Source organism: Streptomyces sp. NPDC002868, assembly GCF_055563295.1.
Window position 1 is genome coordinate 337,771 of the sequence record NZ_JBVHDR010000003.1, and the last position, 230,686, is coordinate 568,456.

At 69.9% G+C, this 230,686-nt stretch carries 193 protein-coding genes, 2 pseudogenes and 2 riboswitches (2 of these 197 running past the window's edge); of the genes and pseudogenes, 91 read left to right on the forward strand and 104 right to left on the reverse strand.

The annotated features are described in order from the left end of the window. The 3 genes in view from hisB to hisD are tightly spaced (each overlapping or abutting the next) and all read right to left on the reverse strand, a layout consistent with a single transcriptional unit that may run on beyond the window. Positions 1-184, reverse strand: the 5' end (the start) of a protein-coding gene (gene hisB, locus ACZ3H8_RS12285; RefSeq protein ID WP_307664069.1) for an imidazoleglycerol-phosphate dehydratase HisB. The gene continues 410 nt to the left of window position 1, outside the view; the window shows 184 of its 594 coding nt (coding positions 1-184); its start codon is at positions 182-184; its stop codon lies off the left edge, out of view. Continuing rightward, positions 181-1,287, reverse strand: a complete 1,107-nt coding sequence (locus tag ACZ3H8_RS12290; RefSeq protein WP_467400614.1) for a histidinol-phosphate transaminase — start codon at positions 1,285-1,287, stop codon at positions 181-183. Before ACZ3H8_RS12290 ends, hisB begins: the two co-directional genes overlap by 4 nt. After that, positions 1,284-2,615 (reverse strand): histidinol dehydrogenase, encoded by a 1,332-nt coding sequence (gene hisD / locus ACZ3H8_RS12295; protein ID WP_467400616.1) that lies wholly within the window; start codon positions 2,613-2,615, stop codon positions 1,284-1,286. The genes ACZ3H8_RS12290 and hisD overlap by 4 nt, the downstream gene beginning before the upstream one ends. A 148-nt stretch (positions 2,616-2,763) precedes the next feature. Here hisD and ACZ3H8_RS12300 point away from each other — a divergent pair, with 148 nt between their 5' ends. The 4 genes from ACZ3H8_RS12300 to ybaK all read left to right on the forward strand — a co-directional run bounded on the left by ACZ3H8_RS12300 (position 2,764) and on the right by ybaK (position 6,749). Then, positions 2,764-4,365: an oxidoreductase gene (locus tag ACZ3H8_RS12300; protein ID WP_467400618.1), complete on the forward strand. Its 1,602-nt coding sequence runs from the start codon at positions 2,764-2,766 to the stop codon at positions 4,363-4,365. A 102-nt stretch (positions 4,366-4,467) separates the two neighbouring features. After that, on the forward strand, positions 4,468-5,490 hold the full coding sequence (locus ACZ3H8_RS12305; RefSeq protein WP_467400620.1) for a hypothetical protein: 1,023 nt from the start codon (positions 4,468-4,470) through the stop codon (positions 5,488-5,490). A 2-nt stretch (positions 5,491-5,492) separates the two neighbouring features. Next, positions 5,493-6,239, forward strand: a complete 747-nt coding sequence (locus tag ACZ3H8_RS12310; protein WP_398987863.1) for an LON peptidase substrate-binding domain-containing protein — start codon at positions 5,493-5,495, stop codon at positions 6,237-6,239. Between the two features lie 15 nt (positions 6,240-6,254). Continuing rightward, positions 6,255-6,749 carry a Cys-tRNA(Pro) deacylase gene (ybaK, locus tag ACZ3H8_RS12315; RefSeq protein WP_467400622.1) on the forward strand — a complete coding sequence of 165 codons (495 nt, stop codon included), beginning with the start codon at positions 6,255-6,257 and terminating at the stop codon, positions 6,747-6,749. A 489-nt stretch (positions 6,750-7,238) separates the two neighbouring features. On the opposite strand, the gene ACZ3H8_RS12320 is transcribed toward ybaK, so the two are convergent. The 4 genes from ACZ3H8_RS12320 to ACZ3H8_RS12335 are packed head-to-tail and all read right to left on the reverse strand — an operon-like array spanning position 7,239 to position 10,995. Next, on the reverse strand, positions 7,239-7,895 hold the full coding sequence (locus tag ACZ3H8_RS12320; RefSeq protein ID WP_467400624.1) for an ABC transporter permease: 657 nt from the start codon (positions 7,893-7,895) through the stop codon (positions 7,239-7,241). Positions 7,896-7,929: 34 nt separating this feature from the next. Then, positions 7,930-8,754 carry an ABC transporter permease gene (locus ACZ3H8_RS12325; RefSeq protein ID WP_467400626.1) on the reverse strand — a complete coding sequence of 275 codons (825 nt, stop codon included), beginning with the start codon at positions 8,752-8,754 and terminating at the stop codon, positions 7,930-7,932. After that, positions 8,751-9,725: an ABC transporter ATP-binding protein gene (locus ACZ3H8_RS12330; RefSeq protein WP_467401282.1), complete on the reverse strand. Its 975-nt coding sequence runs from the start codon at positions 9,723-9,725 to the stop codon at positions 8,751-8,753. The genes ACZ3H8_RS12325 and ACZ3H8_RS12330 overlap by 4 nt, the downstream gene beginning before the upstream one ends. A gap of 37 nt (positions 9,726-9,762) precedes the next feature. Further along, the gene (locus ACZ3H8_RS12335; RefSeq protein ID WP_467400628.1) at positions 9,763-10,995 is read right to left on the reverse strand and encodes an NYN domain-containing protein; all 1,233 of its coding nucleotides are present in this window, start codon (positions 10,993-10,995) and stop codon (positions 9,763-9,765) included. Between the two features lie 252 nt (positions 10,996-11,247). Between ACZ3H8_RS12335 and ACZ3H8_RS12340 the strand changes: the two genes are divergently transcribed. Next, a complete protein-coding gene (locus tag ACZ3H8_RS12340) occupies positions 11,248-11,427 on the forward strand; it encodes a hypothetical protein (RefSeq protein WP_307664060.1) in 180 nt (59 codons plus the stop codon). A 106-nt stretch (positions 11,428-11,533) separates the two neighbouring features. Here ACZ3H8_RS12340 and dnaE read toward each other — a convergent pair whose 3' ends face one another. Then, a complete protein-coding gene (dnaE, locus tag ACZ3H8_RS12345; RefSeq protein ID WP_467400631.1) occupies positions 11,534-15,073 on the reverse strand; it encodes a DNA polymerase III subunit alpha in 3,540 nt (1,179 codons plus the stop codon). A 171-nt stretch (positions 15,074-15,244) separates the two neighbouring features. On the opposite strand from dnaE, the gene ACZ3H8_RS12350 reads away from it, so the two are divergent. From ACZ3H8_RS12350 to ACZ3H8_RS12365, 4 genes are all read left to right on the forward strand, one after another. Next, positions 15,245-16,579 (forward strand): DUF2252 domain-containing protein, encoded by a 1,335-nt coding sequence (locus ACZ3H8_RS12350; RefSeq protein ID WP_467400633.1) that lies wholly within the window; start codon positions 15,245-15,247, stop codon positions 16,577-16,579. A gap of 79 nt (positions 16,580-16,658) precedes the next feature. Continuing rightward, positions 16,659-17,345, forward strand: a complete 687-nt coding sequence (locus tag ACZ3H8_RS12355) for a hypothetical protein (RefSeq protein ID WP_467400636.1) — start codon at positions 16,659-16,661, stop codon at positions 17,343-17,345. A 77-nt stretch (positions 17,346-17,422) separates the two neighbouring features. Then, a complete protein-coding gene (locus ACZ3H8_RS12360) occupies positions 17,423-18,238 on the forward strand; it encodes a DsbA family protein (RefSeq protein WP_467400637.1) in 816 nt (271 codons plus the stop codon). Positions 18,239-18,425: 187 nt separating this feature from the next. Further along, a complete protein-coding gene (locus tag ACZ3H8_RS12365) occupies positions 18,426-20,078 on the forward strand; it encodes an alkaline phosphatase D family protein (RefSeq protein WP_467400639.1) in 1,653 nt (550 codons plus the stop codon). A 94-nt stretch (positions 20,079-20,172) separates the two neighbouring features. Here ACZ3H8_RS12365 and ACZ3H8_RS12370 read toward each other — a convergent pair whose 3' ends face one another. Beyond that, positions 20,173-20,742 (reverse strand): dienelactone hydrolase family protein, encoded by a 570-nt coding sequence (locus ACZ3H8_RS12370; RefSeq protein WP_467400642.1) that lies wholly within the window; start codon positions 20,740-20,742, stop codon positions 20,173-20,175. Positions 20,743-20,779: 37 nt separating this feature from the next. On the opposite strand from ACZ3H8_RS12370, the gene ACZ3H8_RS12375 reads away from it, so the two are divergent. Beyond that, positions 20,780-21,928 (forward strand): mechanosensitive ion channel family protein, encoded by a 1,149-nt coding sequence (locus ACZ3H8_RS12375; RefSeq protein WP_467400643.1) that lies wholly within the window; start codon positions 20,780-20,782, stop codon positions 21,926-21,928. 89 nt (positions 21,929-22,017) lie between these two features. Here ACZ3H8_RS12375 and ACZ3H8_RS12380 read toward each other — a convergent pair whose 3' ends face one another. Then, a complete protein-coding gene (locus ACZ3H8_RS12380) occupies positions 22,018-23,604 on the reverse strand; it encodes a Na+/H+ antiporter (protein WP_467400645.1) in 1,587 nt (528 codons plus the stop codon). A 182-nt stretch (positions 23,605-23,786) separates the two neighbouring features. On the opposite strand from ACZ3H8_RS12380, the gene ACZ3H8_RS12385 reads away from it, so the two are divergent. Beyond that, entirely contained in the window at positions 23,787-26,090 is a 2,304-nt protein-coding gene (locus ACZ3H8_RS12385) for a glycosyl hydrolase family 95 catalytic domain-containing protein (protein WP_467400648.1), read from the forward strand. Positions 26,091-26,126: 36 nt separating this feature from the next. On the opposite strand, the gene ACZ3H8_RS12390 is transcribed toward ACZ3H8_RS12385, so the two are convergent. The 4 genes from ACZ3H8_RS12390 to ACZ3H8_RS12405 are packed head-to-tail and all read right to left on the reverse strand — an operon-like array spanning position 26,127 to position 29,630. After that, complete coding sequence (locus tag ACZ3H8_RS12390; protein ID WP_467400650.1) at positions 26,127-26,600, reverse strand: GNAT family N-acetyltransferase; 474 nt, start codon at positions 26,598-26,600, stop codon at positions 26,127-26,129. Then, positions 26,597-27,538: an RluA family pseudouridine synthase gene (locus ACZ3H8_RS12395; protein WP_467400653.1), complete on the reverse strand. Its 942-nt coding sequence runs from the start codon at positions 27,536-27,538 to the stop codon at positions 26,597-26,599. Before ACZ3H8_RS12395 ends, ACZ3H8_RS12390 begins: the two co-directional genes overlap by 4 nt. Positions 27,539-27,555: 17 nt before the next feature. Further along, a complete protein-coding gene (lspA, locus tag ACZ3H8_RS12400) occupies positions 27,556-28,122 on the reverse strand; it encodes a signal peptidase II (protein WP_467400654.1) in 567 nt (188 codons plus the stop codon). Positions 28,123-28,181: 59 nt separating this feature from the next. Then, positions 28,182-29,630 (reverse strand): TraR/DksA family transcriptional regulator, encoded by a 1,449-nt coding sequence (locus ACZ3H8_RS12405; RefSeq protein ID WP_467400657.1) that lies wholly within the window; start codon positions 29,628-29,630, stop codon positions 28,182-28,184. Between the two features lie 571 nt (positions 29,631-30,201). Between ACZ3H8_RS12405 and ileS the strand changes: the two genes are divergently transcribed. Beyond that, the gene (ileS, locus tag ACZ3H8_RS12410) at positions 30,202-33,339 is read left to right on the forward strand and encodes an isoleucine--tRNA ligase (protein ID WP_467400659.1); all 3,138 of its coding nucleotides are present in this window, start codon (positions 30,202-30,204) and stop codon (positions 33,337-33,339) included. Between the two features lie 166 nt (positions 33,340-33,505). Here the strand turns inward: ileS and ACZ3H8_RS12415 are convergent, their stop codons facing one another. From ACZ3H8_RS12415 to rsmH, 16 genes are all read right to left on the reverse strand, one after another. Then, complete coding sequence (locus tag ACZ3H8_RS12415) at positions 33,506-34,576, reverse strand: DivIVA domain-containing protein (protein WP_398987828.1); 1,071 nt, start codon at positions 34,574-34,576, stop codon at positions 33,506-33,508. Positions 34,577-34,630: 54 nt separating this feature from the next. Then, positions 34,631-34,921 carry a YggT family protein gene (locus ACZ3H8_RS12420; protein ID WP_356228355.1) on the reverse strand — a complete coding sequence of 97 codons (291 nt, stop codon included), beginning with the start codon at positions 34,919-34,921 and terminating at the stop codon, positions 34,631-34,633. A gap of 70 nt (positions 34,922-34,991) precedes the next feature. Then, entirely contained in the window at positions 34,992-35,597 is a 606-nt protein-coding gene (locus tag ACZ3H8_RS12425) for a cell division protein SepF (protein ID WP_307664043.1), read from the reverse strand. Between the two features lie 125 nt (positions 35,598-35,722). Then, a complete protein-coding gene (locus tag ACZ3H8_RS12430) occupies positions 35,723-36,442 on the reverse strand; it encodes a YggS family pyridoxal phosphate-dependent enzyme (RefSeq protein WP_307664042.1) in 720 nt (239 codons plus the stop codon). Continuing rightward, positions 36,439-37,224 (reverse strand): peptidoglycan editing factor PgeF, encoded by a 786-nt coding sequence (gene pgeF / locus ACZ3H8_RS12435; protein ID WP_467400665.1) that lies wholly within the window; start codon positions 37,222-37,224, stop codon positions 36,439-36,441. Before pgeF ends, ACZ3H8_RS12430 begins: the two co-directional genes overlap by 4 nt. After that, positions 37,221-38,432 carry a cell division protein FtsZ gene (gene ftsZ / locus ACZ3H8_RS12440; protein WP_467400667.1) on the reverse strand — a complete coding sequence of 404 codons (1,212 nt, stop codon included), beginning with the start codon at positions 38,430-38,432 and terminating at the stop codon, positions 37,221-37,223. Before ftsZ ends, pgeF begins: the two co-directional genes overlap by 4 nt. A gap of 279 nt (positions 38,433-38,711) precedes the next feature. Then, positions 38,712-39,518, reverse strand: a complete 807-nt coding sequence (locus ACZ3H8_RS12445; RefSeq protein WP_467400670.1) for a cell division protein FtsQ/DivIB — start codon at positions 39,516-39,518, stop codon at positions 38,712-38,714. Positions 39,519-39,533: 15 nt separating this feature from the next. Then, positions 39,534-40,628, reverse strand: coding sequence for an undecaprenyldiphospho-muramoylpentapeptide beta-N-acetylglucosaminyltransferase (gene murG, locus ACZ3H8_RS12450; protein WP_398987818.1), 1,095 nt, complete (start codon positions 40,626-40,628; stop codon positions 39,534-39,536). 6 nt (positions 40,629-40,634) lie between these two features. Continuing rightward, on the reverse strand, positions 40,635-41,954 hold the full coding sequence (gene ftsW, locus ACZ3H8_RS12455; RefSeq protein WP_467401285.1) for a putative lipid II flippase FtsW: 1,320 nt from the start codon (positions 41,952-41,954) through the stop codon (positions 40,635-40,637). Between the two features lie 368 nt (positions 41,955-42,322). After that, complete coding sequence (gene murD / locus ACZ3H8_RS12460; protein ID WP_467400672.1) at positions 42,323-43,759, reverse strand: UDP-N-acetylmuramoyl-L-alanine--D-glutamate ligase; 1,437 nt, start codon at positions 43,757-43,759, stop codon at positions 42,323-42,325. Continuing rightward, positions 43,741-44,811, reverse strand: a complete 1,071-nt coding sequence (mraY, locus tag ACZ3H8_RS12465; protein WP_307664036.1) for a phospho-N-acetylmuramoyl-pentapeptide-transferase — start codon at positions 44,809-44,811, stop codon at positions 43,741-43,743. Before mraY ends, murD begins: the two co-directional genes overlap by 19 nt. Next, entirely contained in the window at positions 44,808-46,214 is a 1,407-nt protein-coding gene (locus ACZ3H8_RS12470) for a UDP-N-acetylmuramoyl-tripeptide--D-alanyl-D-alanine ligase (protein ID WP_467400675.1), read from the reverse strand. Before ACZ3H8_RS12470 ends, mraY begins: the two co-directional genes overlap by 4 nt. Continuing rightward, positions 46,214-47,914 carry a UDP-N-acetylmuramoyl-L-alanyl-D-glutamate--2,6-diaminopimelate ligase gene (locus ACZ3H8_RS12475; RefSeq protein WP_467400677.1) on the reverse strand — a complete coding sequence of 567 codons (1,701 nt, stop codon included), beginning with the start codon at positions 47,912-47,914 and terminating at the stop codon, positions 46,214-46,216. The genes ACZ3H8_RS12470 and ACZ3H8_RS12475 overlap by 1 nt, the downstream gene beginning before the upstream one ends. A gap of 16 nt (positions 47,915-47,930) precedes the next feature. Beyond that, positions 47,931-49,862 (reverse strand): peptidoglycan D,D-transpeptidase FtsI family protein, encoded by a 1,932-nt coding sequence (locus ACZ3H8_RS12480; protein ID WP_467400680.1) that lies wholly within the window; start codon positions 49,860-49,862, stop codon positions 47,931-47,933. Between the two features lie 4 nt (positions 49,863-49,866). Next, positions 49,867-50,472 carry a cell division protein FtsL gene (gene ftsL, locus ACZ3H8_RS12485; RefSeq protein WP_467400682.1) on the reverse strand — a complete coding sequence of 202 codons (606 nt, stop codon included), beginning with the start codon at positions 50,470-50,472 and terminating at the stop codon, positions 49,867-49,869. Next, the gene (rsmH, locus tag ACZ3H8_RS12490; RefSeq protein ID WP_467400683.1) at positions 50,469-51,422 is read right to left on the reverse strand and encodes a 16S rRNA (cytosine(1402)-N(4))-methyltransferase RsmH; all 954 of its coding nucleotides are present in this window, start codon (positions 51,420-51,422) and stop codon (positions 50,469-50,471) included. Before rsmH ends, ftsL begins: the two co-directional genes overlap by 4 nt. A gap of 327 nt (positions 51,423-51,749) precedes the next feature. On the opposite strand from rsmH, the gene ACZ3H8_RS12495 reads away from it, so the two are divergent. The 4 genes from ACZ3H8_RS12495 to ACZ3H8_RS12510 all read left to right on the forward strand — a co-directional run bounded on the left by ACZ3H8_RS12495 (position 51,750) and on the right by ACZ3H8_RS12510 (position 57,344). After that, positions 51,750-52,292 (forward strand): beta-class carbonic anhydrase, encoded by a 543-nt coding sequence (locus ACZ3H8_RS12495; protein ID WP_467400685.1) that lies wholly within the window; start codon positions 51,750-51,752, stop codon positions 52,290-52,292. Positions 52,293-52,492: 200 nt separating this feature from the next. Further along, positions 52,493-53,539, forward strand: a complete 1,047-nt coding sequence (locus ACZ3H8_RS12500) for an AAA family ATPase (RefSeq protein WP_467400687.1) — start codon at positions 52,493-52,495, stop codon at positions 53,537-53,539. Continuing rightward, positions 53,539-54,897 (forward strand): DUF58 domain-containing protein, encoded by a 1,359-nt coding sequence (locus ACZ3H8_RS12505; protein ID WP_467400689.1) that lies wholly within the window; start codon positions 53,539-53,541, stop codon positions 54,895-54,897. The genes ACZ3H8_RS12500 and ACZ3H8_RS12505 overlap by 1 nt, the downstream gene beginning before the upstream one ends. Then, positions 54,894-57,344 carry a transglutaminase TgpA family protein gene (locus ACZ3H8_RS12510; protein WP_467400692.1) on the forward strand — a complete coding sequence of 817 codons (2,451 nt, stop codon included), beginning with the start codon at positions 54,894-54,896 and terminating at the stop codon, positions 57,342-57,344. Before ACZ3H8_RS12505 ends, ACZ3H8_RS12510 begins: the two co-directional genes overlap by 4 nt. A 161-nt stretch (positions 57,345-57,505) precedes the next feature. Here the strand turns inward: ACZ3H8_RS12510 and ACZ3H8_RS12515 are convergent, their stop codons facing one another. The 3 genes from ACZ3H8_RS12515 to ACZ3H8_RS12525 all read right to left on the reverse strand — a co-directional run bounded on the left by ACZ3H8_RS12515 (position 57,506) and on the right by ACZ3H8_RS12525 (position 59,570). Then, positions 57,506-57,904: a DUF3040 domain-containing protein gene (locus tag ACZ3H8_RS12515; protein WP_467400694.1), complete on the reverse strand. Its 399-nt coding sequence runs from the start codon at positions 57,902-57,904 to the stop codon at positions 57,506-57,508. A gap of 250 nt (positions 57,905-58,154) precedes the next feature. Continuing rightward, positions 58,155-58,913 carry a methyltransferase gene (locus tag ACZ3H8_RS12520; RefSeq protein WP_467400697.1) on the reverse strand — a complete coding sequence of 253 codons (759 nt, stop codon included), beginning with the start codon at positions 58,911-58,913 and terminating at the stop codon, positions 58,155-58,157. A gap of 117 nt (positions 58,914-59,030) precedes the next feature. Then, positions 59,031-59,570, reverse strand: coding sequence for an SAV_6107 family HEPN domain-containing protein (locus ACZ3H8_RS12525; RefSeq protein ID WP_467400698.1), 540 nt, complete (start codon positions 59,568-59,570; stop codon positions 59,031-59,033). Positions 59,571-59,726: 156 nt separating this feature from the next. Between ACZ3H8_RS12525 and ACZ3H8_RS12530 the strand changes: the two genes are divergently transcribed. From ACZ3H8_RS12530 to ACZ3H8_RS12545, 4 genes are all read left to right on the forward strand, one after another. Continuing rightward, a complete protein-coding gene (locus tag ACZ3H8_RS12530) occupies positions 59,727-60,563 on the forward strand; it encodes an ATP-binding cassette domain-containing protein (protein WP_467400701.1) in 837 nt (278 codons plus the stop codon). Beyond that, positions 60,535-62,622 (forward strand): YhgE/Pip family protein, encoded by a 2,088-nt coding sequence (locus ACZ3H8_RS12535; RefSeq protein ID WP_467400702.1) that lies wholly within the window; start codon positions 60,535-60,537, stop codon positions 62,620-62,622. Before ACZ3H8_RS12530 ends, ACZ3H8_RS12535 begins: the two co-directional genes overlap by 29 nt. A gap of 37 nt (positions 62,623-62,659) precedes the next feature. Next, positions 62,660-63,268, forward strand: a complete 609-nt coding sequence (locus tag ACZ3H8_RS12540) for a TetR/AcrR family transcriptional regulator (protein WP_467400705.1) — start codon at positions 62,660-62,662, stop codon at positions 63,266-63,268. Between the two features lie 521 nt (positions 63,269-63,789). Beyond that, positions 63,790-65,277: a phytoene desaturase family protein gene (locus tag ACZ3H8_RS12545; RefSeq protein ID WP_467400708.1), complete on the forward strand. Its 1,488-nt coding sequence runs from the start codon at positions 63,790-63,792 to the stop codon at positions 65,275-65,277. 49 nt (positions 65,278-65,326) lie between these two features. Here ACZ3H8_RS12545 and ACZ3H8_RS12550 read toward each other — a convergent pair whose 3' ends face one another. The 6 genes from ACZ3H8_RS12550 to ACZ3H8_RS12575 form a co-directional block, all read right to left on the reverse strand. Continuing rightward, positions 65,327-66,205, reverse strand: coding sequence for a hypothetical protein (locus tag ACZ3H8_RS12550; RefSeq protein ID WP_467400710.1), 879 nt, complete (start codon positions 66,203-66,205; stop codon positions 65,327-65,329). A gap of 51 nt (positions 66,206-66,256) precedes the next feature. Beyond that, the gene (gene metF / locus ACZ3H8_RS12555) at positions 66,257-67,174 is read right to left on the reverse strand and encodes a methylenetetrahydrofolate reductase [NAD(P)H] (protein WP_467400712.1); all 918 of its coding nucleotides are present in this window, start codon (positions 67,172-67,174) and stop codon (positions 66,257-66,259) included. 90 nt (positions 67,175-67,264) lie between these two features. Beyond that, the gene (thiE, locus tag ACZ3H8_RS12560) at positions 67,265-67,915 is read right to left on the reverse strand and encodes a thiamine phosphate synthase (RefSeq protein ID WP_467400713.1); all 651 of its coding nucleotides are present in this window, start codon (positions 67,913-67,915) and stop codon (positions 67,265-67,267) included. An 88-nt stretch (positions 67,916-68,003) separates the two neighbouring features. After that, positions 68,004-68,369: an Rv2175c family DNA-binding protein gene (locus tag ACZ3H8_RS12565; protein WP_307664016.1), complete on the reverse strand. Its 366-nt coding sequence runs from the start codon at positions 68,367-68,369 to the stop codon at positions 68,004-68,006. 61 nt (positions 68,370-68,430) lie between these two features. Further along, positions 68,431-69,612, reverse strand: coding sequence for an NAD(P)/FAD-dependent oxidoreductase (locus tag ACZ3H8_RS12570; protein WP_467401287.1), 1,182 nt, complete (start codon positions 69,610-69,612; stop codon positions 68,431-68,433). 85 nt (positions 69,613-69,697) lie between these two features. After that, positions 69,698-70,039, reverse strand: a complete 342-nt coding sequence (locus ACZ3H8_RS12575; protein WP_307664015.1) for an avidin-fold protein — start codon at positions 70,037-70,039, stop codon at positions 69,698-69,700. Between the two features lie 51 nt (positions 70,040-70,090). Next, a riboswitch (TPP riboswitch) is annotated at positions 70,091-70,203 on the forward strand. Here ACZ3H8_RS12575 and thiO point away from each other — a divergent pair. The 6 genes from thiO to ACZ3H8_RS12605 all read left to right on the forward strand — a co-directional run bounded on the left by thiO (position 70,201) and on the right by ACZ3H8_RS12605 (position 75,998). Next, a complete protein-coding gene (gene thiO / locus ACZ3H8_RS12580) occupies positions 70,201-71,358 on the forward strand; it encodes a glycine oxidase ThiO (protein ID WP_467400717.1) in 1,158 nt (385 codons plus the stop codon). (Overlaps the previous riboswitch by 3 nt.) Then, positions 71,355-71,564, forward strand: coding sequence for a sulfur carrier protein ThiS (gene thiS, locus ACZ3H8_RS12585; RefSeq protein WP_467400720.1), 210 nt, complete (start codon positions 71,355-71,357; stop codon positions 71,562-71,564). Before thiO ends, thiS begins: the two co-directional genes overlap by 4 nt. A 5-nt stretch (positions 71,565-71,569) precedes the next feature. Next, positions 71,570-72,364, forward strand: coding sequence for a thiazole synthase (locus ACZ3H8_RS12590; protein WP_467400722.1), 795 nt, complete (start codon positions 71,570-71,572; stop codon positions 72,362-72,364). A 254-nt stretch (positions 72,365-72,618) separates the two neighbouring features. Continuing rightward, on the forward strand, positions 72,619-74,568 hold the full coding sequence (gene pknB / locus ACZ3H8_RS12595; RefSeq protein WP_467400725.1) for a Stk1 family PASTA domain-containing Ser/Thr kinase: 1,950 nt from the start codon (positions 72,619-72,621) through the stop codon (positions 74,566-74,568). Positions 74,569-74,573: 5 nt separating this feature from the next. Next, a complete protein-coding gene (locus ACZ3H8_RS12600; protein WP_467400728.1) occupies positions 74,574-75,422 on the forward strand; it encodes a deoxyribonuclease IV in 849 nt (282 codons plus the stop codon). A gap of 81 nt (positions 75,423-75,503) precedes the next feature. After that, positions 75,504-75,998, forward strand: a complete 495-nt coding sequence (locus tag ACZ3H8_RS12605; protein WP_467400730.1) for a DUF4396 domain-containing protein — start codon at positions 75,504-75,506, stop codon at positions 75,996-75,998. Between the two features lie 12 nt (positions 75,999-76,010). On the opposite strand, the gene ACZ3H8_RS12610 is transcribed toward ACZ3H8_RS12605, so the two are convergent. After that, positions 76,011-76,643, reverse strand: a complete 633-nt coding sequence (locus ACZ3H8_RS12610; protein WP_398987765.1) for a sulfite oxidase-like oxidoreductase — start codon at positions 76,641-76,643, stop codon at positions 76,011-76,013. A gap of 155 nt (positions 76,644-76,798) precedes the next feature. On the opposite strand from ACZ3H8_RS12610, the gene bfr reads away from it, so the two are divergent. Further along, positions 76,799-77,278 (forward strand): bacterioferritin, encoded by a 480-nt coding sequence (gene bfr, locus ACZ3H8_RS12615; protein WP_307664008.1) that lies wholly within the window; start codon positions 76,799-76,801, stop codon positions 77,276-77,278. Between the two features lie 72 nt (positions 77,279-77,350). Here bfr and ACZ3H8_RS12620 read toward each other — a convergent pair whose 3' ends face one another. Together ACZ3H8_RS12620 and ACZ3H8_RS12625 are read right to left on the reverse strand one after the other, a co-directional pair. Beyond that, the gene (locus tag ACZ3H8_RS12620) at positions 77,351-77,617 is read right to left on the reverse strand and encodes a (2Fe-2S)-binding protein (protein WP_467400733.1); all 267 of its coding nucleotides are present in this window, start codon (positions 77,615-77,617) and stop codon (positions 77,351-77,353) included. 148 nt (positions 77,618-77,765) lie between these two features. Continuing rightward, positions 77,766-79,118: a class II 3-deoxy-7-phosphoheptulonate synthase gene (locus ACZ3H8_RS12625; RefSeq protein WP_398987761.1), complete on the reverse strand. Its 1,353-nt coding sequence runs from the start codon at positions 79,116-79,118 to the stop codon at positions 77,766-77,768. A gap of 212 nt (positions 79,119-79,330) precedes the next feature. Between ACZ3H8_RS12625 and ACZ3H8_RS12630 the strand changes: the two genes are divergently transcribed. The 3 genes from ACZ3H8_RS12630 to ACZ3H8_RS12640 all read left to right on the forward strand — a co-directional run bounded on the left by ACZ3H8_RS12630 (position 79,331) and on the right by ACZ3H8_RS12640 (position 84,309). Further along, positions 79,331-82,129 (forward strand): N-acetylmuramoyl-L-alanine amidase, encoded by a 2,799-nt coding sequence (locus ACZ3H8_RS12630; protein ID WP_467400735.1) that lies wholly within the window; start codon positions 79,331-79,333, stop codon positions 82,127-82,129. A 119-nt stretch (positions 82,130-82,248) separates the two neighbouring features. Further along, the gene (locus tag ACZ3H8_RS12635; RefSeq protein WP_073723848.1) at positions 82,249-82,305 is read left to right on the forward strand and encodes a trp operon leader peptide; all 57 of its coding nucleotides are present in this window, start codon (positions 82,249-82,251) and stop codon (positions 82,303-82,305) included. Between the two features lie 108 nt (positions 82,306-82,413). Continuing rightward, positions 82,414-84,309, forward strand: a complete 1,896-nt coding sequence (locus ACZ3H8_RS12640; RefSeq protein ID WP_467400738.1) for an anthranilate synthase family protein — start codon at positions 82,414-82,416, stop codon at positions 84,307-84,309. A gap of 178 nt (positions 84,310-84,487) precedes the next feature. Here the strand turns inward: ACZ3H8_RS12640 and ACZ3H8_RS12645 are convergent, their stop codons facing one another. The 4 genes from ACZ3H8_RS12645 to ACZ3H8_RS12660 all read right to left on the reverse strand — a co-directional run bounded on the left by ACZ3H8_RS12645 (position 84,488) and on the right by ACZ3H8_RS12660 (position 88,366). Continuing rightward, positions 84,488-85,516 carry a 6-phosphofructokinase gene (locus ACZ3H8_RS12645; RefSeq protein WP_398987755.1) on the reverse strand — a complete coding sequence of 343 codons (1,029 nt, stop codon included), beginning with the start codon at positions 85,514-85,516 and terminating at the stop codon, positions 84,488-84,490. A 144-nt stretch (positions 85,517-85,660) separates the two neighbouring features. Continuing rightward, on the reverse strand, positions 85,661-86,335 hold the full coding sequence (locus ACZ3H8_RS12650; protein ID WP_398987753.1) for a response regulator: 675 nt from the start codon (positions 86,333-86,335) through the stop codon (positions 85,661-85,663). Next, positions 86,332-87,540, reverse strand: coding sequence for a MacS family sensor histidine kinase (gene macS / locus ACZ3H8_RS12655; RefSeq protein ID WP_467400741.1), 1,209 nt, complete (start codon positions 87,538-87,540; stop codon positions 86,332-86,334). Before macS ends, ACZ3H8_RS12650 begins: the two co-directional genes overlap by 4 nt. A 28-nt stretch (positions 87,541-87,568) precedes the next feature. Further along, the gene (locus ACZ3H8_RS12660) at positions 87,569-88,366 is read right to left on the reverse strand and encodes a lysophospholipid acyltransferase family protein (RefSeq protein ID WP_467400743.1); all 798 of its coding nucleotides are present in this window, start codon (positions 88,364-88,366) and stop codon (positions 87,569-87,571) included. A gap of 149 nt (positions 88,367-88,515) precedes the next feature. Between ACZ3H8_RS12660 and ACZ3H8_RS12665 the strand changes: the two genes are divergently transcribed. Next, positions 88,516-89,295 (forward strand): alpha/beta hydrolase, encoded by a 780-nt coding sequence (locus ACZ3H8_RS12665; RefSeq protein ID WP_467400746.1) that lies wholly within the window; start codon positions 88,516-88,518, stop codon positions 89,293-89,295. Beyond that, entirely contained in the window at positions 89,288-89,902 is a 615-nt protein-coding gene (locus tag ACZ3H8_RS12670; RefSeq protein WP_467400748.1) for a hypothetical protein, read from the forward strand. The genes ACZ3H8_RS12665 and ACZ3H8_RS12670 overlap by 8 nt, the downstream gene beginning before the upstream one ends. A 52-nt stretch (positions 89,903-89,954) precedes the next feature. Here ACZ3H8_RS12670 and ACZ3H8_RS12675 read toward each other — a convergent pair whose 3' ends face one another. From ACZ3H8_RS12675 to ACZ3H8_RS12700, 6 genes are all read right to left on the reverse strand, one after another. Continuing rightward, the gene (locus ACZ3H8_RS12675) at positions 89,955-90,731 is read right to left on the reverse strand and encodes an endonuclease/exonuclease/phosphatase family protein (protein ID WP_467400750.1); all 777 of its coding nucleotides are present in this window, start codon (positions 90,729-90,731) and stop codon (positions 89,955-89,957) included. 356 nt (positions 90,732-91,087) lie between these two features. After that, positions 91,088-92,029 carry an ROK family glucokinase gene (locus ACZ3H8_RS12680; RefSeq protein WP_467400752.1) on the reverse strand — a complete coding sequence of 314 codons (942 nt, stop codon included), beginning with the start codon at positions 92,027-92,029 and terminating at the stop codon, positions 91,088-91,090. A gap of 66 nt (positions 92,030-92,095) precedes the next feature. Continuing rightward, positions 92,096-92,536 carry a DUF5304 domain-containing protein gene (locus tag ACZ3H8_RS12685; protein WP_467400754.1) on the reverse strand — a complete coding sequence of 147 codons (441 nt, stop codon included), beginning with the start codon at positions 92,534-92,536 and terminating at the stop codon, positions 92,096-92,098. A 77-nt stretch (positions 92,537-92,613) separates the two neighbouring features. Further along, complete coding sequence (locus ACZ3H8_RS12690; protein ID WP_467400757.1) at positions 92,614-93,846, reverse strand: ArsA family ATPase; 1,233 nt, start codon at positions 93,844-93,846, stop codon at positions 92,614-92,616. Continuing rightward, a complete protein-coding gene (locus ACZ3H8_RS12695; RefSeq protein WP_467400759.1) occupies positions 93,846-94,295 on the reverse strand; it encodes an SRPBCC family protein in 450 nt (149 codons plus the stop codon). Before ACZ3H8_RS12695 ends, ACZ3H8_RS12690 begins: the two co-directional genes overlap by 1 nt. Before the next feature lie 116 nt (positions 94,296-94,411). Continuing rightward, positions 94,412-95,167: a metallophosphoesterase family protein gene (locus ACZ3H8_RS12700; protein WP_467401290.1), complete on the reverse strand. Its 756-nt coding sequence runs from the start codon at positions 95,165-95,167 to the stop codon at positions 94,412-94,414. Between the two features lie 300 nt (positions 95,168-95,467). Here ACZ3H8_RS12700 and ACZ3H8_RS12705 point away from each other — a divergent pair, with 300 nt between their 5' ends. Next, positions 95,468-97,264, forward strand: a complete 1,797-nt coding sequence (locus ACZ3H8_RS12705) for an AMP-dependent synthetase/ligase (RefSeq protein ID WP_467400761.1) — start codon at positions 95,468-95,470, stop codon at positions 97,262-97,264. On the opposite strand, the gene ACZ3H8_RS12710 is transcribed toward ACZ3H8_RS12705, so the two are convergent. Both ACZ3H8_RS12710 and ACZ3H8_RS12715 read right to left on the reverse strand, forming a co-directional pair. Next, positions 97,265-98,884: a GMC oxidoreductase gene (locus ACZ3H8_RS12710; RefSeq protein ID WP_467400764.1), complete on the reverse strand. Its 1,620-nt coding sequence runs from the start codon at positions 98,882-98,884 to the stop codon at positions 97,265-97,267. It lies immediately after the preceding gene. 86 nt (positions 98,885-98,970) lie between these two features. Then, a complete protein-coding gene (locus ACZ3H8_RS12715; protein ID WP_467400766.1) occupies positions 98,971-100,113 on the reverse strand; it encodes a glycosyltransferase family 4 protein in 1,143 nt (380 codons plus the stop codon). A gap of 100 nt (positions 100,114-100,213) precedes the next feature. On the opposite strand from ACZ3H8_RS12715, the gene ACZ3H8_RS12720 reads away from it, so the two are divergent. Continuing rightward, on the forward strand, positions 100,214-101,497 hold the full coding sequence (locus ACZ3H8_RS12720) for a glycosyltransferase 87 family protein (protein ID WP_467400768.1): 1,284 nt from the start codon (positions 100,214-100,216) through the stop codon (positions 101,495-101,497). On the opposite strand, the gene ACZ3H8_RS12725 is transcribed toward ACZ3H8_RS12720, so the two are convergent. The 5 genes from ACZ3H8_RS12725 to ACZ3H8_RS12745 form a co-directional block, all read right to left on the reverse strand. Continuing rightward, positions 101,451-102,683: a hypothetical protein gene (locus ACZ3H8_RS12725; protein ID WP_467400770.1), complete on the reverse strand. Its 1,233-nt coding sequence runs from the start codon at positions 102,681-102,683 to the stop codon at positions 101,451-101,453. The two genes, ACZ3H8_RS12720 and ACZ3H8_RS12725, sit on opposite strands and share 47 nt — an antisense overlap. Before the next feature lie 41 nt (positions 102,684-102,724). Then, entirely contained in the window at positions 102,725-103,753 is a 1,029-nt protein-coding gene (locus tag ACZ3H8_RS12730) for a C40 family peptidase (RefSeq protein WP_467400772.1), read from the reverse strand. A 173-nt stretch (positions 103,754-103,926) separates the two neighbouring features. After that, positions 103,927-104,952 carry a C40 family peptidase gene (locus tag ACZ3H8_RS12735; RefSeq protein WP_398987721.1) on the reverse strand — a complete coding sequence of 342 codons (1,026 nt, stop codon included), beginning with the start codon at positions 104,950-104,952 and terminating at the stop codon, positions 103,927-103,929. Between the two features lie 326 nt (positions 104,953-105,278). Continuing rightward, positions 105,279-106,640 carry an NYN domain-containing protein gene (locus ACZ3H8_RS12740; protein ID WP_467400774.1) on the reverse strand — a complete coding sequence of 454 codons (1,362 nt, stop codon included), beginning with the start codon at positions 106,638-106,640 and terminating at the stop codon, positions 105,279-105,281. A gap of 35 nt (positions 106,641-106,675) precedes the next feature. Then, on the reverse strand, positions 106,676-106,918 hold the full coding sequence (locus tag ACZ3H8_RS12745; RefSeq protein WP_307663985.1) for a hypothetical protein: 243 nt from the start codon (positions 106,916-106,918) through the stop codon (positions 106,676-106,678). A 150-nt stretch (positions 106,919-107,068) separates the two neighbouring features. Between ACZ3H8_RS12745 and ACZ3H8_RS12750 the strand changes: the two genes are divergently transcribed. Continuing rightward, the gene (locus ACZ3H8_RS12750; protein ID WP_467400777.1) at positions 107,069-107,812 is read left to right on the forward strand and encodes a rhomboid family intramembrane serine protease; all 744 of its coding nucleotides are present in this window, start codon (positions 107,069-107,071) and stop codon (positions 107,810-107,812) included. Beyond that, positions 107,809-108,090, forward strand: a complete 282-nt coding sequence (locus ACZ3H8_RS12755) for an Lrp/AsnC family transcriptional regulator (RefSeq protein WP_307663983.1) — start codon at positions 107,809-107,811, stop codon at positions 108,088-108,090. Before ACZ3H8_RS12750 ends, ACZ3H8_RS12755 begins: the two co-directional genes overlap by 4 nt. A gap of 74 nt (positions 108,091-108,164) precedes the next feature. On the opposite strand, the gene ACZ3H8_RS12760 is transcribed toward ACZ3H8_RS12755, so the two are convergent. The 6 genes from ACZ3H8_RS12760 to ctaE form a co-directional block, all read right to left on the reverse strand. After that, a complete protein-coding gene (locus ACZ3H8_RS12760) occupies positions 108,165-109,595 on the reverse strand; it encodes an aminotransferase class V-fold PLP-dependent enzyme (protein ID WP_467400782.1) in 1,431 nt (476 codons plus the stop codon). Between the two features lie 227 nt (positions 109,596-109,822). Next, positions 109,823-109,937: riboswitch (SAM riboswitch) on the reverse strand. A gap of 97 nt (positions 109,938-110,034) precedes the next feature. Continuing rightward, positions 110,035-111,099 (reverse strand): anthranilate phosphoribosyltransferase, encoded by a 1,065-nt coding sequence (gene trpD / locus ACZ3H8_RS12765; protein ID WP_467400785.1) that lies wholly within the window; start codon positions 111,097-111,099, stop codon positions 110,035-110,037. Between the two features lie 125 nt (positions 111,100-111,224). Then, on the reverse strand, positions 111,225-112,850 hold the full coding sequence (qcrB, locus tag ACZ3H8_RS12770; protein WP_467400787.1) for a cytochrome bc1 complex cytochrome b subunit: 1,626 nt from the start codon (positions 112,848-112,850) through the stop codon (positions 111,225-111,227). Next, a complete protein-coding gene (qcrA, locus tag ACZ3H8_RS12775) occupies positions 112,847-113,899 on the reverse strand; it encodes a cytochrome bc1 complex Rieske iron-sulfur subunit (RefSeq protein WP_467400789.1) in 1,053 nt (350 codons plus the stop codon). The genes qcrB and qcrA overlap by 4 nt, the downstream gene beginning before the upstream one ends. After that, on the reverse strand, positions 113,896-114,705 hold the full coding sequence (gene qcrC / locus ACZ3H8_RS12780; RefSeq protein ID WP_467400792.1) for a cytochrome bc1 complex diheme cytochrome c subunit: 810 nt from the start codon (positions 114,703-114,705) through the stop codon (positions 113,896-113,898). The genes qcrA and qcrC overlap by 4 nt, the downstream gene beginning before the upstream one ends. 78 nt (positions 114,706-114,783) lie before the next feature. Next, positions 114,784-115,404, reverse strand: a complete 621-nt coding sequence (gene ctaE / locus ACZ3H8_RS12785; RefSeq protein WP_307663977.1) for an aa3-type cytochrome oxidase subunit III — start codon at positions 115,402-115,404, stop codon at positions 114,784-114,786. Between the two features lie 168 nt (positions 115,405-115,572). Here ctaE and ACZ3H8_RS12790 point away from each other — a divergent pair, with 168 nt between their 5' ends. Beyond that, entirely contained in the window at positions 115,573-115,974 is a 402-nt protein-coding gene (locus tag ACZ3H8_RS12790; protein WP_467400795.1) for a hypothetical protein, read from the forward strand. A 42-nt stretch (positions 115,975-116,016) separates the two neighbouring features. Here ACZ3H8_RS12790 and ACZ3H8_RS12795 read toward each other — a convergent pair whose 3' ends face one another. The 4 genes from ACZ3H8_RS12795 to ctaC form a co-directional block, all read right to left on the reverse strand. Then, the gene (locus ACZ3H8_RS12795; protein ID WP_467400798.1) at positions 116,017-117,270 is read right to left on the reverse strand and encodes a L,D-transpeptidase; all 1,254 of its coding nucleotides are present in this window, start codon (positions 117,268-117,270) and stop codon (positions 116,017-116,019) included. Between the two features lie 119 nt (positions 117,271-117,389). Further along, positions 117,390-117,788 carry a cytochrome c oxidase subunit 4 gene (locus ACZ3H8_RS12800; protein WP_307663974.1) on the reverse strand — a complete coding sequence of 133 codons (399 nt, stop codon included), beginning with the start codon at positions 117,786-117,788 and terminating at the stop codon, positions 117,390-117,392. Next, positions 117,785-119,521: an aa3-type cytochrome oxidase subunit I gene (gene ctaD, locus ACZ3H8_RS12805; protein WP_467400800.1), complete on the reverse strand. Its 1,737-nt coding sequence runs from the start codon at positions 119,519-119,521 to the stop codon at positions 117,785-117,787. Before ctaD ends, ACZ3H8_RS12800 begins: the two co-directional genes overlap by 4 nt. After that, positions 119,518-120,477 (reverse strand): aa3-type cytochrome oxidase subunit II, encoded by a 960-nt coding sequence (gene ctaC / locus ACZ3H8_RS12810; RefSeq protein WP_467400803.1) that lies wholly within the window; start codon positions 120,475-120,477, stop codon positions 119,518-119,520. The genes ctaD and ctaC overlap by 4 nt, the downstream gene beginning before the upstream one ends. Before the next feature lie 249 nt (positions 120,478-120,726). Here ctaC and ACZ3H8_RS12815 point away from each other — a divergent pair, with 249 nt between their 5' ends. Continuing rightward, positions 120,727-122,121: an aminotransferase class V-fold PLP-dependent enzyme gene (locus ACZ3H8_RS12815; protein WP_467400804.1), complete on the forward strand. Its 1,395-nt coding sequence runs from the start codon at positions 120,727-120,729 to the stop codon at positions 122,119-122,121. 157 nt (positions 122,122-122,278) lie between these two features. On the opposite strand, the gene ACZ3H8_RS12820 is transcribed toward ACZ3H8_RS12815, so the two are convergent. Then, the gene (locus ACZ3H8_RS12820; protein ID WP_467400806.1) at positions 122,279-123,253 is read right to left on the reverse strand and encodes a carbohydrate kinase family protein; all 975 of its coding nucleotides are present in this window, start codon (positions 123,251-123,253) and stop codon (positions 122,279-122,281) included. A gap of 130 nt (positions 123,254-123,383) precedes the next feature. Between ACZ3H8_RS12820 and ACZ3H8_RS12825 the strand changes: the two genes are divergently transcribed. After that, on the forward strand, positions 123,384-123,590 hold the full coding sequence (locus ACZ3H8_RS12825) for a hypothetical protein (protein ID WP_467400809.1): 207 nt from the start codon (positions 123,384-123,386) through the stop codon (positions 123,588-123,590). Positions 123,591-123,716: 126 nt separating this feature from the next. Further along, positions 123,717-125,189 (forward strand): hypothetical protein, encoded by a 1,473-nt coding sequence (locus tag ACZ3H8_RS12830; RefSeq protein ID WP_467400811.1) that lies wholly within the window; start codon positions 123,717-123,719, stop codon positions 125,187-125,189. Between the two features lie 66 nt (positions 125,190-125,255). On the opposite strand, the gene ACZ3H8_RS12835 is transcribed toward ACZ3H8_RS12830, so the two are convergent. Beyond that, positions 125,256-125,612, reverse strand: coding sequence for an iron-sulfur cluster assembly accessory protein (locus ACZ3H8_RS12835; RefSeq protein ID WP_030745999.1), 357 nt, complete (start codon positions 125,610-125,612; stop codon positions 125,256-125,258). Between the two features lie 244 nt (positions 125,613-125,856). Here ACZ3H8_RS12835 and nadA point away from each other — a divergent pair, with 244 nt between their 5' ends. Continuing rightward, on the forward strand, positions 125,857-127,047 hold the full coding sequence (gene nadA, locus ACZ3H8_RS12840; RefSeq protein ID WP_467400814.1) for a quinolinate synthase NadA: 1,191 nt from the start codon (positions 125,857-125,859) through the stop codon (positions 127,045-127,047). 109 nt (positions 127,048-127,156) lie between these two features. Here the strand turns inward: nadA and ACZ3H8_RS12845 are convergent, their stop codons facing one another. Further along, positions 127,157-127,855 (reverse strand): alpha/beta fold hydrolase, encoded by a 699-nt coding sequence (locus ACZ3H8_RS12845; RefSeq protein ID WP_467400815.1) that lies wholly within the window; start codon positions 127,853-127,855, stop codon positions 127,157-127,159. A gap of 65 nt (positions 127,856-127,920) precedes the next feature. On the opposite strand from ACZ3H8_RS12845, the gene ACZ3H8_RS12850 reads away from it, so the two are divergent. Beyond that, positions 127,921-128,421, forward strand: coding sequence for a GNAT family N-acetyltransferase (locus ACZ3H8_RS12850; protein ID WP_467400817.1), 501 nt, complete (start codon positions 127,921-127,923; stop codon positions 128,419-128,421). Positions 128,422-128,519: 98 nt separating this feature from the next. Here ACZ3H8_RS12850 and ACZ3H8_RS12855 read toward each other — a convergent pair whose 3' ends face one another. From ACZ3H8_RS12855 to ACZ3H8_RS12875, 5 genes are all read right to left on the reverse strand, one after another. Continuing rightward, positions 128,520-131,660: an efflux RND transporter permease subunit gene (locus tag ACZ3H8_RS12855; RefSeq protein ID WP_467400820.1), complete on the reverse strand. Its 3,141-nt coding sequence runs from the start codon at positions 131,658-131,660 to the stop codon at positions 128,520-128,522. A gap of 169 nt (positions 131,661-131,829) precedes the next feature. Then, entirely contained in the window at positions 131,830-132,516 is a 687-nt protein-coding gene (locus tag ACZ3H8_RS12860) for a response regulator (RefSeq protein ID WP_467400821.1), read from the reverse strand. Further along, a complete protein-coding gene (locus tag ACZ3H8_RS12865) occupies positions 132,513-133,742 on the reverse strand; it encodes a sensor histidine kinase (protein WP_467400823.1) in 1,230 nt (409 codons plus the stop codon). Before ACZ3H8_RS12865 ends, ACZ3H8_RS12860 begins: the two co-directional genes overlap by 4 nt. Before the next feature lie 112 nt (positions 133,743-133,854). After that, positions 133,855-134,133 carry a PspA-associated protein PspAA gene (gene pspAA, locus ACZ3H8_RS12870; RefSeq protein ID WP_467400825.1) on the reverse strand — a complete coding sequence of 93 codons (279 nt, stop codon included), beginning with the start codon at positions 134,131-134,133 and terminating at the stop codon, positions 133,855-133,857. 9 nt (positions 134,134-134,142) lie between these two features. Beyond that, positions 134,143-134,928, reverse strand: coding sequence for a PspA/IM30 family protein (locus ACZ3H8_RS12875; RefSeq protein WP_467400827.1), 786 nt, complete (start codon positions 134,926-134,928; stop codon positions 134,143-134,145). Positions 134,929-135,232: 304 nt separating this feature from the next. Here ACZ3H8_RS12875 and ACZ3H8_RS12880 point away from each other — a divergent pair, with 304 nt between their 5' ends. The 4 genes from ACZ3H8_RS12880 to ACZ3H8_RS12895 all read left to right on the forward strand — a co-directional run bounded on the left by ACZ3H8_RS12880 (position 135,233) and on the right by ACZ3H8_RS12895 (position 139,652). Continuing rightward, positions 135,233-135,829: a DUF3043 domain-containing protein gene (locus ACZ3H8_RS12880; protein ID WP_467400829.1), complete on the forward strand. Its 597-nt coding sequence runs from the start codon at positions 135,233-135,235 to the stop codon at positions 135,827-135,829. Positions 135,830-135,882: 53 nt separating this feature from the next. Then, positions 135,883-136,617, forward strand: a complete 735-nt coding sequence (locus ACZ3H8_RS12885; RefSeq protein ID WP_467401291.1) for a class I SAM-dependent methyltransferase — start codon at positions 135,883-135,885, stop codon at positions 136,615-136,617. Between the two features lie 194 nt (positions 136,618-136,811). Beyond that, positions 136,812-138,542 (forward strand): ABC transporter ATP-binding protein, encoded by a 1,731-nt coding sequence (locus ACZ3H8_RS12890; protein WP_467401294.1) that lies wholly within the window; start codon positions 136,812-136,814, stop codon positions 138,540-138,542. A 51-nt stretch (positions 138,543-138,593) separates the two neighbouring features. Continuing rightward, positions 138,594-139,652 carry a S1C family serine protease gene (locus tag ACZ3H8_RS12895; protein ID WP_467400831.1) on the forward strand — a complete coding sequence of 353 codons (1,059 nt, stop codon included), beginning with the start codon at positions 138,594-138,596 and terminating at the stop codon, positions 139,650-139,652. Between the two features lie 405 nt (positions 139,653-140,057). Here the strand turns inward: ACZ3H8_RS12895 and ACZ3H8_RS12900 are convergent, their stop codons facing one another. Together ACZ3H8_RS12900 and ACZ3H8_RS12905 are read right to left on the reverse strand one after the other, a co-directional pair. Further along, positions 140,058-142,145, reverse strand: coding sequence for a bifunctional polysaccharide deacetylase/glycosyltransferase family 2 protein (locus tag ACZ3H8_RS12900; RefSeq protein ID WP_467400834.1), 2,088 nt, complete (start codon positions 142,143-142,145; stop codon positions 140,058-140,060). A gap of 813 nt (positions 142,146-142,958) precedes the next feature. Further along, positions 142,959-143,168: a hypothetical protein gene (locus ACZ3H8_RS12905; RefSeq protein WP_467400836.1), complete on the reverse strand. Its 210-nt coding sequence runs from the start codon at positions 143,166-143,168 to the stop codon at positions 142,959-142,961. 91 nt (positions 143,169-143,259) lie between these two features. Here ACZ3H8_RS12905 and ACZ3H8_RS12910 point away from each other — a divergent pair, with 91 nt between their 5' ends. The 4 genes from ACZ3H8_RS12910 (at position 143,260) to ACZ3H8_RS12925 (ending at position 148,213) form a co-directional block, all read left to right on the forward strand. Next, positions 143,260-144,462: a bifunctional adenosylcobinamide kinase/adenosylcobinamide-phosphate guanylyltransferase gene (locus tag ACZ3H8_RS12910; RefSeq protein ID WP_467400839.1), complete on the forward strand. Its 1,203-nt coding sequence runs from the start codon at positions 143,260-143,262 to the stop codon at positions 144,460-144,462. A gap of 45 nt (positions 144,463-144,507) precedes the next feature. After that, positions 144,508-145,578, forward strand: a complete 1,071-nt coding sequence (gene cobT / locus ACZ3H8_RS12915) for a nicotinate-nucleotide--dimethylbenzimidazole phosphoribosyltransferase (RefSeq protein WP_467400841.1) — start codon at positions 144,508-144,510, stop codon at positions 145,576-145,578. Between the two features lie 80 nt (positions 145,579-145,658). After that, positions 145,659-147,509: a phosphatidylglycerol lysyltransferase domain-containing protein gene (locus ACZ3H8_RS12920; protein ID WP_467400844.1), complete on the forward strand. Its 1,851-nt coding sequence runs from the start codon at positions 145,659-145,661 to the stop codon at positions 147,507-147,509. Next, positions 147,506-148,213 carry a hypothetical protein gene (locus ACZ3H8_RS12925; protein WP_467400846.1) on the forward strand — a complete coding sequence of 236 codons (708 nt, stop codon included), beginning with the start codon at positions 147,506-147,508 and terminating at the stop codon, positions 148,211-148,213. Before ACZ3H8_RS12920 ends, ACZ3H8_RS12925 begins: the two co-directional genes overlap by 4 nt. Here the strand turns inward: ACZ3H8_RS12925 and ACZ3H8_RS12930 are convergent. Next, positions 148,162-148,917 (reverse strand): hypothetical protein, encoded by a 756-nt coding sequence (locus ACZ3H8_RS12930; protein WP_467400848.1) that lies wholly within the window; start codon positions 148,915-148,917, stop codon positions 148,162-148,164. The two genes, ACZ3H8_RS12925 and ACZ3H8_RS12930, sit on opposite strands and share 52 nt — an antisense overlap. Positions 148,918-148,990: 73 nt before the next feature. Here ACZ3H8_RS12930 and ACZ3H8_RS12935 point away from each other — a divergent pair, with 73 nt between their 5' ends. Beyond that, on the forward strand, positions 148,991-149,791 hold the full coding sequence (locus ACZ3H8_RS12935; protein WP_467400851.1) for an adenosylcobinamide-GDP ribazoletransferase: 801 nt from the start codon (positions 148,991-148,993) through the stop codon (positions 149,789-149,791). Here the strand turns inward: ACZ3H8_RS12935 and ACZ3H8_RS12940 are convergent. Next, the gene (locus ACZ3H8_RS12940; protein WP_467400853.1) at positions 149,788-150,570 is read right to left on the reverse strand and encodes an endo alpha-1,4 polygalactosaminidase; all 783 of its coding nucleotides are present in this window, start codon (positions 150,568-150,570) and stop codon (positions 149,788-149,790) included. The two genes, ACZ3H8_RS12935 and ACZ3H8_RS12940, sit on opposite strands and share 4 nt — an antisense overlap. A 229-nt stretch (positions 150,571-150,799) precedes the next feature. Between ACZ3H8_RS12940 and ACZ3H8_RS12945 the strand changes: the two genes are divergently transcribed. The 9 genes and pseudogenes from ACZ3H8_RS12945 (at position 150,800) to ACZ3H8_RS12985 (ending at position 165,260) form a co-directional block, all read left to right on the forward strand. After that, the gene (locus tag ACZ3H8_RS12945; RefSeq protein WP_467400854.1) at positions 150,800-152,356 is read left to right on the forward strand and encodes a leucyl aminopeptidase; all 1,557 of its coding nucleotides are present in this window, start codon (positions 150,800-150,802) and stop codon (positions 152,354-152,356) included. A gap of 340 nt (positions 152,357-152,696) precedes the next feature. Beyond that, entirely contained in the window at positions 152,697-154,085 is a 1,389-nt protein-coding gene (gene lpdA, locus ACZ3H8_RS12950) for a dihydrolipoyl dehydrogenase (RefSeq protein ID WP_467400857.1), read from the forward strand. Between the two features lie 92 nt (positions 154,086-154,177). Further along, positions 154,178-156,025: a 2-oxoglutarate dehydrogenase, E2 component, dihydrolipoamide succinyltransferase gene (gene sucB / locus ACZ3H8_RS12955; RefSeq protein ID WP_467400859.1), complete on the forward strand. Its 1,848-nt coding sequence runs from the start codon at positions 154,178-154,180 to the stop codon at positions 156,023-156,025. A gap of 199 nt (positions 156,026-156,224) precedes the next feature. Beyond that, positions 156,225-156,602 carry an effector-associated constant component EACC1 gene (locus ACZ3H8_RS12960; RefSeq protein WP_467400861.1) on the forward strand — a complete coding sequence of 126 codons (378 nt, stop codon included), beginning with the start codon at positions 156,225-156,227 and terminating at the stop codon, positions 156,600-156,602. Beyond that, positions 156,599-159,400 carry a caspase, EACC1-associated type gene (locus tag ACZ3H8_RS12965; RefSeq protein WP_467400863.1) on the forward strand — a complete coding sequence of 934 codons (2,802 nt, stop codon included), beginning with the start codon at positions 156,599-156,601 and terminating at the stop codon, positions 159,398-159,400. Before ACZ3H8_RS12960 ends, ACZ3H8_RS12965 begins: the two co-directional genes overlap by 4 nt. 35 nt (positions 159,401-159,435) lie before the next feature. Next, positions 159,436-160,059, forward strand: a complete 624-nt coding sequence (locus tag ACZ3H8_RS12970; RefSeq protein ID WP_467400864.1) for a GntR family transcriptional regulator — start codon at positions 159,436-159,438, stop codon at positions 160,057-160,059. Between the two features lie 583 nt (positions 160,060-160,642). Further along, positions 160,643-163,321 (forward strand): pyruvate dehydrogenase (acetyl-transferring), homodimeric type, encoded by a 2,679-nt coding sequence (gene aceE, locus ACZ3H8_RS12975; protein WP_467400866.1) that lies wholly within the window; start codon positions 160,643-160,645, stop codon positions 163,319-163,321. A 136-nt stretch (positions 163,322-163,457) separates the two neighbouring features. After that, positions 163,458-164,275: pseudogene (locus tag ACZ3H8_RS12980) on the forward strand (MerR family transcriptional regulator). 19 nt (positions 164,276-164,294) lie between these two features. Further along, entirely contained in the window at positions 164,295-165,260 is a 966-nt protein-coding gene (locus tag ACZ3H8_RS12985; protein ID WP_467400867.1) for a helix-turn-helix transcriptional regulator, read from the forward strand. A 51-nt stretch (positions 165,261-165,311) separates the two neighbouring features. On the opposite strand, the gene ACZ3H8_RS12990 is transcribed toward ACZ3H8_RS12985, so the two are convergent. Next, positions 165,312-166,241 carry an SDR family oxidoreductase gene (locus ACZ3H8_RS12990; RefSeq protein ID WP_467400868.1) on the reverse strand — a complete coding sequence of 310 codons (930 nt, stop codon included), beginning with the start codon at positions 166,239-166,241 and terminating at the stop codon, positions 165,312-165,314. Between the two features lie 111 nt (positions 166,242-166,352). Between ACZ3H8_RS12990 and ACZ3H8_RS12995 the strand changes: the two genes are divergently transcribed. Next, a complete protein-coding gene (locus ACZ3H8_RS12995) occupies positions 166,353-166,874 on the forward strand; it encodes a DUF4240 domain-containing protein (protein ID WP_467401296.1) in 522 nt (173 codons plus the stop codon). A gap of 52 nt (positions 166,875-166,926) precedes the next feature. Here the strand turns inward: ACZ3H8_RS12995 and ACZ3H8_RS13000 are convergent, their stop codons facing one another. Then, positions 166,927-167,424, reverse strand: a complete 498-nt coding sequence (locus ACZ3H8_RS13000) for a GNAT family N-acetyltransferase (RefSeq protein WP_467400871.1) — start codon at positions 167,422-167,424, stop codon at positions 166,927-166,929. A gap of 43 nt (positions 167,425-167,467) precedes the next feature. Between ACZ3H8_RS13000 and ACZ3H8_RS13005 the strand changes: the two genes are divergently transcribed. Next, positions 167,468-168,358 (forward strand): TIGR01777 family oxidoreductase, encoded by an 891-nt coding sequence (locus ACZ3H8_RS13005; protein ID WP_467400872.1) that lies wholly within the window; start codon positions 167,468-167,470, stop codon positions 168,356-168,358. Positions 168,359-168,619: 261 nt separating this feature from the next. After that, entirely contained in the window at positions 168,620-169,969 is a 1,350-nt protein-coding gene (locus ACZ3H8_RS13010) for an NAD(P)/FAD-dependent oxidoreductase (protein ID WP_467400875.1), read from the forward strand. Between the two features lie 235 nt (positions 169,970-170,204). Here the strand turns inward: ACZ3H8_RS13010 and ACZ3H8_RS13015 are convergent, their stop codons facing one another. Continuing rightward, positions 170,205-171,650 carry a regulator gene (locus ACZ3H8_RS13015; RefSeq protein ID WP_467400877.1) on the reverse strand — a complete coding sequence of 482 codons (1,446 nt, stop codon included), beginning with the start codon at positions 171,648-171,650 and terminating at the stop codon, positions 170,205-170,207. Between the two features lie 244 nt (positions 171,651-171,894). Here ACZ3H8_RS13015 and lipB point away from each other — a divergent pair, with 244 nt between their 5' ends. The 4 genes from lipB to ACZ3H8_RS13035 all read left to right on the forward strand — a co-directional run bounded on the left by lipB (position 171,895) and on the right by ACZ3H8_RS13035 (position 174,986). Then, entirely contained in the window at positions 171,895-172,689 is a 795-nt protein-coding gene (lipB, locus tag ACZ3H8_RS13020; protein ID WP_467400880.1) for a lipoyl(octanoyl) transferase LipB, read from the forward strand. 102 nt (positions 172,690-172,791) lie between these two features. After that, the gene (gene lipA, locus ACZ3H8_RS13025) at positions 172,792-173,757 is read left to right on the forward strand and encodes a lipoyl synthase (RefSeq protein WP_467400882.1); all 966 of its coding nucleotides are present in this window, start codon (positions 172,792-172,794) and stop codon (positions 173,755-173,757) included. 292 nt (positions 173,758-174,049) lie between these two features. Next, positions 174,050-174,259, forward strand: a complete 210-nt coding sequence (locus ACZ3H8_RS13030) for an SCO2195 family GlnR-regulated protein (RefSeq protein ID WP_307666000.1) — start codon at positions 174,050-174,052, stop codon at positions 174,257-174,259. A 19-nt stretch (positions 174,260-174,278) separates the two neighbouring features. Next, positions 174,279-174,986: a DUF4191 domain-containing protein gene (locus ACZ3H8_RS13035; RefSeq protein ID WP_398987618.1), complete on the forward strand. Its 708-nt coding sequence runs from the start codon at positions 174,279-174,281 to the stop codon at positions 174,984-174,986. Positions 174,987-175,067: 81 nt separating this feature from the next. Here the strand turns inward: ACZ3H8_RS13035 and ACZ3H8_RS13040 are convergent, their stop codons facing one another. After that, positions 175,068-175,535 (reverse strand): RDD family protein, encoded by a 468-nt coding sequence (locus ACZ3H8_RS13040; RefSeq protein ID WP_467400885.1) that lies wholly within the window; start codon positions 175,533-175,535, stop codon positions 175,068-175,070. 209 nt (positions 175,536-175,744) lie between these two features. Between ACZ3H8_RS13040 and glnA the strand changes: the two genes are divergently transcribed. The 4 genes from glnA (at position 175,745) to ACZ3H8_RS13060 (ending at position 180,407) form a co-directional block, all read left to right on the forward strand. Then, positions 175,745-177,154, forward strand: a complete 1,410-nt coding sequence (gene glnA, locus ACZ3H8_RS13045; protein ID WP_398987614.1) for a type I glutamate--ammonia ligase — start codon at positions 175,745-175,747, stop codon at positions 177,152-177,154. Positions 177,155-177,511: 357 nt separating this feature from the next. Continuing rightward, positions 177,512-178,744, forward strand: a complete 1,233-nt coding sequence (locus ACZ3H8_RS13050) for a CmpA/NrtA family ABC transporter substrate-binding protein (RefSeq protein ID WP_467400889.1) — start codon at positions 177,512-177,514, stop codon at positions 178,742-178,744. Continuing rightward, complete coding sequence (gene ntrB / locus ACZ3H8_RS13055) at positions 178,741-179,622, forward strand: nitrate ABC transporter permease (RefSeq protein WP_467400891.1); 882 nt, start codon at positions 178,741-178,743, stop codon at positions 179,620-179,622. The genes ACZ3H8_RS13050 and ntrB overlap by 4 nt, the downstream gene beginning before the upstream one ends. Continuing rightward, positions 179,619-180,407: an ABC transporter ATP-binding protein gene (locus ACZ3H8_RS13060; protein WP_389178010.1), complete on the forward strand. Its 789-nt coding sequence runs from the start codon at positions 179,619-179,621 to the stop codon at positions 180,405-180,407. Before ntrB ends, ACZ3H8_RS13060 begins: the two co-directional genes overlap by 4 nt. Before the next feature lie 515 nt (positions 180,408-180,922). On the opposite strand, the gene ACZ3H8_RS13065 is transcribed toward ACZ3H8_RS13060, so the two are convergent. The 5 genes from ACZ3H8_RS13065 to ACZ3H8_RS13085 form a co-directional block, all read right to left on the reverse strand. After that, on the reverse strand, positions 180,923-182,134 hold the full coding sequence (locus ACZ3H8_RS13065; RefSeq protein WP_467400895.1) for a serine hydrolase domain-containing protein: 1,212 nt from the start codon (positions 182,132-182,134) through the stop codon (positions 180,923-180,925). Between the two features lie 224 nt (positions 182,135-182,358). Further along, on the reverse strand, positions 182,359-184,161 hold the full coding sequence (locus ACZ3H8_RS13070; protein WP_467401298.1) for a choline/carnitine O-acyltransferase: 1,803 nt from the start codon (positions 184,159-184,161) through the stop codon (positions 182,359-182,361). Positions 184,162-184,251: 90 nt separating this feature from the next. Further along, the gene (locus ACZ3H8_RS13075; protein WP_467400898.1) at positions 184,252-185,073 is read right to left on the reverse strand and encodes a methyltransferase domain-containing protein; all 822 of its coding nucleotides are present in this window, start codon (positions 185,071-185,073) and stop codon (positions 184,252-184,254) included. Positions 185,074-185,170: 97 nt separating this feature from the next. After that, positions 185,171-186,040 (reverse strand): HalD/BesD family halogenase, encoded by an 870-nt coding sequence (locus ACZ3H8_RS13080; RefSeq protein ID WP_467400900.1) that lies wholly within the window; start codon positions 186,038-186,040, stop codon positions 185,171-185,173. A gap of 192 nt (positions 186,041-186,232) precedes the next feature. Then, positions 186,233-186,739 (reverse strand): NUDIX domain-containing protein, encoded by a 507-nt coding sequence (locus ACZ3H8_RS13085; RefSeq protein ID WP_467400902.1) that lies wholly within the window; start codon positions 186,737-186,739, stop codon positions 186,233-186,235. A gap of 125 nt (positions 186,740-186,864) precedes the next feature. Here ACZ3H8_RS13085 and ACZ3H8_RS13090 point away from each other — a divergent pair, with 125 nt between their 5' ends. Beyond that, a complete protein-coding gene (locus tag ACZ3H8_RS13090; protein ID WP_467400905.1) occupies positions 186,865-187,458 on the forward strand; it encodes a GNAT family N-acetyltransferase in 594 nt (197 codons plus the stop codon). 111 nt (positions 187,459-187,569) lie between these two features. Here ACZ3H8_RS13090 and ACZ3H8_RS13095 read toward each other — a convergent pair whose 3' ends face one another. Next, on the reverse strand, positions 187,570-188,913 hold the full coding sequence (locus ACZ3H8_RS13095) for a glycoside hydrolase domain-containing protein (protein ID WP_467400907.1): 1,344 nt from the start codon (positions 188,911-188,913) through the stop codon (positions 187,570-187,572). A gap of 244 nt (positions 188,914-189,157) precedes the next feature. After that, positions 189,158-189,427 carry a hypothetical protein gene (locus ACZ3H8_RS13100; RefSeq protein WP_215097884.1) on the reverse strand — a complete coding sequence of 90 codons (270 nt, stop codon included), beginning with the start codon at positions 189,425-189,427 and terminating at the stop codon, positions 189,158-189,160. Between the two features lie 121 nt (positions 189,428-189,548). Between ACZ3H8_RS13100 and ACZ3H8_RS13105 the strand changes: the two genes are divergently transcribed. The 3 genes and pseudogenes from ACZ3H8_RS13105 (at position 189,549) to ACZ3H8_RS13115 (ending at position 191,091) form a co-directional block, all read left to right on the forward strand. Beyond that, positions 189,549-189,911 (forward strand): arsenate reductase family protein, encoded by a 363-nt coding sequence (locus ACZ3H8_RS13105; protein ID WP_467400911.1) that lies wholly within the window; start codon positions 189,549-189,551, stop codon positions 189,909-189,911. 85 nt (positions 189,912-189,996) lie between these two features. Next, a pseudogene (locus ACZ3H8_RS13110) lies at positions 189,997-190,282 on the forward strand (PLP-dependent aminotransferase family protein); the annotation flags it as partial. Between the two features lie 95 nt (positions 190,283-190,377). After that, on the forward strand, positions 190,378-191,091 hold the full coding sequence (locus ACZ3H8_RS13115) for a hypothetical protein (protein WP_467400914.1): 714 nt from the start codon (positions 190,378-190,380) through the stop codon (positions 191,089-191,091). A 71-nt stretch (positions 191,092-191,162) separates the two neighbouring features. Here the strand turns inward: ACZ3H8_RS13115 and ACZ3H8_RS13120 are convergent, their stop codons facing one another. Then, on the reverse strand, positions 191,163-192,077 hold the full coding sequence (locus ACZ3H8_RS13120; protein ID WP_467400916.1) for a Gfo/Idh/MocA family protein: 915 nt from the start codon (positions 192,075-192,077) through the stop codon (positions 191,163-191,165). A 181-nt stretch (positions 192,078-192,258) separates the two neighbouring features. Between ACZ3H8_RS13120 and ACZ3H8_RS13125 the strand changes: the two genes are divergently transcribed. The 5 genes from ACZ3H8_RS13125 to ACZ3H8_RS13145 all read left to right on the forward strand — a co-directional run bounded on the left by ACZ3H8_RS13125 (position 192,259) and on the right by ACZ3H8_RS13145 (position 198,852). Then, on the forward strand, positions 192,259-193,680 hold the full coding sequence (locus ACZ3H8_RS13125; protein WP_467400919.1) for a hypothetical protein: 1,422 nt from the start codon (positions 192,259-192,261) through the stop codon (positions 193,678-193,680). Beyond that, positions 193,677-194,816: an ARPP-2 domain-containing protein gene (locus ACZ3H8_RS13130; RefSeq protein ID WP_467400921.1), complete on the forward strand. Its 1,140-nt coding sequence runs from the start codon at positions 193,677-193,679 to the stop codon at positions 194,814-194,816. Before ACZ3H8_RS13125 ends, ACZ3H8_RS13130 begins: the two co-directional genes overlap by 4 nt. 70 nt (positions 194,817-194,886) lie before the next feature. Next, positions 194,887-196,743: a TIR domain-containing protein gene (locus tag ACZ3H8_RS13135; RefSeq protein WP_467400924.1), complete on the forward strand. Its 1,857-nt coding sequence runs from the start codon at positions 194,887-194,889 to the stop codon at positions 196,741-196,743. A 130-nt stretch (positions 196,744-196,873) separates the two neighbouring features. Beyond that, positions 196,874-197,893 (forward strand): glutamine synthetase, encoded by a 1,020-nt coding sequence (gene glnII, locus ACZ3H8_RS13140; RefSeq protein ID WP_467400925.1) that lies wholly within the window; start codon positions 196,874-196,876, stop codon positions 197,891-197,893. A gap of 377 nt (positions 197,894-198,270) precedes the next feature. Beyond that, positions 198,271-198,852: a winged helix-turn-helix domain-containing protein gene (locus ACZ3H8_RS13145; RefSeq protein WP_467400928.1), complete on the forward strand. Its 582-nt coding sequence runs from the start codon at positions 198,271-198,273 to the stop codon at positions 198,850-198,852. Between the two features lie 25 nt (positions 198,853-198,877). Here ACZ3H8_RS13145 and ACZ3H8_RS13150 read toward each other — a convergent pair whose 3' ends face one another. Beyond that, the gene (locus tag ACZ3H8_RS13150) at positions 198,878-200,284 is read right to left on the reverse strand and encodes a PepSY-associated TM helix domain-containing protein (RefSeq protein ID WP_467400929.1); all 1,407 of its coding nucleotides are present in this window, start codon (positions 200,282-200,284) and stop codon (positions 198,878-198,880) included. Positions 200,285-200,329: 45 nt separating this feature from the next. Continuing rightward, positions 200,330-200,941, reverse strand: a complete 612-nt coding sequence (locus ACZ3H8_RS13155) for a hypothetical protein (RefSeq protein ID WP_467400931.1) — start codon at positions 200,939-200,941, stop codon at positions 200,330-200,332. A 107-nt stretch (positions 200,942-201,048) separates the two neighbouring features. Between ACZ3H8_RS13155 and ACZ3H8_RS13160 the strand changes: the two genes are divergently transcribed. Next, positions 201,049-202,044, forward strand: coding sequence for an SDR family oxidoreductase (locus ACZ3H8_RS13160; RefSeq protein ID WP_467400934.1), 996 nt, complete (start codon positions 201,049-201,051; stop codon positions 202,042-202,044). Positions 202,045-202,273: 229 nt separating this feature from the next. On the opposite strand, the gene ACZ3H8_RS13165 is transcribed toward ACZ3H8_RS13160, so the two are convergent. Continuing rightward, the gene (locus ACZ3H8_RS13165; protein WP_467400936.1) at positions 202,274-204,412 is read right to left on the reverse strand and encodes an MMPL family transporter; all 2,139 of its coding nucleotides are present in this window, start codon (positions 204,410-204,412) and stop codon (positions 202,274-202,276) included. A gap of 219 nt (positions 204,413-204,631) precedes the next feature. Here ACZ3H8_RS13165 and ACZ3H8_RS13170 point away from each other — a divergent pair, with 219 nt between their 5' ends. Then, positions 204,632-205,900 carry a sensor histidine kinase gene (locus ACZ3H8_RS13170; protein ID WP_467400938.1) on the forward strand — a complete coding sequence of 423 codons (1,269 nt, stop codon included), beginning with the start codon at positions 204,632-204,634 and terminating at the stop codon, positions 205,898-205,900. 8 nt (positions 205,901-205,908) lie between these two features. Here the strand turns inward: ACZ3H8_RS13170 and ACZ3H8_RS13175 are convergent, their stop codons facing one another. From ACZ3H8_RS13175 to ACZ3H8_RS13185, 3 genes are read right to left on the reverse strand one after another with little or no spacing between them, the layout of a single operon-like run. Next, positions 205,909-206,850, reverse strand: a complete 942-nt coding sequence (locus ACZ3H8_RS13175) for a glycosyltransferase family 2 protein (protein WP_467400940.1) — start codon at positions 206,848-206,850, stop codon at positions 205,909-205,911. Further along, a complete protein-coding gene (locus tag ACZ3H8_RS13180) occupies positions 206,847-207,653 on the reverse strand; it encodes a sugar phosphate isomerase/epimerase family protein (RefSeq protein ID WP_467400942.1) in 807 nt (268 codons plus the stop codon). Before ACZ3H8_RS13180 ends, ACZ3H8_RS13175 begins: the two co-directional genes overlap by 4 nt. 2 nt (positions 207,654-207,655) lie before the next feature. Next, positions 207,656-208,405, reverse strand: a complete 750-nt coding sequence (locus tag ACZ3H8_RS13185) for an NAD-dependent epimerase/dehydratase family protein (RefSeq protein WP_467400943.1) — start codon at positions 208,403-208,405, stop codon at positions 207,656-207,658. A gap of 76 nt (positions 208,406-208,481) precedes the next feature. Between ACZ3H8_RS13185 and ACZ3H8_RS13190 the strand changes: the two genes are divergently transcribed. From ACZ3H8_RS13190 to ACZ3H8_RS13205, 4 genes are all read left to right on the forward strand, one after another. Then, entirely contained in the window at positions 208,482-209,603 is a 1,122-nt protein-coding gene (locus ACZ3H8_RS13190) for an FAD-dependent oxidoreductase (protein ID WP_467400946.1), read from the forward strand. Next, positions 209,600-210,628 carry a glycosyltransferase gene (locus tag ACZ3H8_RS13195; protein WP_467400947.1) on the forward strand — a complete coding sequence of 343 codons (1,029 nt, stop codon included), beginning with the start codon at positions 209,600-209,602 and terminating at the stop codon, positions 210,626-210,628. The genes ACZ3H8_RS13190 and ACZ3H8_RS13195 overlap by 4 nt, the downstream gene beginning before the upstream one ends. Next, positions 210,625-212,247 (forward strand): hypothetical protein, encoded by a 1,623-nt coding sequence (locus ACZ3H8_RS13200; protein ID WP_467400948.1) that lies wholly within the window; start codon positions 210,625-210,627, stop codon positions 212,245-212,247. Before ACZ3H8_RS13195 ends, ACZ3H8_RS13200 begins: the two co-directional genes overlap by 4 nt. Before the next feature lie 103 nt (positions 212,248-212,350). Then, a complete protein-coding gene (locus ACZ3H8_RS13205) occupies positions 212,351-212,998 on the forward strand; it encodes a response regulator transcription factor (protein ID WP_467400951.1) in 648 nt (215 codons plus the stop codon). Positions 212,999-213,021: 23 nt separating this feature from the next. Here ACZ3H8_RS13205 and ACZ3H8_RS13210 read toward each other — a convergent pair whose 3' ends face one another. Then, complete coding sequence (locus tag ACZ3H8_RS13210; protein ID WP_467400954.1) at positions 213,022-213,555, reverse strand: GNAT family N-acetyltransferase; 534 nt, start codon at positions 213,553-213,555, stop codon at positions 213,022-213,024. Positions 213,556-213,768: 213 nt separating this feature from the next. On the opposite strand from ACZ3H8_RS13210, the gene ACZ3H8_RS13215 reads away from it, so the two are divergent. Beyond that, the gene (locus ACZ3H8_RS13215) at positions 213,769-215,319 is read left to right on the forward strand and encodes a DUF1996 domain-containing protein (RefSeq protein WP_467400956.1); all 1,551 of its coding nucleotides are present in this window, start codon (positions 213,769-213,771) and stop codon (positions 215,317-215,319) included. Positions 215,320-215,414: 95 nt separating this feature from the next. Here the strand turns inward: ACZ3H8_RS13215 and ACZ3H8_RS13220 are convergent, their stop codons facing one another. Next, a complete protein-coding gene (locus ACZ3H8_RS13220; RefSeq protein ID WP_467400958.1) occupies positions 215,415-215,903 on the reverse strand; it encodes a hypothetical protein in 489 nt (162 codons plus the stop codon). A gap of 102 nt (positions 215,904-216,005) precedes the next feature. On the opposite strand from ACZ3H8_RS13220, the gene ACZ3H8_RS13225 reads away from it, so the two are divergent. The 4 genes from ACZ3H8_RS13225 to ACZ3H8_RS13240 all read left to right on the forward strand — a co-directional run bounded on the left by ACZ3H8_RS13225 (position 216,006) and on the right by ACZ3H8_RS13240 (position 222,837). Next, entirely contained in the window at positions 216,006-219,095 is a 3,090-nt protein-coding gene (locus ACZ3H8_RS13225; protein ID WP_467400960.1) for an alpha-N-acetylglucosaminidase, read from the forward strand. 62 nt (positions 219,096-219,157) lie between these two features. Beyond that, the gene (locus tag ACZ3H8_RS13230; RefSeq protein WP_467400963.1) at positions 219,158-219,952 is read left to right on the forward strand and encodes a tyrosine-protein phosphatase; all 795 of its coding nucleotides are present in this window, start codon (positions 219,158-219,160) and stop codon (positions 219,950-219,952) included. Positions 219,953-220,053: 101 nt separating this feature from the next. Beyond that, positions 220,054-222,015, forward strand: coding sequence for a hypothetical protein (locus ACZ3H8_RS13235; protein ID WP_467400965.1), 1,962 nt, complete (start codon positions 220,054-220,056; stop codon positions 222,013-222,015). A gap of 99 nt (positions 222,016-222,114) precedes the next feature. After that, on the forward strand, positions 222,115-222,837 hold the full coding sequence (locus ACZ3H8_RS13240) for a TetR/AcrR family transcriptional regulator (RefSeq protein WP_467400968.1): 723 nt from the start codon (positions 222,115-222,117) through the stop codon (positions 222,835-222,837). Here ACZ3H8_RS13240 and ACZ3H8_RS13245 read toward each other — a convergent pair. The 3 genes from ACZ3H8_RS13245 to ACZ3H8_RS13255 form a co-directional block, all read right to left on the reverse strand. After that, positions 222,822-224,438 (reverse strand): SpoIIE family protein phosphatase, encoded by a 1,617-nt coding sequence (locus ACZ3H8_RS13245; protein WP_467400970.1) that lies wholly within the window; start codon positions 224,436-224,438, stop codon positions 222,822-222,824. The two genes, ACZ3H8_RS13240 and ACZ3H8_RS13245, sit on opposite strands and share 16 nt — an antisense overlap. A 66-nt stretch (positions 224,439-224,504) precedes the next feature. After that, positions 224,505-229,823, reverse strand: coding sequence for a pullulanase-type alpha-1,6-glucosidase (gene pulA / locus ACZ3H8_RS13250; protein WP_467400973.1), 5,319 nt, complete (start codon positions 229,821-229,823; stop codon positions 224,505-224,507). A 237-nt stretch (positions 229,824-230,060) separates the two neighbouring features. Next, positions 230,061-230,686: the final stretch of a carbohydrate-binding module family 20 domain-containing protein gene (locus ACZ3H8_RS13255; RefSeq protein WP_467400975.1), read on the reverse strand. The gene runs 1,060 nt beyond the window's last position; 626 of the gene's 1,686 nt are visible here — the last part of the coding sequence; its start codon lies off the right edge, out of view; its stop codon occupies positions 230,061-230,063.

Consider the following 230,686-nt stretch of genomic DNA (forward strand, 5'->3'; position numbering starts at 1 on the left):
TGTGCAGATCGCCCTCGGTCTTCACGGTGAGGTCGAACAGGCCGTGGCGGCCGAGCTGGTCGAGCATGTGGTCGTAGAAGCCGACCCCGGTCGACACGTCGACCTTTCCGTGGCCGTCGAGGTCGATCTCGACGACGACTGACGTCTCCTTGGTGGTGCGTTCGACACGGCCAACGCGGCTCATGCGTCGTACTCCTTCTTCAGTTCACGAACCGCGTCGAGAAACGCGTCGTTCTCTTCTGGGGTGCCGGCGGTGACCCGCAGCCATCCGGGCACTCCGTTGTCACGGACCAGGACGCCCCGGTCGAGGATCTTCTGCCAGGCCTCATGGCTGTCGGGGAAGCGGCCGAACTGGACGAAGTTGGCGTCCGATTCGGTGACCTCCCAGCCGATCGCACGCAGCTCGGTGACCAGCCGGTCCCGCTCACGCTTCAGCTGCTCGACATACCCGAGCAGCGTATCTGTGTACTCCAGCGCGGCCAGCGCGGTGGCCTGGGTGACGGCCGACAGGTGGTACGGCAGGCGCACCAGCTGGACGGCGTCGACCACGGCGGGGTGCGCGGCCAGATAGCCCAGGCGCAGACCGGCCGCGCCGAAGGCCTTGGACATGGTGCGCGAGACCACGAGGTTCGGCCGGCCCTCGATCAGCGGCAGCAGCGAGGGGCGGTGGCTGAATTCCACGTACGCCTCGTCGACCACGACCAGCGAGGGCTTGGCAGCCTGGGCGGCCTCGTACAGCGCGAGGACGGTTTCGGCCTGGACCGCGGTGCCCGTCGGGTTGTTGGGCGAGGTGATGAAGACGACGTCCGGCCGGTGCTCGGCGATGGCCTCGCCTGCCGCGTCGAGGTCGATCGTGAAGTCGTCGCGGCGCGGTCCCGAGATCCAGTGGGTGCCGGTGCCGCGCGAGATGAGTCCGTGCATCGAGTACGAGGGCTCGAAGCCGATGGCGCTGCGGCCGGGGCCGCCGAAGGTCTGGAGCAGCTGTTGGATGACCTCGTTGGAGCCGTTGGCGGCCCAGACGTTGGCGAGGGTCACCTCGTGCCCGGCCGTACGGGTGAGGTAGCGGGCGAGCTCGGTGCGCAGTTCGACGGCGTCCCGGTCGGGGTAGCGGTTGAGGCCGCGCGCGGCCTCCGCGACCCGCTCGGCGATCCGCTCGACCAGCGGCTCGGGCAGCGGGTACGGGTTCTCGTTGGTGTTCAGCTGTACGGGTACGTCGAGCTGGGGCGCCCCGTACGGGGACTTGCCGCGAAGCTCGTCGCGGATGGGCAGATCGTCGATTCCGGTCACTGCTGAGGCACCTTCCATCCGAAGCGTGCCTTGAGGGCGGCGCCGTGCGCGGGCAGGTCCTCGGCCTCGGCGAGCGTGACGACATGGTGCGTCACCTCGGCGAGCGCGTCGCGCGTGTAGTCGACGATGTGGATGCCGCGCAGGAAGGACTGGACGGACAGGCCCGAGGAGTGGCAGGCGCAGCCACCGGTCGGCAGGACGTGGTTGGAGCCCGCGCAGTAGTCACCGAGCGAGACGGGCGCCCACGGGCCGACGAAGATCGCGCCGGCGTTGCGGACCCGGGCGGCGACCGCAGCGGCGTCGGCGGTCTGGATCTCCAGGTGCTCGGCGCCGTACGCGTTGACGACCCGCAGGCCCTCTTCGACGCCGTCGACCAGGACGATCGCGGACTGCTTGCCGCTCAGCGCCGGGACGATCCGGTCCTCGATGTGCTTGGTGGCCGCGACCTGCGGCTCGAGCTCCTTCTCGACCGCGTCCGCCAGCTCCACGGAGTCGGTGACCAGCACGGCGGCGGCCATCGGGTCGTGCTCTGCCTGGCTGATCAGGTCGGCGGCGACGTGCACCGGGTCGGCGGCCGAGTCGGCGAGGATCGCGATCTCGGTCGGGCCTGCCTCGGTGTCGATGCCGATGCGGCCGGTGAAGTACCGCTTGGCGGCGGCGACCCAGATATTGCCGGGGCCCGTCACCATGTTCGCGGGGGCGCATCCGTCAGGTCCCTCGGTGCCGTACGCGAACATCGCGACGGCCTGGGCGCCGCCCGCGGCGTACACCTCGTCGACGCCGAGCAGCGCGCAGGCGGCCAGGATCGTCGGGTGCGGCAGCCCGCCGAACTCTTTCTGCGGCGGGGACGCGAGCGCGACGGATTCGACGCCCGCCTCCTGCGCCGGCACCACGTTCATGATCACGGAGGAGGGGTAGACGGAGCGGCCGCCCGGTGCGTACAGACCGACGCGCTCGACCGGCACCCACTTCTCGGTGACGGTGCCGCCGGGGACGACCTGAGTGGTGTGCTCGTCTCGGCGCTGCGCGCGGTGCACGATCCTGGCGCGCCGGATCGACTCCTCCAGAGCGGCCCTGACCTGGGGGGCGAGCTGCTCCAGGGCGTCGGCGAGTGCCGCTGCGGGCACTCGTACCCGGTCCAGCTTCACACCGTCGAATTTCTCCGCGTACTCGATCAGCGCCGCCGTGCCGCGATGATGCACGTCCTCGCAGATGGGCCGCACCTTCTCCAGGGCGGCTTCCACGTCGAACTCGGCACGGGGCAGCAGGTCGCGCAGAGCGGCACCCTCGGGGAGAGCGTCGCCACGCAGATCGATTCGAGAGATCACAGAGCAATTCTCTCAGACCGGATTCCGCTGCTGGTCGTCCGTATCACTGGCTGATACCGGCCCCAGAAGTTGTTCATGACCACTAGCGTTCAGTCCGTCACTCAGCGGGAAGAACAGCTGTACGAACCAATGAAGCGGAGGAGCGGCATTGACCGAGCCGCTGGACGACGGGCCTCCGAATGGACTGAGCCCGACCGAGCTCCACATGTGGAACGCATTCCGGAACGGAAGTACGTACGACCTGAGCGACCCGAATCCCCTGCTGAACGATCCCTTCTCCCCACGCCCCTGGGGCCCCGAGCGCAGCGTCCGCGCGTCCATCGTCGCCCGGCTGCTGCTCAGCGGTCCCACCGCACAGCCCGGCCGGGTCGCCGCGCTGAAGCTCCGCGGGGTCCAGATCACCGGCACCCTCAAACTCGCGGGCGGCAGCATCGCCCCGTACGTCGAGCTGAACGGCTGCCGCTTCGAGAGCGAAGTGCTGATGCCCGAGGCGCACTTCACCACCGTACGCATGGTCGGCTGTGCGATCCCGCGGATCGAGGCGGCCCGGCTGCGCACCGAGGGCGATCTGCATCTGCCGCGCTGCCGCATCGAGCACGGCATCCGGCTCACCGACGCGCAGATAGGCACCGATCTGCTGATCAACCAGATCCATGTCCGGCCGGACCGCCGGGGCCGGGCGATCACCGCCGACGGGATGTCGGTCGCCCAGGACTTACAGGCCGAACTGATCGAGACGTACGGCGAGTTCAGTCTGCGCGGCGCGAAGGTGGGGGTCTCACTGAGCCTGCGCGGCAGTCGGCTGCGCGCGGCCGGGGAGCGGCGCGCGCTGAACGCACCGCAGCTGAGCGTGGAGCGGACGCTCTATATGACGGGCGCGTGGGTGAGCGAGTCCACGGGCAACCAGGGCTCCACTCCCCCGTTCGGCACCGGCGGTTCCGCGACCCCGGCGCGCGGAACCCGGCTGCAGCCCTTCCAGTGCCACGGCGGGGTGCGGCTGGACGACGGCCGCTTCGGCGATGCGGTCGATCTGCACCATGCGCGGTTCGTGCTGAGCTCGCGCGAGGAGCTGTCGCTGCGCCGGATCGCCACTCCGGAGCTGCGCTTCAACGCGGAGCGCCCGGAGGAGGGCCGCGTCGTGCTGAACGGCGCGAAGATCGTGACGCTGATCGATCTGGCGGCGAGCTGGCCGGGGCCCGGCGGCCTCGCGATGGGCGGCTTCGTCTACGAGAACCTCGTTCCGTACGAGGAGTTCCCGCTCAGCCGCCGCCTGGAGTGGGTGGCCTCGGCGACTCCGGAGTACTCCCCGGAGCCGTACGAACGACTGGCGACCGTCCTGCGCAACAGCGGTGAGGACGCGGACGCCCGCGAGGTGCTGCTCGCCAAGCAGCGCCGCCGCCGGGAGACGCTGCCGCTGGCCGCGAAGCTGTGGGGCTATCTGCAGGACTGGACGGTGGCGTACGGCTACCGCCCGGGCCGGGCGGCCCTGTGGATGGCGGTTTTGTGGGCGGCGGGCGCGGTGGCCTTCTCCCAGATCGATCCGGCGCCGATCAAGCCCGAAGAGCATCCGCGGTGGAACGCCGCGCTCTACGCCCTGGATCTGCTGCTGCCGGTGATCAATCTCGGCCAGGACGGCTACTGGCAGCTGGACGGCCGCTGGCAGTGGGCGTCGGCCGCGCTGATCCTGCTCGGCTGGATCCTCGCGACGACGGTCGCGGCGGGCGCGTCCCGCCTTCTCCGGCGCGGCTGAGTCACTTTCTTTACGCTCTCTTGGCTTTCGCCAGGACAACCATTCCGCCGCTACGAACTCTTCACAGCTGCCCTCTGGCGCGCCTCCTACCTGCAGTTTTCAATGGTCCGCACCATGTCATTGCTCCGCGCCCTGATCCGCACCGCGCGCATGATCCGTCATACGCCGCAGCTCGCCGACGGCCTGTCGCCCGACGAGGCGGTACTGCTCGACGCCCCCGACGAGCGGCTGAGCCCGGCGCTGGTCGCGGCTGCCCTCGGGGAGTACGAGCCGGCCGCCAAGCTGCTGGCGACCACACGTGAATCGGCCGAGTGGGAGAACCGCGACCGGTACGTGATGCGGCTCGCCGCGTTCGCGTACAGCCGCGACGAGTGGCTCACGTCCTGGCTCGCCGCCGCGCCGCGCGACCCCGACGCACTGGTCGTCAAGGCCGAGCTCGCGGTCCGCAGGGCCTGGGAGTCGCCGGCCAGGGCCGAGCGGCTGCGCGAGATCGGTCCGCTGATCGACGCGGCGGCGGAGGGCGATCCGCACGATCCGGTGCCGTGGCGGATCTCGCTGGACCACGCGCGCGGCACGCATGCCACGCACACGGCATTCGAGTCGCTGTGGGAGCAGGCCGTACGCCGCTCCTCGCACCACTACGGCTGTCATGTCGCGGCCCTGCAGTATCTGTCCGCGCAGTGGTACGGCTCACACCGCGAGTGCTTCGACTTCGCCGAGCAGGCGGCGGCGGACGCGCTGCCGGGCTCACTGGTGCAGGCGCTGCCGGTGCGGGCGGCGTTCGCGCAGCTGCTGAGCGGGGACACCACCTCCGTACAGGACGACCGGATCGACGCTGCGGCGGATCTCGCAATCACGCTCTCAGCGGATTATCAGGCCGGGGATCCATGGCCCGCGGAGGTGCGCAATCTGCTGGCGTACGTGCTTGTAGGGCGGGGGCGGTGGACCGAGGCGCTGGAGCAGTTCCGGCTGATCGGCCCGTACGCGACGTCGTTTCCGTGGAGTTATGCCTCCGACGATCCACTGGGTCAGTTCCTCGAGGCGAGGGACGGTGTACGGATCGAGATCGCCTCGGCTGTGCCAGTGCGTGGACGGGGCGGACGAAGCAGGTCGTTCGGCCATTAGGCTTGACCGTTGTGACCGCACGCCTCCCCCTCTTCCCGCTGAACTCGGTGCTGTTCCCGGGCCTCGTCCTGCCCTTGAACGTGTTCGAGGAGCGTTATCGCGCCATGATGCGCGAGCTGCTGAAGACGGACGAGTCCGAGCCGCGCCGCTTCGCGGTGGTCGCCATCCGCGACGGCCGCGAGGTGGCGCCGACCGCGCCCGGCATGCCGGACCCGACCGCGCTGCCCGAGCGCGGCCCGGCGGCGGGCTTCGGCGACGACCCGATCCAGGCCTTCCACCGGGTGGGCTGCATCGCGGACGCGGCGACGATCCGCGAGCGCGACGACGGCAGCTTCGAGGTGCTGGCGACGGGCACGACCCGGGTCAAGCTCCTCTCGGTCGACGCGAGCGGCCCGTATCTGACTGCCGAACTGGAGGAGATCCCGGAGGAGTCGGGGGACGGCGCGGGGACCCTCGCCGAGGGCGTGCTCCGTGCCTTCCGCAGCTACCAGAAGCGGCTGGCGGGCGCGCGGGAGCGGTCGCTGTCCACGGGGGCGGATCTGCCGGACGAGCCGTCGGTGGTGTCGTACCTGGTCGCTGCCGCGGCGGTGCTGGACACGCCTGCGAAGCAGCGGCTGTTGCAGGCTCCGGACACGGCGACCCGGCTGCGTGAGGAACTCACCCTGCTGCGTTCGGAGACCGCGGTGATCCGCCACCTGCCTTCGCTGCCCGCGGTCGATCTGACCCGGGCGCCGACGAGCCCCAACTGACAGGAGTTTCCTGCGGTGCCGAAGAAGCCCAAGAAGCCCGGCGGCACGCCCGCGACCGTCGCCCTGACCGCGGCGGGCACGGCCTTCACGGTCCACGCGTACGACCACGACACCGCGTCGCCCTCGTACGGCGAGGAGGCGGCACAGGCACTCGGGGTCTCCCCCGACCGGGTCTTCAAGACCCTCGTCGCGGACGTCGACGGTGAACTGACGGTGGCGATCGTCCCGGTGGCGGGCCAGCTGGATCTCAAGGCGCTGGCCGCGGCGGTCGGCGCCAAACGCGCGACGATGGCCGACCCGGCGGCGGCGGAACGCACGACGGGCTACGTCCGCGGCGGCATCTCTCCGCTGGGCCAGCGCAAACCTCTCCGCACGGTCCTGGACGCGTCCGCGTCCGTGCACCCCACGATCTGCGTCTCGGCGGGCCGCCGCGGCCTGGAGGTCGAACTGGCCCCCGCGGACCTGGCGGCGCTGACGTCGGCGGTGCTGGCGCCGATCGGGCGCGCGTAGGGGGTCGACGGCGGGGCCGTCCTCGGCTACGACCGTAGGAACGCTCTGTCGGGGAGCGCGTACGCGGAGAGGACACGGCATGTCCAAACGCACCCGCAAACGCAAGTGGCGCATCCGCAAGCACCGCGCGAACCACGGCCGCCGCCCGGCCTGATCCCGGGGCTCCGCCCCGGCCCCCGCGCCTCAATCGCCGGAGGGGCTGGATTTCGGAGCTCAACCCCGAACCCCGCTCCTCAAACGCCGGAGGGGCTGGATTTGCCCGGGCGGGCTTGTGTTTCCGCCGGACGGGCGGAAACACAAGCCCGTTGGGGGTCCCCCCGGACGAAGTCTGGGGGAGATTGAGGACACTCCCCCTACGCCCGGAGGGCGTGGGGGGACCCCAGAAGGGCGTACGGGGTCTGGGGCGAAGCCCCAGTTACGGGAAGTGGGGGTCCCCCCACGCCCGCCAGGGCGTAGGGGGAGGGTCGGGGAACAAGCCCGCCGCAGGCGTCAGGCCGCGTCAGGGCCGCCCGGGCCCGGGCCGTACCCCGGTGCCGGCCACTCCGGCTCCGGATCCCGCGGGCCGAACAGCGCCGTCAGCGCCAGGTGAACCACCATCGCCGCCACCGGCCACGCCAGCACCGCCCCCTTCGCCCTCAGCTCCAGGTACGCGTCGAAGGTCACCCCCTCGCCGGCCTCCCTCGCATGCGCGACCACATCATGCGTCGGGCCGAACCACACCCCGATCCCCCACGCCAGCAGCGACCCCAGCAGGCCGCCCAGCGCCAGCGCCACCACCAGCGCGATCCCCCCGCGCCTGCGGATCCAGAAGACCGCCGCCGCGCTCACCGCGCCGAAGGCGAGTGCCAGCAGCACGAACGTTCCGTCCGCGCCCACGGCTTCCTCTCCCTCCGTGTCCTTGAGGAAGACCGCCTTGTCGTTCGAGATCAGCGGCACCCGCGGCGCCAGCCACAGCCACAGCAGCCCCAGCGCCACGCCCAGAATCGTCACGGCCACCAGCACCACGGCCGCGTCCCGCAGGTCCGTCTTCAGGTCCGGGTCATCCTCCGCGCCCTTGGCGTACAAGGGTCCCGGCCCGGTCGGCGGCGACTGCCACGGGTCATTGTTCGGCGAAGGCTGGTGAGGCGGAGTCAGAGGTGCGGTCACCCCGCCATCGTGCCAGGCGTGTCGGGACGGTGCCTCACCGGACTGCCGCCCGCCGGTACGCCCACGTCGCGACCGTCAGCGAGACGACACCCACCAAGGCGCAGACCGCGAGGTCCAGCCCGACGACCGCCCAGTCCGGACGCGCGTCGAAGGTCCGCGCGAGGGCCTCGACGCCGTACGTGGAGGGCAGCAGATCACGGGCGTACGAGACCGGCCCGGGCAGCCTGTCGGCCGGCAGCACACCGAGCAGCAGCGCCGCGGACATACCCAACTGCCCGAGCAGCGTGGCCAGTTCCTGGCGCGGCGCGAGCAGACCGAGCGCCGCGCCAAGACCGGCGAGGGCGGCGCCGGACAGCGGGATGACCGCGGCGAGCACCCATAGATGCGTCAGAGGCAGCTGGAAGAGGACGCTGCCGACGACGGCGGTGACGACCGTGCCGGGCACGGTGAAGGAGGCGTACGCACCGGCCGCACCGAGCACCACCGCGGCCGGCGGCACCGGCAGCGTGGCGTAGTGGTCGAGGCCGCCGCTGGCCCGCAGCTGCCCGAAGTACTGCGCGAGGAGATTGAGCGCGACGAAGGCGACGACGAGAACGCTCGACCCGGCGACGACGGCCCGCGCCTCCGCACCCCCGTCGACGACCCCGCGCATCAGGACCATGATCCCGATCGACTGGAAGGTCGCCACGAAGAGCAGCGGGATCCGGGCGACCCGCGCCCGCGACAGCTGCGCGCGGTACACGGCGGCGAGCGAGGGCAGCAGCCGCGCGCGCGGCGCGAGCGGCGAGGCATCCACCACCGCTGCCCTGCCGGCCACCCTGATCTGTTCGGCCACCGCCTCCGCGGGCACGATGCTCACGCCTTGACCAGCCCCTTCGTCGCGTTCCCGCCGAGCGCCAAGTACACGTCCTCGAGGCTCGGCGTGGCCACGGTGAAGTCGTCGAGCGCCGCGAACGCCGCGCCACCCGTCACCGCCGCGACCGCCGCCCGCGCCTCGTCGGGCGCGAGTCTGAGCACCCAACGGCGCCCTTGCTCCTGTGCGGACCCGCGCAGCGCGGTGACCTCGGGCACGTCCAGCGGCGCCCGCTCGCGCCACACCAGCTCGACCCGCACCTCGCCGGCGACCCGTTCCTTGAGCCCGGCCGGGGTGTCGCAGGCGATGACGCGGCCCCGTTCCAGCACGGCAACCCGGTCGAGTACGGTCTCGGCCTCGATGACGTTGTGGGTGACGAGCAGGACGGTCGCGCCGTTCTCCGCCCGCCGCCGGTCGACCGCGGCCCAGACCGCACGCCGCGCGACGGGGTCCATGCCGGTGGTCGGCTCGTCCAGCACCAGCACCGGGCGCTCGCCCACGAGCGTCGCCGCGAAGCAGGCCAGCCGCCGCTGTCCGCCCGAGAGTTTCTTCAGGGGGCGCGCGGCGAGCCCGGTCAGCCCGAGCTCCTCCAGTACGTCGTCCCGCTCGGCCCGCGCGTCCCGCAGGGAAAGCCCGCGCAGTCGCCCGGTCGTCTCGGCGGCGAGCGCGACGGTCAGCTCGTCGAGCGCGGTGGACTCCTGCCCGAGGTAGCCGATGAGCCGGGAGGCCCGCTCCGGGTGGCGTACAAGATCGTGGCCCAGCACCTCGACGCTGCCGGCGTCCGGGCGCATCAGCCCGGTGAGCTGTCGTACGAGGGTGGACTTGCCGGCGCCGTTGGGCCCGAGCAGACCGAAGATCTCGCCACGCCGCACCACCAGCGAAATCCCGTCAGTGGCACGCACCTCGGGCGTCCCGGGGGTGCCTCGGCGACCGCGCGCGGCGGGGTACGTCTTGACCAGCTCCCGCACCACGCACACCGTACTCACAAGGGACGAGCCTAAGGGGTCGGGGGGACTACTCCCCCGCGGGGGCGTGTTCCGCGGCAGCCCGTACGTCGATCTCACGCCAGAATCCGGCCCGGATCGCATAGCGGTCGTGCTCGTCGATCTGGTCGTCCTTGTGCGCGAGGAGCCCGAAGCGCGCTGCGTACCGCAGCAGTTCGCCGTCGATGCGGTGCGGGATCCGCGGGTACATGGTGGACAGCTTCTGCACATGGCCGGCCTCCGGCAGCCGTTCCATCCAGCGCCGCGCGAAGACCTGGCCGACCTCGAAGGGGTCGCCGCCGACCGTGGTGATGTCCTCCTCGCGGTCGGCCCAGCGCTGCTCGGCGCTGGTGAGTTGGGCGAGGGTCGGCAGGGACGCGGTCTCGGGCGGCTCGCCGAGCGCCCCGCCGCCGGCCCGCTCGACCCAGCCCTTGTCGGAGGACCAGCGCAGAGTGGCGCTCGCCGGATGCGGCGCGGGGTGCTGGCCGGGGGCGCGCAGGCCCGCCAGGTCCTTGGGGGTGGGAACGCCCTTGGACGCGGCAGGGGCGGGGATCGACTCGGCGCCGTTCTCGGTGGGGGCCGGCTGCGAGCCGTTCCGTACGGCGTCGGCGGCGCGCTCCTGCGAGGCGGCGAGCGCAGACTCGGGCAGCGGCGCGGAGAGGATCGCGGCGATCTCGGGGCCGGGTGCGGGCTGCGGGGCGCAGATGCCGGTGAGCTCCTTGGCCCGTACGGCCCGGGTGATCCAGGCCCGGTCGAGCACCCGTCGCTCGTCCGCCTCGGCGACCAGGTCCTCGGACTGGTTGTAGTCGCCGTCGGCGGCCTGCACGGCCCAGAGGTGGACGGCGACGCCGTGCTCCTTGGCGGACATCAGACCGGGCAGCAGGTCTCCGTCGCCGGTCACCAGCACGACGTCGGAGCAAGCGCGATTTCTGGCCAGCTCGGTGAGCTCGGCGTGCATGGCCGCATCCACGCCCTTCTGTGCCCAGCGGCCGTCGCTGCGGGTCAGTGCGCCCAGCCGGACCGTCACCCGCGGCATGACGCGCAGCCGCCGGTGTTCGGGCTGCGGTACGCGGTCGGGGGCGCCGTCGAACCAGTAGATGCGCAGCAGCGGGCGCTCGGTATCGGCCTCGGCGAGTTCGCGCAGGCCCTGGATGAGGGCGGCGTGGTCGACGGTGATGCGGGAACGCGCCGGTTCCCCGGCGAGAAGACTCGCGGCGGCGCCCAGCAGATATCCGGCGTCCACCAGGACAACGCAGCGGTCCACGCGTTCCACCCTCTTTCGGGAACTTGGGGATCGGAGAAGGGTCCGGATCGGGGATTGTTCCGGGTTTCCTTCGAGTCTGCCCGACCACGGGAGGGTTAACGGCCGGAACTCGATCATCGGCGTGGCGGAACCCTGGTCCGAGGCGCGACAAGCGCCCTTTACGCACCGCAATGATCCAAAATGCGGCGCTTCATCGCATATGTGAGTCTGACAGCGGCCCTGGCCCCGAGAATCCCCACAGGAGGCATCACCATGGCCAAGAACAAGAATCGCAAGCAGGGTGGTCAACAGGACCGTTCGCCGGCCGCGGAGCGCGGCGGCGAGCAGGCCAAGTCGACCGCATACGAGTCCCATGCGCAGCCCCAGTCCCAGGCTCAGGGCAGCCCCGCGGACGTTGCCCGTAAGCACCAGCGGCGCTTCGGCCACAACTGATCGCGCCGTAAAAAAGACGAGCCGTAAAAGACGAGCAGCAAAAAAGACGCAAGGGGCGCGCCCGTGACGACGGGCGCGCCCCTTGCGGCGTATGTGCGTATCGGCGCTAGCCGGCCAGGCAGGACGGGCCGAGCAGCACCTTCAGATCGCCGAAGAGCGCCGGGTCCGGCTGCACGCGGTGCCGGTCGAGCCGGAGCACCGTGGTCTTGCGGGGGCCCTGGAGCTTGATCCGTACCTCGGTGTTGCCCTTGTGGTGGCTGAGGATCTCACCGAGCCTGCTGATCATCGGCGGCGTCACCTTCACCGTCGGGATGGTGACGACCACCGGGGCGTTCGTGCCGGCCGACGAGAGGTCCGGGACCATCAGCTCCATGGCGACCAGCCGCGGGATGTCCTCGCGCTTGTCGAGACGTCCCTTGACGAAGACCACGGTGTCCTCGACGAGCTGCGTCGACACCAGCTGATAGGTCGCCGGGAAGAACATGCACTCGATGGAGCCCGCCAGGTCCTCGACCGTCGCGATCGCCCAGGCGTTGCCCTGCTTGGTCATCTTGCGCTGCAGGCCGGAAATGATTCCGCCGATGGTGACGACCGCGCCGTCGGCGTGCTCACCTCCGGTGAGCTGGGAGATCGCGGCGTCCGTCTTGTCGCTCAGGACATGCTCGATGCCGAAGAGCGGGTGGTCGGAGACATAGAGGCCGAGCATCTCGCGTTCCTGCGCGAGCAGATACGACTTGTCCCACTCGACGTCGGAGAACTCGACGTCGAGCCCGAAGCCCGGCTCGTCACTCTCCTCGTCGCCCATCCCGCCGAACAGGTCGAACTGCCCCTCGGCCTCCTTGCGCTTGACCGCCACCACGTTGTCGATCATCGGCTCGTGGTGGGCGACCAGGCCCTTGCGGGTGTGGCCCATCTCGTCGAAGGCGCCGGCCTTGATGAGCGATTCGACGGTCCGCTTGTTGCAGACGACGGCCTCGACCTTGTCGAGGAAGTCCGGGAAGGAGGTGTACTTCCCCTTGGACTTGCGGCTGCGGATGATCGAGTCCACGACGTTCGTGCCGACGTTCCGCACGGCGGAGAGGCCGAAGAGGATCACCTCGTCGCCCTGCGCGGCGAAGTTCGACTGCGAGTCGTTCACATTGGGCGGCAGCACCTTGATGCCCATGCGGCGGCATTCGTTCAGATAGACCGCGGACTTGTCCTTGTCGTCCTTCACCGAGGTGAGCAGCGCGGCCATGTACTCGGCGGGGTAGTTCGCCTTGAGATATGCGGTCCAGTAGGTGACCAGGCCGTACGCCGAGGAGTGCGCCTTGTTGAACGCGTATCCGGCGAACGGGACCAGCACGTCCCACAGCGCCTGGATCGCCTTGTCCGAGTACTTGTTCTTGCGGGCGCCTTCCTGGAACAGAACGAAGTTCTTCGCCAGCTCCTCGGGCTTCTTCTTGCCCATCACGCGGCGGAGGATGTCGGCCTCGCCGAGCGAGTACCCCGCGATGATCTGGGCGGCCTTCTGCACCTGCTCCTGGTAGACGATCAGGCCGTAGGTGACGCCGAGGACCTCCTTGAGAGGCTCCTCCAGCTCCGGGTGGATCGGCGTGATCTCCTGCTGGCCGTTCTTGCGGAGCGCGTAGTTCGTGTGCGAGTTCATGCCCATCGGGCCCGGCCGGTACAGGGCCGAGACGGCGGAAATGTCCTCGAAGTTGTCGGGCTTCATCAGCCGCAGCAGCGAACGCATCGGGCCGCCGTCGAACTGGAAGACGCCGAGCGTGTCACCGCGGCAGAGCAGTTCGTACGTCTTGGGGTCGTCGAGCGGGACGGAGAGCAGCTCCAGGTCGACGCCCTTGTTGGACTTCACCATCTTGACGGCGTCGTCCATGATCGTGAGGTTGCGCAGGCCGAGGAAGTCCATTTTCAGCAGGCCCAGCGACTCGCACTGCGGATAGTCCCACTGCGTGATGGTCACGCCGTCGGTGTGCCGCACCCAGATCGGCGCGTGGTCGACGATCGGCTCGCTGGACATGATCACGCCGGCTGCGTGCACACCCATCTGCCGGACCAGTCCCTCGACGCCCTTGGCGGTGTCGATGACCTTCTTCACGTCCGGCTCGTTCTCGTACATCCCCCGGATCTCGCCCGCCTCGCTGTAGCGGGGGTGCTTGGGGTCGGTGATGCCGTTGAGGTCGATGCCCTTGCCGAGGACGTCGGCGGGCATCGCCTTGGTGAGCCGGTCGCCCATCGCGTACGGGTAGCCGAGCACCCGCGCGGAGTCCTTGATGGCGTTCTTCGCCTTGATCTTGCCGTACGTGCCGATCATGGCGACCTTGTCGGCGCCGTACTTCTCGGTGACGTACCTGATCACCTCACCGCGCCGGCGCTCGTCGAAGTCGATGTCGACATCGGGCATGGAGATGCGCTCGGGGTTGAGGAAGCGCTCGAAGATCAGTCCGTGCTCGATCGGGTCGAGGTCGGTGATGCCCATGGCGTACGCGACGATCGAACCGGCCGCGGAACCTCGGCCGGGGCCCACCGCGATGCCGTTGTTCTTGGCCCACATGATGAAGTCGGCCACCACGAGGAAGTACCCCGGGAAGCCCATGTCGATGATGATGCCCATCTCGTACTCGACCTGCTTGAGCCGGTCGTCCGGGATGCCGCCCGGGTAGCGCCGGGCCATGCCGCGCAGGGTCTCCTCGCGGAACCAGGTCACCTCGGTGTAGCCCTCGGGCACCTCGAACTTCGGCATCAGGTTCCGCTCCTGGAACCAGCCCTCGGTGTCGATCTGCTGCGCGACCAGGAGGGTGTTGGCGCAGCCCTCCTGCCAGGCGTCCGAGGAGTCCACGGCGTACATCTCGTCCGTGGACTTCAGGTAGTAGCCGGTGCCGTCGAAGCGGAAGCGGTCGGGGTCCGAGAGGTTCTTGCCGGTCTGGATGCACAGCAGCGCGTCATGCGCGCCGGCCTCGTCGGCGTAGGTGTAGTGCGAGTCATTGGTGACGATCGGCGGGATGCCGAGCTTCTTGCCGATCTCCAGCAGGCCGTCGCGCACCCGGCGCTCGATCTCGATGCCGTGGTCCATCAGCTCCAGGAAATACTTGTCCTTGCCGAAGATGTCCTGGTACTCGGAGGCGGCCTTGAGGGCCTCGTCGAACTGGCCGAGGCGCAGCCGGGTCTGGAGTTCGCCCGAGGGGCAGCCGGTGGAGGCGATGAGCCCCTCCGACCACTGGGCGATGGTCTCCTTGTCCATACGCGGCCACTTCTGCAGCCAGCCCTCGGCATACGCGTCGGAGGAGAGCCGGAAGAGGTTGTGCAGACCGGTCTTGTTGGCCGCCCAGATCGTCTTGTGGGTGTAACCACCCGAACCGGAGACGTCGTCCCGTTTCTGGTGCGGCTGGCCCCACTGGATCTTCCGCTTGTTCCGCCGGGACTCGGGGGCGACGTACGCCTCGATGCCGATGATGGGCGTGACGTCCGCCTTCTTCGCCGAGTGGAAGAAGTCGTACGCCCCGTGGAGGTTGCCATGGTCCGTCATGGCGATGTGGGTCATGCCCATCTCATTGCAGGCATTGAACATGTCCTTGAGCCGCGCGGCACCGTCCAGCAGGGAGTACTGCGTGTGGACGTGAAGGTGCGTGAAAGGCGGCTTGGCCACGGCGGAATGCCTCCGGAGAACGGTGGGTGACAGGATGCGGACAGTCTGGGTGGACAGCCTGGAAGTCTACGTCTTGGCACTGACAGTCGGCGGGCACTCCCGAGTACGGTCGTGCGTTGGAGGGGACGGAATCCCCCGTCCCGTTTGTCATGCACCAGGAGGCACCCAGCGATGTCGGTACCGCGATCCGCCGAGGCAGCAACTGAAGAGCGCGGCGAGGAGATTCTCGCCGTCTTCGACACCGCCTTCGGCCAGCTGCTGGCCGCCGACCCCGCCGCCTTCCGGGTCAAGTTCCGGAAAATGGCCGCCTCGGCGTTCGCGTTCTACCGGGGCACCGCCTGCCTGTTCTACAACGACCTGGGGCGCGAGCGGCACGGCGGCCCGTTCCTCGACGAGCGCACCGGCCGGGTGTGGATCCACGGCGATCTGCACGCCGAGAACTTCGGCACGTACATGGACGCCAACGGCCGCCTGATCTTCAACGTCAACGACTTCGACGAGGCGTACGTCGGCCCCTTCACCTGGGACCTCAAGCGGCTGGCCGCATCGCTGGCGCTTGTCGGCTACACCAAGGCGCTCAGCGACGAGCAGATCACCGAGCTGGTGCGGATCTACGCCGCCGCCTACCGCGAGCGCATCCACGCCCTGGCCGCCGGCGCGAAGAACGACGAGGTGCCGCCCTTCACGCTGGACACCGCCGATGGCCCGCTGCTGGACGTGCTGCGCGACGCCCGCTCGCTGACCCGGTTCTCGCTGCTCGACTCGATGACCGAGATCCGCGACTTCGAGCGCCGGTTCGCACCCGGCGGCGGCTCGATCGAGCTGGACGCGGCCACCCGCTACAAGGTGCTCGCGGCCTTCGACGGCTATCTGGAGACGCTGCCCGAGTCCAGCCTGACCCGGCCCGACTCGTACCGCGTCAAGGACGTCGTGGGCCGCCGCGGCATCGGCATCGGCTCCGCCGGCCTGCCCTCGTACAACATCCTGCTCGAAGGCAACAGCGACGCCCTCGAGAACGACGTCGTGATCTATATGAAGCAGGCGCAGACCCCCGCGGTCTCCCGGCACATCGACGACGCCACCGTGCGGGAGTACTTCCAGCACGAGGGCCACCGCACGGTGATCTCGCAGCGCGCCCTCCAGGACCACGCCGACCCGTGGCTCGGCTGGACCGAACTGGACGGCTCGGGTCAGCTCGTCGCCGAGGTGTCGCCGTACGCAGTGGACCTGGACTGGGGCGACATCGACGAGCCGGAGGAGATCGCGGCGGTCGTCGCCGACCTGGGCAGGGCGACAGCCACGATGCACAGCGCGGCGGACGAGGAGAGCGGCCACTCGCTGGTGCCGTTCTCGACGGAGCGGGCCATCGACGCGGCGATCGCGGCCGACGAGGACGGGTTCGGCGAGCTCCTGGTGGAGTTCGCGCACAGCTACGGCGCGCGGGCGCGGGCGGACCACCAGATCTTCGTCGACCTGTTCCGCAACGGCCGGATCCCGGGTCTCTGAGTATCGAGCATGCGGCTGAGCCGCGTGGGGCCGGATCCTTAGGGGACGCTTACCCGGCCCCATGGGAGACTCCCGGGTGATGGACATATCAGGAATGCAGCTCAGGGGGCTGCGGGCAGCGATCTTCACGGCACTGGTCGTGACGCTGTCCGCCGCCTCGCATGTGCTGCTCTCCCAGGTCCCGTTGCCGCTGACCACCGTCGCGGGTGTTTCGGCGGGCGTCTTCGCCGTCGCGTACGCCCTGTCGGGCCGGGAGCGCGGCTACTGGCGGATCGCGAGTCTGCTCGTCCCGCTGGAACTGGCCGTGGACACCGTCTTCACCACCGGCCAGGACGTCTGTTACGGCCCCGGCGGCGGCCCTGTCGCCGGTTCGCTGCGCACGGTCGGCTTCGATGTGCTGTGCGGCGGCAACGTCGGCGCCCAGCTGCCCGGCGTGGCGGTCGCCGACCGTGGCGCGGCCACCCTGCTGCACTCCACCGACCCAGCCCTGCCGTGGCTGCTGCTCGCCGCCCATGTGTCGGTCGGGCTGCTGGCCGCGGCCTGGCTGCGGCGCGGCGAGTCCGCGCTGTCCGGTCTTGTGCGTGCGGTGGGCGCCTTCGCGTTCCGGCCGCTGCTGATGGCGGTCGGCGCGGCGGGGACGGCGCACAGGGCCGTCCGGCGCGCGGCGCGTCCCTCGCCGCACCGCCCCGGCATCTCCCGCACCCGTCTGCTGGTGCACTCCGTCGGACGGCGGGGACCGCCGCGCTCGGCCGCAGTCTTCGCCTGAGCCCGCAGTCCCTCTTTTCGGCAATCCCTCGATCTTTTCCGTATCTCTGGATACGACATCACACGGAGTGAATCAGCATGAGTGCACGCAACAGCCAGGCCAGCAAGGCGGCGGCCCGCGAGCGGCTGCGCCAGGAGCGTGAGCGCCAGGCCAAGAAGGACAAGACCCGCCGTCAGCTCATCGTCATAGGCTCGACAGTCGTGGTCCTCGCGATAGCGGGCGGCATCGGGTACGCCGTGATGCAGGCCAACAAGCCGGGCCACTGGGAGTCGGTGAAGGACGAGAAGAACGTCGCCGCGCCGAAGAACACCGAGGGCGAGAACGGCACGACCGTCGTCATCGGCAAGCCGGCCGCGAAGAAGACGCTGGAGCTGTACGAGGACGCGCGCTGCCCGGTCTGCGCGTCCTTCGAGCAGTCGGTCGGCGCGACGGTGAAGAAGGACCTCGACGCCGGCAAGTACAAGATCAAGTACATCGGCGCGACCTTCATCGACAACGCCACCCGGGGCGAGGGCTCGAAGAACGCGCTGTCCGCGCTGGGGGCGGCCCTCAATGTCGGTCCCGAGGCCTTCATGGAGTACAAGGCCGCCCTCTACTCGGCGAAGTACCACCCCGAGGAGAACGACGACAAGTTCGCCAAGGACTCGTACCTGCTGGAGGTCGCCGACTCGGTGACCGCGCTCAAGAACAACGCCGAGTTCAAGAAGAACGTCGAGGACGGCACCTTCGACGCCTGGGCCATGAAGATGTCCGCGGCCTTCGACGACAGCGGGGTCACCGGCACACCGACGCTCAAGATGAACGGCAAGAAGGTCACCGCGGACGGCACCGAGAACCCGCCCATGACGGTGGAGCAGTTCAACGCCGCGGTCGACAAGGCCATCAAGGGCTGAGGCCATGAAGACTTGAGGCCATCAAAGGCTGAGGTCATCAAGGGCTGATTCCACCCGATTACGACTGGTTCCGCCCGAGGTCCCGATCGACCGGGAGGGAACGCGCTGGTTGACCGTTTCCGATGGGCGGGCGAACTTTCCCTGTTCGCCCGCCCGTTCGGCGTACCGGTCAGTAGTCTGATCGGCCGTGACCAGTCGACTCTCCTCAACTCCCAGTCGCCGCACGGTCGTCAAGGCCGCTGCCGCCACCGCTGTCGTCGCTGCGCCCGCCATCGCGGTCGCCACCTCCGCCACCGCTGCCTCCGCCCAGGAGGCCCCGGCCTTTCTCCATGGAATCGCCTCCGGCGACCCGCTGCCCGACGGTGTACTGCTGTGGACGCGTATCACCCCCACCCCTGAGGCCGTGCCGGGCTCGGGCCAGGGCCCCGACACCGCGGTGAGTTGGGAGGTCGCCGAGGACAAGGGCTTCACCCGGGTCGTCGCCCGCGGCACCACGACGTCGAAGGCCGCGTCCGATCACACCGTCAAGGTGGACGTAAGGGGCCTGCGCCAGGCGACCGCCTATTACTTCCGGTTCACCGTCGGCGTCAGCGTCTCGCCCGTCGGCCACACCCGCACCACCCCGGCCACCGATGCCGCAACGCCCGGTGTCCGCTTCGGTGTGGTCTCCTGCTCCAACTGGGAGGCGGGCTACTTCTCCGCGTACCGGCATCTGGCCGCCCGCGCCGACCTGGACGCGATCCTCCATCTCGGCGACTACATCTACGAGTACGCGACCGGCGACTTCCCGGCCGAGCAGTACGTCGTACGCCAGCACTCGCCGAAGAACGAGACAACCACGCTCGCGGACTACCGCACCCGCCACGCCACGTACAAGACGGACGCCGATCTGCAGGCGCTGCACGCCGCGCACCCGGTGATCGCGATCTGGGACGACCACGAGATCGCGAACGACACCTGGTCGGGCGGCGCGGAGAACCACACGCCGGGCGCCGAGGGCGAGTGGGCCGCGCGCGCCGCGGCCGCGCGCCAGGCCTACTTCGAGTGGATGCCCGTACGCGCGTCGACAGAGGGCACCGTCTACCGCCGGCTGCGCTTCGGCAAGCTCGCCGATCTGCACCTGCTGGACCTGCGGTCCTTCCGCTCGCAGCAGTCGACCGTCGGTAACGGCGAGGTGGACGACCCGGAGCGTACGATCACCGGCCGCGCGCAGCTGGACTGGCTGAAGGCCGGGCTTGCCGGTTCGGACGCCGCGTGGAAGCTGGTCGGCACCTCGGTGATGATCTCGCCGGTCGCGTTCGGCTCCGTACCGGCCCATCTGCTGGAGCCGATCGCGGAGTTGCTGGGGCTGCCCAAGGAGGGCCTCGCGGTCAATGTCGACCAGTGGGACGGCTACACGGACGACCGCAAGGAGCTGCTGAAGCATCTGACGGACCGCGGGATAAAGAACACCGTCTTCCTCACCGGCGACATCCACATGGCCTGGGCGAACGACGTGCCTCTCAAGGCGGCGACGTATCCGCTGTCGCAGTCCGCCGCGACCGAGTTCGTGGTGACGTCGGTGACCTCCGACAACCTGGACGACATCCTCCACGTCGCGCCGGGCACGGTCTCGCTGGTCGCCTCCACGGCCGTCAAGGCGGCCAACCGCCATGTGAAGTGGCTGGACATGGACAACCACGGCTACGGCGTCCTCGACGTCACCGCCGAGCGCTCGCAGATGGACTACTACGTCCTTTCCGACAGGACGAAGCAGGACGCCACCACGAAGTGGGCCCGCTCCTACCGGACCCTGTCCGGTACACAGCGCGTCGAGCGGGTCAGCCGGCCGGTGCGCTGACGCTGGGCCGGAGTATCCGTAAGGCCCGTGGGCCTCGCGCGGACGGACGCGAAAACGCGTGCCGCGCGAGGCCTGTTGGTCTCTTCGGCCCTGGCTACAGCGCTTCGAGGAAGCCCAGCGCGATCCGCCAGGTCTGCTCCGCCGCGGCCTCGTCGTAGTCGGGCAGACCGGGGTCGGTGTACAGATGCCCGGCGCCCGGGTAGCGGTAGATCTCCACATCCGCGCCGGCCCGCTGCATCTGCAGATACCAGGCGTTCAGCCAGTCGTGCGGCTCGAAGGGGTCCGGGTCCGCGACATGCAGCTGTACGGGCAGGTCGTCCGCGCTCGCACCCTCCGCGATGTCGGACGTACCGTGCAGGAGCAGCAGTCCGCGCGCCTTCTCGTCGCCCAGCGCGAGGTTCTGCGCGATCGAGCCGCCGAGCGAGAAGCCCGCGTACACCAGACCCTGCTCGGAGTACGGCGCGGCGGCGAGGATCGCCCCGCGCAGCAGCTCCTCCTTGCCGATCTTTTCCTTGAGATCCATGCCTTCCTCTACGGTCTCGGCGGTTTGCCCCTCGAAGAGGTCGGGCACGCGAACCTGGTGCCCGGCGGCGCGCAGCCGGTCGGCTGCCGCGTGCACTGCCGGACGCAGACCGTAGACCGAATGGAAAAGCATGATGTTCATTCGGCCATCCTGCCAGTTCCCGTTAGCGTCGGAGTTTATGGACAACGTACTGCGCCCGTTGACCGTAGTCGGTGGCTCTCTCGTGCTCACGCTGCTGCTCGGCTGGGCCCTGGACCTGCTGTTGCGCCGGGTGGACGGCCGTCACCCCGAGACCCCGCTGTGGGGGCTGCTGCGGCGCTGCCGGCTGCCGTTCCAGGTCGTCCTGCTCACCGCGCTGCTGAGAGGGACCTACCGCGAGACGCAGTGGCAGCCGCTCAAGGACCACGAGGCGGCCATCGGCCAGGTGCTGTCGCTGGTGCTGATCAGCGCGGGTGCCTGGCTGGTCGTGCGGATCGTCTCGGCCGCTGTGGAGTCGTCGTACGCCCGTTACGCGTCCTCGACCCGCGATCCGGCCCGGCTACGCCGGGTGCGCACGCAGGTCACGCTGATCATGCGGATCGTCACAGCGGTGGTCGTGGTGGTTGCGGTGGCCGCGATGCTGCTGACCTTCCCGGGCATGGAGAAGGTCGGCGCGTCGATGCTGGCCTCCGCGGGCATCATCGGCATCGTCGCGGGTGTCGCGGCGCAGTCCACGCTCGGGAATCTCTTCGCGGGCTTCCAGATCGCGTTCGGCGACATGGTGCGGATCGGCGACACGGTGGTGGTTGACGGGGAGTGGGGCACGGTCGAGGAGGTCACGCTGACGTTCCTCGCGGTGCGGACGTGGGACGAGCGGCGCATCACCATGCCGGTGTCGTACTTCACCAGCAAGCCGTTCGAGAACTGGTCGCGCGGCGGAGCGCAGATGACCGGGACGGTCTTCTTCCATCTGGACCACTCGGCGCCGGTGGGCCTGATGCGCGAGAAGCTCCAGGACATCCTGCGGGAGTGCACGGCGTGGGACGGCCGCGACTGGAGTCTGGCGGTCACGGACACCACGCCGAACACGATGCAGGTGCGGGCGGTGGTGACGGCGAAGGACGCGGACGACATCTGGACGGCGCGGTGCGCGGTACGGGAGCAGATGATCGCCTGGCTGCACGAGAAGCACCCGTACGCGCTGCCACGCGTGGCGACGTCCCCGGCCGCGCTGCCCCCGAACGGCGCATGGCCAAGGGCCATTGGGCCGACTCCGGACGGGCACCTGCCGTCCCCGGACGGGGAGGACCACGATGGGGGCGCCCAACCCCGCACGGGCAGGGGCTGACACCCGGCCACGACGACCGACCGACTGCCCACGCTCCCGGCGGACGCCCGCCAGGCCGCCCGCCGGGGGCCACGCCCCCCAACACCCCCTCACCGCAAGCTGCGTACGTCCAAGTGCCGCAGCACCCTGTCCACCACCTCCGGGTCCGCGCCCGGTTCGTTGCGGGCCGACAGGACCTCGTGGCGGGCCGCCGACAGCATCTCCCGCTGGATTCGCTGCATCGTCCTGAGCCGGTCCACCCGCTTCGCGAACCACTCCCGCCGCTCGTCGTCGACGATGTCCGGGCTGATCCTCGCCCCCATGTCGTACGCCGCGCGCAGCAGCCGCTCGCTGATGTCCTCCGGCAGATCCTCCACCGCCTCGATCTCCCTGAGCCGGCGTTTCGCCGCCTTCGACGCGCGGATCGCGAGGTTCCGTTCCAGCTCGCCTTCCGCGTCCGTGTCCGCCCGCACACCGAGTCGCCGCACCAGCCAGGGCAGGGTCAGGCCCTGGAGCACAAGCGTCGCCAGGATGACCGCGAACGCGATGAAGATGATCTCGTCCCGGGCCGGAAAGGCCGCCCCGCTGCCCGTCTTCAGCGGAATGGCGAGCGCCAGCGCGACCGATGCCACGCCCCGCATCCCCGACCACCACATGATGACGGTCTCCCGCCAGCTCACGGGGATCTCCTCGTCGTAGTCCCGCAGTCTGTGCAGTCGCTTGGCGAGCCAGGTCGCGGGCATCAGCCACAGCAGCCGTACGACCACGACGACCCCGATGATCGCGGCGCTCCAGCCCAGAAGCTGCACCTCCCGCCCGTCCGCCGTGCCGAAGACGACGTGCAGTTCGAGGCCGATGAGGCCGAACGCGACCCCGGTCACCAGCGTGTCGACGACCTGCCAGAACGTGGTCCCGGCCAGCCGCCCCATCACATCGTCCGCGTCGGCGGCGTGCTCGGCCAGGAAGAGCGCGGTGGTCAGGACGGCGAGCACGCCCGATCCCTTCAGCTCCTCCGCCAGTACATAGCTGACGAACGGCACCATCAGCGACAGGCCGATCTGCAGCGTCGCATCGCCGAGCATGCCCATCAGCTTGTTGGAGAGCCAGCCGAGCGCGAGCCCGACCGCGACGGCCACCACGCCCGAGAGCACCAAATCCCCCACCGCGTCCGGCCACGAGAACGTTCCGCTCACCGCCGCCGCGATGGCCACGTGGTACAGCACGATCGCTGTGACGTCGTTGAACAACCCCTCCCCCTCCAGGATGGAGACCAGCCGCCGCGGCAGCCCGAGCGACCCGGCAACCGCGGTCGCCGCGACCGGATCGGGCGGCGCCACCAGCGCGCCGAGCGCGAACGCCGCGGCGATCGGCAGCCCGGGCACGATCGTGTGGGCGACGGCCGCCACCGCCGCCATCGTGACAAACACCAGGGCGACCGCGAGCAGCAGGATCGGCCGGATGTTGGCCGTGAACTGCCGCCAGGAGGTGCGCTGTACGGCCGCGTACAGCAGCGGCGGCAGCAACAGCGGCAGGATGAATTCCGGCGGCACTTCGACGCTCGGCACGAAGGGCATGAACGCCAGGACGATCCCGGCCACCGTCATCAGCACGGGCGCGGGCAGCCTGAGCCGCTCCCCCAGCGGCACTGTCACCACGGCCCCGAGCAACAGCACGAACAACAGCGCCAATTGGCCCATGGTGTGTCCTCCGGCGGCTCGAAACCTCAACGATCAAGGCTTCAAGCCTGCCACGCAAATAACCCCAATCATCCCAACATCCCCTGTGGCAAACATCTCTGATTCACCATCTTGAACAGCCATCCGATGTTTATGGCGCAAGAAGTCTTCCGGTTCCGCTGGGGCACGGGCACCATGCGGGCATGAGACGACTGAGACGACGTGACGTACTCGGTTCCGCGGCGGGCACCGCCCTCTGGGTGGCGGCGTCCCCCACCGCCTGGGCCGCGCCCGCACCATCCCCCCACCGCCGGCCGTCCGCCGACCCGTACGAGCAGACGGTCAGGTCCGCCGCCATGGTCTGGCGCCGGCTCCCCGCGTCCTGGCAGGAGGGCCCGTTCATCGCCAACGGCCGCCTGGGCGCCCAGCTCTACGCGGGCAGGACCGCGAACACCCTGACGCTGATGCTCAGCCACTCCGAGGTGCAGGACCAGCGCGGCCAGTGGCGCGGCGGCATCGGCTACTCCCGGCTCCCCATCGGGTACTTCACCCTCACCCTCGCCGGGGAGATCACCGCCGTCGACTGGACGCTCGAGCTGTACGACGCCGAACTGCGCGGCACCGTCACCACCACCCGCGGCAGCCTCGCCTTCTCCGCACTCGTCCACAGCGAGACCGGGGCGCTGCTGGTCTCGACCCGGCCGAGTACGGGCGAGGAGCAGGCGGCCTGGTCCTTCCAGTGGCTGCGGGCGGCCACCACGCGTTCGACCGGCAAACCCCCGGAATACACCCCGAACCCCGATCCGGTCGTCGGCGACGGCTATGTCGAACAACCGCTCATCGCGGGCGGAGGCTGGACGACAGCCTGGCGCGAACGGCGCGCGGGCACCGGCCGGCTGCTGGCCGCGCATCTGGTGTACCGATTCCCGGGCCTGCCCTCCGAGGCGACGGACCAGGCGATACGGAACGTGAAGCGCACCCTCGCCACCGACACCGGAAAGCTGATCGCCCGTCACCGCGACTGGTGGCACCGCTACTACCGGCGCAGCTTCCTGTCCGTCCCCGACAAGCGGCTGCAGGCCTTCTACCTCATCCAGCTCTACAAACTGGCGTCCGCGACCCGCGCGGACGGCCCGACGATCTCCGAATGGGGACCGTGGTTCCCGGAGGTCGGCAACAACTGGACTGCCGTCTGGTGGAACCTCAACGTCCAGATCGGCATGGCCCCGATCCACGGCTCCAACCATCCCGAACTCGACTCCGTGACCGGCGCGTTCCGCCGCTTCGAGCGGAATCTGCCGCTGTCCGTGCCGGCCGACTACCGGGACGGCAAGGGCTATGCGCTCGGCCACCCCTCCGACTGGCAGCTGCGTGCGGGAGACACGTACGACGTGGGCATCCCGGGCTCGGACCGTATCTCCGACAACTTCGGCAATCTCACCTGGGCCCTGCACCATGTCTGGCTCTCCTACCGCCACTCCATGGACCGCGCGATCCTGCGCGACGTCGTGTACCCGATCCTCGCCAAGGCGATCCACTTCTACGCCCACTTCCTCCACGAGGGCGGCGACGGCCGGCTGCATCTGCTGAAGACCCGCTCCCCCGAGTACGCGGACGCCGCGGACTGTACGTACGACCTCTCCCTCATCCGCTGGGGCGTACGCACCCTGCTGGAGTCGGCCCGCCTGCTGCGCATCGAGGACCCTCGAGCGCCCCGCTGGCGGGACATCGCGGCACGGCTGACCCCGTACGCGGAGGACCCGGCGGCCGGAATCATGATCGGCAAGGACGTCCCGCTGGGGGACTCCCACCGCCACCACTCCCATCTGCTGTGGCTCCACCCACTGCGGGAACGGACCTGGGACCGCGCGGGCGACCGGGACGTGATGCGCCGCAGCATGGACCACTGGGTGAGCATGCAGCAGCGCTGGCACGGCTACAGCTACGCGGTCGCGTCGTCCATGTACTCGGTGATGGACGCGCCCGAGAAGGCGCTGGACTCGCTGACCTTCTTCACCGACCTCGGTGTCGTGGACAACTGCCGGATGACGGTGAACACGATGTACCGGGAGGGCAAGAACTTCGCCCTGGAGAGTCCGCTGGCCGGCGCGCAGTCGATGCTCGACATGGCGGTCCAGTCCCACGACGGCGTGCTCAAGGTCTTCCCGTCCGTCTCCACCCGCTGGCCGGACGCTTCCGTGGCGGGCCTGCGCACCCAGGGCGCGTTCCTCGTCGACGCGGACCGCGCGGCAGGCACAACCCGCTGGATCCGCATCCACAGCGAATCCAGCGCGCCCCTGACCCTGGACCACGGTATACGGGGCGAGATCTCGGTCCGCGACGAGCACGGCCGCCCGCTGCCGTGGCGCGAACTGACGCCGGGCCGCGCCGCGATCCGACTCCCGCGCCACGCGACGGCGTTGATAACGACGAAGGGCACCGAGCCGGGCCCACCGCGGGACGTCCCGGCGACGGGCGAGTGGACGAGGTGGGGCCTGCCGTCCTGAGAGGGCCGGCCGTGCAGGGGAAAACCCCGTCCCCCGCTAGAGCGCCCGCCGCATCGCCCGGTGCCCGATCCCCGCGTCCAGGAACTCCGCCCCGTACGCCACGTACCCCAGCCGCTCGTAGAACCCCAGCGCATGCGTCTGCGCATGCAGGTCCACCGCGGCCAGCCCCCGCTCCCGCGCCGCCTCCTCGATCGTCCGGACCAGCGCCACGCCCACGCCGAGCCCCCGCGCCGCCTTGCTCACCGCGAGGCGGCCCAGGGAGCCCACCGACGGGTCGCCGCCCGTCTTGTCCGCAGCGGCCTCGCCGTACAGCAGCCGTCCCGTGCCCAGCGGCTGCCCGTCCGCGTCGACCGCCAGCACATGCACCGTGTCCGCGTTCTCCGCGTCGAACGCGTCGTACTCGATCTCCGCCGACACCCGCTGCTCGACGACGAAGACTTCCTTCCGGACCGCGAAGCAGGCTTCCCGGTCGGCCGGGCCGACGGCGGCCCTTACGACGAAGGAACTCACGCGCTCTCCGCGGCGATCGTGTCCAGCGCCGACCTCAGGTCCTCCGGGTACGCGCTCTCGAACTCCACCCACTGCCCGTCCGACGGGTGCTCGAAGCCCAGCCGCACCGCGTGCAGCCACTGCCTGGTCAGCCCCAGCCGCTTCGCCATCGTCGGGTCCGCGCCGTACGTCAGATCGCCCACGCACGGGTGCCGGTGGGCAGCCATGTGTACGCGGATCTGGTGCGTACGCCCCGTCTCCAGCTTGATGTCCAGCAGCGACGCCGCGCGGTACGCCTCGATCAGGTCGTAGTGAGTGACCGACGGCTTGCCCTCCGCCGTGACCGCCCACTTGTAGTCGTGGTTCGGGTGCCGCCCGATCGGCGCGTCGATCGTCCCGCTCAGCGGATCCGGGTGCCCCTGAACCAGTGCGTGATACCGCTTGTCCACGATCCGGTCACGGAACTGCGCCTTCAGCAGGGTGTAGGCCCGCTCCGACTTGGCGACGACCATCAGCCCGGACGTGCCGACGTCCAGCCGGTGCACGATCCCCTGCCGCTCCGACGCGCCGGACGTCGAGATCCGGTACCCCGCGGCCGCGAGACCGCCGATCACGGTCGTGCCGCTCCAGCCGGGACTCGGGTGCGCGGCCACACCGACCGGCTTGGCGATCACGACGATGTCGTCGTCGTCGTGCACGATCTCCATGCCCTCGACCGGCTCGGCCACGATCTGCACCGGCGCGGGCGCCTGCGGCATCTCGACCTCGAGCCACGCCCCGCCGTGCACACGCTCGGACTTTCCGACGACCGAGCCGTCGACCTGCACCTTCCCGGCGGCTGCCAGCTCGGCCGCTTTCGTACGGGAAAACCCGAACATCCGGGAGATGGCGGCGTCTACGCGCTCGCCCTCAAGGCCATCGGGTACGGGCAGGGTGCGGATCTCGGGAACTGTACTCACCCGTCGAGTATGCCTTGTCAGTCCTTGTGGACAGTCCCGTCGGGGTCCAGCCCCTTGAACGACAGGATCACAATCAGGATCCCGCCGCAGACGATCGCGGAGTCGGCGAGGTTGAAGACCGCGAAGTGCGCGGGCGCGATGAAGTCGACGACCGCGCCCTCGAAGACCCCGGGCGCCCGGAAGATCCGGTCGGTGAGGTTGCCGAGCGCACCGCCGAGCAGTAGACCGAGGGCGAACGCCCACGGCAGGCTGTAGAGCTTGCGCGCAAGACGGGCGATGACGACGATCACCGCCGCCGCGATGCAGGTGAAGATCACGGTGAAGGCCTCGCCGATACCGAACGCGGCGCCCGCGTTCCGTACCGCCTCGAACTTCAGCAGATCGCCGATGATCTCGATCGGCTCGTGGTGCTCCAGCTTGGCCACCACGAGCATCTTGCTGCCGAGGTCGACCAGGTAGGCGACGAGCGCAACAGCGAACAGCACGGCGATCCGCCGCTTGCCCTTGGGCTGCTCGGCGGGCGCCGCAGCCTCGTCGGCGCCCACTGAATCCGACGTACCGATGATGCGCTCCGCCTCTGCCACGTGAGTCCCTCAACCTAGGTGCCTGACTGAGCACGAGGGTACGGCACACACGTACGGACTCAGCCTCGGCGTTCTTGCTTCTGCTTGTCTTCCACGCACAGTGTGGCGCGCGGGAAAGCCTGCATACGAGCCTTTCCGATCGGCTTGCCGCAGATCTCGCAGAGCCCGTACGTCCCGGCGTCGAGCCGCACCAGCGCGCGCTCGCTCTGCTCCAGCATCTCGCGCGCATTGGCGGCGAGCGCCATCTCGTGCTCGCGCGTGATGTTCTTGGTCCCGGTATCGGCGTCGTCGTCACCCGCGCCGTCCCCGGAGTCGCGCATCAGACCGACCAGCGACTCTTCCGAGGAGCTGATCTCGTTCGTCAGTCGGACCACCTCGCTCTCCAGCCCGGCACGCGCCTCGGCGACCTCCTCCACTGTCCATGGGTCCTCGCCGGGCCGTACGGCGAGCTCCCCCGGCGGCGTCGCGGCCACTGTAGGGGTCGTGGGCACCGCCACCGCGCTGTCGCCGGCTGCCGATGCCCCACCCGCGGTCTTCTTCGCTCCCACCGTCCTGGCTCCCGTCTGCTTCGCGGCCTCGGCCGCCCCCTTGGCCGCGGTTGCGGCCTTGTTCGCGGCCTTCTTGGCCACGGCCTTCCTCGCAGGTGCCTTCTTCACCGGCGGCGCCTGGGCCGCCGGCGCGGCAGTCTCCGCCACGACAGCGGCGTTCTTGGCGGTCGCATCCTTGGCGGTCGCCTTCTTCGCGGTCGCATCCTTGGCGGTCGCCTTCTTCGCGGTCGCGTCCTTGGCGGTCGCCTTTTTCGCGGTCGTTTTCGTGGGGGTCGCTTTCTTGGTGGTCGTGGCCTTCGGGGTTGTCTTCTTCGCCGGCGCCTTCTTCGCGGCTTTCTTGGCCGTGGCCTTGGTGGCCACCGCCTTCCTCGCGGTCGTCTGCACGGTCGTCGTCTTTGTCGCGGTCGTGTTCGTGGGGGTCGCCTTCTTCGTCGCCGTGGCCTTCTTGGGGGTGGCCTTCTTGGGGGTGGCCTTCTTGGGGGTGGCCTTCTTGGGGGTGGCCTTCTTGGGGGTGGCCTTCTTGGCAGCTGCTTTCTTGGCAGCTGCTTTCTTGGGCGGTGCCTTCTTGGGCGGTGCCTTGGGCGGTGCCTTCTTCGGCGGTGCCTTCTTGGCGGGAGCCTTGTCGGCGGGGGCCTTCCTTGCAGCTGCCTTCCGGGGCGGTGCCTTGTCGCCCCCTGCCGTCTTGGCGGGAGCCTCGTCCGCGGGGGCCTTCCCCGCCGTTGCCTTCCGGGGCGGGGCCCTCCTGGACCCTGCCGTCTTGGCGGGAGCCTCGTCCGCGGGGGCCTTCCCCGCCGACACCCTCTTCACCGTCGCCGTCGCCGCCGATGGCTTCTTCCCGGTCCTCTTTGCCGCGGCCCTCTTCGCGACGGTGCCCTTCTTGCCGCTCGCACCCTTGGCCGCCGCGTCTGCGGCGGTGGATCTTGCGGACGCCGTCTTCTCGGCGGTCTTCTTCGCCACCATGGCCGCGGCCCCTTCACATATTGTGATCTTGCTCGCGAGTCGGTGCTGGGACGATAAATCGACACCAGCCCCGCGGCAAACGGGGCACGCCGCCGCTTGGGCCCGCCCCGGCCTGCGACAAGGCGAACCTGCATCCGTTGTGCCCAGCTCCCCGCCCGGTAATCCGCCACTGGGGCGGAGCCGGACTCCGCCGGGGCCGTATGGCCATTCGGGTCAACCGAGCACCCCGCGGGCGGGCCGTGCCCGGTCCGGTGAAAACCGGTCGGCCGCCTTCCGTACGGGCCCGTACACTGGGCGAAGCGAAAGGCGTGGATGGGGACGAGTAGCTTCGTACGCAGCCATGAGCGACCCGGGGACGGTGAGAGCCCGGGGGCGAGCGCGAGGTGAAGCATCACCCCTGAGCCGCCGGAAGAAAGCTCACGGGACGACCGCGGGCGAGTAGACCCGGCATCGCGACCCCAATGAGGGGGCTCACCGGTCACGGCCGGCGGGCCAAGGAGGGTGGTACCGCGGGAGCACACGCTCTCGTCCCTCCGACGGAACAGACATTGTCCGTTGGAGGAGCTCGCCGATGACGCCACCCCAGTACAACCAGGTGCCCGCCCAGGTCGACCTGCCCGCGCTCGAGCACGCCGTGCTCGACTTCTGGCGCGAAAGCAAGGTTTTCGCCAAGAGCCTCGAGCAGTCCGAAGGCCGCCCCGAGTGGGTGTTCTACGAGGGCCCGCCGACCGCAAACGGCATGCCCGGAGCGCACCACATCGAGGCCCGCGTCTTCAAGGACGTCTTTCCGCGCTTCCGCACGATGCGCGGCTATCACGTCGCCCGCAAGGCCGGCTGGGACTGCCACGGCCTGCCGGTCGAGCTCGCCGTCGAGAAGGAGCTCGGCTTCTCCGGCAAGAAGGACATCGAGGCGTACGGCATCGCGGAGTTCAACGCCAAGTGCCGTGAGTCGGTGACCCGTCACACGGACGCGTTCGCCGAGCTGACGACCCGCATGGGGTACTGGACCGACCTCGACGACGCGTACCGCACCATGGACCCGTCCTACATCGAGTCGGTCTGGTGGTCGCTGAAGGAGATCTTCGACAAGGGCCTGCTGGTCCAGGACCACCGTGTCGCCCCCTGGTGCCCGCGCTGCGGCACCGGCCTCTCGGACCACGAGCTGGCGCAGGGGTACGAGACGGTCGTGGACCCGTCCGTCTTCGTCCGCTTCCCGCTGACGAACGGCCCGCTGGCCGGCGAAGCGGCTCTCCTGGTGTGGACCACGACCCCCTGGACCCTGGTGTCCAACACGGCGGTCGCCGCGCACCCCGACGTCACGTACGTCGTCGCGACGAACGGCGAGGAGAAGCTCGTCGTCGCGCAGCCGCTCCTCGAGAAGGCCCTCGGCGAAGGCTGGGAGGCCACCGGCCAGTCCTTCACGGGCGCCGAGATGGAGCGCTGGAAGTTCGACCGTCCCTTCGCCCTTGTCGAGTTCCCTTCCGAAGCCCACTACGTCGTCAACGCCGACTACGTCACCACCGAGGACGGCACCGGTCTGGTCCACCAGTCCCCCGCCTTCGGTGAGGACGACCTCAGGGTCTGCCGTGCGTACGGCCTGCCCGTGGTCAACCCGGTCCGCCCGGACGGCACCTTCGAGGAGGACGTGCCGCTGATCGGCGGAGTCTTCTTCAAGAAGGCCGACGAGGCGCTCACCAAGGACCTCGCCGACCGCGGCCTGCTCTTCCGGCACGTCCCGTACGAGCACAGCTACCCGCACTGCTGGCGCTGCCACACCGCGCTGCTCTACTACGCGCAGCCGTCCTGGTACATCCGCACCACCGCCATCAAGGACCGGCTGCTCGAGGAGAACGAAAAGACCAACTGGATCCCGGACTCGGTCAAGCAGGGCCGCTACGGCGACTGGCTGAACAACAACATCGACTGGGCTCTCTCCCGTAACCGCTACTGGGGCACGCCGCTGCCGATCTGGCGCTGCGAGGAGAACCACCTCACCTGCGTCGGCTCGCGCGCCGAGCTGACCGAGCTGACCGGCACCGACCAGTCGGCGCTGGACCCGCACCGTCCGTACGTCGACGATGTGACGTTCCCCTGCCCGACCTGCCAGGAGACGGCGACGCGAGTCCCGGAGGTCATCGACGCCTGGTACGACTCGGGTTCGATGCCGTTCGCGCAGTGGGGCTATCCGTACAAGAACAAGGAGCTCTTCGAGAAGCGCTACCCGGCGCAGTTCATCTCGGAGGCCATCGACCAGACGCGCGGCTGGTTCTACACGCTGATGGCCGTCGGCACGCTCGTCTTCGACAAGTCCAGTTACGAGAACGTCGTCTGCCTGGGCCACATCCTCGCCGAGGACGGCCGCAAGATGTCCAAGCACCTGGGGAACACCCTGCAGCCGATCCCGCTGATGGATCAGCACGGCGCCGACGCGGTCCGCTGGTTCATGGCGGCGGGCGGTTCCCCGTGGGCCGCGCGCAGGGTGGGCCATGGCACGATCCAGGAGGTCGTGCGCAAGACCCTCCTCACGTACTGGAACACGGTGGCCTTCCAGGCCCTGTACGCGCGCACGTCCAACTGGGCGCCGTCCGCGGCGGATCCGGCCCCGGCGGAGCGCACGGTCCTGGACCGCTGGCTGCTGAGCGAGCTGGGCGCGCTGGTCGACCAGACGACCCAGGCGCTGGAGGCGTACGACACCCAGCGTGCCGGAAAGCTCCTGTCGGCCTTCGTCGACGACCTGTCCAACTGGTACGTACGCCGCTCGCGCCGCCGCTTCTGGCAGGGCGACGCCGCCGCGCTGCGGACGCTGCACGACGTCGTCGATACTGTGACCCGTCTCATGGCCCCGCTCACGCCCTTCATCACGGAGCGGGTCTGGCAGGACCTGATCGTCCCGGTGACGCCGGACGCACCGGAGTCGGTCCATCTGTCGACCTGGCCGGCGGCCGACCTGGACGCCATCGACCCCACCCTCTCCTCCCAGATGGCGCTGGTCCGCCGCCTGGTGGAGCTGGGCCGCGCCACCCGCGCGGAGTCCGGGGTCAAGACGCGTCAGCCGCTGTCCCGGGCGCTGGTCGCGGCGGCGGGCTTCGAGTCCCTCTCCCCCGAGCTGCACGCGCAGATCACGGAGGAGCTGAACGTCTCGTCCCTCGCCTCACTCTCCGAGGTCGGCGGCTCGCTGGTCGACACCACGGCCAAGGCGAACTTCCGCGCGCTGGGCAAGCGCTTCGGCAAGGGCGTCCAGGCGGTCGCGAAGGCGGTCGCAGAGGCCGACGCCGCGGCGCTCTCGTTGGCCCTGCGCGAGGGCAACGCGACCGTATCCGTGGACGGCGAGACGGTCACCCTCTCCCCGGAGGAGGTCATCATCACGGAGACTCCGCGCGAGGGGTGGTCGGTGGCCTCCGACTCGGGTGCGACGGTCGCCCTCGACCTGGAGATCACCCCGGAGCTGCGGCTCGCGGGCCTGGCGCGTGACGCGATCCGCCTGATCCAGGAGGCGCGCAAGAACAGCGGCCTGGACGTCGCGGACCGCATCGCGGTGAGCTGGTCCTCCACGGACCCGTCCACAGTCGAGGCGCTGACGGAGCACGCCGGGTTGATCGCCGACGAGGTGCTGGCCACGACGTTCACCACGGACGCTGCGGACGACAGCTTCGGCGCGCCGTTCACGGACGAGGGCCTGTCGCTGACGTTCCGCCTGCGCAAGCAGTAACGGAACAGTAACGAACGAGGGCCCGGGCAACAGCCCGGGCCCTTTGTTTTCCCCCACCCCGCCGGAGGCGCCCCGTACCCAACAAAAAGGGCAGGGCCCGGGACGTCAGTCCCGGGCCCTGCCCTTCAGCCTGCCGACGGCTACGCGCGATACGCGCGACCCGCCGTCAGTTGTCGTCCTCGTCGATCAGAAACCCACGCATCGGCGACGGCGCCTGCTGCATCGGCTGCGGAGCCTGCGGCCGCACCGGTGCCATCGGCTGGGTCATCGCCGGGGACATCTGCTGCTGACCGCCGTACGACGGGGCGCCGCCCATGGACGGATTGCCGCCCATCGGCTGTCCCATCGACTGGTTGCCGCCCATGGTGTGACCCATCGCACCCGCACCGGCCGGAGCCATCGACGGGGCCGACGGCAGCGAAGGAGCGGACGGGCTGCGCGGCGGGGCCAGCGAGTCGTCCGCCTGGGTCTCCAGCTGACGCAGCTGGCTCTCCAGGTACGACTTCAGCCGGGTGCGGTACTCGCGCTCGAAGCCTCTCAGGTCCTCGACCTTGCGCTCCAGCGTGGCACGCGCGGACTCCAAGGAGCCCATCGCGACGCGGTGCTTCTCCTGGGCGTCCCGCTCAAGAGCGTCCGCCTTGGCGCGGGCGTCGCGCTCGAGGCCCTCGGCGCGGCTGCGGGCCTCGCCGACGATCTTGTTGGCCTCGGAACGGGCCTCGGCGATCGCCTGGTCGGCGGTCTGCTGCGCCAGCGAGAGCACGCGCGCGGCACTGTCGCCGCCGGGGCCCTGCTGCGGCATCTGCGGACCGTGACCGCCCATGGGGCCGCCCATCGGGCCACCCATGGGACCGCCCTGCATCGGGCCGGGGCCGTGCGGGCCGCCGTGGCTGGGACCGGCGGGCAGCTGCGGAGCACCACCGGGCAGCTGGGGCGGACCCATCTGCGGGGGCTGCTGCTGGACCGGCGGTCCGGATATGGCGGCGGGCACCGGCGCCCCCGGACCACGGCCGTCCTGCTGCTCCGGCGGCTTGCGCATGCCCTGCTGCTGCTGGTTCTGCGCGGCCGCACGGGTCGCCGCGGCCAACTTGGCGCGCAGGTCCTCGTTCTCGCGGAGCAGGCGGGTCAGTTCGGACTCGACCTCATCGAGGAAGGCATCGACCTCGTCCTCGTCATAGCCTTCTCGGAGGCGGACGGTCGTGAACTGCTTGTTCCGCACGTCCTCGGGGGTCAGCGGCATCTCTTCTTCACCTCTACGTAGTCGTCGGCAGTCGGCAAGACCGTATCGCTCACATCAGTTCCCCACGCTGTTCACGACAGAGATCAGAATGTAAACAATGATCATCAGAACGAAGAAGGACAGGTCGAGTGCCACGCCCCCGAGACGCAGCGGCGGAATGAACCGCCGCAGAAGCTTGAGCGGTGGATCGGTGACAGTGTAGGTGGCCTCCAGAACGACCACCATCGCCTTGCCGGGTTGCCATGAGCGGGCGAACTGGAAGACGTAGTCCATGACCAGCCGGAAGATCAACACGACCAGGAAGCACATCAGCGCGATGTAGACCACATCCAAAGCGACGCCCATCCCGCGCTTCCCTCTCCCCTGGCTCTCGTGTCACCGGCCTCTCGGCCGGGTCGTTCCGGTCTCGTATTTCTCAGCTCTGGTTGAAGAACCCGCCCTCTGCGATGCGGGCCTTGTCCTCCGCCGTGACATCGACGTTAGCAGGCGACAACAGGAACACCTTCTGCGTCACCCGCTCAATGCTGCCATGCAAACCGAATACCAGGCCCGCGGCAAAGTCGACAAGTCGCTTCGCATCGGTGTCATCCATCTCCGTGAGGTTCATGATCACCGGGGTGCCCTCGCGGAAGTGTTCCCCGATGGTACGGGCCTCGTTGTAGGTCCGCGGGTGCAGTGTGGTGATGCGGTAAGGCTCCCGCTCGGACACGACCTTGGGCATGATCACCGGTGCGTTCTTCTCCAGGCTCGGACGTTCAGGTGTGATGGATGCCACGGGGGCGATTCGTGCCGGACGTCCACTTTCAGCGGGAAGCGGAAGCGGCTCGCGCTGCGCGGGCGGCTGCACCACCCGCACCGGTTCTTCCCGCTCCACCTGGTGGGGGGGCTGGTGCCGTCGGTGATCCCGCTCCGGCTCCGGCTCGGGTTCGAAATCGTCATCGGGATCGAAACCCCGGCCGTCATATCCATCGTCCTCCACGAGGCCGAGGTAGACCGCCATCTTGCGCATCGCGCCGGCCATTCTCTGAGTCCTCCGCTCTGTGGTGGATCGGCATTCGTCACCAAGTGCCCGCGATCCACTCGGTCTGCCCGCATTGTGACGGGAATGACCATATTTTCTGCTGTGGTCCGACTTGCTTCGCGACGTTACCCGAGCCGGGGTCGGACTCCGAGTACCGCAGTGCCGACGCGCACATGTGTCGCTCCGGCCGCCACTGCTTGTTCGAGGTCCGCACTCATCCCTGCTGACACCATGTTCGCAGCCGGATGCCCGGCGCGCAGGCTGGATGACAATTCCATCAGCCGCTCGAACGCCGCCTGTTGCCGTCCCGCATACGGTCCGGCGAGCGGCGCGACAGTCATCAGACCGTCCAGCCGCAGTCCCGGTGCGCCGTCGATCGCGGCGGCCAACTCATCGATTCCGTCCGGCGCGACGCCGCCGCGCTCCCCCCGCTCGCCCGACTCCGCGTCCAGCGCCACCTGGATCAGGCAGCCCAGCTCGCGCTCCGCGCGAACCGCGGCGGCGGACAGAGAGTTGACGAGCTTGAGCCGGTCGACAGATTGCACGATGTCGGCATAACTCGCCACGGAACGGACCTTGTTGGTCTGCAACTGTCCGACGAAGTGCCAGCGGAGGTCCAGATCCGAGCAGGCTGCGGCCTTCGGCGCAGCGTCCTGATCACGGTTCTCGGCCACATGACGCACACCGAGTTCATGGAGCAGCCGCACATCGCTCGCCGGATACGTCTTGGTGACCACGATGAGGGTCACCTCTTCCCGCTTGCGGCCGGCGGCCGCGCAGGCGGAGGCGATACGTTCCTCCACTGCCGTCAGACTGTCGGCGAGTTCGGTTCTGCGGTCCGTCATGCTCGGGTCTCTCCTGCGGGGGGTCCGGGGGTCGCCCCCGGGGAAGGCGCAGCCAGCCAGACATATCCGGCGAGCCGCCCGGTGGTGCGGTCGCGGCGGTACGAGTAGTGGTCCCGCGATTCCAGTGTGCACACGGGCGAGCGCTGCCGGTCCCGTACTCCGAGCGCTTCGAGCTGGGAGTGGACTGCGGCGGTGACGTCGACGGCCGGGGTGCCCCAGCTGGTCTCGGACCAGGCCGCCGGTTCGGCCGCGGCCACTTCTGACCGCATCTGCTCGGGGACTTCGTAGCAGCGTCCGCAGACGGCGGGTCCGCTACGGGCGATGATCCGGTCCGGTTCCGCGCCGAGCGACTTCATCGCCTCGACGGTCGCGGGCACGATCCCCGCGACCATTCCGGGACGGCCCGCGTGCGCGGCGGCCACCACGCCCGCGACCGGATCGGCCAGCAGTACGGGGGTGCAGTCCGCGGTCAGTACGGCAAGGGCGAGCCCCCGCCGCGCGGTGACCACACCGTCCACCGCCGGTACCGGCCCGTCGCCCCAAGGCCCGTCGACCTCGGCGACATCCTTGCCGTGGACCTGGTTCATCCAGACGACCTCGTCCGGGTCGAGCCCAAGTTCCTTTGCGGCGATCGCGCGGTTGGTCAGTACGGCCGCGGGGTCGTCGCCCACCGCTCCGCCGAGGTTGAGCGACTCGTACGGAACGGCGCTCACCCCGCCCCACCGGTCGGTGAAGGCGAAGTGCGCGCCGCTCTCGTGTATCGCGTCGTGCTGCACTGTCACTTCAAGAAGTCCGGGACATCCAGCTCTTCTGCCTGGCTGTCCTGGTACGGACGGGCCGGCGGCACCGCGTGTCCGGAGGCCGGGGAGTTCAGGTCGTTCGCGACCGGAACGGGCTCGGCCGGGCCCGAGGGCTCATCGCGGGTCGGCACCGTGCCGAGGCCGGACGAACGCGAGGTCTCCGTGGAGCGGGACCCAGTGGCCGGCGTCTCCTCGCGCTTGCTCGCGCTGGAGCCGAGGACCGTCTCCCGGCGGGTCGGCGGCTGTCCGCCGTCGAAGCCGGCCGCGATGACCGTGACCCGTACCTCGTCGCCCAGGGCGTCGTCGATGACCGCGCCGAAGATGATGTTGGCCTCGGGGTGGGCGGCCTCGCTCACCAGCTGGGCCGCCTCGTTGATCTCGAAGAGACCGAGGTCCGAGCCGCCGGAGATGGAGAGCAGCACCCCACGGGCGCCGTCGATGGAGGCCTCCAGCAGCGGCGAGGAGATCGCCATCTCGGCGGCGGCCACCGCGCGGTCGTCGCCGCGGGCCGAGCCGATGCCCATGAGCGCCGATCCCGCCTCGGACATCACGGACTTGACGTCGGCGAAGTCGAGGTTGATCAGGCCGGGGGTGGTGATGAGGTCGGTGATGCCCTGGACACCCGACAGCAGCACCTGGTCCGCGGACTTGAAGGCGTCCAGCACGCTCACCTGGCGGTCCGAGATGGACAGCAGGCGGTCGTTCGGGATCACGATGAGGGTGTCGACCTCTTCACGGAGCTCAGCGATGCCGTCCTCCGCCTGGTTGGCGCGGCGGCGGCCCTCGAAGGTGAACGGGCGGGTGACCACGCCGATCGTGAGGGCGCCCAGCGTGCGCGCGATGTTGGCGACGACGGGTGCGCCGCCGGTTCCGGTGCCGCCGCCTTCGCCGGCGGTGACGAAGACCATGTCGGCCCCCTTGAGGACCTCCTCGATCTCCTCACGGTGGTCCTCTGCCGCCTTGCGACCGACTGCGGGGTTGGCTCCGGCCCCCAGGCCGCGGGTGAGTTCACGACCGACGTCGAGCTTGACGTCGGCGTCGCTCATCAACAGGGCTTGCGCATCAGTGTTGATCGCGATGAACTCGACGCCCTTGAGACCGACCTCGATCATTCGGTTGATGGCATTGACACCACCGCCGCCGACACCGATGACCTTGATGACTGCGAGGTAGTTCTGCGGTGCTGCCACGTCGAAGGCCTCTCGCCTCGAGTTACGTGTCGTCGCTTCGCGTTGGTTGCCGCGCTGCGACGACGGATGCCGATGGGACGGTCCGAAACGCCGACCCAAACCCTAACGTTGAAGTTTAGGGTTACCAGTGTGTCTGTTCGCTGGACTCTTCCGAACAGGACACTAAGTCGACAAGTGGCGCACGTTCAACGAACACGCCGAACCTCCCGTTTTTCTTTTCACCCTATGTGATCAGCCGTTGCGCTGACCAACCAGGGTGCTGGCCAGCACATTTGGGCGTCAACTCCTTGACGAGGCAGGGGCGGTGGGCGCACTCACATCGAAGTACCTGGCCTTCGGCGCGGCTTTCATCAGTGCGATGAGAGCGCGCGCCTTCGCCTCGCCGTCCTCCGAGCTGCCCCAGACAACCGTACGGTCCCGGCTCAACTCCACGGTGATGTAGTCGTATGAGTGGACCGTGAGGGCTCTTGTGTCCGCGACGACTTCTCCGGGGAGTTCGCCCCGGACGCGTACCGCCTCGGCAAGGAGTCGGTCCGCGCCGAAACGGCGCAGACTCGGGGACTGATCCACTGTCAATTCGAGCAGCGGAACAGCCTTGGGAGCCTCGTCCACCGTGGCGAACCGGACGCCCTTCGCGTCCACTTCGATGAACTTTGCGCCCTTTTCGATAAGCAGCACGGGCTTTCGCTCGGTCACTTTGAGATCGATCCCGTGCGGCCATGACCGAACGACATCCACCGAGTCGATACGGGGCAGCTTATGCCTGAGACGGGCCTCAATGGCGTCCGTATCGACGGAAATCAGCGGCGCACCGATCGGGACAGCGGCCGCGGACGTCACTTCGTCCGGTGTCAGAACCTCGGTGCCCGATGTCGTGACGCGCTCCGCACGCAGCCACGGGGAGCCGTAAAGCACCCAGATTCCGCCCGCGATGAGCAGGATCGCGGCGGCTGCGATCAGCAGCGCGCGGCGGCCGGGGAGGCGCAGCCGACGGGCCGGGGAGCCCTGGCGGGGCGGGCGGGCCGACCCCGCGCTCCCGCCGGGGGACTTGCCTGCCCCGCGTTCGGCGGTGGTCGGTCCGGCCACGCTCCCCTGCCCTTCTTACGCCTGGCGGCGTGCAGCGATCGCCTCGTACACCATGCCGACGAGCAGGTCGTCGGCGTCCCTGCGGCCGAACTCGGCGGCGGCACGGGACATCTCGTACAGCCGGTGCGGATCGGCGAGCACCGGAAGGACATTGCCCTGGACCCACTCGGGGGTCAGTTCGGCGTCGTCGACCAGCAGTCCGCCGCCGGCCTTCACCACCGGCTGGGCGTTCAGCCGCTGTTCGCCGTTGCCGATCGGCAGGGGTACGTAGGCGGCGGGGAGCCCGACGGCGGAGAGTTCGGCGACGGTCATCGCGCCCGCGCGGCAGAGCATCATGTCGGCCGCTGCGTACGCGAGGTCCATCCGGTCCACGTACGGTACCGGGATGTAGGGCGGCATACCGGGCATGTTGTCCACGCGCGGCAGTTCGTTCTTCGGGCCGACCGCGTGCAGGATCTGGATGCCGGAGCGCTGAAGCACCGGCGCGATCTGCTGGATCACCTCGTTGAGGCGGCGGGCGCCCTGCGAGCCGCCGGAGACCAGCAGCGTCGGCAGGTGGGGGTCCAGACCGAAGGCGGCGCGCGCCTCGGGGCGCACCCGTGCGCGGTCGAGGGTGGCGATGGTGTGGCGCAGCGGGATACCGATGTAGCGGGAGTTGCGCAGCTTGCTGTCCGGCGTGGCGACGGCCACGCCCGCGGCGTACCGCGAGCCGATCTTGTTGGCCAGTCCGGGGCGCGCGTTGGCCTCGTGGACCACGATGGGCACCCCGAGCCGCTTGGCGGCCAGATAGCCGGGCAGCGCGACATAGCCGCCGAAGCCGACGACGCAGTCCGCCTTCGTACGCTCCAGGATCTGCTCGGCGGCCTTGATGGTGCCGCGCAGCCGCCCGGGGACGGTGATCAGCTCAGGGGTGGGCCTGCGCGGCAGCGGAACGGCGGGGATGAGCGCCAGATCGTAGCCGCGCTCGGGCACGAGCCTGGTCTCGAGTCCCTTCTCCGTGCCCAGGGCCGTGATTCCCACGGCCGGGTCCTGCCTGCGCAGGGCGTCCGCGAGGGCGAGCGCGGGCTCGATGTGGCCGGCGGTCCCCCCACCGGCGAGTACGACATGCACCGAAATTCACCGCTCTCCGGACGGACGCTTCTTGACGCGCCGCCTCATCGTCTTCCATCTCACCCCGGGCCTCCGCATGGCCAGGGCCGCCTTCGCGGCGGGATCCTCTCGCGCGAAGGCGATCAGCAGCCCGACCGCGAACATGGTCGGCAGCAGGGCCGATCCTCCGTAGGAGAACAGCGGGAGCGGGACACCGGCGATCGGCAGCAGACCGAGTACCGCACCAATGTTGACCACGGCCTGGGCCGTGATCCAGGTGGTCACGCCTCCCGCGGCATACCTTACGAAGGGGTCCTCCGTGCGTCCGGCCACGCGGATACCCGCATAGCCTAGAGCCGCGAAGAGAGCGAGCACCGACAGCGTCCCCGCCAGCCCCAGTTCCTCCCCCGCGATGGCGAAGATGAAATCGGTGTGGGGTTCTGGGAGTTGCCCCCATTTTTCCACACTTGCGCCGAGGCCGGAACCGAACCATCCGCCGGAGGCAAGAGCATAGATGCCATGGACAGCCTGCCAGCACTCGCCCTGGGGGCCGAGGTCGATCGCGCCGACGCAGAAGAGCCGGGACATCCGGTTCTCGTTTGTCTTGATGAGCATGATCCCGACGAGAGCGGCGACGGCCAGCACCCCCGCGAACAGCCGGGTGGGGGCTCCGGCCAGCCACAACAGTCCGAAGAGGATCGCGGTGAGGATGATCGCCGTACCCATGTCGCCGCCGAGCATGATCAGGCCGAGCAGCAGAAAGGCGACCGGGACCAGCGGCACCAGCATGTGCTTCCACTGGGTCAGCAGCCGCTTGTCCTGTTTACGGGCGAGCAGGTCGGCGCCCCACAGGATCAGCGCCAGCTTGCCGAACTCACTGGGCTGGAGCTGGAACGGTCCGCCGAGGTAGATCCAGTTCTGGTTGCCGTTGACCGCATGCCCTATCCCGGGGATCTGGACGAGCACCATCAGAAAGACGGTGCCCATCAGGAGCGGGTAGGCCAGCGCCCGGTGCAGCTTGACAGGCATCCGGGACGCGAGCAGCAGCAGTCCGGTGCCGAGGACGGCCGCGAGGAACTGCTTGCGGAAGAAGTACGAGGCCGGGAGCGACAGCTCGAGCGCCTTGATCATCGAGGCGGAGTAGACCATCACCAGACCGAGCACGGTGATCAGCAGGCTGCTGCCGAGGATCAGGTAGTAGCCGGTCAGTGGGCGGTCCCAGGCCCGGCGCGCCTGCTCGTACAGCCGTCGTACGCCGCTTCCCCGGGGCGGCCGGGGATCGCTGGGCCTGCGGGCGCCACGGGCTGCGGGCGGGCGTCGCACGGCTCCCCCGGCCCGGCTGCGCAGCGCGAGTCCGGCGTGGGCCGGCACCGGGCCGGCGAGAGCGGGCCCGAGCCCGACTGGGGCTCCTCCCCCTGCGCCCCAAAGGGCGTGGGGGGACCCCCACCGGACCGCGCTCCTCAATCTCCCCCAGACTCCGTCCGGGGGGACCCCCACGGGGCTGGATTTTTCAGCCCGTCCGGCGATTGAGGACACTCCCCCTACGCCCTGGGGGCGTAGGGGGAGTACCGCGGCGCCGAGGATCGGGCGGGCCGCGCTCCGGGCGGCGGTGTCGTCGGCCGGCATGGTCGCTGTCCCCTCCAGTCGTGCCCGGTGCGGCCGCCGGAATCCCGGGCGGCCCCGGGAGGCTCGGCACGGCACGGCGGCCGGGCCGGTCAGGCGGGCTCGGCGGCGAGTGCGCGGACCGCGTCCGCGAACGCCTCGCCTCGCTTGTTGTAGTTGGCGAACATGTCCATCGAGGCGCAGGCCGGGGCCAGCAGAACCGTGTCCCCCGGCCGGGCGAGCCGCGCTGCTTCCAGAACCGCCGCCGACATCGCCCCAGTGTCTGTCCGGTCGAGGTCGACCACCGGGACCTCGGGGGCGTGTCGCACCAGGGCTTCACGGATCAGCGCGCGGTCCGCGCCGATCAGTACGACACCGCGCAGGCGCTTTGCCGACTTCTCGACAAGTTCGTCGAAGGTCGCGCCCTTGGCCAGGCCGCCGGCGATCCACACGATCGGATCGTAGGCCGCCAAGGACGCCTCCGCGGCATGGGTGTTGGTGGCCTTGGAGTCGTCGATGTACGCGACACCGGCGACGTCGGCGACCTTCTCGATCCGGTGCGGGTCGGGGCGGAAGGCGCGCAGTCCGTCGCGTACGGCGGCGGGCGCGACGCCGTACGCACGGGCCAGCGCCGCGGCCGCCAGCGCGTTGGCGATGTTGTGCGGAGCCGGCGGGTTGACGTCCGCGACCTCGGCGAGCTCCTGGGCCTGCTTCTGCCGGTTGTCCACGAAGGCGCGGTCGACCAGGATCCCCTCGACGACTCCCACCTGGGAGGGCCCCGGCGCGGCGAGGGTGAAGCCGATCGCCCGGCAGCCCTCCTCGACGTCCGCATCGCGCACCAGGTCCTCGGTCGCCTTGTCGGCGGCGTTGTAGACGCAGGCGACGGTGTTGCCCGCGTAGATCCGGCCCTTGTCGGCGGCGTACGCCTCCATGGAGCCGTGCCAGTCGAGGTGGTCCGGCGCGATGTTGAGCACGGCGGCGGAGTGGGCGCGCAGCGAAGGCGCCCAGTGCAGCTGGTAGCTGGAGAGCTCGACGGCGAGTACGTCGTACGTCTCGTCGCCGAGGACCGCGTCGAGCAGCGAGACGCCGATGTTGCCGACGGCCGCCGTGCGCAGGCCCGCGGCCTCGAGGATCGAGGCGAGCATCCGTACGGTCGTGGTCTTGCCGTTGGTGCCGGTGACCGCGAGCCACGGCGCTGCTTTTCTACCGTCCCGCCCCCGCAGGCGCCACGCCAGTTCGACGTCGCCCCATACCGGGACGCCCGCCTCTGCGGCGGCCGCGAAGAGCGGCTTGTCCGGCTTCCAGCCGGGCGTGGTGACGATGAGCTCGGTCCCGGCGGGCAAGGTCGCACCGTCGCCGAGGCGGACGGTGATTCCCTCCGCCTCCAGTTCGGCCGCCTGCGCACGGGAGCGCTCGTCGTCCCCGTCGTTGACGACCGTGACGACGGCGCCGAGGCCGTGCAGTACCCGGGCGGCGGGGATGCCGCTCACGCCCAGACCCGCGACGGTGACCTTCTTGCCCTGCCAGGTGCTCACTTGTCGGCTGCCCATCCCGCGTAGAAGAGGCCCAGACCCACGATGACGCACATGCCCTGGATGATCCAGAAGCGGACCACCACAAGGACTTCGGACCACCCCTTGAGTTCGAAGTGATGCTGGAGCGGCGCCATCCGGAAGACCCGCTTGCCGGTCATCTTGAAGGAGCCGACCTGGATGACCACGGACATGGTGATCAGGACGAAGAGTCCGCCGAGAAGGGCCAGCAGGAGCTCCGTACGGGAGCAGATGGCCAGACCCGCGAGCGCGCCACCGAGGGCGAGCGAACCGGTGTCGCCCATGAAGATCTTGGCGGGCGAGGTGTTCCACCACAGGAAGCCGAAGCAGGAGCCCATCAGGGCGGAGGCGACGACAGCCAGATCGAGCGGATCTCGTACTTCGAAGCAGGCGTTGGGGTTGGTCAGCGTCACCGCGTTGGCGCAGGACTCCTGGAACTGCCAGAGCCCGATGAAGGTGTACGCACCGAAGACCATCACCGAAGCGCCAGTGGCCAGGCCGTCCAGTCCGTCCGTCAGATTCACGCCGTTGGACATCGCGAGAATCATGAACAGCGCCCAGACGACGAAGATCACCGGGCCGATCGACCAGCCGAAGTCCGTGATGAACGACAGCTTGGTGGAGGCAGGGGTCTGATGGCGGCTGTCGGCGAACTGCAGTGACAGCACGGCGAAGGCGATGCCGACGATCAGCTGTCCGGCCATCTTGGCCTTGGCCCGCAGACCGAGCGAGCGCTGCTTGACGATCTTGATGTAGTCGTCCAGGAAGCCGACCAGGCCCATGCCCGCCATCAGGAAGAGCACCAGCACACCCGAGAATGTCGGGTCCTCTCCGGTGATCACCTTGGCGAGGGCGTATGCGATGAGCGTGGCCAGGATGAAGGAGATACCGCCCATGGTGGGCGTGCCCTTCTTACTGCCGTGGCTGCGCGGGCCGTCGTCCCGGATGAACTGCCCGTATCCCTTGCGGGCCAGGAGTTTGATCAGCAGCGGGGTACCGACCAGGGTCAGAAAGAGCCCGATGGCTCCCGCGAAGAGGATCTGCCTCATCGGCCGGCGACCTCGCCCTCGGTGGTGTTCTCGAGCAGTGCCTGGGCGACCCGCTCGAGCCCGACCGACCTGGAAGCCTTCACCAGCACGACGTCTCCCGGACGCAGTTCACTGCGCAACAGGTCGACCGCCGCCTGCGCGTCGGACACGTGCACCGACTCCTCACCCCACGAACCCTCGTTATATGCGCCCAGTTGCAACCAGGACGCTTCCCTGCCCCCGACTGCGACGAGCTTGCTGACGTTGAGCCGGACGGCGAGCCGCCCGACCGCGTCGTGCTCGGCGAGCGCTTCGTCGCCGAGCTCGGCCATCTGGCCGAGCACCGCCCACGTACGGCGCCCTTTGCCCATGGCCGCGAGCGCACGAAGGGCGGCTCGCATGGACTCGGGGTTCGCGTTGTAGGCGTCATTGACGATCGTCACGCCGTCCGGACGCTCGGTGACCTCCATGCGCCAGCGGGAGAGGGTGCCCGCCTCGGAGAGCGCGAGGGCGATCTCGTCGACGGACATGCCCAGCTCATGGGCGACGGCGGCCGCGGCGAGCGCGTTCGACACGTGGTGCTCACCGTACAGCCGCATGGTCACGTCACTGCACCCGGTGGGGGTTTGGAGCGTGAAGGAGGGCTGTCCTAGTTGGGTGAGCCGGACATTCTCGGCGCGTACGTCGGCGTCCGCGGCCTCTCCGAAGAGGACGACCCGGGCCTTGGTGCGGGTCGCCATGGCGCGTACGAGAGGGTCGTCGGCGTTGAGGACGGCCACGCCGTCCTTCGGCAGACACTCCACGATCTCGCCCTTGGCCTCGGCGATCTGCTCGCGGCCGCCGAACTCGCCGATGTGGGCGGTGCCGACGTTCAGTACGAGGCCGACCTTCGGCGGGACGAGACCGGTGAGGTAGCGGATGTCGCCGATGTAGCGGGCGCCCATCTCGAGAACGAGGTGTTCGGTGTCCTCGGTGGCCCGCAGCGCGGTCAGCGGGAGACCGATCTCGTTGTTCAGATTGCCCGCCGGGTAGACCGTGGGGCCCTTGCGCTCCAGGACCTGGGCGATGAGGTCCTTGGTGCTGGTCTTGCCGGAGGAGCCGGTGAGCGCGATGGCAGTGGTGCCGAGGCGTTCGACGACGGAGCCTGCGAGGGCGCCGAGCGCGGCGGTGACGTCGGGCACGACGATCGCGGGTACGCCGACGGGGCGGGTGGCCAGCACAGCTGCCGCACCCGCCGCGACAGCGCGCTCGGCGTAGTCGTGGCCGTCGACGTGCTCGCCTGCGAAGGCGGCGAAGAGACTGCCGGGCCGCACCGCGCGGGAGTCGATGACGACGGGGCCGGTGACCCGCACGGCCGGATCCGGTATGTCGTACGACTGCCCGCCGACGATTTCGGCGATCTCGGCGAGGGAGAGGGCGATCACTACTTCATCCCACTGTCTTTATGGATTGCAGCGTTCTCGATGGCGGCGCGCAGGACCTGGCGGTCGTCGAAGGGGCGGACCACGCCGGCGATGTCCTGGCCCTGCTCATGGCCCTTGCCGGCGATCAGCACGGTGTCGCCGGGCTGCGCGCGGGCGACGGCCGCCGCGATGGCCGCGGCCCGGTCGGCTTCGACAAGGACGTCGCCGCGCTCGTGGATCGGCACCTCCGCGGCCCCGGCGAGCATCGCGGCGAGGATCGCGAGGGGGTCCTCGGAGCGGGGGTTGTCGGAGGTCAGTACGGCGGTGTCGGCGAGGCGGGCGGCGGCGGCGCCCATCGGGCCGCGCTTGTTCACATCCCGGTCGCCGCCGCAGCCGAGAACGATGTGCACCTTGCCCTCGGTGACCTTGCGCAGGGAACGCAGCACCGATTCGACGGCGTCCGTCTTGTGCGCGTAGTCGACGACGGCGAGATACGGCTGGCCCGCCTCCACGCGCTCCAGGCGGCCCGGTACGCCGGGGACGGCGGCAATGCCGTCGGCGGCGGTCTGCGGGTCGATCCCGGCAACAGCGAGGGTGACGATGGCGGCCAGGGTGTTGGCTACGTTGAACGGCCCGGGCAGCGGGGCCTCGGCGCGGATCCGCTCGCCGCCCGGGCCGACCGCGGTGAAAATCGAGCCGACTGCGCTGATTTCGACGTTCTCGGCCCGCCAGTCGGCATCCGGGTGGCCCTCGGCGGAGAAGCTGGTGATCGGGACGGACGCCTCCTTGAGGAGCCTGCGGCCGTACTCGTCGTCGAAGTTGACGACCCCGAGCTTGCTGCGCTTCGGCGTGAACAGCTGTGCCTTCGCCAGGAAGTAGTCCTCCATGCCGGAGTGGAATTCCATGTGCTCGGGGCTGAGGTTGTTGAAGACGGCGACGTCGAAGACGCAGCCGTCGACCCGGCCCAGCACGAGGGCGTGGCTGGAGACCTCCATGGCGACCGCCTCGACGCCGCGCTCGCGCATGACGGCGAACAGGGCCTGGAGGTCGGTGGCTTCGGGGGTGGTGCGCTCGGACTTGATGCGCTCGTCGCCGATCCGCATCTCGACCGTGCCGATCAGACCGGTGCTGCGGCCCGCCGCCTTCAGCCCGCCTTCGACGAGGTACGCCGACGTGGTCTTGCCGGAGGTGCCGGTAATGCCGATCTGGAGGAGGGCCTCGCCGGGCTGTCCGTAGATCTCGGCGGCGAGCTCGCCCATGCGGCCGCGCGGGTTCTCGGTCACCAGGACCGGCAGGCCTGTCGCCGCGGCGCGCTCGGCGCCCGTCGGGTCGGTCAGGATCGCGGCCGCCCCGAGGTCCGCGGCCTGCGCGACGAAGTCGGCGCCGTGGAGGCGGGCGCCGGGCAGGGCGGCGTACACGTCACCGGGGCGTACCGCCCGCGAGTCGTGGGTGATGCCGGTGACCTCACCAGTGACCCCGTCGGGACTGGGAGCCTTCGCACCCAGCCGGGCGGCCAGCTCCCCGAGTGATGTCGGGCGGGGCCGGTCCGGACGGGGCGCTCCCGGCTGTTTCGCGGGGGCGTCCTGCTGGGCGGTTCGGTACTGATCAGCATGTGACACGGCGGTGAGCGTACCGGGCGCACCCGGCCCGGGGCGAAGTGAGGGGCTCCGGGCACTGCCGTGGACCGGCCGGTTCCCGGAATCGGAGGTGATCGTTGTCACTGGTGGTTCCTCCGGGTCACTGGCCGGGTTTGAAGGTGACGGGCAGCCGGGCGGGGTCGGCGCCGGTCGGGGCGGCCTGGAGGGTCTTCAGGGCGAACTCCATGACCTTCTGGTAGATCGGACCGCAGATCTGGCCGCCGAAGTAGCTGCCCTTGGTGGGGTTCTGGATGGCGCAGTAGACGGTGATCTGTGGCTTGTCCGCGGGCGCGAAGCCGGCGAAGGAGGCGGTGTAGCCCTTGTAGCGGCCCAGTTCCGGGTCGACGCGGTTGGCCGTGCCGGTCTTGCCCGCGACCCGGTAGCCGGGGATACGGGCCTTGGCGCCGGTGCCCTCCTCGTCGTCGACGACCGACTCCAGCATGGTGGCCAGCGTCCTGGCGGTCTGCTTGCTGACGACGCGCGTCTGCTCGGGGGCGGGCGCGGGGGTGAAGCGGCCGTCGGGACCCTTGGTGCCGCGGATCAGGGTGGGCTCGATGCGTACGCCGTCGTTGGCGATCGTCGAGTACACCGAGGCCGCCTGCATGGCGCTGAGGGAGAGGCCCTGGCCGAAGGGGATCGTGTACTGCTGCGAGGTGGACCAGTCCTGCGGATTGGCGAGGATGCCGGGCGTCTCGCCCGGATAGCCGATACCGCTCGGGCTGCCGATGCCGAACTTGCGCAGATACGAGTGGAGCACCGCGTTGGCCTCGCGCTGCGTCTTGCCGAGCTGGCCGGTCGCCAGGATGGTGCCGATGTTGCTGGACTTGGCCAGTACGCCGTTGAGCGTGAGGTACCAGGTGGGGTGGTCGATGTCGTCCTTGAAGAGCCGGTCGCCGCGGTGCAGCCGGTTGGGGACGACGACGTGAGTGCCGGGCGTGGCGGCCTTCTCCTCCAGCACGGCGGCGATGGACATCACCTTGGCGGTGGAGCCCGGCTCGTACGCGTCCTGGAGTGCGGCGTTGCCCATGGCGGCCGAGTTGGCCTGGGTGAGGTCGTTGGGGTCGAAGCCCGGCGCGTTGGCCATGGCGAGGACCTCGCCGGTCTGGGTGTTCTGCACGATCACGTAGCCGCGGTCGGCCCTGGACTTCCTCACCTGGTCGCTGATGGCCTCCTGGGCCGCCCACTGGATGTCCCGGTCGATGGTCAGCTCGATGTCGGAGCCGGGGACGGCGGGAACCTCGCGGGAGCCCGCGGTGGGGACGCGGCGGCCGCCGGACTGGGCGTAGGTGATCTGCCCGTCCTGGCCGGCGAGGGCCTTGTCGAGCATGGACTCCACACCGCCGCCTCCGCGGCCGTCGGCGTTGACGAAGCCCAGTATCCCGGCGGCGAGATCGCCGTTGGGGTAGACGCGTTTGCTGCTCGGCTCCTGGAAGACGCCGAGCAGCACATTGGCGCCGGGGCCGCCCTTGCGCTTGTCGGCCGCGGCCTTGGCGGCGAAGACGCCCTTGAGGTCCTTGATCTGGTTCCAGACCTGCGGGGTCTGGCGACGGGCCAGCACGGTGTAGCGGGACTTGGGCGTCTTGAGCTTCTTGGCGAGTTCGGCGGCGTCCTTGCCGAGGATCGGGGCGAGCAGCGCGGCCGCCTGTTCCGGCGCGTCGGGGGCCTTGCTCTCCTTCGGCGTGAACAGCGCCGGGTCGGCGGTGATGTCGTGCGCGTCGACGCTGGTGGCCAGGGCGATGCCGGCCCGGTCGGTGATCTCGCCGCGCTCCGCGGTGAGCTTGTGGCTGAGGTAGCGGTTCTTCTCCGCCTTGGCGGCGTACGCGCTCGCGTCGACGGCCTGCACCTGAAGGAGGCGTACGACGAAGGCCAGCATCACCAGGGTCAGGCCGAGGCTGACCAGGCGCAGCCGGGGGCGGGGGCTGCCGAGCCTGAAGGCGCGCGGGCCAGGGCGCGGGCGGCGGGGCGCGGGTCGGGCGGGCGGCCGCCTGGCAGGTCCTGGCACCCGGCGGCGCGGGGGTTGCTTGTGGGGCACTGCGTCACCTGCCGGGGGTCGTCGGGGTCGGCTTCGCGGGCGGGCTCGACGGCTTGGCCGCCCCGGTGGGCGCGGACGGCGCGGGCGTGCGGGCGGGCGCGGACTGCTGTGACTGCGGCACAGCAAGGGGTGAGGCGGCAGGAGGTGAGGGGGCTGCGGCGAGGGACGACGATGGCGAGGGCGAAGGGGCCGGGGTGACCGGGTCCTGGATCTTCAGGGGTGACGGGACCGGGACCGGCCGCCCGGTGGCCCGGCGGGGCACGCCGCGGACCGTGCCGTCCGGGTCGAGGAAGGCGGGGCTGCCGCCGGGCACCATGCCGAGCTCGCGGGCCCGCCGCTCCAGTGCGTCGGGGGCGGAGTAGCTGTCCACGTCCCGTTGCAGCGCCTGCTGCTCGTCGGTGAGTTCGGTGGTCTTCCGCTTGAGCTCACTCAGCTTGAACGAGCCTTGGTTGAGCGAGGAGTTCAGCAGCAGGAGCGTGATCAGCCCGCCGCCGAGGAGCACCACGACCAGCAGGACGAAGGGGGTGCGGGCCGCTGTGCTCGGCCTCGAGGGCATCAGCCCGGCGAGCCGCGCGGCCCGCCCCTTCAGCTGCTTGGCCGCTGCGCTCACACGTCCTCCCGGATGCGCTGCGCTCCCCTGAGCCGCGCGGGCGCCGCGCGGCGGTTCTGGGCGACCTCTTCCTCGGTCGGCAGCTCGGCGCCGCGGGTCAGCAGTTTGAGCCGCGGCTGGTACTCCTCGGGGACGACCGGCAGGCCGGGCGGGGCCGTGTTGGCCGCGCCGGCCGCGAAGACCTGCTTGACCAGCCGGTCCTCGAGGGAGTGGTACGACAGGACGGCGATGCGGCCGTCGACGGCGAGCGTCCCGACCGCGGCCGGGATGGCGTGCTCCAGGACGGTCAGCTCGCCGTTGACCTCGATGCGCAGTGCCTGGAAGGTGCGCTTGGCGGGGTTGCCGCCGGTGCGCTTGGCGGCCTGCGGCAGGGCGTCGCGGATCAGCTCGACGAGCCGGGCGCTGTTGCTGAACGGTTCCTTTTCCCGTTCCCGTACGACCGCGGAGACGATCCGCTTGGCCTGCTTCTCCTCGCCGTACATGCGCAGGATCCGGACCAGCTCGCCGGGCGGGTAGGTGTTGAGGACTTCGGCCGCGCTGACGCCGGTCGTCTGGTCCATGCGCATGTCGAGCGGGGCGTCCTGGGCGTATGCGAATCCGCGGTCCGCCTCGTCGAGCTGCATGGAGGAGACGCCGAGGTCGAACAGGATGCCCTGGACGCGGGGGATCTTCAGACGCTCGAGGACCTGGGGGAGCTCGTCGTAGACGGCGTGCACCAGGGTGGCCCGGTCGCCGAAGGGGGCGAGCCGTTCGCCGGACAGCCGCAGCGCTTCCTTGTCCCGGTCGAGTGCGACCAGGCGTACCTCGGGGAACTGCGTGAGCAGAGCCTCGCTGTGTCCGCCGAGGCCCAGGGTGCAGTCGACGACCACCGCGCCCGGCCGGTCCAGCGCCGGGGCCAACAGGTCCAGGCACCGCTGGAGCATCACCGGGACGTGTCGGGTCTGACTCATGCGCCCTCTCAGGTCCGGCGCGGGGGTACGTACTGCCGGGTCCCCGCCCGCAGGTACGCCGCCACACGCGGGGAAACATCGAAAATTACAAGATGTGCAGGAAGTGTCCGTGAACTGCGCGTCACTTTAGTCCACGCGTCCTGGCGGTCAATCAACCGGCTGTCGCGTGGCGCGGGGCGTGCGGGGACGGGCCGCGGGAGCGGGCACTTCACTCGTACGGACGCGACCGCATCACGCCTGTGGGTTAGGTCACAACAAGGCTCATTGACCTTCTTTGTCCCCCCTCACAGCGGGCCTCGCCTGCCTGTGCCCATTACCGTCATCCTCATGTCGACTTCCGCGCACCACCCTGCCGACGCAGCGCGTTCCGGCGGGACGGTCACCGATCGTCTCGTCGAGGCGAACCTGCGCTACGCCGCCGGGTTCCAGGATCCGGGGATGGACGCACGCCCCGTGCTGCAGGTGGCCGTGGTCGCCTGCATGGACGCCCGGCTGGACCTGCACGACGCGCTCGGCCTGGAGCTGGGCGACTGTCACACGATCCGGAACGCCGGCGGTGTGGTCACGGACGATGTGATCCGCTCACTGACCATCAGCCAGCGGGCGCTGGGCACCCGCAGCGTCATACTCATCCACCACACCAACTGTGGTCTGGAGAGTCTGACGGAGGACTTCCGGCACGAGCTGGAGGACGAAGTGGGGCAGCGACCGTCGTGGGCGGTCGAGGCGTTCCGGGATGTCGATCAGGACGTACGGCAGTCCATGCAGCGGGTGCGTACCTCACCGTTCCTGCCGCACACCGACGACGTCCGGGGCTTTGTGTTCGATGTGACGGAGGGGCTGCTGCGGGAGATCGACCCCGCCGCGTGACCGCCCGTACACCGGATATAGCGGGGCGACACCGACAAATCCCATCCACTTATCCACAGGCGAGTGACACGGCCCGGTAACGGCAACAAGAATGCGTGTGTGGCACCCTTCCGGAAGCTTCCGGAGACGGTGTCCGTGTTTCGGGGTGGGCCGGGCCGTCTGAAGAGCATCGGCCCGTAGAACGGGCCGAGGAGGGCCGGGTGACGACCTATGACGATCGAGCGAGCCTCACAGATCTGACCACCACAGCGGAGCGTGTCCGCAGGTCGGTGGAGGGTGTGATCGAGGGCAAGCCTGAGGTCGTACGGCTTTCGCTGACAGTGCTGCTCGCCGAGGGGCATCTGCTGATCGAAGATGTGCCGGGCGTGGGCAAGACAATGCTGGCCAAGGCGCTGGCACGGTCCATCGACTGTTCGGTGCGGCGTATCCAGTTCACGCCGGATCTGCTGCCGTCCGACATCACCGGTGTGTCGATCTTCGACCAGCAGCGGCGCGACTTCGAGTTCAAACCAGGTGCGATCTTCGCCCAGATCGTGATCGGCGACGAGATCAACCGCGCGTCGCCCAAGACGCAGTCGGCGCTGCTGGAGTCGATGGAGGAGCGCCAGGTCACCATCGACGGGAATACGTACGAACTGCCGAGCCCCTTCATGGTGGTGGCCACCCAGAACCCGGTGGAGATGGAGGGCACCTATCCGCTGCCGGAGGCGCAGCGGGACCGCTTCATGGCGCGGGTTTCGATCGGCTACCCCAGCGCGGACGCCGAGCTGCAGATGCTCGATGTGCACGGCGGGGCCTCGCCGCTCGACGATCTGCAGCCGGTGGCCCACGCCCACGACATCGTGAAGCTGATCGACGCTGTGCGTACGGTCCATGTCGCCGATTCCGTCCGGCGGTACGCCGTGGAGCTGGTGGCGGCAACCCGCAGCCACGCGGACCTGAGACTGGGCGCATCGCCGCGCGCCACGCTGCATCTGCTGCGTGCCGCGAAGGCCTCGGCGGCGCTCAGCGGCCGTGACTACGCCCTGCCGGACGATGTCCAGGCATTGGCCGTGCAGGTGCTCGCGCACCGGCTGCTGCCCACCGCGCAGGCCCAGTTGAACCGGCGTACGGCGGAGCAGGTCGTGCTGGAGATCATGCAGCGCACCCCGGTGCCCACGGCCGGCGGCTCCGACAGCGTCTATGTCCCGGGCCGGCCGGCCCAGGCGCCGCTCTACGGCCAGCAGCCCGGCGCCCGGCGGCTGTGATGTCGTCGGCCGGGGTCCCCGCCGCCGCGGAAGGCAAGGACACGAGCGGCCTGTGGGCGGCCCTGGGCGGGCTCACCACACGCGGGCGTTCCTTCTTCGCGGCCGGGGTGGCGGCGGCGGTGTGCGCGTATGTCCTCGGGCAGGGCGACCTGCTTCGCGTCGGGCTGCTGCTGGCCGTGCTGCCGCTGGTCTGTGTGGCCGTGCTGTACCGCACCCGCTACCGGGTCGCGGGCAGCCGGCGGCTCTCGCCCTTGCGGGTGCCTGCGGGATCCGAGGCGCGGGTCCACCTGCGCATGGACAACGTCTCGCGGCTGCCCACCGGGCTGCTGATGCTCCAGGACCATGTGCCGTACGTGCTGGGGCCGCGGCCCCGGTTCGTGCTGGACAGGGTGGAGGCGGGCGGCCGGCGCGAGGTGTCGTACCGGGTCCGTTCGGATCTGCGCGGGCGCTATCCGCTCGGGCCGCTGCAGCTGCGGCTGAGCGACCCGTTCGGGATGTGCGAACTGACCCGCTCCTTCAGCGCGTACGACACCCTCACCGTCATTCCGCGGACCGAGACACTGCCTGCGGTGAGGCTGGCGGGCGAGGCCTCGGGGTACGGCGACGGGCGGCAGCGCTCGCTGGCGCTGGCGGGCGACGACGACATAATCCCGCGCAACTACCGCTACGGCGACGATCTGCGCCGGGTGCACTGGCGCTCCACCGCGCGCTACGGCGAGCTGATGGTGCGCCGCGAGGAGCAGCCGCAGCGGGCCAGATGCACGGTGCTGCTCGACACCCGGCGGATCGCCTATCAGGGCGCGGGTCCCGACTCGGCCTTCGAGTGGGCGGTGTCGGGCGCGGCCTCGGCCCTGGTGCACATGCTGGAGCGGGGCTTCGCGGTCCGGCTGCTGACGGACACCGGAAGCTCGGTGCCCAGTGAGGGCGCCGACGGCTTCGCCGGGTCCACCCAGGAGTCCGCGGACTCCGCGGGTCTGATGATGGACACGCTCGCGGTCGTCGACCACTCCGACGGGGCCGGGCTCTCGCGCTCGTACGACGTGCTGCGCGGCGGGAACGAAGGACTGCTGGTCGCCTTCTTCGGCGATCTGGACGAGGAGCAGGCGGCCCTGGCGGCCCGTATGCGGCAGCGCAGCGGCGCGGCTGTCGCCTTCGTCCTGGACAGCGGGACCTGGGTGACGAGCGGCGCGGTGGCCGGGGCGGTCGACGACCGGCTGAGGCTGCTGCGCGAGGCGGGCTGGACGGCCCTGTCAGTGTCGCCCGGGACGCCGCTCTCCGACCTGTGGCAGCAGGCGGGCCGACAGCGCAGCGAGTCGTCCGGCAGCGGTACGAACGGTTTTTCTGGGGGTTGGTCATGAGCGGTCGCGGACGGCTGGCTCTCTGTGCCTTCGCCGCCACCCTGATGGCGGCGGGCGCGATGCTGCCGCTGGTCGCTCCGGCGAGCTGGATGGTGCAGGCGGCGTTCCTGCTGGCGCTCCAGAGCGGGGTGGGGGCGCTTGCCCGGCGGGTGCCGCTGGCCAGGCCGCTGACGGTGACGGTGCAGGCGCTCGTCACGCTGCTGCTGCTCACCGTGGTCTTCGCCCGCAGCCAGGCGATTCTCGGCGTGCTGCCGGGTCCCGAGGCGTTCCAGCAGTTCGGGACGTTGCTGAACGCCGGTGGCGAGGACGTCGGGCGATACGCGATCCCGGCGCCGGCGACCGACGGCATCAGGCTCATGGTGATCGGCGGGGTGCTGCTGATCGGCCTGGCGGTGGACGCGCTCGCGGTGACGTTCCGCAGTTCCGCCCCGGCCGGGCTGCCGCTGCTGGCGCTGTACTCGGTGGCCGCGGGCCTGTCCGGCGGTGCGAGCTGGATGTGGTTCCTGCTCGCGGCCTCCGGATATCTGCTGCTCCTGCTGGCCGAGGGCCGGGACCGGCTCTCCCAGTGGGGCCGCGTCTTCGGCGGTGCCGCGCCAGGGCAGGGACGCACCCCAGCCGGGCTCGAATCGGCGGGCGGCAATGCCCTGGCACCGGTCCGTACGGGCCGCCGGATCGGCGCGCTCGCGCTGGGCGTCGCGCTTGTGGTCCCGGCGGCCCTGCCCGCACTGGACGGCGGTCTGCTGGACAGCACGGGCAGCGGTGACGGCCCGGGCTCCGGCGGCGGCACCATCTCCGCGGTGAACCCGCTGGTCTCACTGCAGGACAGCCTCAACCAGCCGGAGGACCGCGAGGTCATCCGGTACCGCACCAACGCGACGGAGACCAAGGACCTCTATCTGCGGATCGTCGCGCTGGACCAGTTCGACGGGACTGCGTGGAAGTCCTCGGAGCGCAAGGTCAAGGACGTGCCGGACCGGCTTCCGCAGCCGGACGGCCTGAGCACGTCCGTAGGCGTCACCGAGATCAAGACGAACATCTCGGCCGCGGGCTCGTACAAGCAGAGCTGGCTGCCGCTCCCCTACCCGGCGACGCAGGTAAAGATCAACGGACGCTGGCGCTACGAGCCCGCCGGCCGGACCCTGGTGGGTGACCGTGGTCAGGACACCCGCGGCGCGCAGTACTCCGTCACCAGCCTGCTGGTGAAGCCGACGCCGGATCAGCTGGCAAGCGCGCCCACCCCGCCCCCCGAGCTGCTGCGCGAGTACACCCGGGTTCCCGATGCGCTTCCCGACGTGGTCAGAAACACCGCGAAGGCGGTGACCAGGGGCGCGACGAACGACTACGAGCGGGCGGTCAAGCTCCAGGACTGGTTCGCGATCGAGGGCGGCTTCCGCTACGACACCCAGGTGCAGTCGGGCACCGGCGTCAACGCGATCTCCCGCTTCCTGAGGGAGAAAGAAGGCTTCTGCGTCCACTTCTCGTTCTCGATGGCCGCGATGGCCAGGACGCTGGGCATACCGGCGCGGGTCGCGGTGGGCTTCACCCCGGGCTCCCCGCGGGCGGACGGCACCGTGTCGGTCGGACTGCGCGAGGCGCACGCCTGGCCGGAGCTGTACTTCGAGGGCGTGGGGTGGACACGGTTCGAGCCGACCCCGAGCCGGGGCTCCGCGCCCGACTACACGCGCCCGGAGTCACCGTCCGGCGGGGCGACCAACCCGACCCAGCCCGAGACCAGCGCTCCGGCGACGCCGTCGGCCGCGCCTTCGGTGTCGGACACCTGCCCGGCGCAGGCGAGGCAGCTCGGCGAGTGCGGCGCGGCCGCTCCGCAGGAGATCCTGCCGCCGACCGACCCCGGGACCCCGCTGGGGACCGTGCTGGGTGTGAGCCTGGCCGTGGTGGCGGTGGTGCTGGTGCCGCTGCTGCCGATGCTGTGGCGGATCAGGGTGCGCGCGCGACGCCTCGGCTCCAGCGGGCGCACGTCCGAGGACGCAGCGGCCCGGACGCTGGCGGCGTGGCAGGAGATCTCCGATACGGCGTGGGACCACGGCATCCTGCCCGACGAATCGCAGACGCCGCGCAAGGCCGCTGCCCGCATCGTCCGGCTGGGACAGCTGGAGGGCGAGGCGGCCGACGCAGTGCACCGGGTGGCCAGTGCGGTGGAGCAGGTGCTGTATGCGCCGGTGCCCCGGCCGGGCACGGGGCTGGCGGATGACGCCGAGGAGATCCGGGCCGGGCTCGGGGCCGCGGTGAGCCGCGGTACGCGGCTGAGGGCACTGCTCGCGCCCCGCTCCACCGTCCGAGTGGTGTGGGCTCTGTCGGCGCGCTGGGCGTCCGTCACGGACCGGTGGGGCGTGCGCCGCTGGCGTCTTGACCGGTGGTCCGGAAGCCAGTGGTCGGCCGGCCGGTGGTCGGGGATCCTGCGCCGCGCATCCCGGCAGCGGGGCTGACGGCAGCGGGCCGGGCGCGAGCCCGGCCCGACTCCCCGCGCGAGTTGCCGTACGAGAAGTCAGGTGCTGTGCGAGAACTCGAGATGCTGTACGAGAAACGGTGAGGGGCGACGCTCTTGAGCGTCGCCCCTCACCGTTTCAGTACGTTTTGATAGTGCGGTTCAGTGGCCCTGATCATCGCGGCGGCGCTGCCACCGCTGCTCGATGCGGTCCATCATCGACCTGCGCCGACGGGGATGGCGGCCGGCGGGGGCTGCCGTGTCCCCCGGGGCCTGCTGCTCACCCGGTTTGGGCGCCTTGCGCCATCCGGTGACCGCGAGCACCGCACAGCCCAGCATGACGAGGAATCCCACCACGCTGATCCAGATCTGCTGCGCGACCATTCCAGCCATGAGGAGCGCGATACCCACCAGGAAGCCGACGACTGCCTGGTAGACCCGTCGCCGGGTGTATGTACGCAGCCCGCTTCCCTCAAGCGCTGTCGCGAACTTGGGATCTTCGGCGTACAGCGCTCGCTCCATTTGCTCGAGCATTCGCTGCTCGTGCTCCGAGAGCGGCACGGAGTCCTCCTAGTCGTCGGCCGCGGGGGGCGACCGGTAAGCGGCCCTTTCAGGATAGGCAGGGAATCGCCCCCGTGAAACCCGCCCTCTACGCCAATTCGCCAGTCCGGGCCGCCATGGCGGCTTAGGTGCTGAGGCGTAGATTCCCCAACCTCCGATCCGTCATGCCGGATGGTGTCCTCCGATCATACGGGGCCAAGCCCACGATCGGGGGGTCTGTGGCGTACTCCATGTGCGGCTGCGCCGCTGATCAGCCCCGCTTCTCGCCCAGAACGTGCAGCTGAGTCGCGACGGAGTGGAAGGCGGGCAGCTCGGCCGCCGCCGCCTCCAGCTTGAGCAGCGCGTCGAGGGCGCCGGGCTCGGTGTCCACCAGGACACCCGGGACCAGGTCGGCGAAGACCCTTACGCCGTGCACGGCACCCACCTCGACACCGGCCTCGGCGACGAGCTCGGTGAGCTGCTCGGCGGTGAAGCGGCGCGGCACCGGGTCGCCTTCGCCCCAGCGGCCCGCGGGGTCGGTGAGCGCCTGGCGGGCCTCGGCGAAGTGCCCGGCCAGCGCCCTGGCCAGGACGGCCCCGCCGAGCCCGGCGGCGAGCAGGCTGATGGCACCGGCCGGACGGAGCGCGTCCACCGCGTTGCGTACGCCCTCGGCGGGGTCGTCCACGTACTCCAGGACGCCGTGGCACAACACCACGTCGTACCCGTCGCGCTCGACGACGTCGAACAGGCCGTGGATGTCGCCCTGGACCCCGCGGACCCTGTCGGCCACACCGGCCTCTGCGGCCCGGCGCTCCAGCGCGAAGAGTGCGTTCGGGCTGGGGTCGACCACGGTGACGCGGTGCCCGAGCTGGGCGACGGGCACCGCGAAGTAGCCGCTGCCGCCGCCGGTGTCGAGGACGTCCAGGGCGTCCGTCCCGGTTGCCTTGACCCGGCGGTCGAGGGCGTCCTTGAGGACGTCCCAGACCACGGCGGTACGGAGGGAGGCGCGGGGGCGCATCAGGTCCGACACGGCAGTTGACTCCTCGGACGGTGCGAATACGTTGAATACCTTGAAGACGCAGTCCACCCTATTGCCTCCGCCGGGCGCCCCAGCCCTCCTTCTCACCACCGGCGGCTGCCCTGCGCCTCACCCCGCGGCGTCCCCCGTCTCCGGTTGCTCGGTCCTCGGCTGCGGCAGCACCGGCTGGAGCACCAGCAGCCGCTCGACCATGCGCAGGAACATGGCCGCGTCGCGCAGCAGATCGTCGGCGTCGCGGCGGCTCGCCGCGCCCTGTATGCCCGCCTCCGCGCGCGCCCTGCGCCGGGCCCCCGAGGCGAACAGGGCACTCCATTCGGTCAGTTCGGGCGCGATCTCCGGCAGGACTTCCCAGGCGCTTCGGATCCGCTGCCTGCGGCGTGCGCTGGTCTCCGGGCGGCCGCGGGCGGCCAGCACCGCGGCCGCGGTGCGCAGGGCGGCCAGATGGGCGGTGGCGTACTGCTCGTTCGGTGTTTCGAGAGTGGCGGCCTCGTCCAGTCCCGTACGGGCCTGGGCGAGCAGGTCGAGGGCGGCGGGCGGTGCCGAGGCCCGCCGCAGGACGGGGTGCACGTCGTTCGCCGGTCCGGTCAGTGAGGGGGCAGGGCCGGTGGCGCGGCGCCGGTGTGCGGCTGCTGCGTAGGAGCTGGCCATGACGAACCTCCTGTCGTCGTGTGACGGCACTGTGGCCGTATGTGTCCATCGTGAAGGGCACCACTGACAATCGGCTCTGACCTGCACCTTTGCTTCGATCACAGGTTCGGGGGTACTTTTGCACTGACTGGTCAGTACAAAAATGGGGGAGGGCGCGTGGACAGCCCGCACGGGGCGGACGTAACTGCCGAGAACTTGGGGCTCAAGGGCCCGCGCGGCTGGGCGTTCCGCTCGGTGAGCATCAAGGCGGAACCCGGCTCACTCATCGCGATCGAGGGCCCGTCCGGCTCCGGCCGCACCTGCCTGCTGCTCGCGCTCACCGGCCGGATGCGCCCCACCGAGGGCAGTGCCGAGGTCGGCGGTCTGCCGCTGCCGCGCAAGATGGCGGCCGTACGCAGGATCAGCGCGCTCGGACCGGTGCCCGGGGTCAGCGAGCTCGACCCGGCGCTGACCGTCGCCGAGCATCTGCGCGAACGGGCCCTGCTGCAGCGCCGTTTCGACGGCTCGCTGCGCGCCCTGCTGCGCCCGCGCGCCGAGAGGATCGCCGCGGCCCGGAGCCGGATCGACACGGCACTCGAGGCAGCCGGACTCGACGTGGCCGCACTCCCCAAGCAGGAACGCACCTCCGTGCGCGATCTGGAGCGGCTGGAGGCGCTGCGCCTGTACGTCGCCCTCGCGCTGATCGGCCGCCCCGGCCTGCTCGCAGTCGACGACACCGACCTCAAGCTCTCCGACGTCGACCGGGCCGAGGCCTGGCAGTTGCTGCGCTCCGTCGCCGAGGCCGGCACAACGGTGCTCGCCGTGTGCAGCCAGGCGCCCGAGGGCACGACCGCCATCCGCACGATCGCGGTCGAAAGCACCAGCACAGCCGAAAGCACCGGGACGGCCGAGAACACCGAGACGGCCGAAGACACCAACGAGACCACCACCGAAAGCACCACCGACGACGAGGAGGGGACGGCCGATGCGATCGCCGAAACTCGCCGCGCTTGAGCTGAAGCGGTTCGGCAGGGGGAAGCTGCCGCGCGCCGCACTCGTCGCGGTCCTGCTGCTGCCGCTGCTCTACGGCGCGCTGTACCTGTGGTCCTTCTGGGACCCGTACGGACAGCTCAACAAGATCCCCGTCGCCCTCGTCAACGACGACAAGGGAGCCACCGCCGCCGGCAAGAAGATCGCTGCCGGCGACGAGATCACCAAGGGCCTGCGCGAGAGCAAGGTCTTCGAATGGCACGAGGTGAGCGCCGCCGATGCCCGCAAGGGCGTCGAGGACGGCGCGTACTACCTCTCGCTGACCATGCCGAAGGACTTCAGCGAGCGCATCGCGTCCAGCTCGGGCAACTCCCCCGAGACCGGCGCCCTCCAGGTCCGCACGAACGACGCCAACAACTACATCGTCGGTCAGATCTCGCGGACGGTCTTCTCGGAGGTGCGCACGGCCGCATCGACCAACACCTCCCGCACGTTCCTGGACCGGATCTTCATCTCCTTCTCCGACATCCATGACGCGACCGAGAAGGCGGCGAAGGGCGCCGACAAGCTCAAGGACGGGGTCGGCAAGGCTAAGCAGGGCTCCAGGGACCTCGCGGACGGCCTGAAGGACGCCAAGGACGGCAGCGGCAGACTGGCCGGCGGCCTGACCAAGCTGAACAAGGGTGCGGGCGAGCTCGAGACCGGCTCGCAGAAAGTCGCCGACGGCACCCAGGCGCTCGCCGCCAAGGTCAACAAGATCGCCGCCGACGTCCGTCCGTACCTCAAGGACAACGGCACGACGATCGGCGACACGGCCCGCCTGGTCGCCGATTCTTCCCAGGCGGTACGCCGCAACCTCGGCATCCTCGTGAAGACGGCGCCCGGCCGCGCGGCCCTCGCCCACAAGTCGGCCGACAAGCTGAGCAGCATCTACAAGGCGCGCTGCGAGGACGCCGTGCTGCCCGACCCGGCCCTCTGCTCCGACCTCAAGACCGCCAAGGACACGGCGGCCGATGTCGCCAAGGTCGCCGATGACGTCAGTGCCCTGATCAAGGACAACAACGGCAATCTGAAGACGCTGGACGGCCATCTCGCCACGCTGCAGCGGCAGGCGACAGACCTCGCCAAGCGGTCACCGCGCCTGGACGAGGACCTGGAGTACGCCGTCGCAAAGATCAACGAGCTCAACTCGGGCGCCAAGAAGGTCGCTCAGGGCGCGGACAAACTGCACGCCGGCCTGGGCGGCGCCAAGACCGGCTCGACCGATCTCGACAGCGGCGTCGGCAGGCTCAAGAAGGGCGCCAACAGCCTGGACGGCGGCCTCTTCAAACTCGCCGACGGTTCGACCGAGCTGGCCGGCGGGCTCAACGACGGCGTGGACAAGATCCCCGACTACGACAAGAAGGACCGCGACCGCCGCACCGAGGTGATGGCCGACCCCGTCAAGCTGGCCAGCCAGTCGCTGCACAAGGCGCCCAACTACGGCACCGGTTTCGCCCCGTACTTCATCCCGCTCTCCCTCTGGGTGGGCGCGATGGTCGCGTACATGATCATCCAGCCACTGAACCGGCGGGCCCTCGCCGCCGGCGCGTCCGCCTGGCGGATCGCCGTGGCCGGCTGGCTGCCCGTCGCCGCGATCGGCCTGGCCCAGGTCGCCGCGCTGATGTCCGTACTGCACTGGGGCCTCGGCATGAAGATGGCGTACGCGGCCGGGACGGTGGGCTTCCTCGCCCTCGTCACCTGCTGCTTCGCCGCGATCATCCAGTGGCTGAACGCACGCTTCGGGGCCGCGGGCCGGATCCTCGTGCTCGCCCTCCTGATGCTGCAGCTGACCTCGGCCGGCGGAACCTACCCCGTCCAGACCAGCCCAGGGTTCTTCAACGCCATCCACCCCTTCCTCCCGATGAGTTACGTCGTCGAGGCGCTGCGCAGGCTCATCACGGGCGGCGGACTCGGCCCGGTCTGGCAGGCGTGCGCGGTGCTGATCGCCTTCACCGCGGGCGCGATCGCGCTCACCGCCGTGTCCGCGCGGCGCAAGCAGGTATGGACGCTCGACCGTCTGCACCCCGAGCTGAGTCTGTGAGGCGGGCCGACCTGTGAGAATCGACACCATGGACGCCATGGACAGCACCAGCACCAGACGCCGGGCGACCCGGGCAAGGCTCTACGAGGCCGCGGTCACGCTCATAGCCGAGCAGGGCTTCTCCGCCACCACGGTGGACGAGATCGCCGAACGCGCCGGGGTCGCCAAGGGCACGGTCTACTACAACTTCAAGAGCAAGACCGAGCTCTTCGAGGAGCTGCTGCGGTACGGCGTCGGCCTGCTCACCGCCTCGCTGCAGTCCGCCGCCGACGAGGCGGCGGAGCACGGTCGTACCAAGGTCGAGGCGCTGGACGCGATGATCAAGGCCGGTCTGGTCTTCATAGACCGCTATCCGGCCTTCACCCAGCTGTACGTCGCCGAACTGTGGCGCACCAACAGGGCCTGGCAGTCGACGCTTCTCGTCGTACGGCAGCAGGCGGTCGCCGTCGTCGAGACGGTGCTGCGGGAAGCCGTCGAGAACGGCGAGCTGAGCGAGGAGATCGACATTCCGCTGACGGCGGCGGCGCTGGTCGGGATGGTGCTGGTGGCGGCGCTGGACTGGCAGGCCTTCCAGCCGGAGCGGTCGCTCGACGATGTGCACGCGGCCCTGTCGCGGCTGCTGCACGGCCGCGTCAGCGGCCGCTGAAGGTCTCGGTACGAGCGGGCCCGTGCCTGCGGCCACGTGAGGGGCCGCGACACAGAAGTGCCGGTCCGGTGAGGCTCGATCCCCCCGAGCCCCGCCGGACCGGCGTGTTACCCCCGTGTCCCCCCGTTCCCCCGTGTCCCCCCGATTCCCCCGTTCCCCCCGATTCCCCCGTGGTGCCGGAGGACCCTGGTCATCGGGCCCTCCGTCGTGCGCCCCCGTTCCGTCGGGGGTGCCGCGCCGTTCCGCCGCCCCGTGTCGGCGGTACCGGCGCCGCGCCCCTTCCGTGGTCTCCACTCTTCCTTCTACGCAGGTGAGACCCCATCCGCGCGCGTACTCATCTCACCCACTAGGTACGGGTACTCAGCCGTCCGTACTCACCCTCACCCGCCCGGCAGGCCGACTGGTCACGATCGCGTCCGCGTCCGTACTCCCTCTCGGACCGATGCGCTGGTCGTCGCCGGGGCAGCGCGGCGAGGCGGCCGGGATCCGGGGGTCCGAGGGGTGCCGATAAAGTCGCGGACATGGCACGGATTGCGGTGATCGGCGCCGGGATGGGCGCCATGGCGGCTGCCGCCCGGCTGGCCGTGGCAGGCCACCGGGTGACGGTGTACGAGCGCTCGGCGAGCTACGGCGGCGCGGTGGGCCGGTTCGAGCGCGACGGCTTCGTCTTCGACACCGGCCCCGGTCTGCTGCATCTGCCCGCCGTCTGGCGGGACTTGTTCGTCAAGACCGGCAAGGAGCCGCTGGAGCAGTGCGTCGGGCTGGTCCAGGTGGACCCGTCGAGCCGGCATGTGTTCGCCGACGGCACCGAGGTGTCCCTGCCGAACGCCTCGCGGGCCGGCATCGTCACCGCGCTCGAAGCCGCGCTGGGCGCGGGAGCGGGCGAGCGGTGGGGCGCCTTCCTCGGGCGGGCCAGGGACGCCTGGGACCGTTCCCGGCGACCACTGCTCGAAGAGCCGCTGTGGACCGACTGGCAGGTGCTGAAGCGCGATCCGTATCCCGCTCCGCGTCGGCGCAGGCTGCTGCGCGCCCGCCAGGCCTCCACGGTCTCCGAAGTCGCCGCGTGGGAGCTTGCGGAACCGCGGCTTGCGGCGCTGCTCGAGGGGTACGCCCTGGCGTACGGCCTGGATCCCCGGCACGCCCCGGCGAGCGCCGCTCTGCTGCCGTACATGGAGCAGACCTTCGGCAGTTGGTACGTCGAGGGCGGGATGCGCGAGCTGGCACGCGCGGTCTACGAGCGGTGTCTGGCCCGCAGGGTGGAGTTCGTCTTCGGGTCCGAGGTGACCCGGATCGTCGAGAAGGACGGGCGGGCGGCGGGGGTCGAGCTCGCCGGGAGCACCGTCGCCGAGGCCGACCATGTGGTGGCGGGCGCCGAGGCTCCGGATCTCGTCGGGCGCGAGCTGTGGCGGGACGGCGACGTACGGCCTCAACAGGGCGCCGATGGCGGGCAGTTGCCGGGCAGGTTCACCGTGCTGCTCGCCCTGCGCGGGGCGCGGCCCGCATCGGCCGTCCACCGGAGCGTGGTGCACTCCCCCGACACCGGGGCGGAGGCGGCCGCGGTCTTCGGCGGGCGGACGGCCGAGCGGCCCACCGTCACCGTGCTGCGGCCCGACGATCCCCGCACCCGCCCCGACGACGAGCACGAGGCTGTAACCCTCTCCGCGACGGTCACGGGGCACGGCAGCCCGGTCGACTGGACCCACGCGTCGCTGCGCGAGGGGTACGCCGAGGTGCTGATCGACGCCGCGTCCGCGGCCGTACCGGAGATACGCGAGCGCCTGCTGTGGCACGAGACCCTGACGCCCGCCGAGACAGGACCGCTGCCCGCGCCCGCGCTCGCAGGGGAGGGCGGGCGCTATCTGCATCCGGCGAACAGCACACGGCTGCCCGGCCTGTATCTGGTGGGCGGCCGCGCGCACCCGGGCGGCGGTCTTGCGCACGCGGGAATGTCGGGGGCGCTGGTGGCCGGGCTGATCGTGGAGGGCGCGGACTTCCGCGGCTCCCAGTAACCCGCTCCCGGCAACCGGCTGTCAGTGACCAGCCGCCGGTATCCGGCTGTCAGTAGCGGTACTGCTGCTCGTTGTACCCGGTGTCGTAGCCGTAGGGGGAGGGCTGCCCTTGCGGCATCGGCGGCGCCTCCTGCTCGCCGTCGCGCTGCTGCGGCACCCACACCCCGCCGGGCGGCGTCTCGTTGTACTGGTTCTGGGCATACGGGTCGGCGTACTGCTGCTGGCCGCCGTAACTGTCGTACGTCTCGTACGTGTTGTACTGCTGGCCGCCCACATACGGGTCGGAGTACGCGGCGTACTGCTGCTGCCCTGTGCCGTAGTCGTACTGCCCGGCGTAGCTGTCCTGGCCCGCCGGCTGCTGCTGCCCGTAGCCGGAGTAACTGTCGTACGCGCCGCCGTACTGGGCGTAGTTCTGACTCTGGTCCTGCTGCTGGGCCGCGTAGGCGGCGTCGCTGTACACGCCGTACTGCCCGGTGTCGTCCGGGAGCGGCTGCGGCTCGTAGACCGGTTCCCGCTGCGGCGCCGACGCGGCGGGCTCGTACGGGTCGGGCTCGTACGGGTCGGGCTGGTACGGCGCGGCGGGCTCGTAGGAGAGGTCGGTGACCTCCAGCGAGGGCTCGTGCGAAGCCGCCCCCGACTTGGCACCCGACTTGCGGCGGGGGCTCACGCCCGGGCTTCCGCCGAGCGCCCAGCCCGTGGAGAAGCCGCGGCGGAAGGAGAGCGTGACATACGTCTGGCCGACGGCGAAGGCGATCGCGCCGACCGCGATCACCACGACGGAGGGCAGCAGGACGCCGAAGACCACGCCGAGGAATCCGACGAAGGCGAGAAGTCGCCAGCGCAGCCGCGCCTTGTACTGCAGCAGCACCTCACCGAGCAGCCACAGCGCGACGACACCGAACGCGATATAGAGGACCGTCCAGCCCATGCCCGCCCCTCTCCTACGGCCGTCGCCCCGGGTCGGGGCGGGTACGACCGATCACGACTGCTCGTGCAGTCCGAGATTCTCGTAGATTTCAAGCGTCGCCGTGGAGTTGTTGAGCGTAATGAAGTGCAGTCCGGGGACTCCCTCGGAAAGCAGTCCTGCGCAGAACTCCGTCGCGAACTCGATGCCAATGGAGCGTACAGCGGCCGGATCGTCCTTGGCGGTGAGGATCCTCTCTTTCAGAGCCGGCGGGAACGCGGCATTGCTGAGCTGCGCAAACCGTTCAAGCTGCTTGACGCTGGTGACCGGCATGATCTCGGGGATGATCGGGGTCTCGCAGCCCGTGGCCGCGACCCGGTCGCGCAGCCGCAGATAGTCCTCGGGCCTGAAGAACATCTGCGTGATCGCGTAGTCGGCGCCGGCCCGGCACTTGTCGACGAAGTGCCGGATGTCGGTGTCCCAGTCCTCCGAGCGCGGATGCATCTCGGGGAAGGCCGCTACGCCGACGCAGAAGTCACCGGACTCCTTGATCAGCCGGACCAACTCGGCGGCGTACCGCACGCCCTCGGGGTGCTTGACCCACTCGCCCATCGGGTCGCCGGGCGGGTCGCCCCGGACGGCGAGGATATTGCGGATCCCGGCGTCGGCGTACTGGCCGATCATGTTGCGCAGTTCGGCGATGGAGTGGTCCACCGCGGTGAGGTGCGCGACGGGCGTCAGAGTGGTGTCGGCGGCGATCTGCTGGGTGGCCTTGACCGTGCCGGCGCGCGTCGAGCCGCCGGCTCCATAGGTCACGGAGACGAAGTTGGGGGCGACCGCCTCGACCCTGCGGAGCGCATTCCAGAGATTCCGCTCGCCCTTCTCGGTCTTGGGCGCCCAGAACTCGAAGGAGTAGGAGATTTTGCCGGTTGCAAGAAGCTCGCGCACGGTCCGTGCGCGATCCGTCCTGGTCGAAGCTGTACCGAGGGCCATACCCGCAGATTATCCAGGGCGCGCCGGTCACCCAACCGAATGGAGGAAATATGTCCGAATTTGCCGGGTTACTGTCCACCCTTCGGACAGTTATCCAATACGCTCCCGCACCCGCTTGGCGAGCGAGGCCGTCGCCGCAGCCGGGTCGTCGGCCTCGGTGATCGCTCGCACGACGACGATCCTGCGCGCGCCCGCGTCCAGCACCTCGTCGAGGTTGCCCGCGTCGATCCCGCCGATCGCGAACCACGGCCGGCCGGTCTCAAGCCCCGCGGCATACCGCACGAGGCCGAGTCCGGGGGCGTACCGCCCGGGCTTGGTCGGGGTGGGCCAGCAGGGGCCGGTGCAGAAGTAGTCCACGCCCTCCTCGGCGACGGCCGCGTCGACCTCGGACTCGGCGTGCGTGGAGCGGCCTATGAGCACCTCGTCGCCGAGGATCGCGCGTGCGGCCGGGACCGGCAGATCGCCCTGCCCCAGGTGCAGCACGTCGGAGCCGATGGCATGGCCCACGTCCGCGCGGTCGTTCACGGCGAGCAGCTTGCCGTGCCTACGGCAGGCGTCGGCGAAGACCTGAAGGTGCTCCAGCTCCTCGGCGGCCTCCATGCCCTTGTCGCGCAGCTGCACGATGTCGACCCCCGAGGAGAGCACGGCGTCGAGGAACCCGGCGAGGTCGCCCTGCTGCTTGCGGGCGTCCGTGCACAGATAGAGCCGGGCATCGGACAGCAGCGCACGAGCGGTGGACATGGGTGTTCCCCCCGGGTGGGTCGGCGGTGTGCGGGCAGGAGCCACTGGCCCCCCTGCCCGCACACCGCGTGGTGTTGTCTTCAGGACATCAGACGGCGAGCGCCTGGGCCCGGCGCTTCACCTCCGTGCCGCGATTCTCGCTGAGCGCCTGCGCGGGCGTGCCCGGCAGGGTCGGGTCGGGGGTGAAGAGCCACTCAAGCATCTCTTCGTCGGTGAAGCCGTCGTCCTTCAGGAGCGTCAGGGTCCCGGCGAGACCCTTGACCACCTTGTTGCCGTCGATGAAGGCGGCAGGCACCTGAAGCGCGCGGTTCTCACCACGGCGTACGGCGATCAGCTGGCCTTCCTTGACCAGCTGCCGTACGCGTGTCACCTCGACATCGAGCATTTCCGCGATGTCGGGAAGGTGGAGCCAGGCGGGGACGAGAGCATCGATCTTTGCGTCAATCTCGGTCACAGGACAAGCGTGCCATCCCGGACTGACAGTCGGTAGCCGGACCCTGGACAGCAGCCCGCATTCAGCCCTGGACAGCCGCCGCCTTCAGAGGGACGGAGGGGTCGGCGGCGAGGTCCGGATCCAGCCGCGCGCCGGCCAGGATGAGCTTGCGCCCCTGCGCCAGATCGCGGGCCCTGCCGACGGCGAGGAGCGCGACCAGCGCGCCCTCACGCAGCCACAGCACCGACCACGCGGCGTCCGCCGGATTGCCCCGCCACACCCTCGTGTCGGCGGCCGGGTGATGGCCCGCGTACTGCACAAAGCGCCCGAACTGCTCGGACCAGAAGTACGGCACCGGGTCGTAGACCTCCAGCGGCTGCCCCAGTGCGCTCGCGACGACATTGGCGGCGACCGTGCGCGGCCCGTGCAGGGCGTTGTCCCAGTGGTGCACGAGCAGCCGCTCGCCGTAGCGGCCGGACGGGAAGGAGGCGCAGTCCCCGACGGCGTACACATCGGGCAGCGAAGTACGCAGATGCTCGTCGGCGGTGATTGCTCCGTCCGGGCCCAGCGCGATGCCTGAGTCGGCGAGCCAGCCGGTGGCGGGGCGTGCGCCGATGCCGACGACCACCGCCCCGGCCGGGAGCTGCCGGCCGTCCGCGAGGATCACCGTGCCGGGCTCGACGTCGGCCACGCGCGCGTGGGTGAGAAGTTCGACGCCGTACTCCGCGTACCAGTCGGCCATCGGGGCGGCGACCTCGGCGGGCAGGGCGTACGCGAGGGGGCGGTCGGCGGCCTCGACGACGGTGACCGAGCAGCCCGTCTCGCGGGCGGCCGTCGCGAACTCCGCGCCGATCCAGCCCGCGCCGACGACCACGATGTCGTGCTGCCGCGCGAGGACGGGGCGCAGTCGGGCGGCGTCGTCGAGGGTGCGCAGCAGATGGACGCCCGGGACGCCTTCGGCGCCGGGCAGCGTGATCGGCTCCGCGCCGCTGGCAATGACGAGGATGTCGTACGGGACGGGTCCTGCCTCGGTGTCCAGCTCGTGCGCCTGCGGGCGTACGCCGGCCACCTCGCAGCCCAGCCGCAGTTCGATGTCGAGCGCCTCGAAGTCGAGCTCGAAGGCCGACCCCTCCGCCTTGCCGAGCAGGATCGCCTTGGAGAGCGGGGGCCTGTCGTACGGCTGGTGGGGCTCGGCGCCGATCACTGTGACCGGGCCCGGGAAGCCCTGTTCGCGCAGGGCCACGGCGGTCTGCACGCCCGCCATCCCCGCGCCGACGACGACCACGCGCCGCACGCCCTGTGCTGTCTGCTGCTCGCTCACCCGACAACCTTACGCATCTGACGTCCCGTCAGGTAACCGGCTGCTCGACAACGCTCGTCCCGCTGCCCTCCTGAGACTCCCACTCCCACGTCTCCTCCAGGCGCACTCGCCCGTCCTCGAGCTCGACCACCGTCGAGACGCAGTGCCCGGAGGCCGTCCGGCCGTCCGTCTTCAGCTGGACGTACCGGAAGTCCAGCCGGTCGCCCTCCCGCGTCCCCACAAGGTGGCCGCGGACCACGTCGCCGCCCTCGTACTCGGCCCAGATCCGGCCGTCCCGCTCGTGGTACGTGAACCGGGTGCGGGTCCCCACCTGGCCCGGAGCCTGGTCGGCGACCGGCGAGAGTACGAGTCCGTCGAGCGACCGTGCCACAGCTGCTGCTCCCTTACTGCGAGTTGAGGGCTGGGGTTAGGGTGGCCACCGTAAGGCACTCGCGGGAGCCCGGGCGCACCGGGCTGAGAGGGAGGCTGGACGGCCTCCGACCGTACGAACCTGATCCGGGTCATGCCGGCGAAGGGAGGGGCTGGACGCCCATGTCTCGTACATCAGATGTCCTCGTCGTCGGGGGCGGAATCATCGGCCTGGTCACGGCCTGGCGTGCGGCGCAGCGCGGACTGCGCGTCGCCGTCGTCGATCCGGAGCCGGGCGGCGGGGCCGCACAGGTCGCGGCGGGCATGCTCGCCGCCGTCACCGAACTGCACTACGGCGAGCAGACGCTGCTCGGCCTCAACGTGGAGTCCGCCCGGCGCTATCCGGCGTTCGTCGCCGAGCTCGAGGAGGCGAGCGGGCAGCGTGTCGGCTACCGCGCATGCGGCACGCTGGCCGTCGCGCTCGACGCCGACGACCGCGCGCACCTGCGTGAACTGCACGCCCTGCAGCGCCGGTCCGGCCTGGAGTCGGAGTGGCTGGCCGGGCGCGAATGCCGCCGTCTGGAGCCGATGCTCGCGCCGGGCGTACGCGGGGGCCTGCGCGTCGACGGCGATCACCAGGTCGATCCGCGGCGGCTGGCCGCGGCGCTGGTGACGGCCTGCGAGCGGGCCGGGGTGGTCTTCCACCGCGGCTGGGCGGAGCGTCTTTCGGTGGTTCGGGACCGGGCGGCCGGAGCAGTGCTGAGGGATGCCGGCGAGCTCACCGCGGACCAGGTCGTCCTCGCGGGCGGCTCACTGAGCGGCAGTCTCGACGGTGTGCCGGCGGATGTGCTGCCTCCCGTACGGCCGGTGAAGGGCCAGGTTCTGCGGCTCACCGTGCCGCCTGCGTACGCACCCTTCCTCTCCCGGACCGTACGGGCAGTGGTGCGCGGCAGCCACGTCTATCTGGTGCCGCGCGCGAACGGCGAGCTGGTCGTCGGCGCGACCAGCGAGGAGCTCGGCTGGGACACCACAGTCACCGCCGGCGGGGTGTACGAGCTGCTGCGCGACGCGCACGAGCTGGTGCCCGGCATCACGGAGCTGCCGCTCACCGAGACCCGCGCGGGTCTGCGCCCCGGCTCCCCGGACAACGCCCCGCTGCTGGGCCCGACCGCCCTGCCCGGCCTGCACGTGGCCACCGGCCATCACCGCAACGGGGTGCTCCTCACGCCCGTGACCGGCGATGTGATGGCCGCCGTGCTGGTCACCGGCGAGCTGCCGGACGAGGCCCTCCCCTTCACTCCTCGCCGCTTCTCCCCCGTGCCCCAGGAGCAGTCCGCATGACCGTCCTGAACGTCTCCGTCAACGGCGAGTCCCGTGAGCTCGCCACCGGAACCACCCTGGACACCCTGGTGGCGGGCCTCACCGCCGCCCCTTCCGGGGTCGCGGCCGCGGTCAACGAAGCGGTCGTCCCGCGCAGCCAGTGGTCCGGCACCCTCCTCGACGACGGCGACCGCGTCGAAGTCCTCACCGCAGTGCAGGGAGGCTGACCGGCATGGCCGACGACCGTCTCACCATCGGCGGCACCACGTTCAACTCCCGCCTGATCATGGGTACGGGCGGGGCGCCCAGCCTCGAGGTACTCGAACGCTCCCTCGTCGCGAGCGGCACCGAACTCACCACCGTCGCGATGCGCCGCCTCGACCCGACCGTCCAGGGCTCCGTGCTGTCCGTCCTGGAGAAGCTGAACATCCGCGTCCTGCCCAATACGGCGGGCTGCTTCACTGCGGGCGAGGCCGTGCTGACCGCCCGGCTCGCACGCGAGGCCCTCGGCACCGACTGGATCAAACTCGAGGTCGTCGCGGACGAGCGCACCCTGCTGCCCGATCCGATCGAGCTGCTGGAGGCGGCCGAGACGCTGGTCGACGACGGCTTCACGGTCCTGCCGTACACCAATGACGACCCGGTGCTCGCCCGGAGGCTGGAGGACGCGGGCTGCGCGGCGATCATGCCGCTGGGTTCGCCGATCGGCTCCGGTCTCGGCATCCGCAATCCGCACAACTTCCAGCTGATCGTCGAGCACGCGCGCGTGCCGGTCGTGCTGGACGCGGGCGCGGGAACGGCCTCCGACGCGGCCCTGGCGATGGAGCTGGGCTGCGCGGCGGTGATGCTGGCGTCGGCGGTCACCCGCGCGCAGGAGCCGGTGCTGATGGCGGAGGCGATGCGGCATGCGGTGGAGGCGGGGCGCCTGGCGCGTCGGGCGGGGCGCATTCCGCGCCGGCACTTCGCGGAGGCGTCGTCCCCTCACGAGGGCCGCGCGGTCCTCGACCCGGAGCGGCCGGCGTTCTGACCGCTGCGCGGAGCGTGCTCCGCCCCAGCCCCCGTACGGCCTGCGGCCGTGTCCTCAATCGCCGGACGGGCTGAAAATCAGCCCCTCCGGCGATTGAGGAGCGGTCCCGGACGCGAAATCCAGCCCCGGCGGCGTTTGAGGCGCGGAGGTCCGGGGGCGGAGCCCCCGGCGTAGGCCCGCGCAGCGTTACAGCTCGGCTCCAGTCCCGCACCGGGGCGTCAGCCGTGTCACCGGTGGCTCGTAGAATCACCAGCGTGGATACGACCCTCAAGGACCCCCTCGTCGGGCAGGTGCTCGACGGCCGCTACCGCGTCGACGCGCGCATCGCCGTCGGCGGTATGGCCACGGTCTACCGGGCCGTCGACACCCGACTGGACCGAGTGCTCGCGCTCAAGGTGATGCACCCGGCCCTCGCCACCGACGCCTCCTTCGTGGAGCGCTTCATCCGCGAGGCCAAGTCCGTGGCGCGTCTCGCCCACCCCAATGTGGTGGCGGTCTTCGACCAGGGCGCCGAGGGCGCGTACGTCTATCTGGCCATGGAGTACGTCGCGGGCTGCACCCTGCGCGACGTGCTGCGCGAGCGCGGGGCGCTCCAGCCGCGGGCCGCGCTCGACATTCTGGAGCCCGTGCTGGCGGCGCTCGGCGCGGCGCACCGGGCCGGGTTCGTCCACCGGGACATGAAGCCGGAGAACGTGCTGATAGGGGACGACGGCCGGGTCAAGGTCGCCGACTTCGGTCTCGTACGGGCCGTGGGCTCGGTCACCAACACCACCGGCACGGTGCTGGGCACGGTCTCCTACCTCGCCCCCGAGCAGATCGAGTACGGCACTGCCGACACCCGCGCCGATGTGTACGCCTGCGGGGTCGTCCTCTACGAGATGCTGACCGGCGGCAAGCCGCACGCCGGAGACACCCCCGCCCAGGTGCTCTTCCAGCATCTCAACGAGGACATTCCGGCGCCGTCCGCGCTGGTCCCCGGGCTCGCCGTCGAGCTCGACGAGCTGGTCGCGAGCGCCACCGCCCGCAATCCCGAGGTCCGTCCGTACGACGCGGTGGCGCTGCTGGCGCAGGTCCGCGAGGCCCGTGCTCCGCTCGGCGACCAGCAGCTGGACCTGGTGCCGCCGCAGGCGCACACCCAGGACACGGCGGAGGGCGGGAGCGAGCGGGCGCACGAGGCCCCCTCCTCCGAGGACGCCACGGACGTGATCCCGCGGGTGCTCGCCCGCGAGGAGCCGGTGGTCAACCACACCACCCGGCTGGCGATGCAGCCTTCCGAGCCGCCGCACCAGCCCCAGCAGTCCCGGCGCCGGCCCATGCCAAGGCGCGGCGTCGTCGCGATGCTGGTCGCGGTGTTCCTGGTGCTCGGCGTGGGTGCGGGCGTCTGGTACATCAACTCCGGGCAGTTCACCCGCGTCCCGGCCCTCATCGGCAAGACCGAGAAGGACGCCAGGCAGCAGCTGAAGAGCGCCGGGCTCGATGTGAAGAAGGTCCGGTACGACTTCAGCGAGACGGTCAAACGCGGCACGGTCATCAACAGCGACCCCGCGACCAATGAGCGCATCCGCGGCAACGGCTCGGTGGTCATCATCATCTCGCGCGGCCCGGAGATCGTCCGGGTCCCCGACGTCAAGGGCCAGCCGCTCGCCAAGGCGGAACGCGAGCTGAAGAAGCTCCGTCTGGCGCCGGGAGTGGTCACCAAGGCGTTCAGCGACGAGATCGACCAGGGCTCGGTGATCAGCACGGATCCGGAGGCCGGGACCGGACGCAGCCCCGATTCCGCGGTCGCCCTCGTCGTCAGCAAGGGCTCCCCGATCGACGTACCGGGCGTGACCGGCGAGACCCTGGCGGACGCCACCAGCGCACTCAAGGACGCCGGGTTCAAGGTCAAGGTCGCCCCCGAGCGGATCAACTCCCCCGAGGAAGCGGGCTCCGTCGCCAAGCAGTCCGCGGCCGAGGGCGCCAAGCTGGCCCGCGGCGACACGATCACGCTGACGGTCTCCAAGGGACCGCGGATGATCGAGGTCCCCGATGTCGTCGGGGACAAGGTCGACGACGCCACCAGCGAGTTGGAGTCCGCGGGCTTCGAGGTCAAGGTCGAGAAGAACTTCCCCTTCCTCGGCGACACCGTCGAGAGCCAGTCCGTCGCGGGCGGCGGTCAAGCCCCCGAGGGCAGCACCATCACCATCAAGACCAAGGGGCTGTAGTTCAGATGCGCAACCCCGTCGGCGGCCATGTCCCCGTGGTCGGCGGCCTCGCCAGGACCGGTCTCGCCTACGCCCGTGAGCTGGAGGCGGAGACCGTCCAGGTCTTCGTGGCCAATCCGCGTGGCTGGGCGACGCCTGCCGGGAGCCCGGTGCAGGACGAGCAGTTCCGTGCCGAGTGCGCGGCCGACGGGATATCGGCGTACGTCCACGCCCCGTATCTGATCAACTTCGGCTCGCACACCGAGGCCACCGCCGAGAAGTCCGTGGAGTCCCTGCGGCACTCACTGCGCCGCGGCCGGGAGATCGGCGCGCTGGGCGTGGTCGTGCACACCGGCTCGGCGACCGGCGGCCGGACCCGCGAGGTGGCGCTGGCGCAGGTGCGGGAGCGGATGCTGCCGCTGCTGGACGAGCTGACGCACGACGACGACCCGTTTCTGCTGCTGGAGTCGACGGCGGGCCAGGGCTTCTCGCTCTGCTCACGGACCTGGGACTTCGGTCCGTACTTCGAGGCGCTCGACGCCCACCCCAAGCTGGGCGTCTGCCTGGACACCTGCCACGTCTTCGCGGCGGGACACGATCTGACCGGGCCGTACGGGATGGCGCAGACTCTGGATCTGCTGGTGGAGACGGTCGGTGAAGGGCGGCTGAAGCTGATCCACGCCAACGACTCCAAGGATGTGGTCGGCGCTCACAAGGACCGCCACGCGAACATTGGCGCGGGCCATATCGGCGAGGAGCCGTTCCGGGCGCTGATGCAGCACCCGGCGACCGAGGGCGTACCGCTGATCATCGAGACGCCCGGCGGCAAGGAAGGGCACGCGGCGGATGTGGCGCGGCTGAAGAAGCTCCGCTGAGCACCTCGCGGGAATACCCCTAGGGGGTATACGGTTCTTGCTGTCGGCAGGAACCGCTACCTGGTTTTTGGGGGGTCTCTCATGCAGCACGACACTCACGCCCGGCACGCACACCACGAGCACCACACACAGCACGGATCCGTCAGCTGGTCCATGGCCGCCCAGGCCACGCTGCACTGCCTCACCGGCTGCGCCATCGGCGAAGTGCTCGGCATGGTCATCGGCACCGCGCTGGGCTGGGGAAACATGCCGACGATGATCCTCGCGATCGTCCTGGCCTTCTTCTTCGGCTACTCGTTCACGCTGCGAGGAGTCCTCAAGGCCGGCGTCGACTTCAGGACCGCCTTCCGGGTCGCCCTCGCCGCCGACACCCTCTCCATCGCCGTCATGGAGCTGATAGACAACGGCGTGATCGCCCTGTGGCCCGGCGCGATGGACGCCCACCTCGGTGACGCGATGTTCTGGTGGGTGCTCGCGATCGCCCTCGTCGCCGCCTTCCTGATCACCACACCCGTCAACAAGTGGATGATCGGCCGCGGCAAGGGCCATGCGGTGGTCCACCGGTACCACCACTGAACCCCCGGGGGGTCAGAGCTCCGGGCCGTCCCCCGGCTCCTCCTGATAGGAGTAGCGCTGCTCACGCCAGGGGTCGCCGAGATTGTGATAGCCGCGCTCCTCCCAGAAGCCGCGGCGGTCGGTGGTCATGTACTCCACGCCACGGACCCACTTGGGCCCCTTCCAGGCGTACAGATGCGGGACGACAAGACGCAGCGGAAAGCCGTGCTCGGCGGTGAGCAGTTCACCGTCCTTGTGGGTCGCGAAGATCGTGCGGTCCGAGACGAAGTCGGAGAGCCGCAGGTTGGCGCTGAATCCGTACTCGGCCCAGACCATGACATGGGTGACGTTCGGCGCGGGCGGCGCGAGCTCCACGACCGTACGGGCGGGCACACCGCCCCATTCGGCCCCCAGCATGCTGAACTTCGTCACGCAGTGCAGATCGGCGACGACCGTCGAGAAGGGCAGCGCCGAGAACTCCTCGTGGTTCCAGCAGCGCTTGTCGCCGTCCGCCGTGGCGCCGAAAACCCTGAACTCCCAGCGGTCCGGCCTGAACTTGGGTACGGGCCCGTAGTGAGTGACCGGCCAGCCACGCTGCAGTCGCTGCCCCGGCGGAAGCTCGGACTCCTCTGATGCGCGGTATTCCCGGCTCTCCGGCTGACCCATGCCTTCAATGGTGACAGACCGGGAGGGGTGGTCATGACCAGGTCTGGCCCGATTCGGGCAACTCCTACTAAGCATGTACTTACTGGACGCCCCCCTGCTGCAGTGCGAGGATTCGCGCACCTGCCCAAGTCACACGCGCGGAAGGAGCCTCTGCGATGCAGGGCGACCCCGAGGTCATCGAGTTTCTCAATGAGCAGCTGACCGCCGAATTGACCGCGATCAATCAGTACTTCCTGCACGCGAAGATGCAGGAGAACTTCGGCTGGACGAAGCTCGCCAAGTACACCCGGTCCGAGTCGTTCGACGAGATGAAGCACGCAGAGGTGCTGACCGACCGCATCCTCTTCCTCGATGGCTTGCCGAACTACCAGCGCCTGTTCCATGTGCGCATCGGCCAGACGGTCACCGAGATGTTCCAGGCCGACCGGCAGGTCGAGGTGGAGGCGATCGACCGACTCCGGCGCGGAATCGAAGTGATGCGCGGCAAGGGCGACATCACGTCCGCGAACATCTTCGAGTCGATCCTGGCGGACGAGGAGCACCACATCGACTATCTCGACACCCAGCTGGAGCTGGTGGAGAAGCTCGGTGAGGCGTTGTACATCGCGCAGCTGATCGAGCAACCCGACAGTTAGGCCGCAGCTCGAAGGCTAGGCCGCAGCTCGAGGGCCAGGTCACCGCCGGAGAGCCAGGCCACGGCCCGAGAGCTAGGCCGCTTCGCCGAGCTCGGCCCCGGGGGCGGAGCCGGGGTCCGTGGCCAGCACGGCGGCGCTGTTGCCCTGCTCGAGCAGCTCCCGGCGGGGGCAGACGTCACGACCGAGGATCCCCTGGATACGGCGTACACACGATCCGCAGTCGGTTCCGGCTTTGGAAGCCGACGCTATCTGGCGGGGAGTGCAGGCGCCTGCATCCGCGTGTTCCTTCACTTGCTTCTCGGTGATGCCGAAGCAGGAGCAGACGTACACGCGGTTCACCTCCCGGACGGGATCGATAGGTGGCGCCTTCCCGATGATCGGTGAGGCTAACCTAACCTTACCCGGCAGACCCGGTGCGTAAAAGCCCCGGAATTGACGGTGGGGCGCGGATCACATCGATCCGCGCCCCACCGTCGTTGATCCGTCACTACTGGTCGCGGTACATCTCGGCGACCAGGAAGGCCAGGTCCAGCGACTGGCTGCGGTTCAGGCGCGGGTCGCAGGCCGTCTCGTAGCGCTGGTGCAGATCGTCGACGAAGATCTCGTCGCCGCCGCCCACGCACTCGGTGACATCGTCACCGGTGAGCTCGACATGGATGCCGCCCGGGTGCGTACCGAGCGCCTTGTGGACCTCGAAGAAGCCCTTGACCTCGTCGAGCACGTCGTCGAAGCGGCGGGTCTTGTGGCCGGAGGCGGCCTCGAAGGTGTTGCCGTGCATCGGGTCGGTCACCCAGGCCACAGTGGCGCCGGAGGCGGTGACCTTCTCGACCAGCTCGGGGAGCTTGTCGCGGACCTTGTCGGCGCCCATACGGACGACGAAGGTCAGCCGGCCCGGCTCGCGCTCGGGGTCGAGCTTCTCGATGTACTGCAGCGCCTCGTCGACCGTGGTCGTCGGGCCGAGCTTCACACCGATCGGGTTGCGGATCTGCGAGGCGAACTCGATGTGCGCCCCGTCCAGCTGGCGGGTGCGCTCGCCGATCCAGACCATGTGGCCGGAGGTGTTGTACAGCCGGCCGGTGCGTGAGTCGGTGCGGGTCAGCGCACCCTCGTAGTCCAGCAGCAGCGCCTCGTGCGAGGAGTAGAACTCGACCGTGCGGAACTCCGCCGGGTCGGTGCCCGCGGCCTTCATGAAGTTCAGCGCGTTGTCGATCTCGCGGGCGAGCTGCTCGTAGCGCTGGCCCGACGGGGACGACTTCACGAAGTCCTGGTTCCAGGCGTGCACCTGGCGCAGGTCGGCGTAGCCGCCGGTGGTGAAGGCACGCACCAGGTTGAGCGTCGCGGCGGAGGCGTTGTACATCCGCTTGAGGCGCTCGGGGTCCGGGATGCGGGCCGCCTCGGTGAAGTCGAAGCCGTTGACGGAGTCGCCCCGGTAGGTCGGCAGCGTCACACCGTCGCGGGTCTCGGTCGGCTTGGAGCGCGGCTTGGAGTACTGGCCGGCGATACGGCCGACCTTCACCACGGGCACCGACGCGGCATAGGTGAGTACCGCGCCCATCTGGAGCAGGGTCTTGAGCTTGTTGCGGATGTGGTCGGCGGACACGGCGTCGAAGGCCTCGGCGCAGTCGCCGCCCTGCAGCAGGAACGCCTCGCCCTTGGCGACGGCTCCCATCCGGGCGCGCAGCTGGTCGCACTCGCCCGCGAAGACGAGCGGCGGATACGACTCGAGGTCCGCGATCACATCGCGCAGAGCCTCGGCATCGGGGTACTCGGGCTGCTGCGCCGCGGGCAGGTCTCGCCAGGTGTTGCCACCGGCAGCGGTGGTCTTAGCGTTCACGGTCACCCAGTCAACATTACGGGGTCTTTGCGGACGCCCCTTCCAGCGCCCACTAAATGAGACGCGATGTCCACCACTCCGACATTGGCTGTTCAGCGGGCCAGGCCGTCCGGTCTGTCCGATCTGTCTGCCGAGGCGATTCGAAGCCCCCGAGCCTGCTAATCTCACGCCGATTTCCGAGTGGTTCGATATTAAAACAAGTGGAACCAGGGGTGGGCGTGAACCGGGGTCATCGCAGAGACCGCAAGAAGAAGCTGCTCATTTACGGTGTCGCCACGGCCGTGGTCGCCACGGTCACGATCGGCACCATCGCCGTGGCCTCGCCCGGCTTCCTGGACTCTTCGACAGACGGCAAGCCAAGGCCCCCGGGCGCGGTGCTGCAGTCCCAGTTCGAGGACGCGGCTCGGGAGTTCGACGTTCCGCAGAGCGTGCTGATGGCGGTCTCGTACCGGCAGACGCGCTGGGAGACCCACGACGGACTGCCGAGCACCACCGGCGCGTACAACGTCATGGGCCTGACCCAGGTGACGCCGGAGGACGTGGAGAAGCCGACCGATGAGGAGCGCCTCTCGCACCTCAACAGGAGCGGCGACCCCACGGTGGAGAAGCACTTCAACGCCGCCCGCGCGCTCAGGTCCACCCCGGCCACCGTCGACACGACCGACCCCCGGCTGCACACGTTGGACGAGGCCGCCGAGCTCATCAACGAGCCGGCGGATGCGCTCCAGACCGATGCGAAGCAGAGCATCCGCGCGGGTGCGGCGCTGCTCGCGGAGTACCAGCGCGAGGCCACCGGCTCGCTGCCCGACGAACCGGGCCAGTGGTACGCCGCCGTCGCCCGCTTCAGCCAGGCGCCCGACACCAAGGGCGCCCAGCTGTTCGCGAAGCGCGTCTACGAGTCGATCAAGACCGGCGAGAGCCGGCTCACCACTGACGGCCAGCAGCTCACGCTCGCCGCCGACCCTTCGGTCACCGCGGTCAAGCCGTCGAAGCTCCCGCTCGCCGCGACGTTCGCGAGCACCTCCGCGGTCCCGACGGTCGAGTGCCCGACCGGACTGAACTGCAACTTCGTCCCGGCCGGCTATGCCGAGAACCAGGGCAACTACAACATCGCCAGCCGTCCGGCGAACGGCTTCGACATCCGCCAGATCGTCATCCACGACACGGAGGGTGGCTACGACGGATCGCTGGCCACCTTCAAGAACCCGGCGTCGTACGCGAGCGCGCACTACATGATCCGCGCGTCCGACGGCCTGGTCACACAGATGGTGGAGACCAAGAACGAGGCGTGGCACGCGGGCAACAAGACCGTGAACATGCACTCGATCGGCATCGAGCACGAGGGCTACGCCATCAAGGCGGGCAGCTGGTACACCGAGCCGCAGTACGAGTCCTCGGCGGCCGTGGCGAAGTACGTGGCGGCCAAGTTCTCCATCCCGCTGGACCGCGAGCACATCATCGGCCACGACGAGGTGCCGGGCGTGCTGGACGACAAGGTCCGCGCGCAGCACTGGGACCCGGGCCCGTTCTGGGACTGGAACCACTACATGTCGCTGATGGGCGCACCCACCGGCGCAGGCGGCGCGGGCGGCCCGCTGAAGGCCGGGCAGCTGGTCCGCGTCGTGCCCCCGTTCACCACGGCGAACCAGCCCAAGCTGACCAATGGTGGCGCAGCCGTCGCCACACAGCCGGCGAACTTCGGATACCTGTACGAGTCGCCCTCGACCGACGCGGCGAAGCTGACCGACCCCTACTTCCCCACCGTGTTGTGGAGCGACGGCGCGAACTGGTCGAACAAGGTCCTCGCCGGCGGCGAGTACGTCGTCGCCGAGGCCCGGACCAACTGGACGGCGATCTGGTACGGCGGCAAGAAGGCCTGGTTCTCCAACCCGGGCGGGCAGTTCACCGCGCCGGTCGGCAAGACCTCCCAGACCGTGCTGGCCGCCAAAGCGGGCGTGACGTCGATCCCGGTCTACGGGCGTGCCTACCCGGAGGACGAGGCGTACGCGGGGACCGATGTCCCGGTCCAGGACGACAACTCCGCATCACTGACCAAGTACAGCGTCCCTGCCGGACAGGCCTACGCACTGGCCGGTGGGGCGGCCGCCGGTGACTACTACTACTCGGCCTACAACACCGACGGCACCCTGGTGAAGGGCACCAACTCCTTCTATCCGATCCACTTCAACCACCGCATCGCGTGGGTGAAGGCGAGCGACGTCCAGCAGATCAACAGCACCGTCCCGGACGCGGGCACCAGCCGGTACAACACGCTCGCCCGCGACTCCTCGGGCGTGCTGTGGCAGTACCAGGGCACCGGCAGCGCGACCGCGCCGTACTTCACCCGCTACCGCGTCGGCAGCGGCTGGCAGGGCTACAACGCGGTGACCTCGATGACGGCTCTGCGTGCCGACGCCGTCGGCGACATGGTGGCACGCGACACCTCGGGCGTGCTCTGGTACTACCGAGGCAGCGGCAATCCGTCGGCGCCCTTCCTGAAGCGCACCGAGGTGGGCAAGGGCTGGGGGATCTACAACCAGCTGACCGGCGCCCGGGACATCACCGCGGACGGCATCGCCGATCTGATCGCGCGCGACTCGTCCGGCGTGCTCTGGCTCTACAAGGGCACGGGCAGCGCAACCGCACCCTTCGCAGCGAGGGTCAAGGTCGGCCCCGGCTGGCAGATCTACAACGCGCTGACCGACACCGGAGACATCACCGCGGACGGCAAGGCGGACCTGATCGCCAGGGACACCTCCGGCGTGCTGTGGCTCTACAAGGGCACGGACAATGCCGCCGCGCCGTTCGCCGCCAGGGTCAAGGTCGGTCCCGGCTGGGGGATCTACAACGTCCTCAACGGACCGAGCGACCTTTCCGGTGACGGCAGGCCGGACCTGATCGCCCGGGATTCCTCGGGCGTGCTGTGGCTCTACAAGGGCACGGGCAGCGCCACCGCGCCGTTCGCCGCCAGGGCACAGATCGCCACCGGCTGGCAGATCTACAACCTGCTGGTCTGAGACCTGCTGGTGAGACCTGCTGGTCTGGCGCACAAGGTGTGATCCCGCCCGCGGCACCGCGGCCGTCCGCTCCCCGGACGCGCTGCGGCGCCGCGGGCGGATGCGTTATGGTCGGCGTCATGTTCGCGCACTCGACTCAGACCTGGTGGTGGACCGCTCATCCGGCGGCCCACTGACTGCGCGTACACACAGCTCGCGAAGGCCGCCCCGAGGGGCGGCCTTTCCCGTTTCCACGGGCCGTTCCTCCCACTCGGACCACTCGGACCACTCGGAAGGAACACCGGATGCCCATCAGCAGACTGCTCGAAGAAGACTGCCCGCCCTTCGCCCTGCTGCGCAGACGCACCCCCGGCCACGATCACGACACCGTCGAGGTCCTGATCGGCGCCGTGCACGAGGCCGAGTCGCTCGCCGACATCCCGGTCGCGGACCGTCCCTCACTGGCCCTGGTCCCGTTCCGCCAGATCAGGGAGCGCGGCTTCGACGTACGCGACGACGGCACTCCGTTGTCCGTGCTCGTCGCCGACGAGACGTACGAAGTGCCGCTCGCCGAGGCCCTGGAGGCGCTACCGGCGCACGATGTCCGGGTCGAGGGCGGGGCCTTCGACGTCGACGACGAGGAGTACGCGGGGATTGTCCGGCGCGTCATCGAGGACGAGATCGGCCGGGGCGAGGGCGCGAACTTCGTTGTCCGCCGCACGTACACCGGCCGCATCCCCGGCTTCGGCCGGGCCGACGCCCTGGCCCTGTTCCGGCGGCTGCTGGCCGGCGAGCGCGGCGCGTACTGGACCTTCGTCGTGCACACCGGCGAGCGCACCCTCGTCGGTGCCAGCCCCGAGGTCCATGTCCGGATGAGCGGCGGCACCGTCGTGATGAACCCGATCAGCGGCACCTTCCGCTATCCGCCCCAGGGCCCGACCCCCGAGGCGCTGCTCGGCTTCCTCGGCGACCGCAAGGAGCGCGAGGAGCTCTCCATGGTCGTCGACGAGGAGCTGAAGATGATGTGCACCGTCGGCGACATGGGCGGCGTCGTCATCGGGCCCCGGCTCAAGGAAATGGCTCATCTCGCCCACACCGAGTACGAGTTGCGCGGCCGCTCGTCGCTCGATGTGCGTGAGGTACTGAAGGAGACGATGTTCGCGGCTACGGTCACCGGCTCACCGGTGCAGAACGCCTGCCGGGTCATCGAGCGCCACGAGGTGGGCGGCCGCGGCTACTACGCGGGCGCGCTCGCGCTGATCGGCAAGAACGCGGGTGGCGGGCGGGAAGGACAGGTCGGCGCACAGACCCTGGACTCCCCCATCCTCATCCGTACCGCCGACATCGATGCCGATGGCTCCCTGCGGGTGCCGGTCGGGGCGACCCTGGTCCGGCACTCCGACCCGGCGGGCGAGGTGGCCGAGACGCACGCCAAGGCGGCGGGCGTACTGGCCGCGCTGGGCGTACGCCCCGGGCGGCCGCAGGAGCACGCCGAGCGCCCGAACCTCGCCGACGACCCGCGGGTGCGGGCCGCCCTCGACGCCCGCCGCGCCGACCTCGCGCCGTTCTGGCTGCGGATGCAGGAGCGCAGCGCCCGGCTGACCGGACACGCGCTGGTGGTCGATGGCGAGGACACCTTCACCGCGATGCTGGCGCATCTGCTGCGCTCCACCGGCCTGGAGGTGACGGTGCGGCGGTACGACGAGCCGGGCCTGCGCGAGACGGTCCTCGCGCACACCGGACCGGTGGTCCTCGGCCCGGGTCCTGGCGATCCGGCCGACGCGACCGACCCGAAGATGCGCTTCCTGCGCACGCTCTCCGCCGATCTGCTGCGCGATCACCGCCACGGTCTGCTCGGCGTCTGCCTCGGCCATGAGCTGATGGCAGCCGAGCTGGGCCTGGAGATCGTACGCAAGGACGCCCCGCACCAGGGGGCGCAGGAGCGGATCGACTTCTTCGGGCGGGACGAGACCGTGGGCTTCTACAACAGCTTCACGGCACGCTGCGACGACGCTGCGGCGGCGGAGCTGGAGGCGCACGGGGTCGAGGTGGCCCGCGATCCCCTCTCGGCGGAGGTGCACGCCCTGCGGGGCACAGGCTTCGCGGGCATCCAGTTCCACCCGGAGTCGGTACTGACGATGCGGGGGCCGGAGGTGATCCACGGGCTCCTCGCCTCGGCCACGCGAGTCGGCCGAGCCTGACTTCTTGACCGGGGCTCCGCCCCCGGACCCCCGGTCCCCAATCTCCCCCAGACTTCGTCCGGGGGGACCCCCAACGGGCTTGATTTCCGCCGGTCGGCCTGAGAGTTCAGGCCGACCGGCGGAAAATTCCAGCCCCGCCGGCGATTGAGGCGCGGGGTCTGGGGCGGATCCCGAGGGGTCAGCCGAAGAAGACCCCGACCTCCTCGTACAGCTTCGGGTCCACCGTCTTCAGCTTCGCCGTCGCCTCGGCAATCGGAACACGCACGATGTCCGTCCCCTGCAGCGCGACCATCTTGCCGAAGTCCCCGTCCCGCACCGCGTCGATCGCGTGCAGCCCGAAGCGGGTGGCCAGCCAGCGGTCGAAGGCGCTCGGAGTGCCGCCGCGCTGGACATGGCCGAGGACGGTGGTGCGGGCCTCCTTGCCGGTACGCCGCTCGACCTCCTTGGCCAGCCACTCGCCGACGCCGGAGAGCCGGACATGACCGAAGGAGTCGAGCGAGCCGTCCTTGAGAACCGCCTCGCCGTCCTTGGGCATTGCGCCCTCGGCGACCACCACGATCGGGGCGTAGCTGGCCTTGAAACGCGACGTCACCCAGGCGCACACCTGATCGACGTCGAAGCGCTGCTCGGGGATGAGAATGACATTGGCGCCGCCGGCCAGACCGGAGTGCAGGGCGATCCAGCCCGCGTGCCGCCCCATCACCTCCACGACCAGGACGCGCATATGCGATTCGGCGGTGGTGTGCAGCCGGTCGATGGCTTCGGTCGCGATGCCGACCGCCGTGTCGAAGCCGAAGGTGTAGTCGGTGGCGGACAGGTCGTTGTCGATGGTCTTGGGCACGCCGACGCAGTTGATGCCGTACTCGTCGTGGAGCCGCGTCGCGACGCCGAGCGTGTCCTCGCCGCCGATCACGATCAGCGCGTCCACCTCGTGCTTGGCGAGGTTCTCCTTGATGCGGCGGATGCCGCTCTCTTCCTTGAGGGGGTTGGTGCGCGAAGAGCCGAGGATGGTGCCGCCGCGGGGCAGAATGCCGCGGACGGCCGGGATGCCGAGCGGAACCGTGTCGCCTTCGAGGGGTCCGCGCCAGCCGTCGCGATAGCCGACGAATTCGTACGCGTACTCCTGCACGCCCTTGCGGACGACACCACGGATGACAGCATTGAGGCCGGGGCAGTCGCCGCCCCCGGTCAGTACTCCGACGCGCATGGAAACTTCCCTTCGCCTGGTGAGCCTTATGACCGCCACGCTAATGGTGATCCAGGTCACTGCGGGATGGGGCGAAAGGTCAATTCCTGTGCGTCATGCGGAGGTTGACGTCCGGCTTTCACTCGTACGGGGAGGGGGCGGGGGTTACGCGTCGTCCAGGCCCCGCTCGATCGCGTACCGCACGAGCTCGACGCGGTTGTGCAGTTGGAGCTTGCCGAGGGTGTTCTGCACGTGGTTCTGGACGGTGCGGTGCGAGATGACGAGCCGCTCGGCAATCTGCTTGTACGAGAGCCCCTTTGCCACCAGCCGCAGCACCTCGGTCTCCCGGTCGGTCAGCTGCGGGGCCTTCGGCTCGTCCGCACCCGCCGCGGGGACGGGCTCGGAAGCCAGGCGGCGGTACTCACCGAGCACCAGGCCCGCGAGGCCCGGCGTGAAGACCGGATCGCCGACGGCGGTGCGCCGCACGGCGTCGCTCAGCTCTTCCGTACTGGCCGACTTGAGCAGATAGCCGGTCGCACCGGACTTCACCGCTTCCAGTACGTCGGCGTGCTCACCGCTGGCGGACAGCACCAGGACCCGCAGGCCGGGGTAGGAGCCGACGAGCTCCTTGCACACCTGAACGCCCGGCATCCCGGGCAGATTGAGGTCGAGGACGAGGACGTCGGGCGCGACGGCCTTGGCGCGGCGCACGGCCTGCGGACCGTCACCGGCCGTCGCCACCACCTCGAAACCGGCCGCGGCCAGATCGCGGGCGACCGCGTCCCGCCACATCGGGTGGTCGTCGACGACCATCACCTTGATCGTCTGCTGGTCCGTCATGTGACTGCCTTCCCCCGTGGGACCTTCAATTCGACTTCTGTGCCCTGGCCCGGGACCGAGATCAGCTCCGCCGAGCCGCCCAGATCCCGCAGCCGCCCGCGGATCGAGAGGGCGACTCCGAGCCGGCCCTCGCCCTCCGCCTGGGCGAGCCTGCCCTCCGGGATGCCCGGGCCGTCGTCCCGTACCGTCACGATCACCTCGTCCGGCCAGTCCTCGACCAGGATCCAGGCGTGGGCGTCCTCGCCGGCATGTCTGCGGACATTGTCCAGGGCGGCACTGACAGCGGCGGCGAGTTCCGCCGCCGCGGCGGCGGGGAGCAGCACCGGGGCGCCCGGTTCCGAGAGGGTCACCTTCGACCCGGCGTGCCGGGCCAGCAGCGAGCGCAGGTCGTGCAGTTCGGGCCCCTGGGGCGGATCGTCGTCGTCGACAGTGCGGACCACGGCACCGAGTGAGACGTCCTCGGAGGCGCGCGTGGTGGGTACCAGACCGCTGGAGACCAGGGTGCGCAGGGCGACCTCCTGCTCCCCCGCCATCCTGCCGAGCTCCTCGGCCTCGCCGCCCAGCGCCGTACCGCGCCGCTGCACCATCGCGAGCACCTGGAGCACGCTGTCGTGAATGTCGCGGGCCAGCCGCTCCCGCTCGCGGGTCGCCGCCTCGATCTCCAGGGCGCGGGCAAGGGTGCGCTCGGAGGCGCGGGCGACCTCGACGACGTAACCGATGGCTATGGAGGCGACCCAGACCAGCAGGACGTTGTGGAAGGTGTCCCCGCTGGGCCGGCCGCGCTCGATGATGTTGGCGACGGCGACGAGTGAGGACGCGAAGCCCGCCCAGCGCCAGCCGCCCTTGATGGCGAACGCGAGGACGGATCCGGCGGTCCATATCGTCGGCAGGGTCGGACCGTCCTGCGTCTGGGCCTGGGCGTCGGCGAGCGGCGTGAGCATGATCCCGGTCAGCGCGACGGTGAGATCGGCGACCAGGAAGCGTTTGGTGCAGCGGGCCGCGTTGGCCACCTTGGGGAGCGTGACCAGCGTCCATACGGACATCACCGCGAGGAAGCCGGCCGCGACCCAGGGGCGCTCGAACTTGTTGGAGGGGACGACGAATAGAAGCACCGCGTAGACCATGGTCAGTACGCGGTAGGCGGCCAGCGCACGCCACAGCGGCAGCTCGACCGACATCCGCACGACACGCTCGCGCTTGGCCATATCCCCCACCCCAGGACGGACGGCGCGGCTAGGCGGCCGGCCGGTCCGTCTTCCCCGCCTTGTCCGTGTTCTCTGGCTTCTCCGGCTTGTTCGCCTTCGCGGCCTTTTCGGCCGCCGCCTTCTCGGCCTTCTCCGCCTTTTCCGCATCCGCGATCTGGCGCTTGGCGGCCGTCGCGTAGATGTCGACGTACTCCTGGCCGGACAGCTTCATGATCTCGTACATGACCTCGTCGGTCACCGAGCGCAGGATGAAGCGGTCGCCCTCCATGCCGTGGTAACGGCTGAAGTCGAGCGGCTTACCGATCCGGATCCCCGGGCGCATCAGCTTGGGGACCACCTTGCCGGGCGGCTGGATCTTCTCGGTGTCGATCATCGCGACCGGGATGACCGGAGCGCCGGTGGCGAGCGCCACGCGCGCGAGGCCGCCCGGCTTGCCGCGGTAGAGGCGGCCGTCCGGGGAGCGGGTGCCCTCCGGGTAGATGCCGAACAGGCCACCACTCGCGATGACATCTATCCCGGCCTTGATCGCCGCCTCACCCGCACCGCGCGCGCCCGAGCGGTCCACCGGGAGCTGCCCGACACCCTTGAAGAAGGCGGCGGTCAGCTTGCCCTTGACGCCGGGCGATGTGAAGTACTCCGCCTTGGCGATGAAGGTGACCTTGCGGTCGAGGACCGCCGGCAGGAAGAACGAGTCCGAGAAGGACAGGTGGTTGCTCGCGAGGATCGCCGGCCCCTCGACGGGAATGTTCTCGAGGCCCTCCACCCAAGGCCTGAAGGCAAGCTTCAGTGAGCCCCCGATGGAGAACTTCATTGCGCCGTAGATCAACTCGAGTGCCTCCTGTGTGCTGTCGAACAGACCTTATCCCGAGGTGGGTCAGTCATCCCTGCGCCGGGGGGCTTGCGGACCTGGTCGGTGTCAGTCCGGTCGCGTACGGTGAAGTACACCCTTCAGACACTCACGAACAGGAGACCCAGGTGCCGGTCCTTCCTGGAGCCGAGCCGTACCGCCACGAAGGCGGCGAGGTCGGCGTCCTCCTCTGTCACGGATTCACCGGTTCCCCGCAGTCGCTGCGCCCCTGGGCCGAGTATCTGGCGGAGCGCGGACTGACCGTGTCCCTGCCGCTGCTTCCCGGACACGGCACGCGCTGGGAGGACATGCAGGTCACCGGCTGGCAGGACTGGTACGCAGAGGTGGACCGCGAGCTGCGGGTGCTGGTCGAGCGGTGCAGCCAGGTCTTCGTCTTCGGGCTCTCGATGGGCGGGGCGCTGACGCTGCGGCTCGCCGCGAAGCACGGGGAGGCGGTCAGCGGCATCGTCGTGGTGAACCCGGCGAACAAGGTCCACGGCCTGTCGGCGTACGCCCTGCCGGTCGCGCGCCACTTTGTGCGTACGACAAAGGGGCTGACGAGCGACATCGCCAAGGAGGGCTCGGAGGAGGTCGGGTACGACCGGGTGCCGCTGCACGCCGCGCACTCGTTGCGGCACTTCTTCCGGCTGGTCGACGGCGAGCTGCCGCAGGTCACTCAGCCGATGGTGCTGCTGCACAGCCCGCAGGACCATGTGGTGCCGCCTGCCGACTCGGCGCGGATCCTGAGCCGGGTCTCGTCCACGGACGTCTCGGAGATCCTGTTGGAACAGAGCTACCACGTGGCGACGTTGGACCACGATGCGGAGCGGATTTTCGACGAGAGTTATGCGTTCATCGGCCGGCTCGCTCCGAGTATCGGGAAGAAGGGGAGCACCACCGGTGGCTGAGCAGCACGATGCGGACCGCGAGCCGCAGCCGATCGACGAGGAGGCAGCCTGGGCCGCCATCGTCGAGGGGTACGGCGATGAACCGGCCGACCCGCCGGGCGCCAAGCCGTTCAAGTCGGTGGAGGACCTCGCCCTGCTCGAGGGTGATCTGAACAAGACGCCGAAGTACGACAGGGCGGCGGAGGCCGAGCCCGATCCGGAGGATCCGGACGCGGGTGCTGACGCGGGGCCTGCTGCGGGGCCTGATGCGGACAAGCCCGCGCTGGGCAGCTCGATCACGTTCGCGCCGGGTATCGGTGGCCCGCGCGACTACCAGGTGGCCGACGCGAAGGACGACGACCTCGACGAGAGCGACGAGGGCCACTTCGTGCCGCCGGAGCCGCCGCCGCTGCCGGAGTCCGATGTCACGGCCAAGTTCGCCTGGCTGGCAGTGGTCGGCGGGCCGGTGCTGATGCTGGTGGCGGTGCTGCTCCAGTGGAACATGACGTGGTGGCTGACGACGCTCTGCGTCGGCGGCTTCCTGGGCGGCTTCGGCACGCTGGTGGCCCGGATGTCGCACGGCGACGACGAGGACGACGACGATCCGGGCCGCGGCGCGGTGGTCTGACTCTCGACGCGGCTTCTCGACGCGGCGTCGGCCTCCGGCCGTCGGACGCGGCTCAGCGGGCACTCGGTCCGTCGGACGACACCGCGGGGACGCGTAGGGCCGCCAGCACCGGCAGGTGGTCCGTCGCCGCGCGAAGGTCAGCCCGGGTGATGCCCGGCAGGGTCAACGGCACTCCGCAGCCCAGCACTTCGACGCCCGGGGTGGCGAGAATCGCGTCGATCCGCTGGTGTGGGTCGTTCGGTGTCGAGGTGTGCTCGCCGCCCCAGGGCGCGACCGCCCAGCAGTCCTGCAGCTCCCCCGCAAGTCTGCGGAAGCTCCGGCCGCTGGGCCGGTCGTTCAGGTCGCCCGCCGCGATCGCGTACGGCACGTCCATCGCCTTCAGCCGGTCCAGCAGCATCCCGGCCTGCGCATAGCGCTCGTCGCTCTGCAGACTCAGATGACAGCTGAGCAGCCCGATCCGGGCGCCCCCGATCTGTACGACCGCCGTGGCGAAGCCGCGCCGGTGCAGGCGGGGGGTGAGCGGCAGCAGCACATCCTCCGTACGCTCCACGGTCGCCCGCAGCGAGCAGAGCAGCAGCGGGCCGGCCGCGGTGGCCCCGCCGGTCAGCACCACCAGCTCGCTCTTGGCGGCCAGCCGCGCCGCGTGCTTGCGCCAGCGGAAGAAGCGCGGGGCCTCCTGGATGAACACCAGGTCGGGCGCGCAGGCGCGGATCACCCGGGCCAGCGCGTCCTCGTCGTCGCGCATGGAGCGGATGTTGTAACTGAGCACGCGGATCACGGCCGAACCGTCCGGTTCGGTGCGGGAGTTTGGCAGTGCGGTGATCGCCATGCGCAGCAAGATACGCGGGTGCGGGTCTTTTCTGGGGCTCCGCCCCAGACCCGCCCCCTACGCCCTCGCGGGCGTGGGGGACCCCCAGTCCTCAATCGCCGGACGGGCTGAGTTTCAGCCCGTCCGGGTGCAGAAATTCAAGCCCGTCCGGCGTTTGAGGACGGACCTCCAGCCGGCCCGGGGGGCCAAAATCAAGCCCGCCCGGCGCTCAAGAATCAAGCCCGCCCGGCGATTGAGCACGGACCTCCAGCCCGCCCGGGGGGCCAAAATCAAGCCCGCCCGGCGATTGAGGGCGAACCTCCAGCCCGTCCGGGGGGCCGAATATCAAGCCCGTCCGGCGATTGAGGACAAAGAAGCTAGCCCTGGCGGGCCAGGTCCGCCGCGCCCACCAGGCCCGCCCTGCCGCCCAGTTGCGCCGCCACCACCTGCGCGTGCGGACGCCACCTGCCGCCGATCAGCCAGCGGCGGAAGGACTTGCGGATCGGGTCGAGGACCAGCTCGCCCTCGTCGGAGAGGCCGCCGCCGACGATGAAGGCGGACGGGTCGAAGAGCGAGGCCAGGTCGGCCAGCCCCGCGCCCACCCAGCGGGCCAGTTCGCGGTACGAGTCGACGGCGACCGGGTCGCCCTGCCGCGCGGCCTCGCTGATGTGCTTGCCCTCGATGCCGTCGACCGTCCCGTCGCCGAGGCTGAGCAGGATCTCGGCGCTCTCCGGGGTGGCGTTGGCGCGCTGCTTGCCGTAGCGGACGAGAGCGCGCCCGGAGGCGTACTGCTCCCAGCAGCCCTGGCTGCCGCAACCGCACAGCAGACCGTCCGGGACGACCCGGATGTGGCCGAACTCCGCGGCCACGCCGAAGCGTCCTCGGCGCAGCTTGTTGCCGATGATGATGCCGCCACCGAGCCCGGTGCCGAGGGTGATGCAGATGACGTCTTCGTGGCCCTGGCCGGCACCGAAGCGGTACTCGCCCCAGGCGGCCGCGTTCGCGTCGTTCTCGACGACCACCGGGAGGCCGACGCGCTGCTCGACCTTGTCCTTGAGCGGCTCGTGGCGCCAGTCGATGTTGGGCGCGAACAGGACGGTGGCACGCTTGTCGTCGACGTATCCGGCGGCGCCGATGCCGACCGCCTCGATCTCGTGCCCCTCGCCGGCCCCGGCGACGGCCGAGCAGATCGCCTCGATGATGCCCTGCGGCGTCGACGGGGTGGGCACCTTGTGCGTCTCGAGGATGGTGCCCTCTTCGTCGACCACGCCCGCTGCGATCTTCGTGCCGCCGATGTCGACGCCGATGGTGAGTCCCATGTGTCCCTCAGTTTTCGGTCGAGCCCCGCTATGGCCAACCGTACCCGAGGGCGGGGCACGGCCTGGTCAGTCCAGGTCGATGTGCTCGCTCGCGCCGGGTCCGTCGTCACGCGGGTCCTGGTCGTCCTTGGAGGCGGTGGGCCGCTGGGTCCAGCGTCGCTCATGGCCCTCGACGGCGGATCGATACGCGGCGAGCAGCTCGCCGCCCGCCGCCGTGAGGTGGTCGAATACTTCAGGGTTGCGCTCTATGACCGGCTCTACGACGGCCTTCGCCTGGTTGAACAGCTGCTGCACGGTGTTCTGCGCGGCCATGCCGGGCAGCGACGTCTGGAACGAGGAGACCTTGTCGGCGACCGCGTCGAGGAGCTTGCGCAGCTCCTCGCCGGCCGAGCCGGGCGGCGGCCCGTACTGGGCGCGGCGGCGGGCCTTCTCCGCCTCCAGGTCCTCGGCGCACGCCTTGGCCCAGGCGTCGTCGTCGACGGCGGGACGCTCAGTGGCATCGCTCATGGCGTACTCCTGCGGAAGAACTGGCGGAAGAACTGAGGGTTTGTACGCTCGACGGTACCCGAATGGAGGCAGCGCGTTCAGCGTGCCCGCGGCCACAGATCGGGGTCAGGCTGGAAGCGGACCCGTAGCACGCCGTCCGTGAGACCCGCGCCCGCCACGGTGCAGCGGCGCAGCGCGGAGGGCAGCGGCACGATCCTGCGGAACGGTCCGACGGTGATCAGGAGTTCATCCCCTCGGCGGACGAGTGCGAGCTCCTCCTTGACGGCGCCGGGCAGCGGGAGCTCCCAGACGAAGACACTGTCGGTGCCGTGCCCCTCCGCGACCCGCCATGGGTCCTCGCGACGCTCGCCGCGGTGCCGGTGCGGTGCGGGGGCTCCGAGGGTTTCGAGGGCCCCGACGGCTTCGACGGCGAGCCCGTCGCCAGTGTCGAGGAGGGCGAGGTCCTCGAGGCCGCGCGGGTCCCGGCCGAGGTGGGGCACCTCGCGGATCGAGCCTTGGGGCAGCGCCCAGTCCTCGTACCACTCGCTCAGGCACTTCTCCTGCTGTGCGGAGAGGGTCGCGAGCCAGCTGTCTGCCGAGCCCCGCGGCAGGATCCGGTTCGGTACGAGGGTGTCGACAGGCAGTCCGTACAGCGCGAGCCCGGCACGGGCGGTGCGCAGGGCGTCGGCGGCCGCGGGTCCGGGCTCGGCGACCACCCGCAGCGTCGTGCCGGCGGATTCGATCATCGCTTGGACGCCGGCCAGTTCGCTGTCCCAGCGGTTCGCGGTCTCGTACAGCCACTGCGCGGGCATCGGCACACCGGCGAGCTGGGCGAGCATCGGGCGCAGAGCCCGGGCGGCCTGCCGTTCCAGCGGCAGCAGGCGGCGCAGATAGCGGCGCAGCTGTTCGGGCAGGGCGAGCAGCGCGATGGTCTCGCGCAGCGGCGGCAGGTCGAGGACGACCACGTCCCAGTCGCCGGCGGTCTTCAGCGCGCGCAGCAGGGCGAACTGCTCGCTGCCGGGGAGCTCGGTCAGCTCCTCGTCCTCGAGTCGCGCCGCGCCCAGCAGATCGAGCCCGGCGCCGGCGCGCTCCTGGAGCGAGAGGAACTCGGCTCGGAAGTCGGCACCGGAGTCGATGCGAGCGGCCCACAGGCCGTCCGTGATCCCGTCCGGTGCGTCGGGGCGGCCGGTGACAGGCGCGCCGAAGACGTCGCCGGGCTCGGCGGAGAGGAACAGGGCGCGTTGGCCGCGCCGGGCCGCAGCGAGCGCGGTGGCAGCGGCGAGGGTGGTTCGGCCCGCGCCGCCGAACCCGGTGACGAGGACCGTGCGCATCAGGCGACGGGCCCGCTCTCGACGCGCTTCTTCAGACCGGCCAGGGCGCGGTCGATGATGACCTTCTCGGCCTTGCGCTTGATCATGCCGAGCATGGGGATCTTGACGTCGACGGTGAGCTGGTAGGTGACCTCGGTGCGGTCACCGCCGCCGACCGCGGCGAGGGTGTACGAACCGTCGATGGCGCGCAGCATCTGGGACTTCACGAGCGTCCAGCTGACCTGGTTTTCGCCGTTCCAGGTGTACGCGAGGGTGTGGTCGTCCTTGATCGCGCCGGCGTCGAGCACCAGCCGGACCTGCTCGGCGCGACCCTTGGCGTCGGTGGCGAGCACCTCGGCCTCCTTCACCTCGCCGGTCCACTCGGGGTAACGGGCGAAGTCGGAGATCACGCCCATCACGTCGGCCGGCGCCGCCTCGATCGTGATGCTCGAGCTGGTGTGTTCCGCCATCGCTGCGGCTCCTCACAGTGCGGTACGGACCGGGGGTGGTGTGGGGTGCAGGTTATCGCGACCCGACTGGCCACCACTCCAGGGCCCGGCCAGTCACCGCTCCCAGGCCCAGCGGTTCACAACTCCAAGGTCCAGGGGCGACCGGTCGAAGCGAAATGCCCGACGTTCACGCACTCCGTCGAGCCGATGCGCATCCGGCGGGCGAGCGGCTGGTGGACGTGGCCGAAGAGGGCGTACCGGGGCCGGGTGCGGCGGATCGCCTCCAGAAGGGCTCGGCTGCCGCGCTCGAAGCGGCGCGGGACGGTGTCGTACGTCAGCTCGGGAACGTCCGGAGGAATGTGCGAGCAGAGCACATCGACCTCCCCGAGCGCTTCGACCTTGGCGGCGAACTCCTCGTCGGAGATCTCGTACGGAGTGTGCATCGGGGTGCGCAACCCGCCGCCGACGAAGCCGAAGACGCGGCCTCCGATCTCGATGCGCTCGCCGTCGAGGACGGTGGTGCCCGGCCGTGCGTACTCCGGCCAGAGGGTCGGCATATCGACATTGCCGTAGGTGGCGTACGTCGGGGTGGGGAAGGCCGCGAACAGCTCGGCGTACTGGCGGCGCACGGCGGATTCGATGGCGGTCTCCCGGTCCATCTCCAGCTCGGCCCAGAGTCTGCGTCCGAGCTCGCGGGCCGCGTCGTAGCGGCGGGCGGTGCGCAGTTCCACGATCAGATCGGCGTTCTCGACGCCGAAGAGGTCGGGGAAGATGCCGCGCGAGTGGTCGGCATAGTCGAGGAAGAGCACGAGGTCACCGAGGCAGATGAGCGCGTCCGCGCCGTCTCCCGCCTGAGCTAGATCCTTGGCATTGCCGTGTACGTCACTGACCACGTTGACTCGAATGCCTCGCATGGTGATCACCCTAGGACGCCGGTTCACGGCTCGGTAGAGCGGGGCGGACCAGCCGTTCTTCCGAGTCGTCATGAGTGTGGACTACTCTGCGCGAAGCACCGCCATCACGTGTGACGCAGCGAACATCTGGCCTGAACCCCCTATCCGGAACCGAGTACTGGTGGGTAACGTCCGAGCAGTCCAGTCGTGCTCACCCCACTGAGCACCTGCCCGATCTTGGACCGCAACCGGTGCATCACACAGAGCCGTGGCGCCGGCGCCCGATGAGGAGCAGCAGTCTTGCGCGAGTTCAGCCTTCCGGCCCTGTACGAGGTCCCCGCGGACGGCAACCTGACGGATCTCATCCGCCGCAATGCCACTCAGCATCCCGATGTCGCGGTGATGGGCAGAAAGGTGGCGGGCGTCTGGACGGACGTCACCGCCACCCAGTTCCTCGCCGAGGTGCGGGCCGCCGCCAAGGGCCTGATCGCCTCCGGTGTGCAGCCCGGTGACCGGGTCGCCCTGATGTCCCGTACCCGCTACGAATGGGTGCAGCTGGACTTCGCGATCTGGAGCGCCGGCGCGGTGACCGTGCCGGTGTACGAAACCAGCTCGGCCGAGCAGGTCCAGTGGATCCTCGGCGACTCCGGCGCGGTCGCAGTGATCGTCGAGGGCGAGGCGCACGCCGCCGCCGTCGAGTCGGTACGGGACCGGCTGCCCAGCCTGCGCCACAGCTGGCAGATCGAGCAGGGCGCGGTCGAGCAACTGACCGCCGCCGGCGCCGAGATCACCGACGAGCTGCTCGACGAGCGCAGCGCGAGCGCCAAGGCGGACGACGCGGCGACCATCGTCTACACCTCCGGAACCACCGGCCGCCCCAAGGGCTGTGTGCTCACCCACCGCGCGTTCTTCGCGGAGTGCGGCAACCTGGTCGAGCGCCTCAAACCGCTGTTCCGTACGGGCGAGAGCTCTGTGCTGCTCTTCCTCCCGGCAGCGCATGTCTTCGGCCGCATGGTCGAACTCGCGGCCGTGATGGCGCCGATCAAGCTCGGCTGCGTACCGGACATCAAGAACCTCACCGACGAGCTCGCCTCCTTCCGGCCGACGCTGATCCTCGGTGTGCCGCGCGTCTTCGAGAAGGTCTACAACTCGGCGCGCGCCAAGGCGCAGGCGGACGGCAAGGGCAAGATCTTCGACAAGGCCGCACAGACGGCGATCAGCTACAGCCGCGCGCTGGGGACCCCCGAGGGCCCGTCGATCGGTCTCAAGTTCAAGCACAAGGTCTTCGACAGGCTCGTCTACAGCAAGCTGCGGGCAGTGCTGGGCGGGCGCGGTGAGTACGCGGTCTCCGGCGGCGCGCCGCTGGGCGAGCGGCTCGGGCACTTCTTCCGCGGCATCGGCTTCACGGTGCTGGAGGGCTACGGCCTCACCGAGTCGTGCGCGGCGACCGCGTTCAACCCGTGGGACCGGCAGAAGATCGGCACGGTCGGTCAGCCGCTGCCGGGCTCGGTGGTGCGGATCGCCGACGACGGCGAGGTGCTGCTGCACGGCGAGCATGTCTTCCAGGGGTACTGGAACAACGAGGCGTCGACCGCGGAGGCGCTGGCCGACGGCTGGTTCCACACGGGTGACATCGGCACCCTGGACGAGGACGGATACCTCGCGATCACGGGCCGCAAGAAGGAGATCCTGGTCACCGCGGGCGGCAAGAACGTCGCTCCCGCGGTGATCGAGGACCGCATCCGCGCGCACGCGCTGGTCGCGGAGTGCATGGTGGTGGGCGACGGCCGGCCGTTCGTCGGCGCGCTGGTCACCATCGACGAGGAATTCCTGGGGCGTTGGGTCTCGGACCACGGCAAGCCGGCCGGTTCGACGGCGGCCTCGCTGCGCGACGATGCGGATCTGCTCGCGGAGGTCCAGCAGGCGGTGGACGACGGCAATGCGGCCGTCTCCAAGGCGGAATCGGTGCGGAAATTCCGCATTCTCTCCTCCCAGTTCACTGAAGAGGCGGGACACATCACGCCGTCGCTGAAGCTGAAGCGCAATGTGGTGGCGAAGGACTTCGCCGACGAGATCGAGGCGATCTACCGCGGCTGATCAGCCGCTGGGGTCCTCGGCGAGGATCCGGGTCATGTTCCGTTCGGCGAGCGCCGTGATGGTGACGAACGGATTGACCCCGATCGAGCCGGGGACCAGGGCGCCGTCGGTGATGTACAGCCCTGAATACCCTTTGGCACGGCCGTAGTTGTCGGTTGCCCGGCCCAGTACGCAGCCGCCCAGCGGGTGGTACGTGAAATCGTCGGCGAAGGTCTTGTTGCCGCCGAAGAGGTCGTACCGGTAGATGGTGGCGTTGACCCTGTTGATGCGGTCGAAGAGCGATTTGGCCGCTTTGACGGAAGGCTGGTTCTGCGCCCGGGTCCAGTCGAGCTTCGCCGAGTCGGTCGCCGCGTCGTACGCGAAGCTGCCGCGCTCCGGGTTCTTGGTGATCGCCAGATAGAGGCTGATCCAGTGCTCGAACCCCATCGGCAGCGGCGCTATCTCGGCGAAGACGGGGTTGGTGGGATTGGCCCAGTCGTCGATGCCCATGGTGGGCATGGTCGCCTGGTTCGCCCCGACGGTGTCCCAGATGTGGTTGGCGCGGCCGGTCATCACATTGCCGTTGTGGCCCCAGCCCTTGCCGACCTCGGTACTGAGTCCGGGCAGGGTCCCCTTCTCCCGGGCGCGCAGCAGGAGTTCGGTGCTGCCGATACTGCCGGCGCCGAGGAAGAGCTGCCTGCAGCCGATCTCCTTGGTCTCGACGACGCGACCCGCGGTGTCCGTGCGGTCCACGGTCAGGACGTAGCTGCCGTCAGGTTCTGTCCGGATGCCTCTGGCCCGGCTCATGGTCTGGATGGTGACGTTGCCGGTGCCGAGCGCGGCGGCGAGATAGGTCTTGTCGACGCTGCGCTTGCCGTGGTTGTTGCCGTAGATGACCTCGCCGCCGAGCGCCGACCTGGTGGCCTGGCCGGCGGCTTCGCGCTGCATGTAGCCGAAGTCGTAGACGTTCGGCACGAAGACGGTCTTCAGTCCGGCGTTCTGGGCGTGCTTGCGCGAGATCCGCGAGAAGCGGTACCACTCGGTGGACTCGAACCAGGCCGGGTCGACGGTGTTGACGCCGAGCATCTGGCGGGCCCGCGGGAAGTACGTGCCGTACATCTCCGCGGCGTCGACCTGGGGCAGCACCTCGGAGAAGTACGTACGCGGCGGGGTCACCGCCATTCCGCCGTTGACCAGCGATCCGCCGCCGACGCCCCGGCCGACGAAGACGGACATCTCGGCGTAGCGGACCCGGTCGAGGACACCGGGGTAGGGGCTGATGTCCTTGTTGACGACGTCCAGCCAGAGGAAGGTGGCGAGCGGCGCCTCGGTGCGGGTGCGGAACCACATGGAACGCCGATCGGGCGCTCCGGTGGTACAGAAGATCTTGCCGTCCGGGCCCGGGGTGTCCCAGAGCCGGCCCATCTCCAGGACGAGGGTGCGCACGCCCGCCTCGCCGAGGCGGAGGGCGGCGACGGCGGCGCCGTAGCCGGAACCGATCACGATGGCGGGGGCGTAGTCGGCGGCCGTCGGCTGGATGGCGGCTGCCGAGGAGAGACCAATGCGGGTGAAGCCGAGCGCGGCCGCTGTCTGCAGGGCGGCGATGCCCAGCAGTTGACGGCGCGTCAGATGTGATGTCATGTCCGGAGCATGGGCGGAATCCCACCTTCCGCCCATGCTTCGCGCGGCTTAAAACTGACGCACCATCAAAAAAGACTTTACGCAGCTCAGAGAAGTGTCCGAAGTTTCTCGGCCAGCAGGTCCCAGCGCCACCTCTCCTCGACCCACTCCCGGCCGCGCTCCCCCATCCGCTGCCGCAGCCCGGGATCTTCGAGCAGGGCCACGATCCGCTCGGCCGACTCCCCGGCCGAGCCGCCGCGGACCACCCAGCCCGTCTCTCCGTCGAGTACGGCGTCGGGGGCGCCGCCCGAGTCGCCCGCGACGACCGGCAGACCGGTCGCCGATGCCTCCAGGTACACGATTCCGAGGCCCTCGACGTCCAGGCCGCCCCTTCGGGTACGGCAGGGCATCGCGAAGACATCACCGGCGCCGTAGTGGGCGGGCAGCTCCTCCCAGGGCACGGAGCCGGTGAAGCGGACCGACTGCGCGACCCCGGTCTCGTTCGCCAGCTTCCGCAGATCGTTCCCGTACGGACCGCCGCCTACGATCAGCAGCACCGCGTCCGGCACCTTCGCCAGGATCTCGGGCATCGCCAGGATCAGCGTGTCCTGGCCCTTGCGCGGCACCAGCCGCGATACGCACACCACCACCGGCCGGTCGGCGAGCCCCAGGCGCTCCCGGACCGCGTCCCCGCCCGAGCCCGGGTGGAAGGTCTTCTCGTCGACGCCGGGCGGCAGTTGGACCATGCGGCCGGCCGCTTCCGGCGTCAGCGCGGCGGCTATGCGCGAGCGTGTGTACTCACCCAGATAGGTGATCGTGTCCGTGCCCTCGCCGATCCGCCGCAGCAGTTGCCGGGACACGGGCAGCTGCGCCCATCCCGCCTCATGGCCGTGCGCGGTGGCCACCAGCCGCCGCGCTCCCGCCCTGCGCAGGGCGGGCGCCATCAGACCGAGCGGGGCGGCCGCCCCGAACCACACGGATTCGCAGCCGTGCTCGCGCAGCAGCTGGGTCGCCCTCCGGGTGACGCGCGGGGTAGGCAGCAGCATCGTCGTACGGTCTCGTACGACCGTGAAGGGCTGCTCGGCATCGAACGCGGCGGTCGCCTCGGCACCCTCGCGGCCGCGCTTCCAGGTGGAGGCGTAGACGACGAGCTGCTCCGGGTCCAGCCGCAGCGCCATGTTGTGCAGGAACGCCTGGATGCCGCCGGGCCTGGGCGGAAAGTCGTTGGTCACGATCAGGGTCTTGTGCATTGCCGCCGACAGTACCCAACGGCCCTGCCTCACCGCTCAGGCACAGCCCTGCCCGGCATCATGGGCACCCGCAATTCCCCCTGAATGGGATGAGGTGCTCATGGCGGACGCAAGCGGCAGCGGCGGCGGCACGCGGCTTACCCTCCCGGTGTGGATCACCCCGGTATCGATCGTTCCGGTGTGGATCATCACCAGGACCGCACTGCTGCTCTGCGTCTTCAAGGTCGTCACCGTCCCCGGCCCCGATGTGACCAGCGACATCTCGGTGATCTACCAAGGCTGGTACGAGGTGCTGAAGTCCGGCACCTTCCCGCTGGACGACGTCGCCTGGCAGTACCCGCCCGCCGCCGCGCTCGCGATCCTCTCCCCCGCCCTGCTGCCCTTCCTCGGCTACGCATCGGCCTTCTTCGTTCTCGCCCTGCTCTGCGACGCGCTGGTGCTGAGCCTGCTGCTGTACGCCGGCGGGCGGCCCGGCAAGTCGCAGCGCGGCAGCTGGGTGTGGGTCGCGGGCGTACCGCTGCTGGGCCCCACCGCGTACGCCCGCTACGACCTGATGGTCACAGCCGTCGCCGTCGCCGCCCTGCTGGCCGGGGCACGCCATCCGCGCACCCTGGGCGCGCTGGCGGGCTTCGGCGCCCTGCTGAAGGTCTGGCCGCTGCTGCTGATCGTGGGCACCCCGCGCGGCCGGGCCACCCGCCGCTCCTGGGCCACCGCGGCGGGCACGGCGGCCGCCCTGGCGCTGCTGCTCTACGCGACGATGCCGGGCGCGCTGGCGTTCCTCACCTTCCAGCGCGACCGGGGCACCGAGATCGAGTCGCTGGGCGCGCTGGTCTTCCAGGTGGCGCGGCACTTCGGCTGGCAGGGCGAGGTGCTGCTGAACTACGGGTCTGTGGAGTTCGTCGGCCCGTACGTCACGCTCGTCTCCACGCTCGCCCTCGCCCTCACCCTCCTCGCCTTCGGCTGGCTGGCCCTGTGGCGGCTGCGGGCCCAGAAGTTCGCGCCGAGCACGCCGTGCGACGCGGCGTTCGCCGCGGCGTTGCTGTTCACCACCACAAGCCGGGTGATCAGCCCCCAGTACATGATCTGGCTGGTCGGCCTGGCCGCCGTGTGCCTGGCCTTCCGGGGCAGCCGGATGGCTCTTCCCAGCTGGCTGGTGCTGGCCGCCACGGGGGTCACGCTGCTGGAGTTCCCGGTCTGGTTCGCGCACGTGGTGGCCGGCGACCGGCTGGGCGTGCTGCTGCTGGCCGTACGCAATGGGCTGCTGGTCGCGGCGACGCTCACCGCGTGCCTGCGGCTGTGGCGGCAGACGGTGGCCGAACCGCGCCGCCGCCTGTCGCTCAGCCGTCCAGCCGCTCGCGCAGATACTCCCGCCAGCGCACCGTGAAGTCCTCCCGCGTCGTGCCCAGTACATCGGCCATCGCCTTTTCGACGGCAGCCGCCCGGTACTTCCCCGCGCCGACGGCCCGGTAGAACGACGTCAGCTTCTTCTCGCCCCAGCGCGCGGCGATCAGCTCGCAGGCCAGCCAGCCGCCCTCGTACGCGCGCGCCAGCTTGTCCCCGTCGCCGTCGAAGGCGAAGTCCTTGTCGGACGGCAGCGCGGCCGGTACATCGCCGCGCACGACCGCGCGCTGGAGTTCGGGGGCGGTCTGCCCGGCGCTGCGGCCCGTGCCGCGGTACGCCGCCCAGTCGGCGAAGCCCTCCGAGAGCCACATCGGGGTGGCCGCCGAGGTGTACGCGCGCGTAGCCACATGGGCCGCCTCATGCGTGAGCACGATGCCCTGGCTGAAGTCGCCGAGCGCTCCGTACGCTTCGGGGTTGACGATCACCCGGTCCGCGGGCACTGTCCCGGCCGCCCCGGTCTCGCCCGTGGTGACCGCCGCGATCCCCCGGTACCCGGCCGCGGGCGCCCCCAGCAGCCCTCCCATGGCGTCCAGCGAGGCGGGGACCAGGATCACCAGGCGCCCCGCCCAGGGGGAGCTCCAGACGTCCGAGACGGCGGGCACGGCCCGGTCGGCCTTCGTCGCGAGGGCACGCAGCCGCGCCACATCCTGGCCGACGGCGAGGACCAGGCTCCGCTTGCCCCGGACGACCTGGACATCGCCCTGCTGCCAGAGCTGCTGGCCGCCCTGCTTGCTCGCGCGGTCGGCCGTGATGTACCAGCGGCCCTCATGTTCGGCGAGCTCCAGCGTGCGGGAGGCGGTCACCGGGGCGGTGTCGTATCCGTCGATGCGGTAGCGCAGTTCGGCCTCGGCGACCGCCCGCGCGCCCTGCCGTTTCACATCGCTCAGCCGGTACTCCCAGGAGCGCAGCGGCACATCCGCGAGGTTATGGAACTCCCTGCGCTCCGTCGCCCGCAGCACCGGGGCCTTGGGATCGAGCGCGGCCAGATAGGAGCTCTCGTCATGTCCGAGGACGGCGGCCGCGCGCCCGTCGAGCGTGCGCTGGATGTCCCGCATCGTGGTGTCGGACGCCTCGGGGGCCGCGCAGCCGGACGCCAGCAGGGCGGCGGCGAGGCCCAGCCCCGCCGCACGCCGTACCGCTCGACGCCCCATGCGCCCCTGACCTGCCACGTGGACGATCGTACGGAACGCGGCGCGGAACGGAACGCGGCTCAGACGCGGGTGACCGACGAGATCGGCATCATGCCGACCGGGTCGTAGCGGACCGCCGCCCCGGGGTAGGGCGCGTGCACGACCTGCCCGTTGCCCATGTACATCCCGACATGACTGGCGTCGCTGCGGTACGTCACGAGGTCGCCGGGCCGCGCCTCGGACAGCGAGACCTGCCGGCCCGCATACCGCTGCGCCTGCGAGGTGCGCGGCAGCCCGACGCCCGCCTGCGCGTACGACCACTGGGTGAGCCCCGAACAGTCGAAGCCGGAGGGCCCGTTGGCGCCCCACACATAGGGGCGGCCGACGGCGCTGCGGGCCGCCATCACCGCGGCGGCCGCCCGCGAGGAGGCGGGCGCGAGGCCGGAGAGCTCGGGCAGGGAGCCGCGGCCGGAGCGGGATGCCCGGTCGAAGGCGGCGCGGTACTCGGACGGAAGGGCGTTCAGCAGCCGCTGCGCCTCGGCGAGTTTGCGCTCGACGGTGCGCTTGTGGTGTGCGACGGCGGTCCGGCTGCGCTCCAGCTCTGCGAGGTCGTGGTAGGCCTCCGTGCGCTGCTGGCCGAGTCTTCGCTGGGCCCGCCGAAGGTCCTGCAGGTCGGTTGCCTGCCGCTCGCTGATCCGGTCCAGGGTCGCCGCCTTGTCGAGGTAGGTGTCCGGGTCCGCGGAGAGCAGCAGGGCGAGCGCGGGGTCCATGCCGCCCGAGCGGTACTGCGCGCCCGCGACCGAACCGAGCGCTCCCCGCATCCGGTTGACGCGCTCCTGGCCGCGGGCCACGCTGTCCTGCGCCTGCGCCACCTGCTCGCGCAGCCGCTCGACCCGCTCACCGGCCTTGTTGAAGTGCTCGGTGGCCTGCTCGGCCTCCTCGTACAGCCGGTCGACCTTGGCCCGGGCGCTCTCCGCGGTGTCGTGCGGGTCAGCGCTCGCCGGTGCGGCCCCGAGCGCCGCAGCGGCCGTTGCCGCCGCGGCGGACAGGACGGTGACCCGGACACTCTGAGTGAGGCCGGACTGTGAAAGCCGTCGATGGGGCGCCACGGGCCGCGCTCCCTTCCGCTGTACGAGGGATGTTGCGCGGCAGACAGTAGCCGGGCGATCACACAGCGGCCAACGGCCCTGACATGCACAGAAAGTGACGCCCCGCCGGAGACCACAGGTCACCGGCGGGGCGCGACGTCAGTTACAGGCGCGGGAAATCCCCCGATTGGGCGTCAGATGCGTACGCCGAACTGGAACGGCATGTTGTTGATCGACTCGTAGCGCACGCTGGCACCGGGCTTCGGGGCGTGCAGCACCTGGCCGTTGCCCGCGTAGAAGCCGACGTGGTGCATGTCCCCGTAGAAGATGACCAGGTCGCCCTGCTGGAGCGCACCCTGCGAGTAGATGCGGGTGCCGGCGCTGGCCTGCGACTGGGAGGTGCGCGGTATGGAGACACCGGCCTGCGCGTACGCCCAGGAGGTCAGCCCGGAGCAGTCGAAGGAGCTGGGACCGGAGGCGCCGTAGACGTACGGCGAACCGATCTTGCTCTGGGCGGCGGAGAAGGCCGCGCCCGCGCGCTGCGAGGCGGGGACCGAATTACCGAGGTCCGCACGCGAGCTGGCGCGGTTGGCGCGCGACTCGTCGGCCGAGAGAGCGGCACGCTCCTGCGCGGTGAGCGAGTTGAGGAGCTTCTGCGCGGCGGCGAGCTTGGTCTGGACTTCCTTCTTCTTCTCGCCCAGCTCCTTGCGGGTGCTGGCCAGGTCGGCAAGCTTGTCCTGGGCCTCCTGGCGCTGCTGCGCGAGGGTCCGCTGCTTGGCCTGGATCTCCGACAGCGCCTCGGACTGCTTGGCGCCCAGCTGGTCCAGCGCGGAGGCCTTCTCCAGGTAGGTGTCCGGGTCCGAGGAGAGGAAGAGCTGCACCGCGGGGTCGATGCCACCGGAGCGGTACTGGGCGCTCGCCACCGAACCGAGGCCGTCGCGCAGGGTGTTGAGCTCGTCCTGTCCGCGGGCGACCTTGTCCTGCAGGGCGTCGACCTGCTTCTGGATCTTCCCCTGCTGCTCCTTGGCCCCGTTGTACTTCTCGGTGGCCGCCTCTGCCTCTTCGTAGAGCTTGTCGACCTTCTCCTTGACCTCGCTCTTGCTCGGCTTCGGGTCGGCCTGTGCGGCCTGGGAGGTCAGGGCAACGGCCGCGGCGGCGGTCGCGGTGAGCACGGTCACACGGGTGCGGCTCGGCTGCTTGGGACGACGGTGGGACGCCACGAAGGCGAGCTCCTTCTTCCTCGAGCCGCCTACCGGGCTGTGGGGGGTTGAATCCCCGGCGTCCGCACTTCAGGTCCTTACGGGGAAATAAAGGACTGAACTGCACGAACTCGGCGGTTCCTTCGCTGTCGCCCCGGGTGGGCGATCAACCGCGCGAAGGTTCGAGGCCCGACCCTAGTGACCTTCCCGTGATCAGTTCAAATCCTGTCGAGAAAAATCTCGGTCGCTGAGCGTTTTCTTTACCCGCATCACACGCGTAGTAATTGCCACTTGACACTACGTCCGTCAGACAAATAGCTAATTCGGGCATTTGGCACGGCAGTTAACTAGACACGCGAAAGCCGCTTCAGCAACAAGGCGGACGCGACGGGCCTCGCGCCCGCCTTCGCCACTCCGTCGGCGACTTCGCGGTCGGTGGAGACCACCACCACGGGCCGCCCCGGCGGCTCCGCCCGTACCAGCTGACGGATCAGTTCGTCGGCGGTCACGCCCGGCTTGGAGAACAGCACCCGCACTCCGCGCGGCGGTGCCAGCAGCACCGGAGCGGCCAGCTCCGCCCCGTCGAAGACACAGGTGATCTCGGCGCCGGTCTGCGCCGCGAGCACCGAGAGACCGCCGAGCAGCCGCAGCCGCTGCTTCTCCAGCGGCATCGTCGGATAGCCGGTCTTGGTGACGTTGTAACCGTCCACCACCAGATGCGCCTGCGGCAGCGCGAGCAGTTGGTCGAGGAGCGCGGGATCGGACTCGGAGAGCGCACGGGCCGCGATGTCCTTGGGCGACATCCGGCCCGGCTCGACCGCGTCGACCGTGTCGGCGGGATGGACGGAGGCGGGCGGCAGGGCCAGTTCCCGACGCAGCCCCTGGGCCGCGTCGAGCACCGTGTCCAGCAGCAGCCGCAGCCGCATGTCCTCGATCGAGCGACCCTCCCGGGCGGCCCGGCGGCTCGCCTCCAGCGCGGCCTCCGCCTCGCCGAGGCGGGCCTTGAGCCGGCGGCTCTCACTCTCGGCCGCCGAGACCTGGGCCGCGACCTCCGACCTGATGGCTTCGATATCGGCGTCTCTACGGCGCAGAGCGGCCTCGCCGCGCTTCACATCGCTCTGGGCGCTGCGCAGCTTTCGGCGAAGCGTTTCGGCTTCCTTGCGGGCCGCCTCCAGCTCCGTGCGCAGCCGCTCGGTCTCGCTCTTGGTCAGGCCGCGAGCCTCCGTCAGCTCCTCGCGCAGCCGCTCCAGCTCGCGCCGCCCGGCCTCGTCGGCGCGCTCGGCGTCCGCACGCAGGGCCTCCTCACCCGCGGCGGCGACAAGTTTCACCCATCCGGTGGGTCGCAGCACATAGGCGGCGGCCGCCACATCGACGGGGTCGGCGGCCGCGGGCGGCGATCCGGACTCCAGCGCCCGGGACAGCTCCGGCTGGGCCTGGCTGAGCCGCTCGCCGATACGCTGCCGGAAAACCGGGTCGCTCTCGAGGGCGGCGGCCATCGCGTTGCCCGCGAATTTGGCGCGCCGGGTGGGGGTGAACCGGGCGTACTGCCGCAGCTGGGCCGGAAGTTCGGCAACGGTCAGGCCGCCGAAAGCGTCCGAGACCAGCGCCATGACCCTGCGCCGTACGCCTTCCGGCAACGGGCGGTCGAGCGCCTCGGCGGCGTCACCGGCCGCACCGGCCGGCTCAGCGCCGCTTGCAGGCTGCTCCACGATCCGTCACCCCACTACCCGTTCGGGCCGCTCCCTCAGGAGCCGGCGCCCGGCCTGTCCACCAGCTCGATCTGGTCCACCGCGTTGCACCAACGGCAGCGCACCGACTCGATGGTCTCACTGACCACCTCGCGCTCCTCGACCGTCGGCTCTCCGGCCAGGTCCAGATGGACGTATTCGACGACCTTGGAGGAACGGGTGACATCGAAGCGTGTGAGGTTGCCGCAGAGCGTGCAGCGCCAGCGGGTACCGGCCGTCGGCGGGGGAACCGTCGTCATCGTGCCGTCCTCTTTCGTCGTGCGTATGCAGGTGCCGCTGTGCGCCGTCGAACCGCGGATGTACTGCCCGTAACCCTACGGCCTCGCCGGGACCCGATGGAGCGGCGAGGCACTCTGTACCGTTCAGGCCCACTACGCCATGCTCTGTCCATGATCAGTTGGCAGGGCGCGGCACGGGCTGCGGTACGGGTCGCGGTGACGGGGCCCGCGGTGACATACGGCGTGATCGCCGTGTGCTGTGCGGTGTTCCTCCTCAGCCCGGTCTCAGGCCTCAACCCTGTGTACGGCACCGGTGACACACTGCTCGCCGCCCAGAGCGCGTACTTCGAACGCTGGGGCGTGATCCCGGCGGAACTGCTGAACAGCTCACCCGGCACCCTCCACCCGCTCCTCACCCCTCTCACCGCCCTCTTTGTCCACGGCAGCTGGCTGCATCTGCTCGGCAACATGCTCTTCCTCTACGTCTTCGGGGCGATGGCCGAGGAGCGCATGGGGCAGCTGGAGTTCGCCCTCTTCTATGTGGGCTGCGGCTATCTCGCGCTGCTCGCCTACGCGGCGGCCAACGCCGACTCCGAGCAGACCCTGGTGGGAGGATCCGGGGCGATCTCGGGCGTGCTCGGCGCGTTCCTCTTCCTCTTCCCTAAGGCCCGGGTCACCAGTCTCTTTCCGTTCCTCTTCTTCCTGCCGTTGCGCTTCCCCGCGTGGATTGTGCTGATCTTCTGGTTCGTCCTGCAGTGGCTGGCTGCACAGGGCGCGGGCAGCGGCCCCGGCGTCGCGTATCTCGCGCATCTGGTGGGGTTCGGGGCCGGGTTTCTCTACGCCTGGGGACGATTCCGGCATGCGACTAGAGTGAAGGCCCAAGCAGCGGCCACCGAGGGAGAAAGCCAACCGTGATCACCGCGATCGTGCTCATCAAGACCAGCGTGGACCGCATCCCCGAGATCGCCGAGTCGATCGCTGCGCTGGACAGCGTCAGCGAGGTCTTCTCCGTCACCGGCACGTACGACTTGATCGCGATGGTGCGGGTGGCCAAGCACGACGACCTGGCGGACGTCATCCCGGGCCGCATCAGCAAGATCCAGGGCGTCGAGGGCACGGACACGCATGTGGCGTTCCGTACGTACTCGCAGCACGACCTGGAGGCGGCGTTCGCGATCGGCCTGGACTCGTAGCGCGTGGTGCCACATACACAACAAGCCCGCGCCTTTGGGCGCGGGCTTGTCCGGGTCCGGGGCGGAGCCCGGTGTCACACGGCCGGGACGCAGCGGCCGTCCTCCGTGCGGTAGTTCCACTTGGCGCCTTCGCGCACCAGCTCCTTCACCGCCCGTACGAAACGCTCCACATGCTCGTCCGGCGTACCCGCCCCGAAGCTCACCCGGATCGCGTTCAGCGAGGCTTCGCCCGGCGCAGCCTCCGGCGCGCCGCACTCGCCCGGGTCCTGCGGGTCGCTGCCCAGCAGGGTCCGTACCAGCGGGTGCGCGCAGAACAGCCCGTCCCGTACGCCGATGCCGTACTCCGCCGAGAGCGCGGCCGCGAAGTGCGAGCTGTTCCAGCCCTCGACGACGAAGGAGATGACGCCGACCCGCGTGGGGGTCCCCCCAGCGGAACGCGAGGGGGAGTCGTCCCCGAACAGCGAGAGCACCTTCACATCGGCCACCTCGGCCAGGCCCGCGCGGACCTTCGCGACGAGGTGCTGCTCCCGGGCGACCAGGTTGTCGAAGCCCGCCTCGGTGAGCGCCTTGCAGGCGGAGGCGATGGAGTAGACGCCGATGACGTTCGGCGAACCGGCCTCGTGACGGGCGGCCGTGGTGTGCCAGTCGACGTCCACGCCGCCGTCCGCGCGCCGCGCGACCTTGCGCGAGGCACCGCCGCCCGCGAGGTACGGCTCCGCGTCCTGCAGCCAGTCCGCACGGCCGGCCAGCACGCCCGAGCCGAACGGCGCGTACAGCTTGTGCCCGGAGAAGGCCACCCAGTCGACGTCCAACTCCTGTACGGAGACCGGGTGGTGGGGCGCGAGCTGAGCCGCGTCGAGCACGATCCGCGCGCCGTGGGCGTGCGCGGCGGCCGCGAGCTCCTGCACCGGCCACAGCTCACCGGTGACATTGGACGCACCGGTCACGCAGACCAGCGCCGCGCCGTACGGGTCACGTTCGGCGAGCGCGCGCTCCAGCGTGGCGATGGCGTCCTCCGGCGTGCGCGGCGCGTTCAGGTACGTCACCCGCGCGTCCCTCCAGGGCAGCAGCGAGGCGTGGTGCTCGGTCTCGAAGACGAAGACCTCGCAGTCGGCGGGGATCACGGCCGCCAGCAGGTTCAGCGAGTCGGTCGTGGAGCGGGTGAAGACCACCTGGTCGTCCGGGCGGCAGTCGAGGAACTCGGCGACCGTGACCCGGCTGTTCTCGAAGAGGTCGGTGGACAGCTGCGAGAGGTACCCGGCGCCGCGGTGCACGCTGCCGTAGTACGGGGCGTACGCGGCCACGTCGTCCCACACCCGCTGCAGGGCCGGGGCGCTCGCCGCGTAGTCGAGTGCGGCGTAGGTGACTTCGCCGCCGGTGACGAGCGGGACGGTGACGTCCCGGCCGAGGACGGGAAGCGGCGCGGCACAGGCGGGGTCGGCATCAGCGGTGGCGACAGCGGCGGGGGCGACAGCGGTGGCAACGGCGTTCGGGCGTGCGGACATGGCGGTATCTCCCGGCAGGACAAGGCTGGGGGTCCCCCCGACGAAGTCAGGGGGAGGCTTCGGTAGAACCTGTGCGCGGCACTCAACGGCCGCTCGGCGCACAGGGGTTGCCTCGAACACACGGCAACGCCGCACGGAGGCGTACTGAAGAAGGGGCGTGTAGCCCTATCGCATTCGCTTGCTCACGAGACTGCTCCCTTGAGGACCAGGACCCCAGGGCTTGCAGGGGTCCGCGCTTGCCGCAGACCTCGCTGCCTACGGCCTGGTCTTCACCCGGGGCACCCCGCCACGGACGGAGGGTTGCCGGACAGCGAGCCGGGGCCGTAGCTGTCACTCATGACCTTGAGGAGCATCCTGCCATACGTCCCACAGTGTGCAAGGCGAGGTCCAGTTCCTGAGACAGGAACCGAACCACGCCTTGCCTCACGCCACTGCAGTCTCAGGCGTTGCTCGCGGCAACCCACCGCTCGAGCACCGCTCTGGCCGCACCGGAGTCGATCGACTCGGCGGCCCTTTCGATGCCCGCCGCCAGCTGCTCGTTCAGCGTGCCGTCCGTCGGCTCCAGCGCGACGAGAGCCGCCGCCGCGTTGAGCAGCACCGCGTCCCGTACGGGCCCGGTCTCACCGCCGAGCAGCCTGCGCGCGACATCCGCGTTGAACGAGGCGTCGGCGCCGCGCAGGGCCTCGACCGGCACCAGGCCGATGCCGATGTCCCGCGGGTCGAAGGCCTCCTCGCGCACCGCCCCGTCCCGTACCACCCACACCCGGGAGGTCGCCGTCGTGGTCAGCTCGTCGAGGCCGTCGTCGCCGCGGAAGACCAGCGCCGAGGAACCGCGCTCGGCCAGTACACCGGCCAGAATCGGCGCCATCCGCGCGTCCGCGACACCGGTGGCCTGTGCCTTCACCTTCGCCGGGTTGGTGAGCGGGCCGAGGAAGTTGAACGTGGTGCGGATGCCCAGCTCCTTGCGGGCGGCCGCCACATGCCGCAGCGCCGGGTGGAACTTCACCGCGAAGCAGAAGGTGATGCCCGCCTCTTCCGCGACCTGGGCGACCCGCTGCGGGGTGAGCTCGAGATTGACGCCGAGCTTCTCCAGTACGTCGGACGCGCCGCTCGCCGACGACGCGGCGCGGTTGCCGTGCTTGACGACCTTCGCACCCGTCCCCGCGACCACGATCGCGGACATGGTGGAGATGTTCACGGTCTTGGCGCCGTCGCCGCCGGTCCCGACGATGTCGACGCTCGGCCCGGGCACCTCGATCAGGTTCGCGTGCGCGTACATGGTCCGTACGAGACCGGAGATCTCCTCGACGGTCTCGCCCTTGGCGCGCAGGGCGACCGCGAAGCCTGCGATCTGCGCGTTCGTCGCCTCGCCGCTGAGGATGCGGTCCATGGCCCACGCGGTGGCCTCCGCGCTCTGGTCGCGGTTGTCGAGGAGAGCGTTCAGCACCTGGGGCCAGGAGAGGTCCGCCACGCTGTCGCCGCCAACCGGGGTCACAACGTTCATGGTCCACTCCTGGGTCCACAGCCGAATAGGGATGGGTCCACCCTATCCAGCCCAGCAGACAGCGAAGAGCCCCGTCCGACGAATGGACGGGGCTCCAGCTGTGGCGACCTCGCGGTCGGGTGGGATCAGTGGTGGCCGTGGCCGCTCGTGATCTCCTTGTACTCCTCGACCGTGGCCCTGGGGATCTGGCTGTCTCCCCCGTAGTAGCCCTTGCTGAGCTTGGCCCGCAGCTTCTCCGTGAGCTTCACCTTGCGCTCGACACCGTTCTCGTCGACCGTCGGGCCGATCTCGGCCGGCTTGTACTGCTCGTGCGAGGTGAGCTTGTACAGCTCGCCCTGCGAGAGCGGCTCGTGGATCTCGACGAACTCACCGTGCGGCAGGCGCTTGATGATGCCGGACTCGCGTCCGTGCAGCACCTTGTCCCGGTCGCGGCGCTGGAGACCGAGACAGATCCGCTTGGTGATGACGAAGGCGATCACCGGGCCGACGAAGAAGGCGATCCGGGCGAACCAGGTGATGTGGTTGATCGACAGGTGGAAGAAGATGGCGACCATGTCGTTTCCACCGGCGATCAGCAGGATGACGTACCAGGTCAGCCAGGCCACACCGAAGGCCGTACGGGTCGGGGCGTTGCGCGGGCGGTCCAGGATGTGGTGCTCGCGCTTGTCCCCGGTGATCCAGGACTCGACGAACGGGTAGACCGCGATCACCGCAAGGATCATCGGGAAGATCATCAGCGGGATGAACACACCCAGAGCGAGGGTGTGGCCCGCGAAGTTGATCTCCCAGCCGGGCATGGCCCGGATCAGGCCCTCCGAGAAGCCCATGTACCAGTCCGGCTGAGCGCCGGTGGACACCTGGTCCGGACGGTAGGGGCCAAGAGCCCAGATCGGGTTGATCGAAGCGACCGCGGAGATGATCGAGATGATGCCGAAGACCAGGAAGAAGAAGCCTCCGGCCTTGGCCATGTAGACCGGCAGCAGCGGCATGCCGACGACGTTTTTGTTCGTACGTCCGGGGCCCGCGAACTGCGTGTGCTTGTGGTAGAAGACCAGGATCAGGTGGGCCACCAGCAGGCCCATCATGATGCCCGGCAGCAGCAGGACGTGGATCGAGTAGAACCGGCTCACGAAGTCCCCGCCGGGGAACTCCCCGCCGAAGAGGAAGAACGACAGGTACGTGCCGACGATCGGCATGGAGAGAATCGCGCCCTCCATGAACCGGACGCCCGTACCGGACAGCAGGTCGTCGGGGAGCGAGTAGCCGGTGAAGCCGGTGAACATGCCCAGGACCAGCAGCAGGAAGCCGAACAGCCAGTTGATCTCACGCGGCTTGCGGAAGGCGCCCGTGAAGAAGACGCGCATCATGTGCACGATCATGGCCGCGACGAAGATCAGCGCCGCCCAGTGGTGGATCTGCCGGATCAGCAGACCGCCGCGGACATCGAAGCTGATGTCCAGCGTCGAGGCGTACGCCTCCGACATCCGGATGCCCTGCATGGGCACGTACGAGCCCTCGTACACGACCTCGTTCATGCTCGGGTGGAAGAACAGCGTCAGATACACACCCGTGAGGATGATGATGATGAAGCTGTAGAGGGCGATCTCACCCAGCATGAAGGACCAGTGGTCCGGGAAGATCTTCCGCATGTTGGCCTTGGCCAGGGAGTAGATCCCGAGCCGGCCGTCCGCCCAGTCGGCGACCCGCTCACCCGCGGGTGCCTTGCGGTTCGTCTCAGATGTAGTACTCATCCGCGCTCCCAGAAGGAAGGACCGACGGGCTCTTCGAAGTCGCCGAGCGCCTCAAGGTTGCCCTCGGCGTTCACGCCGATCCGCAGCTGCGGGAGGGCGTGACCAGCCGGGCCGAAGATGACGCGGGCGCCGTCGGAGAGGTCGAAGGTGGACTGGTGGCAGGGGCAGAGCACGTGGTGCGTCTGCTGCTCGTACAGGCTGATCGGGCAGCCGACGTGGGTGCAGATCTTCGAGTACGCCACGATGCCCTCGTGCGACCACTCGAGTTCGCGCTTGTCCTTGATGTCGTCCGGCTGGATCCGGACGATCATCAGGGCCGCCTTGGCGATTTCCTTCTGGAAGTCGTGGCTGTCCTCCTCCAGGCCCTCGGGCATGGCGAAGGTCAGCGAACCGACGACGATGTCCTCGGGACGCAGCGGCTCATTCGTGTTCATGTTGATGAGCTGCTTGCCCTTGGCCCACAGGGTGGACCGCAGCTTCTTCTCGGGCAGCGGGCCCAGGTCGCGCAGCAGCACCACACCGGAGAGCGGCACCAGCGCCAGCGCGCCGAACATCGTGGTGCGGATCAGCTTGCGCCGGCCGAAGCCGGACTCCTCGGCGCCCGCCGCGAAGTCGGTCATGACCTTGGCCCTGACCTCGGGAGGGGCCGCGATGGGGTGCCGCTCGTCGGCGATCTCCACATCGGACATCAGGGTGCGGGCCCAGTGGACCGCGCCCGCGCCGATGCAGAAGAGCGCGATGCCCAGCGTGGTGCCCAGCGCGAAGTTGAGCGCGCTCACATGGCCGATCGGCCAGATGTACACGATCTTGTCGACCGGGAAGATGACGTACGAGGCGATGAAGGCGACGGTGGCCAGCATCGACAGCGTGAACAGGAAGGCGACCGCGCGCTCGGAGCGCTTGGCTGCCCGCTCGTCGATGTCCTGGATGCGCGGCTTGTGGGGCGGCAGCCCCGGGTCCGCGAACGGGTCGTCGGCGACCTTTACCGCGCCGTGCGCGGTGTCCTGCTCAGCAGGCAGGTTCTCTTCTGGAATCTCTTGGCTACTCATGACTTCTTGGCCTTAGCGGTGTGGGCCGCGACCCAGACGGCAACTGCGATCAGTGTCCCCAGCCCGAAGACCCAGCCGAACAGACCCTCGCTGACGGGGCCGAGGCCACCCAGCTTGAGGCCGCCGGGGCTCTCGGCCTCTCCACTGTTCACGGTGTGGAGGTACGCGATGATGTCGCGCTTCTGCTGCTCCGGCAGCGTCGTGTCGGGGAAGGAGGGCATGTTCTGCGGGCCGGTCTGCATGGCCTCGTAGACATGCTTGGGGTCCACGTCCTCGAGGTTCGGGGCGTACTTGCCGTCAGTCAGGGCACCGCCCTCACCGGTGAAGTTGTGGCACTGGGCGCAGTTGGTGCGGAACAGGTCGCCACCCTTGGCGATGTCCGCACCCTCGGGGCTGTACTGCTTCTCGGTCGGCGTGATCGGACCGGCGCCGAGGGAGGCGATGTACGCCGCGAGCTGGTCGATCTCGCTCTGCGAGTAGATGACCTTCTTCTCCGGCACCTGGGCGCCGGGCTGCTGGGCCGGCATCCGGCCCGTGCCGACCTGGAAGTCGACGGCGGCGGAGCCGACGCCGACCAGGCTCGGGCCGTCAGAGGTGCCCTGACCGCCGGTTCCGTGGCAGCTGGCGCAGCCGACGGTGTAGAGCTTCTTGCCCTCCTTGATGGCGAGTGACTGGGCGGTTTCATCGGCCTGCGCCTTGTCCGCGGGTGCGAACGCGGCGTACAGCCCCCCAGTAGCCGCCAGCGCGAGGAGTAGGACGACGACCGCCGCCAGCGGATGGCGTCGTCGTGCGGAGAGCTTTTTCACGGATTACCCCGGTGTCAGGATCTTCTGCGTCGATGCTTCTGGACTGTGTCTGCTTCAGGCAGCGAGCTGCCCGCGCCACTACTTGATCATGTAGATCGTGGCGAAGAGGCCGATCCAGACGACATCGACGAAGTGCCAGTAGTAGGACACGACGATGGCGGCGGTTGCCTGCTCGTGAGTGAATCTCCTGGCCGCGTAGGTCCTCCCGAGAACCAGCAGGAAGGCGATGAGTCCGCCCGTCACGTGCAGGCCGTGGAAACCGGTGGTCAGGTAGAACACCGAGCCGTACGGGTCGGACGAGAGCGAGAGGCCCGCGTCCTTGACCAGCTCGGTGTACTCGAAGACCTGGCCTCCGATGAAGATCGCACCCATCACGAAGGTGATCACGAACCAGGTGCGGAGCTTCTTCACATCACCGCGCTCAGCGGCGAAGACGCCGAGCTGGCAGGTGAGGGAGGAGAGCACCAGGATCGTGGTGTTCGTCGCCGAGAACGGGAAGTTCAGGTGATCCGCCTGCGTCTTCCAGAACTCGGCACCCGTCACCGATCGCAGAGTGAAGTACATCGCGAAGAGGGCCGCGAAGAACATCAGCTCGGAACTCAGCCAGATGATGGTTCCGACGCTGGTGAGGTTCGGCCGATTGACCGACGGGTGCGCGTGCCCGGTTTCTACTGTCGTTGCTGTCGCCACGACCGACATTATGTCGGTCGCTTATCCCGCCCTCACTCCGGGGGGTGCCGTTCGGTGTGTCAGTGGGCTTTGTCCAGCCCGAACGGCCCATCGAAGCACTGCCCGAACTGCTGTTGACAGGGAGTCGGACGGAGTAGCATCCGGCGCATCGGTTCCTGATCCAACGACGGAGGAACAATGCAGGCGACTGCCACGGTCCTGGTCTACAGCGACGACTCGGGCACCCGGGAGCAGGTCCGGTTGGCGGCGGGACGCAGGCCGGCGGCCGACGTACCGCCGGTGGAGTTCCTGGAGTGCGCGACCCTGCCCGCTGTCCTCAAGGCGCTGGACGCGGGCGGCGTCGACGTCTGCGTACTGGACGGCGAGACGGTTCCGGCGGGCGGCATGGGCGTATGCCGGCAGATCAAGGACGAGATCTTCAACTGCCCGCCGGTGCTGCTGCTGATCGGCCGCCCACAGGACGCCTGGCTGGCCACCTGGAGCCGTGCGGACGCCGCGGTGACCCTTCCGGTCGATCCGGTGGAGTTCGCGGACGCACTGGCCGCCCTGCTGCGCGGCCGGCTCGGCGTCGACGCGTAGGACCTGGGCCGTCAGGCCCGGGACCCGTCAGACCTGGGCCGGTCAGACCTGGGGACGCAGCCGCGCCGCCGCCGTGGGGTCGCTGCCGTCCCTGGTGTCGGCCACCAGGGCGCTGCCCTTGCGCCACTTGTCCCAGGCCAGGTTCCAGTCGCCGAAGCCGTTGCCGAAGGTGTCCATCTCGTTCCCGCGGCTGTTGATGACCTTGACGATGTCGCCCTCGCGGACGGTCTTGTAGAACCACGCGGCGTTCCCGGTCGACATTCCGGTGCAGCCGTGGCTGACGTTGGCGTACCCCTGTGAGCCGACGGACCAGGGCGCGGCGTGGACGTACTCTCCGCTCCAGGTGACGCGTGTCGCGTAGTAGACGGGCAGGTCGTACGAGTCTGAACTGCCCTCGGCGATTCCGATGCTGGTACCGCGCATCCGTACGAAGTACTCCTTGCCGAGCACGACCTTGATTCCGTTACGGGTGGAGAAGCCGGGCTTGCCGGTGGTCACCGGAATGGTGTTGATCACTTCTCCGTTGCGCAGGACCGTCATGTTGTGCGCTCCGGCGTCGGTTATGGCCTCTATTCGGTCCCCGATGGTGAGCGCCAGCGGCTCCGAGGCGGTGCCGTAGATCTTGTCGGAGACCTTGACGCCCTGGAGGTTGCTGGTGGCGCTGACGGTCGCGCCGGTGGGCCAGTACTCCTTCGGGCGGAAGTGCAGCTTCTTGTCGTCGACCCAGTACCAGGAGCCCTCCACGGAGGGTTCGGACTCGACCCTCAGGGCGCGTTCGACGACGGCCCTGGCCTCCTTGGCCTTGACCGGGGCGCTGAGCTCCGCGGTTACGGGCTGGCCGACGCCGTACGTGCCCGCCTTCGGGCCGAACTTGACCGTCAGCAGCCGCTTGGCCGGGGATGTCTCGAAGGTGAGCGTGCGTGCGCCCGGGGCGCCGTCCTCGTCCTCCGTGGAGACCTTCACGGTGTACTTGACGCCGGCCGACAGCGGCGCGGTGGAGCGCCAGCGGGCGCCGTCCGCGGAGAGTTCGCCCGCGAGGTGGTGGCCCGAGTCGTCGGTGACCGTCACATCGGTGATCCGGCCGTCGCCGCCGTTGGTGGTGACCTCCAGGGGCTTGTCGGGGTCCACCTTGGCCCTGCTTTTGGGCGTGTTGAAGGAGACCTGCTCCGCCGCGTCGAAGGGCTTCGCTGCAAGCGGGTGGCTGTCGGAGTCGCCGCACGCGGCCGCTGCCGCCCCGAAGGACACGACCAGCAGGGTGCAGCTGAGAACGGTGCGGAAGCGCGGCGTTTGGTTCATATGCACACGTTATGAAGACAGGTCTGCAACGGCGCGCCGGGTGACTCCAAACGAGGGGCCCGGATCCCCCTCAGGAGTGAGAGGGATCCGGGCCCGGCCCGTGTGTTGCTGACGCGGTGTTACTGGTTCTGGCTCTCACCGCGGTAGTACTCGAACACCCAGCCCCAGAGACCGACCAGGATGACCGGGGCCGAGAAGTACAGCAGCCACCAGCCGAAGACGACGCCCAGGAAGGCCAGGGCACCTCCGACGGCCAGGGAGAGCGGCTGCCAGCTGTGCGGGGAGAAGAACCCCACCTCGCCGGCCTCGTCCGCCACGTCGGCGTCCTTGTTGTCCTGCGCCATGGAGTCGACCCGCCGGGCCGTGAAGGCCAGGTAGTAGCCGATCATGATGCTCAGGCCGAAGCCCAGGAAGAGCGCGGTGGTACCGGCCGGCTCCTTCGACCACACGCCATACAGGATGGCCATGGCGAGGATGAAGACGCTCAGCCAGAGGAACATCTTGCCCTGGATCCTCACTTGCCTGCCTCCTTCTCACCGGCGATGGCGCTGGCGCCGTGGCCGGCGTGCTCGAGCTGGTCGAGGGCCGCGATCTCCGGGTGGTGCAGGTCGAACGCCGGGGATTCGCTGCGGATCCGCGGCAGGGTGAGGAAGTTGTGCCGCGGCGGCGGGCACGACGTCGCCCATTCGAGCGAACGGCCGTAGCCCCACGGGTCGTCGACCTCGATCTTCTTGCCGTACTTGGCGGTCTTCCAGACGTTGTAGAAGAACGGCAGGACCGACAGACCGAGCAGGAACGAGCTGATCGTGGAGATGGTGTTCAGCGCCGTGAAGCCGTCGGCGGCGAGGTAGTCCGCGTAACGACGCGGCATGCCCTCGGCGCCCAGCCAGTGCTGCACCAGGAACGTGCCGTGGAAGCCGATGAACAGCGTCCAGAAGGTGATCTTTCCGAGCCGCTCGTCCAGCATCTTGCCCGTGAACTTCGGCCACCAGAAGTGGAAGCCGGCGAACATCGCGAAGACCACGGTGCCGAAGACGACGTAGTGGAAGTGCGCGACGACGAAGTACGAGTCGGAGACGTGGAAGTCCATCGGGGGCGAGGCCAGGATGACGCCGGTCAGTCCACCGAAGGTGAAGGTGACCAGGAAGCCGATCGTCCAGAGCATCGGTGTCTCGAAGGACAGTGAGCCCTTCCACATGGTGCCGATCCAGTTGAAGAACTTCACACCGGTCGGTACCGCGATCAGGAAGGTCATGAAGGAGAAGAACGGCAACAGCACGCCGCCTGTGACGTACATGTGGTGCGCCCACACCGTCACGGACAGACCGGCGATCGCGATGGTCGCGCCCACCAGGCCGATGTAGCCGAACATCGGCTTGCGGCTGAAGACGGGGATCACCTCGGAGACGATCCCGAAGAACGGCAAGGCGATGATGTACACCTCTGGATGGCCGAAGAACCAGAAGAGGTGTTGCCAGAGCAACGAGCCGCCGTTGGCCGCGTCGAAGACATGGGCCCCGAACTTCCGGTCGGCCTCCAGCGCGAAGAGCGCGGCGGCCAGCACCGGGAAGGCGAGCAGGACCAGCACACCGGTCAGCAGCACGTTCCAGGTGAAGATCGGCATCCGGAACATCGTCATGCCGGGCGCGCGCATGCAGATGATCGTGGTGATGAAGTTGACCGAACCGAGGATCGTGCCGAAGCCGGAGAAGGCCAGACCCATAATCCACATATCGGCGCCGATGCCCGGCGAGCGGACCGCGTCCGACAGCGGCGAGTAGGCGAACCAGCCGAAGTCGGCCGCACCCTGCGGGGTGAGGAAGCCGGCCACCGCGATCAGCGAGCCGAAGAGGTACAGCCAGTACGCGAACATGTTCAGCCGCGGGAACGCCACATCGGGCGCGCCGATCTGCAGCGGCATGATCCAGTTCGCGAATCCGGCGAACAGCGGCGTCGCGAACATCAACAGCATGATCGTGCCGTGCATCGTGAATGCCTGGTTGAACTGCTCGTTCGACATGATCTGCGTGCCAGGACGGGCCAGCTCGGCGCGCATGAAGAGCGCCATCAGGCCGCCGATGCAGAAGAAGGCGAACGACGTGACCAGGTAGAGCGTGCCGATCGTCTTGTGGTCGGTGGTGGTAAGCCACGTCACGACGGCTTTGCCGGGCTGCTTGCGCCGTACCGGCAGCTCGTTCTCGTACGAGTCGTCAGCTGCGGCGGCACCCTGGGGTTCGTTGAGGATGCTCACAGTTGGTTCTTCTCCGCATTCCTGGCCGGGTCCGTCTGCTCAATGCCAGACGGGATGTAGCCGGTCTGCCCCTTCTCGGCCAGCTCCTTCAGGTGCTGCTGGAAGCGCTCCGGGGAGACCACCTTGACGTTGAAGAGCATCCGGGAGTGGTCGACGCCGCAGAGCTCGGCGCACTTGCCGAGGAAGGTGCCCTCCTGGTTCGGAGTCACCTCGAAGACGTTGGTGTGACCGGGGATGACGTCCTGCTTGAACAGGAAGGGGACCACCCAGAAGGAGTGGATGACGTCACGAGAGGTCAGGATGAACCGGACCTTCTCGCCCTTCGGCAGCCACAGGGTCGGGCCCGGGTTGCCGGTCTGGGGGTTCCGGGTGCCCGGGATGCCGGCGTCGTAGACGCCGCCCGCGTTCGCCGGGAAGTCCGCGCGGTACTTGTCCGGGACGGCCTTCAGTTCCTTGTTGGTCTTGGCGTCTCCCTCGGAGCCTTCCACGTTCTCGACGTAGTTGAAGCCCCAGCTCCACTGGTAGCCGACCACATTGACCGTGTGGGCGGGCTTTTCGGAGAGGGAGAGGAGCTTCGACTCATCACGCGCGGTGAAGTAGAAGAGCACCGAAACGATGATGAGCGGAACGACCGTGTACAGGGCCTCGATGGGCATGTTGTACCGGGTCTGCGGAGGTACCTCCACCTTGGTGCGGCTACGCCGGTGGAAGATGACACTCCAGATGATCAGACCCCACACCAGCACGCCCGTGACGAGCGCTGCCGCCCACGAGCCCTGCCAGAGGGAGAGGATCCGAGGGGCCTCTTCCGTTACCGGGGTGGGCATTCCAAGGCGGGGGAAGTCCTTGTATGTGCAACCAGAGGCGGTCGCCAGGACCACGCCCGCGGTCAGCACCTGGAGCAGCTTCCGCCGCATCGGGCGCCGCGACGAGCGGTCGGAGCCGTTGGGACTCACGTAGCGCCTTCCCGAGAGTCTCGGCCCGCGCGGCATGCCGCGGCCGTCTCGCTGGTCGGTCGCCGGCCCTGACGCGGGCAGGGGTTTGGATGTTTATGCGGACCAAACCCTACTGGACGCTATTTGGGGTCGCGCGGGGAGGGTGCTTAACGCGCCGCCCGACACCCCGAAGGGGTGGAACGCCCCTGGAATCCCGGCCTCCGGAGGGCATCTGACGCCCCCTCCGCGTATGGGGGTTAGCGTGGCAGTGTGGCTTACTTCGACGTCGCATCATCCGCTCCTCTGCACCCGGTTGCCCGGCAGGCCCTGCAGGCATCCCTGGACGAGGGCTGGGCCGACCCCGCCCGGCTCTACCGCGAGGGGCGGCGCGCCAGGCTGCTGCTGGACGCGGCGCGGGAGGCCGCGGCGGAGGCCGTGGGCTGCCGTCCGGACGAGCTCGTCTTCACTCCTTCGGGGACGCGCGCGGTTCACCTGGGAATTTCCGGCGCGCTCGCGGCCCGTCGGCGTGTCGGGCGCCACCTGGTCGTTTCCGCGGTCGAGCACTCCTCTGTGCTCCATGCGGCGACCTCGTACGAGGGGGCGGACGGCGGGGCGGACTTCCGGTCGGTGACCGAGGTCCCGGTGGAGCGGTCAGGAGCGGTCTCCCCCGCCGCGTACGCCGCCGCCCTGCGGGAGGACACCGCGCTGGCATGCCTGCAGTCGGCCAACCATGAGGTGGGTACGGAGCAGCCGGTGGCCGAGGTCGCCGAGGCATGCCGGGCGGCCGGGGTGCCGCTGCTGGTCGACGCCGCGCAGTCACTCGCGTGGGGGCCGGTGACCGGGGACTGGTCGCTGCTCGCGGGAAGCGCCCACAAGTGGGGCGGTCCGGCGGGGGTCGGGCTGCTCGCCGTACGCAAGGGTGTCCGGTTCGCACCCCAAGGCCCCGCCGACGAGCGGGAGTCGGGGCGGTCGGCCGGCTTCGAGAACATCCCGGGGATCGTGGCCGCGGCGGCCTCGCTGCGGGCGGTGCGGGCAGAGGCTGCGGACGAGGCGGTACGACTGCGGGCCCTGGTGGACCGGATCCGCGCGCGGGTCCCGGAGCTGGTCCCGGATGTGGAGGTGGTGGGCGATCCGGTGCGCCGACTCCCCCATCTCGTCACCTTCTCCTGTCTCTATGTCGACGGGGAGACTCTGCTGCACGAGCTGGACCGGGCCGGATTCTCCGTATCGTCGGGCTCCTCCTGTACGAGCAGCACGCTCACGCCGAGCCATGTGCTGCGGGCGATGGGCGTGCTCTCGGAGGGAAATGTCCGCGTCTCGCTCCCCCTCGGCACGCCGGAGGAGGACGTGGACCGCTTTCTGGAGGTCCTGCCGGGGGTGGTGGCGGAAGTACGGGAGCGGCTCGGCGCGCCGGTGACGCCTTCGGCGGCGGGCACGGCGGGATCCCTGATCGTCGACGCCCGGGGCAAGCGCTGCCCGATTCCGGTGATCGAGCTTGCGAAGGTGATCGGTGACGTGCCGGTCGGCGAGACGGTGACGGTCCTGTCGGACGACGAGGCGGCGCGGCTGGACATCCCGGCGTGGTGCGAGATGCGGGGGCAGGAGTACGTGGGGGAGGAGTCGGCGGAGCGGGGTTCGGCGTACGTGGTGCGGCGGCTGGCGTGATGCGCGGGGCCCGCGGTGTGGTGGGGACTCCCCCCGGACCCCCTTACTCCCCCTACGCCCGCAGGGGCGTAGGGGGAATGTCCTCGAACGCCGGACGGGCTGAAATTTCCGCCCGTCCGGCGATTGAGGCGCGGGATCCGGGGCGGAGCCCCGGCGGCTAGCTCAGGTGGGCCTGGACCTCCGCCGCCGCCTCGTGGCCGTACGCCTTGGTGAAGCGGTCCATGAAGTGAGCCCGCCGCAGCGTGTACTCCTGCGTGCCGAGCGTCTCGATGACCAGCGTCGCCAGCATGCAGCCGACCTGCGCCGCGCGCTCCAGGCTCACACCCCAGGACAGGCCGGAGAGGAAGCCCGCCCGGAACGCGTCGCCGACGCCGGTCGGGTCGACCTTCGCGTCCTCCTCCGGGCAGCCGACCTCGATCGGCTCCTCGCCCGCCTGCTCGATGCGGACGCCGTTCGAGCCGAGTGTGGTGACCCGGTGGCCGACCCTGTCCAGGATCTCTGTGTCGCTCCAGCCGGTCTTGGACTCGATGAGCCCCTTCTCGTACTCGTTGGAGAAGAGGTACGTGGCGCCGTCGAGGAGGGTGCGGATGTCGTCGCCGCTCATCCGCGCGATCTGCTGGGAGAAGTCTGCGGCGAACGGGATCGAGCGGGTCTTGCACTCCTCGGTGTGGCGGAGCATCGCCTCGGGGTCGTCCGCGCCGATCAGCACGAGGTCGAGGCCGCCGACCCGGTCGGCGACGGACTTGAGCTCGATCTGGCGCGCCTCGCTCATCGCGCCGGTGTAGAAGGAGCCGATCTGGTTGTGGTCGGAGTCCGTGGTGCAGACGAAGCGCGCGGTGTGCAGGACCTCCGAGATACGGACGGAGTCGGTGTCCACGCCGTGGCGGTCGAGCCAGGCGCGGTACTCGTCGAAGTCGGACCCGGCGGCGCCGACCAGGATCGGCCCGGTGCCGAGCTGGCCCATTCCGAAGCAGATGTTGGCGCCGACTCCGCCCCTGCGCACATCGAGGTTGTCGACGAGGAAGGAGAGGGAGACCGTGTGCAACTGCTCCGCGACGAACTGGTCGGCGAAGCGGCCGGGGAAGGTCATGAGGTGGTCGGTGGCGATGGAGCCGGTGACTGCGATTCGCACGGCTGGGACGCTCCTGAGAAGGGGGGGCGTTGACAGTTAACGCTACCGGGTCCGAGCACCCTGACTGAAGTGCGGAAACTACCCGATAGTAGGCCTTTTTCCGGGACTCCCTGGTGCGTACGGTGCGGATATGAGGAAGCCCATCGCCCCGCGCGAGCCGCGGGAGTCCGAGATCACTCTGGATCTGCTGCGCGGCGACTGCGCGCGAATGGCTCCGCACTGGGTGGTGCCCGCGGCCGCCGTGCCCGCGCCGGTGCCGCCGTCCCGTATCCACGGTGTCGTCGTGCCCGCCTCGTCCGCCCGGCTGATCGACGCGATGTCCGACTACGGCGACTGACGATCGACGACTGACGGCCGAGGGCCGAGGGCCGACGACTGAGGGCGCACAAGGGAACCGTGCGCTCCCCCGCTCCGTCCCATCCGTGTCCCCGTACAACGGGGACACGAGACAAGGAGCGATGCGGTGAGCAGCACGGAGAACACGCACGACAGCCCCCGCCGCCGGCGTTCCCCGCTCGCCGTCGCCTCGGTGGCGGCGGCGGTGCTGGTCGCGGGTGGCGGCGGTGCGTACTTCGCCACATCCGGCTTCGGCGGCAGCGACGGCAGCGCGAACGCCAAGAGCGGCGCGCAGCGCGACGCGAAGCCGCCGCTGCTTTCCCTGGACACCTCCACCGGCAGCCCCGGCATCGCACCCGGTGAGCCCGACCCCTCGGGTGGCGGGATCGTCTACCGGGCCGAGGGCAAGCTGCCGGACGGTCCCGGCAAGGCATCCGTCCACCGTACGAAGGGTGCTGTCACCGCGGCCGAGGTGACGGCGCTGGCGAAGGCGCTCGGGGTGCCGGGCACACCGCGGCCGGCCGGCCCGGACTGGAAGATCGGGGCGGACAAGGACGGCGCGGGCCCGCTGCTGCAGGTCAACAAGCAGGCGCCGGGCACCTGGACATTCGCCAGGTACGGGACTTCGCCGGGCGGTGACAACTGCAAGAAGGTCGACGTCTGTCCGTCCCGTGCCGACATGGGGACGACGGGCGAGAGCACGGCCCGCACCGCGCCGGTGAGCGAGGCGGCCGCGAAGAAGGCCGCGGCCCCCGTACTGAACGCACTCGGCCAGAGCGACGCCGAGCTGGACGCCCGCCAACTGATGGGCGCGGTACGGGTGGTGAACGCCGACCCGGTTGTCGGCGGGCTGCCGACGTACGGCTGGTCGACCGGGATCCAGGTCGGCGCGGACGGTCAAGTGGTCGGCGGCAGCGGGCAGTTGAAGAAGCCCGTGAAGAGCGACGAGTATCCGGTGCTCTCCGCACAGGAGGCACTGAAGCAGCTGAACCAGGCGGGCCGGGACAGCGGCACGATAGGGATCGGCGGCTGCGCCACGCCGGTGCCGCTGGAGGGCGAGCAGAAGCCCGAGGCGCCGTGCGAGCCCAAGGGCAAGCCGGCCGGCCCCGAGCGGCTGACTGTCAGCAAGGCGGTTTTCGGGCTGGCCGCTCAGTTCGTGGACGGGCAGCAGGCGCTCGTCCCGTCGTGGCTGTTCGAGGTGAAGCCCAATGGCGGCGCCCAGCCGTTCACGGTCACGCAGCCCGCGGTGGACCCGAAGTATCTGAAGGAGGCCACGCCGCAGAAGGACATCAAGCCGACCGAGCCGCCGCAGGATCCCGCGGCGCCGTCCGACCGGCGCGTCCTGTCGTACAGCGTGGACGGGCGGGACGGGCGGACGCTGAGCCTGACGTTCTGGGGCGGGGTGTGCAGCGACTACGCGGCGAAGGCGAGCGAGAGCGGCAGTCAGGTGAAGGTGACGATCACCGAGTCGAACCCGGATCCGAAGCGCGTCTGCATCATGATCGCCAAGGAGCTGACGGAGAAGGTGACCCTGGACAAGCCGCTGGGCGACCGGAAGGTCGTGGACGCGGCGACGGGTGAGGCCGTCCCGCTGAAGTAGCGCCTGGGCATGACGGAGGCGGCGGTCCTGATTTCCAGGGGCCGCCGCCTTCGTGCGTACGCAGCTTTAGCTGAAGGAGTCGCCGCAGGCGCAGGACCCGGTCGCATTCGGGTTGTCGATCGTGAAGCCCTGCTTCTCGATCGTGTCCACGAAGTCGATGGACGCGCCACCGAGGTACGGGGCGCTCATCCGGTCGGTGACGACCTTGACGCCTCCGAAGTCCTTGACGACATCGCCGTCGAGCGAACGCTCGTCGAAGAACAGCTGGTAACGCAGGCCCGAGCAGCCGCCGGGCTGAACGGCGACGCGCAGCGCCAGGTCGTCCCGGCCTTCCTGGTCCAGCAGGGCCTTGACCTTGGCCGCGGCGGCGTCGGACAGGAGGATGCCGTCGCTCACGGTGGTGGTCTCGTCCGATACGGACATCTGCTTCTCTCCCGGGTTGTACGGAGACTGCTTGCCGACGATTGCAACCGGCGGGGCCCCGGATTCATTCCGGGTCGAGCCCTAGTCTTTCCCCTTCATGCTCGCACACCGGATCGGGAAGGGGCACTGACCTGTGGACGGGGGGTGCGTCACATCGACGCTATCGCCATCGTCAAAGTGACATGAAGGGGTTATGATAGATAGCGTCAAATAGACGAGAAGGTCTGTCTGCAGAAAAGAAAGGGTGCGTGTCGTGACCACCGCCCAAGCCCGCCCGGAGCTCGACGTCCAGCCGACGCCGCTCGCCCTGCTGCTGCTCGGCCGCGAAGCCGACCCCAGGAGCGAGCGCGGTGTCGAGTGCCCCGGCGACCTGCCGTCCCCGTCCGACCCGGACCTGGTGGAGCGCGCTCGCGCAGCCAAGGAGAAGCTCGGGGACAAGGTCTTCGTCCTCGGCCACCACTACCAGCGCGACGAGGTCATCCAATTCGCCGACGTCACCGGGGACTCCTTCAAGCTGGCCAAGGACGCCGCGGCGCGGCCGGAGGCCGAGTACATCGTCTTCTGCGGTGTGCACTTCATGGCCGAGTCTGCGGACATCCTGACCTCCGACGACCAGAAGGTCGTGCTGCCCGACCTGGCCGCCGGCTGCTCGATGGCCGACATGGCGACGGCCGAGCAGGTCGCGGAGTGCTGGGACGTGCTGACCGAGGCCGGCATAGCCGAGCAGGTCGTGCCCGTTTCGTACATGAACTCCTCCGCGGACATCAAGGCCTTCACCGGCAAGCACGGCGGGACGATCTGCACCTCGTCGAACGCGAAGCGCGCGCTGGACTGGGCCTTCGAGCAGGGCGAGAAGGTGCTGTTCCTGCCGGACCAGCACCTCGGGCGGAACACCGCCGTACGGGACATGGGCATGTCGCTCGACGACTGCGTCCTCTACAACCCGCACAAGCCGAATGGCGGACTGACCGTCGAGCAGCTCCGGGACGCCAAGATGATCCTGTGGCGCGGGCACTGCTCGGTGCACGGTCGCTTCTCGCTGGACTCGGTCAACGATGTGCGGGAGCGGATTGAGGGCGTGAACGTCCTGGTGCACCCGGAGTGCAAGCACGAGGTCGTGAGCGCCGCGGACTACGTCGGGTCGACGGAGTACATCATCAAGACGCTTCAGGCGGCCCCGGCCGGCTCCAAGTGGGCGATCGGCACCGAGCTCAACCTGGTCCGCCGGGTCGCGAACGCGCACCCCGACAAGGAGGTCGTCTTCCTCGACAAGACGGTCTGCTTCTGCTCGACGATGAACCGCATCGACCTGCCGCACCTGGTGTGGGCGCTGGAGTCGCTGGCGGAGGGCAATCTGGTGAACCGGATTCAGGTCGACAAGGAGACGGAGAGCTTCGCGAAGCTGGCGCTGGAGCGGATGCTGGCGCTGCCGTAGGACGTACCACCGAGGGGGATGGGGGGCGCCCCGGTCGTGTCGACCGGGGCGCCCCTTTCTATCGCTTCGGCTTGTATCGCTTCGGCCCTGCGAGACGACGCCTCCCCTGCTAGGACGAGGCCTCGGTGCGGCAGATCAGGTCGGCCAGCTCTATCGGATGGCTCAGTGCGACGAGGTGCCCGCCGGGCAGGTCCTCGACGGGGACGCCTTCCAGGCGCTCCGCGGCGATACGCCGCTGGAACGCGAGCGGGAAGAACCGGTCGTCGCGTGCCAGCAGCAAGCGGGTGGGGACGTCCGGCCAGGTCTGGAGGGGCCACGGCTCGGTGAACAGGGCTTCCGAGGGGCCGGACGCCTCGGCGGACATCGCCTCGTCGGTGACGTCCTGCGGTACGTCGTGGAAGAAGTCGACGACCAGGTCGAATCCGGCGTTGGGGTCGCGCCCCTCCTCGGCCGCGAAGGCCCTGGCGGCCTCGGCCCGGCCCGTGTTGTCCCACCACTCCCCCGCGGTCTCGCCGGGGACCGGGATCATGGGGTTGACGAGGATCAGCTGCTGGACGGGGGTGCGCTCGCAGACCAAGGGGGCGATGAAGCCGGCGAGGGACTGGGCAACGAGGACGGGGCCGGGTGCGGGGGCCTTGTCACCGATCGCGCCGATGACGGCGTCGACGTGCTCGGTGAGGCCGGCGGTGTTGTCGCTCGGCAGGTCGACGGCGATGACATCGTGTCCCCGTTCGCGCAGCATCGGCACGACCCGGTGCCAGTACCAGGCGCGACCGTCGGCACCGGGGATGAGCACATACGTCGCCATGCGGAGCTCCTTGCGGGTGCGGCAGGCCGACAAGCCCATCGTGACGTCTGTATACCCTGGCCCGCATGTCCACGTTCTTTCTTTCCCCCCTGCGGTTCTCCCCTCGGGAGATCGCCGAGGTGGTGGACCTGTACGCGAGTAATCCGGAGTACTGGCGGGCTGCGGGTGAGTACGACCCCGAGAACATCCGCCCCGACCGGGTGGAGGCGGACCTCCGCAAGGAGGCCGGCATGGAGGGCGCCGAGATCCTGCTCGCCCGGGATCCACAGGGCCGGCTCAACGGGATCCTGTCCCTGCTCGACCGCCATCCGGTGGACGGTCTGCCCTGGATCGGCACGCTGATGATCCACGGCGACCTGCACCGCAAGGGCATCGGCCACGCGCTGGCCGACATGACGGAACAACGCTTCCGCAACGAGGGCCGCGAGGGGCTGCGCCTCGCGGTTCTGGGGAACCACGAGCCGGCGCTGCGCTTCTGGACGTCCCAGGGCTGGCAGGAGCTGACCCGCCGCAAGGATGCCGAGCACGGCCGCCCGTGCATCGTGCTGCACAAGTCCTTGTGCTGAGCACGGGCGCCTGCTGAGCCCGGGCGCCTGCCCGGAGGCCCCACGCCACCCGGCCCGGGCCCCCGAAGGGGTCCGGGCCGGGTGGCTCGAGTGAAGCGTTATGCGTTGGCCGGGGCCGGCTCCTCCGCGTCCTTCGGGGCCGCGGTGGGCTCACCTCCCGACTTCTTCAGGCGCTTCGCCGCCTTCTTCTTCGCGCGGCGCTCCTTCCGCAGCTCCACCATCGCGTACAGCGTCGGCACCAGCAGCAGCGTCAGCAGCGTCGAGGTGATCAGGCCGCCGATCACCACCACCGCCAGCGGCTTGGCGATGAAGCCGCCCTCACCCGTGATGCCCAGTGCCATCGGGAGCAGCGCGAAGATCGTCGCGAGCGCCGTCATCAGGATCGGGCGCAGCCGGTGGCGGCCGCCCTCGATGACCGCTTCCACCACACCCAGGCCTTGCGAGCGGTACTGGTTGATCAGGTCGATCAGCACGATCGCATTGGTGACCACGATGCCGATGAGCATCAGCATGCCGATCATCGCCGGGACACCCATCGGGGTGCCGGTGGCGATCAGCAGCCCCAGCGCGCCGGTCGCGGCGAACGGGATCGAGACCAGCAGGATCAGCGGCTGGATCAGCGAGCGGAACGTCGCCACCAGCAGCATGAACACGATCGCGATCGCCGCCAGCATCGCGAGCCCCAGTGAGGCGAACGCCTCGTCCTGGTCCTCCGAGACGCCGCCGATGGAGGCCGTCGCACCCTCCGGCAGGTCGAGGGAGTTCAGCTTGCTCTGCAGCGACGCGCTGACCGCGCCCGTGTTGTCGCCCGTCGGCTTCGCCGAGATCGTCGCGGCGCGCGAGCCGTCGATCCGGGTCATCGAGACCGGTCCCGGCACCAGCTTCACGTCCGCGATGTCGCCGAGCTTCACCGGGCCCAGGGGCAGCGCCCGCAGCTCCGCCAGCGTCCGCGCCGGCTTCGCCGAGGTGATCACGACATCGCGCTCGGTGTCGTCCAGGATCGCCTTGCCCGACGGGGTGCCGCGCACTGCCTGGCCGACGGCCAGACCCAGCGTCGTCTCGTTGAAGCCCGCGTCGGCCGCCTTTGCGTTCGCCTTGACCGAGATCCGCGGGATGCTCTGCGCCAGGTCGCTCTGTACGTCGGTGACGTCGTCGAGCTTCGCCACCTCGGCCCGTACCGCCTCCGACGCCTTCTTCAGCGTGTCCGCGTCGGATGCCTTCACCACGACGCTCAGGTCCTGGCTGCCGAAGCCGTCGCCCGCCGCGATCGTCGTGTCGCCGATGCCGTCGAGCTTGCCGAGCTCCTCGTCGATGCGGTCACGGGTCTTCTCGTACGAGGCCGCGTCCTTCAGGGTCAGCTGGTACGACGCCTGGTTCGCGCCCGTACCGCCGCCGAAGGCCGCCATGAAGCCGGAGGAGCCGACGGTGACCTGGTAGTCCTTGATCTCGTCGAGGCCGTCGAGGACCTTCTCGACCTTCTTCGCGGAGGCGTCGGCCGCCTCCAGGCTGGTACCGGGGGCCAGTTCCTGCTTGACGGACATGACCTCCTGCTCGCCCTGGTCGAAGAAGTTGGTCTTGAGCAGCGGGGCCATGCCGAAGGTGCCGACCAGGATGACGATCGCGAGCGCGACGCTGGTCAGGCGGCGCCGGGTCGCGAAGCGCAGCACCGGGACGTACAGCCGCTGCAGCGGGCTGCGCGCCTCCTTCTCCTCCGCCTTGCGCCGGGCCTCGTCCGGGTCGATCCCCCGTACGGCCTTCGGCGCGCGCAGGAACCAGAACGACAGAACCGGCACCACGGTCAGCGACACCAGCAGCGAGGCCAGCAGGGCTGCCGTGACGGTCAGCGAGAACGAGCCGAACAGCTCGCCGATCATGCCGCCGGTCAGGCCGATCGGCAGGAAGACGGCGACCGTGGTCAGGGTGGACGAGGTGACCGCGCCCGCGACCTCCTTCACCGCGGTGATGATCGCGCTCTGCCGCTCCTCGCCGTAGCCGAGGTGCCGCTTGATGTTCTCCAGGACCACGATCGAGTCGTCGACGACCCGGCCGATCGCGATGGTCAGGGCGCCCAGCGTGAGCATGTTGAGCGACAGGTCGCGGGTCCACAGCACGATCAGCGCGAGAACGACCGACAGCGGGATGGAGACCGCGGTGACGAGGGTGGAGCGGAGCGAGGCCAGGAAGACCAGGATCACGATCACCGCGAAGAGCAGGCCGAGCGCGCCCTCGGTGGTCAGACCGGAGATCGACTTGGAGACCGCCGGGCCCTGGTCGGAGACGACGGTCAGCTCGGCGCCGGAGCCCAGGTCCTTGCGCAGTCCGGGCAGCTTGTCCCGGACCGCGTCGGAGATGGCGACGGCGCTGCCGTCGTTGTCCATGGTGGCGAGGACGGCGAGGCTCGGCTTGCCGTTCGTACGCGTCAGGGAGACCGCGGTCGACGGCGTCTGCTTGACCGTCGCGACGTCACCGAGACGGACGGGCTTGCCGTCCGCGGGCGGCGTCGGCGCGATCCGCCGGTCCTCGATCTGCTTCAGCGTGGTGAAGCCGCCGCCGACCTGGACCGTGCGGCTCTTGCCGTCCTCGGCGAAGGAGCCGGCCGGCATGGTCGCGCCGCCCGCCTTCAGCGCCTCGGCGAGCGCCATGGTGTTCAGGCCGGCCGCCGCGAGCTTCTTGTCGTCGGGGGTGACGGAGACCTGCAAGTCCTGGACGCCGTCGATGGAGACCTGGCCGACGCCGTCGATGTCCTCGAGCGCCGGTACGACGGTGCGCTCCAGCTGGTCGGCGAGTGCCTGCTGGTCCTTGCCGGAGGTGACGGCGAGGACGACGGTCGGGATGTCGTCCGTCGAACCGGCGATGACCTGCGGGTCGACATCTGCGGGGAGCTGGGTGCGGGCCCGGTTCACGGCCTGCTGCACGTCGGCGACGAGCTGCTTGGTGCCGTCCCCGTACTCGAAGCTGGCCATGATCACGGCGTTGCCCTCGCTCGCCGTGGAGGTGATGCTCTTGATTCCGTCGACGGCCTTGAGCGTGCTCTCGAGCGGTTCGACGACCTGCTTCTCGACCACATCGGGAGACGCGCCCTGGTAGGGGGCGAGCACCGACACCATCGGGAGCTCGATGGAGGGCAGCAGCTGCTGCTTGAGCTGCGGGATGGCGATCGCTCCGAAAACGATCGCGACGATCGACATCAGACCGATCAAGGCCCGTTGTGACAGGCTGAATCTGGACAGCCAGGACATGGGGTCTCTCTTCTGTGGCTTTCGCGGCAGGAGGAACGTTGAGGGTATGGCGGGGCGCAGTCGGCAGCCCCGCTTATACGATCAGCCATTCGAAGGGGCTCACCCCTCGACCGCAGGTCCAGTTCCTTATCTCGCGCATACCGCAGCTGGAGTACGCCGAGCCGCCGGCTCACTCCACCCTTGGGCGTACCAGGCCCGATTCGTACGCAGTGACCACGAGTTGGGCGCGGTCGCGGGCGCCAAGTTTCGCCATCGCCCGGTTCACATGGGTCTTGACGGTCAGCGGGCTGACTTCGAGCCGCTCGGCGATCTCGTCGTTGGAGTGGCCGCCGGCGACCAGGACGAGGACTTCGCGCTCGCGTCCGGTGAGCGCGTCGAGCCGCTCGGAGTACGCCTGGGATTCCGGCCCGTCGTCCGAAGTGCCGCCCTGCGCAAGGAACTTGGCGATCAGGCCCTTGGTCGCGACCGGGGAGAGCAGCGCCTCGCCCGCGGCGGCGATACGGATGGCGTTGAGGAGCTCCTCCGGCTCGGCGCCCTTGCCGAGGAAGCCCGAGGCCCCGGCCCGCAGCGACTGCACCACGTACTCGTCCACCTCGAAGGTGGTGAGCATGACGACGCGTACATGGGTGAGCTCCGGGTCCGCGCTGATCATGCGGGTCGCGGCGAGACCGTCCGTACCGGGCATCCGGATGTCCATCAGCACGACATCGGCCTTGGTGGAGCGGGCGAGGGCGACCGCTTCGGCGCCGTCCGCGGCCTCCCCCACCACCTCCATGTCGTGCTCGGAGTCCACCAGCACCCGGAACGCGCTGCGCAGCAGTGTCTGGTCGTCGGCGAGCAGCACCCTGATCGTCATCTGTCCTCCCCCGAACGGGCCTTGAGGGGAAGTATCGCCTGTACGCGGAAGCCGCCGCCGTAGCGGGGCCCCGCCGTGAGGGCGCCGCCGAGTGCGGTGACGCGCTCGCGCATGCCGAGCAGACCGTGGCCGCCGCCGTCCTTCGGCCCGTCCGCCTCCGCGCCGTTGTCCAGCACGGTGACCTCCAGGGTCGGGCCGACCCGGATCACACTCACCTCGGCCTTCGCGTCCGAGCCCGCGTGCTTCTGCACATTGGTCAGCGCCTCCTGGATGATCCGGTACGCGGCGAGGTCGACGGCGGCGGGCAGCCGGACACCGTCGTCGGCGCGGGCGACTTCGACCGGCAGACCGGCCTGCCGGAAGGTGATGACCAGCTCGTCGAGCACATCGAGGCCGGGAGCAGGTTCGGTGGGGGCCTCCGGGTCGCCGGACTGGCGGAGCAGGCCGACCGTGGCACGCAGTTCGTTCAGCGCAGAGCGGCTGGCCTCCCGTACATGCGCGAGGGCTTCCTTGGCCTGGTCGGGACGTCTGTCCATGACATGGGCGGCGACGCCCGCCTGCACATTGACCAGGGCGATGTGGTGCGCGACGACATCGTGGAGGTCGCGGGCGATCCGCAGCCGCTCCTCGGCGACCCGGCGGCGGGCCTCCTCCTCTCGGGTGCGCTCGGCGCGCTCGGCCCGCTCGCGTATCGCGTCGACGAAGGCACGGCGGCTGCGTACGGCATCTCCCGCGGCCCCCGCCATGCCGGTCCAGGCGAAGATGCCGAGGTTCTCCTGCGTGTACCAGGGGGTCGAGCCGAAGAACATCGCGGCGCCGGTCAGCACGGCCATGGTCAGCAGGCCGACCCGCCAGGTGGTGGGCCGGTCGGTGCGGGAGGCGACGGTGTAGAGCGCGATCACGGCGCTCATCGCGACCGGGGCGGCCGGATCGCCCGCGACCAGCTCGACGACGGAGACCGTGGTGGTGAACACGAGCACGGCCATCGGGTTGCGCCGGCGGAAGACGAGGGCGCCGGCGACCAGGACCATCAGCATCACACTGCGCAGTTCGGGGGTACGGCTCCCGAACTGCGGTCCGTGCGGTCCGTTCGGGTCGGCGAAGGAGCCGACGAGCATGCAGAGCAGTACCGCCACGGCCAGCGCGCCGTCGAACGCCAGCGGATGCGCACGGAGCCAGCGCTGGGTGCGGGCGAACCCGGTGGCAGTAAAGGTCACATCCAGCAACGGTACGGCGTGTCGCGACGGCGGTGTACTTCGCGGGGAGCGGCGGACACACACCGTCGCCCCGTTCCGGACCGGCCGGAGCGGGGCGCCGCTGTCTGTTGGAGTGCGAGCGTCAGCCAGGGATCAGGCCGTCGTCGCCGAGCAAGTGCCGTACGTCCTCGAGAGTCGCGTCCGGAGCCGGGAGGATCAGCTCTGACGGCTCCAGGGAGTCGTCCGGCAGCGGCTCGCCGAGCTCGCGGACCTTCTCCAGGAGCGCGTGGAGGGTCTGCCGAAAGCCGGGGCCGTCGCCGCTCTCCATCTCGGCCAGCAGTTCGTCGTCCAGCTTGTTCAGCTCGCTGAAGTGGCTGTCCGCCAGCTTCAGCTGCCCCTCCCCCATGATCCGTACGATCATGACGAGTCCCTACTGCTTGTCGAACTTGTGCGGGGTGTTCTGCTGCGGAGCAGCGTCCTGCTGGTCGGTCGTGCCGCCTTCGATGGCCTGCTTCGAGGTCGAGCCGCCCGCGAGCTCGGCCTTCATCCGCTGCAGTTCCAGCTCTACATCAGTACCACCGGAGATGCGGTCCAGCTCGGCGGCGATGTCGTCCTTGGCCATCCCGGACGGGTCGTCCAGGGCGCCGGAGGCGAGCAGTTCGTCGATCGCGCCGGCCCGGGCCTGCAGCTGGGCGGTCTTGTCCTCGGCCCGCTGGATCGCCAGGCCGACGTCGCCCATCTCCTCGGAGATGCCGGAGAATGCCTCGCCGATCCGGGTCTGGGCCTGGGCCGCGGTGTAGGTGGCCTTGATGGTCTCCTTCTTCGTACGGAAGGCGTCGACCTTGGCCTGCAGCCGCTGGGCGGCGAGAGTGAGCTTCTCCTCCTCACCCTGCAGCGTCTGGTGCTGCGTCTCCAGGTCGGTGACCTGCTGCTGGAGCGAGGCACGGCGGGACAGCGCCTCGCGCGCCAGGTCCTCGCGGCCGAGCGCCAGTGCCTTGCGGCCCTGGTCCTCCAGCTTGGTCGACTGTCCCTGCAACTGGTTCAGCTGCAGCTCGAGCCGCTTACGGGAGGTCGCCACATCGGCGACTCCGCGGCGCACCTTCTGCAGCAGTTCCAGCTGCTTCTGGTACGAGTAATCGAGGGTCTCGCGCGGGTCCTCGGCCCTGTCAAGGGCCTTGTTTGCCTTCGCGCGGAAGATCATCCCCATACGCTTCATGACACCGCTCATGGGCTTCGCGCGCCCCCTTCTGACGGACTCAGCTTCAGCACTCCAACAGAACCCACAGTACGGGCCCTGCATCTATTACCGCACTGTTCGAGCGCGGATGCGCTCCTCCCCAAGGACGAGTGCTCAGAGCTCCGATCCGGCGCAAGGAGTAGGTGGCCGTCAGGGAAACCTTGGGCAACGTCCGCTCTGTCCGGCTTCCGCCGGGCTTCTGTCCCCTACAGACGCTCGGTGTTGCGGGATCGTTCCCCACCGGCGTTGGGCCGACGCGTTCCACCCCGTACCCTTGGGCTTTGTGTTTGGTAGCCGTTCCAAGGAAGAGAAGTCCCCCACCGACAAGGTGCCGCTGGACCTCTCCAAGCAGCCCCGCGACCCCGAGGCCCCGAAGGGCCGCCCCACGCCCAAGCGGAGTGAGGCCCAGACCCAGCGCCGCCGCGCCTCCAGCGCGCCGGCCGACCGCAAGGAGGCGATGAAGCGCCAGCGGGAGGCCCGCCGCACGGATCTGGCCAAGCAGCGGGAGGCACTCGCCAGTGGCGACGAGCGCTACCTGCCGGCCCGTGACAAGGGACCGGTCCGCCGGTTCGTGCGCGACTTCGTCGACTCGCGCTTCTGCATCGCGGAGTTCTTCCTGCCGCTCGCGGTGGTGATCCTGGTCCTGAGCATGGTCCGGGTGGGCTCCCTGCAGAACATCGCTCTGCTGCTCTGGCTCGGCGTGATCGTCCTGATCATCGTCGACTCGGTCGGTCTGTCGATCAGGCTGAAGAAGCAGCTGAACGAGCGGTTCCCGAACGAGCCCAAGCGCGGCGCCGTCGCCTACGGCCTGATGCGTACGCTCCAGATGCGTCGGCTGCGTCTGCCGAAGCCGCAGGTCAAGCGCGGAGAGCGGCCCTGAGCACGGTCGGTTTCGAGGGCGCTGCGGCCAGCTGGCTCGGTGGGCTCGGGGCGCTGCGCAACACCGTCCGCCAAGAGCTCGTCGCCCGTCAGCTCGATGAGCAGATTGCGGCCCGCTACCCCGTCGGGCAGCGGCTGCGGATCCTCGACGTCGGCATGGGCCAGGGCACCCAGGCGCTGCGCCTGGCGCGGGCCGGGCACACGGTGACCGGTCTGGAGTCCGATGCCGAGATGCTGAGGGCGGCCCGTGAGTCGCTCACCACCGAGCCGGCCGGGATCCGTGAACGGGTCCGGCTGATCGAGGGCGACGGCCGGGACACCGGGGTGCACTTCCTGCCCGGCAGCTTCGACGTGGTGCTCTGCCACGGGGTGCTGATGTATGTCCAGGAACCGGACGCAATGCTCGCGGGCCTGGCCAGGATGCTGGCGCCCGGGGGCCTGCTCTCCCTGCTCGTACGGAACGGGGACGCGCTGGCCATGCGGCCGGGGCTGGCCGGGGACTGGCCCGGGGCACTGACCGCCTTCGACTCGGGCACGTACACCAACCGGCTCGGGCTTGCGGTGCGGGCGGACCGGCTCGACGCGCTGACGGCGACGCTGGCGGGGATCGCGGCGCCGCTGCACGCCTGGTACGGGGTGCGGGTCTTCACCGACAACGTGCCGAACGAGACCGAACTGCCCGCCGCCGATGAGCTGGAGCGGCTGCTGGCCGCGGAGGACCGCGCGGGGCGCACGGATCCGTACCGCCGGGTCGCGGCCCTGCTGCATCTGTGCGGCGTACGCGGCTGAGCTGATTCGGGCAACCGCTCAGGTGTTCAGGGGGTTTTCGCGTCTTCGCTGAGGTGACTACCGCAGAAACCGCCGCAGAAACCGCCGCGAAAACCGCAGACACCACAGACACCACACAGTCCGCAGAGACCACAGACACCGCAGAGCCCGCAGAGCCCGCAGACGCCACTGGCGTCGAGAAGCCGCCCGTCAGACTGCCCGCCCGGGAGACCTGGCGGGCGTTGTACGCGCATTTCCGCCCGCACCGCTGGGTCGTCGCGCTCGGCGCCGCCCTGACCCTGGTCGGCACAGTCACCGGTCTTGCCCAGCCGCTCGCCGCCAAGACCCTGGTCGACCGGCTCGGCGACGATCAGTCCATCACCGGGATCCTGGCGCTGCTCACCGCGCTGGTGGTATTCGGCACCGCGATCGAGGCGGTCGGCGAGTACATCCTGGAACGCACCGCCGAGTCCGTGGTGCTGGCCGCCCGCCGCACCCTGATCGGGCGGCTGCTGCGGCTGCGGCTGCCGGAGGTGGAGCGGACCCAGCCCGGCGATCTGATGTCCCGGGTCACCTCGGACACCACGCTGCTGCGTGCGGTGACCACCCAGTCGATCGTCTCGGCGGCGGCCGGCGGGCTCGCCTTTGTCGCCACGATCGTGATGATGGGCCTGATGGACCCGGTGCTGCTCGGTGTGACGCTGGGCGTGATCGTGTTGATCGGCGGCTGTGTCGGGCTGCTGATGCCGAAGATCGCGCAGGCGACGCAGCGTTCGCAGGAGGCGGTCGGCGAGATCTCCACCGTGCTGGAGCGGGCCTTCGGGGCCTTCCGTACGGTCAAGGCGTCGGGGGCCGAGGAGCGCGAGACGGCGGTCGTGTCGAGGGCGGCGCGGGAGGCGTGGCGGCACGGCATACGGTCCGCGAAGTGGCAGTCGGCGGCCTGGTCGTCGGTGGGCCTGGCCGTACAGGTGTCGTTCCTGGCGGTGCTGGGGATCGGCGGGGCGCGGGTCGCCTCCGGCGCGATCTCCATATCCACGCTGGTGGCCTTTCTGCTCTTCCTCTTCTATCTGATCGACCCGGTGTCGAGGCTCGTGGACGCGGCCTCGCAGTACCAGGTGGGCTCGGCGGCGATCGCGCGGATCGTGGAGGCGGAGCGGCTGGAGACGGAGACGCTGACGACGCCGCGGGGGGACGCGGGCACGGGTCCGGCGTCGGTGGTTTTCGAGGACGTCACCTTCCGCTACCGCGACGATCTTCCGTACGTCCATCACGGAGTCTCCTTCGAGGTGCCCGGTGCCGGGATGACGGCCTTCGTCGGCCCGTCCGGGGCGGGCAAGACGACCGTCTTCGGGCTGATCGAGCGGTTCTACGAGGCGAGTGGCGGACGGATCCTCGTCGACGGCAAGGACGTACGGGACTGGCCGCTGGCCGATCTGCGCGCCGCGATCGGCTATGTCGAGCAGGACGCTCCCGTGCTGGCGGGGACAGTGCGGGAGAACCTGGTCTTCGCCGCGCCGGACGCGAGCGAGGAACAGATCCGGGACGTGCTCGTACGGGCCAGGCTCGACGCGGTCGTGGAGCGGCTGCCGGACGGCCTGGAGACAGTGGTCGGGCACCGCGGCTCCAAACTCTCGGGCGGCGAGCGGCAGCGGGTCGCGATCGCCCGTGCGCTGCTGCGGCGGCCACGGCTGCTCCTCCTGGACGAGGCGACCTCGCAGTTGGACGCGGTCAATGAGATGGCGCTGCGCGATGTGGTCGCAGAGGTGGCCCGGGATGTGACGGTGCTGGTGGTGGCGCACCGGCTGTCGACGGTGACGCTGGCGGACCGGATCGTGGTGATGGAGGCGGGGAAGGTACGGGCGGTGGGCACGCACGGCGAGCTGGTGGCGGCGGATCCGCTGTACGGGGAACTGGCGGCGACTCAGTTCCTCGCGTCGGCCCCCTGATCGGATGCGCAACGCAGGCCAGGCCCTGGGGGCGAAAGCGATACTCCGGACATGGATGCCTCCCTCGTACGACGTCATGTGCTGCTGCCGGTGACCGCGACGGTCTGCGCGGTCGCGCTGGCCGTGGGCTGCACGTCCGGCTCGTCGACGCCGGACTCCTCGGCGCGGGCGGCGGCGCCCGGGGCCGACAACGATCTGCAGAGCGACTACCAGACCGTGATCAGGAATGTGCTGCCGTCGGTCGTCCAGATCGAGGCGGGCAGCGGTCTGGGCTCCGGCATCGTCTACGACACGAAGGGCCATGTCGTCACCAACGCGCATGTGGTGGGCGCGGAGAAGTCCTTCCTGGTGACGGCAGCGACGGGTGAGCAGGCGATGACCGCGAAGCTCGTCTCCTCCTTCCCGCAGCAGGACCTGGCCGTCATCAGGCTGGACAAGGTCCCGGAAGGGCTGAAGCCCGCGAAGTTCGGCGACTCCGCCAAGGTCGAGGTCGGCCATATCGTCCTGGCGATGGGCTCGCCGCTGGGCCTGTCCAGCAGCGTCACCCAGGGCATCGTCTCGGCGGTGGGCCGCACCGTGACGGAGAGCCCGGAGGCCGGCGGCACGGGCGCGACGATCGCCAACATGGTGCAGACGTCCGCGGCGATCAATCCGGGCAACAGTGGTGGGGCGCTGGCCAATCTGGACAGCGAGGTGATCGGGATTCCGACGCTGGCGGCGACGGATTCGGGTATGGAGGGCGCGCCGGCGCCGGGTATCGGTTTCGCCGCCCCCGCCTCGACGGTGAAGTCGATCGCTGACCAGATCATCAAAGACGGCAAGGTCACGGACTCGGGCCAGGCGGCGCTGGGCATCACGGCGCGGACGGTGCTGGACGACAACTACCAGCCGGCGGGGGTGGCGGTGGTGGAGGTCGCGAAGGGGGGCGCGGCGGAGAAGGCGGGGCTCCGGGCCGGGGACATCATCACGAAGCTGGGCTCCGCGGAGATCACAACGATCACGTCATTGGCGGAGGCGCTGGCGTCCTACAGCCCGGGGCAGAGGGTGGGGGTGACGTATCTGCGGGGCGGGGAGAGCGGGAGGGTGGAGGTGACGCTGGGGGAGATTTGAGGGGGCGCCGGTCCGTGGTGGGCGCCCGGGGGATTTCCCCTACCCGCCCCTTCCCGAGACTGGGGAAGGCCCCAGACCCCGGGGGCCGGCGCCCCCACACCCCGGGTAGCGGCAGCTTCGCGCCGCCACCACCAGCGGGACCGAGGCGCACACCCGCGCCACGCGCCCCCGGGAAACGGCAGCTTCGCGCCGCCGACGCCAGCGGGGCTGAGTCCAACGCCTCCGCCGCCCGCGTACAGCGGGACGCAGACCTGCCATGCGGGAGCTTCGCACCGGGTTCCCGGGGACGGCACCGGGACTGACCTGACCGGGCCGGAAGCACCGTTCATCGGCCGAGCATGTCTCACACCGTTGAAACGCCGATACCGGCCACACCGGCCGTCTGCCGTACCGCCGGCAGGTACGTCAGACACTCGTCGCACGACGGTCCTCCAGGACGTCCGTCGCCGACCCGCTGCGCTGCATCCGCTGCCACCGCAGACGGTTACCCATCAGGGCCGTGACCACCGACTGAACGACGACCAGGTACATCAGCTGCCGGTAGACGAAGATCTGGAGCGGCAGGGTCCACAGCGGCTCGAACTTCTCGCGGTCCAGACGCAGCGCGTACAACGCGGTGAAGACCTGCACCGCGGTGAAGGCGAGCCAGACCGCCGCCGCCTGACCCGCGCCCTGGAACAGCACCCCGTACAGGGCGAAGACATCGACGAGCGGGGCGAGCAACGGCAGGACCGTCTGGAACATCAGCAGGTAGGTGAGGCCACGGCGGCCGAGTTTGCCTCCGGCGCCGCGCTCCAGCAGCGCGCCGCGGTGCTTCCACATGGACTGCAAGGTGCCGTAGCACCAGCGGTACCGCTGCTTCCACAGCTGACGCACCGTCGAGGGGGCCTCGGTCCAGGCGATGGCCGACTCCTCGTAGACCACGCGCCAGCCGGCCCGGCACAGGGCCATGGTGAGGTCGGTGTCCTCGGCGAGGGTGTCCTCGCTGACCCCTCCGACGCCGACCACGGCCTCGCGGCGGAACGCTCCGATCGCGCCCGGAACGGTCGGCATGCACTCCATGACGTCGAACATGCGGCGGTCGAGGTTGAAACCGATGACATATTCGAGGTGCTGCCAGCGGCCGAGGACACCCTGCCGGTTGCCGACCTTGGTGTTGCCGCTGACCGCGCCGACGCGCGGGTCGGCGAGCGGCTGGATCAGATTGAAGATCGCGTCGGGCTCGAAGACCGTGTCGCCGTCGATCATGACGACGATGTCGAAATGGGCCCAGGCGAGGCCGGTGTTGAGGGCGGCGGCCTTCCCGGAATTGGGCTGACGGACGACCATGACCCGGCGGTCGTCCATCGCCTCGGCGATCTCGAAGGTCCGGTCGGTGGAGCCGTCATCGACAACGATGATCTGCACGGCCTCGTGGGTGGAGGCGAGCAGCGAACGAACGGTCGCATCGATGCCCGCTTCCTCGTTGTACGCGGGGACGATCACCGAGACCGGGTCGGTGAGGGGCGGAACGCGCGGGGCGCCGCGACGTCGGGAGCGCTTGGCACGTACGCGTTTCACATGGACACGGGCGACGGTGAACAGCATCAGCAGCCGGGCCACGGTGATCCCACCGGCCACGAGCAGGAACCAGGTCATGCCGTCGGCGAAGGCCCGCGACGCCTGCTGTGCGCGGACGACGGCGGCGCCCTTCCACTCGGCGGCGGTGGAGACGGCGTAGGTGGTGCCCCGCAGCCCGAGACCGGCGCCGACGGTCGTGTAGGTGACCCGGTCACCGCGGGTGGTGGTCAACAGCCGCTCGGTCTCCGTGACGGCGTCGGGCGAGCCGGTGAGCTGGCGTACGGCACCCCGGGCGGCGTCACGGCCGGACGAGTCGGCGGCGACGAGGACATAGCCGTCGGCGATGGCGCGCCGCGCCGCCTCGCCCATGTCGGCGCAGAGGGTGGCGACGTCAGTGGTGTGCGGAAGGCGCAGCAGATGGGCGCCGATGCCCGCTGTGCCGGCCAGGACGTTCTGGGTGAGGGCGAGTTCCAGTCGGGCACGGGGCTCGGAGAGGCCGGCGAGATTGGCGTCCGTGTAGGTGTGCGAGCCGATCTCGTGGCCCTCGTCCTTGATTCGGCGTACCAGATCGGGGTGGGCGGCGGCCTCGGTGCCGGTGAGGAAGAAGGTGGCCTTGGCGTCGTGCTGCTTCAACAGGTCGAGAAGGCGCGGGGTCCAGGCCGGGTCGGGGCCGCCGTCGTAGGTGAGGGCGACGCTGCCGGAGGGCATCCGGGAGCCTGCGGCCTCTGAGGTTCTGGGGGCCTTGCGCAGGACGGGACCGTCGGCGAAGTCGGGCGCCGGGGTGGCCGGGCACCGGGTGGCGGGTGCGACGGTCAAGGCTATCTCGTGCCTCCCGTAGCCGCTGAAGAGCAGCGCGGTGGCAGCGACGGCCAGGGTGAGGCTCAGGAGCACCCAGTGGGCACGGGGGTCGCGGCGCAGGGCGTGCCGGGTCACTTCGGCCCCTTGCCGTCCGCAGCCGGGCTGCGCCGGGGGCGTTGCCGGAGTTTCCGGGAGGATCACTTGCCGTCGGGGCCGGCTCGGGCGCCGCGGTGGCGGCCGGGCCGGTTGCGTCGGTGCCGGGGTTTCCCGATGCGTCGGCACCCTTGGTGGCGGGGGCCGCAGAAGAGGCCGTGTCGGAGACCGGGTCCACTTCGGCCTCGTCGTCGGCGGCTTCCCGGGACTCGGCAGTGGAAGGCGTCGGTTCGCCGGTGGGGGCCGGATCCTGCCCGCTCCGGCTCCAGGGCAGCGGACCGCCGGTCGGCCCGGCACCGAAGAGCCCGGCCAGAACAATGACAACAAAGCAGACGCACGCGGCACCGATGACAAGGGACGCGTACCTCACCAGGCGGCGCCGGCGCCCCGAGGCGTCGACGAATATCGCGTTCTTCTGTCGAGTCACAGCGGCGGATTCTATGGACTGTGGGCTCCACTACGAAGCCGGGCGCCAAAACCGACATTCTGCCGCGCTGCGTGGAGACGGGCGGCCGGGTCTCCGCGGACCACTGATATGCCTCCTGGCCAGGTACGGGGCGACCCCCGATCCCCTTCCGGGGCTGCCGCCTCGCGCCGCGAGGCTCTGCCCGGCACTTTCGCGCAGTCGGGGCCGGACGGCGGCAGCGCGTGCCTGTGCAGTTCGTGGAGCGGGGCGGTCCCAAGACGGCCGACGGCGACGTTCCGGCGCGACGGCGCTCCGACAGCGTCGGGGAGCGCCCCACCGGGCCTGGCCTGGGGGTACCTCGTACCCCCAGCGCCCCCGACCCTCCCCGGCTACGACTCGTTCGCGTGCAGGCTCATCGGGCCGTAGATCTTTGTGGCGTCCTCCGACAGCACCGCTTGGTCCGCGCCGCCCTCGAGAAGTTCCTTCCAGCACTCGCCGATCCAGGACTCGGCGTCACCCTGCGTCGTGAACTCCTCCGGCTGCACCGCCGGTTGGACCTCCGATCCGTCGGACTTCTCGAACCGCCACGTCCATGCCATGTGCGCCTCCCAAGGTCCACCAGTGATCTCTTTCCTGCCCGCAGCGTAGCCGGGCGCGCACGCCCCGCGGTGACGCGGGAGGATCGTGAGCGTGGAACTCACTTTGCTCGGGACCGGCGCCCCCGCCGGACTCCCCCGGCCCGACTGTCCGTGCGCCGCCTGCGCCACCGCGCGCGGAGCGTCCGCGCGGGCCGCCACCGCCTTGCTCGTGGACGGGGCCCTGCTGCTCGACCTCACCCCCGGCGCCGCCCTCGCCGCCGCGCGGGCCGGGCATTCGCTCGTCGGCGTACGGCAGGTGCTGCTCACGCATCCGCACGACGGGCCCGCCGTGGATCTGCCCGCCGGGCTGCCCACGGCCGGGCGGGTGCCGGACGGGCGGGAGCTGACGCTGATCAGCGGGCACCGGGTGCGGGCCGTCCCGATGGATCAGCCGGGCACGGGGTACGAGGTGACGTCCCCGGAGGGCGAGCGGCTGCTCTACCTTCCGCCGGGCGGCTCGCCCGCAGGCCTCGCGGAGGGCCGCGCGGCATACGAGATGGTCGTCGCCGATGTGATCGGACGGCCCGACGCGATCGCCCGGCTGCGCGCCACCGGCGCGATCGGCGCGACCACCGACATCATCGCCGTGCACATCGACCACGACGTCACCGGCGGCCGCCCCGAGCTGGGCCGGCGGCTCGCCGCCGCGGGCGCGCGGGCCGTACCGGACGGGACGACGCTGATCGTCGGCGAGTACCACGCCGTCCCCGACATCCCCCGCCGCACCCTCGTCACCGGCGGCGCCCGCTCGGGCAAGTCCCTGGAGGCCGAGCGCAGGCTTGAGACCTTCCCCGAGGTGCTGTACGTCGCGACGAGCGGCCATCGCGAGGGGGACGCCGAGTGGGCCGACCGGGTCTCCCTGCACCGCGAGCGGCGCCCGGGCTCCTGGCGTACGAGCGAGACCTGCGATCTCGTACCCGTCCTCGCCGAGGAGGGGCCGCCGGTGCTGATCGACTGCCTCTCGCTGTGGCTGACCGACGCGATGGACCGGGTGGGCGCCTGGGACGACGCCACCTGGGCGGCGGACGGCGAGCGCGCGCTGCACGAGCGGGTCGCCGAACTCGTCGCCGCGGTACGGCAGACCACGCGCACCGTCGTCGCGGTGACCAACGAGGTAGGCAGCGGCGTCGTGCCGGCCACCGCCTCCGGGCGCCGCTTCCGCGACGAACTGGGCCGCCTCAACGCCGCCTTCGCCGCCGAGTGCGAGCACGTCCTGCTGGTCGTCGCAGGCCAGGCCCTCGTGCTGCGCAGCTGACAGGCGCTGCCCTGCCGCGACACCGCTGCCGGTACTGTTCGGCGAATGAGCAGGCTGAATCTCGACGACTTCTCCGACCTGATCGAGCGTCCCGACAGCGGTATGCGGCGTGACGCCGAGGAACGCCGGGAGCGGCTGACCGTCCCGCCCGGCGCCCTCGGCCGGCTCGACGAGCTGGGCGAGTGGCTCTCGGCCGCGCAGGCCTCCGTGCCGGTCAAGGCGATCGAGCGGCCGCGCGTGGTGCTGTTCGCCGGTGATCACGGGGTGGCCGAACTGGGCGTCTCCGGCCGGGAGTCCGGCTCCGCGCACGAGCTGGTGCGCGCCACGCTGGAGGGCGCGAGCCCGGTCGCCGTGCTGGCCCGCCGGATGGGCGTGCCGGTGCGGATCGTCGACGCGGGGCTCGACTGCGACCCGGGGCTGCTGCCGGACGAGGTGGTACGCCGCCGGGTGCGGCGCGGCAGCGGACGTATCGACATCGAGGACGCGCTGACGATCGAGGAGACCGAGGCGGCCGTACGCCTGGGCATGGCGATCGCCGACGAGGAGGCCGACTCCGGCACCGACCTGGTCGTACTCGGCGATCTGAGCGTCGGCGGCACCACGCCCGCCTCGACGCTGATCGCCGCGCTGTGCGGCACGGACGCCTCGGTGGTGACCGGCCGCGGCGGCGCGGGCATCGACGATCTGGCCTGGATGCGCAAGTGCGCGGCGATCCGTGACGCACTGCGGCGCGCCCGGCCGGTGCTCGGCGATCAGCTGGAGCTGCTGGCGGCGGTGGGCGGCGCGGATCTGGCCGCGATGACGGGTTTCCTGCTGCAGAGCGCCGTACGCCGAATGCCGGTGATCCTCGACGGAGTCGTATCGGCGGCGTGTGCGCTGGTCGGGCAGCGTGCGGCGTTCCGCGCGCCGGACTGGTGGCTGGCGGGCCAGGTGAGCGGCGAACCGGCGCAGACGAAGGCGCTCGACCGTATGGCGCTCAACCCGCTGCTCGATCACGGCGTCACTGTGGGCGAAGGAACCGGGGCATTGCTCGCGCTCCCCCTCGTCCAGGCGTCGGCCGCGCTCGCGGCCGAACTGCCGGAGCGTACGGAGCCGGTGGAGAGCGACACGGACTGACGGGCCGGTGCGGCCGCCCTCGACCGGGCGGCCGCACACTCGCCCACTATGACGCGCGATGCCCCATATCATCGCGTTTCATGGGAGAGGTCCGTTTGTCCACCGAAGAGGCGAGCCCGAGTACAAGTACGAGTCCGAGTACTGGTACTGGTACTGGTACGAGTCCAGGTACGACGGGTACGGGTACGAGCCGGAGCACGGGCGGAAGCACCGTCCGCTCACGGCGCAGCGCGGCATTCGCCGTCTGGTATCTGCGCGCCGTGACGTTCGTCAACCTCCTGAGCGCCGTCTGGGTCTCCCTCGGCCAGGATCTCCGGCGGCACAACATCGATGACTACTTCACTCCGTATCTGCTCACGGCGGGCTTCGCATCCGGTGCCTTCACCCTCTTCCTGGCAATCACCATGCGCCGCCGCAAGCGGGCCGCCTGGATCCTCAACTCCGTACTGGCCGGGCTCTTTCTGCTGCTCTTCGTCCTCGCGATCGCCGTCGACCCGGACGTCCGTGAGCACGCGCAGAACTGGATCTCGCTCGTCCTGACGTCCGCCTTCGTGCTGGCCCTGGTGCTCGGGCGGCGGGAGTTCTACGCGAAGGGCGACCGCACCAACCCCAAGCTGGCCGCCGCCGTCGCGGTCGGCGGGCTGCTCGTCACCTCGCTGCTCGCCGCGATACTCGTCACCGTCACCAACACCTCGGCCGGCCACTCCACCTTCCTGGAGCGCTGGCGCTACGGCGTGATGCGGCTGGTGTCGCTGGCCGCCGACGACTCCCCCTTCGCCGGCATCAGCACACCCGGCTGGGTCAACGTCACCATCAACGTCCTCTCCACCCTGCTGCTGCTCGCCGTGCTCTACGCGGCGTTCCGCTCCCGCCGGGCCGTCGACCCGCTCACCGAAGGCGACGAGGAGAGGCTGCACGCGCTGCTCGCACGCCACGGCGACCGGGACTCGCTCGGCTACTTCGCGCTGCGCCGCGAGAAGAGCGTCGTCTGGTCCCCGACCGGGAAGGCCGCCGTCGCCTACCGCGTGGTGGGCGGGGTCTCGCTCGCGTCCGGCGACCCGATCGGCGACCCGGAGGCCTGGCCCGGCGCGATCGACCCCTGGCTGGCCGAGGCGCGTGAACACGGCTGGATCCCGGCCGTGATGGGGGCGAGCGAGGAGGCGGGCACCATCTATGCGCGGCACGGCCTGGACGCGCTGGAGCTGGGCGACGAGGCGATCGTCGAGACCGACGAGTTCACCCTGGACGGGCGCGCGATGCGGACCGTGCGCCAGGCCTACAACCGGGTCAAGCGCGCCGGGTACGAGGTGCGGATCCGCCGCCACGAGGAGATTCTGCCCGCGGAGATGGACGCACTGCTGGGACGCGCAGACGACTGGCGCGACGGAGCCACCGAGCGCGGCTTCTCGATGGCGCTGGGGCGGCTCGGCGATCCCGCGGACGGCCGCTGCGTGATGCTCGAATGCACGGACGGCGAGGGCGAGTTGCGGGCGGTGCTGAGCTTTGTGCCGTGGGGGCCCGAGGGGCTCTCGCTCGATCTGATGCGGCGCGACCGGGGCTCCGAGAACGGCCTGATGGAGTTCATGGTCATCGAACTCCTGCAGCGCGCCGAGGAGATCGGGATCACCCAGGTGTCGTTGAACTTCGCGATGTTCAGGTCGGTCTTCGAACGCGGCTCGAAGCTCGGCGCGGGACCGGTGCTGAGGCTGTGGCGCTCGCTCCTCAGCTTCTTCTCCCGCTGGTGGCAGATCGAGTCCCTCTACCGCGCCAACGCCAAGTACCGACCCATCTGGGAGCCACGCTTCATGCTCTTCGAGAAGAGCGCCGACCTGCTGCGCATCGGCCTCGCGGCGGGCCGCGCCGAGGGCTTCCTGGAGGCGCCCGGGCTGCCCAAGTGGATGCACCGCAGACATCTGGAGACCACGCGTTGAACACGGTGCGCGCCTTCGCGCGCCGCGAGTGGGGGCCGCTGTACGCGACCCTGCGGAAGGCGCTCGTCACCAAGAAGTGGCGGGCCGTTCCGATGACGCTCGGGGCGGTCTGCCTCACGGCGCTCTTCCAGCTGGTGCAGAACCAGTCCTGGGGCTTCCGCCCGGTCCACGACATCGGCTTCGTCAAGGCCGAGGACCCGCTCTGGGTGGCCCTGCTGCGCACCCCGCTGTCGCTGTTCGTACCGGCGCTGGATCTGCCGGTGTGGGGTGCGCTGGCGCAAGTGCTGCTGGTGTTCGGGATCGCTGAGATCGCTCTGGGCCGGTGGCGGACACTGGTGATCGCGTACGTGTCGACGCTGGCCGGGACGACGTACGCACGGATCGGCATCGCGCTCGGCCCCGACGGCTTCTTCGGGCTGCCCGCCTCCGACGCGCAGGTCGTCGACACCGGCCCGTCGGCGGCGGTCGTCGGCCTCGCGCTCTTCGTCTGCTGGCGCTTCAGGGCCTGGCTCACGGCGGCGCTGGTGATCGTGTCGATGGTCGTCGAGGTGCTGGTCAAGGACAACCTCGCGGGCAAGGAGCATCTGGCGGCGATCGCGGCGGTGCTCGTGGTGTGCGCGCTCTCGGCGCTGTGGCAGCGCCGGCTCAGGCGTCAGCGTTTGCGCGCCGGCAGCCGGTCGGGGGCGCCGCCGATCAGGTCCTGAAACCTGCGCCGTGGCCGGTCCCAGCGGCGGTCGTGGCGGAAGGAGCGCAGCCGGGCCCTGGCGCGGGCCTTGGGCCGCTTGCGGTAGAAGCGGCGGGCCCAGGGAGAGCCGGGCCGGGCCAGCCGTACCGCCCCGAAGAGCGCCACGAACGGCACCAGAACGCTGATGAGCGCCATCCGTGGCTTGCCCTTGAAGAGCACGACGAGCACAAGGAAGAAGTTGATCACCAGTGTCGCGATCAGCGTGGCGCGGTCCTGGCGTTCGTCGGGGGTCATCTGATTGACGCCGAGCGGTGCGAAGCCGCTGAGGACCAGCAGCGCCAGGGCCGCGGCGAGGACCACGACCTCCACGCTCTGACGGCCCTGCTCGGTCCAGTAGACGTCGTCGAGATGGAGGATGAGCGCGAACTCGTCGAGTACGAGGCCCGCGCCGATCCCGAAGATGATCGCGCAGGCCGCCGCGGAGGGGCCGTGCCGGGCGCTGCCGACCGCCCCGAAGCCACCGACCACGGTCAGGATGACGCCGGGGACCACGTGGTGGATGTGCATGCCGCCGGGCGTGACGTTCTTGAACGGCCCTCTGCCCGCCCTGATCAGCCGGGTGATCGTACGGGTCGCCAGGAAGGTGATGATGAAGGAGGCCAGCGCGAGCAGCATCGGGAGCTTCCCCGGCTCGACGATGTTGCGGTAAAACCAGTGACCCATCCCATGCCACCCGCTCCCGATTTGCGCGATATGCGCAATTTACCGTCAGTCCGGCCGGGCTACCCTTCGCGCGATGATTCCTCTGGACGGCACACGTCACGGCATACGCCACGGCATACGTTTCGCTTTCGGCACCCTGACCGCGCTCCCGGTCCGCGTCACGCGCTGGGACCGTGACACGGCGCGCGCCGGAATGCTGTGCGCGCCACTGGCCGGGCTGGTCGTGGGCCTGCTCGCCGCGGGCGCCGGCGGGCTGCTGATGCTCCTGGGCTCCGGCCCGCTGATCGCCGCGACGGCCACGGCCGCCGTCCCGGCCGCGCTCACCCGCGGCCTCCATCTGGACGGCCTCGCCGACACGGCCGACGGCCTGGGCAGCGGAAAGCCCGCCGAGGACGCGCTGCGCATCATGAAGCAGTCGGACATCGGGCCGTTCGGGGTCATCACGCTGCTGTTCGTGCTCCTCGCCCAGGTGGCGGCGGTGGCCGAGCTGTACGGCGAGGGCTGGACGTACGGCGCGGTGGGCGCCGCGGTCTCGGGCGTGACCGCGCGCCTGGCCCTCACCCTCGCCTCACGCACGGGCATCCCGGCGGCCCGCGCCGAAGGCCTCGGCGCGGCGGTGGCACAGGTCGTTCCCGTACGCACCGGACTCGCCGTCGCCGCCCTGATCACCGCGGCCTGCGCGGCGGCGGGCGCGCTGTTCGGCGGGTACGGCGCGGTCCACCACGCCCTGGCGGTCCTGGCAGGCCTCGGCGCGGCCCAACTGCTGCTGCGCCACTGCGTACGCCGCTTCGGCGGGGTGACGGGCGACGTGTTCGGCGCGCTGGCGGAGACCGCGGCGACGGTCTGCCTCGTCGCGCTGGTGCTCGGCGGCTAGCAGGGACTGCGCCAGACCCCCAGCTCGTACTTCTTCAGCATCGAGCTGAGCTTCAGCCGCCGCGCCTCGGGACAGAACTCATCCGTCGTCAGCTCGTACTCGACGTGGAAGACCGCCTTGCCCGCGCTGATGAACGGCGTCAGCCGCTCGCACTCGTCGTGCTCCGCGCACTGTTCATTGACCGCGAAGTCGAAGTCCCCGACCAGCTGCGGGATCTGGTCGAGGTCGTTCTTCAGGCCCACGGCCAGCCCGCGGTCGTGGGCGAGGCGGGCGATCAGGCGGTTGTAGCGGAGCTGATCGGCCGCGGAGATGGGTAAGCCGGTGGGGTTGGCGTACGCATCCATGTTGTCGGGCTCGACCGCGTCGAAACCCTTGGCCCGGCACATCTCGATGCGCTCGGCCATCAGGGGTTCGAGGATGTCCGTACGCCGGATGTCGAGCCAGCGTTCGCCGTCCCAGCCGTTGCCGCGGCCGAGGACGGACTTCGGGAACTTCGCGGCGTCCGGGCGGAACTCCTCCCACGCGCCGGTGGAGAGATAGCAGATGACTTTACGGCCGCGGCGGTGCAGATCGGCGACCGCGGACCTCGGGTGGTCGAAGCCGTCGATGTCGTACACCGGCACGTCCACGGTCGGATCGAGCTTGCCGCTGAGCTGCCACTGCCAGGCCGGGCCGGGCTCCGGCCGCCAGCGCTCGGCGGGCGGTTTGCCGTCCGGCGGGGAGGTGCAGCCCGCCAGTACGAGGAGGAGGAGCACGAGCGGCAGTGGTACGCGTCTCACAGGGCGGGCTCCAGTGCGTGCGGGAGGGCGGTGTGCGTGTGCGGTGTGCGGTCGCACGGCACAGCAGAGCACAGACGAGCCCGGCGAGCCGCGGGGCTGCGCCACGGACGAGTGAACCGCCGCCGCCGTGAGCGATACATGTGACCGCGCGTAGGCTCTTGTCCGGTGTGGGGTGTCGATCCACCCCCTCTACGGCCCCGGAACTCAACGGAAGCGAGATTTCACCACCGTGACTGCTCTCACTCTCAGCACTGCCGGCGCGGCGACGCTGCGCGCCGACGCCCTCGTGGTCGGCGTCGCGAAGGGCGCCAAGGGCCCGGTCGTCGCGCCCGGCGCCGAGGCTGTGGACAAGGCGTTCGACGGAAAGCTCGCCTCCGTTCTCGACACCCTCGGCGCCACCGGTGCCGAGGGCGAGGTGACCAAGCTCCCCGCCCCCTCCGGGCTCAAGGCCCCGGTCGTCCTCGCGGTCGGCCTCGGCGCGGTGCCGGAGAAGGACGAGGCGTACGACGCCGAGTCGCTGCGGCGCGCCGCGGGCGCCGCGGCCCGTGCGCTGAACGGCTCGAAGAAGGCCGCGTTCGCTCTGCCGGTCGAGGCGGCAGAGGACGCGGAGGCGATCGCCGAGGGCGCGCTCCTCGGTGCGTACTCCTTCACCGCCTACCAGGGCAGCGGCAAGGACGCGCAGGACCCCAAGAGCGGTGCCTCCCAGGCCGGAGGCAGCGGGGCGAAGCAGCCGCTCGGCGAGGTCGCCCTGCTCGGCGCCAAGCCGCGCGACAAGGCGCACAAGGCCGCGGCCGAGCGCGCGATCGCGCTGACCGAGGAGATCAACCGCGCCCGCGACCTGATCAACACCCCGCCGAACGACCTCTTCCCCGAGTCTTTCGCAGCCGTCGCCACCGCCGTCGGCAAGGAGCACGGCATCAAGGTGCAGGTGCTCGACGAGAAGGCCCTCGGCAAGGGCGGCTTCGGCGGAATCCTCGGCGTCGGCCAGGGCTCGGCCCACGGCCCGCGTCTGGTGAAGCTCGTCTACACGCACCCCAAGGCGGAGAAGACGCTGGCCCTGGTCGGCAAGGGCATCACCTACGACTCGGGCGGCATCTCGCTCAAGCCGGCCGGTCACAACGAGACGATGAAGTGCGACATGAGCGGCGCCGCCGCGGTGTTCGCCGCCGTCGTCACCGCGGCCCGCCTCGGCCTCCGGGTGAACGTCACCGGCTGGCTGGCGCTCGCCGAGAACATGCCGTCCGGCACCGCCACCCGCCCCGGCGACGTCCTGCGCATGTACAGCGGCAAGACGGTCGAGGTGCTCAACACCGACGCCGAGGGCCGTCTGGTGCTGGCCGACGCGCTGTGGAAGGCCTCCGAGGAGAAGCCGGACGCCATCGTGGACGTCGCGACGCTGACCGGCGCGATGGTGCTGGCTCTCGGCAACCGCACCTTCGGCATCATGTCCAACGACGACGCATTCCGTACCTCCATCCACGAGATCGCCGAGGAGGTCGGCGAGCAGTCCTGGCCGATGCCGCTCCCCGCCGAGCTGCGCAAGGGCATGGACTCCCCGACCGCCGACATCGCCAACATGGGTGAGCGGATGGGCGGCGGCCTGGTGGCCGGTCTGTTCCTGCAGGAGTTCGTGGGCGAGGGCATCACCTGGGCGCACCTGGACATCGCGGGCCCGGCCTTCCACGAGGGTGCGCCGTTCGGCTACACCCCCAAGGGCGGCACCGGCTCCGCGGTCCGCACCCTGGTCAAGCTCGCCGAGCGCACCGCCGCCGGCGACCTCGGCTGAGACTGAGGGCTGAGACTGAGGGCTGAGTCCGAGTCTGAGGACCGAGTCTGAGGACTGAGGCTTTTCTCTCCGTACGGCCCCGGGCATACGTCCGGGGCCGTCCGTGTTGTTAGGTTCGCCTTCAACGGAATCCGTACGTTCGTACGGGCCAGTAACCCCGCGGGACGGTCGATCAGCCGTCCCAGACCCCGGCCCCGCGTCCCGCCTCCCGTCAACAAGTGCGAAGATGGGTTCTCGGCAGGACAGGGCCCCCACCACAGGGCCGAAGAAACAGCGGCCGAACACCAGCCGCCGCCCGGTCGAGGACCGGCGACCGGCGCACATGCATGGAGGACGTGACGTGGCGAACGACGCCAGCACCGTTTTCGACCTAGTGATCCTCGGCGGTGGTAGCGGCGGTTACGCTGCGGCGCTGCGTGGAGCTCAGCTGGGCCTGGACGTCGCCCTGATCGAGAAGGGCAAGGTCGGCGGCACCTGCCTGCACAACGGATGCATCCCCACGAAGGCTCTGCTGCACGTCGGCGAGATCGCCGACCAGGCTCGTGAGGCCGACCAGTTCGGTGTCAAGGCCACCTTCGAGGGCATCGACATCGAGGCCGTACACAAGTACAAGGACGAGGTGATCTCGGGCCTGTACAAGGGTCTCCAGGGTCTGATCGCCTCCCGCAAGGTCACCTACATCGAGGGTGAGGGCCGGCTGTCCTCCCCCACCTCTGTCGACGTCAACGGCCAGCGCGTTCAGGGCCGCCATGTCCTTCTCGCCACCGGCTCCGTACCGAAGTCGCTGCCGGGCCTGGAGATCGACGGAAACCGCATCATCTCCTCGGACCACGCCCTGAAGCTGGACCGCGTCCCGCAGTCCGCGATCGTGCTGGGCGGCGGCGTCATCGGCGTCGAGTTCGCCTCGGCGTGGAAGTCCTTCGGCTCCGACGTCACCGTCATCGAGGGCCTGAAGCACCTGGTCCCGGTCGAGGACGAGAGCAGCTCGAAGCTTCTTGAGCGCGCGTTCCGCAAGCGCGGCATCAAGTTCAACCTGGGCACCTTCTTCGAGAAGGCCGAGTACACCGCCGAGGGTGTGCGGGTCACCCTCGCGGACGGCAAGGCCTTCGAGGCCGAGGTGCTGCTGGTCGCCGTCGGCCGCGGCCCCGTCTCCGCCGGTCTCGGCTACGACGAGCAGGGCGTCGCGATGGACCGCGGCTATGTCCTGGTCGACGAGTACATGCGGACGAACGTGCCCACCATCTCGGCGGTCGGCGACCTCGTCCCCACGCTCCAGCTCGCGCACGTCGGCTTCGCCGAGGGCATCCTGGTGGCAGAGCGGCTGGCCGGTCTGAAGACTGTTCCGATCGACTACGACGGCGTGCCGCGGGTGACCTACTGCCACCCCGAGGTCGCCTCCGTGGGCATCACCGAGGCCAAGGCCAAGGAGATCTACGGCGCGGACAAGGTCGTCGCCCTGAAGTACAACCTCGCGGGCAATGGCAAGAGCAAGATCCTGAAGACCGCGGGCGAGATCAAGCTCGTCCAGGTCAAGGACGGTGCCGTGGTCGGCGTACACATGGTCGGTGACCGTATGGGCGAGCAGGTCGGCGAAGCTCAGCTGATCTACAACTGGGAGGCTCTGCCGGCCGAGGTCGCGCAGCTCATCCACGCGCACCCGACGCAGAGCGAGGCGCTCGGCGAGGCCCACCTGGCACTCGCGGGCAAGCCCCTGCACTCCCACGACTGAGCCCCTCGGGCGCGACGACACTTCCGCACGTCCCCTCGCTCGGCGCTCCGCGCGAGCTGGGGAGACCCCATCCGTTAGGAGCAACTGAAACCATGCCGGTTTCCGTAACCCTTCCGGCGCTCGGCGAGAGCGTCACCGAGGGCACTGTCACGCGCTGGCTGAAGGCCGAAGGCGAGCGAGTCGAGGCCGACGAGCCGCTGCTCGAGGTGTCGACCGACAAGGTCGACACCGAGATCCCGGCCCCGGCCGCGGGCATCCTCGCGTCCATCAAGGTCGCCGAGGACGAGACCGTCGAGGTCGGCGCCGAGCTGGCGATCATCGACGACGGCAGCGGTGCGCCCGCCGCCGCCCCGGCTCCGGCAGCTGCCGAGGCCCCCGCCGCCCCGGCCGAGGCCCCCGCCGCCCCGGCCGAGGCCCCCGCCGCCCCGGCCGAGGCCCCGGCCGCGCCTGCCGCCCCGGCTCCGGTCGCCGAGGCCCCCGCGGCTCCGGCCGCCCCGGCTCCCGCTGCCGCTCCGGCAGGTGGCGCCACCGGCACGGACGTCGTCCTCCCCGCGCTCGGCGAGAGCGTCACGGAGGGCACCGTCACCCGCTGGCTCAAGCAGGTCGGCGAGACCGTCGAGGCCGACGAGCCGCTGCTCGAGGTCTCCACGGACAAGGTCGACACCGAGATCCCGGCCCCGGCTTCCGGTGTGCTGCTGGAGATCGTGGTCGGCGAGGACGAGACCGCCGAGGTCGGCGCCAAGCTGGCCGTGATCGGCGCCCCGGGTGCCGCTCCGGCTGCCGCCCCCGCGCCTGCCGCCCCGGCTCCGGCCCCCGCAGCCGCTGCTCCGGCTCCGGCTGCCCCCGCGGCTCCCGCGGCCCCGGCCGCACCTGCTGCTCCGGCCGCCCCCGCTCCGGCTCCTGCTCCGGTCGCGGCTCCCGCTCCGGCTCCGGCCGCTCCGGCGCCCGTCACCCCGGCCCCGGCTGCTCCGGCCGCCCCCGCCGCAGGTGACGCCAGTGACGCCTACGTGACCCCCCTGGTCCGTAAGCTCGCCGTCGAGAACGGCGTGGACCTGTCCGCGGTCAAGGGCACCGGCGTCGGTGGCCGTATCCGCAAGCAGGACGTCATCGCCGCCGCGGAGGCCGCCAAGGCTGCCGCCGCCGCTCCGGCACCGGCCGCCGCCCCGGCCGCCGCCCCGGCCGCCGCTTCGAAGGCCCCGGGCCTCGAGGTGTCCCCGCTGCGCGGTCAGACCGTCAAGATGACCCGGATGCGCAAGGTCATCGGCGACAACATGATGAAGGCCCTGCACAGCCAGGCGCAGCTGACCTCGGTCGTCGAGGTCGACATCACCAAGCTGATGAAGCTGCGCGCCAAGGCCAAGGACGCCTTCGCCGCCCGTGAGGGCGTCAAGCTGTCCCCGATGCCGTTCTTCGTCAAGGCCGCGGCCCAGGCGCTGAAGGCCCACCCGGTCATCAACGCCCGGATCAACGAGGACGAGGGCACCATCACGTACTTCGACTCGGAGAACATCGGCATCGCCGTGGACTCCGAGAAGGGTCTGATGACGCCGGTCATCAAGAGCGCGGGCGATCTGAACCTCGCCGGCATCGCCAAGAGGACCGCGGAGCTCGCGGGCGCCGTGCGCGCCAGCAAGATCACCCCGGACGACCTGGCCGGCGCGACCTTCACCATCAGCAACACCGGTTCGCGTGGTGCGCTGTTCGACACGATCATCGTGCCGCCGAACCAGGCCGCCATCCTGGGCATCGGCGCCACCGTCAAGCGCCCGGTGGTCATCAACCACCCGGATCTGGGCGAGACCATCGCCATCCGCGACATGACGTACGTCGCGCTCTCCTACGACCACCGTCTGGTGGACGGCGCCGACGCCGCCCGCTACCTGACGACGGTCAAGGCGATCCTGGAGGCCGGCGAGTTCGAGGTCGAGCTCGGCCTGTAAGGCTCCAGCCCTGTGGGTGTGCCCCCGTCCGGTCCGCCGGACGGGGGCACACTCATGTGCGCGCCGCCTCATCCGCCCCTCATCCGCACCCGCTTCCACGCCTCGTCCGCGCCCTCTTCCGCGCTTTCAGTGGCGGCCCAACGCCCGTGCCGGGCATGCTGGTTGACCAGGGTCAGCGCACAGGGGGAGAGCCATTCGTATGGAGATCCAGCTCAGCGTTCCGGGCGACGGCGTCGCCCTGCTCCATCTCCACGACTGGCTGCGCCGCGACGACCGCACGCGGCGGCTAACCCCCCGGCTCGCCTCGGGGGCCGACACCCCGGGCGGGGCCATGGGCACGCTCGACGTGGTGAACGTGATCCTCAGCAACAGCATCGCGTTCACTTCTCTCGCCGTGACCCTTGCCAACTGGCGGACCGCGCGCCGCTCCACACTGTCCGGGACGGAGGTGCGGGTCACGAGCGGCGGCACCACCATGACGATCCCCAACGCCTCGGCGGAGCAGATCGAGCAGATCCTGCGCTCGCTGCCGTCGGCCGGCGACGAGGAGGGAAGCGACGGCGGAGAGCCGTCGTGACCCTGCCCGACACGGGCGCGTCACGCGCTGTCCTGATCGGGGCGCACCAGTTCGCGGACGCCTCCCTCGAGGCGCTCCCGGGCGTCGCGAACAACGTGAAAGAGCTGCGGCGACTGCTGACGGCCGACGCGACCTGGGGGCTTCCGGACGCGCACTGCACCGCGTATCTGGACCCCGAGGATCCGGTGGAGGTCCTCGCCGCTCTGAACCGGGCGGCCCGCGAAGCCACGGACACGCTGCTGGTGTACTACGCCGGGCACGGCCTCATCGACCCTGACGACGACCGCAGGCTCTATCTGGCGACGCCGCAGACCTGCGCGGACGACCAGTGGTATCTGAGCCTGCGCTACGAGGACTTCCGGCGGGCGGTCACCCGCTCGCCCGCCCGGCGCAAGGTGGTCGTCCTCGACTGCTGCTTCAGTGGACGCGCCATCACGGGCGGCATGGCCGTGACCGGCGCCCAGGCCCTGAAGTCGGTGGCGGAGCAGGTCGAGATCGAGGACAACACCTGCGTACTGACCGCCGCTTCCGGCACCTCGACGGCGCTGTGTCCGCCGGGCGAAACGTACAGCGCCTTCACCGGCGAACTCGTCGGCCTGCTGGCCGACGGGGTCCCGGAGGAGCACCGTGAGCTGCTGGATGTGAGCACGCTCTACCGGCATCTGCACGCGCGGCTGTCCGGCAAGGGCCGCCCGCTCCCCCAGCTGGGCACCCGGAACGCGGGCAGCGACATTGTCCTGGCCAGGAACGCCGCGTACACCGGTCCTGCCCCTGTTGTCAGGGGCTCCGCGCCCGGGCCGATCCGTCCCAACACGCTCGCCGCGCCGGACGGCACCTTCGTCGGACGCCGGCGCGAGCTGGCCGAACTCGCGGACCTCGCCGGAACGGTCATCTCGGACGGTCGCTCCATGGTCTGTCTGGTGCACGGCATGGGCGGTGTGGGGAAGACGGAGATCCTGCGCAGGGCGGCGGCTTCGCCGTGGGCCGAGCAGTTCGAGGACGGCCGGTTCGAGATCAATCTGCGTGGCTTCGCGCCGGGTTCGGAGCCGGACGACGGTCGTCAGGCACCGGAGGCCCGGGACCCCGACGAGGTGCTGGAAAGCCTGCTGCGGCAGGTCGGGCGTACGGACATCCAGGCCGACCGGGATGCTCGCGAGGAGGCGTGGCGCGCCTGGCTGTCCACGCGACGCGTGCTCCTGCTGCTGGACAACGCCTACGGCGCCGAGCAGATCCGCCCGCTGCTGCCCGGCCCGCACGCCGCCTGTCTCACCCTGGTCTCCAGCCGCAATCAGCACATCCCGGCCGGCCGTTCGCTCGGCGCCGAGCTGCTGCCGGAGCGGGACGCGGTCGCCCTGCTGCGGCACATCGCCGGTGACACGGACGAAAGCACCCTGCCTCAGGGCGATTTGGCGCGGCTGGCGGACCGTTGCGGCAGGCTGCCGGTGGCCCTGCGCCCGATGGGCTGGGCGCTGCGGCACACCGCGGTGGCGGATCTGCTGGCCGCGATGGAAGCCCCCGATCCGCTACGGGACTTCCCCGAGGCGGACGGCCCGGTCAGGGCCGCGTTCCTGGCGTCGTACCACCGGCTGCCGCACGAGCTTCAACTCACCCTGCGGCACTGCGCGCTGCACCCAGGGCCCGACTTCGCCGGGGATGCGGTGGCGGCGATGATGTCGATCCCCGCGGCGACGGCCGCGCTGCGGCTCGGGCGGCTTCAGCAGCGTCACGTCCTGCTGGCCACGCGGGGGCGTTTCGGTTTCCACGGACTGTTCCGGCACTACGCGCAGGTGGTGGCCGAGAACGATCCCGCGCTGCATGGGACGGCCGTACGCCGCAGTCTGTACGGACATCTGCTCGCCTCGCTGGCACACGCGCTGTCCGTGCTCACCGGTGCTCCGGCCCATAGCGCGCCCACCGCCGACGGCACGGCTTTCGCCTCGGCCGACGAGGCGCGCGCCTGGCTGAAGTCGCACTCCTCGGAGCTGGAGCTGGCGGCGGACGCGGCATCCAGGGACGGCTGGGAGCGCGCGACCCAGCTGGAGAGCGGCACGGGCTACTGGCTCTACCTCAACGAGCGGTACGGCAGCGCCCGCTCCCACTACGAGCGTGCGCTCGAACTGGCCCGCGCGGCGCGGGACCGGGCCTCGCAGGTCTACGCGTTGAACGGCATCGCAGAGACCCACCGGCTGCAGTTCCGCTTCGGGGACGCCCGCGCCCACTACCGGCGGGCCCTCGAACTCGCCGACGGCGACCTCACGGCCACCTCGGAGTCACTGAACGGCATCGCGCTCACCTACAGCGTCGAGCAGCGGTACGCGGATGCCCGTACCCACTACGAGCAGGCGCTCGAACTCGCCCGCGCCACCGGCGACTTGGTGGCTCAGGTATACGCGCTGACCGGCATCGGCGACACGCATCGCTACGAGTTCCGGGACGAGGACGGCCTTGCCTACTTCGACGAGGCCGTGACGCTGGCCGCGGCGATCGGGAACGTCAGCGCGCAGGCGTACGCCCTCACGTGCATCGGCCATGCGCACCGCGGGCAGCGCAGATACGAGCCGGCCCTCGGCTGCTACAACCGGGCCCTTGAACTGGCCCGCTCCACGGACGACCGGATGGCGCAGGCCCAGGCTTTGTACGGCATCGCGCGGACCTACGGCTTCCAGGGCCGGTTCACCGAAGGCCGTGACCAGTGCCACCTGGCGATGTGGATCTTCCAGGATCTCGGTGTGCAGGACTGGGTCGATCAGTGCGTGGAGCTACTGCGCGATCTCGCCGCCGACGAGCGGCGGCAATAATGACAGGGTCCGCGATGCCCTCCCCAGGAGCCCTCATGACCCCGCCCGTCATCCACTCGCTGCGCGAACAGATCCGCGAGCACATCGTGGAGGGGATCGTCAGCGGCCGCTGGAAGCCCGGCGAGCGGATCGTCGAGCGGCGGATCGCGACGGAGCTACAGGTGTCCCAGACGCCGGTGCGCGAGGCGCTGCGGGAGTTGGAGAGTCTGCGGCTGATCGAGTCGGCGCCCAACAAGGGTGTACGCGTACGGAATCTCACGGCCGCCGACCTGGAGGAGAGCTACCCCGTGCGGGCCGGCCTCGAGCAGATCGCGGCCGAGCTGGCGGCCGGGCGGCTGGCGGAGGACTGCTCCGCGCTGGAGCCGCATGTGGCGGCGCTGTACGCGGCGGACAGGGCGGGCGACTCGGCCGCGCAGGTGCGGCACACGGTCGGATTCCACCGGGAGCTGGTGCGGGCGGCGGGGAACGGCGTGCTGCTGCACACGTGGGAGGGGCTGGGGATCGAGGTGTTCACGGCGCTGTCGATCCGGTGGCTGGGGACGGTGCAGAAGTCGTACGCGGAGGAGCACGAGGAACTGGTCGAGGCGTTTCGCCGGAGCGATCCGGAGATCGGGGCGCTGGTGAAGGCGCATGTGTTGGGCTGCGCGCCGCGGGCGTGACGCGGCGGACGCGGCGGACGCGGTCGTACGGCCTGGAATTGGCGCCCCGAGCCGCCGGTCACCGGTTCCGTCCTCAAACGCCGGACGGGCTGGGATTGGCGCCCCGAGCCGCCGGTCACCGGTTCCGTCCTCAAACGCCGGACGGGCTTGATTCGCCCCCCGAAACGCCGGCCACCCGGTCCGTCCTCAAACGCCGGACGGGCTGGGATTGGCGCCCCGAAACCCCGGTCACCGGTTCCGCCCTCAAACGCCGGACGGGCTTGAGACCGGTTCCGTCGCTGGACGGGCTTGGTTGGCGGCCCGAGACGCCGGGCGCGTTTGGAGCCTGTCCGGCGATTGAGGACGGACACACCGGGTCACCGGGCAGCCCCAGGTGACCGGCGCACCGCCGCGCCCGAAATACACCCAATTTCCGCGGCACCGAGTGCCCCATTTCGCGGCACCGCATGCCAATTTTCCCCCAGGCTTTGATCGATCATCGATCAGAGACTTACAGTCGACCTGGGGTTCACCAACCCCTCGCCCTGTCCTGCCAGACAAGGCCCCCTTTCTCCACCCCCCTCCTGTCCGGAAGGCGGCGATCATGACCGACCCCGTAGGCAAGCTTCCGAGCGAGCTCGACCAGCTCCCGGACCGCGACGCCGAGGAAACCGCCGAGTGGGCGGCGTCCCTCGACGCCGTCACCCGGCACGCCGGCCCGCACCGCGCCGCGTACCTGATGCGCCGCACCCTCCAGCACGCCGAGACCGCCGGGGTCCCCGTGCCCCGGCTGCTGGAGACGGACTACGTCAACACCATCCCCACCGCCGCCGAGCCCGTTTTCGACGGCGACGAGGCGATGGAAGCCCGCATCACCGCGTGGAACCGCTGGAACGCGGCCGCGATGGTCACCCGCGGCTCCCGCTTCGGCGTCGGCGGCCATATCGCCACCTTCGCCTCCGCCGCCTGGCTCTACGAGACCGGCTTCAACCACTTCTTCCGCGGCAAGGAGGGCGACGGCAGCGGCGACCAGCTCTACATCCAGGGCCACGCGTCCCCCGGCATATACGCCCGCGCCTTCCTCGACGGCCGCCTCACCGAGGCGCACCTCGACAACTTCCGGCAGGAGGCCGGCGGCAACGGTCTCCCGTCCTACCCGCACCCGCGGCGCCTGCCCTGGCTGTGGGAGTTCCCCACCGTCTCCATGGGCCTCGGCCCGCTCTCCGCGATCTATCAGGCGCGCTTCAACCGCTATCTGCACAACCGAGGCATCAAAGACACCGCGAACTCGCACGTCTGGGCCTTCCTCGGCGACGGCGAGATGGACGAGCCCGAGTCGACCGCCGCGCTCGCCCTCGCGGCCCGTGAGCGGCTCGACAACCTGACCTTCGTCATCAACTGCAATCTGCAGCGCCTCGACGGCCCGGTCCGCGCCAACTTCAAGATCGTGCAGGAGCTGGAGGCCCAGTTCCGCGGCGCCGGCTGGAATGTCGTCAAGTCGCTCTGGGGCTCCGCCTGGGACGAGCTGTTCCAGCTGGACGTCACCGGCGCGCTCGTCCGCCGTCTGCGCGAGGTGCCGGACGCGCAGTTCCAGACGTACGCGACCCGCGACGTCGCGTACATCCGCGAGCACTTCTTCGGCGCCGAACCCGCGCTCGTCGAGCTGTCGAAGCTGATCAGCGACGCGAAGATCGCCGAGTGCTTCTTCACCTCCCGCGGCGGCCACGAGGCCCGCAAGGTGTACGCCGCGTACAGGGCGGCCGTCGAGCACAAGGGCGCGCCGACCGTGATCCTCGCGCAGACGGTGAAGGGCTACACCCTCGGCAAGGGCTTCGAGTCGAAGAACGCCAACCACCAGATGAAGAAGCTGACGATCGACGAGTTCAAGAGCATGCGCGACCTGCTCGGACTCCCGATCGCCGACAGCGCCTTCGCGGATGGCCTGGTGCCCTACGGCCACCCCGGCGCCGACTCCCCCGAGGTCCGCTACCTCAACGAGCGCCGCGCCGCCCTCGGCGGCCCCGCCCCGGCCCGCCGGGTGCACGCGGTGGCGCTGCCCGAGCCGGACGCGCGCGGCTTCAAGGCACTCGAAAAGGGCTCCGGCAAGCAGGAGATGGCCACCACCATGGCCTTCGTACGCCTGGTGAAGGACCTGATGCGGGACAAGGAGACCGGCAGACGCTGGGTCCCGATCGTCCCGGACGAGGCCCGCACGTTCGGCATGGAGTCGCTCTTCCCGTCGGCCGGCATCTACTCCCCGCTGGGCCAGACGTACGAGCCGGTCGACCGCGACCAGTTGATGTACTACAAGGAGGCCAAGGACGGCCAGATCCTCAACGAGGGGATCACCGAGGCCGGGGCCATGGCGGACTTCATCGCCGCGTCGACGTCGTACGCGACGCACGGCGAGCCGATGATCCCGTTCTACATCTTCTACTCGATGTTCGGCTGGCAGCGCACGGCCGACCAGATGTGGCAGCTGGCCGACCAGCTCGGCAAGGGCTTCATCGTCGGCGCGACGGCCGGCCGTACGACGCTGACGGGCGAGGGCCTGCAGCACGCGGACGGCCACTCGCACCTGATCGCGTCCACGAACCCGGCGTCGCTCAACTACGACCCGGCCTTCGCATACGAGATCGCCGTCATCGTCAAGGACGGTCTGCGCCGGATGTACGGCCAGGCCCCCGAAGACAGCGAGAACGTCTTCTACTACCTGACGGTCTACAACGAGCCCAAGCCGCAGCCCGCGATGCCGGAGGGCGTCGAGGAAGGCATCGTGCGCGGCCTGTACCGCTTCAAGGAGGGCGTGGCCGCCTCCGCGGACGCGCCGCGGCTCCAGCTCCTCGCCTCCGGCACGGCGATCCACTGGGCCCTTGAGGCGCAGGAACTGCTCAGCGCGGACTGGGGAGTTGCGGCCGACGTCTGGTCCGCGACGTCCTGGAGCGAGCTGCGCCGCGACGCACTGGAGGCCGACGAGGCTCTGCTCCGCGGAGAGCAGCGCACGCCGTACGTCACCCAGGCGCTGGAAGGCGCGCCTGGCCCGGTCCTGGCGGTGTCCGACTGGATGCGCCAGGTCCCGGACCAGATCAGCCAGTGGGTCGAGCAGGACTACTCCTCGCTCGGCACGGACGGCTTCGGTCTCTCCGACACGCGTGAGGCGGCCCGTCGCCACTTCGGCGTCGACGCTCAGTCGATCACGGTCGCGGCGCTGGCCCAGCTGGCCCGGCGCGGCGAGGTCCCGGCCTCGGCCGTGAAGGAGGCGCGCGAGCGCTACGGCCTGTAGAGGGGCCTGAGTAACCCCCGGCCCTGTAGAGGGCCTGAGTAACCCCCGGTGGCCCGACGGCCGCCGGGGGTTTCGTCATCGCCCATCGGCGATGCTTGACCCTGACACCGTGTGAAGCCGTGCACTGGGAGACGTCATGTTCACCATCGGAGACTTCGCCAGGCACGGCCGTGTGTCGGCCCGCATGCTGCGTCACGACGACGCGATCGGGCTGCTGCGTCCCGCCCACACCGATCCCTGCAGCGGGTACCGCTACTACACCGCGGCCCAGCTCGCCCAGCTCAACCGTGTCGTCGCCCTCAAGGATCTCGGCTTCACGCTCCAGCAGGTCCAGGAGATCCTCGAGGAGCGGGTGAGTACGGAGGAGCTGCGCGGGATGCTCAAGCTGCGGAGGCGGAACTGGAAGAGTCGATGGCCGCGGCGGCCGCCAGGCTGTCGCAGGTCGAGGCGAGGCTCCGGTCGATCGAGAGCGAGGGTCATATGCCCACCCAGGACGTCATGATCAAGAGCACACCGGCGGTACGGGTCGCCGAACTGACCGCCGTGGCCGCCAGTTACGCGCCCGAGCACATCGGCCCGGTCATCAGCCCGCTGTACGACGAGCTGTTCCGGCGGCTGAAGGCGGCCGGGGTGACCCCGACGGGACCCGGTATCGCGTACTACGAGGACGCACCGGAGGGCGACGGCGCGATCCTGGTGCACGCGGGGTGCACGGTCGCCGCCGGCCAGGAGCCCGGCCCGGACTTCGAGATCGCCGATCTGCCGGCCGTCGAGCGGGCGGCGACGATCGTGCACCGCGGGCCGATGGACGCGATCGTGCCCACGGCCCAGAACCTGGCTCAGTGGATCGACGCGGGCGGCCACAGCTCGGCGGGCTACGCCCGGGAGATCTACCTCGAGTGCCCGCCGGACAAGGAGAAGTGGGTGACCGAACTCCAGGAGCCGCTCGCCTGAGCTGCGCAATGATGGAGGCATGCGTGCTGCCCGGCTGATCAAGATGGTGCTGCTCCTCCAGGCAAGGCCCTCCATGACCGGGGCCGAGCTGGCACGTGAGCTCGACGTGTCGGAGCGGACCATAACCCGGGACGCCTTCGCGCTGTCCGAGGCGGGCGTCCCGGTCTACGCCGACCGGGGGCGGGCCGGCGGCTACCGGCTCGTCGGCGGCTACCGGACCCGGCTGACCGGGCTCGGGCGCAGTGAGGCCGAGGCCCTCTTCCTGTCCGGGCTCCCGGGCGCGCTGCGGGAGATGGGCCTCGAGGACGCGGCGTCCGCGGCACGCCTGAAGGTGTCCGCGGCGCTGCTGCCCTCGCTCAGGGACGCCTCGCACAGCGCGGCCCAGCGCTTCCATCTCGACGCCCCCGGCTGGTACCAGGAGCCGGGGACGCCCGAGCTGCTCCCGGCCGTCGCGGAGGCGGTGTGGGACGACCGCCGTGTCAGGGCCCGCTACCGGCGCCAGGACGCCGAGGTCGAGCGGGAGTTGGAGCCGTACGGACTCGTACTGAAGGCGGGTGTCTGGTACTTGTGCGCCCGCGCGGATGCGGCCTTCCGGGTGTACCGGATCGACCGGTTCACGGCGGTGGACGCGGACGGGGAACTCTTCATACGGGACGAGGAGTTCGACCTGCCCGGCTTCTGGGAGGAGCGCGCGGCCCAGTTCGCGCGCTCCATACTCCGCGCCGAAGTGGTGGTCCGGGTCACCGAGGAGGGCGCGCGCCGGCTGCCGTACGTCACGGACCGGGCGGCGGCCCACGAAGCGCTGGCGGCGGCCGAACCCCCGGACGGGCAGGGCCGGGTGACGCTCACCCTGCCCGTCGAATCCCACAAGGTCGCGTTCGGTCAGCTCTTCGGCCTGGGTCCCCATGTGGAGCTGCTTGCGCCGCCGGATCTGCGCGCCCGTTTCGCCGAGGCCGCGGACCGGACGGCGCGGCTGTACCAGTAACAGCCCTACCGCGCCGGACGCGGCCCCACCGGTAGTCCCTACCAGTAATCGCTACCGGTAGTCGTCCTTGGACGGGTCCGCGCCCGCCGCCTCCTCCGCGATGTACGTCCAGACGTCCGGCCTGCTGCCGTCCGCGTCCGTGACTCCGTACACCTTCGCCAGCTGCCCGCTGGAGAGCGACTGCCCGTTCCAGCGGGCCCGCTCCGGGTCCGCGGCGAGCGCCGCGACCCCCCGGCCGAGATAGACCGGCGACTCGGACAGCGCCCAGTGCGCCTGCTTGTCGATCGCCTCGCGCCAGGTCTCCTCGGTGACGCCGAAGATGTCGAGCATCTCCTCGGAGCGCAGAAAGCCCGGGGTGACGGACACCGCCGCGCCGCCGACGCTCTTCAGCTCCTCGCCCAGGATGAAGGCCATCCGGATCGGGCCGTTCTTGGCGAGGTCGTAGTAGAAGTTCTCGCGGAAGCCCTTGTTGGTCTCGGCCGTGCCGTCGGTGACCTCGACGACCAGGCCGCCTGGCCGCCGTACGAGCAGGGGCAGCGCGATGCTGCTGGTGATGATGTGGCTCTTGACGCCGAGCTCGATCATCCGCAGCCCGCGGCTCAGCTCGACATCCCACATCCTCGTGTCGAAGTCGAGCAGGTGGTTGCCGCCCCAGATGTCGTTGACCAGGATGTCGAGCCGGCCGTGGTCGCGGTCGATCCCCTCGACGACCGCCCGTACCTGCTCGGGCTCCAGATGGTCCGCCGGTACGGCGATGCCTTCGCCGCCCGCCGCCGTGACCAGCTCCGCCGTCTCTTCGATGGTCTCTGTCGCCCGGCCGACCTCGCTGACGTGCTCGCGAGTGGTGCGTCCCGTCACATACACCGTCGCTCCGGCCGCGCCCAGCTGTACGGCGATGGCGCGCCCCGCGCCCCGGGTGGCGCCCGCGACCAGTGCGACTTTCCCTGTCAGTGGTGTGTCCGTCGGTGTGTCCGTCGTCATACGCCGACGGTCGCACGGATACCCGACATCTCCTGTCCGCCATTCGAAAGAGTCAGCATTTCGGTGGCTCCGCGTGCGCCGCCCCCCGCCAACCACGATGCTTGTCCCGTGATGGACGAGACGGAGTTCTGGGAGATCATCGACAGCACCCGCGAGGCCGCCGAGGGCGACCCCGAGGACCATGCCGAACTGCTGGTCGAGCGGCTGCTGCAGCTCGACCCCGACTCCGTGCTGGACTTCGCGCGGCACTTCGAGGCCCGCTACAACCGCGCGTACACCTGGGATCTGTGGGGCGCGGCCGCCGTGCTGCTCGGCGGCGCGAGCGACGACGCCTTCGACTACTTCCGCTGCTGGCTGATCGGGCAGGGCCGGGAGATCTTCGAGGGCGCGCTGCACGCCCCGGACGCGCTGGCCGAGCTGCTCGATGAGTTCGACGAGGACATCGACGGGGACGGCGAGGAGCTGGGGTACTCGGCGGACGAGGCGTACGAGCAGCTCACCGGGGTCGTCGCGCCGGATCTCGGGATCCCGCCACAGACGGCCGAGCCGGCCGGGACGCCGTTCGACTTCGACGACGACGAGGCGCTGGCGCAACGTTTCCCCCGGCTCTGGGAGCGCTTCGGGAACCAGTGAGAACTCCCGCCCGGTTCAAAGCCGTTGGTCACGACGTTCGTCACGACGTTGCTCACACGGTGAGGCTGCGGCCCATCATCACGTCGTCGACGTACTGCCCGTCCAGGTAGAACTCCCCCGGCAGCACGCCCTCGACCGCGAAGCCCTCCGACTCGTACAGCGCACGGGCCGGTTTGTTGTTGCCGAGCACCCGCAGCGTCATCCGCACCGCACCCTGCCGCCGCGCCTCGGCGAACGCGGCTCGCAGCAGCGCCCGCCCGATCCCCCGCCCGCGCGCCCGGTCGGCCACGGCGAGACCCTGGATCTGCCGCACATGCTGGTTGCATGCGAGCGGGGTGGGCGCGATCAGCCGGATGTAGCCGATGACCGTGCCGTCGGCGTCCTCGGCGACGAGGAAGTCCTCGGGCCGGTGGTTCGAGTCGAAGAAACTGTCGTACGGCGGCTTCGGCCTCGGCTGCACCGCGTGCACCGGCGACCAGGTGTCCCGGTCGAGCTCACCGAGGACTGCCTCGTCGGTACGCAGTGCGGGGCGTATGTGCGACTCGGACATGAGGTCACTGTGCCATGCGGCCGTACGGGGGCAGGATGTGCCCATGCGGATCGCGGTCACCGGCTCCACCGGACTCATCGGTACGGCACTTGTGCGCTCGTTGCGCTCGGACGGGCACGAGGTGGTGCGCCTGGTGCGCCGCCCCGCGCGGGCCGGGGACGAGGTGGAGTGGGACCCGCACCGGCAGTACGTCGATGTGGGCGGCCTGGTCGGCTGTGAGGGCGTCGTGCATCTCGCCGGTGCGGGGATCGGCGCGCGCCGCTGGAACGACGCGTACCGCAAGGAGATCCGGGACAGCCGGGTGCTGGGCACGGCCGCGATCGCGGAGGCGGTCGCCTCCCTGGATGCACCGCCCCGGGTGCTGATCAGCGGGAGCGCGGTCGGCTTCTACGGCGACACCGGGGACCGTGCGGTGGACGAGAGCGCACCGCCCGGCGACGGGTTTCTGCCAAAACTGGTCGTGGAGTGGGAGGAGGCGGCGGCCCCGGCCGAGGAGGCGGGCATCCGGACCGCCTTCGCCCGCACGGGGCTTGTGGTGGCGCGCAAGGGCGGGGCGTGGGGCCGGATGTTCCCGATCTTCAAGGCGGGCGTGGGCGGGCAGCTCGGCAACGGCCGGCAGTACTGGAGCTACATCTCGCTGCACGACGAAGTGGCGGCGCTGCGGCACATCCTGGACACGGAGTCGCTGTCCGGTCCGGTGAACCTCACGGCCCCCCACCCGGTCACCAACCGCGAGGTCACCCAGGCGATGGGCCGGGCGCTGCGGCGTCCCGCGTTCTTCGCGGTCCCCGCGCCGGTGCTGCGCGCTGTCCTCGGCGAGCTGGCCGAGGACGTCCTGAGCAGCCAGCGGGTACTGCCGAACCGGCTGCTGGAGTCGGACTTCTCCTTCGCGTTCCCGGGCATCGACGAGGCGATCCGCGCGGCCCTGCGGTAGCCCGGCGCCCGGCCCGCCGGGTCAGGGGCGCGGCCCGCGGGAAGAGAGCTGCGGGGTCTGGGGCAGCGCCCCGGAAAAGAGCTGCGGGGTCTGGGGCAGCGCCCCGGAAAAGACGTGTGCGCCCCCGCGCCCCGGTGCTCCGCCGCATGCGCGACTCGCGGTTCGGCCACCGCTGCCTACTCTCTGTCCGACTCGGGCATTCCGGGGGCCTGTTGGGGGCATGAGGCTCCCACCAGCCGCGCCGACCTCGGGGAGGGGCACGTGCTCAGCAGCACCGCTCATCATGCGGACGTCGTCATCGTCGGGGCCGGGATCGCCGGTCTCTCGGCGGCTCATCAACTCATCAGCGCAGGCATCAAGGTCAGTGTTCTGGAGGCCGCCCCTGAGGTGGGCGGCCGGATGGCCACGGAGGAGATCGACGGTTTCCGGCTCGACCGCATCGGCCAGTTGCTCAACACCTCGTATCCCGAACTGCGCCGCACAAAGGGGCTCGCGGATGTCGTCCTGCGGCCCTTCTCGCCCGGTGTGCTCGTGCACAGCGGGGGGCGGCTCCAGCGGACCGGAGAGGTGGTCAGGCGGTCCGGTGACCCAGGGGGCGCACGATGGGGGTCCCCACACGCCCTCCGGGGCGTAGGGGGAGCATTCACGGTCGCACGCGCCCTCGCAAGCGCCCCCAGGCCGCTCGACCAGGCCCGGCTCGGCGCGTCCCTCGCCCGTCTCGCGGCCACCCCGGTGGAGCGCCTGCTGGCCCGCCCCGAGCGGCCCACGGCGGGCTCGCTCTGCGCCCGCGGCGTGCCGGTCCGTACGCTCCACGGCTTCCTGCGCCCGCTGCTGTCCGCACTGCTCTGCGACCCGGCGCTGACCACCTCGAGCCGGTGCGCCGATCTCGCCCTGCGCGGCTTCGCACGCGGCCGGTTGTGCGTACCGGAAGGGGGCGCGGCGGCTCTGCCCCGGCAGCTGGCAGCCGCCCTGCCGCCCGGCACCGTACACACGGGGATCCGTGTCACCGACGCCTCCATCAACCGCGTCGTGACCGAGGAGTACGGCGAACTCGGCTGCCGTGCCCTGGTGCTGGCCACGGGCGCCCGCGCGGCCGCCGAGCTGCTGCCGGGCCTGCGCGTGCCGACCTTCCACCCGGTCACGGTGCTGCACCACACCGCGCCCGAGGCCCCGCTCGCCGACCCTGCCCTGGTGCTGGACGGGGACCGCAGTGGGCCCGTCTCGCACACCGCCGTGATGAGCGAGGTCGACCCGTCGCGCGCGCCGGCCGACCGCGTGCTGATCTCGTCGACGGTGCTCGGGACTCCCCCGCCGCAGCTGGACCGGGCCGTCCGCGCCCATCTCGCCACGCTGTACGGCACGCCCACCGCCGACTGGGAGCTGCTCGCGGTCCACCACGACCCGGAGGCGGTCCCGGCGATGCCCCCGCCACACGATCCGCGCCGCCCGGTGCGGCTCCTGTCCGGGCTGTACGTCTGCGGGGACCACCGCGATACGAGTACGGTCCAGGGCGCGCTGTTCTCGGGCCGCAGGGCGGCGGACGCGATCCTGCGGGACTTCGGCGTCCAGCAGGGCTACGAGGAGGCGGCCGCGCTGTCGGCGGTGGCGTAACCGCCCTTCTCGGGGCTCCGCCCCGGACCCCGCGCCTCAATCGCCGGAGGGGCTTGATCTTCGCCCGGGCGCGCTTGAAGATCCGGCCGGAGGGGCGGAACTTCAAGCCCGTCCGGCGATTGAGGACAAAGCTGAAGGCTGTCCGCCAGAGCGAGGCGCCTGGCCGGGGCCCGGACGGGCTGAACTTCAGCCCGTCCGGCGTTTGAGGACTGGGGTCCGGGGCGAGGCCCCGGGTTCAGCCCAGCGCTGCCACCCGGTCGCGATAGTTCCGTGCCGCCGCCGCATCCCGGTACGGCTCCAGCCGCCGCTCGAATTCCCGTACGTACTCCGTCGCCCGCGCCGACCGCATCTCCGACGCCTGCAACGCCGCCTCCGCCCCCAGCGCGCACGCCAGGTCCAGCTCCCCCAGGCCGAGCCGGGCGGAGGCCAGCACCACCCGGCAGAAGACCCGGCTGCGCGCGAACGCCGGAGCGCGCAGCTGGAGCGAGCGCTCCGCGTGCTGCGCCGCCGACCTGTACTGCTGCAGATCCCGGTGGCAGTGCCCGAACTCGTCCGCGAGCTGCGCCTCGTCGAAGAACCGCGCCCAGTGCGGCACATCGTCCCCCGGCCGCGCCGCCTCCAGCGCGCGCTCGGCCCGCACCAGCGCGGCGGTGCACGCCCGCACGTCGCTGAGCACGCCGTGCCCGCGCGCCTCGACGGCGTGCAGCAGCGCCTGCACCACAGGCGGCGCCGACGAGCCCACGCCCTGCTGGGCGACGCGCGTCAGCTGCACCGCCTCCCGGCCATGCCCGAGATAGACCGCCTGGCGGCTCATGGTCACCAGCACATAGGAGCCGTACGCGCGGTCTCCGGCGGCCTGGGAGAGCCGTAACGCCTGGACGAAGTAGCGCTGGGCGAGGCCGTGGGCAGCGATGTCGTACGACGTCCAGCCGGCCAGCCGGGTCAGATCGGCGGCCGCGGCGAACAGCCGCCGCCCGGTGACCTCCCCATAGGTGCCGCGGAGCATCGGCTCGGCCTCGTGCTCGAGATAGCGGACCAGCGCCTGCCGGGCGTGCCCGCCGCCGTAGGCGTGGTCGAGGGTGCGGAACAGCTCGCCGACCGAGCGCAGGGCCGCGATGTCGCCGCTGGAGACCTTCTGGCCGGGCCCCCGGTCGGTGGAGCGCTGCCGGGGGACGGCGACCCGGCCCTGCACGGGGACGCGGCTGGTCCCGCTCTGCCCGGCCTCTCCCCGGCTGACCCGCTCGTCGGCCCGCCCGATCAGCCAGTCCCTGCTCGGCACGACAAGCCCGGCCGGGGTGAACGCGATCTTCCGCAGCTCCGCATGGCTGCCGGAGTCCTTGCGCCACAGCCCGCTGACGATGTCCACGGCCTCCTCGGGCGTGGCCGCGAACTCCAGACCGGCGTATACGGGCGCACAGGCGTCGAGCCCCAGATCCTGCGCCGACAGCCGGCGGCCGAGCCGCCGGGTGAACACCTCGGCGATCAGAGCGGGGGTGGTGCCGCGGGGCTGCTGGCCGCGCAGCCAGCGGGTCACGGAGGTTTTGTCGTACCGCAGATCCAGCCCGTGCTCGAGTCCGAGCTGGTCCACTCGGCGGGCAAGACCTGCGTTGGAGAATCCGGCTTCTGCGATCAGCGCGGCGAGCTGTCGGTTGGGGATGCGCTGTGGGGATCGTTCCGTCATCAGCTGTGCGGTCTCCTGCCTTCCGGGCCGGGAGCAGCCCTCATGGAACGGCGTGAATTTAGCGACCCTTCGCGCCCGGACCGCCAGCTTCGCCCCACATTCATCCGATCGTGTGAGGATTGGGGAAGTCGCTGACGGGACGCACCTGCCCCGTCGGCCTCCCGCGAGCCGCCGTACAGTTGCATGGGCGTGATGAGTGCAGGGTGAAGGTTGTGCAGGGTGAGGGTTCCAGGGAGGCTCAGCCGTGAGTGAGCTGCGGTTCGTCCAACTAGGGTTCGGCGACGAAGCCGTCGAGTACCAAGAGGCGTGGCAGAAACAGCGCGAGGTCCACGCCGCCCGGTTCGCGGACGAGATCGAGGACACCTGCCTGTTCCTGGAGCACCCGCCGGTGTATACGGCGGGCCGGCGCACACAGGACAGCGAGCGCCCCCTGGACGGCACCCCCGTCGTCGACGTCGACCGCGGTGGCAAGATCACCTGGCACGGCCCGGGCCAGCTGGTGGGCTACCCGATCCTGAAGCTGCCGCGCCCGGTGGACGTCGTCGCGCATGTGCGCCGGCTCGAGGACGCGCTGATCCGCACCTGCGCGGAGTTCGGCCTGGAGACCACCCGTATCGAGGGCCGCAGCGGTGTGTGGGTGCTGGGCGACCCGGTCGAGGACCGCCCGGCGATCGGCGGTCTCTCGCTGGACTTCGACCCGCGCCTGCAGGACGAGGAGTTCGACCCGCGGCTGAACGGCCCGGAGTACGCACCCTCCAACGCCGGCCAGCGCCGCGAGGACCGCAAGCTCGCGGCGATCGGCATCCGTATCGCCAAGGGCGTCTCGATGCACGGCTTCGCGCTGAATGTGAACCCGGACAACACCTGGTTCGACCGGATCGTGCCGTGCGGGATCCGGGACGCGGGCGTGACGTCACTGACGTACGAGCTGGGCCGCGAGATCACGATCGCCGATGTGCTTCCGGTCACCGAGAAGCACCTGCGGGCCGTCCTGGAGAACGCGGACCTGCGACCGAGGCCCATCGAGGCCGCCGTCTAGGGAATGCACCCCTGCGGCCTGGGGTTGGCCAGACGTAGGGCCACACAAATAACGGGCGTACCCTGGTGTCCGCCGAAGAATCGAAGTCGTAGGGAGCCGGACGTGTCCGCAGTCGCACCCGACGGACGCAAGATGCTGCGCCTGGAGGTCCGGAACAGCCAGACGCCCATCGAGCGCAAGCCCGAGTGGATCAAGACCCGGGCGAAGATGGGTCCCGAGTACACGCAGATGCAGAAACTCGTGAAGAGCGAAGGTCTGCACACCGTGTGCCAGGAGGCCGGCTGTCCGAACATCTACGAATGCTGGGAGGACCGCGAGGCGACCTTCCTCATCGGCGGCGACCAGTGCACCCGGCGATGTGACTTCTGCCAGATCGACACCGGCAAGCCCGCCGCCCTCGACCTCGACGAGCCGCGCCGCGTCGGCGAGTCCGTGGTCACCATGGACCTGAACTACGCCACCATCACCGGCGTCGCGCGCGACGACCTGGAGGACGGCGGCGCCTGGCTGTACGCCGAGACGGTGCGCCAGATCCACTCGATGACGTCGGAGCGCGAGGCGGGGCGCACCAAGGTCGAGCTCCTCATCCCCGACTTCAACGCGGTGCCGGAGCAGCTGGCCGAGGTCTTCTCGTCCCGCCCGGAGGTGCTGGCGCACAACGTCGAGACCGTGCCGCGGATCTTCAAGCGGATCCGCCCCGGTTTCCGTTACGAGCGCTCCCTCGAGGTCATCACGCGCGCCCGCGAGGCGGGCCTGGTCACCAAGTCGAACCTCATCCTGGGCATGGGCGAGGAGCGCGAGGAGGTCAGCGAGGCGCTGCGGCACCTGCACGACGCGGGCTGCGAGCTGATCACGATCACCCAGTATCTGCGTCCTTCCGTACGCCACCACCCGGTCGAGCGCTGGGTGAAGCCGCACGAGTTCGTGGAGCTGAAGGAGGAGGCCGAGGAGATCGGCTTCTCCGGTGTGATGTCGGGTCCGCTGGTCCGTTCCTCGTACCGCGCGGGCCGGCTGTACCAGCAGGCGATCGAGCGCCGGGGCGCGGTGGTCTCGTCGCAAGCCGTGTGAATTCGGGCACAGACAACTACTGGCCAGTAATGGCGAGTTGTACGCGGCTCGTACCCTCCCCGCAGGTCGGGGGCGGCGTACGGGCCGCGTCAGCGTTCGGGCGCGGCGCATAAAGGTTTCATCGGTGTTTGACCGGTCGGTCATGCCCTGGTAACACCAATCAGTGACCCTGGGTTTACGCACAGCACGCACCGCTCGCTCTGTGCACAGCAGGCACCGCTCTCCGTACAGCCCCGCACCGCTCCCGCTCTTCGTCTCGCACCCCGATCTCACCCCGAGGGGGGACATCCACATGCAGGCCGCGCCGGTTCGTCCCGTACGCGCTACCGCCATCCCGTCCGTCACCGATGCCCTGCGCGCCATGGAGTCGCTGCTCCTCGGCAGCGGCCAGCGCACCGCCCGCAGGAACGCATGGACGGCGGTCCTCGAAGACCGACGCCGGGCCAAGGACCGGGTCGAGGCGCAGCATGTGCTGGAGGCCGTGGCCGACCGCACTTCCTGAGCCACGTAAACTTCTGGTTATGGCGAGGAAGGCAAACTCAGACAGCGCTGACGCTGCTGCGAACCCCGGGCGACTGAAGCAGATCGCCCTGACGTACAAGATGACCCGGAAGGCCGACTCGAAGGTCGGTCTTGTCGTCGCGGCTGTGGGAATCGTCACCTTCGGTGTCCTCCTCGCGATCGGTTTCTTGATCGACCACCCCGTTTATCTGGGCATCCTCGGATTCCTGCTGGCCTTCCTCGCGATGGCGATCGTCTTCGGACGCCGCGCCGAGCGAGCGGCCTTCGGGCAGATGGAGGGCCAGCCGGGCGCGGCGGCCGCGGTGCTGGAGAACGTGGGCCGCGGCTGGAGCACGACCCCGGCGGTGGCGATGAACCGCAGCCAGGACGTGGTGCACCGGGCGGTCGGCAAGGCCGGCATCGTGCTGGTGGCGGAGGGCAACCCGAACCGGCTGAAGTCGCTGCTGGCGGCCGAGAAGAAGAAGATGGCGCGCATCGTGGTGGACGTGCCGGTGCACGACATCATCGTGGGCACCGGCGAGGACCAGGTGCCGCTGAAGAAGCTGCGCACGACGATGCTGAAGTTGCCGCGGGTGCTCACCGGGCCGCAGGTCACGGCGGCGAACGACCGCTTGCGGGCGATGGGCGACCTGATGAGCAATATGCCGCTGCCGAAGGGTCCGATGCCGAAGGGTATGCGGATGCCGCGGGGCGGAAAGATGCGCTGACCTCGTACGAGATACGCGTACGAGATGCAGAGGCGGCCCGGACGAATGCGTCCGGGCCGCCTCTGTATCTCCTCTAACGGGTCAGATCCTCACCTGTACGGCGCGGGCGAGGCGGTCGTGCAGCCCGCGCCCGTCGCGGTCCCAGATGAGGGCCGGGATCGCGAGGCAGAGGAGCACGCTGCGTACGAGAACCCGGAAGATCCCGAGCCGCCCGCCGTCCTCGGAGATGACGCGCAGCCCGAGGATCCGCTTGCCGGGCGTGAAACCGACGGTTCCGACGGTCAGCACGCTCAGTACGAGGAAGATGCCGAGCGCCCAGTTCCCGGCGCCCTGCCGGTCACCGTTCGCGAACAGCCCGTATGCGATCAGGAGGCACAGCCCCCAGTCGATGAGGACGGCGCCGAAGCGCCGCCCGAGGGGGGCGATGGAGCCCGGTCCCGCCTCCGGCAGACCCAGCCGCTCACCCCGGTGACCGAAGTCGGCGCCCATGTCCTCGGCCGCCGCGCGGGGCCCGGAGAGCCACGATCCGATTGCTTGCCTGTTGTCCACCCGTACACGGTACTGCGCCCGGTTTCACCCACCTGAAGGCGGGGCCTTGACGCGGCTTCGACTCCCGGCCCGGTTAACTTCGGCGAAACAAATGGGTCATGCTTGAGAAATCCCGTCTGCCTAAGGTCGGGTCTCAGCGTGTGCCACCGCACTGGCCGCACGAAGAGCTACAACCCCGCCCTTCCCGGGTCGGGAGTAGGAGGAGTTGGATGTTCCAGAACGCCGACGACGCCAAGAAGTTCATCGCGGACAACGACGTCAAAATGGTCGACGTCCGGTTCTGCGATCTTCCCGGCGTGATGCAGCACTTCACGATCCCGGCGACGGCGTTCGACCCGTCCGACGAGCTGGCCTTCGACGGCTCGTCGATCCGCGGCTTCCAGGCGATCCACGAGTCCGACATGGCGCTGCGCGCGGACCTGTCGACGGCGCGGCTCGACCCGTTCCGCAAGGACAAGACGCTCAACATCAACTTCTTCATCCACGACCCGATCACGGGCGAGCAGTACAGCCGTGACCCGCGCAACATCGCCAAGAAGGCGGAGGCCTACCTCGCCTCCACCGGCATCGCGGACACCGCGTACTTCGGCCCCGAGGCCGAGTTCTACGTCTTCGACTCGGTGCGCTTCAACACCACGTCGAACGAGGGCTTCTACCACATCGACTCCGAGGCCGGCGCCTGGAACACCGGTGCGGTCGAGGACAACCGCGGCTACAAGGTCCGCTACAAGGGCGGCTACTTCCCGGCCCCGCCGGTCGACCACTTCGCCGACCTGCGCGCCGAGATCTCCCTGGAGCTGGAGGCGTCCGGCATCCAGGTCGAGCGCCAGCACCACGAGGTGGGCACGGCCGGCCAGGCTGAGATCAACTACAAGTTCAACACGCTGCTGGCCGCGGCCGACGACCTGATGCTCTTCAAGTACATCGTGAAGAACGTCGCCTGGCGCAACGGCAAGACCGCGACCTTCATGCCGAAGCCGATCTTCGGCGACAACGGCTCGGGCATGCACGTCCACCAGTCCCTGTGGCAGGGCGGCTCCCCGCTCTTCTACGACGAGCAGGGCTACGCGGGCCTCTCGGACACCGCCCGCTACTACATCGGCGGCATCCTGAAGCACGCCCCGTCGCTGCTGGCCTTCACGAACCCGACGGTGAACTCGTACCACCGCCTGGTCCCGGGCTTCGAGGCGCCGGTCAACCTGGTCTACTCGCAGCGCAACCGCTCGGCGGCGATGCGCATCCCGATCACGGGCTCGAACCCGAAGGCGAAGCGCGTGGAGTTCCGCGCGCCGGACCCGTCGTCGAACCCGTACCTGGCGTTCTCGGCACTGCTGCTCGCGGGCCTCGACGGCGTCAAGAACAAGATCGAGCCGGCGGAGCCGATCGACAAGGACCTCTACGAGCTCGCCCCCGACGAGCACGCAAGCGTCCCGCAGGTCCCGACCTCGCTCCCGGCGGTGCTGGAGGCGCTGGAGGCGGACAACGAGTACCTGCAGGCGGGCGGGGTGTTCACGTCGGACCTGATCGAGACGTGGATCGACTACAAGCGGACGCACGAGATCGCCCCGATTCAGCTGCGGCCGCACCCGCACGAGTTCGAGCTGTACTTCGACATCTAAGAACGCCGCAGGTCAGAGCGGGTTTCCGTTCGCCTGGGCAGTCTGTGGACCGTCGGCCGTGTTCTTCCGCTCCCGGAAGGCGCGGCCGACGGCCGTTTCTATGGGTGCCTTTCAGGCCGCGGCGGGGGCGGGCTCCGTCGTCGCCTTTGCCCTCGACGTCCGCACTGAATGCGGCGTCGAGGGCGGCCCGTCCTGAGCACGCTCGGCGGTGACGCGCTGGACGTGGCGGTGGGCCGGACGAGTCGCAGCTCGTTTCACCCGCCTCACACTGCGTGCCCACGGGGCTGCGAGATGTGTGATTTACGTCCTTGACGCATACGCAATTCCACCGTCGCGGTGGACCCCTACGTTCTGGCCATGGAGAACAACCTCGGGCGCAGAGGCTTCCTGCGCCTTACTGGAACAGCCGCCCTCACTGCCTCGCTGGGCAGCGCCCTCACCGCGTGCGGATCGGCCGACAAGAAGTCCTCATCAGCCAAGCCCGGCCGTACCGTGCGACTTGGGTTCATCGCGTTGACCGACTGTGCTCCGTTGGTGATGGCGAAAGAACTCGGGTACTTCGCCGAGCGCGACCTCAACGTCGAATTGATCAAGCAGGCCTCGTGGCCGGCCACCCGGGACAACCTGCTCAACGGGCAGATCGATGCCGCTCATGCTCTCTTCAGCCTGCCCCTGTCCGTTGCATCAAAGATCGCGGGCACGGGTTCGACCGACCTCAAGATAGCCATGGTGCTCAACAACAACGGCCAGGCCATCACCCTCAAGAAGGACTTCGCCGACGCCGGCTACGCGGACCTGGAAGCCGCCCGGGCACTGCTGGAGAAGAAGTCGCCGACCCTGGCCATGACCTTCCCTGGCGGCACGCACGACACCTGGCTGCGCTACTGGCTGAAAGCCACCAAGGCCGATCTGTCGGACGTCAAGATCGTTCCGGTCCCGCCACCGCAGATGGTTGCCAATATGAAGGTCGGCAACATGGACGGCTATTGCGTCGGGGAACCCTGGAACGCCGTCGCGGTCCAGCAAGGCATCGGCTTCACTCACCTGACCACCCAGGACCTGTGGCAGCACCACCCGGAGAAGGCCCTGGTCGCGGGCGCCAAGTTCGTAACGGAGCGCAAAGAAGTCCTGGCCGACGTGATGGGGGCCATCCTCAAGGCGGCGAAGTGGCTCGATGACCTGGACAACCGCGCCAAGGCGGCGACGACGATCGGCGCCGCGAAGTACGTCAACGCGCCTGCGAAGGACATCGAAGGCCGACTGCTGGGGACCTACGAGCTGGGAGCGGACCTCGGCGAGAAGAAGTACAGCGGCGACCAGATGATGTTCTTCCGCGACGGCAAGGCCTCCGCGCCACGGCGCGCACACGCGATCTGGTTCCTTAGCCAGTATCAGCGCTTCGGACTGCTCAAGGAAGCGCCGCCCTACGCCAAGATCGCCGATGAGATCGTCCTGCGCGACCTCTACGAAGAGGTCGCCGGCAAGGAGGGCATCGACGTACCGGGCGACGACATGAGCCCGTTCCCAGTCAAGCTCGATGGCGCAACGTTCGACCCTGCCAAGCCCAAGGAGGAGGCGAAGCGGCAATGACCACGTCGCTGACCGGCACGGACCAGGCTGATCCTGCAGTGGCGCCGGCCACCGGGCCACAACCGTCCGGCCCGCCCGACCCCGGCGTCTGGGGGAGCCGGCTCGCCGAGATCGGCCGCGGCATCAGCTGGGCCATGATCGGTACCACCGCCATCGTGCTGCTCTGGCAGCTTGCCGCGTCCCGGTCAGCTGACGTCCCGACCCCGCTCGACGGGGCCCGGGCGCTGGTTGACCTGCTCGCGGATCCGTTCTACGACAATGGCCCGAACGACAAGGGAATAGGCCGTCAACTGGGCATCTCGCTGCAGCGGGTGTTCACCGGCTTCGCGCTGGCCGCTGTGGTCGGGGTACTGGCCGGCCTGCTCATCGGCGCGAGCCACCGGGCCTGGCTGGCGTTCAACCCGGTGGTGCAGGTGCTGCGTCCCGTGTCGCCGCTGGCCTGGTTCCCGATCTGGCTGGCCGTGTTCAAGGACGCTGACCAGGCCTCGGTATTCGTGATCTTCATTACCGCGCTCTGGCCAACGCTGCTCAACACCGCGGCCGGCGCGGCGGAGATCCCGCGGGACCACCGCAACGTTGCGCGAGTCTTCCGGTTCGGCCGCCTGGCCTACCTACGGCATGTGCTCGTGCCCAACGCTTTGCCGTCCATCATCACCGGACTGCGGCTGTCGATGGGCATCGCATGGATGGTCATCGTGGCGGTCGAGATGCTCTCCGGCAATGCGGGGATCGGGTTCTTCGTGTGGGACTCGTACAACGCCGGGAACCTCAGCACAGTCGTCGCCGCGATCGTGCTCATCGGTCTTGTCGGCCTGGTCCTTGACGTGATTCTCGTGCGGGTTTCGCGCAAGGTAGCTATCGAGGAGGTTCAGTCGTGACCGTCGAGATCCGCGGGCTGCACAAGAAGTTCCGCCGAAGGGGGGCAGCCGCTCAGCATGTCCTGCGGGGTGTCGACCTGACCGTCGACGAAGGGGAGTTCGTCTCCTTCATCGGCCACTCGGGCTGCGGCAAGTCGACGCTGCTCAATCTGGTCGGTGGGCTGGTCCGCCCGGACGCGGGTGAGGTCGTGGTGGACGGTCAGACGGTCACCGGGCCAGGTCCCGAACGGGCGATGGTCTTCCAGAACTACTCACTGCTGCCCCGGCTGAGCCTTCTCTCCAATGTGCGCGAGGCCGTCCGCGCGGCACGGCCGGACTGGTCTCGGACAAAGGCCGACGACATGGTCGAGCGGTATCTGACCGCTGTCGGGCTGTGGGAGCACCGCGACAAGCGCCCAGGTCAGGTGTCGGGCGGCATGGCTCAGCGCGCCGCGGTCGCCAGGGCCTTCGCCGTGGGACCCCGCACCCTGCTGCTGGACGAGCCGTTCGGTGCGCTGGACGCCCTCACTCGCTCGCGATTGCAGCAACAACTCGTCGAGCTGTGGGGCAACGAGTCGGAGACAGAGAAGGTACTCATGGTCACGCACGGGCTCGATGAGGCGATTCTGCTCGCCGACCGGATCGTGGTCATGTCCAACCCGCCGCAGCCGTCGGTGCGCACGATCATCCCGGTGCCGATCCCGCGTCCTCGGGACCGCGCGACGATCACCAACCACCCTGCATACGCCGCTACTCAGGAGCAGTTGTCCGAGCTGCTGCTCGCCGACCAGGCGGAGGCCGCATAGCCCGGGCCGGTCCCAGGGCCGCACGGCGCGCCCGATCCCAAGTCGCTGCCGCACTGTATGAGTTCCTGCGCAACAAGTTTCAGCAATGAGTCCCGCAGGGAGCCAAACAGGGAGCCAGATGCCTCGACACCAGGTGACTCCTCCCGGACGACCACGGACACCCGATCCTCGCTTACGCCGTGAGGCGGGGCTGTACGCCCCGCCTCTTGGGCCGTCGTCTTACGCCTGAGGCAATCCTCAAACCGGGTCCCAAAGAGGAGGGCCAGAACGGGGCGGTCGGTGGGCGGCCGCCCAGGGCGACCAACAACGACCACTCCCGTTGGTTAGCGGTGTACGCGATTACAGACCTTGAGGTAGTCAACCCGCCACATCAGCTCTTCGAACATCTATGAACGCAGCAGGTCAGAGCGAGGTCCCGCTCGCCTGGGCCGTCTGTGGGCCGTCGGCCGTGTTCTTCCCTCACCGGAGAGCGCGGCCGACGGCCCTTTTCAGTCGGTACCAGTGGCCGGCCTGGCTCACTGCCCCGCCGGCTGGGCAGGCAGTTTGAAGATGTGTTGCGGGGACACGATGCGGGTGATCGCCTGGCCGAAGAGCGTGCTCGGTTCAGAGCCCTCGTAGTTGATGTCCGTGTTGAGGAGCACGACCAGCGTCGCCTTCGCCTCCGGCAGGTAGACGACCAGGGACTCGTACCCGGGCAGCGAGCCGTTGTGGCCGATCCAGCCCGCGACGTTGAAGATGCCCAGGCCGTAACCGGTGTCCGGCAGGCCGCTGGGGGACATCTTCATGCGCTGAGCCTGCGTGGCGGGAGTGAGCAGTGTGCCGGTGGCGAGGGTGTGGGCCCAGCTACGCAGATCGTTCAGGTCGGAGATCATGGCTCCGGCGGCCCAGCCCCAGGAGGGGTTCCAGTCCGTCGCGTCCTCGACCTTGCCGGTCGCCGTCTGGTCGGTGTAGCCGTGGGCGTGCGGCGTCGGGAACTCCGCGGCCTTCGGGAAGAGTGTGTGTTTCAAGCCCGCCGGTTCGAGGACGTTCCGCTCGATGTACTCCGCGAGGGGCTGACCGCTGACCTTCTCCACCACGAGGCCGACCAGGATCAAGTTGGTGTTGCAGTAATCGAACTTCTCGCCGGGCTGGAACTGCACAGGGTGCTTGAAGGAATACGCGAGCAACTCCTGCGGTGTGAACGGCCGTCGGGGATCGCTTGTGAGTGCCTTGAAGAATCCCGGGTCCATGGAGTAGTTGAAGAGCCCGCTGCGCATCCCCGCAAGCTCGCGCAGGGTGATCCGGTCTCCGTTGGGGACACCGTCCACGTACTTCCCGATCGGGTCGTCCAGGCCGACTTTGCCCTGGTCGACCAGCTTGAGCAGGGCAGTCACGGTAAACGTCTTGGTTTCGCTCCCGATCCGCATATACAGGTCCGTGGACATACGCGCGCCCGTCGCCTTGTCGGCGACCCCGAACGCGCGGACGTAACTGCCCTTGCCGGGAACCCACAGTCCAACCGTCACGCCGGGCACGTTCGCTTCGCGCATGACCTGTGTGACTGCCTTGTCCAACTGCGTGGCCACGGCGGGAGTGAGCTGCGGGAACGCGGAGGATGCGGATGCGGATGCGGTTGGTTCCGGGGTGGGTTGGGAGTACGCGGATTCCGCGGGCAAGAAGATGACCAGCAGCCCGGCCGCCACGGCGGCAGCCGCCCCCCTGCGCAGCCGTGTGTACAAGCGCGTCATGAGCCGGCTCCCGTCACGAGGGGACAAAGCTCCAAGAGCATCGTAGGCCCAGGTCACAGGCCCGGCGACTTGAGCGGCCTTCCGCGCGCACCCTGGGAAACTGCTACGAGCGGTTTCCAGCATGTCGCTTCGACGAGAAATAGTCCGCCTCCTCGCGGTTTCACCTCCGTGACGCGGAAGACGCCGCCACCCCGATGCGAGGTGGCGGCCCTCCCGGCTCTCCGTCAGTCCCCGGACCGCTCGGGCGCCAGCAACTCCCGCAGTTCGCCCACCGCCTCCCGCAGCCGGTCGGCGAAGGTCCGCATCTGGTCCGCCACCGCCAGCGGCGTGCTCAGATAGATGTTGAACCGCTCGGGCAGCAGCACATACGCGACGCCGATGCACCTGCTGCTGGTCGAGCCGAAGCCGAAGTACTGGATGTTGGCGGACGGAGCGGAGCTGGTGCTCAGGTAGTCGTCCCGCATCGTCAGCCAGCCCTGCGTCCGGTACAGCGCCGGCTGCTCGGTCACTCCCAGCTCCGCCCCGCGGCGCCGCTGGATCAGCTCCAGCTCCCACAGGTGCTGCTCGGGCGCCTGCCCGAGCTGGCACTCCTTCGCTCGGGCCACATGCTGCTCGGCGGCTGCCCGGAACGCGGCGCGCCGGGTGTCCGCGTCCGCTGCCGGGTCCTCCATCGCCGCGACGAAATCGCGCATCCCGGGGGTGACGACGCGCATCGCCTCGGTCCGCCCGAGCCGGTACTGCCGGGTGGCGATCGACTCGTACGTGGCGCCCAGGTGCCCCTTGGCGCGCTGGTGGGCGAGTTGGTAGGCGACCTGGACGAACGCGTCCGGCGACACCCCCAGCGCCTTGGCCGCGTTGCTGCCGAAGTCCGCGAACGACACCGTGCTGGTCGCGGTGTTCTCCCCGTACGCGGCGAACGCGTCGGCCGCGGAGCGCACCTGGGCTCGCAGGACGTCGTCCAGCTCGAACACGACCGGCTCCAGCGCCGGCAACCCCTGGGAGCGGGCTCCGGACTGGCTGGAGTGTTCCTCGGCCTGGGTGGTCAGCAGGGCGTCGGTGAAGCTGAGAATGGTGGTTCCGTCCAGCTCGCAGTGCTCCACGTTGATCCCCGCCCGGCCGTCGGCGAAGACGATGAAGGACACGGCCTTGTCGAACCAGCGGTTGCCGCGGTCGCCGTACAGCAGTTCGTCGCACACCGCCTGGGTGTCCGCGGGTGCGAAGTCCTCCAGACAGACGCAGAACAGCGCGGTCTCGATGTCGTCCAGCGCGTCCGCGTTGCGGGGGTGGCAGGCGAGCAGCGACTCCCGGGCGGCCGCCCATTCCGCGCGGGCCATGGTGGTGAGGTGGCCCACCGAGGTGTCCGCGGCGGCCGGCTCGGCACCGGCCTTCATTACGGCGTGCAGCCCCGCCTCGAGGTCGTCCAGGCTGTGCGGGACACCGTCCGCACCGAGCACGTCCAGTCGGAACATGCCGCCCCGGAAGAACACCACGATGTGCCGGGCCTTGGACGGGCCCGGCGATTGCGCGGAGTAGGGGGCACGGACGGTGTCCTGCTGCGCGCCGGGGATCCGGGTGGCGGAGAACAGGAATTTGTTCTGCACCATCGACTGGGGCACACCGCGCTGCACCACCGGCGGGATGAGCCCCTGGTCGAGCTGACGCTTGTAGTTGACGGCCCCGGCGATGAGCCCGGCCGCCCGCTCCACCTGCGGCCGGCCGGAGTCCTTGAACAGGAAGAAGAAGTTGGCGTTGAGCGCGATCCGGTCCCGGCGGCCCAGGTAGCGGTACGGCCAGAAGGTGTCGAGCCAGCTGTGCACGCCCTCCGTGGCGTCGTACTCCTCCAGCGCCGCCTGCAGGACCCGGCCGGGACCGTCAGGACGGAGGAAGGCGGTCACCTCTGCCTCGGTCGCCGCCCGTTCGTCGGCGGTCAGCAGCGGCGCGCACCATGCGAGGAACCTCTCGCAGCTCGCCTCCAGCGTGGGCAGCGGCACGCGCGGCAGGCTGTCCTCCTGGGCGAAGGTCGTCATGGCTGCCATGTGCTGGCTGGTGTTCAATTCTGCTCTCGATTCGGATCGTGGTGACCTGTGGTTTCCTCGCGGGCGGCGAGTTCCCCGGCCTCAGGGACCTGATGCGCCGTACGGCCGGGAGAGGTAGAGCTGTGCGTATAGCCAGCCTTCCGCTTCCAGGCCCCGCGCATCCACCCCGGCGGCCGACATCCTCTCCAGCACGAGCGCCTGCTCCTCCGGTGAGGCGAACCGCCGCTGTTTGAACACCTCTTCTACACGGGTGGTCCGGTACCCCAGCTCGTCCAGCGCGCTCTCGACGGGGTCGTACGGGAACATCCGCAGCACGAAGTGCGCCATCCAGGGCCGGCGGGCGCCCTGCGCCCGGACGACGCGTGTGAGCGTCCGCTCGGTTACGTAGCCGAGGCAGCCCGTCGAGATCACCAGGTCCGTCCCGGCGAACTGGGCGCGCTGCCGTGGTGTGGGCTCGTGCGCCTCCAGGTCGGCGTGCACCGTGTCGTCGAGGAACCCGGCCTCGAGCGCGTAGGACAGCGCACTGTCCGAGGAGTCGAGGCCGACGAAGCGGATGCGCTGCGCGGGCCGGCGCGACCGGGACAGCTCCCGGTCGCGGGCCAGCAGGGCTTCGCGGCTCTCCCCCTCGCGACCTTCGCCGCAGTAGCGCGCGTACAGCTCGTCCATGGTCGCGTCGTACTTCAGCAGGGCGGCGTTGATTCCGTACGAGCACCCGACGTCCAGCACCTTCGGCACCGCTACGTGCTGGGACTCGCGGTACTCCTTGATGAGCTTCGCGAAGTAGGGCTTGGCCTGTTGCGGAACGCAGTAGCCGAGCGGGCGCAGCACACTGAAATAGCTGCGCGGATCGGGCTGTGTGTAGATGTGGTCGAGCGAGACTTTTCCGTTCGCGTCGAAACGCACAGGGCTTACTCCTCCGTGGATCGCAGAGTGGGGGGCTGCCTACGACGACTGCGGCCGAGCGCGCACGTCCTTGGCCGGCGCACGTCCTCGGCGCCCGCTAATCCAGCAGTTGATCGCCCCTGACGGTCCGGCCCCCGGCTGCCAGATGCTCGGGCAGTACCCGGCCGAAGAGCTGCCGGGTCCGTGCCACGCTCCCGATGACGCCGGGGCGCTCGCTGTAGGCGAATATCGCGGAGTGGCGCGCGACTTCGCCCTGCACGGGGCTCACCCGGTGCAGCGAGTAGCGGCCCTTGAACAGTTGCAGGTCACCAGGTTGCAGGGGGAGGCGCCGGGTCATCCGCTCGCCCCGGCCGTCCAGTACGTCCCGGACGTCGTCGAAGCTCTCGTCGTGCGCGGACCTGATGTTCGGGCAGTACTCGAAGACGCCGCCGGCCTGCGCTTCCTGGGTGAGCATGCTGACGGTGAACTCGTTGGTGTCGAAATGCCAGGGGTGCTCCATGCCTGGCGCGACGACGTTGAGAACGAGCCCGGAGAGCGGGTCCGCCAGCTCGTGCAGCTGCGGCAGTCTGAAGCAGTCGGCGATGAAGCGCTGGAACACCTTGTGGGAGTAGAGCCGGCTGATGAGGGAGCCTGCGGGGATGCGGTCCCGCGCGACAAACGCGTTGCCCCGCTGGAAGGTCCTCCGGCCGGGGTGGTCCTCCGGCAGGGCCGAGTCCACCGCGATGTTGTAGACGTTGACCGTTTCCACGTCGAAGTGCGCCCGGGGGGCGATGGCCGAGCACTCCTGCCGCAGGACATCGCGGAGCGAGGGACGGATGAAGTCCGGCAGCACGGTGCAGCCGAGAGCCAACAGTTCGCGCCGGGCACGGGAAACCACGGCCTGCCCCTCGGCGCTCTCGAGTTCGGACAGGGGATACCGGGCCGTGTCGACCACCTGGTCGAGCGCCACGGCTTCCAAAGTGCTCATTCGATCCTCTCCACATGCGGGCAGACCGTCCCGAGCCGGAAGCCACGGAGCCTCGGCTCGCCATCAACTCAACTGAGAGGTAGCAGAGTTGAAGCTCCCACAGCGCCGCCGAGTTGTCTGTGACACGTCACACTGTGTAGACGCGGCACATTCGAGCCGCGAGGAGGCCCGGACCGGACCGGGACCGAGTCGTCACGTTGCCCAGCCGTTCAGGGATACCTCTGCTCCACCGGCCAGGTACCGGCGCAGAGCTGTGACCGACGTGGGTACGAAGTCCGCGGGAAGGGCTCTGGCGTCGGTCCAGCAGACCTGGGCGTGCTTCCCCGGTTCGAGGTTCTCGGGCTCCCCGGACCATTCCTGGGTGGCGAAGACGACGGTGAGGAATCCGTTGGGCGCTTCGACGCCCCAGGCGCCATGAATGATGTGCGCTACTCGCAGGGCGTCGGACTTGACGATCAGGCCGGTCTCCTCGTGGAGTTCGCGAACCGCGGTTTCGGTGATCGGCTCGCCCGGGTCGCTCTTGCCGACGGGGAGATCCCACATGCCTGGCGCGAATTTGTTGCTCGGGCCGCGCTGGAGGAGGACCACACGCTCGGTCGCCACGTCGTGGACGATTACGGCCGCGACGAGGAGGGTCATTGATTCGAGCGCGGGCGCGAGGGCAGCTTGGTGACGGTCGTCGGTCTCCGGCTGAGCCACTGTGATCCCTTCGTCGGTCAGGACAGTTGGGCACCCTAGCCGCACCGCACGGCCTCTGCGGCGGCCTTTTGCACTAGTGCATAACTGGATTGAAGCTAGTGCAGATGGCCGCTACGCTTCGAGCCATGCCTGCCAAGACACCGCTTCCTGTGACGCTGACCGGCCATCACGTGCGCCTCGAACCCTTGACGACGGATCATCTCGGAGACCTCTTCGCCGCGGGCGGCGGGGACGACGAAGTCTGGCGCTGGCAGGGCGGGCCGACGCCGCGCACGCAGGAGGAACTGGGGTTCAAGCTCGCTGAGCTGCTTACCGCCGCCGAGCAGGGCGAGTACCTACCGTTCGCCGTGATTCATCGCGCGACGGGCAGGGCCGTCGGCTGGACCACGTACATGGACATCGATACGGAGAACGAACGGCTGGAGATCGGCTGGACCTGGTACGGCCGCGCGTCCTGGCGTACTGCGGTCAACACCGAGACGAAGCTGCTCTTGCTGAGCCATGCCTTCGATGAACTGGGCATGGGGCGCGTGCAGTTGAAGACCGACCACATGAACGAGAGGTCTCAGGCCGCCATCGCCCGCCTGGGTGCGCAGCGCGAAGGAGTGCTGCGCCGACACAAGCAGCGGCCGGACGGCACCTGGCGGGACAGCGTCTACTTCTCGATCCTCGCCGAGGAGTGGCCCGCCGCGCAGGCGCGCCTCAGCGCCCGGATCTGAACGCGCCCCGGCCGTGATCGCGCCCCGGCGGCCGGCCCCCTGCCGACGCGGGCGGGGCGCGCCCGGCGGCCGGATTGATCGCCGCCGGGCGCGACACCGGACCTGCGTCCGTCAGCAGCGTGGAGCCGGCTTGCTGTAGGTCGTGTTGCTGGGGGTGGCCACGTAGTAGTCCGAGACATAGCGGCCGTTGTCCATCCTGTCCCAGATCTTGCTGGTGCCGACCGCCGAGCCGGCCCGCTGGCAGTACACCCATGCAAGGGACCCGTTGGGCAACGTCCCCACGGCGGCGTACGAGGAGCCGGGGCCGCTGCGCTCGGTGAGCCCGCCGGGGGCGGTGGTCTGGTACGGGTACGTGCAGCGCGGCAGCGGGGCGCTGTAGGTGGCGTTGGACGGGGTGCTGACGTAGTAGTCCGTGACGTACGTGCCGTCGGAGAGCTTGTTCCATACGCGGGTGCTGCCGACGGTGGAACCGGGCGCCTGGCACACCACCTTGAGGGAGGACCCGGGCGCGTACGACTTGGCGACGGGGTAGCCCGTCGATGGACCGGTGCGGGCGTTGAGTGTGGTGGAGCTCGTCGCCGTGTACGTGTACGCCACGGTGGCGACCGGAGCGTCGAGCCGGTCGGTGTCGATGTTGATGGTGACGCCGCCATAGGTCTCGTTGTGGTCGCCCTTGAACTGCTTGGCCCGCTGATGGGAGGCCCACTTGGAGTCGGCGATGTTGGTCCAGCCCTTCAGGGAGTCGACTCCGTCGTAGCGGGCGATCCACAGCGCGTCGGGACGGGCATAGGCGGTGGACGTGTAGACGTCGGAGAGCTGCTTCGCCCCGAGGTTGAGGTTCATGTAGACGCCCGAGACATAGCCGAGCCGGTGCAGCTCTTTCGTCCAGGCGGAGACGTACGACAGCACTGCGGCCTGGCAAGTGGTATCCGTCTGGACGTAGTGCTCGATGTCGTTGTAGAAGGCGCTGCCGGGCTGCATGCCGAGCGCCTTGGCCTTGGCGATGGCGTCGGTGGCCGCCGCCGTGCCCTGGGACCTGGCGGTCGCCGCGACGGAGCTGATCTTGGCGTCGGTGGGCTTGCCGCCGCAGGGCGGTTGCAGGCCCTTGTAGATGGGCAGCAGACGCCACTTCAGCGCCGACACGGACGCGACCCACGACGCGGTCAGTTGCGGCTGGGCGCAGGTGCGGTTGACGCCCCCGATGTACACACCGACGGCGCGGTACGGGGACGCGCTCCACGCCTGGATGGCCGTCAGCGGCGGCGCCGTACAGGTGTCGAAGGCGAGTCCGGAGTAGCGGGTTGCGCCCGCTCCCGCGGGATAGGGGACCACCGTGGCCGGTTCGGCAGCGGCGGGCGGGGCGGAGGCGAGCGTGGTGGCGGCGCTCAGCACTCCGACGGCCGAGAGGACGAGGAATCTGCGAAGGGAACGGAGGGTGCGGTGCGGATGCGACATGTCTGCCCCCCGGGGCGGCTCGAAGCGAGAGGGGGTCAGAATGCCCTATTTCTCACCAACCGCACCCTTGGGCGCGCGGGTTGTTACCAGGGACCGTCAGCTTGTTACGAGGGACCTCTTCAGCGCCTTTGCCAACAGACCCATGACCGCCCGCCGTCAGGACAATGCGGACACGCGAAGACGCAGACATGCGGACACGCGTCCCGCCGCCGTCACCTGAGGTGGCGACGGCGGGACGTGGCGCTCAGCGGCCGTAACGGATCAGTGCCCGCACCATCCGGCACGTCGTGTCCGACGGCGGGTGGATCCCGATGCTCTCCGCCGTCGCTCGTATCTTGCGATTGTCGGCCGTCGCCGGGTGGTAGACGCCCGAGTCGAGCAGGGCGATCGCCAGGCGCATGGCCTTCAGTCGGCGGTTGTGGGAGACGTACCACTCGCGCGGCTGTCCTGCCGGGAGCGGCTTCTTCTTCAGCGGCTGGTACACGGGCTTCGTCATGAGTGTGGCAACGGCCATCGGCAACCTCCTGGCGCGGTGGCGGGACCATCCCGAACTACTGTTCAGTCTACCGGCCGCCACTGACAATCCCCCCTGGCCAGACGGTGTTTGAGGGGCGTGTGAGCGGTACGGTGACGGCATGGAGATCTGGATCAATCCCGCCTGTTCCAAGTGCCGCAGCGCCATCGATCTGCTCGACGAGGAGGGCGCCGCGTACACCGTCCGGCGCTACCTCGACGACGTGCCGAGCGAGGACGAGATCCGGGCCGTCCTCGGGCGGCTCGGGCTGGAGCCGTGGGACATCGCGCGGACGCAGGAAGCCGCGGCGAAGGAGCTCGGGCTCAAGGAGTGGGCGCGGGACGAGGGTTCGCGGGATCAGTGGGTGGCTGCCCTCGCGCAGCACCCCAAGCTGATTCAGCGGCCGATCATCACGGCTGACGACGGTACGGCTGTCGTGGCGCGTACGGATGAGGCCGTACGGGACGCGCTCGGGCGGTCCTAGGACGTCACAGTGAGGTCACCGCTCGTCCGTGCCCAGAGCCTCTCCCCACCCTGCGGATCGGCTGGATGGTGCTGCCCGAGCAGCTCGTCGGGACGCCATCGTGATGACCGTCCTGGCGGAGCGGGCTCCGCAGGTGCGGGTGACCGGGATCGCGGCGGGGCTGCATGCCGTGCTCCAACTCCCGCCCGGGGACCGAGCGTGCCGTGGTGAATGCCGCGGCCTGGCAGGGACTGGCGGTGGAGGGGCTGGCCGACTACCGCCACCCGGACTTTCCGGCGGACGGACGCGACGGGCTGGTCGTCGGATACGCGACGCCGCCCGAGCACACCTACGGCGGGGCGCTGGACGCTCTCTGCCGCTCGCTGCCTTAAGAAAAGTTAAGGATGTTGTAGGTGGGGCGGCTGAGAAAGCCGGGATTCCTACTCGTACGTAACGGCACACGGAACCGACCCGACAGGAGTCCCACGTGTCCCGCAAGAAGACCCTCAGCCCGAAGAAGAAGATCGCTCTGCTCGTCGGCGCCGCCGTCGCAATCGGCGGTACGGCAGTGGCGATGACCGGCACCAGCCAGGCGTCGGTAGCCTGCGACGGACTGGTCACCGCCCTGCAGAACAACGAGAACTTCATCGCCGGCCAGCGTGCGAATCCGGATGCGCAGTCCGAGGCGCGGATCGCCAACCGGCAGGCTGTAATCGAGGAGATCAAGCGGAAGCAGGCGGCTTCCGGGTGCGAAGTCGGAGGGGGTGGGGGCGAGGCCGCTCCTCCCGCCGAGCAGCCCCCGGCCGAAGGGCAGCCCCCGGCTGAAGAGCAGCCGCCGGCCGAGGGACAGCCGCCCGCCGACCCGCCCGCGGAGGAGCAGCCGCCCGCAGAAGAGCAGCCGCCGGCCGGCGACCAGGGCGGCAACGGTCAAGGCGGCGACCAGGGCGCCGGCGGCGAAGTCGTCTGCGCGGGCTCGACCGTGACCCTGTCCGGTGAGGGCGGCGCGCCCGCCGCATCCAGCAACCAGTTCCCGGTCGGCACCACCCTCAAGGTGACCAATCTCGACAACAGCAAGTCCACGACCGTCAAGGTCGCCTCCGTCTCCGGCAGCTGCGCCCTGCTGAACAACGCGGCCTTCGAGCAGGTCCGCGAGCCCGGCAAGTTCCTGATCCGCAAGGCGCGGATCGAACGCGTCGGCTGATCCCTGACGGAAATCAGGACGGTGCCGTTCTCCACCTTCATGGCGACGGCACCGTCCTGGCCCGCTCCCTGCTAGCCGCGCTGCAGAAGCTCGGCCTCCGCCTCAGCGAGGATTTCGGTCAGCCGCAGCCCGAACCGTACGTCGCAGTCGTGCGCCCGCCCCGTTCGCGCCGACTCCAGCAGCGCGTCCACCGCCGCCCCGAACGAGCGCACCGCGTCGCCCCGCTGTGGCATCGCGGCCGTCCCATGATCGCCGATGAGCTCGATGCTCGCGCCCGCCGCCTTCACCGGCGCGCTCAGGCTCAGCGTCGCCGTGCTCGACGCCCCCGAGGTGTGCCGCAGCACCAGATGCGCGGTGTCCACCGGGCCACGCGCCGCCGTCACCGCCGTCACATCGCCCAGCACCGGGATCAGTACGGACAGCACATGCGGACCGACATCCCACAGCCCGCCCTTCTCACGCCGCCACGGCGACGCGGCGTACGGGCTGTCCTGGCCGGGCGCGTACAGCGAGCCGAGCCACTGCGCGTGGGCCGTGAACCAACCGTCCACCGCGGCCTGTTCAGCGATCCAGGGCACCGTGTCCGCGGCGAAGCGCAGCGTGCAGAAGACCACAGAGGCGACCCCGGCGCGCTCCGCCGCCAAGGCCGTCTCCCGCGCCGCCGCCACACTCGTCGCGACCGGCTTGTCCAGCAGAAGGTGGCAGCCGGCCGCGGCCGCCCTGGCCGCGAGCGGCGCCTGGACGTCCGGCGGCAGCGCGAAGGCGACCGCGTCACAGGCGGCGAAGAGAGCGTCGACGCCGTCCTCGCCGGAGTAGGCCGTCGTGCCGTACGCGGCGGCGAGGGCGGCGCCCGCCTCGGGCCGCCTGGCCCACACTCCGGCGAAGTCGACATCAGGGTGGGCGGCGAGCGCGGGTGCCTGGGTGCGCTCCGCCCAGGGGCCGGCGCCGAGGAGTCCGACACGCAGCTGCTTCGCGGGCTTCGTCATACCGCCCAGTGTGCCAACCGCGGAAAAATCCCGGGTAACGCAAAGCCAACGGTGTTACGTTTTTCGCCAGCCGGCCGCGGGACTCCGGTGCGACTTCCGGGACTTGCTTGTGACGCAGTGATTTCGCTGATCGCGCCCCCATTCCCCGGCCGGCTTCCGTGTGTGTACGCAGGGGGAATCAATGGCGGAGACCTACGCCGACCTGATCGCGGCCGAGGACGTGCTCCTCTTCGTGAACGCCGCCGTCACGGCGACCGGACAGCGCGAATTCCGCTCGCAGGCGTATGAGCAGCGGCTGTCGCTCTCCTTCCTGCATGAGTATGTACGGGTCAATTACCGTTCCGTGTACGCGTCTTCGCTCGCCCTCGACATCAACGACCACAACGCCGCGCGGATCGTGGAGCAGCTGCTGCGCACTGCGGGCGATGCGAGCGCAGAGCAGAAGCGGGCGGAGGGGCTGCTGATCGCGGCCCGGCTTGCCATGCTGCCGCCGCAGCGCGTCTACCGGCTGTTCCGTACGCTGCGCGCCGCCAAGGTGAACAACCGCCGTACGCGCGCGATCCTGCGCGACTGGCTGGCGGCGCGGCCGGACCTCGGCCATGACGCGGTGAAGTACCGCAGCGGGCTGAAGACCGCGGCTCGGCACGCCCATCTCTCCTTTGGCGAGGGCGAGTTCGGCAAGGGCGAGTTCGGCGACTTCCTGTTCCGGCCCGGCAAGCGCGTGCGCTATGACCACGGCTTCCTGGAGGCGTACCGCCGCGCCCACTTCGAGCAGAGCGCGGTCTACGAGCTGCCGTTCACCGTCGCCGAGGGCTTCGCGGCGAAGCACGGCATCGCGCGCGAGGCGTTCCTGGAGCGGATCGCGCCGCGGATGACCCGTCTTGAGCGGCTGCGTACGCAGTCGGCCGGGACGCGAACCGAGCTGAGCGTCATGCCGCTCACCCGCCTCGCCCTGTATGTCCTCTCGCTCGAGCGTGCGGAGCGGCTGCGGCGGCGGGCCGAGCTGACCGGCGCGCTGCGGGCCGCGGCGCTGCGTGCCGCGGGGCCGTACGCCGGGACGTGGGGGCGGGTCGCGGCCGTGCTGGACGACAGCTATTCCTCGTCCGGCTCGGGCGTCAAGCGCCGCCGTCCGCTCGCGGTCGCGCTCGGCTGCCACTTCCTGCTGGAGGCGCTGGCCGGTTCGTACCGCGCGCACTGGACTTCGGGTTCGGCCGATCCGCTGCTGGTGCGGCCGTGGGGGCCGACTCCGCTCGGCACCCGGATTCTGGACGCCCTGGAGCACTCCCCCGAGCGGCTGGTGATCGTCTCGGACGGCTGGGACAACGCGCCGCCGGGACTGGCCGGCGAGGTGCTGCGGGTCTGGCGCACCAGGCTCGACCCCGACCGGAGCACAAGTGTCGTGCATGTGAACCCTGTATACGACGCGGACGGCTTCGATGTGCGCCGCCTCGCGCCGAGTGTGCCGACGGCCGGCATCCGCGACGCGGAGGATCTGGCGGCGCTGGTGGAGATAGCGCAGTTCGCGGAGGGCCGTACCGGCCTGCCGGAGCTGCAGGCGTATCTCGACCGCCGTACGGAGCGGTTCCTTCAGGGGGCGTCGTGAACAAGCTGGACATGACCGGGCTTACGACCATGCCCGCCCAGGTGTGGGGCGGCATCCGGCTCGTGCCGCTGGTGCGCGATCAGCCGGTGGACGGGCTGCGGCTGCGTCACGAGATCTACGGCGCCGGCTACGGCGAGGTCGATCTCGGCTCTCGTGCGCATTACCTCTCCTACATTCCGCACGGCTTCGTCGCGGACTGGTCGGGCGACGGCGGTCAGTCGGCCGCGTACGGAACGCAGCTGGGCGATCAGCCGCCCGCCTGTGTACCGGTACGCCGTCACCACCGGCTGGCCAAGCGCCGCTCCACCAAGGGGGTCGCCGAGAACCGGCTGCGTTTCCTGCCCCTCCATCTGGCGCTGGAGGGCTATCTGGCACTGCACTTCGGCGGCCCGTCCATCGTCTGGGACGAGTGGTCCCAGCAGGCGCTGCGCCAGGGCCTGTCGCCGCGCGCCGAGGACACGTACGCCGGATGGCAGGTGCGCGGCCTCGGGGAAGCGCTGCGGATCTTCGAGATCCACCCCGGTCAGTGCGGAGTGCTGGTGTACGCCGCCGACTCGCTCGCCGCGGCCTTCGTCGTACCGCATCCGGCCGACTACCGCGCCCTGCACCCGTCCCTGATCGAGGATCTGTACGGGGAACTGGTCCACCAGTACGCCTTCTTCGGCGGCCCGGTGCCGGACTTCGAGGCGCGCATCCGCGATGGCGGGCACCTGAAGACGCTCGCCGACCTTCGGGCCGCGGCCCGGGCGCAGGAACGCGCGTGGGCCGAGAACCACGACACGCTGCTGGCGGCCCGGCTGCTCGACGCGTCGTACTCCTTCGAGCGGGTCTACGCGATGAGCTCGTTCAGCCTGTGGCGCTTCCTGCCGCCCTTCAGGCGCGGGGAGTCCGAACAGCACATCGGCGAGGCGATCACCGACCACAAGGGCCGCGTCGCCTATCTCAAGACCTTCCGGCTCTCCGAGGCGCAGATCCGGCGCGGCCATCTGCTGAACCGGCTGCACGACCACGACTGGCATCTGGGCCGGACTGCCGAGGCGCTGGGCACGAGCTACGCCGATCTTGTCCGCCGGATCCGTTCAGCGGGCTTCGAGTCCCTGCTCAAGCAGGGGGTCGAGCGGATGGCCAGCGACTAAACTCCGGGCACCACGGGGGGCGGCGCGGCCGGGCGACGCCCGCGGCAGGTGAGCGGCAGGAGCAGCCCGCATGACGCGCGTGTTCATAGCTTCGTCCACGGAGGGCCGGCCGTATGCGCAGGCGGTGGCGGCCGTGCTGGCGCGGCAGGGCGTGGAGCCGATGCTGTGGTGGAGCCAGCAGTGTTTCCCACCGGGGGCGACGCTGCTGGACTCGTTATTACGGCTGCTCAACGAGGCCGACGGGGCGCTGATCATCGCCACACCCGACGACCGGACCACCCGGCGCGGCGAGACCCTCTACTCTCCGGCGGGCAATGTGCTGCTGGAGTACGGGCTGTTCACCGGCCGGCTGGGGCAGGCGCGGGTGGCGATCGTGACGGTGGCCGATCCGGATCTGCCGTCGGATCTGGGCGAGGTGGTGCATCTGCGGCTTGCGTCGCCGACGTCCTTCCAGGATCTCTCGATGTACGAGTCGGTGGAGATGGAGCCGAAAATCGTGCCCTGGCTGCGCAGCCTGGACGCGGCCAGCAGCAACGGGGCGAGGATCGCCGGGCTGCTCAGCCGGCTCGCGCCGGCGGCCAAACCGCGGGACCGGGTGCGGCTGAAGGCGCGGGTGCTGTGCGACCAGCTCGACTCGCGGGCTTTTCCCAGGCTTCCCGAGCCGCTGGTCCTCGACATCCTGTGTCGGTACGCGCTCTCCTACGGGCACGAAGAACAAGTCGGACATACCGTGAAGACACCGGTCGCCGGCTATCTCGATCTGACCCGGGTGACGCCGGAATCCCTTGACCAGCGGGTACTTGCGGGCCACCTGGCCTACCATGTGGCCGAACTGGTCAACCGTAAGGTAATGCGACCGACACTGCTTGCCGTATCGAAAGTGGCGGCCATCGGTATTTTGAGCGCGGTGGCCGACTTGCTACCCTTCCCTGCCGTCTATGTAAGCCCTTACGGGCCGAACCATGACAATCCTGTGGAGGGCTTTTACGAGAAGGGCGACCGTGTCGTCCTGTTGCACGATGTGGCACTGAGTGGACATCATCTGGTCGATTGCATGACCGCCCTCAGGTCCGCAGGCATGAATGCCAGGCATATTGTTGCATTCGCCGAGCACGACGGTGGGAAAGAGACTCTCGACTCATTGCTCGCAGAAAACGGGATCATGATGCACACCGCCGTGAAGTTCACGCCAGGCACCGGACACCACCCGCAGGCGGTGGAGACGATCCAGCCCTTGGGCATCACCGGTCCGCCGGAACCTGCCGACGCCCCGCAGTGCCTGCTGTGCGATGTGCTCAATGACGCCGAAACCACCGCCTTCCGCAGCCTGTTCGGCCGCGAGGAACTGGCCTCCGACGTACTGACACGGGCGAACGGTTTCGTGGTCGTCGCGGATGTCGCACCGCTGACCCGCGGGCATGTGCTCATCGTGCCCGACGAGCACGCGCTGTCGATGGCGGACCTCTCCCCGGCGGCTCTCGCGGAACTGGAAATGCTGCGCAGGCGCGTCGTGTCGGTCATTCGCGAAGGCTATGGATCGGAAGTCGTCGCTTTCGAGCACGGATTGTGCGACCCGAATCTGAGTTCCGCCTGCGGAATCGACCATGCGCATCTCCATGTCTTACCCCTGGACGCACCGGTCGCGCCGTTCTTCCGGAACAGCTTCGAATGCCGCGAAATCGGATCCCTGTCAGAGCTGCCGCAGGTGAACGAGGCACGTCAGGAATACCTTCTGCTCATCGACCAGCAGGGCGCGCACCATTTCGCGACGGCGCAGGTACCGACGAGTCAGTTCTTCCGCAAGATGGTCGCCGATATCAGCGGCGAGCTGCTGTGGAAATGGAACGACAAATTTCTTCTGGGCGACCGGGAAGAGACCCGCTCCAGGATTCGGGAGCTGCACCACGTGTTCGGCGCGGCGGGCTGACCGGCCTCACGACCCCGGCAGGGCCGTCACCGGCCCGGCGTAACGCGGGGTTCACAAACGGGCAACGGCCGGGAAATCACGGATTGCGAAGCTGCGCGGCATACCGCTGCACCCGCAAAGGATGAGGCCCGTGACCTTCAAGGCTGAGTACATCTGGATCGACGGCACCGAGCCGACCGCCAAACTTCGCTCGAAAACGAAGATACTGACGGATGGTGCCGAGCTGCCCATCTGGGGCTTCGACGGATCCAGCACCAACCAGGCCGAGGGCCACGCGTCCGACCGCGTTCTCAAGCCGGTCTTCTCCTGTCCGGACCCGATCCGCGGCGGCAACGACCTCCTCGTCATGTGCGAGGTCCTCAACACGGACATGACCCCGCACGAGTCCAACACGCGTGCCGCGCTCGCCGAGGTCGCCGAGAAGTTCGCCGCGCAGGAGCCGATCTTCGGCATCGAGCAGGAGTACACCTTCTTCAAGGGCGCCCGCCCCCTCGGCTTCCCCGAGAGCGGCTTCCCGGCCGCGCAGGGCGGCTACTACTGCGGCGTCGGCGCGGACGAGATCTTCGGCCGTGACATCGTCGAGGCGCACCTGGAGAACTGCCTCAAGGCGGGCCTCGGCATCTCCGGCATCAACGCCGAGGTCATGCCGGGCCAGTGGGAGTTCCAGGTCGGCCCGCTCGCCCCGCTGGAGGTCTCCGACCAGCTGTGGGTCGCGCGCTGGCTGCTCTACCGCACCGCCGAGGACTTCCAGGTCTCCGCGACGCTCGACCCCAAGCCGGTGAAGGGCGACTGGAACGGCGCGGGCGCGCACACCAACTTCTCGACCAAGGCGATGCGCGAGGGCTACGACGCGATCATCACCGCCAGCGAGTCGCTCGGCGAGGGCTCCAAGCCGCTCGACCACGTCAAGAACTACGGCGCGGGCATCGACGACCGGCTGACCGGTCTGCACGAGACCGCCCCGTGGAACGAGTACAGCTACGGCGTCTCCGACCGCGGCGCCTCGGTCCGTATCCCGTGGCAGGTCGAGCAGGACGGCAAGGGCTACATCGAGGACCGCCGTCCGAACGCCAACGTCGACCCGTACGTGGTGACGCGGCTGCTCGTCGACACCTGCTGCACCGCACTGGAGAAGGCCGGCCAGGTCTGATCCCCACAGTAAGCACGAAAGGGCGCCCACCGGTCCGGCCGGTGGGCGCTTTTTTTGGCGTGTGTCGCGCCAAAGGACCGTCAGGCAGGCTTTCAGAGAGGCTTTCGAAAATGCCCGGCAACGTGCGGAACGCCACTGCTGCCGCGCGACGCCATCTGGTTCAATAGGGGCATGGCCAGCTTCCAGCACATCGCGACAGGTCGCAGCGACCTTGAGCCGTTCTGGCCGTCCCGGCAGCACCATGACTTCGACCGGGTGTGTTGCCGCGCGGTGAACGCGCAGGCCCTCTAAAGCCGCTCACCCCGGTCTTCGGCCAGCGCGCACGACGTCCGTCCTACCGACTCGACGACTCCTCCGCGCGAAAGAGCTGAGCCCTCATGGCGAACTCCCGTTCCTTCTCCGCCGTATCCGCTGCGACCGCCCTCAACCCCAAACCCGTGAATCCGGGCCGCCACCGGCTGCGTGCCGTCGACCGCGACGACATCGTCGCGCCGGGCAGCCTCGTCGATGTGGCGGACTTCCTGCCGCCGGGGGCCACCTGGCTGCCCGCACCCCGGCACACCCTGCCCACCCTGCCCGGCCAGCCGCCGATGGTCGGCTACCTCGTCCTCGTACCGGCCGATCAGCAGCGGTCCCCGCTGGTGCCGTCGGCAGCTCCGGTCGAAGGCGCGGAGGGTGCGGGTCCGGTGACGATCGACAGCTCCCAGCGCACCGCCCACGTGGACGGGCGGACGCTGGATCTGACCTACCTCGAGTTCGAGCTGCTGGCGCATCTGGTGGCGCACCCCCACCGGGTGCACACCCGCGACCAGTTGGTGACCACCGTGTGGGGCTACGGGCATGTGGGCGACGGCCGGACGGTCGATGTCCATGTGGCCCGGCTGCGCCGCAAACTGGGCGCCGAGCACCGCCGCACGATCCAGACCGTGCGGCGGGTCGGCTACAAGTACGCTCCGTGAGCTGAGCGCTGGGCCCGGTTTCCCGCTAGGCGCGGGACCGGGCCCTCGCCACGCCCGCCATTGCGAGGTCGACCACCAGGAAGACCAGCAGGCTGATGCCCAGCATCGGGACGAACCAGCCGATCGCCGCGGTCACGGCGGCGAGCGGCAGGAGCAGGGTGATCGGCGCCTTGCGCCACGCGCCGCGCGGCATCGCGCGGCCCGCGCTCAGCTTCCGTTCCTTCGTGGGCCTGCGCAGCCACCACATCCGGTAGCCCCACAGGATCAGCAGGATGAGGGCCAGCGCGAGTGCGGCCAGGGCCAGTTGGTTGACCAGGCCGAGGAAGACGCCGGTGTGGGCGTCGATGCCGAAGCGGGTCAGCTTGGCGAGCAGCGGGTAGTCGGCGAACCGCAGCTCGTCGATGACCTTGCCGTCCTTCGGGTCGACCGCCACCGAATCGAGATGGACCGGGAACGTGGTGTCGGTCTCCTTGACGATGTAGCCGCTGCCCTCGGCGGGCAGGACGACCGACATCTTTCCGTCGATGCCGGCGGCACGGGCCGATGCGAGTGCCTTGTCCACGCCGACGTCGGCACCCTGGTGGGCTCCTGTTTGTCCGCTGCCGTGGCCCTCGTGGCCGCCGTCGGTGCCGCCGCCTTCGAGGGTCGCGGAGACGGTGGGCGTGGCCCCGCCGAGCTGGTCCTGAACCGCGCCGATGTTCTCGCCCGCGTACCGCGACCAGGTCAGTCCGGTGGCGGAGAGCAGGACGAGTCCGGTCACCGCCCACAGGCCGACCGAGCCGTGCCAGGAGAGCGTCCTGCGGCGGCCCTTGACGCCGCGCTCGGGGACGAACAGGGCGCGCTTCGCGGTGCGCCGTCGGCTGAGCCAGAGCAGCAGGCCGCCGAGGGCGACGACCCACAGCCAGCTGGCGGCCAGCTCGCTGTAGTTGCGGCCGAGGTCACCCAGGTGCAGATCGCGGTGGAGCTCGTCGAGCCAGGTGCGCAGCGGGAGGGCGCCCGAGCCGCCGAAGGAGGTCAGCTCGCCGCGTACGTCTGCGGTGTACGGGTCGACGAAGACGGCGAGGGACTTGCCCTCCTCGACGTCGGGGGTGGTCATCAGTACGCGGGTGGTCGCGCCGTCTTCGTACGACGGCCAGACGGCGGTCACCGTGCCGTCCGGGTGGGCCGTGCGGGCGGCGTCGAGCTGGGCGGAGAGCGGGACGGCGCGGTCGCCGACGGGGACGGTCAGCTCATCGCTGTAGAGGATCTTCTCTGCCTGGAAGGAGAGGGAGTAGAGCAGTCCGCTGGTCGCGGCGATGAGCAGGAGAGGGGCGATGAGCAGCCCTGCGTAGAAGTGCATACGCAGGACGAGGGGCCGCAGTGCGCTCCAGGTGGAGCCTGGCGGGGTCGTTGTCTCGGATTCGTCGGTCTGCGTGGGGACGTCAATGGCCATGGTGATCCTAGGGAGTTGACGCTGACATGGGGGACGGGCCCCAGGTCAGGCGGCTGCTCCGGGGGCCGTGGCGAGGGTTGCGTGGGACGCGGGCGGGCCGCGCCGGGTCAGCGCGTGCGCGAGGTGTACGCCGTGCAGGCGCCGGGGCCGCGGGCTCTGCGGGACCGGGCGCGGGGCTGCGGGCAGCCGGACGAGAGTGAGCAGCAGGCGCAGCGGGGTGAAGGCGAGGTGCCCGACGGCGTGGGCGAGCCTGAAGAAGGCGGCCTCGCCGCGGGCCAGCCAGAGCGCGCAGACGGCGGCGGCGACGAGGTGGGCGGCGAGCATGCCGGCGTCCACGTCCATGGGTCCCGCGGCTGTGGTGGCGGGCTCGGCGTGATCGTGGCGCCGGGACGGATGTCCGCCGGCTCCGGAGAAAATCAGATGCAGGGCGCCCTGGACGGCGAGGAGGCCGGTGCCGATGGCGGGGAGACCGCGGCGTCGTCCACCGGCGAACCAGCCGACGGCCGTGGTCGCGGCGAAGGCAGTGAGCAGCGCCGGTATGGGGATGTCATGCGCAGAGATGAACGAATGCCCCGTGGCGGCCAGTGCGATGCACACCGCCGCGAAGAGTGCGGCCCGCAGGGCGCGTATCGGCGACCGGGCATCCGTCATTGTCATGGTCTGCACATGCTGTCATCCCGTGCGGCGGTTGCTGGAGGGGGTCGCCTTCCGCGGGCAGCGGAATCCCTGTGCCTGGCCCCTCCTTACCAGGCAGAGTCGCCGTTATGAGACTTCTGATACTGGGGGGAACGGAGTTCGTCGGCCGTGCGGTTGTCGAGTCGGCGCTGGGGCGTGGCTGGGAGGTCACGGTCTTCCACCGCGGGCGGCACGAGGCGCCCGCCGACGTCACCACACTGCTCGGCGACCGGACCGCGCCGGACGGGCTTGCGGCGCTGGCCGATGGGGAGTGGGACGTCGTCGTCGACACATGGTCGGCCGCGCCGTCCGTCGTACGCGACGCGGCGCGGCTGTTGGCGGGGCGGGTCGGTCGCTATGTCTATGTGTCGAGCTGTTCGGTGTACGCCTGGCCCCCGGCGCTCGGCCACGACGAGACCAGCCCGGTGGTGGAGGGCTCGCCCGACGCGGGCGAGGTGCCGTACGCGGAGGCCAAGCGGGGCGGTGAGTTGGCCGCGCTCGACGCGTTCGGCGACGACCGCGCGCTGCTGGTGCGCGCGGGCCTGATCATCGGCCCCTGGGAGAACATCGGCCGCCTGCCGTGGTGGCTGCGCCGGATCGCCCGCGGCGGCGCTGTGCTCGCGCCGGGTCCGCGGGACACGCCGCTGCAGTACATCGACGTACGCGACCTCGCGGAGTGGGTCGTACTGGCGGCGGAGCGGGGCCTGAGCGGCCCGTACAACGTGGTGAGCGAGCCGGGGCACACGACGATGGGCGACCTGCTGGAGGCCTGCGCGAGGGCCACGGGCTCGTCGGCGGAGCTCCGCTGGACGCCGCCGGAGGTGATTCTGGCGGCGGGCATCGAGCCCTGGACGGATCTCCCGATCTGGATCCCGCGGGCGGAACAGCCGGAACTCCACAACGCGATCCACGGTGTGAGCGTCGGCAAGGCGCTTGCGGGGGGTCTGAGTTGCCGCCCGGTCGCGTCGACGGTGACGGACACGTGGGGCTGGCTCGAGTCCATCGACGGGGCGCCGCCGCAGCGGGTGGACCGTCCGGTGGTGGGGCTGGCGCCTGAGGTGGAGGCGGGCGTGCTGGGCGGCTGAGCGGGGCGCCTGCGGCGGGCTTGTTCCCCACCCCGCCCCTTCCCGTAACTGGGGCTCCGCCCCAGACCCCGTACGGCCTTCGGCCGCGTCCTCAATCGCCGGACGGGCTTGACTTCCGCCGGGCGAAAATCAAGCCTCGCCGGCGTTTGAGGCGCGGGGTCCGGGGCGGAGCCCCGAAAATCAAGCCCCGCGGGCGATTGAGGCGCGGGGTCCGGGGCGGAGCCCCAGGTCAGGGTCGAGCCCCCGCCACCGCCGCGTCGCGGGCCGGCGGCGGTACGGCCGGCTCCCCCCGCTCCCGCCGCGGCGTCCGCCAGTTCCGCTCCCCCAGCAGCGCCATCACCGACGGCAGCAGCACCATCCGTACGATCGTCGCGTCCAGCAGCACCGCCACCGCCAGGCCCACGCCCATCTGCTGCATGTCCTGCATGGACAGCGTGCCGAACACCGCGAACACCGCCACCATGATCGCCGCCGCGCCCGTCACCGCGCCCGCCGTGCGGCGGATGCCCTCGCTGATCGCGGCGCGCGTGTCCGTCCCCCGGTCGCGCGCTTCACGGATCCGGGAGACCACGAAGACGTGGTAGTCCATCGACAGACCGAACAGCACCACAAGGACGAACAGCGGCATCCAGCTCTCGATCGCCCCGACCGCCTCCGTGCCGAGCGCCGACGCTCCCCAGCCATGCTGGAAGACCGCCACCATCACGCCGTAAGCCGCCGCCACAGACAGCAGGTTGAGCAGGATCGACGTCACGGCGATGACGTACGACCGGAAGCAGAACAGCATCAGCAGGAAGGTCACGGCCGTGATGAACGCGAAGACCGGCACGATGCCCCGCTTCAGCTGATCGTTGAAGTCGACCGACTCCGCAAGCTCTCCGCCCACAAAGACCTGCGCCCCGGTGCCGTCGAACGCCGCCGGCACCGTCTTCTCGCGCAGTTCCGTCAGCGCGTCCTTGGAGCGGCTGTCGCTGCCGTTGCCCGCCAGCGCCACCTCGATCTCCGCGACGTTCCGCGCCTTGTGCACGGTCACGTCGGACGGATCGAACTTCGCCAGCGCACCCCGCATCCGCTCCGAGTCGATGTCGTCCGCCTTGACGACCACCCGCGCCGGCTCGGGACCGCCCGGGAAGGCCTCCGTGATCCTCTTGTGCGCCACCGACAGCGACGCGTCCGAGCCGAACTGCTTCTCCATCCCGAGCTGTTCGGTCTTCATGCCCACCGCCGGCGCCGCCAGCGCCAGCAGCACCGCGACCGCGCCGAACGCGAACAGCTTCGGCTTCGCCAGTACGGGCCTGAGCACCGCCCCCGCCACCGCGCCGCTCTCGTGCGCGCCCTTCCTGCCACGCCGGTTCAGGAAGGGAATCCGCCCCGCGTCGATACGGTCCCCCAGCCACGCCAGCAGCGCGGGCAGCACGGTCACCGAGCCGAGCATCGCGATGAAGACGACGAGGATCGTGGCGAGCGCGAAGCCCTTGAAGAGCATCAGCCCGGACAGGAACATCCCGGCCATCGCGAGCATCACCGTCACGCCGGAGACGAGGACGGCCCGCCCGCTGGTCGCGGCCGCGATCCGCAGCGCGGTCTCCGCGTCGTGGCCCGCGGCCCGCTCGTCGCGCTCGCGCCGCAGGTAGAAGAGGCAGTAGTCGACGCCGACGGCGAGACCCATCAGGAACATCACGGAGTACGTGCTCTGGAACAGGTGCAGTTGGTGGCTGGCGAGCGACAGCAGGCCGAAGGCCGCCATGCAGGCGGTCAGCGCGAGACCGACCGGCAGCAGCGCGGCGACGACCGCCCCGAAGGCGACCAGCAGAATGCCGAGCGCCAGCGGCACCGCGGTGAACTCGGCCGTTTTGAAGTCCTCGGAGAGCAGATCGCCGAGCCACTTCTCCGCACTGGCCTGCCCGAACTGATGGACTTCGACCCCCTGTTGGGCCTTGCCCGTGTCCCGTACGGCATCGAGCACGGGCTGCACCCGGTCCGCCGCTGTCTTCGAATCCCCTTTGATCTGGAAGCGGATCAGCGCTTCCCTGCCGTCCTTGGAGGCGAGCGGCGGCTCGATCTTCTGCGCCTCGCCGGTCTTCTCGATGGCCGCCGCAAGCTCGCGCGCCGCGTCCTTCCAGCCGCCGGCCGTCTTGCTGCTGACCAGTACGAGCTCGCCGGCCGGCCGGTCCAGGTCCGCGTCGTCGAGGATCTTCTGGGCACGCGCGGAGTCACCCGTGCCCTGCTCGGACTCGGACATCTCGACCATCCCCGATGCCCCGCCGACGGCCGTGGCCAGGACGACGAAGAGCAGCCAGCCGATGATCGCCGTTCTGCGATGGTGTGCGCTCCACACGCCGATACGTGCCGCGAGGTTAAGCCTCATGGCGTCTTCGCCCCCAGAAGTAAGCGCCGAACAGGTCGAGTACGACGCTAGAAATCCGCGGGCCCGCGCCCCAGCCGTCAAGACCCCCTGCCGCAGAGCCGCAGGGCGAGGTCATGGGGGTGGTGCCAGGTACACCCCCACACGGTGTCGGGGGCCAGTGCCACCGCGCAGCGGTCCGGCCACACTTGTGCCTGAGACCGGGCAACGAGGAGAACCGCAATGAATACGTCGAAGACACGTCACGCGATGGTGGCCGGCGCACAAGGTCTGGCGCTGGCTCTGATGGCGCTGATCGGGTCGATCACGCTCTTCGTCCTGGCGGTGGTCTCCATCTCCCTGATCCCCATAGGCGTGGGTGTGTTCACCACTCCCGCCGTACTGTCCCTGGTGCGGGCCCACGTCAATCAGCGGCGGCTGCTGGCTGCCCAGTGGTCGTCGGTGCGGATCCCGGTGCCGTACCGCCCCTTCCCCCGGGACATGCGCACCGGCATCACCGGGCAGGTCGAGCGCTGCACGCTGATGCTGAAGGACCCGGCGACCTGGCGGGACCTGCAGTGGCTGCTGGTGGACATGACCGCGGGGGCGATCGTGGCGATCCTCCCGCCGGCGCTGATCCTGGACGGCATCTTCGGACTGCTGCTCCTGGCCGGTCTGTGGCTGCCGATCGTCGAGGCGGACGGCACGTACTGGTATTCCTTCGTACCGGTCGACGGATGGGGCACGGCCGGTCTTGCCGCGCTGCTCGGAGTCGTCTGGATAAAGGCCGCGCTGTACGGCAACCCGTTCCTGGTGCGCACCCACTTCCGGCTGGCCGGCTCCGTACTCACCCCGAACCGCGAGGAGGAGCTGGAGCAGCGCATCGGCCGGCTCACCGAGACCCGGCACGACGCGCTGGACACCTCCGCGGCCGAACTGCGGCGTATCGAGCGGGATCTGCACGACGGGGCGCAGGCCCGGCTGGTCGCCATGGGCATGAACCTCGGCACCATCGAGGCGCTCATGGAGAAGGACCCGGCGCAGGCCAAGGAGCTCATCTCGAAGGCCCGCGAGTCCTCCGCCGAGGCGCTGACCGAACTGCGCGACCTGGTCCGCGGCATCCACCCGCCGGTCCTGGCGGAGCGCGGGCTCGGCGACGCGGTCAAGGCGCTGGCGCTGCGGCTGCCGGTGAAGACCGAGGTGGACGTGGAGCTGCCGCGCCGCGCCGACGCTCCGGTGGAGTCGGCCGCGTACTTCGCGGTCAGCGAGGCCCTCACCAACGCGGTCAAGCACTCGGGCGCCGACCGGATCTGGGTCGACCTGTCGTACTCGGACGGCTCGCTGCGTATAGCGGTCACGGACAACGGCACGGGCGGCGCGGCCGTCGGAACCGGCTCAGGCCTGAGCGGCATCGAACGCCGGCTCGGTACATTCGACGGCGTACTCGCCGTCAGCAGTCCCGCAGGCGGCCCCACCATGGTCACCATGGAGATTCCTTGCGAGTTGTCCTAGAGGCGCGCCTACTGCTGCGACCCGCCTGCCGGGAACCTCTCTCGTCGCGATGCTGCCCCGTCCGAACCAGTCGGCACCGGGTTGTCACACGTTTCAGCCGCCCTGCGGCCACGACGTGACAGCAGCCGAATGCCGGCCGCTGAGCGCATGGGCGTGGGCATCGGCATGGGCATGCCGGGGTTGTACCGACCTGTGGCCGCCCTCATCAAGACACTGATGAGGTCCAGATTGGCTGCCACTGATTTGATCTTCGTGGGCGTTGGGCCGGGAGGATACACACGGCGGACGGGCACCTCACACGTCCGGTGCCCGAGGCGCGCCGCTCTGACCGGAAGGTAGGCCAGTAGTTCGTAGCCATCGAAGACATCACGGAAGACGCCCATCAGGGGATCGGCGAGAAGGCGCGCCGAGTGGGCCCGGAATCCGTTGGTCGTGTCGCTGTACCAACGCCTCGCTCCCGCGGAGATGACCGGAGCGTGCAGCATCCGAATCCCCCAGTACCGCGCCAGAGGAGTGTTGGAAGCCACCCCGCCGGGCACGAAACGAGAGCCCTGAACGAAGTCGTATCCCTCGTCGAGCGCGGTCACGAACCGGCCGATCGCCTCCACGCCGTCCTTACCGTTCCCATCGACCGTGATCACTCCCTCATAACCGTCGGACAGAGCGGCTGAGAAACCCATGCGCAACTGGGCACTCAATCGTCCGGCCCCGGTCTTGGTCAGCAGCGCCCTGACTCCGTGAGCGGCGAGGAAATCCGGCTCGAGAGAACCGTCCGAGCTCCCCCCGTCCGCGATGAGGACATCCATGCCGTGGCCGATCTCGGCCATACGGCAGAGCTGCGCACGGATCCGTCCACCCTCGTTGATGACGGGCACCACCACCGCGTACCGACTCCGGCGGACAGCGAAATCGCGGCGATGATGCGACGGGACCTGCACGGCGTCTGTCATTCCTGATCTCCAAACGTCTCGACCGCGTACCGGGCAGCGCGCTCCACCCCCGCAATGGCCTCTCCGGCATCCGGTCTCATTTCCACGCTCACGAAGTGGTCGTAGCGCACCGCCCGCAGGGCGGCCGCAAAGCCGATGTGCTTGTCGTTCGGTGCGCCGACCGGCCCAAGGTGCGGCTCACTCAGATGGGCATGGCGCAGAAGAGGCGCGAAGGCTCTCACACAGGCAGGAGCATCGTCCCCGGCCAAGGACATACAGGCACTGTCCAGGTGCAGCCGCAGGCCGGGCGCGTCGACTGCACGGACAACGGCTGCGGCTTCCACAGCCCGCGTGAGGTAGTCGGCGTCATACTCCACCGGATTGGCTTCCAGGCACAGGCATGCGCCCACCGCGTGGGCGCGCTCGGCCAGTCGCTCGAACACGTCTTTCGCGATCCGGTCCGCCTCATCAGGTGCTAGACGGCCCCGGCGTCGGTTGCGCGGGCTGCCGAAGACCATGGACACAGCACCCATGGCAGCGCAGAGCTCGATCACCCTGCCCAGGTAATCGACGAACTGCTCCCTGGTCTCACCGAACAGACTGAGATCGGGCCTTCGGAAGAGCAGCGACTGGGCGGCGACGACAGGCAGGCCCTCACGTGCCCATCGTTCGCCGTAGGCCTCCGCCTGCCTGAGGGACACCTGCGTGAGATCCGGCCACACCTTGGTCGGAGCCACCTCCAGGCCCGTCACGCCAACAGCCAGAAGCCGCTCGGCGATCTTCGAGTCATCGACGGGCTCCCAAGCGATGTTGCTGACCGCCACTCTCATTTCGCCACCGGCTGCTTCGAGAAGGTACGCAGCCGGGAGAGGATCTGTTCCTCCGTCAACAGATAGGGGCCAGGGGCATCGAACCGGTGCGCGTGCAACGTATGCATGTCGTAATCGACCCTCGGCACGCTGGTGCATGTCAGAGTGCGGTCGAAGACCTCGAGGCCCACTCGGTGCGCCGCCATCGGCTCGGTGGCGAGGTTCAGTACCGAGAGGCCGGCGTCGACGGCAATGTCGATATCGGAACTCAAGCGTGCCAGGTCGTAGAACTGGAACGTCGAGTCCCGGTGGCAGAACTCCTCTTGCCGGTCCAGCATCAGGTCATAGATCAGGTTCTTCCTCAGGCCCGGACCGAACAGAGCGGGGAGACGCATCACCAGCGCCGCCGCGTAGTGCCCCTGTACGAACCGCTCCAGTCGGAGCCGGTTGCGGCCATATGCCTGGGTGTGGTCGTCCGGTTCCACCACCGTTCGTTCATCGACACCACGCGGGTCGGGATAGACATCGACCGTGGAGATCAGGATCGCCCTGTCGGCACTGGCGTTTCCGAGGTGCCGAATGAGCTCGTCGACGGTCGCGGCATCGGCCTCGGGATCCGCGTTCGCCTGCCACTTTCGAGCGGGCACCGCGCTGATCACCAGCCGCGCGAAGTGCCCGGACAGTTCCGCGATGTTGGCGCGATGGAACGTCCGGTCGTAACGACGCTGTCGAAGGAGGTTGCTGCCGACGAACCCGGTGTGGCCCACAAGACCGTTGATCACGACGGCCCTCCTCAAGACAAAAGACAACGAATGCGACTTTTAGTCATGTTAAGGTCTAGCCGTGCCAAAAGAGTGCTACTCCGCCGTGGTTCTCGGCGCCGGCGCGTTCGGACTACGAGCCGCCGAGTTGTTGCTCGCACAGCAGCTTCGCGTCGCGATCATCGACATCGAGAGCCGTCCTCTTGTACGTGCGAGCCTGATCAATCAAGCCAGAGTGCACAACGGCTACCACTACCCGCGGAGCGCCTACACCGCGCTCCGTTCTGCGCATTACTACGGACGGTTCCTCAAGGACTTCCCCCTCGCTATCAACCGGCGATTCAGAGCTGTGTACGCGGTAGCCGCAGAGGGCAGCTACATCGATGCGGCGCACTTCGAAAAATTCTGCTCCACGGTCGGCGTTCCGGCGCGCCGCATCGAAGAATCGGACCTCTTCCGTCACGGCACCGTGGAAGCCGCCTACGAAACCGATGAGTACACCTTCGATGCTCCGGCGCTGCGGGCCGCCCTTCTGGCACGCCTTGAAAGATATGAGCACAACCTTGACTGGTACTTGGGCGACACCGTCTCTTCCAGTGAGCGAGACGACGCGGTATGGCACATTCGACTGCGCTCCGGCACCGTTATCGAGACAGCTCGTGTCGTCAACGCAACATATGCCAGCACCAATGCTCTGCTCGCGGTCTTCGGTCTGGAACCAGTGCCGCTGAAGTACGAGTTGTGCGAGGTCGTCCTGGTGGATTCGCCCGCCCACGACGGTACCGGGGTCACCATCATGGACGGCCCCTTCTTCTCCTTCATCCCCTTCGGACACAGCGGCTTGCACAGTCTGACAGCCGTCGACTACACACCACGGGCTGTCAGCACAGACGTCCTCCCCACATTCGCCTGTCAGTCACTCAATCAGTCGTGTACTCCGTGGACCCTGGCGAACTGCGGCACCTGTTCAGCCCGCCCATCCACCAGTTACCCGTACATGCACGCGCTCGCGAGCCGCTTCCTTCGACACGCCACGGTCATACGTAAGGTCGAGAGTTTGAACAGCGTTAAGGTGGTATTGCGTAGCACCGAAGTGGATGATGCACGGCCAACGCTCATCCGCGTCGAATGCGAGCGACCGTCCTTCATCACTCTGTTCGGCGGAAAGATCAACACAATTTACGACCTCGACGGGGCGCTGTGAAACACAAGACATTCGCGAGCGTCGTGCTCTACACGCGCGACGACCAAGAGGCGGTCGCGATGCTTCTCGAACGGGTCGGCCCTTGGTTCGAAAGCCACTTCGAACTCTACGAGATCGTGGTTGTCGACGACGCTTCGGTGGGCTCCGAGCCGCGGATCACTCAGGTCGCAACGGAGCTTGGATTGAACGTGGTGTCAATCCTACTGGCCCGCCGGCACGGTCTGGAGGCTGGAATCAAGGCCGGTCTTGACCGGGCCATGGGTGACTGGGTCTTCGAAATCGACAGCGTTCACATCGACTTCGACCTGAACGTTCTGGAGGAAATGTTCAACGTCGGCTCGCAGGGCTACGACATCGTGACGGCGAGCGGTGACGACGGACCGTTGCGCAGTCGGCTCTTCTACCGCTTCGTCAACCATTGCGCCGAACTTGACACGCCGCTGCGCTCCGAGCGGGTTCGGCTCAGCTCCAGACGTGCACTGAATTCCATGCTCGCCATGCGAGAGAAGGTCCGTTACCGAAAGGCCTTGTATGCGGTCCTCGGATACCGCCATCACCATCTGCGATACGAGCAGGTAGGGAGCAGCGCCGGGCGACGTCCTCTCCGAGTGGACCGAGAGACCTGGAGCTTGGCCTTCGACATCTTGCTGTCCTTCTCGGGGTTCGGACTTCGACTCGCTCATCGACTTTCACTCGTCTTCGGAGCCCTGTCCGTCGCAGTAATCTGCTACGCCGTCACCGTCTTTCTGTGCAAGGAAGACGTCATCCAAGGCTGGACAACTCTCACCATCCTGGTGTCCGGGGGCTTCTCCGGCCTGTTCCTCATCCTGGGTATCCTGGGTGAGTATCTGTCCCGCATTTTGATCGAAGTCCGCGGCCGCCCGATGTACTCGGTCCGCGAAACATTCGTCCACACCTCGCTGGGTGCGTCCGACCATCGTGGGCCGTCCGAGTTCATCCTGCGCCAACTGGATCAGTCGGGATCAGAGCCGCCACGCACACCCGTGACCGGATCGGCTCGATGAGTACGTCGACCCCAGTCCCCGCGCGCGAACACGGCATCCCTGAACTTCACCACTCCGAGCATTCGATGCCACACTGGCTGCCGAAGCTCGCGTGGGCGACACTCGCACTGGTCGTCGGCTTCCTGGTCCTGCGGTACTGGAGGAATCCGCCGTACTCCCCGGATTCCTGGTCCTACTACGAGCTGTCCAAAAGCATCGCCACCGACTTCTTCCGTATCAACACGTACCGCAACTACCAGTCTCCCCATCCGTACGGAACTTCTTTCGGCCCGCTCTGGCCCATGGCAATCTGGGCGACGGCTGCAGCCACACATACGGCCTCGCATGCGGGTTTCATCACCGCATTTCTCTGCGTAGCCGGGACGGCAGCAGCGATCGAGGCCTTCGGGCGGAGTTCGTCCGGGATCAGAGGCCTTGGGCCCGTCGTCACCCTCGGGCTGTTGTCCTTTCCACCGTACGCGGACGAAGTGGTAGCGGCCCGCAGTATGCCGTTGACACTCATGCTCCTCGCCCTGCTCCTCTGGGCACTGTCAACCGTCCGGAGAAGAGGCATCTGGACGGCCGCCGCCGTGGGCGCCCTCGCCGCCGGGCTGGTCCTCACACGTGCCGACACACTCCTGGCCCTGCTCCTGCTCGCTGTCCTGTTGCTTGCGACGGCACAACACCCGCGTCGGAGGCAAGCACTCGTCGCCGCGCTGGCGTTCACCACTGTGATGATTCCCTGGGCGGCTTACGGACTGATCCATTTCAGAACGCTTCTGGTCACCGACAACAAGATCATCGCCAGCGCGGTGCCGCAGCACTATGTGACGGACGTGATCAAGACGCACGAAGTCGTCACCCTCCAGGACGACCCATGGGGCTGGCTGCAGCGCGTTGTCGGCAATGTCCCCCTAGTGGCCGAGTCGTGGTGTCAGGCGCTCATTCTCGCCTCGCATCTCGTGCTCCTGCTCGCCGTCGTGGGACTGCTGATGCGTATCCAAGGCCGTGGCTCTGGAATCCGATGGTTGTGGCTGCCCATCGCTGCTCTTGTCTCGTTCACCGTGCAGGTGGCCGTCGCGGAACTGACGACACGTTACCTGGATGCCCGATACCTCAGCTCCGCGGTGCTTCTCCTGCTCATCGCCGCCACCTGCTGGATTCTGCGTGGCAGAGTACCCGGACCGATCAATCCCCGTATCGCCGCACTCATCGGCCTTGCGCTCGTGCTGCTTCCCGCAGCGCGCACGGGCTGGTACCAGCTGACCCAGGTACCGCCCGCGGCCGACAGCACCCTCAGCGACACAGTGATCGCACAGGAGTTGGACCGCTGCCACGATGGATCAGCCACACTGATCTCCCAGGGGGCCCTCGCCGTGCGCCACGGCGCGCTCACCGGGAAGAGGAGCGGATTCTTCCCCGGCAACCTGACTGCCATGTCCGTCTCGCAGCGACGAGAGTGGATCGCCGACTACAAGGTTGGGTACTTGTACGTGCCGCCACTGCCGCAAGGAGACGAACAAGCACTCACCGCAGGCCTGTTGGACTCACCGGCGTTGCTCTCAGCCGCTGCCACGCTCACCCCTGATCCGTGTATGCGCACGGGAAGGCTCTACCGAGTTTCACTGTCATCACCGTGAGCACGGGTCAGGGCTGCCCGGACTCGGTACATTCGACGGCATGCCGGCCGACCACAATCGGGCGAGCGGCACCGCAGATGACCACCCTGGAGATGGAGCCCCCTTGCGCGTTGTCCTGGCCGAAGATCTGTTCCTGCTGCGCGACGGCCTGGTCCGCATGCTCGAGGCGTACGACTTCGAGATCCTGGCCGCCGTGGAGAGCGGCCCCGAACTCACCAAAGCGCTCGCGGAGTTGGAGCCGGACGTCGCTGTCGTCGACGTCCGGCTTCCGCCTTCACACACGGACGAGGGCCTGCAGTGCGCACTGGCGGCGCGGCGGGCGAGGCCCGGGCTGCCGGTGCTCGTTCTCTCCCAGCATGTGGAGCAGTTGTACGCGCGTGAGCTGCTGGCCGACGGCATCGGCGGGGTGGGCTATCTCCTCAAGGACCGGGTCTTCGACGCGGAGCAGTTCATCGACTCGGTACGGCGGGTGGCAGCGGGCGGTACGGCGATGGATCCACAGGTGATCTCCCAGCTGCTGTCGCGGCGGACGCAGGACAAGCCGATGGGCGGGCTGACGCCGCGTGAGCTGGAGGTCATGGAGCTGATGGCGCAGGGCCGTTCCAATGCGGCGATCGCCGGGCAACTCGTGGTCACGGAGCGGGCGGTGGCCAAGCACACCTCGAACATCTTCGGGAAGCTGGGGCTGCCCGTGTCGGACGACGACAACCGGCGGGTGCTGGCGGTGCTGGCGTATCTGGACCGCGGTTAGAGCCGTGGACAACCGCGGCAGCGTCAGGCCTGGTACTCCGTGAGGTCGATCGCGTAGACGTGCAGCGGGTAGCCGAACTCCGGGTGCCTCGTCTCGTGCTCCAGCACCATGCCCAGCTTGCGCATCACGTTCTCGGACGCGTCGTTGCCGAGCCGCGCGATGCTGATCACCCGGTCCAGCCCGCGGTCCTGGAGCGCGAACTCCAGTGAGGCGTGGGCGGCTTCGGAGGCGTACCCCTGGCCCCAGAACGGCCGCCCCAGCCGCCAGCCGATCTCCACGGCGGGCAGCACCTCCGGCAGAAAGTGCGGCACGGACAGGCCCACGAAGCCGGCCAGTTCGCCGGAGGCGAGCAGTTCGACGGCGAAGAGGCCGAAGCCCTCCTCGTCCCACTCCTCCTCCCAGCGCTCGATGGCCTCCGCCGTCTGCTCCAGGTCGCGGACCGAGCCGTCACCGATCCATTGCATGACCTCCGGGTCGGCGTTGATCTCGGCCATGGGGACGAGGTCGTCGTCGTGCCAGCGGCGCAGGAGGAGTCGGGGGGTCTGGATCTCGGTCATGGCGTCCATCCTGCCATCCCCACCGCCGTCCGACTTCAGCGCAATGCGCCGGATTTACTCATGGAGATTTCTACGAATTCCAACGGCGGCTGAACACCCCATGAGCCCCAGCCGTATTGAACGTCGCGCTTCTCCCTCTGCCGGGGAACGTCGCGCTTCTCCCTCTGCCGGGACCCCCCTAACCCACACCCGGCAACGAAGCAGAGGAGTTCCATGGGACGCAACAGAAAACGCTCGACTCTGGCGAACCGGGCGATAGTCGCCTCGGCCGCATTGATCCTGGGCGGGGGTGGACTGGTCGCGGTCAATACGTATGCCTCCGCAGGCGAAGGCTGGTCCTGGTCCGGCCAGCAGAACGAGCAGACGCAGAATCAGACAAAGGGCGCCGGACAGACGGCCTCCACCATCGACTGCCCCGAGGTCGCGAACGATTTGCCAGACGTGCCCGAACAGGCGCGTCCGGAAGTCGACCGGGAACTGGCAACGATGGACAGCCAGATCACCGACGCGTACCAGAAGTTCGCAGAACAGAAGGAGCAGATCGAACAGGATCCCCAACTGGCCCAGAACGCCATTCTGAATCCGCTGAAGGACAAGCGGGCGGCGAGCATCGACCGTATTTCCGGCGCCATCGGCCGGGCCGGCCAGCAGCCGCAGGGGCTTGATGACCTCGCCCCCTGCGTCATGCGCGCCGACGACAGCGACAACGCCGGCGAAGGTGACAACGGCGGCGACGGACAAGACGACGGACAGAACGGCGACGGACAGGGAGACGGACAGGACGACGGTCAAGGTGACGGCCAGGACAATGGTCAGGATGGTGGCCAGGATGGCGGCCAGGACGACGGTCAAGGCGATGACCAGGGCGGGCAGGCCGGAAACGGCCCCGAAGCCTCCGACTTCGTCGACATCCAGTCCGTAGAGCCGAACGTCCAGCAGCCCCAGCAGCAGGGTGGCGGATCCAAAGGCACCTTCACCACCGAATGCGGGAAGAACGAGAACGGAAAGTTCAACCCGGACAATGTCATCGTCGCCCCAGGTGTAGCCAACGGCGCGCACCATATGCACGATTACGTCGGCAATCAGGCCAATGACGCGTTCGCCAGCGACGACGATCTCGCAGGAGGTGACACCACCTGCCAGAACCAGGGCGACAAGTCCACGTATTACTGGCCTGTCCTGCGACTTCAGAACGGGCAGGACGAGAACGACGCCAACGCCGACGGCGGCGGCAATGACAAGAACGTCGGAGAGATCCAGACTCCGTCCCAGGTCACGCTGAATTTCGTCGGCAGTCCGGTCAGCAAGGTCACCGCGATGCCCCGCTTCCTGCGGATCATCACCGGTGACGCCAAGGCATTCACCAATGGTGACGCGAATGCCAATGCCTCCTGGAGCTGCACCGGTTTCGAGGACCGGCAGCTGAAGGACAAGTATCCGATCTGCCCCGAGGGCAGCCAGGTGGTACGGAGCTTCAAGTTCCAGAGCTGCTGGGACGGCCAGAACACCGACAGTGCGAATCACCGCACCCATGTTGCCTTCGCGGACGACAACGGCAACTGCGGCGATGGATTCCAGGCGATCCCGCAGCTGGTCCAGCGGATCGTTTACGACGTCCCGCCGGGTCCCGGCTTCGCGGTCGACTCCTTCCCGGAGCAGCTGCACAAGCCGATCACCGACCACGGTGACTTCATCAACGTCTTCGACGAGGACCTGATGAACGAGGTGGTGGACTGCATCAACACCGGCCAGAAGTGCCAGTGACCCGCTGGCACTGATCCCCTGACACGACCCGGATCGGCTCCCCTGAGCGGGGGGCCGATCCGGCTGTCACGGCCCCCCACCCCATACCTGCGCGGTCAGCTCCCGTGGTGTTCCGAGTGGTCCTGCTCGCTCCCCCCACTGCCACCACTACTCCCCGAGTGGTGCTGCGAGCCGGTCTCCACATTCCCACCGAGCCGGCCGCGCAGCGCCGTGACCACCTTCGCCTCGCCGACCGCGACCCATTTGCGGCCGACGAGATACGAGCCGCCGTAGTCATTGGCCTCGTTGATCCATTCGCGCTGCCCTCTGTCGGTGGCGAAGGTGGCCAGCACATACTTCCCGTCGCCGGTCGTGCAGTTGGCCTGCCGCAGCTCGGCCGCATCCGTCTGGATGTTCGGTTTGCACTCCGCCTTCTCGGCCAGCTGTTCCAGGGTGCCCGTCGCCGTCTTCGGGGGGTTGGGTTCCTTGTCTCCGCCACGCCCGTCGCCGTCGCCCGATCCGCAGGCCGTGGCAAGGGTCAGCGCCAGAACTGCCAGTGCTGCGCGGGCCGTCCGCCTCGCGCCCGTGTTCGTACTCGTCCGCATCCGGCCATCGTGCCCTGTCAGCCACCATTCGCGCGAGGGAACTCCAGATAACCTGCGCTCCGCACGCACCTGTTGTCACGTGAGCAACACGGAGGAGCGCTGATGATCGAGCTGTCGAGACGTACGGTGCTGGGCACAGCGGGAGCGATCGGCGTGGGAGCGGCATTGGCCGGACACAACCCCGCGGCCGCCGCACCCGCGGCCCGATTCGCCACCGCACCCGCACAGGCCGCACTCCTGCGGCTGCTGCCCCGGCACGCCGGCCAGTTCCGGCTCCGGGCGCTGGAGGGACCCGAGCGTTTCCGGGTCACCGGCTCGACCGGCCGTATCGAGGTCGCGGGCACCAGTCCCGCCGTACTCCTCACCGGAGTGCACTGGTACCTCAAGTACGTCTGCCGGGCACACATCTCATGGTCCGGGAGCCGGCTGGACCTGCCGGGGCGGCTGCCCGCTCCCCGCACGGCGCTCGAGCGGTCGGCGACCGTCCCGCACCGGTTCGCGTACAACGACACGCACGACGGCTACACCGCCCCGTACGCCGACTGGGCCCGCTGGGAGCGGCTGCTCGACGTCCTCGCCCTGCACGGCTGCAACGAGGTGCTGGTGACACCCGGCCAGGAGGCGGTCTACCACCGGCTCCTTATGGACTTCGGATACTCCGACACAGAGGCCCGCACCTGGCTGCCCGCGCCATCCCACCAGCCGTGGTGGCTGCTGCAGAACATGAGCGAGTACGGCGGCCCCCTCTCACCCGAGCTCATCGGCAGACGTACCGGCCTCGGCAGACGGATCTGCGACCGGATGCGCGAACTGGGCATGCGCCCGGTCCTGCCCGGCTACTTCGGCACGGTCCCGGACGGCTTCGTCGCCCGCAATCCCGGCGACGCCCGCGTCATCCCGCAGGGCAGCTGGAACGGGCTGCGCCGCCCCGACTGGCTGGACCCCCGCACCCAGAGCTTCGCCGACGTCGCCGCCGCCTTCTACCGCCACCAGTCGGAACTGTTCGGCGACGTCGCCCACTTCAAGATGGACCTGCTGCACGAGGGCGGCACCGCCGGGGACGTCCCGGTGGCGGACGCCGCCCGCGCCGTCGAGAAGTCCCTGCACGCCGCCCGCCCCGGGGCCACCTGGGTGATCCTCGGCTGGCAGTCCAACCCTCGGCCCGCGCTCCTCGACGCCATCGACACCGACCGGGTGCTGATCGTCGACGGGCTCTCGGACCTGGACACGGTCACCGACCGGGAGACGGCCTGGGGCGGCGCGCCCTACGCGTTCGGCACCATCCCGAACTTCGGCGGGCGTACGTACCTCGGGGCGAACACCGACCGGTGGACTCAGAAGTTCACCGCCTGGCGCGACAAGCCGGGCAGCGCGCTGGCCGGCACCGCGTACATGCCGGAGGCCGCCGAGCGCGACCCCGCCGCCCTGGAGCTGTTCAGCGAGCTCGCCTGGCGCGAGGAGCGGATCGACCGGGAGGCGTGGTTCGCCGAGTACGCCGAGATCCGCTACGGCGGCGAGGACAGCTCGGCGCGCACCGCCTTCGCCGCGCTCGCCGCCACCGCGTACAAGCTCACCAGCACCGACGGCCGCCCGTACGACTCGCTGTTCTGCCGCCGCCCCAGCTTGACCGCGTCCATCGGCACCGCCTTCGACCCGGCTGCGTTCGACCGGGCGTTCGCGGCGCTGCTCGGCGTACGGCTTTCGCTGCGCGACAGTGACGCCTACCGCCACGATGTGACCGACCTGGCCCGCCAGGCCCTCGCCAACCGCTCCCGTACGCTGCAGCTCCCGCTGCGCGTCGCCTATCTGAGCAAGGACGTGGACACCTTCCGCGCCCTCACCGCGCTGTGGCTGAAGCTGATGCGGCTGAGCGACACGATGGCCGGCTGCCATCGCGCCTTCCTTCTCGGCCCCTGGCTGGAGGACGCCAAACGGCTGGCCACCAGCGCGGAAGAGGCGGTGGAGCTGGAGCGCACCGCCCGGGCGCTGATCACCACGTGGGCGGACCGGGCGGCGGCGGGCGAGCTCAGCAACTACGCCAACCGGGACTGGCACGGGCTGATCAACGACGTCCATGTGCCGCAGTGGGAGGCGTATCTGGACGAGCAGGCCGCCGCGATGGCCGAGGGCCGCGCGCCCAAGTCCTTCGACTGGTATCCGGCGGAGGAGGCCTGGACGAAGGACCGGCGCGCCTATCCGGTGCGGGCGACGGGTGACGCGTACCGCACGGCCCGGCGGGTGTACGACACCCTCGCGACCGCCCCCTACCAGGGCTTCGTCGACGTCACCGTGGACCCGCCGGCCTTCACGCCCGGCAGCATCGGGATCGCCACGGCCGCCTTCCGCAATCTGAACGGGCTGCGATCGACCGGACGCGTCGACTTCGCCCTGACGGGCCTTGCCGCAGAGCCACAGGGCGAGCCGTTCCTGACGAGCGTCCCGGCGGGCGGCACCGGCGCGGTCGGCTGGCGGGTGACGGCCCCGGCCGAACCCCTCACCGAGCCGCTGGTCCCGATGCCGTACGAACTGCGCACGCAGTACGGCCCGCGCGGTGAGGAGCGGGTGACCGTGACCCACAAGGACGCCCTCTGGATGGCGTCGCCGCTCGATCCCGAGTGGCGCACGTTCACCAGTAACAGGGCGGTCTTCGGACAACTCGGCGACCGCTTCGCGATCAACGGCGCGGGCAACGACCTGTGGCGGGGCACCACCCACTTCGGCACCGCCTACCGTGAGGGCGCGCTCACTGCGGGAACGAGCGTCGTCCTGCGGGTGGACTCCCAGGAGAACACCAGCAGTTGGGCCCGGGCGGGCATCGTCGTACGCAACGCCCTGGCCACCCCCGGCGCCGCCGGCTTCCTGAATCTGGCCGCGACACCCGGCCAGGGCATCGTGCTGTCGTACGACACGAACGGCGACGGCACCCTGGACACGTACAGGCGCATCACCGGCGTCAGGGCCCCGGTACTGCTGAGGCTCACCCGCAACGCGGGGACCTCCTTCACCGGTGCCTGCTCGACGGACGGCGGCTCCACCTGGCGCACGATCGCCACGGTGTCCGTGCCGAGAGCTGCCGCCGCTCAGGACGTGGGGCTGTTCATGAGCGCCGCCAGCGGCGGCAGCGGGGCCCGGGGCACGGTGCGGTTCAGCGGGTGGTCGATCACGGCGCCGCCGTCGACTACCGTTCCGTAAGAAAAGGATCTTTCCGGTAGATCCAGCAGATATCGATGTGCTGAGTCAGGGAGCCGCCCGCCATGACCGCGATCCCCGCCACCACCGTCGCCAACCTCCGCGACCTCGGCGGCACTCCCCTGCGCTGCGGCCGTTCCGTACGATCCGGTCTGCTCTTCCGCTCCGGGTCGCTCGACCGGCTCGACCCCGCCGCCGATCCGGCCGTCGCCGCGCTCGGGATCCGTACGGTCGTCGACTTCCGCACCGCGGCCGAGCGCCTCGCCCGCCCGGACCACATCCCGCCGGGCGGGCGGCTGCTGCTCGCCGATGTGCTCGCCGACCAGGTGGCGTCCGGCAAGATGCCGGCCGCCGCGCAGCTCAAGCGGGTGCTGGCCGATCCGGTGCTCGCCGAGGGGGAGTTGGGCGGCGGCCGGGCGCAGGCGCTGTTCGCCGACACCTACCGCGGCTTCGTCAGCACCGGCTCGGCGCGCGCCGCCTATGGCGCCTTTCTCAATGAAGTCGCCGACCCCGAGTCCGGCCCGCTGCTCTTCCACTGCACGGCGGGCAAGGACCGCACCGGCTGGGCCGCGACGATCGTCCTCACCCTGCTCGGCGCGGAGCCGGAGACCGTCGAGGTGGAGTACCTGGCCGTCAACCCGGCGGTACGGCAGGCCTTCGCCCCGCTCGTCGAGGGATACATCGCGCAGGGCGGCGACCCCGAGACCGCCCTCGCGATCATCGGCGTGGTGCCGGAGTATCTGGCCGCGGCGCTGGACGAGGTCGATGGCCGCTACGGCACGATGGAGAAGTACGTGTGCGAAGGGCTCGGCGTCCCCGCGGCTGCGATCGAGCGCATCCACGAGCGGCTGGCCGGCTGAGCGCGGCGCGGTCGACGACGGCGCGGTCGACGGCGGCACCGCCCGCTGCCCCGATCGGGGTGTGCCGGTGACCATAGGACCATTCGCTCGTTCTGCTGAACGTGCGCCCACAGGATGTCGTCATCACACCCGCCCCGTCGGCCCCCGCTCCCGCCCCCGGCCCTGTCTCGGTCGAGCAGGCCGAGGCGGCCCTAGTCGAGCACTACCCCCGGCTCGTGCGGATCGCGTATCTCGTTCTGCCTCCGTCCCTCGGGCGCAACCGCCGTGTGCTGACCGCGCACGCCCTCGTGCAGCGCTCGCTCCCGCGCGGCCGCACCACCCCCGCGGGAGCCGCGGACGCCGCGATCCCGCCCTCCCGCCGCGCGCAGGGCGACACCGACCCGGGGTACGCGTATGTACGGGGGCGGGTGCTGCGCCAGGCCCTGGACGCCGGGCTTCCGCTGATGCGGGCGGCCTGGCCGAAGCGCGCCCAGCTGCCGCCGCTGCTGCCGCACGTCTGGGGCCTGCGGGTCTTCCCGCGCTCCGGCGGCGCCGATGAACTCGCTCTGGACCAGCGGCTCTCCGCGCTCTCCGGGCCCGCCAGGGCCGCGTATGTACTGCGCGGTCTGGAGGAGCTGCCCGACACCGATGTACGTCACGCCCTCACCGCCGCCGGGGTGGCGGACCCGCATGCGGCGCTCGCCGAGGCGGACGGGATGGACACGGCGGGGGATGTCGCGCTGCTCGAATCCCCGGAGTTCGACCCGTGTTCGCTGCAGGCGCGCCCCACCGATCTGATGCGCCGCCGCCAGCACGTCAAGGCCGCACTGGTGGCGGCCGCGGCCCTCGCGGTGTGCGGCGCGCTGCTCGGGCTGCCGGGCGACGGCTGGGGTCCGGACGGTGCGGCCGCGCCGCCGTACGCACGCAATCCCGCCGCCGAATCCGCCCTGGATCCCACCCGGTTGACGCGGGTCTCCCCCACGGCGTGGCAGCACTTGTCCCGTACGGACTTCTCCGTCTGGCCGGCCCGCGGAGGTCTCACCGATGACCATGCCCTGCTGCGCCGCGCGCTCGCCGTCTGGGCCAGGCCCGGCAGCGCGGTCCAGGTCTCCGCGACCCCCGGCACACCGCCCGGCCCGCCGATGGGCCCGCCGCAGCTGCTGTACGCGGGCGAGGTCGACCAGGCGCGTGTGGTGCTTCTGCACGACGGACTGCGCGTCGTCCGGTACGCCGAGCCCAAGGACGGCACCGGCGGCGTGGCGCTCGACTTCGCGCGTACGGACGGGGCCGACGCCGCCTCGGCGGGCGCGCTGGTGGCAGGCCGCACCGACGGCAATGTCCGCTATCTGACCGCGCCCTGGGTGCGGAAGGCCTCCGTACGGAACCTGCTCGACCCGGCTTCGGAGCCACAGCCGCTGTCCCGCGACGAGGACGGGCTCACGGCCCCGCTGGCGAGTCCGGCGCAGGCGCGTGACTGCAAGGCCTGGGACGTGCTGGAGCTGCGCGACGACACGGCCGACCGGCTGCTGACCGACCTCGGTGAACTGACCCCCGCCCGGCTCACCTCGGGCCCGCCGTCCGCCCCGCGGGACGTCACCGGCAAGGCGGAGCGCGCCTTCTGGGCCCGCACGGCCTGTCTGCTGCCCGGGGTGCGGGCGCACGGTGTGCGCAGCGTCAACTCGTGGCAGTACGCGAAGCAGCCGCTGCCCGATTCGAACGGCACGGCTCACTGGCTGTGCACCCGCGCGGAGACCTGGCAGGGCACCGGGAGCCGGGTCATGGCCCAGTTCCAGGCCCCGGCCGCGCAGGCCGGCGCCCCCGCCGCGATCGCGGCGCGGGCCGAGGACTCGCCGGCCTGCGGGGTGCGGGATCCGAAGGTGCTGGCGGGCGTGCTCTGGAAGTCGCGGGCGGGACGGTGGTACGTACTCGCGGCGGGCAGCGGGCAGTTCACATCGATCGCGACATCGGGCGGGGTCGACGGCAGCGCGAAGGGCAAGCTGCTGGCGGTACCCGCGCGGGAGGGCGCGCGGGCGGAGCTGAACGGCCGTCTGGTGGACGGCAGTCGCGTGGGCGCGCTGCACTGAACCGCTCCTGTGGCCTCTCCCGAGGCCGCTCTCGGCCATCCGCTGCCGGGGCGGGCGGCTGGTCCTGGACCTGTGCACGACGCCCGTTAGGGTGTTCGTATGACGACCGGGGTACGCCGCAGGATGGGCGTCGACGAGCGCAGACAGCAGCTGATCGGTGTGGCGCTGGAGCTGTTCAGCCACCGCTCCCCCGACGAGGTGTCGATCGACGAGATAGCGGCGGCCGCGGGCATCTCGCGGCCGCTCGTCTACCACTACTTTCCCGGCAAGCAGAGCCTGTACGAGGCGGCGCTGCGGCGGGCCGCCGACGAGCTGGCCGGGCGGTTCCTGGAGCCGCCGGAGGGTCCGCTCGGGGCGCGGCTGCTGCGGGTCATGGGCCGGTTCTTCGACTTCGTGGACGAACACGGGCCGGGGTTCTCGGCGCTGATGCGGGGCGGTCCCGCCGTTGGATCGTCGACGACGAACGCGATGATCGACGAGGTCAGGCAGGCCGCGTACGAGCAGATCCTGGCCCATCTGGGGATCGAGACGCCGCCTTCGCGGCTGGAGTTGGTCGTACGGTCCTGGGTGTCGCTCGCCGAGTCGACCGCGCTGATCTGGCTGGACGGGCGGCGGGTTCCGCGCGGCGAGCTGGAGTTGCAGCTGGTGCACGACTTCGCGGCACTGTGCGCGGTGAGTGCGGCGTACGACGAGGAGATGGCGGGCATCCTGCTGCGCATCCTGGCGGACGAGCCGGCAGAGGGACCGTTCGGCGATCTGGTCGGCCGGCTCATGTCGCTGGCGCCCGCGCTGGCCAACGTGCCGGCTCAGCGCTGGCGGTAGGACGGCTCCAGACTCGTCAGCTGAAGGGCCAGCAGGGCCACATCGTCCTCGCGGGTGCCGAAGCAGTCCAGCAGCGTGTCGCAGAGCGCCAAGACGCCCGGCGGTGCGTGCGCCGCGGTGTGGCAAAGACGTTCGAGGGAGACCGTGAGGTCTGTGCCGCGGGTCTCGATCAGGCCGTCGGTGACCATCAAGAGCCGGTCCGATTCGGCCAGTTGGGCCTCGGACGGGCAGGGACGGTCCAAGCCCAGACCCAGTAGCGGGCCGGAGCTGCGGGCGTAGGCCGCGCTGCCGTCGCCGGTCACGATCAGCGGGCGGATATGGCCTGCGTTCGCGATCCGGGTGCGGCCGGTGCTCGGGTCGATCAGGGCGAGGCAGACCGTGGCCGTCGCCTCCGGGTGGTAGCGCTGGAGCATCCGGTCGAGGCGGCGCAGCAGCGCGGCCGGGTCGCTCTCGTCGGTGGCGTACGCGCGCAGGGCGTGCCGCAGTTCGACCATGACTGTCGCCGCGTCGAGGGAGTGGCCGACGACGTCGCCGACGCCGACCAGCAGTCCGGCCGCCGTGGTCAGGGCGACATAGAAGTCGCCGCCGATCTCGGCGTTGCGGGAGGCGGGCACATAACGCAGGGCGAGTTCCGCGCCGGGCAGGGTGGGCGGCTGCTGGGGCAGGAAGCTGTGTTGCAGTGTGAGCGCGACATGGCGTTCCTCGGCGGCGGTGCGCAGGGTCTGGGCGGTGAGGGCGGTGTCATGGGCGAGCCGGCCGAGCAGCGACGCGGTGTCCGGGTCGCAGGGGGCGTACGCGGGGTGGGCCAGGCAGACCGGCGGCTGGTCGGGGCGGTCGCCGGCGAGCAGCAGGGCCGCGCCGCCGGGGACTTCGGGCCGGAAGAACCCGGCCGGCCACAGCGGCGGCGGCGCGATCAGCGGATGTACGCCCGTACGGCCGGCCATGCACCGCCGCAGCAGACCGGCCACGGCCGCCCGCGCTTCGGCGTCCGGCGGACAGTCGTACCGCCGGGGGCTGCCCGCGTACAGCGTGTCCTCCGCGCCGAAGACGAAGGCCGCGGCCGGACCGCCGGTGAGCTGGGCGGTGGCGGCCGCGGCCAGATCGGCCAGTTCCTGCGGGCCGTGCGCACCGTGCAGTTCGGTGGTCGCGGCGGCGAGCCGGGTCAGCCGGTCGGCCTGAGCCTCGGCGTCATGGCGGGAGCGGGCCCCGCGCAGGGCGGCCCTGATGACCGCCTCGATCTCCTCCGGCTCGACGGGGATCGTCAGATACGCGTCCGCGCCCGCGTCGAGTCCGCGGCTGCGGTCTCGCGGGGAGATCGCCGCGGCGCTGAAGTGCACCACCGGCATCGCGGCGATCTCCGGATGGGCCTTGATCCGGCGGCACAGTTCGAAGCCGTTCATGTCGGGCAGGCCGATGTCGACCAGCGCGGCGTCCGGCAACGCACCCGACCTGAGTCTCGTGTCGAGCTCGATCAGTGCGTCGCCGGCGCACGCGGTGGTCACCACCCGGTGACCGGCCCGGCGCAGCACCGCGCCCATGGCGTAGCGATTGGCCTCGAGGTCGTCGACGACCAGCACCGTGGCGCCGCCGGCTCCGCTCATGTCCCGCTTCCCCTCGGATCGGGGACACTCCGCTCCGTAGTCGATCCACACGCTATCGCGCGATGGTCAGCCCCGGGTGAAGACTGCGACGGTGCGCGCCGGGACGGTGAAGCTGCCTGAACTCCCTTCGTACGACGATGCCTTGGTGGTAGTGTCCGCGCCCGCGGCCTGGACGCGGTGCAGGGCGTACGGCTTCCCGGCCAGTTCCGGAACCCGCTGGGTCTGCCGCTCGGGCGTCGCGTTGAAGACGACGACCAGTTCCCCGGCCCGCATGGTGATCACGCCCGGTGTCTCGCCCTTCCCGGAGAGCGGGAAGGAGACCGCGGACTGCACCTCGCCCGCCGTGGCCAGGCTGAATGCCTGCTCGGTGGAGCGGATGGTGAGCAGATCACGGTAGGCGGCCGACGCGCCGTTGATCTGCGGGCAGCCCACCGTGAGCGATGCGGCCGTCAACAGGGGCTTGGCGTAAGGCCACTTGGCCTTGTTGTCGGCCTCCGGCGGCAGCCCGCGGCCGAAGCCGTTGCCGTCCCGGCAGTCCCAGTGGACCGCGTTGAACCAGTCGCCGCTGTCGTACGAATTGCGGTCAAGCGACTTGGAGCGGAGCAGGTCCGTCCCGGCCTGGGAGAGCGCGGGGCCCTGGGAGAGCGCCGCGGTCGCCATCGCCAGCACCTGCATACGCGCGCGGTCGGCCGGGGACGTACCCCGCGGCAGCTTGAAGGCGAGAGCGTCATAGAGGGATTCGTTGTCGTGGGCGTCCGCGTAGGCGAGGGCGTCGCCGGGAGCGGCGGCATACCCGGCCGGGGCGCCGTTGTAGTCGACCTCGGAACCCTTGACGGTGCGGCCGGAGCTGTCGGTGAAGGTGTACGCGGCGAGATTGCCCGTAAGACCCACCTTGATCAGGTCCTGGTAGTGCAGAAGGCGGGCCTTCTGCTGGGCCTCGGTGCCGTTCGACGGCGAGGAGTTGGGGTCGGTGTAGAGCCCGGAGGCGAAGCCCTGGACGCCCGGGTCCTCGTCGAAGGGGCCGCCGCCGCGCACCGCGTCACGGGCCCGGTCGGAGAAGGTCGCCACACCCGTTTTCGCCATGTTCTTCTGGGTGGCCTGGACGAAGCGGGCGTCGTCCGCGATCTCCCCGAAGTTCCAGCCCTCCCCGTAGAGAATGATCTTCTTGCCGTCGACGCCGTCACGGGCGAGGGTCAGCTCGTCGAGGGCTGCGCGCACCGCGAGGATGTTGGCCTTCGGGTGGTGGCCCATCAGGTCGAAGCGGAAGCCGTCGACCTTGTACTCCTTGGCCCAGGTGACGACCGAGTCGACGACGAGTTTGCCCATCATGGCGTTCTCGGGCGCGGTGTTGGCGCAGCAGGTGGAGGTGGCGACGGTGCCGTCGGCGACCAGCCGCTGGTAGTAGCCGGGCACGATCTTGTCGAGTACGGACTTGTCGGCCTGGCCGCTCGCCACGGTGTGGTTGTAGACGACGTCCATGACGGTGCGCAGGCCGCTGGAGTTCAGGGCCTGGACCATCTGCCGGAATTCGACCGTACGCCGGGTCCCTTCCGGGTCGGAGGCGTACGAACCCTCGGGGACGGTGTAGTGCAGCGGGTCGTAGCCCCAGTTGTACGCGTCCTTCGCGGCGGCCTTGGCGATACAGGCCTGCTGCTCGTCGGAGTCGGGTGCGTACACCTTCAAGTCGCAGGCGGGTGCGGACTGGTCGGACTTCCTCTCCGGGATGGTGCCGATGTCGAAGGCCGGCAGCAGATGGACGTAGGAGGTGCCGGAGGCGGCGAGCGCGCGCAGATGCTTCATGCCCTGCGAGTCGCGGTCGGTGAAGGCGAGATACTGGCCGGAGTGGTTCGATGTGCCGTCCGCGACGGAGAAGTCACGGATGTGCAGTTCCTGGATCTGCGCGTCACGCAGCGGCACGGCCGTGGGCTTCTTCGTCGAGGCCCAGCCCGCGGGTGCGAGTTTCGGGTCGGCGAGGTCGACAACCAGGCTGCGGGCGGAGTCGGTGGTCAGGGCGGTGGAGTACGGGTCGGTGACCTTGTTGGTGACGGCCTTCTGCACGGTGGGTGCCCAGACCTTCACCGTGAAGCGGTACGGCTTCTGGGCCCAGTTCTTCGGCCCGGTGACCGACCAGACGCCGCTCGCGCCGTCCCGCCGCATCGCGACCGTCTTCCCGTCGAGATCGAGGGAGACGGACTGAGCGGTGGGGGCCCAGAGGGAGAGCGTGGGGCGGCCGCGGTTGTCGAAGACGGGCCCGAGCTTCGCTCCGGTCGCGTCGTACAGGTCGTCGAGTGCACCCGGGATCTGTACGCCGGTGGCGGCGAGCAGCGCACCATTGGCCGCGCGCTGGGTGGCGATCAGCTGGCCGCGCAGGGACTCACGGACCCTGTCCCGGTCGCGGGGGTCGACGGTGAAGGCCGGATAGTCCTTGAGATGGGGATACTTGGCCTTCTGCGCGTCACTGAGTGCGGAGGGTGTGAGCCGCAGCCAGCGGCCCTCGTCCGACAGCGCCCCGTCGACGACGGAGATGCCGCCGTCCTTCGCGTACACAAGCTGCTGGCTGGTGGCGTCGGTGGCCTTCACCTTCCAGACGACGGTGTCCCGGTCGATCCACTGGGCCTCCGCCTTGGCCAGGTCGAGGGAGGGTGCGCCGCCGGTCTGCGGCAGCAGATACTTCGGCTGCCCTGCCAGCAGCCAGACCTCGTGTCCGTACGTCGCGAGGTCCAGTGACTGGTCGGTCGGCAGGTCCTTCTGGTCGCCCTTGTGGACGATGTAGCTGAGGGAGGTCGCGCCGGCCGCCAGCGGCACCTCGAAGGTCACTCCGTACGCGTCCTTGCGCACCGGCTGGAGCGGCTTGGACCAGTCGGTCGGCGACGCGGCGCCCGTCCAGGTGTGCAGACCCCAGCCGTCGTAGTCGCCGTCGGCCCGGTGGTAGTGGAGGACGGCCTTGGTCTTGTCCTGCGGCGGGTAGGCACCGTCGGGCGCGCGGTCGGCCTGGCCGTCCTTGCCCTGCTCGATCCACACCTCGCCGGTGCGGGCGAGGTCGACGGTGCGCTGCGGGCCGTCCGCGGTGCCGTTCTTCTCAACGGTGTACGGGACGGTCGCGGCGCCCTCGGGGAGCTTGACCCAGGCGAAGGCGCCGTAGGCGTCCCGCCCGGTGAAGGAAGCCGCGGTGTCACCGGACTTGAGCTGCCAGCCGTCGTAGTCGCCGCCGGTCCGCTTGTAGTGGACGACGGCGTGGTCGCGCTCGACGGCCACCGGCTTCTCGGGCGGCGGGGCCTGACCGGCGGTCGTCGAGGCGAGAGCGCTCGCGGTGCGTCCCGCACTGTCCACCACAACTGCCTTGTAGCGAAGGGGTGTTCCGGCCTTCACCTTCTGGTCGATGTACTGGGTGACCTTGTACGGGGCGTGGTCGGCCGAGCCGAGGGTGCGCCACTTGCCGTTGCCTGTCTGGGCGGCGAAGACGACGCGGTTCAGCTGTCCGCCGGTGACGTCCGCCGTGATCTCGACGGTGCCGGTGGCCCCGGCTGCCGGGGCCCTGAGGGTCACGGTCGGCCTGGCGGCGGGCTCGGCCAGGGGCTTCGCCGCCCGGAGCACCACCGACGACAGGGCGGGCACGGTGACCGTGATCCTGCCTTCGGTGGCGCGGACGGTGCCCGAACCGCCGTACAGGACACGGAAGTCCACGGCATCCACCGGCAGGGTCACCGTCTTGGGCGTGGTCCCGTTGTTGGCGGCGACGAGATACTCGATGGGCCCAGTGCGCGCCTTTGCGTCCGTACGGGAGAAGGCGTACACCGAGTCCTTGGCGTACCGCTCCTGCTGGACGCCGTTCCGCAGCGCCGGGTGGTCCTTGGTGAGCTTCGACAGCGCGGCGATCGACCGGTAGACGGGGTGCGCCGGGTCGTACGCGTCAGAGGCGTGGGTGCGGTCCGTGCCCAGCTGGTCGTCGTCCAGATAGTCGGCGGTCTCCGAGGCGAAGAGGCTCTGGCGGGCGTCCTTGTCACCGCCCGCGCCGGTGAAGCCCTGCTCGTCGCCGTAGTAGATCACCGGGTTGCCGCGGCCCAGGAACATCAGCTCGTTGGCGAGCCGTGCGCGCTTCAGCAGCTCGGCGTCGTCGGCCTTCGGGTTGTCCTGCTTGAGGAAGGTGCCGATGCGGCCCATGTCGTGGTTGCCGAGGAAGGTCACCTGCTCATAGGCGTTGGCCTTGTCGGTGGTGTAGCGGTAGTCGTTGCCGAAGACGGCGGCGAGCTTGTCGGCGGGCGCACCCTGCGAGGCGTAGGCGCGGGCGGCGTCCTGGAAGGGGAAGTCGAGCGTGGCGTCCAGCCGGCCGCGGGTCACATACGGCGAGGTGATCGCCGTGTCCGCGGCGAAGACCTCGCCGAACATGAAGAAGTCGTCCCGGCCGCGCTCGGCCGCGTACGCGTCCAGCGCGGTCGCCCACTGGGTCCAGAAGTCCATGTCGACATGTTTGACGGTGTCGATGCGGAAGCCGTCGATGTCGAAGTCCCGGACCCACTTCTCGTAGATCTGCTGCATACCCTTGACGACTTCGGGGCGCTCGGTCCAGAGGTCGTCGAGGCCGGAGAAGTCGCCGTACTCGGAGCTCTCGCCGGCGAAGGTGGAGTCGCCGCGGTTGTGGTACATCGTCGGGTCGTTGAGCCAGGCGGGGACCTTCTGGCCGCCGGCCGTCGGGGTGTACGGGAATGAGCCGGCGTCGACCGTGCCGATCCGATCGCGGTCGTCGAAGGGCCGGCCGTTCCTGTCCAGATACGGGTAGGCGCCCTTGGGGCGGTAGCCGTACTTCTTCTCGGCGTAGTCGACGGTGTCGGCGGTGTGGTTGGTGATGACGTCGAAGAAGACCTTCATGCCCTTGCCGTGGGCCTTGTCGATCAGCTTCGCCAGGTCGGCGTTGGTGCCGAAGTGGGGGTCGACCTGGGTGAAGTCGGTGATCCAGTACCCGTGGTAGGCGGCGGACGCGTCCTTGCCGGTGCCCTGGACGGGCCGGTTCTTGAAGATGGGCGCCATCCAGATGGCGGTGGTGCCGAGGCCCTTGATGTAGTCCAGCTTCCGGGTGAGGCCCTTGAGGTCGCCGCCCTGGTAGAAGCCCTTGTCGGTGGGGTCGTATCCGGTCTCGAGGCGCGAACCGGTGAGACCGCCGCGGTCGTTGGAGGTGTCGCCGTTGGCGAACCGGTCGGGCAGGACGAAGTAGAACTGCTCCCGCGTCAGATCGTGCCGCGCGGGCGTGGCCGCGAGCGCGCGGTCGGAGGGCGGGGAGGGGGGTCTGGGCGTGCCGGCGGCCGGCCCGGCGGATATGAGCGCCGCGAGGAGGGCGGCGGCGGTGCCTATGGCGATGCCGGCCGCGCTGACGCGGGGGGTGGGGGTCACCGGTGGGTTCTCCTTCGGGTTGCGAACGAACGCGACCTTCGGCCGCGTGTCCTCAATCGCCGGACGGGCTGAAATTCAGCCCCTCCGGCGATTGAGGAGCGGGGTTCGGGGCGGAGCCCCGACAACGGCCCGGGCCGGCGGAGTCCCAGGCCAGGGCCGAATATTCAGCCCCCCCGGCGATTGAGGCGCGGGGTCTGGAGCGGAGCCCCAGGTCAGGGCCGCACCGCGGCCGTGGTGTCAGGTGCGGAACGTGTCCGACAAGGTCACTGTCCCGGACGACGGCACCGTCGCCGTCCGGTTCGCGCCCGTCTCCCACGTGACCGTTCCCGACGCGTCCTTGCGGAGGTACTTGTACTCGAACGCCGTCCCCGCCGGCAGCGAGACGTCCAGCTTCCACACCGGATAGCTCCCCGGGTCCAGCTTCAGCGCGCTGCCCGTGTTCCAGTTGCCGAGGGCCGACTGGTTGCCGGTGACGTAGATGTTCTCGCCGGGTACCGTCGTCGCGCTGACGTTGAAGGACGCGCCCTGCGCAGAACTCGACCCGCAGCTACGGGCGTTCACATGCAGCGCCACCGCCGTGTTCGCGGCGAGTGTCGTCGTGAACTGGCCCGAGCCGTTCACCGTCACGCCTCTGCCCGACTGCACGTCGCAGTAGTCGCCCGCCGGCAGCGACGTCTGGAAGGTGCGGGTCAGCGACGAAGCCTCGTGGTTGATCGCGACGTACGCCTTCGAGCCCCGCCCGAAGGCGATCTGGTCGCCGCCGTTGTCCCACCAGTTCACGACGCCCTGGCCGCGCGCCGTGTTCCGGAAGGCCACCATGGACGCGATCTCGCGCCAGGCGTGCTGGCACTTCCAGCCGTCGG

Excerpts from the sequence above, each read along its gene's own strand:
- ACZ3H8_RS12640 (WP_467400738.1), top strand. The coding sequence starts at position 82,414 with ATGCCCATCAGCAGACTGCTCGAAGAAGACTGCCCGCCCTTCGCCCTG.
- ACZ3H8_RS12790 (WP_467400795.1), top strand. The coding sequence starts at position 115,573 with ATGCAGGCGACTGCCACGGTCCTGGTCTACAGCGACGACTCGGGCACC.
- ACZ3H8_RS13150 (WP_467400929.1), bottom strand. The coding sequence starts at position 200,284 with ATGGCCATTGACGTCCCCACGCAGACCGACGAATCCGAGACAACGACC.
- ACZ3H8_RS12495 (WP_467400685.1), top strand. The coding sequence starts at position 51,750 with ATGTCGACTTCCGCGCACCACCCTGCCGACGCAGCGCGTTCCGGCGGG.
- ACZ3H8_RS12825 (WP_467400809.1), top strand. The coding sequence starts at position 123,384 with ATGAGGAAGCCCATCGCCCCGCGCGAGCCGCGGGAGTCCGAGATCACT.
- ACZ3H8_RS12990 (WP_467400868.1), bottom strand. The coding sequence starts at position 166,241 with ATGACGACGGACACACCGACGGACACACCACTGACAGGGAAAGTCGCA.
- ACZ3H8_RS13035 (WP_398987618.1), top strand. The coding sequence starts at position 174,279 with ATGGCGAGGAAGGCAAACTCAGACAGCGCTGACGCTGCTGCGAACCCC.
- trpD (WP_467400785.1), bottom strand. The coding sequence starts at position 111,099 with ATGAACGTTGTGACCCCGGTTGGCGGCGACAGCGTGGCGGACCTCTCC.
- ACZ3H8_RS12970 (WP_467400864.1), top strand. The coding sequence starts at position 159,436 with ATGACCCCGCCCGTCATCCACTCGCTGCGCGAACAGATCCGCGAGCAC.
- ACZ3H8_RS13210 (WP_467400954.1), bottom strand. The coding sequence starts at position 213,555 with ATGACCGAGATCCAGACCCCCCGACTCCTCCTGCGCCGCTGGCACGAC.
- ACZ3H8_RS12685 (WP_467400754.1), bottom strand. The coding sequence starts at position 92,536 with ATGAGCGATGCCACTGAGCGTCCCGCCGTCGACGACGACGCCTGGGCC.
- ACZ3H8_RS12960 (WP_467400861.1), top strand. The coding sequence starts at position 156,225 with ATGGAGATCCAGCTCAGCGTTCCGGGCGACGGCGTCGCCCTGCTCCAT.
- ACZ3H8_RS12645 (WP_398987755.1), bottom strand. The coding sequence starts at position 85,516 with ATGCGCGTCGGAGTACTGACCGGGGGCGGCGACTGCCCCGGCCTCAAT.
- ACZ3H8_RS12405 (WP_467400657.1), bottom strand. The coding sequence starts at position 29,630 with ATGGTGGCGAAGAAGACCGCCGAGAAGACGGCGTCCGCAAGATCCACC.
- ACZ3H8_RS13090 (WP_467400905.1), top strand. The coding sequence starts at position 186,865 with ATGCCTGCCAAGACACCGCTTCCTGTGACGCTGACCGGCCATCACGTG.
- ACZ3H8_RS13015 (WP_467400877.1), bottom strand. The coding sequence starts at position 171,650 with ATGACGGAACGATCCCCACAGCGCATCCCCAACCGACAGCTCGCCGCG.
- ACZ3H8_RS13200 (WP_467400948.1), top strand. The coding sequence starts at position 210,625 with ATGAGTACGTCGACCCCAGTCCCCGCGCGCGAACACGGCATCCCTGAA.
- ACZ3H8_RS13120 (WP_467400916.1), bottom strand. The coding sequence starts at position 192,077 with ATGACGAAGCCCGCGAAGCAGCTGCGTGTCGGACTCCTCGGCGCCGGC.
- ACZ3H8_RS12510 (WP_467400692.1), top strand. The coding sequence starts at position 54,894 with ATGAGCGGTCGCGGACGGCTGGCTCTCTGTGCCTTCGCCGCCACCCTG.
- ACZ3H8_RS13065 (WP_467400895.1), bottom strand. The coding sequence starts at position 182,134 with ATGACGCGCTTGTACACACGGCTGCGCAGGGGGGCGGCTGCCGCCGTG.
- pspAA (WP_467400825.1), bottom strand. The coding sequence starts at position 134,133 with ATGATCGTACGGATCATGGGGGAGGGGCAGCTGAAGCTGGCGGACAGC.
- ACZ3H8_RS12835 (WP_030745999.1), bottom strand. The coding sequence starts at position 125,612 with ATGTCCGTATCGGACGAGACCACCACCGTGAGCGACGGCATCCTCCTG.
- ACZ3H8_RS12935 (WP_467400851.1), top strand. The coding sequence starts at position 148,991 with ATGATTCCTCTGGACGGCACACGTCACGGCATACGCCACGGCATACGT.
- ACZ3H8_RS12590 (WP_467400722.1), top strand. The coding sequence starts at position 71,570 with ATGGCCGACGACCGTCTCACCATCGGCGGCACCACGTTCAACTCCCGC.
- ACZ3H8_RS13100 (WP_215097884.1), bottom strand. The coding sequence starts at position 189,427 with ATGGCCGTTGCCACACTCATGACGAAGCCCGTGTACCAGCCGCTGAAG.
- ACZ3H8_RS12650 (WP_398987753.1), bottom strand. The coding sequence starts at position 86,335 with ATGACGGACCAGCAGACGATCAAGGTGATGGTCGTCGACGACCACCCG.
- ACZ3H8_RS12570 (WP_467401287.1), bottom strand. The coding sequence starts at position 69,612 with ATGGCGGGCGTGCAGACCGCCGTGGCCCTGCGCGAACAGGGCTTCCCG.
- ACZ3H8_RS12860 (WP_467400821.1), bottom strand. The coding sequence starts at position 132,516 with ATGACGATCAGGGTGCTGCTCGCCGACGACCAGACACTGCTGCGCAGC.
- ctaE (WP_307663977.1), bottom strand. The coding sequence starts at position 115,404 with ATGTCGGTCGTGGCGACAGCAACGACAGTAGAAACCGGGCACGCGCAC.
- ACZ3H8_RS12535 (WP_467400702.1), top strand. The coding sequence starts at position 60,535 with ATGCGATCGCCGAAACTCGCCGCGCTTGAGCTGAAGCGGTTCGGCAGG.
- thiS (WP_467400720.1), top strand. The coding sequence starts at position 71,355 with ATGACCGTCCTGAACGTCTCCGTCAACGGCGAGTCCCGTGAGCTCGCC.
- ACZ3H8_RS12920 (WP_467400844.1), top strand. The coding sequence starts at position 145,659 with ATGGGAGAGGTCCGTTTGTCCACCGAAGAGGCGAGCCCGAGTACAAGT.
- ACZ3H8_RS13050 (WP_467400889.1), top strand. The coding sequence starts at position 177,512 with ATGGAGAACAACCTCGGGCGCAGAGGCTTCCTGCGCCTTACTGGAACA.
- ACZ3H8_RS12415 (WP_398987828.1), bottom strand. The coding sequence starts at position 34,576 with ATGCCGCTGACCCCCGAGGACGTGCGGAACAAGCAGTTCACGACCGTC.
- rsmH (WP_467400683.1), bottom strand. The coding sequence starts at position 51,422 with ATGAGTCAGACCCGACACGTCCCGGTGATGCTCCAGCGGTGCCTGGAC.
- ACZ3H8_RS12875 (WP_467400827.1), bottom strand. The coding sequence starts at position 134,928 with ATGAAGCGTATGGGGATGATCTTCCGCGCGAAGGCAAACAAGGCCCTT.
- ACZ3H8_RS13145 (WP_467400928.1), top strand. The coding sequence starts at position 198,271 with ATGGCGAACTCCCGTTCCTTCTCCGCCGTATCCGCTGCGACCGCCCTC.
- ACZ3H8_RS12720 (WP_467400768.1), top strand. The coding sequence starts at position 100,214 with ATGGCGGACGCAAGCGGCAGCGGCGGCGGCACGCGGCTTACCCTCCCG.
- ACZ3H8_RS13175 (WP_467400940.1), bottom strand. The coding sequence starts at position 206,850 with ATGACAGACGCCGTGCAGGTCCCGTCGCATCATCGCCGCGATTTCGCT.
- bfr (WP_307664008.1), top strand. The coding sequence starts at position 76,799 with ATGCAGGGCGACCCCGAGGTCATCGAGTTTCTCAATGAGCAGCTGACC.
- ACZ3H8_RS13070 (WP_467401298.1), bottom strand. The coding sequence starts at position 184,161 with ATGACGACCTTCGCCCAGGAGGACAGCCTGCCGCGCGTGCCGCTGCCC.
- ACZ3H8_RS13170 (WP_467400938.1), top strand. The coding sequence starts at position 204,632 with ATGAATACGTCGAAGACACGTCACGCGATGGTGGCCGGCGCACAAGGT.
- metF (WP_467400712.1), bottom strand. The coding sequence starts at position 67,174 with ATGGCCCTCGGTACAGCTTCGACCAGGACGGATCGCGCACGGACCGTG.
- ACZ3H8_RS12350 (WP_467400633.1), top strand. The coding sequence starts at position 15,245 with ATGTCGGTACCGCGATCCGCCGAGGCAGCAACTGAAGAGCGCGGCGAG.
- ACZ3H8_RS12760 (WP_467400782.1), bottom strand. The coding sequence starts at position 109,595 with ATGTCCGCACGCCCGAACGCCGTTGCCACCGCTGTCGCCCCCGCCGCT.
- ACZ3H8_RS12370 (WP_467400642.1), bottom strand. The coding sequence starts at position 20,742 with ATGAACATCATGCTTTTCCATTCGGTCTACGGTCTGCGTCCGGCAGTG.
- ACZ3H8_RS12375 (WP_467400643.1), top strand. The coding sequence starts at position 20,780 with ATGGACAACGTACTGCGCCCGTTGACCGTAGTCGGTGGCTCTCTCGTG.
- ACZ3H8_RS12850 (WP_467400817.1), top strand. The coding sequence starts at position 127,921 with ATGTCCACGTTCTTTCTTTCCCCCCTGCGGTTCTCCCCTCGGGAGATC.
- ACZ3H8_RS12930 (WP_467400848.1), bottom strand. The coding sequence starts at position 148,917 with ATGGGTCACTGGTTTTACCGCAACATCGTCGAGCCGGGGAAGCTCCCG.
- ACZ3H8_RS13215 (WP_467400956.1), top strand. The coding sequence starts at position 213,769 with ATGGGACGCAACAGAAAACGCTCGACTCTGGCGAACCGGGCGATAGTC.
- ACZ3H8_RS12610 (WP_398987765.1), bottom strand. The coding sequence starts at position 76,643 with ATGGGTCAGCCGGAGAGCCGGGAATACCGCGCATCAGAGGAGTCCGAG.
- ntrB (WP_467400891.1), top strand. The coding sequence starts at position 178,741 with ATGACCACGTCGCTGACCGGCACGGACCAGGCTGATCCTGCAGTGGCG.
- cobT (WP_467400841.1), top strand. The coding sequence starts at position 144,508 with ATGAGCAGGCTGAATCTCGACGACTTCTCCGACCTGATCGAGCGTCCC.
- ACZ3H8_RS13125 (WP_467400919.1), top strand. The coding sequence starts at position 192,259 with ATGGCGGAGACCTACGCCGACCTGATCGCGGCCGAGGACGTGCTCCTC.
- ACZ3H8_RS13095 (WP_467400907.1), bottom strand. The coding sequence starts at position 188,913 with ATGTCGCATCCGCACCGCACCCTCCGTTCCCTTCGCAGATTCCTCGTC.
- ACZ3H8_RS12795 (WP_467400798.1), bottom strand. The coding sequence starts at position 117,270 with ATGAACCAAACGCCGCGCTTCCGCACCGTTCTCAGCTGCACCCTGCTG.
- ACZ3H8_RS13000 (WP_467400871.1), bottom strand. The coding sequence starts at position 167,424 with ATGTCCGAGTCGCACATACGCCCCGCACTGCGTACCGACGAGGCAGTC.
- ileS (WP_467400659.1), top strand. The coding sequence starts at position 30,202 with ATGACGCCACCCCAGTACAACCAGGTGCCCGCCCAGGTCGACCTGCCC.
- ACZ3H8_RS12675 (WP_467400750.1), bottom strand. The coding sequence starts at position 90,731 with ATGGCGATCACCGCACTGCCAAACTCCCGCACCGAACCGGACGGTTCG.
- ACZ3H8_RS12905 (WP_467400836.1), bottom strand. The coding sequence starts at position 143,168 with ATGGCATGGACGTGGCGGTTCGAGAAGTCCGACGGATCGGAGGTCCAA.
- ACZ3H8_RS13220 (WP_467400958.1), bottom strand. The coding sequence starts at position 215,903 with ATGCGGACGAGTACGAACACGGGCGCGAGGCGGACGGCCCGCGCAGCA.
- aceE (WP_467400866.1), top strand. The coding sequence starts at position 160,643 with ATGACCGACCCCGTAGGCAAGCTTCCGAGCGAGCTCGACCAGCTCCCG.
- ACZ3H8_RS12525 (WP_467400698.1), bottom strand. The coding sequence starts at position 59,570 with ATGGCCAGCTCCTACGCAGCAGCCGCACACCGGCGCCGCGCCACCGGC.
- ACZ3H8_RS13135 (WP_467400924.1), top strand. The coding sequence starts at position 194,887 with ATGACGCGCGTGTTCATAGCTTCGTCCACGGAGGGCCGGCCGTATGCG.
- ACZ3H8_RS12355 (WP_467400636.1), top strand. The coding sequence starts at position 16,659 with ATGGACATATCAGGAATGCAGCTCAGGGGGCTGCGGGCAGCGATCTTC.
- ACZ3H8_RS12540 (WP_467400705.1), top strand. The coding sequence starts at position 62,660 with ATGGACAGCACCAGCACCAGACGCCGGGCGACCCGGGCAAGGCTCTAC.
- ACZ3H8_RS12845 (WP_467400815.1), bottom strand. The coding sequence starts at position 127,855 with ATGGCGACGTATGTGCTCATCCCCGGTGCCGACGGTCGCGCCTGGTAC.
- ACZ3H8_RS13030 (WP_307666000.1), top strand. The coding sequence starts at position 174,050 with ATGCAGGCCGCGCCGGTTCGTCCCGTACGCGCTACCGCCATCCCGTCC.
- ACZ3H8_RS12995 (WP_467401296.1), top strand. The coding sequence starts at position 166,353 with ATGGACGAGACGGAGTTCTGGGAGATCATCGACAGCACCCGCGAGGCC.
- qcrB (WP_467400787.1), bottom strand. The coding sequence starts at position 112,850 with ATGAGTACTACATCTGAGACGAACCGCAAGGCACCCGCGGGTGAGCGG.
- ACZ3H8_RS12545 (WP_467400708.1), top strand. The coding sequence starts at position 63,790 with ATGGCACGGATTGCGGTGATCGGCGCCGGGATGGGCGCCATGGCGGCT.
- ACZ3H8_RS12550 (WP_467400710.1), bottom strand. The coding sequence starts at position 66,205 with ATGGGCTGGACGGTCCTCTATATCGCGTTCGGTGTCGTCGCGCTGTGG.
- qcrA (WP_467400789.1), bottom strand. The coding sequence starts at position 113,899 with ATGAGTAGCCAAGAGATTCCAGAAGAGAACCTGCCTGCTGAGCAGGAC.
- ACZ3H8_RS13155 (WP_467400931.1), bottom strand. The coding sequence starts at position 200,941 with ATGACAATGACGGATGCCCGGTCGCCGATACGCGCCCTGCGGGCCGCA.
- ACZ3H8_RS12855 (WP_467400820.1), bottom strand. The coding sequence starts at position 131,660 with ATGTCCTGGCTGTCCAGATTCAGCCTGTCACAACGGGCCTTGATCGGT.
- ACZ3H8_RS13225 (WP_467400960.1), top strand. The coding sequence starts at position 216,006 with ATGATCGAGCTGTCGAGACGTACGGTGCTGGGCACAGCGGGAGCGATC.
- ACZ3H8_RS13105 (WP_467400911.1), top strand. The coding sequence starts at position 189,549 with ATGGAGATCTGGATCAATCCCGCCTGTTCCAAGTGCCGCAGCGCCATC.
- ACZ3H8_RS12505 (WP_467400689.1), top strand. The coding sequence starts at position 53,539 with ATGTCGTCGGCCGGGGTCCCCGCCGCCGCGGAAGGCAAGGACACGAGC.
- ACZ3H8_RS13245 (WP_467400970.1), bottom strand. The coding sequence starts at position 224,438 with ATGAGCGGAGCCGGCGGCGCCACGGTGCTGGTCGTCGACGACCTCGAG.
- ACZ3H8_RS12605 (WP_467400730.1), top strand. The coding sequence starts at position 75,504 with ATGCAGCACGACACTCACGCCCGGCACGCACACCACGAGCACCACACA.
- ACZ3H8_RS12340 (WP_307664060.1), top strand. The coding sequence starts at position 11,248 with ATGGCCAAGAACAAGAATCGCAAGCAGGGTGGTCAACAGGACCGTTCG.
- ACZ3H8_RS12985 (WP_467400867.1), top strand. The coding sequence starts at position 164,295 with ATGCGTGCTGCCCGGCTGATCAAGATGGTGCTGCTCCTCCAGGCAAGG.
- ACZ3H8_RS13240 (WP_467400968.1), top strand. The coding sequence starts at position 222,115 with ATGACGACCGGGGTACGCCGCAGGATGGGCGTCGACGAGCGCAGACAG.
- ACZ3H8_RS12305 (WP_467400620.1), top strand. The coding sequence starts at position 4,468 with ATGGTCCGCACCATGTCATTGCTCCGCGCCCTGATCCGCACCGCGCGC.
- ACZ3H8_RS12895 (WP_467400831.1), top strand. The coding sequence starts at position 138,594 with ATGGATGCCTCCCTCGTACGACGTCATGTGCTGCTGCCGGTGACCGCG.
- mraY (WP_307664036.1), bottom strand. The coding sequence starts at position 44,811 with ATGAGGCAGATCCTCTTCGCGGGAGCCATCGGGCTCTTTCTGACCCTG.
- sucB (WP_467400859.1), top strand. The coding sequence starts at position 154,178 with ATGCCGGTTTCCGTAACCCTTCCGGCGCTCGGCGAGAGCGTCACCGAG.
- ACZ3H8_RS12690 (WP_467400757.1), bottom strand. The coding sequence starts at position 93,846 with ATGCGCACGGTCCTCGTCACCGGGTTCGGCGGCGCGGGCCGAACCACC.
- ACZ3H8_RS13005 (WP_467400872.1), top strand. The coding sequence starts at position 167,468 with ATGCGGATCGCGGTCACCGGCTCCACCGGACTCATCGGTACGGCACTT.
- ACZ3H8_RS13160 (WP_467400934.1), top strand. The coding sequence starts at position 201,049 with ATGAGACTTCTGATACTGGGGGGAACGGAGTTCGTCGGCCGTGCGGTT.
- ACZ3H8_RS13230 (WP_467400963.1), top strand. The coding sequence starts at position 219,158 with ATGACCGCGATCCCCGCCACCACCGTCGCCAACCTCCGCGACCTCGGC.
- ACZ3H8_RS12750 (WP_467400777.1), top strand. The coding sequence starts at position 107,069 with ATGATCAGTTGGCAGGGCGCGGCACGGGCTGCGGTACGGGTCGCGGTG.
- ACZ3H8_RS13165 (WP_467400936.1), bottom strand. The coding sequence starts at position 204,412 with ATGAGGCTTAACCTCGCGGCACGTATCGGCGTGTGGAGCGCACACCAT.
- ACZ3H8_RS12715 (WP_467400766.1), bottom strand. The coding sequence starts at position 100,113 with ATGCACAAGACCCTGATCGTGACCAACGACTTTCCGCCCAGGCCCGGC.
- thiO (WP_467400717.1), top strand. The coding sequence starts at position 70,201 with ATGTCTCGTACATCAGATGTCCTCGTCGTCGGGGGCGGAATCATCGGC.
- ACZ3H8_RS12360 (WP_467400637.1), top strand. The coding sequence starts at position 17,423 with ATGAGTGCACGCAACAGCCAGGCCAGCAAGGCGGCGGCCCGCGAGCGG.
- glnA (WP_398987614.1), top strand. The coding sequence starts at position 175,745 with ATGTTCCAGAACGCCGACGACGCCAAGAAGTTCATCGCGGACAACGAC.
- murD (WP_467400672.1), bottom strand. The coding sequence starts at position 43,759 with ATGGGCAGCCGACAAGTGAGCACCTGGCAGGGCAAGAAGGTCACCGTC.
- ACZ3H8_RS12710 (WP_467400764.1), bottom strand. The coding sequence starts at position 98,884 with ATGACATCACATCTGACGCGCCGTCAACTGCTGGGCATCGCCGCCCTG.
- ACZ3H8_RS12385 (WP_467400648.1), top strand. The coding sequence starts at position 23,787 with ATGAGACGACTGAGACGACGTGACGTACTCGGTTCCGCGGCGGGCACC.
- ACZ3H8_RS12600 (WP_467400728.1), top strand. The coding sequence starts at position 74,574 with ATGCGCAACCCCGTCGGCGGCCATGTCCCCGTGGTCGGCGGCCTCGCC.
- ACZ3H8_RS13080 (WP_467400900.1), bottom strand. The coding sequence starts at position 186,040 with ATGAGCACTTTGGAAGCCGTGGCGCTCGACCAGGTGGTCGACACGGCC.
- ACZ3H8_RS12420 (WP_356228355.1), bottom strand. The coding sequence starts at position 34,921 with ATGGGCGTCGCTTTGGATGTGGTCTACATCGCGCTGATGTGCTTCCTG.
- ACZ3H8_RS12430 (WP_307664042.1), bottom strand. The coding sequence starts at position 36,442 with ATGACGGACCGCAGAACCGAACTCGCCGACAGTCTGACGGCAGTGGAG.
- ACZ3H8_RS12745 (WP_307663985.1), bottom strand. The coding sequence starts at position 106,918 with ATGACGACGGTTCCCCCGCCGACGGCCGGTACCCGCTGGCGCTGCACG.
- ACZ3H8_RS12380 (WP_467400645.1), bottom strand. The coding sequence starts at position 23,604 with ATGGGCCAATTGGCGCTGTTGTTCGTGCTGTTGCTCGGGGCCGTGGTG.
- ACZ3H8_RS12680 (WP_467400752.1), bottom strand. The coding sequence starts at position 92,029 with ATGGGACTCACCATCGGCGTCGACATCGGCGGCACGAAGATCGCAGCG.
- ACZ3H8_RS12425 (WP_307664043.1), bottom strand. The coding sequence starts at position 35,597 with ATGGCCGGCGCGATGCGCAAGATGGCGGTCTACCTCGGCCTCGTGGAG.
- ACZ3H8_RS12695 (WP_467400759.1), bottom strand. The coding sequence starts at position 94,295 with ATGGCGGAACACACCAGCTCGAGCATCACGATCGAGGCGGCGCCGGCC.
- thiE (WP_467400713.1), bottom strand. The coding sequence starts at position 67,915 with ATGTCCACCGCTCGTGCGCTGCTGTCCGATGCCCGGCTCTATCTGTGC.
- macS (WP_467400741.1), bottom strand. The coding sequence starts at position 87,540 with ATGGCCAAGCGCGAGCGTGTCGTGCGGATGTCGGTCGAGCTGCCGCTG.